205 protein-coding genes, 2 pseudogenes and 1 riboswitch are annotated in these 213,831 nt (G+C 58.0%); of the genes and pseudogenes, 116 read left to right on the top strand and 91 right to left on the bottom strand.

Annotation, left to right across the window (positions count from 1 at the left end):
* Nucleotides 1-253 precede the first annotated feature (253 nt).
* Complete coding sequence (locus GOW16_RS16525; protein ID WP_170416993.1) at nt 254-508, top strand: hypothetical protein; 255 nt, start codon at nt 254-256, stop codon at nt 506-508.
* A gap of 121 nt (nt 509-629) precedes the next feature.
* On the opposite strand, the gene GOW16_RS16520 is transcribed toward GOW16_RS16525, so the two are convergent.
* Nucleotides 630-971 (bottom strand): RidA family protein, encoded by a 342-nt coding sequence (locus tag GOW16_RS16520; RefSeq protein WP_170416991.1) that lies wholly within the window; start codon nt 969-971, stop codon nt 630-632.
* A 481-nt stretch (nt 972-1,452) separates the two neighbouring features.
* Between GOW16_RS16520 and GOW16_RS16515 the strand changes: the two genes are divergently transcribed.
* The gene (locus GOW16_RS16515; RefSeq protein WP_170416989.1) at nt 1,453-2,775 is read left to right on the top strand and encodes a tetratricopeptide repeat protein; all 1,323 of its coding nucleotides are present in this window, start codon (nt 1,453-1,455) and stop codon (nt 2,773-2,775) included.
* 24 nt (nt 2,776-2,799) lie between these two features.
* Here GOW16_RS16515 and rpe read toward each other — a convergent pair whose 3' ends face one another.
* Both rpe and phnF read right to left on the bottom strand, forming a co-directional pair.
* Entirely contained in the window at nt 2,800-3,489 is a 690-nt protein-coding gene (gene rpe, locus GOW16_RS16510) for a ribulose-phosphate 3-epimerase (protein WP_170416987.1), read from the bottom strand.
* A gap of 225 nt (nt 3,490-3,714) precedes the next feature.
* Entirely contained in the window at nt 3,715-4,425 is a 711-nt protein-coding gene (gene phnF, locus GOW16_RS16505) for a phosphonate metabolism transcriptional regulator PhnF (protein ID WP_170416985.1), read from the bottom strand.
* 103 nt (nt 4,426-4,528) lie between these two features.
* Between phnF and phnG the strand changes: the two genes are divergently transcribed.
* The 7 genes from phnG (at nt 4,529) to GOW16_RS16470 (ending at nt 9,808) form a co-directional block, all read left to right on the top strand.
* Nucleotides 4,529-4,990, top strand: a complete 462-nt coding sequence (gene phnG / locus GOW16_RS16500) for a phosphonate C-P lyase system protein PhnG (RefSeq protein WP_170416983.1) — start codon at nt 4,529-4,531, stop codon at nt 4,988-4,990.
* Nucleotides 4,987-5,562, top strand: coding sequence for a phosphonate C-P lyase system protein PhnH (gene phnH / locus GOW16_RS16495; RefSeq protein WP_170416981.1), 576 nt, complete (start codon nt 4,987-4,989; stop codon nt 5,560-5,562). The genes phnG and phnH overlap by 4 nt, the downstream gene beginning before the upstream one ends.
* A 3-nt stretch (nt 5,563-5,565) precedes the next feature.
* On the top strand, nt 5,566-6,675 hold the full coding sequence (locus tag GOW16_RS16490; protein ID WP_170416979.1) for a carbon-phosphorus lyase complex subunit PhnI: 1,110 nt from the start codon (nt 5,566-5,568) through the stop codon (nt 6,673-6,675).
* 265 nt (nt 6,676-6,940) lie between these two features.
* The gene (locus GOW16_RS16485; RefSeq protein WP_170416977.1) at nt 6,941-7,801 is read left to right on the top strand and encodes an alpha-D-ribose 1-methylphosphonate 5-phosphate C-P-lyase PhnJ; all 861 of its coding nucleotides are present in this window, start codon (nt 6,941-6,943) and stop codon (nt 7,799-7,801) included.
* Entirely contained in the window at nt 7,798-8,568 is a 771-nt protein-coding gene (gene phnK / locus GOW16_RS16480) for a phosphonate C-P lyase system protein PhnK (protein WP_170416975.1), read from the top strand. The genes GOW16_RS16485 and phnK overlap by 4 nt, the downstream gene beginning before the upstream one ends.
* Nucleotides 8,569-8,579: 11 nt before the next feature.
* The gene (gene phnL / locus GOW16_RS16475) at nt 8,580-9,263 is read left to right on the top strand and encodes a phosphonate C-P lyase system protein PhnL (RefSeq protein WP_170416973.1); all 684 of its coding nucleotides are present in this window, start codon (nt 8,580-8,582) and stop codon (nt 9,261-9,263) included.
* Nucleotides 9,260-9,808, top strand: a complete 549-nt coding sequence (locus GOW16_RS16470) for a phosphonate metabolism protein/1,5-bisphosphokinase (PRPP-forming) PhnN (RefSeq protein ID WP_170416971.1) — start codon at nt 9,260-9,262, stop codon at nt 9,806-9,808. The genes phnL and GOW16_RS16470 overlap by 4 nt, the downstream gene beginning before the upstream one ends.
* Here GOW16_RS16470 and GOW16_RS16465 read toward each other — a convergent pair.
* Nucleotides 9,790-10,473, bottom strand: coding sequence for a DUF1045 domain-containing protein (locus GOW16_RS16465; protein ID WP_170416969.1), 684 nt, complete (start codon nt 10,471-10,473; stop codon nt 9,790-9,792). The genes GOW16_RS16470 and GOW16_RS16465 overlap by 19 nt on opposite strands.
* Before the next feature lie 52 nt (nt 10,474-10,525).
* Here GOW16_RS16465 and GOW16_RS16460 point away from each other — a divergent pair, with 52 nt between their 5' ends.
* On the top strand, nt 10,526-11,665 hold the full coding sequence (locus GOW16_RS16460; RefSeq protein WP_170416967.1) for an alpha-D-ribose 1-methylphosphonate 5-triphosphate diphosphatase: 1,140 nt from the start codon (nt 10,526-10,528) through the stop codon (nt 11,663-11,665).
* Here the strand turns inward: GOW16_RS16460 and GOW16_RS16455 are convergent, their stop codons facing one another.
* From GOW16_RS16455 to GOW16_RS16425, 7 genes are read right to left on the bottom strand one after another with little or no spacing between them, the layout of a single operon-like run.
* Entirely contained in the window at nt 11,666-12,142 is a 477-nt protein-coding gene (locus GOW16_RS16455; protein ID WP_170416965.1) for a class I SAM-dependent methyltransferase, read from the bottom strand.
* 14 nt (nt 12,143-12,156) lie between these two features.
* Nucleotides 12,157-12,912 carry a polysaccharide deacetylase family protein gene (locus tag GOW16_RS16450; protein WP_170416963.1) on the bottom strand — a complete coding sequence of 252 codons (756 nt, stop codon included), beginning with the start codon at nt 12,910-12,912 and terminating at the stop codon, nt 12,157-12,159.
* Nucleotides 12,909-14,051 (bottom strand): glycosyltransferase family protein, encoded by a 1,143-nt coding sequence (locus tag GOW16_RS16445; protein ID WP_170416961.1) that lies wholly within the window; start codon nt 14,049-14,051, stop codon nt 12,909-12,911. Before GOW16_RS16445 ends, GOW16_RS16450 begins: the two co-directional genes overlap by 4 nt.
* Nucleotides 14,048-14,632, bottom strand: coding sequence for a histidine phosphatase family protein (locus GOW16_RS16440; protein WP_170416959.1), 585 nt, complete (start codon nt 14,630-14,632; stop codon nt 14,048-14,050). The genes GOW16_RS16445 and GOW16_RS16440 overlap by 4 nt, the downstream gene beginning before the upstream one ends.
* Nucleotides 14,629-15,705 (bottom strand): glycosyltransferase family 4 protein, encoded by a 1,077-nt coding sequence (locus GOW16_RS16435; protein WP_170416957.1) that lies wholly within the window; start codon nt 15,703-15,705, stop codon nt 14,629-14,631. The genes GOW16_RS16440 and GOW16_RS16435 overlap by 4 nt, the downstream gene beginning before the upstream one ends.
* Nucleotides 15,705-16,952, bottom strand: a complete 1,248-nt coding sequence (locus GOW16_RS16430) for a glycosyltransferase (RefSeq protein WP_170416955.1) — start codon at nt 16,950-16,952, stop codon at nt 15,705-15,707. The genes GOW16_RS16435 and GOW16_RS16430 overlap by 1 nt, the downstream gene beginning before the upstream one ends.
* Nucleotides 16,949-18,163 (bottom strand): glycosyltransferase family protein, encoded by a 1,215-nt coding sequence (locus GOW16_RS16425; RefSeq protein WP_170416953.1) that lies wholly within the window; start codon nt 18,161-18,163, stop codon nt 16,949-16,951. Before GOW16_RS16425 ends, GOW16_RS16430 begins: the two co-directional genes overlap by 4 nt.
* Nucleotides 18,164-18,519: 356 nt before the next feature.
* Between GOW16_RS16425 and GOW16_RS16420 the strand changes: the two genes are divergently transcribed.
* Nucleotides 18,520-20,895 (top strand): mechanosensitive ion channel domain-containing protein, encoded by a 2,376-nt coding sequence (locus tag GOW16_RS16420; RefSeq protein ID WP_170416951.1) that lies wholly within the window; start codon nt 18,520-18,522, stop codon nt 20,893-20,895.
* 38 nt (nt 20,896-20,933) lie between these two features.
* Here GOW16_RS16420 and GOW16_RS16415 read toward each other — a convergent pair whose 3' ends face one another.
* From GOW16_RS16415 to GOW16_RS16395, 5 genes are read right to left on the bottom strand one after another with little or no spacing between them, the layout of a single operon-like run.
* Nucleotides 20,934-22,289 carry a CoA transferase gene (locus tag GOW16_RS16415; protein WP_170416949.1) on the bottom strand — a complete coding sequence of 452 codons (1,356 nt, stop codon included), beginning with the start codon at nt 22,287-22,289 and terminating at the stop codon, nt 20,934-20,936.
* Complete coding sequence (locus tag GOW16_RS16410; RefSeq protein WP_170416947.1) at nt 22,286-23,440, bottom strand: ABC transporter permease; 1,155 nt, start codon at nt 23,438-23,440, stop codon at nt 22,286-22,288. Before GOW16_RS16410 ends, GOW16_RS16415 begins: the two co-directional genes overlap by 4 nt.
* Nucleotides 23,437-24,465: an ABC transporter permease gene (locus tag GOW16_RS16405; protein ID WP_170416945.1), complete on the bottom strand. Its 1,029-nt coding sequence runs from the start codon at nt 24,463-24,465 to the stop codon at nt 23,437-23,439. Before GOW16_RS16405 ends, GOW16_RS16410 begins: the two co-directional genes overlap by 4 nt.
* 14 nt (nt 24,466-24,479) lie before the next feature.
* Entirely contained in the window at nt 24,480-26,390 is a 1,911-nt protein-coding gene (locus GOW16_RS16400; protein ID WP_170416943.1) for an ABC transporter substrate-binding protein, read from the bottom strand.
* Nucleotides 26,383-28,155 (bottom strand): ABC transporter ATP-binding protein, encoded by a 1,773-nt coding sequence (locus GOW16_RS16395; protein ID WP_170416942.1) that lies wholly within the window; start codon nt 28,153-28,155, stop codon nt 26,383-26,385. The genes GOW16_RS16400 and GOW16_RS16395 overlap by 8 nt, the downstream gene beginning before the upstream one ends.
* 233 nt (nt 28,156-28,388) lie before the next feature.
* Between GOW16_RS16395 and GOW16_RS16390 the strand changes: the two genes are divergently transcribed.
* The 7 genes from GOW16_RS16390 (at nt 28,389) to GOW16_RS16360 (ending at nt 36,364) form a co-directional block, all read left to right on the top strand.
* The gene (locus tag GOW16_RS16390; protein WP_170416940.1) at nt 28,389-28,886 is read left to right on the top strand and encodes a class I SAM-dependent methyltransferase; all 498 of its coding nucleotides are present in this window, start codon (nt 28,389-28,391) and stop codon (nt 28,884-28,886) included.
* A gap of 17 nt (nt 28,887-28,903) precedes the next feature.
* The gene (locus GOW16_RS16385; protein WP_170416938.1) at nt 28,904-29,533 is read left to right on the top strand and encodes a glutathione S-transferase family protein; all 630 of its coding nucleotides are present in this window, start codon (nt 28,904-28,906) and stop codon (nt 29,531-29,533) included.
* A gap of 111 nt (nt 29,534-29,644) precedes the next feature.
* A complete protein-coding gene (locus tag GOW16_RS16380; RefSeq protein WP_170416936.1) occupies nt 29,645-32,047 on the top strand; it encodes a GcvT family protein in 2,403 nt (800 codons plus the stop codon).
* A 2-nt stretch (nt 32,048-32,049) separates the two neighbouring features.
* The gene (locus GOW16_RS16375; RefSeq protein WP_170416934.1) at nt 32,050-33,600 is read left to right on the top strand and encodes a trimethylamine methyltransferase family protein; all 1,551 of its coding nucleotides are present in this window, start codon (nt 32,050-32,052) and stop codon (nt 33,598-33,600) included.
* A complete protein-coding gene (locus GOW16_RS16370; RefSeq protein ID WP_170416931.1) occupies nt 33,601-34,275 on the top strand; it encodes a TetR/AcrR family transcriptional regulator in 675 nt (224 codons plus the stop codon). It begins immediately after the preceding gene.
* On the top strand, nt 34,272-35,576 hold the full coding sequence (locus GOW16_RS16365; RefSeq protein ID WP_170416928.1) for an NAD(P)/FAD-dependent oxidoreductase: 1,305 nt from the start codon (nt 34,272-34,274) through the stop codon (nt 35,574-35,576). The genes GOW16_RS16370 and GOW16_RS16365 overlap by 4 nt, the downstream gene beginning before the upstream one ends.
* A 56-nt stretch (nt 35,577-35,632) precedes the next feature.
* The gene (locus GOW16_RS16360) at nt 35,633-36,364 is read left to right on the top strand and encodes a hypothetical protein (RefSeq protein WP_170416927.1); all 732 of its coding nucleotides are present in this window, start codon (nt 35,633-35,635) and stop codon (nt 36,362-36,364) included.
* A gap of 12 nt (nt 36,365-36,376) precedes the next feature.
* Here GOW16_RS16360 and GOW16_RS16355 read toward each other — a convergent pair whose 3' ends face one another.
* Nucleotides 36,377-36,736, bottom strand: coding sequence for a DUF3307 domain-containing protein (locus GOW16_RS16355; protein WP_438826273.1), 360 nt, complete (start codon nt 36,734-36,736; stop codon nt 36,377-36,379).
* A gap of 244 nt (nt 36,737-36,980) precedes the next feature.
* Here GOW16_RS16355 and GOW16_RS16350 point away from each other — a divergent pair, with 244 nt between their 5' ends.
* Nucleotides 36,981-39,977 (top strand): ABC transporter transmembrane domain-containing protein, encoded by a 2,997-nt coding sequence (locus GOW16_RS16350; protein WP_170417012.1) that lies wholly within the window; start codon nt 36,981-36,983, stop codon nt 39,975-39,977.
* A gap of 3 nt (nt 39,978-39,980) precedes the next feature.
* Here GOW16_RS16350 and GOW16_RS16345 read toward each other — a convergent pair whose 3' ends face one another.
* The 9 genes from GOW16_RS16345 to GOW16_RS16305 form a co-directional block, all read right to left on the bottom strand.
* The gene (locus GOW16_RS16345) at nt 39,981-40,271 is read right to left on the bottom strand and encodes an ArsR/SmtB family transcription factor (protein ID WP_170417010.1); all 291 of its coding nucleotides are present in this window, start codon (nt 40,269-40,271) and stop codon (nt 39,981-39,983) included.
* Between the two features lie 109 nt (nt 40,272-40,380).
* Nucleotides 40,381-41,613 carry a mandelate racemase/muconate lactonizing enzyme family protein gene (locus tag GOW16_RS16340; RefSeq protein ID WP_170416923.1) on the bottom strand — a complete coding sequence of 411 codons (1,233 nt, stop codon included), beginning with the start codon at nt 41,611-41,613 and terminating at the stop codon, nt 40,381-40,383.
* Between the two features lie 24 nt (nt 41,614-41,637).
* On the bottom strand, nt 41,638-42,732 hold the full coding sequence (locus GOW16_RS16335) for a Zn-dependent alcohol dehydrogenase (RefSeq protein ID WP_170416921.1): 1,095 nt from the start codon (nt 42,730-42,732) through the stop codon (nt 41,638-41,640).
* Between the two features lie 81 nt (nt 42,733-42,813).
* Entirely contained in the window at nt 42,814-44,013 is a 1,200-nt protein-coding gene (locus GOW16_RS16330; protein ID WP_170416919.1) for a TCR/Tet family MFS transporter, read from the bottom strand.
* Nucleotides 44,014-44,080: 67 nt separating this feature from the next.
* Complete coding sequence (locus tag GOW16_RS16325; protein ID WP_170416917.1) at nt 44,081-44,809, bottom strand: alpha/beta fold hydrolase; 729 nt, start codon at nt 44,807-44,809, stop codon at nt 44,081-44,083.
* A gap of 12 nt (nt 44,810-44,821) precedes the next feature.
* A complete protein-coding gene (pcaD, locus tag GOW16_RS16320; protein WP_170416915.1) occupies nt 44,822-45,610 on the bottom strand; it encodes a 3-oxoadipate enol-lactonase in 789 nt (262 codons plus the stop codon).
* Nucleotides 45,611-45,669: 59 nt separating this feature from the next.
* A complete protein-coding gene (locus GOW16_RS16315) occupies nt 45,670-46,644 on the bottom strand; it encodes a threonine ammonia-lyase (RefSeq protein ID WP_170416912.1) in 975 nt (324 codons plus the stop codon).
* Complete coding sequence (locus GOW16_RS16310; protein ID WP_170416910.1) at nt 46,641-47,468, bottom strand: alpha/beta fold hydrolase; 828 nt, start codon at nt 47,466-47,468, stop codon at nt 46,641-46,643. The genes GOW16_RS16315 and GOW16_RS16310 overlap by 4 nt, the downstream gene beginning before the upstream one ends.
* On the bottom strand, nt 47,468-48,154 hold the full coding sequence (locus GOW16_RS16305) for a haloacid dehalogenase type II (protein WP_170416908.1): 687 nt from the start codon (nt 48,152-48,154) through the stop codon (nt 47,468-47,470). The genes GOW16_RS16310 and GOW16_RS16305 overlap by 1 nt, the downstream gene beginning before the upstream one ends.
* A gap of 128 nt (nt 48,155-48,282) precedes the next feature.
* Here GOW16_RS16305 and GOW16_RS16300 point away from each other — a divergent pair, with 128 nt between their 5' ends.
* Nucleotides 48,283-48,711 (top strand): FKBP-type peptidyl-prolyl cis-trans isomerase, encoded by a 429-nt coding sequence (locus GOW16_RS16300; protein ID WP_170416906.1) that lies wholly within the window; start codon nt 48,283-48,285, stop codon nt 48,709-48,711.
* A gap of 18 nt (nt 48,712-48,729) precedes the next feature.
* Here the strand turns inward: GOW16_RS16300 and GOW16_RS16295 are convergent, their stop codons facing one another.
* The 4 genes from GOW16_RS16295 to fabA are packed head-to-tail and all read right to left on the bottom strand — an operon-like array spanning nt 48,730 to nt 51,545.
* Nucleotides 48,730-48,918 (bottom strand): hypothetical protein, encoded by a 189-nt coding sequence (locus GOW16_RS16295; protein WP_170416904.1) that lies wholly within the window; start codon nt 48,916-48,918, stop codon nt 48,730-48,732.
* 59 nt (nt 48,919-48,977) lie between these two features.
* Complete coding sequence (locus GOW16_RS16290) at nt 48,978-49,769, bottom strand: enoyl-ACP reductase FabI (RefSeq protein WP_170416902.1); 792 nt, start codon at nt 49,767-49,769, stop codon at nt 48,978-48,980.
* A gap of 5 nt (nt 49,770-49,774) precedes the next feature.
* Nucleotides 49,775-51,004 carry a beta-ketoacyl-ACP synthase I gene (gene fabB / locus GOW16_RS16285; RefSeq protein ID WP_170416900.1) on the bottom strand — a complete coding sequence of 410 codons (1,230 nt, stop codon included), beginning with the start codon at nt 51,002-51,004 and terminating at the stop codon, nt 49,775-49,777.
* Between the two features lie 31 nt (nt 51,005-51,035).
* Complete coding sequence (fabA, locus tag GOW16_RS16280; protein WP_170416898.1) at nt 51,036-51,545, bottom strand: bifunctional 3-hydroxydecanoyl-ACP dehydratase/trans-2-decenoyl-ACP isomerase; 510 nt, start codon at nt 51,543-51,545, stop codon at nt 51,036-51,038.
* Nucleotides 51,546-51,733: 188 nt separating this feature from the next.
* Between fabA and irrA the strand changes: the two genes are divergently transcribed.
* Nucleotides 51,734-52,150 carry an iron response transcriptional regulator IrrA gene (irrA, locus tag GOW16_RS16275; RefSeq protein ID WP_109312620.1) on the top strand — a complete coding sequence of 139 codons (417 nt, stop codon included), beginning with the start codon at nt 51,734-51,736 and terminating at the stop codon, nt 52,148-52,150.
* 1 nt (nt 52,151) lies between these two features.
* Here irrA and GOW16_RS16270 read toward each other — a convergent pair whose 3' ends face one another.
* A complete protein-coding gene (locus GOW16_RS16270) occupies nt 52,152-53,042 on the bottom strand; it encodes a LysR family transcriptional regulator (protein ID WP_170416896.1) in 891 nt (296 codons plus the stop codon).
* Between the two features lie 85 nt (nt 53,043-53,127).
* Between GOW16_RS16270 and GOW16_RS16265 the strand changes: the two genes are divergently transcribed.
* Complete coding sequence (locus tag GOW16_RS16265) at nt 53,128-53,925, top strand: phytanoyl-CoA dioxygenase family protein (RefSeq protein ID WP_170416894.1); 798 nt, start codon at nt 53,128-53,130, stop codon at nt 53,923-53,925.
* 29 nt (nt 53,926-53,954) lie between these two features.
* Here the strand turns inward: GOW16_RS16265 and GOW16_RS16260 are convergent, their stop codons facing one another.
* Nucleotides 53,955-54,818, bottom strand: coding sequence for a hypothetical protein (locus GOW16_RS16260; protein WP_170416892.1), 864 nt, complete (start codon nt 54,816-54,818; stop codon nt 53,955-53,957).
* A gap of 120 nt (nt 54,819-54,938) precedes the next feature.
* Between GOW16_RS16260 and miaB the strand changes: the two genes are divergently transcribed.
* The 10 genes from miaB (at nt 54,939) to cmk (ending at nt 65,474) form a co-directional block, all read left to right on the top strand.
* Entirely contained in the window at nt 54,939-56,258 is a 1,320-nt protein-coding gene (gene miaB / locus GOW16_RS16255) for a tRNA (N6-isopentenyl adenosine(37)-C2)-methylthiotransferase MiaB (protein WP_170416890.1), read from the top strand.
* Between the two features lie 183 nt (nt 56,259-56,441).
* Nucleotides 56,442-57,206, top strand: coding sequence for an outer membrane protein (locus GOW16_RS16250; RefSeq protein WP_368039919.1), 765 nt, complete (start codon nt 56,442-56,444; stop codon nt 57,204-57,206).
* Nucleotides 57,207-57,362: 156 nt separating this feature from the next.
* Nucleotides 57,363-58,385: a PhoH family protein gene (locus tag GOW16_RS16245; protein WP_170416886.1), complete on the top strand. Its 1,023-nt coding sequence runs from the start codon at nt 57,363-57,365 to the stop codon at nt 58,383-58,385.
* Between the two features lie 33 nt (nt 58,386-58,418).
* Nucleotides 58,419-58,913, top strand: a complete 495-nt coding sequence (ybeY, locus tag GOW16_RS16240; RefSeq protein WP_170416884.1) for an rRNA maturation RNase YbeY — start codon at nt 58,419-58,421, stop codon at nt 58,911-58,913.
* A gap of 36 nt (nt 58,914-58,949) precedes the next feature.
* Nucleotides 58,950-59,837: a hemolysin family protein gene (locus GOW16_RS16235; protein WP_170416882.1), complete on the top strand. Its 888-nt coding sequence runs from the start codon at nt 58,950-58,952 to the stop codon at nt 59,835-59,837.
* Nucleotides 59,834-61,330 (top strand): apolipoprotein N-acyltransferase, encoded by a 1,497-nt coding sequence (lnt, locus tag GOW16_RS16230; RefSeq protein WP_170416880.1) that lies wholly within the window; start codon nt 59,834-59,836, stop codon nt 61,328-61,330. Before GOW16_RS16235 ends, lnt begins: the two co-directional genes overlap by 4 nt.
* 42 nt (nt 61,331-61,372) lie before the next feature.
* A riboswitch (SAM-SAH riboswitch) is annotated at nt 61,373-61,421 on the top strand.
* Nucleotides 61,422-61,426: 5 nt separating this feature from the next.
* On the top strand, nt 61,427-62,608 hold the full coding sequence (metK, locus tag GOW16_RS16225) for a methionine adenosyltransferase (RefSeq protein WP_170416876.1): 1,182 nt from the start codon (nt 61,427-61,429) through the stop codon (nt 62,606-62,608).
* Between the two features lie 102 nt (nt 62,609-62,710).
* Entirely contained in the window at nt 62,711-63,421 is a 711-nt protein-coding gene (gene trmB / locus GOW16_RS16220; RefSeq protein ID WP_170416874.1) for a tRNA (guanine(46)-N(7))-methyltransferase TrmB, read from the top strand.
* A 68-nt stretch (nt 63,422-63,489) separates the two neighbouring features.
* The gene (gene aroA, locus GOW16_RS16215) at nt 63,490-64,842 is read left to right on the top strand and encodes a 3-phosphoshikimate 1-carboxyvinyltransferase (RefSeq protein WP_170416872.1); all 1,353 of its coding nucleotides are present in this window, start codon (nt 63,490-63,492) and stop codon (nt 64,840-64,842) included.
* A 5-nt stretch (nt 64,843-64,847) separates the two neighbouring features.
* On the top strand, nt 64,848-65,474 hold the full coding sequence (gene cmk, locus GOW16_RS16210; protein ID WP_170416870.1) for a (d)CMP kinase: 627 nt from the start codon (nt 64,848-64,850) through the stop codon (nt 65,472-65,474).
* Between the two features lie 30 nt (nt 65,475-65,504).
* Here the strand turns inward: cmk and GOW16_RS16205 are convergent, their stop codons facing one another.
* Nucleotides 65,505-65,984, bottom strand: a complete 480-nt coding sequence (locus GOW16_RS16205; protein ID WP_170416868.1) for a YHS domain-containing (seleno)protein — start codon at nt 65,982-65,984, stop codon at nt 65,505-65,507.
* Between the two features lie 218 nt (nt 65,985-66,202).
* Here GOW16_RS16205 and GOW16_RS16200 point away from each other — a divergent pair, with 218 nt between their 5' ends.
* Both GOW16_RS16200 and GOW16_RS16195 read left to right on the top strand, forming a co-directional pair.
* Nucleotides 66,203-66,727 carry a hypothetical protein gene (locus tag GOW16_RS16200; RefSeq protein ID WP_170416866.1) on the top strand — a complete coding sequence of 175 codons (525 nt, stop codon included), beginning with the start codon at nt 66,203-66,205 and terminating at the stop codon, nt 66,725-66,727.
* A 181-nt stretch (nt 66,728-66,908) separates the two neighbouring features.
* A complete protein-coding gene (locus tag GOW16_RS16195) occupies nt 66,909-68,588 on the top strand; it encodes a tryptophan halogenase family protein (RefSeq protein WP_170416864.1) in 1,680 nt (559 codons plus the stop codon).
* Between the two features lie 56 nt (nt 68,589-68,644).
* Here the strand turns inward: GOW16_RS16195 and GOW16_RS16190 are convergent, their stop codons facing one another.
* Complete coding sequence (locus GOW16_RS16190) at nt 68,645-70,120, bottom strand: sulfatase-like hydrolase/transferase (protein ID WP_170416862.1); 1,476 nt, start codon at nt 70,118-70,120, stop codon at nt 68,645-68,647.
* Nucleotides 70,121-70,333: 213 nt separating this feature from the next.
* Here GOW16_RS16190 and GOW16_RS16185 point away from each other — a divergent pair, with 213 nt between their 5' ends.
* The 7 genes from GOW16_RS16185 (at nt 70,334) to GOW16_RS16155 (ending at nt 76,121) form a co-directional block, all read left to right on the top strand.
* Nucleotides 70,334-70,609, top strand: a complete 276-nt coding sequence (locus GOW16_RS16185; protein ID WP_254429813.1) for a DUF6525 family protein — start codon at nt 70,334-70,336, stop codon at nt 70,607-70,609.
* 249 nt (nt 70,610-70,858) lie between these two features.
* Entirely contained in the window at nt 70,859-72,535 is a 1,677-nt protein-coding gene (gene rpsA, locus GOW16_RS16180; RefSeq protein ID WP_170416860.1) for a 30S ribosomal protein S1, read from the top strand.
* A gap of 271 nt (nt 72,536-72,806) precedes the next feature.
* A complete protein-coding gene (ihfB, locus tag GOW16_RS16175; protein ID WP_037310872.1) occupies nt 72,807-73,091 on the top strand; it encodes an integration host factor subunit beta in 285 nt (94 codons plus the stop codon).
* Between the two features lie 7 nt (nt 73,092-73,098).
* Nucleotides 73,099-73,449: a lipopolysaccharide assembly protein LapA domain-containing protein gene (locus tag GOW16_RS16170; protein WP_170416858.1), complete on the top strand. Its 351-nt coding sequence runs from the start codon at nt 73,099-73,101 to the stop codon at nt 73,447-73,449.
* 9 nt (nt 73,450-73,458) lie between these two features.
* Entirely contained in the window at nt 73,459-74,100 is a 642-nt protein-coding gene (locus GOW16_RS16165) for a phosphoribosylanthranilate isomerase (protein ID WP_170416856.1), read from the top strand.
* Nucleotides 74,101-74,199: 99 nt separating this feature from the next.
* Nucleotides 74,200-75,447 carry a tryptophan synthase subunit beta gene (trpB, locus tag GOW16_RS16160; protein ID WP_170416854.1) on the top strand — a complete coding sequence of 416 codons (1,248 nt, stop codon included), beginning with the start codon at nt 74,200-74,202 and terminating at the stop codon, nt 75,445-75,447.
* 122 nt (nt 75,448-75,569) lie between these two features.
* Nucleotides 75,570-76,121: a class I SAM-dependent methyltransferase gene (locus GOW16_RS16155; RefSeq protein ID WP_254429812.1), complete on the top strand. Its 552-nt coding sequence runs from the start codon at nt 75,570-75,572 to the stop codon at nt 76,119-76,121.
* Nucleotides 76,122-76,152: 31 nt separating this feature from the next.
* Here the strand turns inward: GOW16_RS16155 and GOW16_RS16150 are convergent, their stop codons facing one another.
* From GOW16_RS16150 to GOW16_RS16115, 8 genes are all read right to left on the bottom strand, one after another.
* Nucleotides 76,153-76,473 carry an antibiotic biosynthesis monooxygenase family protein gene (locus GOW16_RS16150; RefSeq protein ID WP_170416852.1) on the bottom strand — a complete coding sequence of 107 codons (321 nt, stop codon included), beginning with the start codon at nt 76,471-76,473 and terminating at the stop codon, nt 76,153-76,155.
* A gap of 83 nt (nt 76,474-76,556) precedes the next feature.
* On the bottom strand, nt 76,557-76,934 hold the full coding sequence (locus GOW16_RS16145) for a DUF2237 family protein (RefSeq protein WP_170416850.1): 378 nt from the start codon (nt 76,932-76,934) through the stop codon (nt 76,557-76,559).
* Nucleotides 76,935-76,943: 9 nt separating this feature from the next.
* Nucleotides 76,944-78,107: a serine hydrolase domain-containing protein gene (locus GOW16_RS16140; protein ID WP_170416848.1), complete on the bottom strand. Its 1,164-nt coding sequence runs from the start codon at nt 78,105-78,107 to the stop codon at nt 76,944-76,946.
* A gap of 82 nt (nt 78,108-78,189) precedes the next feature.
* Nucleotides 78,190-78,870, bottom strand: coding sequence for an aminoacyl-tRNA hydrolase (pth, locus tag GOW16_RS16135; protein WP_170416846.1), 681 nt, complete (start codon nt 78,868-78,870; stop codon nt 78,190-78,192).
* Between the two features lie 182 nt (nt 78,871-79,052).
* Nucleotides 79,053-79,709 carry a 50S ribosomal protein L25/general stress protein Ctc gene (locus tag GOW16_RS16130; protein WP_170416844.1) on the bottom strand — a complete coding sequence of 219 codons (657 nt, stop codon included), beginning with the start codon at nt 79,707-79,709 and terminating at the stop codon, nt 79,053-79,055.
* A 121-nt stretch (nt 79,710-79,830) separates the two neighbouring features.
* Nucleotides 79,831-80,997: an alpha-hydroxy acid oxidase gene (locus tag GOW16_RS16125; protein ID WP_170416842.1), complete on the bottom strand. Its 1,167-nt coding sequence runs from the start codon at nt 80,995-80,997 to the stop codon at nt 79,831-79,833.
* Nucleotides 80,998-81,150: 153 nt separating this feature from the next.
* A complete protein-coding gene (gene trpA / locus GOW16_RS16120; protein ID WP_170416840.1) occupies nt 81,151-81,942 on the bottom strand; it encodes a tryptophan synthase subunit alpha in 792 nt (263 codons plus the stop codon).
* 79 nt (nt 81,943-82,021) lie between these two features.
* Nucleotides 82,022-82,516: an acyloxyacyl hydrolase gene (locus tag GOW16_RS16115; RefSeq protein ID WP_368039918.1), complete on the bottom strand. Its 495-nt coding sequence runs from the start codon at nt 82,514-82,516 to the stop codon at nt 82,022-82,024.
* A gap of 190 nt (nt 82,517-82,706) precedes the next feature.
* On the opposite strand from GOW16_RS16115, the gene ychF reads away from it, so the two are divergent.
* On the top strand, nt 82,707-83,804 hold the full coding sequence (ychF, locus tag GOW16_RS16110; RefSeq protein WP_170416838.1) for a redox-regulated ATPase YchF: 1,098 nt from the start codon (nt 82,707-82,709) through the stop codon (nt 83,802-83,804).
* Between the two features lie 54 nt (nt 83,805-83,858).
* Here the strand turns inward: ychF and GOW16_RS16105 are convergent, their stop codons facing one another.
* Nucleotides 83,859-84,275, bottom strand: a complete 417-nt coding sequence (locus GOW16_RS16105) for a VOC family protein (protein ID WP_170416836.1) — start codon at nt 84,273-84,275, stop codon at nt 83,859-83,861.
* 250 nt (nt 84,276-84,525) lie between these two features.
* Between GOW16_RS16105 and GOW16_RS16100 the strand changes: the two genes are divergently transcribed.
* The 5 genes from GOW16_RS16100 to GOW16_RS16080 all read left to right on the top strand — a co-directional run bounded on the left by GOW16_RS16100 (nt 84,526) and on the right by GOW16_RS16080 (nt 91,419).
* Nucleotides 84,526-85,407 (top strand): LysR family transcriptional regulator, encoded by an 882-nt coding sequence (locus tag GOW16_RS16100; protein WP_170416834.1) that lies wholly within the window; start codon nt 84,526-84,528, stop codon nt 85,405-85,407.
* 85 nt (nt 85,408-85,492) lie between these two features.
* Nucleotides 85,493-87,196 carry an NAD(P)H-dependent oxidoreductase subunit E gene (locus GOW16_RS16095; RefSeq protein WP_170416832.1) on the top strand — a complete coding sequence of 568 codons (1,704 nt, stop codon included), beginning with the start codon at nt 85,493-85,495 and terminating at the stop codon, nt 87,194-87,196.
* A gap of 13 nt (nt 87,197-87,209) precedes the next feature.
* Nucleotides 87,210-89,993, top strand: a complete 2,784-nt coding sequence (fdhF, locus tag GOW16_RS16090; RefSeq protein ID WP_170416830.1) for a formate dehydrogenase subunit alpha — start codon at nt 87,210-87,212, stop codon at nt 89,991-89,993.
* Nucleotides 89,994-90,107: 114 nt separating this feature from the next.
* Complete coding sequence (locus GOW16_RS16085) at nt 90,108-90,914, top strand: cyclase family protein (RefSeq protein ID WP_170416828.1); 807 nt, start codon at nt 90,108-90,110, stop codon at nt 90,912-90,914.
* On the top strand, nt 90,898-91,419 hold the full coding sequence (locus GOW16_RS16080) for a thioesterase family protein (RefSeq protein WP_170416826.1): 522 nt from the start codon (nt 90,898-90,900) through the stop codon (nt 91,417-91,419). Before GOW16_RS16085 ends, GOW16_RS16080 begins: the two co-directional genes overlap by 17 nt.
* A 12-nt stretch (nt 91,420-91,431) precedes the next feature.
* On the opposite strand, the gene GOW16_RS16075 is transcribed toward GOW16_RS16080, so the two are convergent.
* The 3 genes from GOW16_RS16075 to GOW16_RS16065 form a co-directional block, all read right to left on the bottom strand.
* Nucleotides 91,432-95,514, bottom strand: a complete 4,083-nt coding sequence (locus tag GOW16_RS16075) for a translocation/assembly module TamB domain-containing protein (protein WP_254429811.1) — start codon at nt 95,512-95,514, stop codon at nt 91,432-91,434.
* Nucleotides 95,511-97,259 carry an autotransporter assembly complex protein TamA gene (locus GOW16_RS16070; protein WP_254429810.1) on the bottom strand — a complete coding sequence of 583 codons (1,749 nt, stop codon included), beginning with the start codon at nt 97,257-97,259 and terminating at the stop codon, nt 95,511-95,513. Before GOW16_RS16070 ends, GOW16_RS16075 begins: the two co-directional genes overlap by 4 nt.
* Before the next feature lie 214 nt (nt 97,260-97,473).
* Entirely contained in the window at nt 97,474-98,697 is a 1,224-nt protein-coding gene (locus tag GOW16_RS16065) for a urate hydroxylase PuuD (protein ID WP_113791601.1), read from the bottom strand.
* 96 nt (nt 98,698-98,793) lie between these two features.
* Here GOW16_RS16065 and GOW16_RS16060 point away from each other — a divergent pair, with 96 nt between their 5' ends.
* On the top strand, nt 98,794-99,717 hold the full coding sequence (locus GOW16_RS16060) for a LysR family transcriptional regulator (RefSeq protein WP_170416822.1): 924 nt from the start codon (nt 98,794-98,796) through the stop codon (nt 99,715-99,717).
* A 33-nt stretch (nt 99,718-99,750) separates the two neighbouring features.
* Here GOW16_RS16060 and uraH read toward each other — a convergent pair whose 3' ends face one another.
* Nucleotides 99,751-100,107, bottom strand: a complete 357-nt coding sequence (gene uraH, locus GOW16_RS16055) for a hydroxyisourate hydrolase (protein WP_170416820.1) — start codon at nt 100,105-100,107, stop codon at nt 99,751-99,753.
* A gap of 161 nt (nt 100,108-100,268) precedes the next feature.
* On the opposite strand from uraH, the gene puuE reads away from it, so the two are divergent.
* Both puuE and GOW16_RS16045 read left to right on the top strand, forming a co-directional pair.
* Nucleotides 100,269-101,687, top strand: a complete 1,419-nt coding sequence (puuE, locus tag GOW16_RS16050; RefSeq protein WP_170416818.1) for an allantoinase PuuE — start codon at nt 100,269-100,271, stop codon at nt 101,685-101,687.
* Nucleotides 101,684-102,172, top strand: a complete 489-nt coding sequence (locus GOW16_RS16045; protein ID WP_170416816.1) for an ureidoglycolate lyase — start codon at nt 101,684-101,686, stop codon at nt 102,170-102,172. The genes puuE and GOW16_RS16045 overlap by 4 nt, the downstream gene beginning before the upstream one ends.
* A gap of 94 nt (nt 102,173-102,266) precedes the next feature.
* Here GOW16_RS16045 and GOW16_RS16040 read toward each other — a convergent pair whose 3' ends face one another.
* The 3 genes from GOW16_RS16040 to GOW16_RS16030 form a co-directional block, all read right to left on the bottom strand.
* Nucleotides 102,267-103,253 carry a type I glyceraldehyde-3-phosphate dehydrogenase gene (locus GOW16_RS16040; protein WP_170416814.1) on the bottom strand — a complete coding sequence of 329 codons (987 nt, stop codon included), beginning with the start codon at nt 103,251-103,253 and terminating at the stop codon, nt 102,267-102,269.
* A 54-nt stretch (nt 103,254-103,307) separates the two neighbouring features.
* Entirely contained in the window at nt 103,308-103,631 is a 324-nt protein-coding gene (locus tag GOW16_RS16035; RefSeq protein ID WP_170416812.1) for a hypothetical protein, read from the bottom strand.
* An 89-nt stretch (nt 103,632-103,720) separates the two neighbouring features.
* Nucleotides 103,721-104,554, bottom strand: a complete 834-nt coding sequence (locus GOW16_RS16030; RefSeq protein ID WP_170416810.1) for a bifunctional allantoicase/(S)-ureidoglycine aminohydrolase — start codon at nt 104,552-104,554, stop codon at nt 103,721-103,723.
* 175 nt (nt 104,555-104,729) lie between these two features.
* Between GOW16_RS16030 and GOW16_RS16025 the strand changes: the two genes are divergently transcribed.
* Nucleotides 104,730-105,086 (top strand): hypothetical protein, encoded by a 357-nt coding sequence (locus GOW16_RS16025; RefSeq protein ID WP_170416808.1) that lies wholly within the window; start codon nt 104,730-104,732, stop codon nt 105,084-105,086.
* Between the two features lie 7 nt (nt 105,087-105,093).
* Here GOW16_RS16025 and GOW16_RS16020 read toward each other — a convergent pair whose 3' ends face one another.
* Nucleotides 105,094-106,029 carry a 2-hydroxyacid dehydrogenase gene (locus GOW16_RS16020; RefSeq protein WP_170416806.1) on the bottom strand — a complete coding sequence of 312 codons (936 nt, stop codon included), beginning with the start codon at nt 106,027-106,029 and terminating at the stop codon, nt 105,094-105,096.
* Between the two features lie 126 nt (nt 106,030-106,155).
* Here GOW16_RS16020 and GOW16_RS16015 point away from each other — a divergent pair, with 126 nt between their 5' ends.
* The 4 genes from GOW16_RS16015 to GOW16_RS16000 all read left to right on the top strand — a co-directional run bounded on the left by GOW16_RS16015 (nt 106,156) and on the right by GOW16_RS16000 (nt 109,851).
* Complete coding sequence (locus GOW16_RS16015; protein ID WP_170416804.1) at nt 106,156-107,391, top strand: acyl-CoA dehydrogenase family protein; 1,236 nt, start codon at nt 106,156-106,158, stop codon at nt 107,389-107,391.
* An 8-nt stretch (nt 107,392-107,399) separates the two neighbouring features.
* A complete protein-coding gene (locus GOW16_RS16010; RefSeq protein WP_170416802.1) occupies nt 107,400-108,206 on the top strand; it encodes a thioesterase family protein in 807 nt (268 codons plus the stop codon).
* Nucleotides 108,207-108,280: 74 nt separating this feature from the next.
* The gene (locus GOW16_RS16005) at nt 108,281-108,928 is read left to right on the top strand and encodes a DUF1007 family protein (RefSeq protein WP_170416800.1); all 648 of its coding nucleotides are present in this window, start codon (nt 108,281-108,283) and stop codon (nt 108,926-108,928) included.
* Entirely contained in the window at nt 108,913-109,851 is a 939-nt protein-coding gene (locus GOW16_RS16000; RefSeq protein ID WP_170416798.1) for a nickel/cobalt transporter, read from the top strand. Before GOW16_RS16005 ends, GOW16_RS16000 begins: the two co-directional genes overlap by 16 nt.
* On the opposite strand, the gene truA is transcribed toward GOW16_RS16000, so the two are convergent.
* On the bottom strand, nt 109,848-110,615 hold the full coding sequence (gene truA / locus GOW16_RS15995; RefSeq protein ID WP_170416796.1) for a tRNA pseudouridine(38-40) synthase TruA: 768 nt from the start codon (nt 110,613-110,615) through the stop codon (nt 109,848-109,850). The genes GOW16_RS16000 and truA overlap by 4 nt on opposite strands.
* A 107-nt stretch (nt 110,616-110,722) precedes the next feature.
* Here truA and GOW16_RS15990 point away from each other — a divergent pair, with 107 nt between their 5' ends.
* The 8 genes from GOW16_RS15990 to GOW16_RS15955 all read left to right on the top strand — a co-directional run bounded on the left by GOW16_RS15990 (nt 110,723) and on the right by GOW16_RS15955 (nt 121,435).
* The gene (locus tag GOW16_RS15990; RefSeq protein WP_170416999.1) at nt 110,723-112,138 is read left to right on the top strand and encodes a YcjX family protein; all 1,416 of its coding nucleotides are present in this window, start codon (nt 110,723-110,725) and stop codon (nt 112,136-112,138) included.
* Nucleotides 112,135-112,590: a GNAT family N-acetyltransferase gene (locus tag GOW16_RS15985; RefSeq protein ID WP_170416794.1), complete on the top strand. Its 456-nt coding sequence runs from the start codon at nt 112,135-112,137 to the stop codon at nt 112,588-112,590. Before GOW16_RS15990 ends, GOW16_RS15985 begins: the two co-directional genes overlap by 4 nt.
* Nucleotides 112,583-113,572 carry a YcjF family protein gene (locus GOW16_RS15980; RefSeq protein ID WP_170416792.1) on the top strand — a complete coding sequence of 330 codons (990 nt, stop codon included), beginning with the start codon at nt 112,583-112,585 and terminating at the stop codon, nt 113,570-113,572. The genes GOW16_RS15985 and GOW16_RS15980 overlap by 8 nt, the downstream gene beginning before the upstream one ends.
* Nucleotides 113,573-113,626: 54 nt before the next feature.
* The gene (locus tag GOW16_RS15975; RefSeq protein WP_170416790.1) at nt 113,627-114,337 is read left to right on the top strand and encodes a VIT1/CCC1 transporter family protein; all 711 of its coding nucleotides are present in this window, start codon (nt 113,627-113,629) and stop codon (nt 114,335-114,337) included.
* A 240-nt stretch (nt 114,338-114,577) separates the two neighbouring features.
* Nucleotides 114,578-117,277 carry a DUF2339 domain-containing protein gene (locus GOW16_RS15970; protein WP_170416788.1) on the top strand — a complete coding sequence of 900 codons (2,700 nt, stop codon included), beginning with the start codon at nt 114,578-114,580 and terminating at the stop codon, nt 117,275-117,277.
* Between the two features lie 163 nt (nt 117,278-117,440).
* A complete protein-coding gene (gene ileS, locus GOW16_RS15965; protein WP_170416786.1) occupies nt 117,441-120,353 on the top strand; it encodes an isoleucine--tRNA ligase in 2,913 nt (970 codons plus the stop codon).
* 82 nt (nt 120,354-120,435) lie between these two features.
* Nucleotides 120,436-120,891 (top strand): methylated-DNA--[protein]-cysteine S-methyltransferase, encoded by a 456-nt coding sequence (locus GOW16_RS15960; protein WP_170416784.1) that lies wholly within the window; start codon nt 120,436-120,438, stop codon nt 120,889-120,891.
* A 76-nt stretch (nt 120,892-120,967) separates the two neighbouring features.
* Nucleotides 120,968-121,435 (top strand): hypothetical protein, encoded by a 468-nt coding sequence (locus GOW16_RS15955; RefSeq protein ID WP_170416782.1) that lies wholly within the window; start codon nt 120,968-120,970, stop codon nt 121,433-121,435.
* A gap of 3 nt (nt 121,436-121,438) precedes the next feature.
* Here GOW16_RS15955 and GOW16_RS15950 read toward each other — a convergent pair whose 3' ends face one another.
* The 4 genes from GOW16_RS15950 to fsa all read right to left on the bottom strand — a co-directional run bounded on the left by GOW16_RS15950 (nt 121,439) and on the right by fsa (nt 124,692).
* A complete protein-coding gene (locus tag GOW16_RS15950; RefSeq protein WP_170416780.1) occupies nt 121,439-122,134 on the bottom strand; it encodes a CDP-alcohol phosphatidyltransferase family protein in 696 nt (231 codons plus the stop codon).
* An 85-nt stretch (nt 122,135-122,219) separates the two neighbouring features.
* Complete coding sequence (locus tag GOW16_RS15945) at nt 122,220-123,140, bottom strand: tyrosine recombinase XerC (protein ID WP_170416778.1); 921 nt, start codon at nt 123,138-123,140, stop codon at nt 122,220-122,222.
* Entirely contained in the window at nt 123,137-123,844 is a 708-nt protein-coding gene (locus tag GOW16_RS15940; RefSeq protein WP_170416776.1) for a DUF484 family protein, read from the bottom strand. The genes GOW16_RS15945 and GOW16_RS15940 overlap by 4 nt, the downstream gene beginning before the upstream one ends.
* 194 nt (nt 123,845-124,038) lie before the next feature.
* Nucleotides 124,039-124,692: a fructose-6-phosphate aldolase gene (gene fsa / locus GOW16_RS15935; protein ID WP_170416774.1), complete on the bottom strand. Its 654-nt coding sequence runs from the start codon at nt 124,690-124,692 to the stop codon at nt 124,039-124,041.
* Nucleotides 124,693-124,780: 88 nt separating this feature from the next.
* Here fsa and GOW16_RS15930 point away from each other — a divergent pair, with 88 nt between their 5' ends.
* The 4 genes from GOW16_RS15930 to GOW16_RS15915 all read left to right on the top strand — a co-directional run bounded on the left by GOW16_RS15930 (nt 124,781) and on the right by GOW16_RS15915 (nt 129,675).
* The gene (locus GOW16_RS15930) at nt 124,781-126,976 is read left to right on the top strand and encodes a primosomal protein N' (protein WP_170416772.1); all 2,196 of its coding nucleotides are present in this window, start codon (nt 124,781-124,783) and stop codon (nt 126,974-126,976) included.
* 79 nt (nt 126,977-127,055) lie between these two features.
* Nucleotides 127,056-128,288, top strand: coding sequence for an MFS transporter (locus GOW16_RS15925; protein WP_170416770.1), 1,233 nt, complete (start codon nt 127,056-127,058; stop codon nt 128,286-128,288).
* A gap of 66 nt (nt 128,289-128,354) precedes the next feature.
* A complete protein-coding gene (locus GOW16_RS15920) occupies nt 128,355-129,227 on the top strand; it encodes a 50S ribosomal protein L11 methyltransferase (RefSeq protein ID WP_170416768.1) in 873 nt (290 codons plus the stop codon).
* A 103-nt stretch (nt 129,228-129,330) separates the two neighbouring features.
* On the top strand, nt 129,331-129,675 hold the full coding sequence (locus GOW16_RS15915; RefSeq protein ID WP_170416766.1) for a hypothetical protein: 345 nt from the start codon (nt 129,331-129,333) through the stop codon (nt 129,673-129,675).
* Nucleotides 129,676-129,779: 104 nt separating this feature from the next.
* On the opposite strand, the gene GOW16_RS15910 is transcribed toward GOW16_RS15915, so the two are convergent.
* A complete protein-coding gene (locus tag GOW16_RS15910; protein ID WP_170416764.1) occupies nt 129,780-129,992 on the bottom strand; it encodes a DUF1127 domain-containing protein in 213 nt (70 codons plus the stop codon).
* Between the two features lie 334 nt (nt 129,993-130,326).
* On the opposite strand from GOW16_RS15910, the gene ruvC reads away from it, so the two are divergent.
* The 4 genes from ruvC (at nt 130,327) to GOW16_RS15890 (ending at nt 133,209) form a co-directional block, all read left to right on the top strand.
* Nucleotides 130,327-130,824: a crossover junction endodeoxyribonuclease RuvC gene (gene ruvC, locus GOW16_RS15905; RefSeq protein ID WP_170326920.1), complete on the top strand. Its 498-nt coding sequence runs from the start codon at nt 130,327-130,329 to the stop codon at nt 130,822-130,824.
* Entirely contained in the window at nt 130,821-131,498 is a 678-nt protein-coding gene (gene ruvA, locus GOW16_RS15900; RefSeq protein ID WP_170416762.1) for a Holliday junction branch migration protein RuvA, read from the top strand. Before ruvC ends, ruvA begins: the two co-directional genes overlap by 4 nt.
* Before the next feature lie 4 nt (nt 131,499-131,502).
* Nucleotides 131,503-132,522: a Holliday junction branch migration DNA helicase RuvB gene (gene ruvB, locus GOW16_RS15895; RefSeq protein WP_170416760.1), complete on the top strand. Its 1,020-nt coding sequence runs from the start codon at nt 131,503-131,505 to the stop codon at nt 132,520-132,522.
* Between the two features lie 63 nt (nt 132,523-132,585).
* Nucleotides 132,586-133,209 carry a hypothetical protein gene (locus GOW16_RS15890; protein ID WP_170416758.1) on the top strand — a complete coding sequence of 208 codons (624 nt, stop codon included), beginning with the start codon at nt 132,586-132,588 and terminating at the stop codon, nt 133,207-133,209.
* A gap of 16 nt (nt 133,210-133,225) precedes the next feature.
* Here the strand turns inward: GOW16_RS15890 and GOW16_RS15885 are convergent, their stop codons facing one another.
* The gene (locus tag GOW16_RS15885; protein ID WP_170416756.1) at nt 133,226-134,932 is read right to left on the bottom strand and encodes a SulP family inorganic anion transporter; all 1,707 of its coding nucleotides are present in this window, start codon (nt 134,930-134,932) and stop codon (nt 133,226-133,228) included.
* Nucleotides 134,933-135,122: 190 nt separating this feature from the next.
* Between GOW16_RS15885 and ybgC the strand changes: the two genes are divergently transcribed.
* The 14 genes and pseudogenes from ybgC to GOW16_RS15815 all read left to right on the top strand — a co-directional run bounded on the left by ybgC (nt 135,123) and on the right by GOW16_RS15815 (nt 148,688).
* Complete coding sequence (ybgC, locus tag GOW16_RS15880) at nt 135,123-135,530, top strand: tol-pal system-associated acyl-CoA thioesterase (RefSeq protein WP_170416753.1); 408 nt, start codon at nt 135,123-135,125, stop codon at nt 135,528-135,530.
* A 110-nt stretch (nt 135,531-135,640) separates the two neighbouring features.
* Nucleotides 135,641-136,336, top strand: a complete 696-nt coding sequence (gene tolQ / locus GOW16_RS15875; RefSeq protein ID WP_170416751.1) for a protein TolQ — start codon at nt 135,641-135,643, stop codon at nt 136,334-136,336.
* A gap of 1 nt (nt 136,337) precedes the next feature.
* On the top strand, nt 136,338-136,814 hold the full coding sequence (gene tolR / locus GOW16_RS15870; RefSeq protein ID WP_170416749.1) for a protein TolR: 477 nt from the start codon (nt 136,338-136,340) through the stop codon (nt 136,812-136,814).
* 9 nt (nt 136,815-136,823) lie between these two features.
* On the top strand, nt 136,824-137,924 hold the full coding sequence (locus tag GOW16_RS15865) for an energy transducer TonB (protein ID WP_170416747.1): 1,101 nt from the start codon (nt 136,824-136,826) through the stop codon (nt 137,922-137,924).
* Entirely contained in the window at nt 137,921-139,240 is a 1,320-nt protein-coding gene (gene tolB, locus GOW16_RS15860) for a Tol-Pal system beta propeller repeat protein TolB (RefSeq protein ID WP_170416745.1), read from the top strand. The genes GOW16_RS15865 and tolB overlap by 4 nt, the downstream gene beginning before the upstream one ends.
* A gap of 89 nt (nt 139,241-139,329) precedes the next feature.
* Nucleotides 139,330-139,833: a peptidoglycan-associated lipoprotein Pal gene (gene pal, locus GOW16_RS15855; RefSeq protein WP_170416743.1), complete on the top strand. Its 504-nt coding sequence runs from the start codon at nt 139,330-139,332 to the stop codon at nt 139,831-139,833.
* Nucleotides 139,834-139,837: 4 nt separating this feature from the next.
* Nucleotides 139,838-140,671, top strand: a complete 834-nt coding sequence (ybgF, locus tag GOW16_RS15850) for a tol-pal system protein YbgF (protein WP_170416740.1) — start codon at nt 139,838-139,840, stop codon at nt 140,669-140,671.
* Nucleotides 140,668-141,921, top strand: coding sequence for a tRNA lysidine(34) synthetase TilS (tilS, locus tag GOW16_RS15845; RefSeq protein WP_170416738.1), 1,254 nt, complete (start codon nt 140,668-140,670; stop codon nt 141,919-141,921). The genes ybgF and tilS overlap by 4 nt, the downstream gene beginning before the upstream one ends.
* A 76-nt stretch (nt 141,922-141,997) precedes the next feature.
* Nucleotides 141,998-143,914: an ATP-dependent zinc metalloprotease FtsH gene (gene ftsH / locus GOW16_RS15840; protein WP_170416736.1), complete on the top strand. Its 1,917-nt coding sequence runs from the start codon at nt 141,998-142,000 to the stop codon at nt 143,912-143,914.
* A 108-nt stretch (nt 143,915-144,022) separates the two neighbouring features.
* Nucleotides 144,023-144,587, top strand: a pseudogene (locus GOW16_RS15835) (MOSC domain-containing protein).
* Nucleotides 144,588-144,752: 165 nt separating this feature from the next.
* A complete protein-coding gene (locus GOW16_RS15830; protein ID WP_170416734.1) occupies nt 144,753-146,429 on the top strand; it encodes a formate--tetrahydrofolate ligase in 1,677 nt (558 codons plus the stop codon).
* 57 nt (nt 146,430-146,486) lie between these two features.
* The gene (locus GOW16_RS15825) at nt 146,487-146,792 is read left to right on the top strand and encodes a chorismate mutase (RefSeq protein WP_170416732.1); all 306 of its coding nucleotides are present in this window, start codon (nt 146,487-146,489) and stop codon (nt 146,790-146,792) included.
* 52 nt (nt 146,793-146,844) lie between these two features.
* Nucleotides 146,845-147,735, top strand: a complete 891-nt coding sequence (gene folD, locus GOW16_RS15820) for a bifunctional methylenetetrahydrofolate dehydrogenase/methenyltetrahydrofolate cyclohydrolase FolD (RefSeq protein ID WP_170416730.1) — start codon at nt 146,845-146,847, stop codon at nt 147,733-147,735.
* Between the two features lie 215 nt (nt 147,736-147,950).
* Nucleotides 147,951-148,688, top strand: coding sequence for a LytTR family DNA-binding domain-containing protein (locus GOW16_RS15815; protein ID WP_170416728.1), 738 nt, complete (start codon nt 147,951-147,953; stop codon nt 148,686-148,688).
* Nucleotides 148,689-148,690: 2 nt separating this feature from the next.
* Here the strand turns inward: GOW16_RS15815 and pdeM are convergent, their stop codons facing one another.
* The 15 genes from pdeM to GOW16_RS15740 form a co-directional block, all read right to left on the bottom strand.
* Entirely contained in the window at nt 148,691-149,353 is a 663-nt protein-coding gene (gene pdeM / locus GOW16_RS15810; RefSeq protein WP_170416726.1) for a ligase-associated DNA damage response endonuclease PdeM, read from the bottom strand.
* A 41-nt stretch (nt 149,354-149,394) separates the two neighbouring features.
* The gene (locus tag GOW16_RS15805; RefSeq protein ID WP_170416724.1) at nt 149,395-151,806 is read right to left on the bottom strand and encodes a ligase-associated DNA damage response DEXH box helicase; all 2,412 of its coding nucleotides are present in this window, start codon (nt 151,804-151,806) and stop codon (nt 149,395-149,397) included.
* A 40-nt stretch (nt 151,807-151,846) separates the two neighbouring features.
* A complete protein-coding gene (locus GOW16_RS15800) occupies nt 151,847-153,154 on the bottom strand; it encodes an ATPase (RefSeq protein ID WP_170416722.1) in 1,308 nt (435 codons plus the stop codon).
* A 116-nt stretch (nt 153,155-153,270) separates the two neighbouring features.
* Complete coding sequence (locus GOW16_RS15795; protein WP_170416720.1) at nt 153,271-153,816, bottom strand: prepilin peptidase; 546 nt, start codon at nt 153,814-153,816, stop codon at nt 153,271-153,273.
* Nucleotides 153,817-153,819: 3 nt separating this feature from the next.
* Complete coding sequence (locus GOW16_RS15790) at nt 153,820-154,671, bottom strand: tetratricopeptide repeat protein (RefSeq protein WP_170416718.1); 852 nt, start codon at nt 154,669-154,671, stop codon at nt 153,820-153,822.
* 31 nt (nt 154,672-154,702) lie between these two features.
* Nucleotides 154,703-155,227, bottom strand: coding sequence for a tetratricopeptide repeat protein (locus GOW16_RS15785; RefSeq protein WP_170416997.1), 525 nt, complete (start codon nt 155,225-155,227; stop codon nt 154,703-154,705).
* Between the two features lie 64 nt (nt 155,228-155,291).
* A complete protein-coding gene (locus tag GOW16_RS15780; RefSeq protein ID WP_170416716.1) occupies nt 155,292-156,278 on the bottom strand; it encodes a type II secretion system F family protein in 987 nt (328 codons plus the stop codon).
* Nucleotides 156,279-156,288: 10 nt separating this feature from the next.
* Entirely contained in the window at nt 156,289-157,257 is a 969-nt protein-coding gene (locus GOW16_RS15775) for a type II secretion system F family protein (RefSeq protein WP_170416714.1), read from the bottom strand.
* A gap of 12 nt (nt 157,258-157,269) precedes the next feature.
* Complete coding sequence (locus GOW16_RS15770; protein ID WP_170416712.1) at nt 157,270-158,715, bottom strand: CpaF family protein; 1,446 nt, start codon at nt 158,713-158,715, stop codon at nt 157,270-157,272.
* Between the two features lie 24 nt (nt 158,716-158,739).
* The gene (locus GOW16_RS15765) at nt 158,740-159,972 is read right to left on the bottom strand and encodes an AAA family ATPase (RefSeq protein ID WP_170416710.1); all 1,233 of its coding nucleotides are present in this window, start codon (nt 159,970-159,972) and stop codon (nt 158,740-158,742) included.
* Between the two features lie 199 nt (nt 159,973-160,171).
* Complete coding sequence (locus tag GOW16_RS15760; RefSeq protein WP_170416707.1) at nt 160,172-160,807, bottom strand: OmpA family protein; 636 nt, start codon at nt 160,805-160,807, stop codon at nt 160,172-160,174.
* Between the two features lie 17 nt (nt 160,808-160,824).
* Complete coding sequence (locus GOW16_RS15755) at nt 160,825-162,231, bottom strand: type II and III secretion system protein family protein (RefSeq protein WP_170416705.1); 1,407 nt, start codon at nt 162,229-162,231, stop codon at nt 160,825-160,827.
* A 191-nt stretch (nt 162,232-162,422) separates the two neighbouring features.
* On the bottom strand, nt 162,423-163,298 hold the full coding sequence (gene cpaB / locus GOW16_RS15750) for a Flp pilus assembly protein CpaB (protein ID WP_170416703.1): 876 nt from the start codon (nt 163,296-163,298) through the stop codon (nt 162,423-162,425).
* A gap of 160 nt (nt 163,299-163,458) precedes the next feature.
* Nucleotides 163,459-163,674, bottom strand: a complete 216-nt coding sequence (locus GOW16_RS22650; RefSeq protein ID WP_174864300.1) for a hypothetical protein — start codon at nt 163,672-163,674, stop codon at nt 163,459-163,461.
* A gap of 91 nt (nt 163,675-163,765) precedes the next feature.
* Nucleotides 163,766-163,975 (bottom strand): Flp family type IVb pilin, encoded by a 210-nt coding sequence (locus tag GOW16_RS15740; protein WP_170416701.1) that lies wholly within the window; start codon nt 163,973-163,975, stop codon nt 163,766-163,768.
* Between the two features lie 353 nt (nt 163,976-164,328).
* Between GOW16_RS15740 and GOW16_RS15735 the strand changes: the two genes are divergently transcribed.
* Entirely contained in the window at nt 164,329-165,189 is an 861-nt protein-coding gene (locus GOW16_RS15735; RefSeq protein ID WP_170416699.1) for a lytic transglycosylase domain-containing protein, read from the top strand.
* 43 nt (nt 165,190-165,232) lie between these two features.
* Here the strand turns inward: GOW16_RS15735 and GOW16_RS15730 are convergent, their stop codons facing one another.
* The 5 genes from GOW16_RS15730 to tldD form a co-directional block, all read right to left on the bottom strand.
* Complete coding sequence (locus GOW16_RS15730; protein WP_170416697.1) at nt 165,233-165,859, bottom strand: CoA transferase subunit B; 627 nt, start codon at nt 165,857-165,859, stop codon at nt 165,233-165,235.
* Nucleotides 165,859-166,563 carry a CoA transferase subunit A gene (locus GOW16_RS15725; RefSeq protein WP_170416695.1) on the bottom strand — a complete coding sequence of 235 codons (705 nt, stop codon included), beginning with the start codon at nt 166,561-166,563 and terminating at the stop codon, nt 165,859-165,861. The genes GOW16_RS15730 and GOW16_RS15725 overlap by 1 nt, the downstream gene beginning before the upstream one ends.
* A 103-nt stretch (nt 166,564-166,666) precedes the next feature.
* A complete protein-coding gene (gene topA, locus GOW16_RS15720; RefSeq protein WP_170416693.1) occupies nt 166,667-169,306 on the bottom strand; it encodes a type I DNA topoisomerase in 2,640 nt (879 codons plus the stop codon).
* Nucleotides 169,307-169,479: 173 nt separating this feature from the next.
* Nucleotides 169,480-170,613 (bottom strand): DNA-processing protein DprA, encoded by a 1,134-nt coding sequence (dprA, locus tag GOW16_RS15715; protein WP_170416691.1) that lies wholly within the window; start codon nt 170,611-170,613, stop codon nt 169,480-169,482.
* Between the two features lie 240 nt (nt 170,614-170,853).
* Nucleotides 170,854-172,275 (bottom strand): metalloprotease TldD, encoded by a 1,422-nt coding sequence (tldD, locus tag GOW16_RS15710; RefSeq protein ID WP_170416689.1) that lies wholly within the window; start codon nt 172,273-172,275, stop codon nt 170,854-170,856.
* Nucleotides 172,276-172,451: 176 nt separating this feature from the next.
* Here tldD and coxB point away from each other — a divergent pair, with 176 nt between their 5' ends.
* The 12 genes from coxB (at nt 172,452) to GOW16_RS15650 (ending at nt 183,041) form a co-directional block, all read left to right on the top strand.
* Complete coding sequence (gene coxB, locus GOW16_RS15705) at nt 172,452-173,363, top strand: cytochrome c oxidase subunit II (protein ID WP_170416687.1); 912 nt, start codon at nt 172,452-172,454, stop codon at nt 173,361-173,363.
* Nucleotides 173,364-173,447: 84 nt separating this feature from the next.
* Nucleotides 173,448-174,404, top strand: a complete 957-nt coding sequence (gene cyoE, locus GOW16_RS15700; protein WP_170416685.1) for a heme o synthase — start codon at nt 173,448-173,450, stop codon at nt 174,402-174,404.
* Nucleotides 174,401-174,562 carry a hypothetical protein gene (locus GOW16_RS15695; RefSeq protein WP_170416683.1) on the top strand — a complete coding sequence of 54 codons (162 nt, stop codon included), beginning with the start codon at nt 174,401-174,403 and terminating at the stop codon, nt 174,560-174,562. Before cyoE ends, GOW16_RS15695 begins: the two co-directional genes overlap by 4 nt.
* Nucleotides 174,562-175,137 (top strand): cytochrome c oxidase assembly protein, encoded by a 576-nt coding sequence (locus GOW16_RS15690; RefSeq protein ID WP_170416681.1) that lies wholly within the window; start codon nt 174,562-174,564, stop codon nt 175,135-175,137. Before GOW16_RS15695 ends, GOW16_RS15690 begins: the two co-directional genes overlap by 1 nt.
* Nucleotides 175,138-175,159: 22 nt before the next feature.
* Nucleotides 175,160-175,975, top strand: coding sequence for a cytochrome c oxidase subunit 3 (locus GOW16_RS15685; RefSeq protein ID WP_170416679.1), 816 nt, complete (start codon nt 175,160-175,162; stop codon nt 175,973-175,975).
* A gap of 171 nt (nt 175,976-176,146) precedes the next feature.
* Nucleotides 176,147-176,824: an SURF1 family protein gene (locus GOW16_RS15680; RefSeq protein ID WP_170416677.1), complete on the top strand. Its 678-nt coding sequence runs from the start codon at nt 176,147-176,149 to the stop codon at nt 176,822-176,824.
* The gene (thrC, locus tag GOW16_RS15675; RefSeq protein WP_170416675.1) at nt 176,821-178,209 is read left to right on the top strand and encodes a threonine synthase; all 1,389 of its coding nucleotides are present in this window, start codon (nt 176,821-176,823) and stop codon (nt 178,207-178,209) included. The genes GOW16_RS15680 and thrC overlap by 4 nt, the downstream gene beginning before the upstream one ends.
* Nucleotides 178,206-179,468, top strand: a complete 1,263-nt coding sequence (locus GOW16_RS15670) for a M16 family metallopeptidase (RefSeq protein ID WP_170416672.1) — start codon at nt 178,206-178,208, stop codon at nt 179,466-179,468. Before thrC ends, GOW16_RS15670 begins: the two co-directional genes overlap by 4 nt.
* Nucleotides 179,468-180,052 carry a GNAT family N-acetyltransferase gene (locus tag GOW16_RS15665; protein WP_170416670.1) on the top strand — a complete coding sequence of 195 codons (585 nt, stop codon included), beginning with the start codon at nt 179,468-179,470 and terminating at the stop codon, nt 180,050-180,052. The genes GOW16_RS15670 and GOW16_RS15665 overlap by 1 nt, the downstream gene beginning before the upstream one ends.
* A 4-nt stretch (nt 180,053-180,056) precedes the next feature.
* Complete coding sequence (locus tag GOW16_RS15660; protein WP_170416668.1) at nt 180,057-180,683, top strand: hypothetical protein; 627 nt, start codon at nt 180,057-180,059, stop codon at nt 180,681-180,683.
* An 85-nt stretch (nt 180,684-180,768) separates the two neighbouring features.
* Entirely contained in the window at nt 180,769-181,587 is an 819-nt protein-coding gene (locus tag GOW16_RS15655; protein ID WP_170416666.1) for an MBL fold metallo-hydrolase, read from the top strand.
* 38 nt (nt 181,588-181,625) lie between these two features.
* Nucleotides 181,626-183,041, top strand: coding sequence for an FAD-binding oxidoreductase (locus GOW16_RS15650; RefSeq protein WP_170416664.1), 1,416 nt, complete (start codon nt 181,626-181,628; stop codon nt 183,039-183,041).
* A 34-nt stretch (nt 183,042-183,075) separates the two neighbouring features.
* Here the strand turns inward: GOW16_RS15650 and GOW16_RS15645 are convergent, their stop codons facing one another.
* Nucleotides 183,076-183,558, bottom strand: coding sequence for a fasciclin domain-containing protein (locus tag GOW16_RS15645; protein ID WP_170416662.1), 483 nt, complete (start codon nt 183,556-183,558; stop codon nt 183,076-183,078).
* Between the two features lie 170 nt (nt 183,559-183,728).
* On the bottom strand, nt 183,729-184,268 hold the full coding sequence (locus tag GOW16_RS15640; RefSeq protein ID WP_170416660.1) for an adenine phosphoribosyltransferase: 540 nt from the start codon (nt 184,266-184,268) through the stop codon (nt 183,729-183,731).
* 321 nt (nt 184,269-184,589) lie between these two features.
* Here GOW16_RS15640 and GOW16_RS15635 point away from each other — a divergent pair, with 321 nt between their 5' ends.
* Nucleotides 184,590-184,763: a hypothetical protein gene (locus GOW16_RS15635; protein WP_254429820.1), complete on the top strand. Its 174-nt coding sequence runs from the start codon at nt 184,590-184,592 to the stop codon at nt 184,761-184,763.
* Between the two features lie 4 nt (nt 184,764-184,767).
* On the opposite strand, the gene GOW16_RS15630 is transcribed toward GOW16_RS15635, so the two are convergent.
* Nucleotides 184,768-185,397, bottom strand: a complete 630-nt coding sequence (locus tag GOW16_RS15630; RefSeq protein ID WP_170416656.1) for a LysE family translocator — start codon at nt 185,395-185,397, stop codon at nt 184,768-184,770.
* 52 nt (nt 185,398-185,449) lie between these two features.
* Entirely contained in the window at nt 185,450-186,466 is a 1,017-nt protein-coding gene (locus GOW16_RS15625) for a DUF418 domain-containing protein (RefSeq protein WP_170416654.1), read from the bottom strand.
* A gap of 212 nt (nt 186,467-186,678) precedes the next feature.
* Between GOW16_RS15625 and GOW16_RS15620 the strand changes: the two genes are divergently transcribed.
* On the top strand, nt 186,679-187,545 hold the full coding sequence (locus GOW16_RS15620) for an alpha/beta hydrolase (RefSeq protein WP_170416652.1): 867 nt from the start codon (nt 186,679-186,681) through the stop codon (nt 187,543-187,545).
* Nucleotides 187,546-187,554: 9 nt separating this feature from the next.
* Here GOW16_RS15620 and GOW16_RS15615 read toward each other — a convergent pair whose 3' ends face one another.
* A complete protein-coding gene (locus GOW16_RS15615) occupies nt 187,555-188,427 on the bottom strand; it encodes an S-methyl-5'-thioadenosine phosphorylase (protein WP_170416650.1) in 873 nt (290 codons plus the stop codon).
* A 200-nt stretch (nt 188,428-188,627) separates the two neighbouring features.
* Here GOW16_RS15615 and GOW16_RS15610 point away from each other — a divergent pair, with 200 nt between their 5' ends.
* Nucleotides 188,628-190,262 carry a SulP family inorganic anion transporter gene (locus GOW16_RS15610; protein ID WP_170416648.1) on the top strand — a complete coding sequence of 545 codons (1,635 nt, stop codon included), beginning with the start codon at nt 188,628-188,630 and terminating at the stop codon, nt 190,260-190,262.
* A 30-nt stretch (nt 190,263-190,292) separates the two neighbouring features.
* On the opposite strand, the gene GOW16_RS15605 is transcribed toward GOW16_RS15610, so the two are convergent.
* Both GOW16_RS15605 and GOW16_RS15600 read right to left on the bottom strand, forming a co-directional pair.
* On the bottom strand, nt 190,293-190,934 hold the full coding sequence (locus GOW16_RS15605; protein ID WP_170416646.1) for a CatB-related O-acetyltransferase: 642 nt from the start codon (nt 190,932-190,934) through the stop codon (nt 190,293-190,295).
* Nucleotides 190,934-191,539 (bottom strand): flavin reductase family protein, encoded by a 606-nt coding sequence (locus tag GOW16_RS15600; RefSeq protein WP_170416644.1) that lies wholly within the window; start codon nt 191,537-191,539, stop codon nt 190,934-190,936. The genes GOW16_RS15605 and GOW16_RS15600 overlap by 1 nt, the downstream gene beginning before the upstream one ends.
* Before the next feature lie 71 nt (nt 191,540-191,610).
* Here GOW16_RS15600 and GOW16_RS15595 point away from each other — a divergent pair, with 71 nt between their 5' ends.
* The 5 genes from GOW16_RS15595 to GOW16_RS15575 all read left to right on the top strand — a co-directional run bounded on the left by GOW16_RS15595 (nt 191,611) and on the right by GOW16_RS15575 (nt 194,646).
* A complete protein-coding gene (locus GOW16_RS15595) occupies nt 191,611-192,105 on the top strand; it encodes a GNAT family N-acetyltransferase (protein WP_170416642.1) in 495 nt (164 codons plus the stop codon).
* Between the two features lie 52 nt (nt 192,106-192,157).
* Nucleotides 192,158-192,901 carry an EcsC family protein gene (locus GOW16_RS15590; protein ID WP_170416640.1) on the top strand — a complete coding sequence of 248 codons (744 nt, stop codon included), beginning with the start codon at nt 192,158-192,160 and terminating at the stop codon, nt 192,899-192,901.
* A 180-nt stretch (nt 192,902-193,081) separates the two neighbouring features.
* Nucleotides 193,082-193,489: an NUDIX hydrolase gene (locus GOW16_RS15585; protein WP_170416995.1), complete on the top strand. Its 408-nt coding sequence runs from the start codon at nt 193,082-193,084 to the stop codon at nt 193,487-193,489.
* Nucleotides 193,490-193,560: 71 nt separating this feature from the next.
* The gene (locus GOW16_RS15580) at nt 193,561-194,004 is read left to right on the top strand and encodes a DUF1178 family protein (RefSeq protein ID WP_170416638.1); all 444 of its coding nucleotides are present in this window, start codon (nt 193,561-193,563) and stop codon (nt 194,002-194,004) included.
* Nucleotides 194,005-194,007: 3 nt separating this feature from the next.
* Nucleotides 194,008-194,646, top strand: a complete 639-nt coding sequence (locus GOW16_RS15575; protein ID WP_170416636.1) for an SDR family NAD(P)-dependent oxidoreductase — start codon at nt 194,008-194,010, stop codon at nt 194,644-194,646.
* Here GOW16_RS15575 and GOW16_RS15570 read toward each other — a convergent pair.
* Entirely contained in the window at nt 194,640-194,993 is a 354-nt protein-coding gene (locus GOW16_RS15570) for a hypothetical protein (protein WP_170416634.1), read from the bottom strand. The genes GOW16_RS15575 and GOW16_RS15570 overlap by 7 nt on opposite strands.
* Nucleotides 194,994-195,157: 164 nt before the next feature.
* Here GOW16_RS15570 and GOW16_RS15565 point away from each other — a divergent pair, with 164 nt between their 5' ends.
* The 6 genes from GOW16_RS15565 (at nt 195,158) to GOW16_RS15540 (ending at nt 203,942) form a co-directional block, all read left to right on the top strand.
* Nucleotides 195,158-196,396 (top strand): aspartate kinase, encoded by a 1,239-nt coding sequence (locus tag GOW16_RS15565; protein WP_170416632.1) that lies wholly within the window; start codon nt 195,158-195,160, stop codon nt 196,394-196,396.
* Between the two features lie 46 nt (nt 196,397-196,442).
* On the top strand, nt 196,443-198,686 hold the full coding sequence (gene ptsP, locus GOW16_RS15560; RefSeq protein WP_170416630.1) for a phosphoenolpyruvate--protein phosphotransferase: 2,244 nt from the start codon (nt 196,443-196,445) through the stop codon (nt 198,684-198,686).
* A 118-nt stretch (nt 198,687-198,804) separates the two neighbouring features.
* Entirely contained in the window at nt 198,805-200,250 is a 1,446-nt protein-coding gene (gene zwf / locus GOW16_RS15555) for a glucose-6-phosphate dehydrogenase (protein ID WP_170416628.1), read from the top strand.
* Nucleotides 200,251-200,252: 2 nt separating this feature from the next.
* Entirely contained in the window at nt 200,253-202,058 is a 1,806-nt protein-coding gene (gene edd / locus GOW16_RS15550) for a phosphogluconate dehydratase (protein ID WP_170416626.1), read from the top strand.
* Nucleotides 202,059-202,061: 3 nt separating this feature from the next.
* Nucleotides 202,062-202,694 carry a bifunctional 4-hydroxy-2-oxoglutarate aldolase/2-dehydro-3-deoxy-phosphogluconate aldolase gene (locus tag GOW16_RS15545; protein WP_170416624.1) on the top strand — a complete coding sequence of 211 codons (633 nt, stop codon included), beginning with the start codon at nt 202,062-202,064 and terminating at the stop codon, nt 202,692-202,694.
* 51 nt (nt 202,695-202,745) lie between these two features.
* A complete protein-coding gene (locus GOW16_RS15540) occupies nt 202,746-203,942 on the top strand; it encodes a pyridoxal-phosphate-dependent aminotransferase family protein (RefSeq protein ID WP_170416622.1) in 1,197 nt (398 codons plus the stop codon).
* Here the strand turns inward: GOW16_RS15540 and GOW16_RS15535 are convergent.
* On the bottom strand, nt 203,939-205,039 hold the full coding sequence (locus tag GOW16_RS15535; protein WP_170416620.1) for a pyridoxal phosphate-dependent aminotransferase: 1,101 nt from the start codon (nt 205,037-205,039) through the stop codon (nt 203,939-203,941). The genes GOW16_RS15540 and GOW16_RS15535 overlap by 4 nt on opposite strands.
* Before the next feature lie 94 nt (nt 205,040-205,133).
* On the opposite strand from GOW16_RS15535, the gene GOW16_RS15530 reads away from it, so the two are divergent.
* The 3 genes from GOW16_RS15530 (at nt 205,134) to GOW16_RS15520 (ending at nt 207,420) form a co-directional block, all read left to right on the top strand.
* A complete protein-coding gene (locus GOW16_RS15530; RefSeq protein ID WP_170416618.1) occupies nt 205,134-206,204 on the top strand; it encodes an SMP-30/gluconolactonase/LRE family protein in 1,071 nt (356 codons plus the stop codon).
* Nucleotides 206,205-206,269: 65 nt separating this feature from the next.
* Nucleotides 206,270-207,052 carry a crotonase/enoyl-CoA hydratase family protein gene (locus GOW16_RS15525; protein ID WP_170416616.1) on the top strand — a complete coding sequence of 261 codons (783 nt, stop codon included), beginning with the start codon at nt 206,270-206,272 and terminating at the stop codon, nt 207,050-207,052.
* The gene (locus GOW16_RS15520) at nt 207,049-207,420 is read left to right on the top strand and encodes a VOC family protein (RefSeq protein ID WP_170416614.1); all 372 of its coding nucleotides are present in this window, start codon (nt 207,049-207,051) and stop codon (nt 207,418-207,420) included. Before GOW16_RS15525 ends, GOW16_RS15520 begins: the two co-directional genes overlap by 4 nt.
* Here GOW16_RS15520 and GOW16_RS15515 read toward each other — a convergent pair.
* From GOW16_RS15515 to GOW16_RS15500, 4 genes are all read right to left on the bottom strand, one after another.
* Nucleotides 207,417-207,749 (bottom strand): DUF1992 domain-containing protein, encoded by a 333-nt coding sequence (locus tag GOW16_RS15515; RefSeq protein WP_170416611.1) that lies wholly within the window; start codon nt 207,747-207,749, stop codon nt 207,417-207,419. The two genes, GOW16_RS15520 and GOW16_RS15515, sit on opposite strands and share 4 nt — an antisense overlap.
* 39 nt (nt 207,750-207,788) lie before the next feature.
* On the bottom strand, nt 207,789-208,988 hold the full coding sequence (locus GOW16_RS15510) for a benzoate/H(+) symporter BenE family transporter (RefSeq protein WP_302478080.1): 1,200 nt from the start codon (nt 208,986-208,988) through the stop codon (nt 207,789-207,791).
* 105 nt (nt 208,989-209,093) lie between these two features.
* Nucleotides 209,094-212,255 (bottom strand): valine--tRNA ligase, encoded by a 3,162-nt coding sequence (locus GOW16_RS15505; protein ID WP_170416607.1) that lies wholly within the window; start codon nt 212,253-212,255, stop codon nt 209,094-209,096.
* 77 nt (nt 212,256-212,332) lie between these two features.
* Nucleotides 212,333-213,064, bottom strand: coding sequence for a dienelactone hydrolase family protein (locus GOW16_RS15500; protein WP_170416605.1), 732 nt, complete (start codon nt 213,062-213,064; stop codon nt 212,333-212,335).
* A 116-nt stretch (nt 213,065-213,180) separates the two neighbouring features.
* On the opposite strand from GOW16_RS15500, the pseudogene GOW16_RS15495 reads away from it, so the two are divergent.
* Nucleotides 213,181-213,831 (top strand): annotated as a pseudogene (locus GOW16_RS15495) (xanthine dehydrogenase family protein molybdopterin-binding subunit); the annotation flags it as partial.

Genomic DNA, 213,831 nt, shown 5'->3' with positions numbered 1-213,831 from the left:
GAAGGCGGCCGCACCGTCGGCGCCGGCGTTGTCTCGAAAATCATCGAGTAAGGCGGCTTTGCCAATACTCAAAGAAAGGGCGTCCCAAGGGGCGCCCTTTTTTGTTCCAACGGAAAAACACTAAATAGGATTGCCGCACGCCAGCAACACTAGGAGGAGTCACTTCTAGTGCTGATTTACCTTAAGTTGTTCCCGCAGCATTTTGTGGTTACAAATATTTTTACATTACTCGCATCAAGCAAAGGATACCGCGATGATACGGTTCGCAATTGCGATTCTATTGATGAGCTCTGCAGCAGCAATGGCAGGTACAAAAGACAACAAATTGACAATCGATCATCGGGCCGATGGATTTAAGGGAAAAGCTGGTGCGGGTTGGACGAATGAGGACTTACAAAAAAATGCCTTTGGTGCCCTTTGTTCTGGCGGATTGAAAGTTGCCGATCTTCAAATCCAGCGAAACAAAAAAGGTGTCGCGAAATTTACCGGGAAGTGTGTTCCACAGTAGTCTGCTACGGGGGCTCAACAATTTTTTCAGAATCGAAGGCCTCTCCTGAATGGAGAGGCTTTTTTTGTGGCGCAACAGCACGCCTGCATATCCATGCGGGATGGAATACTTGAATACGATTTTACTCGTAAGCAGCGTCCACGATAAATTCCACCTTCAGCTCGGGGCGTGCCAGCTTAGCTTCCCCGCAGGCGCGGGCCGGTGCGTGGCCATTGGGAACCCAGGCATTCCAGACCTCGTTCAATCCGGCAAAGTCCTTCATGTCGGCCAGCCAGATCGTTACACGCAGCATATTTTCGCGTGATGACCCGGCTTTTACGAGCAGAGCATCAATTTTCTCCAGGCAAATCCGCACTTGCTCCTGAATTGTCTCACCCTCGGCAACTTGCCCGGTCAGGTAGGCAACGCCATTGTGTTTAACGATTTTAGAGGACCGTTCACCGGTATCGATGCGTTCAATCATAGGGGCTTTCTCGTTTTTGATATTTGATAGGGTCGTTCTTGGCCACAATCTGTTCGTTATGGCAAACGGAAACCGTTTGAATGGGCTTCAGAGAAACTTAACACGACGGATCAATCGAGTTCCCGGAGCGCGCATTTGACGCCGGCATCGTCGATGCCATCTCTAAAGCCATCTGATAGTTAATTCTGCAGGCTTGCAGAGGGCCGATGCTTTGCCGTGAAAGCGAAATTTGCCCAGTTGGCCTGTAATTTGAGGCATGCGGTTCAAAGAGCCTAGATTTAAGATCTACCCGAAGGCTTGACGTTAAGGAACCCGGACATGGGCACTGGAAGACCTGAGTTCGGGACTGGTTCGGCACACAGTTGGTTTATCTGACAGTTTTGACCATGGCGGCCTTTTTCTTTTCACAATTGTCAGTATTCTGACCTCGGACTTTCAAATTTTCGGTAGCATGATCAAATCGTTAACTAAATTGACCGGGATGTCCCTGGCAACAGTGATCGCTATAGCTGGAGTGGGATTCGCTAAGCCTCTGCTGACGAACTCACAAGAAACCTATGTCTCTGCCTGTCTGGGGCAGGATGATACGCCAGAGCGTATCATTGAAATCTGCCAGCGCGGGTTGGGCGAGGTCGGCGCGTCTGATCGTCAGCGCATTGAAATGTTAGATAAGCTGGCATGGGCCTATTATGATCTCGATGATATGGATCAGGCCGATGATGCGTTTGCCGAAATTCTGGCCTTGAACCCCAATGCCGAGCCCGGTCTGCAGGGGCGGGCGTGGGTGCATTACAATCGCGATGAGTATACGGCCGCGGTCGAGTTGTTTCGGCAAGCCGTATCGCGCAAACCCAATGCCCAAAACATAGCCGGTCTGGCCGCCAGTGCGCGTCGGTCCGGTGAGATGGATTTTGCGGAATTCGAAGAAATGATGCAAACTTCGCTAGCCCTGAGCCCGGAATACACGTGGGCGATGCGGGAGCTGGCGTGGGTGCTGTCGGATCACAACGGGCAAGACGAAGCAATGAAGCTGTTCCGATCAGCCCGCGATCTGGATCCATATGACCCTTATGCGGAATACGGTATCGCCTTTCTTTTGTCCGAACAGAACGATTGGGAGGCCTCGTTTGATCACATAAGCCGGGCATTGGAGTTGAAGCCGGATTTTGTGTCTGCAATTTCGCGCAGGTCTCTTATTCTGCTGATGCTGGATCGCCCCAAGCAGGCGTTGAAAGATGCCGAAGCGGTGATCCAGACCAAGCCTGACGATGCGGATGGTTATGTGCGAAAGGCGCGGGCTTTGTCGGAGTTAGGCCAAAGATCGCAGGCGCATGATGTGCTGGAGCAGGCCGAAAAGCTGATAGGTCCGGACAATTACCTGCTTTACTGGCGGGCCAGCCTGTTGGCGGACGACCTTGATTATGAAGCCGCTCTTTTTCACATTCGCCGCAGTGTCGCACTTGAAGGGGCCGACCGATTTGACCATCGCCTGCACGCGGAAATAGCATTGTGGCTGGGTTATACGGATGAAGCGCGTGATGCAATTGATCAAGCGCTCTCGCTCAATCCCGATGGAGAGTTCGAGCAGTATACAAATGCGCTGGTGATGCTGGGTGAAGACAGGTTTGATGCAGCCGAAAACGCATTCGATTCCGCCATTTCAGCCGGCCTGCACGAGGACTACCTTGGCGACTTTCTGACAGAATTGGTGGCCGAAGGGCGGTTCATGCAAGCGATCAAAATGCGCGCTCGATATGGGGGCCGCCAGTCGGCAAATGCAAATGACGCGCAGCGTTCGAACTAGCGCGCCAGTTTGATTGCGGTAAGTCTACGAAATCGCAGAGTCCGCTGCGTTGCGCACAGCTTGGATATTGGCCCCGTAAACATCCGGGTTTTCGACCGAGCCACCCTTGAACACGGCTGACCCTGCGACCAGTACGTCCGCACCCGCTGCCGCCACCAGGGGGGCGGTTTTGGGGTCAACGCCACCGTCGATCTCGATATGGATAGGACGATCTCCGATCATCGATCGCAGCTTGCGAACCTTGCTGGTCATGTCGATAAATTTCTGGCCGCCAAAGCCGGGGTTCACCGTCATGACGCACACCAGATCGGTCAGGTCCAGCAGGTGTTCAACCGCGTCGGCCGGAGTGCCGGGGTTTAGCGCTACGCCCGCCTTCATACCAGCGGCACGGATTGCTTGCAGCGTGCGGTGGGTGTGCGGCCCGGCCTCGATATGTGCGGTCAGGATATCGGCCCCGGCATCCGCGTAGGCCTGAATGTAAGGATCGACCGGTGTGATCATCAGATGCACATCCATGACCGTTTTGACATGTGGACGGAACGCTTTGACTGCAGGCGGGCCAAAAGTCAGGTTTGGCACGAAATGGCCATCCATCACGTCGACATGGACCCAATCAGCCCCCTGGGCTTCGATGGCCTGAATCTCGGCGCCGAAATTGGCGAAATCGGCGGACAGGATCGACGGGGCGATCTTGATGCTGCGGTCAAAGCTCATGCGAGGCCTCATATGAATAGCGTGTTGGCAATGCGTATAGCGGCGATACGCGTCGATGGGTAGGCCCGTCATTCCGCGGGGCGTTTACAGAACTTTCATTCGGTCGGCACACCGCCGTTGAACCCCATCTGTAGCTGGCTGCCAATTCGCCAACTTCGCAAGTTTCACCCGAATCGGGCATGATACTTGGATTGGGAAAGCGGCAGGTATCAAGGCCGAGGTGGCCTAATCGTCGTTGAGGGTCAGAGTGACCCGATCCCCGGCAAACACAGTTCGCCCGAATTCAACGGGCATACCATTCGGATCTGCGTTTACACCAACGGAATAAAGGACCGGTGCTCCCTCGGTCAGATTCAGGTGGAGGGCCTGCGTTGCCGTCGCCGCGCGCGCAGTCAGGCGCGTCGAAATACGGGTGTAATCCTCAATACCGCAGTGCCGCAAAGCCTTCGTGACAGACTCTGTTTCGGACAGCGCCTCAAGAATGCGGGGCAGTCGGTCTGCAGGAAAGACACTTTGGAACAGCGCGATCGGCTGTCCGTCCGCCAAGGACAGCCCGTCATATACGTGCACCTGATCGCCTGCTGCGATCTCCAAGGCTTCAGCTTCGGTTTCATCTGCGGCGCGCGTTGTGAGGGTCAGGATGTTTTTCCCGGGAATCTTACCGCTGGCCGAGATGCTCTTGTGGTATCGGACGCGCCTTCCGATGGCATAATCAGTTGGGCGGGCCGTCACAAAGACACCAGCGCCGCGGCGGGCGTGCACCAGACCTTGTTCCGCCAGATCCGACAGTGCGCGCCGCACCGTGTGGCGGTTAACCCCGTGTTTTGCTGCCAGCTGTGCCTCAGTCGGCAGGCGGTCGCCGGTGTCGTATCGGCCCTCTGAAATGTCTGATGTCAGATTCAGCGCGATGCTTTTCCAGACGGGTGTTTTTCTCATGCAATCTAAACTTCACAGGGTTGCGGATTGTCAGCCACGACGGTGTAATGTATTATTTGTCTAGTTGTATAGTTCATGTGGACAACTTGGCCAAGAGGCTTTGATGACAAATCAAGCAAATCACTCGAATGCGCCGCGGCAGGCCTGGATGGGCCTTTTGGCGCGCGCTCCTGAGGGGGTTTTGATGGCGCTTTGGGGCGGATACGAAGCTCGCCCAGCGTTTGAGTGGCTGCGTCGCCCCGAGGTGGGTGGGGTCATGGTGCGCGGGCGTGCGGGTAGTGTCGGCGCTTCGTTCAACCTTGGCGAAATGACCGTCACGCGGTGTTCCTTGATGTTGGAGGACGGGACAGTCGGGCATGGGTACGTGCAGGGTCGGTCCAAGCCCAAGGCCGAGGTGGCAGCGTTGATTGATGCGATGATGCAGACCTCGGCCGCGGGTGCGGTTCATGAGCAGGTGATCGCACCGCTCAAAGATCACGTGCAGGCCGCCAAAGCAGATCGCGCGGCCAAAGCTGCGGCGACAAAGGTCGAGTTTTTCACATTGGTCCGGGGAGAAAATTCGTGACAGAACAGCCCCAGTATTCCGGCGGATTTCAGAATGCACCTATCCAGGCCGCGCGTGCGTTCCGCGCTGCCATGACCGTAATGGCCCGGCCCGGCGAAATCCGTGAACTGAACGGCAGTCGCCCGCCAGACCCCCTGTCTATTGCAGCTGGAACGCTGTTGCTGACTCTGTGTGATCCCGAGACAAAGGTGCACCTGGCTGGTGCGGTCAACACCGATGCGGCGCGCGAGTGGCTGACCTTTCACACCGGCGCACCCCTTGCGCAGGCGGCTGATGCAGATTTCGCCGTCGGGCGCTGGGCCGAGCTGGGGTCATTGGGCACATACCGTATCGGCACCGCTGAATACCCGGATCGGTCCGCCACATTGATTGTAGAATGTGACGAGTTGCAACAGGCCGGTGCCGAGCTAAGCGGCCCAGGGATCAAAGGCACGGCTCAGCTTTTCTTGCCGGATGTTCCGGCGTTGCAGGCCAATGCGGCCTTGTACCCGCTTGGATGCGACTTCTTTTTCACCAGCGGTGACCGGGTGGCGGCCTTGCCGCGCAGTACCCGGATCAGCATGGAGACCTAAGCCATGTATGTCGCAGTCAAGGGTGGCGAAAAGGCAATCGAAAACGCACATGCCTGGTTGGCGGAAGAAAGGCGCGGTGCAACGGACATAGCCGAGCTGAGTATTGCGCAAATCCGCGAGCAGCTGAGTCTGGCGGTCAATCGGGTGATGGCCGAGGGATCTTTGTACGATCCTGATTTAGCGGCATTGGCTATCAAACAGGCGCGCGGCGATTTGATCGAGGCGGTTTTTCTGATCCGGGCTTATCGGACAACTCTGCCGCGATTTGGTTATTCGAACCCGATTGCGACAGGTGAAATGGCATGTGATCGCCGGATCTCGGCCACGTTCAAGGATGCGCCGGGCGGACAGGTGCTGGGGCCAACCTTTGATTGCACGCACCGTTTGTTGGACTTCAAACTGGCCGCCGAAGGTGAGGTCTTGGCAGCGCCCACGGCGCACCCTCGTACTGGGGCGACACCGCATATCACAGAATTTCTTAAGGGTGAGGATATCATTCAGGATGAACCTGCCAGTGACGCAACTCCGGGTGATCTGACACGCGAACCGATGGAGTTTCCGTCGACCCGCCCCCTGCGTCTGCAATCACTGACCCGAGGGGATGAGGGGTTTGTGCTGGGCATGGCCTATTCCACTCAACGCGGGTATGCCCGCAATCACGCTTTCGTCGGCGAGCTGCGGATTGGCAAGGTCGTGGTCGAAATGGACATTCCGGAACTGGGCTTTGCCATCGACATCGGCGAAATTGAAGTGACCGAATGCGAGACTGTAAACCAGTTCAAGGGCTCCAAGACCGAACCGCCGCAATTCACCCGCGGTTACGGACTGGTCTTTGGTCAGTCCGAGCGGAAATCCATTGCGATGGCTTTGGTGGATCGCGCCCTGCGCTGGGAAGAGTTGGGCGAAGACAATCTGGGCGCCCCCGCGCAGGACGAGGAATTTGTTCTCAGCCATGCGGACAATGTTCAGGCAACCGGGTTCCTGGAACATATCAAGCTGCCGCATTACGTGGACTTCCAGTCCGAATTGGAACTGGTCCGCAAACTGCGTCGGGAAGCGGAAGAGAGAAACGCATCGCAGGAGGCCGAGCCGAGTGAAAGGGGGCCTTTATGAGTTGGATCGCGCCAGCATCTCGGCATCGGCGAACCAGGCAGATGAATTCCCAGTCGCTTCTTACGGGCGTCGCAGATTGCTACCGGACGGCGAGTCCGTACGCGCACCAACCGATTTCCACACGCCCTTTGGATCTCGCTTTTGTGCACGGCGACGTCGCTTTGCATGACGAGAGTGAAAGAAAAGATACAGCAATAGCGCCAATAACAGTGCGCCCAATAAAAGAACGTCCACAAAAACACCAAAAACAAAGTGATACTTCAAAATGAATGAGTATAACTTCGCATATTTGGACGAACAAACCAAGCGAATGATCCGTCGCGCCATTTTAAAGGGGCTGGCTGTGCCCGGGTATCAGGTCCCATTTGCCAGCCGTGAAATGCCGATGCCGTACGGATGGGGCACAGGCGGCGTGCAGGTTTCGGCCGCGACATTGACGCCCAAGGACACGTTAAAAGTGATTGACCAAGGCGCTGATGACACCACCAACGCGGTGTCGATCCGCAAGTTTTTTGAGAATACGGCAGGTGTGGAGACGACCGAGGAAACCGAGAAGGCCACTGTCATCCAAACCCGTCACCGCATCCCCGAGGCGAAGCTGCGCGAGGATCAGATTATTGTTTATCAGGTGCCAATTCCGGAACCGCTGCGCTTTCTGGAACCACGCGAAACCGAGACGCGAAAGATGCACAGCCTTGAGGAATACGGGCTGATGCATGTGAAGTTGTACGAGGACATCAGCCAGCATGGCGCGATCTCGACCGCCTATGCCTATCCGGTGTATGTGTCGGATCGTTATGTGATGGATCCATCCCCGATCCCCAAGTTTGACAACCCAAAACTTGAGATGGACGCGATCCAGCTATTTGGTGCTGGGCGTGAACAGCGGATTTATGCAATTCCGCCGCATACCAAGGTCGTGAGCCTGGATTTCGAGGACTACCCATTCGAGGCCACCAAGGCCGAACACTGCTGTGACCTTTGCGGGGCCGAGGACAGCTATCTGGACGAAGTGATCATGGATGATGCAGGCAACCGAATGTTTGTTTGCTCGGACACGGATTATTGCCGGTCACGCCGCGAGGCGGGCCATATGGGCCGACTGGCCGGGGAGAATGCGGCATGAACCCCTTGTTGCAGGTGAAAGGCATCGAGAAACGATACGGCGCGCGGATTGGTTGTAGGGATGTCAGTTTTGATCTCTACCCCAGCGAGGTGATGGGGATCGTGGGCGAAAGTGGCTCGGGCAAGTCAACCCTCCTGAACTGCATGGCCGGTCACCTGCAGCCAGATGCGGGGCAGGTGATCTTTGACACACGTGCTGATGGTCCGGTGGATACGGTCACCATGTCCGAACCGGAACGTCGAATGCTCAGCCGGACGGACTGGGCCTTTGTGCATCAGCATGCGCGCGATGGCTTGCGGGTGACGATTAGTGCAGGCGGTAATATCGGTGAACGTCTAATGGCGGTGGGGGAGCGTCACTATGGCGCTATCCGGGGCCGTGCGATTGACTGGCTGGGGCGGGTTGAGATTGACGAAACCCGTGTGGATGACCGTCCCTCGGCCTTTTCTGGCGGTATGCAGCAGCGGTTGCAGATCGCTCGTAATCTGGTCACAGGGCCGCGGCTGGTGTTCATGGACGAACCCACGGGTGGGCTGGATGTTTCCGTTCAGGCCCGGCTGTTGGACCTTTTGCGCGGATTGGTGCGTGAAATGGGGCTGAGCGCCGTCATCGTCACTCATGATCTGGCCGTTGTGCGCCTGCTGGCGGATCGGTTGATGGTGATGAAGGACGGTCATGTGGTCGAGGCCGGGCTAACGGATCAAGTTCTGGACGATCCGCAACACGCCTACACGCAGTTGCTGGTCTCAAGTGTTCTACAGGTTTGAAGGTGGAGACGATGATTGAACTCAAAGACGTCAGCAAATGCTTCACACTGCACAATCAGGGCGGCGCCGTTATTCCCGTGTTGCAGGGTGCTTCGCTGAATGTGGCTGCGGGTGAGTGCGTCGCTCTGACCGGTGCCTCGGGCGTTGGAAAATCCACGCTGATGCGCGTGATCTACGGAAATTATCTGACGGCTTCCGGGCAGGTCTTGGTGGGCGGGCTGGATGTTGCCAAGGCCGAACCGAGGGAGATTTTGGCACTGCGTCGTGAAACGATTGGTTATGTCAGTCAATTCTTGCGGGTCGTGCCACGGGTGCCGACCCTTGAAGTGGTGGCCGAACCGTTGTTGGCCGTCGGGTGCGACAGGCAGGCTGCGCTGGATAAGGCGGCAGAAATGCTGGCACGGCTGAACATTCCAGAGAGGTTGTGGAGCCTGAGCCCAACGACGTTTTCGGGTGGTGAACAACAGCGGGTCAATATCGCACGCGGATTTGCGCATCCGTACCCCGCGATGCTGCTGGATGAGCCAACGGCCTCTCTGGATCCGCATAACCGCGAAACCGTGCTGTCCTTGATCGAAAGAGCCAAAGCACACGGCGCGGCGATCGTTGGTATTTTCCACGATATCGAAGCGCGAAACCGGATCTGTGATCGTGAAATCGACGTGTCCGAGTTTACTCCCGGAATGGCCGCATGAACGCTGCACCGATCATCGCGGTTGTGGGCCCGTCAGGTGTGGGCAAGGATAGCGTGATGCGGGCGCTGACCGCTCAGTCGCCTGGTATTCAACAGGTTCGCCGGGTCATTACCCGCCCCGAGGGTGAAGAAGGCGAAGAATTCGACCGGGTGTCGGTTGAAGTCTTCGAGCTGATGGCGCTGGATGGCGCCTTTGCATTGCACTGGGAGGCGCATGGGCTGCAGTATGGCATTCCCGTGGGTATCGAAGGGCAGCGGCAAGCCGTGGATGCGCTTTTGGTCAATCTGTCCCGTTCCGTTCTTTTGCAGGCGCAGGAGGTTTTTGAGGATCTGACCGTGATCTCTCTGACCGCGGATCCCGTAGTGCTGGCACAGCGCCTGTCCGCGCGAGGACGGGAAAGCACGTCTGATCAGGTACGCCGTCTGAAACGGGCTGACGTTCCCTTGCCGGATGGGCTGATCCGTGTGATCGATGTCGATAACTCTGGGTCGTTGGAGGCGACCATCGATACGATCCTTTCGGCGCTTCAGCTGGAAAGGGCGTAGCGATGGATCAGATGAAAGCGACCGTCCTCAGTCTCGCCCACAAGCGCCACGTCCCCGATCTGAAACGGTACGGGCAACAGTGGGACAAGTTGTTCCTGCAACATCGCCTGAACAGTTTTCAGCGTCGGCTTGTCCAGCTTGCCGCTGAGAGTGATGTGAAAGCGGAACGTATCCATCACGTAAGGATAGCCCCAGTTCAGCAGGTTGGCGTCCTGTTCCGGGGTCAACCCCGAGGCGCGCCTGCGTTCCAGTTCAGCCGTGGGCGCGGGGGCGCGGAATTTGTCCAGCTCGCGGACACAGGCTGCAGCCAGCGCGTTCAGCGCGCCGGTGTCACCTACCGGGCGCAGGGCCAGAAATCGACCAAACCGGGCGATTTCGAGCCCGTCCAGAGTGACCGACGGTTGCGTTTCAGCCAATCGTTGGCAAGCCGCTTGCAGATCGGTCAGAGATTGCCCGTCACTCAAACGAAACGGCGGCTTCATCGTCGCGTGAAGGCCGTATTTTCGCGGGACATCAGTCACGGCCGCGACGTCCACGCCGTCTATGACAGGATGTGCGACCTCGGCCCCGGCCTCCATGTCCCAGCCCAACCACCGGGTCGCAAATCTCGTCCAATCGGCCTGTGCCGGCGGCGCAAAATAGATCGCGTATCGCGTGAATGTCACGTTGGCCTCCTGTGTGTGGCCTTCCCAGTCGCTAAAACGTTGTGAAGTTCAGATGACAGAAGAAATGATACTTGCCAATGCCACACTTGTTCTTCCCGATGAGACGGTTACCGGCAGCATTCGGATTGTTGGGGGCACGATTGTGGACGTCGCGACCGGCCCGGCAGTTCCAGTCGGAGCGACGGATTGCAAAGGCGACTATGTAAGTCCGGGTCTGGTTGAGCTTCACACAGATAATCTTGAGCGTCATATTCAACCGCGCCCCAAGGTCGACTGGCCTCATGCTGCGGCGATCCTGGCCCATGACGCCGAACTGGCCAGCACCGGGATCACCACAGTGTTCGACGCTTTGCGCATTGGTTCCATCCCGTCCGGACAACGCTATGTCAGATACGCGCGCGGTTTGTGGCGCGAGCTGTGGCAGTTGCGGGAACAGGATGCGCTGAAGATCAGCCATTTTCTGCATTTGCGTGCCGAGGTCTGCTCGGAAACCCTGGCCGAGGAGCTGGCCGAATTCGGGCCGGAAGACCGCGTAGGCCTGGTCTCACTCATGGATCACACGCCCGGACAACGACAGTTCCGCGATATGTCCAAGCTTGAAACATATCTGAAAGGAAAGCTGGGGCTTGAAGGTGATGGTTTCATGCAACACGTGGCCGATCTGAAGGCGATGCGAGACCGATATGGTGATCGGCATGAGGTTGAGACGGTTCAGGCGGCCAAACGTTTTGGGGCAATGCTGGCCAGTCATGATGACACGACCGAGGAACAGGTGCGCGTATCGGCCGGTCACGGGATTACCCTCGCCGAGTTTCCGACCACGGTTGAGGCAGCCCGGTCCTGTCATGACCACGGTATCAAGGTGATGATGGGTGCACCGAACGTTATCAGGGGTGCGTCACATTCCGGTAATGTGGCTGCCCAGGATCTGGCCGAGCTGGGCCACCTGGACATCCTGTCCTCGGATTATGTGCCGTCCGCCTTGTTGCTGTCCGCCGCGCGGCTGGGTGAGATATGGGGTGATTTCGCCTGTGGTCTGAGAACCGTAACCAAAACACCGGCAGGAGTCGTTGGGCTGGATGATCGTGGTGAGTTACGGGCCGGTGCCCGCGCGGACGTCATCCGGTTCCGGATGCGCGACGGCACTCCTGCGTTGAATGGCGTCTGGTCACGCGGGCGGCGCGTGGCTTGATCAAGCCCGGTAGAACAAATAGCGGTCCGGCGCGATGGTCTCCGGGCCGCTGATTTGTTGAAAGCCAACAAGCGGTTGGCCCGAGATCAGCAGGCCTCCAGGCAGCATCACCTGCGCGACCAAAGGGCTGAGGCGCGCGGCTTCGGCAACGTCTTCTTCCTTGACGCCGCGCCCGAAATCATAGTGTGCCAGCGTAATTTTCGGCCCGCCTTCCGCGAGCTTTTTTAGCATGGGTTCAGCCTCGCCCTGTAGAAAATCCTCGGCCGGAGGTGTGCTGGAAGGATGACATTGCAGCACACGGTCCATGACCCAGATTCTCCGGTCCGGTAGAATTTCCCGCAAGTGGTCATAGGTACGCCCGTTTCCAAGACCCATGTCCAACACGTCGCCCGCCATGTCTGAGATCTGGTCGACCGCCCAATTCAGACCATCGCGTTGTGCGGTCAGGCGGCGCAGCATGGAATCCAGTCGGCTCATTCAGATCTCCGTTTTCAGTCGGCGTGGCGGGCAGACCAGACAAAACCCGGCCCGTCCAGCAGCCGGTTCAGCAGGTCGCTGGTGAATGCCCAGATGTCCTCATCATGAACAAGATGGTGGGTCAAGATGCCAAACGGCTCGGCGTTGTCAGCTTGGGTTTCGCGGCGGTCTTGCAACAGCTGCGCCGTTTTGGCGACCAACATCTCAGGGTCAGCCAGTCCGCGCGATCCGTGCCAGTCGATCGGGTCAAGATGCGTGTTGATCTGGTCCAGTCCCGGTGCTGCCTGTGCGCTGGACCGTGGCGTAGCGGTCGACAGGATGCGAAACCCTGCGGAGTGCAACTCTTGTACGACCTCAGGCGCAATGCGGTTCCATGGCGGCACAAACATCGGGCAAAGCTGATCCCCGAACAACGCGCCCATGCGCGAGATGCCGGAGCGGATATCCTGAGTGATTTCGGCCATGGGCCGATGCAGGCGGAACTCCGATTTCTTTTCGCCTGAAGGGGCGTGATTCTGATGCGCCCAACCATGCACGACCGGGATCAGGTTTGGATGGGCAGCTACATATTCGACCAGCACGTCTTCGGCATCGAGGGGGATGATGGCCAGATGAACGGGCATCCCGAGTTGGTCGGACATCGCGGTCAGCCGGCCGAGTTGCGGCGTCGTGGAAACAGCATCATCGTCACGCCACCAAAGAGGCAAGGTTAGCCCTTGCTGTTGCCAGATATCCAGCTCATCCGTCAAACTGCGCCAGTCAACATTCATCTGCGGCGCTCCAAAAGCTCCTTGGCGATGCGCACGGACTGTGCCGCACCATCGAACCCTTGATCCGAAACCGATCGCGGCCCGGATGAAATCACGCGGCCCACGGCCTCGGCCAGCAGATCACCGTTCATGGTTTTGCTCGGGATTACTTCTATGGCAGGCATTTCCGCAAGTGTGCGTGCGCGCAGGCTCTGTTCGACCTCATTTCCATCATCGAACGGGATGAATACGGCAGGGGTTCCGGTTTGCAGAATATCCAGTGCGGTGTTGTAGCCGCACATACTGACCGAGGCCGCTGCGTGGGGCAGCATCTGCCGAAAATCGGGCCGCACCGGCTCCACCGTGACCGGGGCATCCCCCACGCGCTTTCGCAGCTCTTCAATGCGCGCTTTGGCATCCTGCCCGCCCACCAACAGGCGCCAGTGCCTGTTGGGCATCTTTCGGGCGGCCTCGATGGCCGCGCGAAAGATCGGTTGCCCGACCGGACCGCCACCTGCGCTGACCAGCACTTCTCCCTGGCCGATTGCATCCTTGTGCGGTGCAGGGGGTGGTGGAGCTACGAAACCCGTGTAAAACAGGCGTCCCTCCAGCCGTTCGGATACAGGCCAACTGACGTTCAATGGCACCACGCTCTGGTCCGAATGGACAAGGACGCCGTCGTAATGTTCTGCGATGATCTGTTCTGCCCGCTCCGCCTTTGAGGGTTTCGAGGGCGGCGCCAGAATGTCGCGGACTGACCCAAGAGTAACCGGGCGCGGGCGCATCTCGCGGGCTGCCTCCAGCGCGGCCAAAAATTCGCCTGCCAAGGACCGGCGACCAAACGGATACAGCTCGGTGATCATAACATCGGGTGCAAAGCTGCGAACAGCTTCAACCAGAGCGGCCGAGCGTGCCGCCATGTATCCCTCATCCGCGACAGTGCCATCCTGGGTCAAAAGACGTGTGAAATCAGTGCCGTCTGAGCGCAAGGGTGGCAGGCCCAGGAGTGTCATTCCGGTGGTGTCCAACTGCGGGGCAGGCATCCCTCCAGAGACAACAAAGGTCTCGTGACCATTCGCAACAAAAGCTCGGCCCAGCGTCAAAGCGCGGCTCAGGTGCCCGGTGCCCAACAAGTGGGTGACAACAATCAAGACTTTCATTCACAGGCATCCCGCCGGAGCAGCCGAACCGGCTCGGGTTCCGGCTGAAAACTATCCAGATCAATGACATAAAGTCGGTTGCGCTTGATCTTGAAGGGGGCATCGCCGTCGAAACCCCATCCCCAGGCCGAGGCCAGAATGACCCGCATAATACCGATGTGACACACGGCGACAGTGTCGCCTTGCAACCCGTCCAGCCAGGGCTGTAATCGCGCCCGGACATCCGCCGGGCTTTCGCCGTTTGGCGGGCGATAGTCCCACCCCCAATCCTCGATATGGCGATAGCCGCTGTCGGGGTCCGCAATAAGTTCAACGCCACGCTGGCCTTCCCAATCGCCCCAGTTCATCTCGGTCAGCGCATCGGACACCATAGGCTCTCTCCCCGCGACCAACCTGGCGGTTTCGCTGGCGCGATGCAGCGGGCTGGACCAGAGCGTGGCCCTGGCCCACTGCCCGGGCAGTTCGTATCCGGCCAGCTCGGCGCGTGCGTCATCGTCCAGGGGAATGTCGCTACGGCCCTGGATTCGACCTGCACGGTTCCAATGGGTGTGGCCGTGGCGTAAAAGAGAAAGTCGGCTCATGCAGTGCCTCCGATCAAGGGTCGTGCAGCCTGCCAGAACCGTTCGGTTGCTGCGGGCATCAGGTGGCGCTTGGACGTATATTCCCGGGCTGTCGTACCAAGCGAACGGCGTAGGGCCGGGTCGCCAAGCAGTGTCCGTAATCTGGTGGCAAGGCCTTCGGGTCCTGCATCGACTGCAGGATAATCAGCCGGGGCCAGCACGTCACGAACGCCGGGCCTGTCCTGTGCAACCACCGGCACTCCGCTGGCCTGTGCTTCCAGATAGATCATGCCATAAGCCTCGTTAACGCCGGGCCACGCAACGATCGACGCGCTTGCATACGCCGTTTGAACGGAGTCACGGTCCAGTTGCCCCAGAAACCGAACTTTCGACCCAAATGGCGCCATCAGTGTTTCGACATCACTCCGCGCGGGTCCGTCCCCTGCGACGTCCAATGCCCAATCCCCGGTCAGATGTGACAGAGCCTGCGCCAGCAGTTGGTACGAAGCCAGTTTGTCGCCATGCCGCATCATCCCAACCGCCAGCATAGGCCCATCACAGGTGGACGCAGGTGGCAACTTTGTGATCGGCAAAAATGGTGGCAGCTCGACCAGACGCTGTTTTCCGTATTTTTCACGCTCCAGCGTGATCAGATCGTTGGCCGTGTGGTAGAAAATGACATCCGCCGCGTCGCATGCGTCATGTGCGGCTTGCGCGAAATCAGACCAGGGCCCGTGTAACCGGCTGGTCGCGCGGGTGCTTTCCAGTTGCAGATAGGGGATGCCTCGGGCAGCGCACACTTTGGGTCCCAACAGATCGGGGGCCTTGTAGTAGTTGTGATAGGTCACCCACAAACCCGTGTCCGAGGGCAAGTCAGTGACCAGCCGCCGGGCTTCGGCATCGGCATAAGTGTGCAGACGCTGCTGCATCTCCGCGTTTCCTGTTTTGTCATAAATACGCAGGTCTGAGACGAGAATGACCTCATCTCCTTGCGCCCCGATCGCCTTGATAAGATTGCGGGCCATTTCCCTGTCACCCGAAGGCACCGGGCTGTCCGGTGACTTCATCGGTGAGAAAAAGGCGACGCGAGCCATCAGTCTTTAGTCGCGCCCAGAGCGCTTAGCCGTTTGGACAACAGGGCAATGCCGGGGTCCATGCGGAATTCGGCAATCAGGCGTGAACGAGCAGCAGCTGCCATGGATGCAGTACCCTCAGGAGCGGCTGCCATTTTGGTGATCGCGGCAGCAAGCGCGGCCGGGTGATCGTCCGATAAAATGCCATGAGTCCCGGTTTCGATGAACTCCGGAATGGCAGAGACCGGCGTCGACAGGATCGGCAACAGCTGGGACGCAGCCTCCATCAGGACATTTGGCAACCCGTCGCGATCGCCGTCAGCCGCGATCCGGCTGGGCAGCACAAAAAGATCAGATGTCCGCATGGCCGCGATGACCTCGGGTTGGTCACAGGCCCCCTTCCATGTGATCCGGTCCGAGATCCCTAGGGCCTCAGCCCTTTCGCGCAGGTCATCGCCAAGTGTACCGCCGCCAATATGCGTCCAATGCCAGCCCAGCGAACTCGGCAGCATGGCAAAGGAATCTATCAGACGATCAAAGCCCTTTTTTTCGACCAGACGGCCGACCGAGAGCATGTGAAACGGCCCATCCGGCGTGCGCACCACTCGCGTCGGCGGGTCAGGAAATCGATTCAGATCCAGACCGTGGTAGATCAGATCAACCCGCGCGGGATCGTCCGCCAGACTGCGCAGATGCTCGGCTCCGATGGCTGTACACGTCGCGCCGAAAGCTGCGCCATGCGTGCTTGCCTGCAATTTCTCGGCCTTTTCCCAGTCGGGTGAGGTCCAGATGTCCTTGGCATGCGCCGAAAAGCTCCAGGGTACGTTGCGCATGATGGCAGCGTAGCGTGCGACCGACGAAGGCGTATGCATGAAATGCGCATACATCACCTGCGTTTCCGCGGGCAGTTCGGCAGCCAGAACGCAGGCCTGGCCGAACCGTCGGATACGATTATGTGTCAGGTCGCGACGCAGATCAGAGCGCCAGACCTTGTAAGCTTTGGCATAGCCGGGCAGCGTACCTGCGATGTGGCGGGCGGCCCAGACACGATCCGGTTCTTCATACAGATACTCGGGCAGGTAGTGGACCTGTCCCTTGAACCGGTCGTGCAACGGGTGACGCTTGATGTCGGTCGGGTGGCGCAGGGACCAGATGTCGAACCGGTGGCCAGCATCCTGCAGTGCCACAAGCTCCTGCGCTATAAACGTCTCGGACAGGCGCGGCCATCCTTTGACCAGCACCGCGAGCTTAGGTTTTTCTGAAGTCATCCGGTGGCTCGTTCCCGTTCCCCACCAAGCAGCGCGTCCACACGGCTTGTGACATAGTCCAAACCGTCAAGCAGACCTTCGCGGATTGCCTGGGACGGCAACGGTTGCTGGGGCAAGTTACGGATAGCCTCGATCATTGCGTCCGCCGTCAATCCATCGCGGTTTTCATCCAGCATTCTTACAAGCCCCAGATCTTCGGCCTGTGAGGCGCGGATCCATTGTTCCAAACGCGGTGTCGTACGGGGAACGATGACAGCGCGCTTGTCGAACGAGAGCACCTCGCAGAACGTATTGTACCCGCCCATACAGACCACACCAGCGGCCCCGGCAAACAGCGTCTCGATCTGGGATTCAAAGCCAACGGCAGTAACCCGGCCGTTCAGCGCGGCCACACGGGTTTCAAATTCTTCCCGCAACTCACCCGACAGGAATGGGCCATAGACCAAGACCGCGCGCGGCGACAGGTTGGGGTCTTTTTCATAGGCTGACAAAACCTGGTTCACCATGGCTTTGCCGTCACCGCCGCCGCCTGGGGTAATCAGGATGTAAGGCTGTTCAGGTGGATCGCCGACCGGGCCCAGATCGCGGCGCAGGTAGCCAGTCCAATGGATCCGCGATTGCGCGGCGGGGCTGAGGGGCAGGCCCTTGGTCGGGTCGTAGATCGACCGCAGCCCGTAGACCCAGATTTCATCGTAAAACGTCTCGGTCGCCGCAATGGCGTCTTTACGCTCCCACTCGGCGGCCAGTACTTCGGGTTCGTCCAAAACATCTCGGAGGCCAAGGACCATTTTGGTGCGGCGGGACCGCAGCAGCTTTTCCATGGTGGGCAGCAGCTCACTGCGGAAGCCGGTCGGCTCTTTGTCAACGATCAGCACATCGGGATCGAATTGCTGAACCGCTGTCTGGATCAGACCAGATCGAAGCTCGGTCACTTCCTCAATTCCCATGCCAATCGTTCGGGATGCGTAAGACCCATCGGCGCGTTTGGTTACACCTGGTAAACGCACATGATCGACGCGGCGCGGAAAAGTGAACCGCCCTGCCACGGGTGAACCAGTGAGGATCAAGGCTGATGCCAAAGGGTCGGCCTGCGTAATGGCACTTGCCAATGCACGAGACCTGCGCAAGTGGCCCAACCCGAACGTATCGTGGCTGTAGAACAAGATGCGCGGCGCACGGCCGGTTGTATCGTTTTGTCTTCCTAGGCTCATGCCCTTGCCCAATTCAGTGTTTTGGTGCAACTCCGCGCGCTTGCACCCGTAACGTATATATTTTTTCCAGCCATGTGCAAAATCAACGGTGCCACGGGTCGCTTCCGCCGTTTGCTGATTTTGACCTTGGGTTTCGCATCTGCGCCCTGTTCTACATCAAGTTTTCTGCTCATCGTCGCGATGACTGCGTCTGGTCGGTCATATTCAGTTTTTCCAAGGTTGCAAACACTTCTATTCATACCATGGTGCCGGGAACACGGCTTGACACGATGTTGAGAACGCGGGGGTTGATTATTTGAACCCGTCAGCAGGCTCCGATAACCTGTGTCCCGAAAGAGGAATTGGAAAAACACCCGATGACACGAACATTGCTGACCGGATTAACGCTTTTAATCTGGTCCCTTACTCTGACACTGGTCACCGGAGCTGTCGCACAGACTTCTCTTATACCGGGGTATCCCTCAGCCGGGGGCAGCAGCACGGAAACAACCAGCGACAGCGATTTGGCCGAGGCGATCCGATCCGCGACCGAAGCCGGGGCCAGTGTGATCGTTATCGACAGCGCCGGGCAGATCGTATCCTCGGGCGAGCAAAGCGGTGTCGCGCCTGAGACCGCAGCCGGGGACCATATGGCCGACGGCTCGCAGCTTATGAAGGCGCAAGAGCGGTTTTCCAAGTTCCGCGACTCGATGAATTCGCGGCTCGAAGCGTTGCCCTATTCAATATTCGAGGTGCAATACGTTCTGCGCCAGACCAGCCCTGATGGCCGAATACAGACCTATGTCGAGGTTCTGTTCTGGAACGTTCTGTTCCTCCTGATCGGACGCTGGTTGTCGATTGAGATATACGGCAAGCGCATCGCCAAGGGCTTTGTGGTGGCACGGTCCAAGGAAGATCCGCAAGGCTATCGCGAAAAGATGCCGTTTTTGGTCTTCCGTTTCCTGATGGGAATAGGGGCCACGATATTTGCGATGCTGATGGCGCTGATTGTCGGTTTTGTGTTTTTTGGCGAGGCCGAAGACATCTCGATCCAGTTCACGGTCACGGCCATTTTCACGGCGTTCTTCCTGTCGCGTACGGTGTCAGACCTTTGGCGTATGGTTCTATCACCGTATCTGAGCCAATACCGCCTTCCGCCATTCTCGGACAAAGATGCCAAACGCCTGTACATCTGGGCGTCGGCGCTGGCGACTTACGACATTACCGTTGTGCTTTTTGCGACTTGGGTGGCAGACTTCGGGCTGAACTATAACGTCTATGCCATGGTCTATGGCAGTCTGACCATGTTGGGCGCAGTCGGCAATGTCCTGATGATCCTGTTCAACGCCCGTGCCATTTCGAACGCAATTCGCGGCGGGCGGACACCGGATCAGGTGTCGTGGATTCTGCGCTTGATCTCGTTCGCATGGGCGCCGGTGTTGATCCTGTACATGGTGTTCAGCTGGTTCAAGCTGGCTGTTGACTTAGTGCTTGAAAATCAAAACTCGATCCCGATTGTGGCAAGCAGCTATGCCATTTTCATGTCGGTCGTGATTGCCTATGGGGCGATGAATTATCTGTTGGAGCGGTATTTCAATCGCAACCGTCAGCTTGAAGAGTTGAATGTCGATGCCGACGAGGTGGATGCAGAGGTTGAAGTGATCGAGACGCCGCAGGCCGAGATGCGCAAGCATTCGATCCTGACCTACGAAGATCTGGCGCGACGGGTCGCCGGTATTCTGGCCTTTGTTGTCGGGCTGTATGCCTTGGTTGTTATCTGGAATCCGGACGCCAGCTGGAGCGAGGATCTGCCGATCGAGCGGGCTCTGGATGTGATGGTGATCCTCTTCATGGGCTATGTCCTGTTCCATTTCTTCCGCATCTGGATCGACTCGAAGATCGCGCAGGAGATTGACGACGGCGGCGGTCAGGCAGAATTGGGCGATGAAGGCGGAGAAGGTGGACAAAGTCGCCTTGCGACTCTGTTGCCGCTTTTCCGGGGTGCCATTTTGGCTGTCGTCGTTGTGACGATTGCGCTGATTGCCCTGATGGAGTTGGGCATCAATGTCAGTCCGTTGTTCGCGGGTGCCGGTGTTGTTGGTCTGGCGGTGGGCTTTGGGTCACAGACATTGGTCCGCGATATCTTTTCGGGGGCGTTCTTCCTTATGGATGACGCGTTCCGCAAGGGTGAATATATCGACATCGGTGACGTTAAGGGAACGGTCGAAAAGATCTCGGTCCGGTCATTCCAACTGCGTCACCACTTGGGTGCGCTGAACACCATTCCCTTTGGCGAGATCAAGGTCCTGACTAACTACTCCCGCGATTGGGTCATCATGAAGCTGCCGCTGCGGGTGACCTATGACACAGACGTCGAGAAGGTTCGCAAGCTGATCAAGAAGCTGGGTCAGCAGTTGCTGAGCGATCCGGTGATCGGCGACAACTTTATCCAACCGCTGAAGTCGCAAGGGGTGATCGAAATGCAGGACTCTGCGATGATCATTCGGGTCAAGTTCATGACCAAGCCGGGCGATCAATGGCTGGTGCGCAAGAAAGTCTATCAGGACATCCGCGAATTGTTTGCACGTGAAGGCATCAAGTTCGCGCACCGTGAAGTCACCGTACGGTTGGCCGAAGGCAAGGAGCCGGAAGATCTGACGCCGAAGCAGCGAGAAGCCGTCACTGGTGCGGTGCAGGCTGCGATTGACGAGGACTATCTGGACGATATCGGCCCGGGCGGCGATGATCGCTAAGGGGCGGGCCGGGCCGCGCGTTCCGCGCGGCGGTTGGATCAGGTGATGGCTGAGGGCCAGACCGGTGTCGAAGTTCCCAGTTTCGGTGCAGGCCGGTCCCAGGACATCTTGGCAGTACCGACTGTCAAAGCGGAGTTCAGGCGGTGGCCGGGACCCCAACCGGTTTCCTCCGGCGTTTGGTTGTGATCCGACGGGTTGGCGCCAGAAATCACTTCTTTTGTGTCGGACTTGCCGAGAATGGCCAGCAATTCGGCCGTACGTGCCAACGAGAGCTGGCCCAGCATGATCGAGTTGCCCGAGGCTGCCTCGGCCAGGGCGGACAGTACGGCGGCAGCCATCAGATACCCGGTTGCATGATCCAGTGCCTGGACCGGCAACGGCGTCGGTTTGTCTGTATTCGCCCAGTTACGGCCCGCGTCCGCGATGCCCGCGCTCATCTGAACAAGGCTGTCGAACCCGCGCCGCGCGGCCCACGGGCCTTGCCAGCCGTAAGCGTCCAGAGAGACTTCGACCCGGTTTGGGGCCAATTCGTCGCGCTTGGCTCGGGTCAGACCGAGGGCATCCAACGCGCCGGGGCGATATCCATGGACGAACACATCCGCCTGAGACAGCAGTTCTTGCAGCTTTTCCAAACCGGATGGCGATTTCAGGTCGAGGTAGGTGCAGGACTTGCCCAACGAGATGTCAGGTATGACGCCAGGTTCATCCCAGCCGGGCGGGTCGACGCGCAGAACTTCGGCACCAAAACCCGCGAGAGTGCGCGTTGAGACTGGCCCAGCCAAAACACGTGTCAGGTCGAGAACACGCAGCCCGGCCAACGGGCGGTCAGCCGTGGCCTCGGGTCGGTCACGCAGGGTGATCTGGCGTGGGCTTTGCCAACCGATCAGCGGGTCGCGGGACACTGCGCGACCTTGTGGGTGATCCAACCACTCCGCCCGGCTGCGCATGGCCGCGGAAACGCCACCTTGGGCTACGATTGCCGATTCCAACTCGCTGGCGGACCATGTCCGCACTGCCTGAGAAACAGCATCCCGATCTGCTTTGACTTCAAGCACTACGAGTGCCGCCGCCCGGTGGCGAGGCAGGTTTGTATGCAGCCTGATCCACCCGTCCGCAGTTTGGTAATCGCCGGCGACCGCATCCCAGAGGCTAGGCATTTCCCAACCGCTGGGTTTGAAGGAATACCTATACCAAAGCGAGGCCAGCCGGTGATCAACAGTCACCTCCGGGGCAATTGCAGACAGGTTCAGGGCTGTCGCTAGGCGCGCCAATTCCTGACCCACGGCACCAAAGGTCGCCGTCGCCAACTCTGACACCGCATAAACGCTGGACCAGGCACCGGCGCCCGATGTGCGGTATCCGTCTGTCGCAGGTAGGGCGGAAATCAAGCTCATTGCTGATATGGATCCAGACTGTCACGCAGCCCGTCACCCAGGAAATTGAAGGCTAGCACGACAACGATGATCGGCAGCATCGGGATCGCCGTCCAGGGGTAGATCTCGATCGAAGCCAGGTTCTGCGCGTCGTTCAACATTACCCCCCAACTGACTGCGGGTGCCCGCAGGCCAAGGCCCAGGAAGCTAAGCGCGGTTTCCCCAAGGATCATGGCCGGAATTGACAATGTTGCCGAGGCAATCAGGTGAGACATGAAGTTCGGCAACAGGTGCTTGCGGATCACCCGGCCCGAGCTTGCGCCCATCATCTCGGCGGCGCGGACGTATTCCTCTTCCCTGAGGGACAGGAATTTGGCGCGGACCGAACGCGCCAAGCCGGGCCAGTCGAGAATCCCTAGAATAATCGAGATGATGAAGAACACCGCGACCGGGCTCCAGTTCGAGGGCACAGCAGCCGAAAGGGCAAGCCAGAGCGGCAGTTCAGGCAGCGAACGCAAGACCTCGATCACGCGGTTGATGACCCAATCGATCTTGCCGCCGAAGTATCCAGCCATCGATCCAAAGAGGATCCCAAGGAAGAACGACACCGAAATACCGATCAGGCCGACCGTCAAAGAAAGCTGCGCGCCGTACAGAATGCGGCTGAACACATCGCGGCCCAGACGATCCGAACCCCAAAGGAATAGGGTTGCGCCCTCGGGCGCGCAGAACAGGTGGGTGTCGGACTTGATAAACCCGGCAAGCTTGTACTCGGCCCCCTCGCAGAAAAAGCGGATGGGGCGAGGGTCTTCGGTGTCGGGTACGAATTTCCATTGAAAGGTTTCAAGATCGGCTTCGGCAACGATTGGATAGACGTGCGGGCCGATGAAGCTGCCATCGTGGAACCAGTTGATGCTTTGCGGCGGGGCATAGAGGTGTTCGCCGTTCCGCTCATTCGGACCATAAGGCGCAATGAACCCTGCGAATGGCAGCATCAGGTAACAGAACAACAGGAAGATGCCGGAAATCAGGCCCAGCTTGTGGGTCCTGAATTTGCGCCAGACCAGAACCCAGTTGGGGGCATCCAGATCGGCGCGCTCCAGCTGCTGCAGGGCGGCATCGGGGTCGAAAGGGGCGTCGTCGACAAAGCGACCGTCAGTGTGTTTGGTCACGCGTCACGCCCCTCATATCGAATGCGCGGGTCCAACATGACCAGCAGGATGTCAGAGATCATGGTGCCGATCAGGGTCAGCAGAGCCACGAACATCAGAATGAACGCGGACAGGAACTGATCCTGCGTTTTCAGCGCCGTCAGCAGTGTCGGGCCGATGGTCTGCAAACCAAGCACGACCGACACCAGAACCGAGCCGGAGACCATCGACGGCAGAAGGTTTCCGATATCCGCCACAAAGGGGTTGAAGGCCACCCGCAGCGGGTATTTTGTCAGCATCCGTGACGGGGCCATGCCTTTGGCAATGGCCGTTTCCACATAGGGTTTGCCCAGTTCATCCAGCATATTCGCGCGCAGGCGCTGCATCATGGCTGACGCGCCAGAAGTGCCAATAACAAAGGTCGGCACGATCAGGTGGACAAGAATGGATTTCAACTTTTCCCAGCTCATCGGTTGGCCTTCGAACGACGGGTCCATCAGGCCACCAATGGGCAGATTGAAATAGCGATGACCGTAGTAGAACAGGATCAGCGCCAGCAGAAAGTTGGGCGTTGCCAGACCGAGGTAACCTACGAAGGCCGAAGTATAGTCGATCCAGGTCCTGGACTTTGCCGCGGCAAGGACGCCCAGCGGCAGAGCCACGGCATAGACGAACAGGATAGCGGCCAGGTTGACCACAACCGTTAGCCATAGTGTATCGCCCACAATCTCGGCCACCGGGCGGTCGAATTCAAAGGACCAGCCGTAGTTGCCTTGCAAAAGACCTTCGAACCCGTGCGGACCGGGCCAGAAGCCCATCCATATCAGGTATTGTTCCCAAATTGGCCGATCCAGCGCGTATTCCGCGCGTAAAAACTCTGCCTTGGCAACACCAGCGGATTGACCCGAGGCCTGCAATTCAGCGATCTGATTGCTCAGGTAGTCGCCGGGCGGAAGGTTGATGATCACGAAGATCAGAACCGACACCACCAGCAAAGTCAGCAGCATCGTGAAAAAGCGATACACCGCATAGCGCAGCATGACCATTTAGCTGCTCCTGATCAGTCGGCGAAAAAGAATTCGTCGGGGCGATGAATGCCAAAATGTGCGCCGGGCTCCCATGCCCACATGCCCTGCTCGGGGACATTGCGTAGCCGGTTGGACACGACGATTGGTTGAGGTGCGCCGTTCAGAATTCCGATCGCGTAAAGCTGATCTGCGTGGATGTTCAGCATTTCTGACCAGATGGCCGCGCGTTCTTCGACAGTGGTGGCAACCTCCCAATCATGGGCCAGTTGCATCAGACGCTCAGCCTCTGGCATGTCAGGGGCTTCTCCAACGTCACCGCCGGTCTGGTAAAACTGCCCCCACTTGGGCCAGGCCAGAAACACCTGATCCGTTGGCGCCAGATACGCAGGCGAGGTGTGGGCTTGCGGGATACCGTCATCCCAGCCGAACCATACAGAGGCCATTGTATTGCCTGCAAACACACGGTTGCGCAGAATGTCCCGGTCCAAGGGGCGCATTACAAGATCCACGCCGATCTCGCGCCATGTATCCGTGACGATCTGAAGCGCGTTTTCAACCTCTTGCCGCTCTCCGGCGGTTTCGATGATCAACTCCATCGGGCGGCCATCGGGTAGCAGGCGTATTCCATTTTTGTCGCGTTCGGTCAGGCCTGCTTCGTCCAGAAGGGCGTTGGCCATCTCAACGTCATATTGGGCCCAAGCCTGCGCGTTTTCCTCGTCATAAAATGGCGACGCGGGCAAAACGGACATCGCACCGGGATGGGCCAATTTGAAATAGAGCGCCTGATTGATGGTTTTACGGTCAATGGCCAGCGATAGCGCCCGCCGAACACGAACATCGCGTAGAACCTCGCGCCAGACCTCATCCGAAAAGTTCAGGTTCGGATAGATCGCGATTTGCGATGCGACACCTGTCTTCCACAGCAGCGTTTTGTAATTTCCGCCTGCTTCGCCCTTTTTCAGGATGGATGCATCGCGGAACGCCAGACCGCGCCCCTGCAGGTCAGTTTCGCCAGCATTCGCTTTGGCGGCGACCAGCCCGGGCGCTACGATCTCCATCTCGACGATGTCGATATAGGGCAACTGGACACCATTGGAATCGATGCGGTGATAATACGGGTTACGCACAAAGTTGTGGCGGATCTTCTTGCCCGAACTTGCATTCAACCAAGGCTGCAACGTCGGCAATTCGTGGTTGTCGAACTTGTAAAGGTTATCCAGCTTGTTGTGCAGCGCGGCCCAGCTTTTGACCCGCGCGTCTTCCACCTGAAATGCCAAATCTTCGGCGTCTGCGAATTTCTCGTGATACTGTTTGAGGAATTCGGACGGCCGGTAGATGAACGGCGGGCGTGCTTGCGCAAGCGACTGCAGAAAGTCAGGGTTGGGGTCTTCCCACTCAAAGATAACGGTTGTCTCGTCGGGGAAGGTCACGGTTGGCGTTTTGCCCTCGACAATCAGGAAATCAGGTGGGCCTGACGGGCTGAGCAATTCGTTGTTGGCAACGTCTTCCCACCAATACCGGAAGTCTTCCGAGGTGAACGGCGATCCGTCAGACCACTTGTGCCCATCCCGCAGGTGCAGGGTGAATTTCCGGTTGCCTTCATTTTCATAGGAATCCAGCAGATCGGGTACGATTTCGTAGTTTTCGTTGAACCCAACCAATCGCGCATAGCCGTATACAACCATCTGGCGGATGTCTTTTGACCGGGTCACCATGGTGCGAAGCGTGCCACCGGGGGTTCCGAACTCACGGCCTTTGGCGGTCAGATCAACTACCAGGGGTTCGGCTGGCAGGCGTTCAGCGACCGGCGGTAGGTTCCCGGCGCTGACCTCGTCCTTCCAGAATTCGCTTTCCTGAGGGGTTGGTGTCCCTGCCGTGGCGGGCAGGATCCAGGTGGCGGCCAATGTGGCTGCCAGAATGAGCGGGCGAGTGGTTTTAAACATGGCATCGTACCTTATGGCCGGGCTCCATCTCTACCAACGAAGGTACCACGGAGTCCGTAAATCGGAAGGTGTCATCCCAACTGTCTGGTGAACCTGCGCCCAACGCAACCAGTTTCAGGTCGATGGGCCGGTTGATGTCGGGTTCGGGTTGGGCGGCAATCAGCGCCTTGGTGTAGGGATGTCGGGGGTTGTAAAACAACGTCTCGGGCGGGGCCTGTTCGACGACAAGCCCTCGGCGCATCACAGCGACTTCGTCGGCAATGCGCGCCACGACTGCAAGATCGTGAGAGATAAACAGGTAAGACAGGTTCAATCTGTCCTGCAGGTTTTCCAGCAAGGTCAGGATCTGTTCCTGGACCGATACATCCAGGGCCGAGGTCGGCTCGTCACAGACAATCAATTGCGGATCCAGCATCATTGCGCGTGCAATCGACAGGCGTTGCCGCTGTCCGCCGGAAAAGGCGTGGGGATATCGTTTCAGCATATCCCCGTTCAGTCCCACCCGTTGCAGCATCTCGACCGCTTTGTCCCTCTGTTCCGAGGTCGAACCGATTGAGTGAATTTCCAACGGTTCGGTCAGCGCGTCCTGAATGCGCATCCGAGGACTAAGCGAGCTGTAGGGGTCCTGAAACACCATCTGTGCCTTGCGCTGAAACGCTGTGCGTTGCGCGCGGGTCATATGATGTACGGTGATCGGGTCTTCGTTCGGCGCGGTGCGAAACAGAACCTCGCCACCCGGATCGGGCAGTTCAGCGCCAAGGGCGATCCGCGCAGCCGTCGTTTTGCCCGAGCCACTTTCACCAACGATTGCCAGCGTTTTGCCGCGGGCCAGATTCAGGTCTACGCCACGGCAGGCGTGGATCAGCTTGTCGTCTTTCCAGCCTTTGCTGGACCTCATTGTATAGGTTTTGGAGACCCCTTTCATTTGAAGAATGAGGTCTTCGTCCGGCATCGGCAGGCCCACCGATTCCTCGTCGGGGATCGCAGGTGCGGCGTTGAACAGTTGTTGCGTATAGGGGTGCGCCGGTGCGCTCAGGATCGGAGCGGCCGCCCCGGCCTCCATCACGCGGCCCTTGTGCATAACAACGACCTGTTCCGCCATGTTCGCAACAACCCCAAGGTCGTGCGTCACAAGGATCAGGGCCATGCCCGTCTCGCGTTGCAATTCCTTGATCAGCCCAAGTACCTGAGCTTGTGTCGTCACGTCCAACGCGGTTGTCGGCTCATCTGCGATCAGCAATTCAGGTTTGGACACCATGGCCATCGCAATCATGGCGCGCTGACGCATGCCGCCGGACAATTCGAACGGGTAAGAATCATATGCGCGCTGCGGGTCGGGAAAGCCGACGCGTTCGAATTGAGTCAGGACCTCTTTGCGGGCCTGTGCCTCGGACGCGCCGCGATGCAGCCACAATACCTCGCTGACCTGATTGCCGATCTTGTGCAGCGGGGAAAGTGAACGCATCGGTTCCTGAAAAATCATCGAAACACGATTGCCGCGAATGTCGCGCATCTGGCGTTCGCTGATTTTGGTCAGTTCTTCGAAACCCTTTGAATCATTCAGAGTAATCGTACCGCTTCGGATCTGCGCGGCCCGCGGCAGAATGCGCAATGCCGCCCGGCACGAGATGGTTTTGCCTGACCCGGATTCCCCGACCAGAGCTAGTGTCTGCCCGGCTTCGACATCAAAGTTGACTTCCTTGACAACTGGGTCGCCCGCACCAAAGCCGATGCTGAGGTCTCTGACGGACAACAACGCAGTCATGCGGGTTTTCCACCCGTTCGTCCGTGGTTCGACATCGGTGTTTTCAACTCCCTGTGTTTTTTGACGCAGTCTCGCGCGGTTGGGCCTGTGTAGTCAAACCCGTTCTTGGGCCGAATTGTCGCGAAAATGTGAAACTTAGACCAATTTACCTACACAAATCCTTGAGGATTTGTCATCACATGCGGTGTCGGCCCCAAATCATGTGCTGACTGATATCAAGGAGAGATTTCCCCGTGCCAGACAACCAAAGCCGCCTGGATCTGTTCATCGACCGCATGGTGTCCCAAAGAGCCTGTCTGGATTTTGCCATTGCTCAAACCAAAGGCATGCCTGGGCCGGTGTTCGAACTGGGGTTGGGCAATGGGCGTACCTATCATCACATGGTTCAGTATATCTCTGATCGCCCTGTGTATGTGTTCGAGCGCGCCGTGGCGTCGCATCCAGATTCCACGCCGCCTGACGATCGGGTGATTTTGGGGGACGTCAGGGAAACTTTGCCAGCCTCGCTGGATCGGTTCGGGGCCACGGCCAGCCTGATCCACGCGGATCTGGGCGGGCATAACCGCAAAAAGAACGACGACTTCGCCAGATTTGTCTCACCGTTGATAGAACCTCTGCTGGCCGAGGGCGGTTTGATGGTATCCAGCGACCGGATGTATTTCGATACCCTGACCGAGGTTCCCCTTCCTGACGGGGCCGTCGAGGGGCGCTGTTTCATCTACCGCCGCTGACCTGGAAGGGAACCTCGATGCTTTTCTATGATTGTTCCACGGCCCCCAACCCACGCCGGGCGCGCATGTTCATTGGGGAAAAGGGCTTGGAAATCGAAACCCGAGAAGTTTCGATCGGCAAGGGGGAGCAACTCGGCGACGACTTTCGCGCCGTAAACCCGAATGCGACCATTCCTGTGTTGGTGACCGACGAGGGGATCGCGTTGACCGAGAACCTGGGGATCGCTGCGTATCTTGAGGCGCGGTTTCCCGAACCACCACTGATGGGGCGCACCCCTGATGAAAAGGGGCAGGTTCTGATGTGGAACAGTATTGTTGAACAGCAGGGCGGCATGCCTATTGCCGAGGCATTGCGTAACACGCACCCAGCTTTTGCCGACCGGGCGATTCCGGGTCCGGTGAACTATGCGCAGATCCCCGAATTGGCGCAACGTGGATCAGCGCGGGTTTCCCATTTCTTTTCGTTGCTTGAACAGCGTCTGGTCGAAAGCACATTTGTTGCAGGTTCGGAATTCACCTTGGCTGACATCTCCACCTTTGTGTTTGTAGATTTTGCGCGCGTGATCAAGAAGCAGATTCCGCAAGAGAACACGGCCACCTTGGCATGGTTTGACAAGGTCGCATCACGCCCCAGCGCGCAACTTTAAGAACTGTCGCCCGTAACCGTTTCTTGGTGCGGGTAGAACTGTACAGAAATGTCTAGACAGAAGTGAACAGTGCCTCTAGCGTTCTCCCCGAGTCATGCAGGGGAGCGCAGGATGAAATCTCAGTATCGCGTTGTGGTCATCGGGGGCGGCGTCGTGGGTGCCTCGGTTCTGTATCATCTGGCCAAGTTTGGCTGGTCGGATGTGGTCATGCTGGAACGACGGCGGTTGGCTTCGGGTTCATCCTGGCATGCTGCGGGTGGCATTCACGCGCTGAACGCCGATCCGAACATGGCATCCCTGCAGGCCTATACGATCGATCTGCTCAGCGAGATTGAAAAGGAATCCGGCCAGAACATCGGTCTGCATATGACCGGTGGTCTGACACTGGCGGGCACGCCGGAACGGTGGGAGTGGCTTCAGGCGAACTACCGCATCTTTCAGTCTATCGGCATTGATGACTGCGAATTGTTATCTCCGGAAGAGGCGCAAAGGCGGTGCCCGATCATGTCCACCGACGGCGTGCTGGGTGCCATGTGGGCGGACCGTGAGGGGTATATCGACACCACCGGCACGGTTCAGGCCTATGCGACAGCCGCGAAAAAGCGTGGCGCGGAGTACTACGAAGAAACCAAGGTCGAGGAGCTGATCCAGATCGACGATGGCTGGCAGGTTGTTACCGATAGGGGCACGATCACTTGCGAACACGTGGTTAATGCCGCCGGCCTTTGGGCCAAGCAAGTAGGGCGCATGGCCGGGGTGGAGCTGCCGGTGTCTCCTCTGAAACACCACTACCTGATCACCGATACAGTTCCCGAGGTCGCTGAAGCCGAATTCGAGATGCCTATGACCGTAGACCTCGAAGGGTTCACCTATATGCGGCAGGATCAGAAAGGCGTTCTGGTCGGTATCTATGAGGTCGATCACGAACACTGGGCCATGGACGGCGCACCGTGGAACTACGGTGAGGAACTGTTTCAGGAGCAGCTCGACAGGATCGAGAACGAGCTGACACTGGGCTTTGAACGTTATCCGTCAATCCAGAATGTGGGTATCAAGACATGGGTAAACGGTGCCTTCACCTTTGCGCCCGACGGTAACCCGCTGGTCGGCCCGGTACCGGGCAAGCGCGGCTATTGGTCGGCCTGCGCGGTTATGGCAGGCTTTCTGCAGGGCGGAGGCGTCGGCAAAACGCTGGCTGAATGGATGATCCATGGCGAGCCCGAGGCGGATGCCTGGCCAATGGACGTGGCGCGCTTTGGTGATTTTGCGCAGAACAAACGGTATATCCGTGAAACCACGGGCCAGTTTTATTCCCGCCGCTTTGTAATGACCTACCCGAACGAGCAACTGCCCGCGGGGCGGCCGCTAAAGATGGCCCCAGCGCATGACGCGATGACCGAGGCCGGGTGCAAATGGGGCGTCAGCTGGGATCTGGAGGTGCCGCTCTATTTCGCACCGAAAGGGTTCGAGGAAACGCCGACGCTCAAACGCTCGAACGCGCATGACATCGTGGCTGAGGAATGCAGGGTGATCCGCGAAGGCGTGGGCCTGTTGGATATCTCAGGTTTTTCGCGGTTCGAGGTCAGTGGCTCGAATGCTGAGATTTGGCTGGACAAAGTCATGGCCTCAAAACTGCCCGCGCCCGGTCGGGCGAAGCTGGCGCCGATGCTGGGTGAGAACGGGCGGCTCAAAGGGGACCTCACGGTGCTCAACTGGGGCGATGGCACATGGTGGATCATGGGCAGCTATTACCTGCGGGCATGGCACATGCGCTGGTTCGACGATCACATGATCGACGGTGTCAATGTACGTGATCTGGGTGAGGAATACTGCGGGTTTGCTGTCGTTGGTCCTAAATCTCAGGCCGTGATCGAAAAACTGGCCGAACAGGACATATCGAGCCTGAAATTCATGGGCTGCGGCGATTTTGATATTGGACTTGTCCGCGCGCGCGTCGCTCGGATGTCCGTGACAGGCGAGAAAGGGTACGAGATCAACTGCCGCTACGGAGACCACATCAAACTACGCCGCATTCTGCTTGAGGCAGGAGCGGACGAGGGCATTCGCGAATGCGGCTTCAACGCCATGTTGTCGACGCGGTTGGAAAAGAGTTTTGGCATCTGGTCGGCAGAGTTCACGCAGCTCTACACTCCGGGCATGACCGGCATGGATCGCTGGATCGATTGGGACAAGGACTTTATTGGCAAGGATGCCGCGGTCGCAGAACGCGATGGCAACGGACCCGCTCAAATTCAGGTGACACTGGAGGTGGATGCCGTCGACGCGGATGCCAGCGGATATGAACCTGTTTGGGCAGGAGAAGAACGCGTCGGATTTGTGACATCAGGCGGGTATGGCCACTACACAGGCAAGTCGCTGGCGATGGCGCTGGTCAATCGCGATAAGGCCGAACCTGGAACAGGACTATCTGTGCATGTGGTAGGCGTTGAACGCCCGGCGCGCGTTGTCGCCCCATCGCCATACGACCCGCAAGGCAAGGCGATGCGGGGCTGATCATGATCGGGCAAACATCCGAACGAGGAAGGCGGCGGCGCGGACGAGGTGCCGAAACTGCGCCTGCGCCCAGTCGGGACGTGAACTACCGCCAGCTAAAAAACCCTTTTCCTGTGATGGAGGTTTTTCCGGCGGATCAGATCGCCGAGATGCATGAAACCGCGCTACGTACCCTGCAGGAGCTTGGGATCAAATGCCTGCTGCCCGAAGCGCGGCGCATCTTTGCGAAGGCGGGCGCGCATGTGGATGAAGACACCGAAATGGTTTTCATCGGGCGCGATATTGTCGAGGCAGCAGTTGCCTCTGCTCCCAAAGCGATTTCTTGCCGTGCCGGCGCGCGGCATCGGGATTTCACGCTTGAACTCGGATCATTGGTGTTCCAGCCTGGGGCAGGGGCTCCGAACGCAACGGATCTGGAACGTGGGCGCCGCCCCGCGACTGGTCAAGACTATCTGGAGTTCCTAAAGCTCACGCATCACTTCGATGTGTTCCAGATGATTTCGCCTCAGGTCGAGCCGCAGGATGTGCCAACGAACCTGCGCCATTACTTCACGACGCAGGCGCAAATGGAACTGACCGACAAGTTCCCGTTCTTCTTCTCACGCGGGACGCCGCAGGTGATGGATTGTTTTGAGATGCTGTCGACCGCGCGGGGTCTGTCCGATGAAGAGTTTCAGGCGGGCGCGCATTGCTACACGATCATCAACACGAACAGCCCGCGCACGTTGGATATCCCGATGGCTCAGGGGCTGATTGATTTCGCACGCAATGGTCAGATGGCGATCATCACGCCGTTCACTTTGATGGGCGCGATGGCCCCGATCACCGTGGCCGGAGCGATTACGCTGTCGCATGCCGAGGCCTTGGCGGCGCTGACGCTGACTCAGTTGACCAAGCCGGGCGCGCCGGTTTGCTACGGCACGTTCACCAGCAATGTGGACATGAAATCGGGCGCACCTGCATTTGGTACGCCGTCACACTTCCAGGCCTCGCTGGCCGCAGGCCAGTTGGCACGGCATCTGTGCCTACCTTGGCGGTCCGCCGCAGGGTCGGCGTCGAATACAAACGATGTGCAGGCAGCCAATGAAAACCAGTTCGGGCTTTGGGGTTGTCTGATGGCAGGGGCGACGGTGATTATTCACTCGGCCGGTTGGTTGGAGGGCGGCTTGACCGTTTCTTTCGAGAAGATGATCTGCGACGCCGAGGTTTTGAACATGGTCGCCGAGCTGTGCGCGGGGACGCAGGCAGGCACGGCCGAGATCGGTTTCGACACCGCCCTCAGCGAGGTTGAACCCAGCGGACACTTTTTTGCTTCATCCCAGACTATGGCGCGGTACAACACCGAATTCTACGAACCGCATTTGCACGACTACGCCAATTTCGGAACCTGGACGGAACGCGGATCGGTGGATGCCAATCATCGTGCGACCGCGGTTTGGAAGGGTATTCTGAACGACTTTAAGCCTCCTCCAGGTGACAGCGACCGAATGGGTGCCTTGCACGAGTTTATTGCGCGCCGTACCTCTGAAGGCGGCGCCCCGCCGGAGAGTTAGATGAGTACCAAACCCATCCTGCATCGGGATGACCCCGAAGCCGAACCATTGGTTGGCAACATCAAAGTCACGCGTGACGATTGGCTGAACGTGGCTATGGATGTTTTGATCTCGGACGGTGTGGATCAGATCAAGGTCATGAACCTGGCTGAACGGATGGCCGTGTCGCGGTCGTCCTTCTATTGGTACTTCAAATCCCGGCAGGAGCTTTTGGACGCGTTGATGGCGCGGTGGCAGGCGACAAACACAGCTGCTTTGGTCGCGCAGGCCGAGGCTCCGGCAAATACTATCACCGCGGCGGTCTGCAATGTGCATCGCTGTGTGGTGAACACCGAATTGTTTGATACCGCGCTGGATTTTGCTGTGCGCGACTGGGCTCGTAAGTCAGGAAAAGTGCGCCGTGCGCTGGATCAGTCGGATGCACGCCGGTTGGCGGCCCTACACGACATGTTTGCGCGCTATGGCTATTCCGAGGTCGAGGCCGAAACGCGCGCCCGCGTGCTGTACTACATGCAGATCGGTTATGATCTGGCCCAATTGAACGAGCCAATGCCCACGCGGATCGCAATGGTTCCGCATTACCTTTACGTCTTCACCGGGGTTGAGCCCAAGCCCGAGGAAGTCGAAGAATTCAGCGCCTACTCAATGCGCTATTGGAAGGGAGAAGCCTCATGAGTCAACCTGACGCAATCATCATCGGAACAGGTGTGATCGGCGCGGCCATTGCCTTTGAAATGGCCAAGGCGGGCTGGAAAACCCTGTCGCTGGACCGAAACAGTCAGGTTGGCCACGGATCAACCGCCGGGTCATGTGCCATTATCCGCATGCATTATTCGACCTTCGACGGAACCGCCTTCGCGTGGGAAGGGTACCACTATTGGCGCGATTGGGCCGACTACCTTGGCTTGCCCGAAGGTGCCAATCTGGCGCAATTCCGCGAAACCGGCTGTCTGGTGATGAAGACCGACGCGAACGGTATGCTGGAAAAGCATATGAAGAACAGCACCGATCTGGATTGCCCGTTTGAAGATTGGTCAGCCGATAAAGTCAGTGAGCGCCTGCCAATCTACTCGCAAGACAGTTTTGCGCCAGCGCGCCGTATGGATGACCCGGAGTTCGGACAGCCCAACGGGCGCAAGATGCAGGGCGGTGTCTTCTGGCCGCAGGCCGGATACGTCACTGATCCTGCCTTGTCAGCGCAAAACCTGATGGATGCCGCCAAACAGCACGGTGCCGAGGTTCGCACCGGGGCCGAGGTTGTCGAAATACTGTCTTCCGAAGGGCGTGTTTCGGGAGTGAAACTGGCGTCGGGTGAGGAAATCCACGCGAAGGTTGTTGTAAACGTCGCAGGCCCCGGTTCAGCAATCATCAACAAGATGGCCGATGTTCTGGATGACATGACCATCGAGACCCGCCCCCTGCGGCAGGAAGTGGTGCACGTGCCCGCGCCCGAAGGGTTCGATTTTGAAAATGACGGCACGATTGTCTCGGACAGCGATATCGCCTGCTACTGTCGCCCCGAACATGGCAATCACATTCTGGTCGGCTCGGAAGATCCCGAATGTGATCCGCATCAGTGGTGCGAGGATGATGTGCACTATAACCATGACTTCACTGACCAGTGGACAACGCAGGCCATGCGATATGCGCAGCGTGTGCCCAGCCTTGGCATTCCATCCAAGACACGCGGCGTTGTGGATCTGTACGACGCATCGACCGACTGGATCCCGATCTATGACAAATCCAGCCTGCCGGGGTTCTACATGGCCTGCGGGACCAGCGGGAACCAGTACAAGAATGCTCCGATCGCGGGTAAAATGATGACGGCGTTGATAGAGTATTGCGAGGGCGGCGCGGATCACGATGCGCAACCGCTGCAGTACAAGCTTCCCTACATCGGGCGGAACATTGATGTCGGGTTCTACTCGCGCAAGCGTCCGATAAACGAAGAAAGCAGTTTTTCGGTATTGGGGTAGTTTAAGAAAAAAATCGCTCTATCCTTCCTGAGAACCGAAAAAATGTAGGACCCAGGATGGCCGAGCCGACGCATCGCGTTCTGATACTTGGAAGTGCTCCGGCCGCTCTGACGGCGCGGGATTGGCCGCGTGAGCCTTTTACCCACATCGTTGCCATTAACAACGCCTGGCGCGTCCGTGCCGACTGGGATGTCCTTATCCACCCCGAGGATTTTCCCGTAGGCAACCGCCCGGACAATCTTTCCTGCGGCCAACGCATCGTCGAAGCGGATGAATACGTTCCGCTTCAAAACAAATTTGGTGGCTTTGTTTATGCTGGCGGCACCATGGCGTTTACAGCCGGGTACTGGGCTTTGGCCTCGCTTCAACCGGCCGTACTAGCCTTTTTCGGCTGTGACATGATTTACCCGAATTGCGGCCAGACTCATTTTTATGGCAAGGGCGCCGCCGACCCTTTGCGCGCGGATGTCACGTTGCGGTCGCTTGAGGCGAAATCCGCCCGGTTGGCGCTGTTTGGGGCCACACAAAACTGCCACGTGGTGCGGCTGTCGCGGGGCAAAAGCCGGCTGGTATTTCCCTCAGTGACGTCTGACAATCTCAAATCTGCCAGGCTACCTTCGACAAAGGGTATGCAAGCGGCGCTAAAGGCCGAGGCTAGATTGAACTACATTGTTCCATCGGGTCGTTACTGGAAGGAGGAAGACCGGTTCGACCTCACTAATATCGACCGTCTGGATCGTATGTGGCTGGACGCGTATTGCCCTAAAACCTTGGAAAACGTCGCCTGAGTCAATTGCCGATCAGGTCGCGAACGCAACCCAGGCCCAGACCATGGCAATGTAGGTCAGGTTGTGCAGGCACTGATCCAGACCGGCAGCACGCCAAAACGCGGCTTGCGTCGGCATCAGTTGCTTTTTGTCCGAATAGCTGGCCTTGGCGAAATCAATATTGAAATGAACAATCCATTCCAGCGCAGCAATGATCAAAATGAACGACCACGGCGCGCCAAATAGCAAAAAGACAATCACTGATCCGACGACATGCACACCGGCATGCTGCGCACGGCCCAGGTGAAAATACTCACCTCGCCCTGCCAACATTTTCGGAGTCTGTAGAAAAAAGTCCGCAAACATATGTTTGATCTGCAATAAGCAGAGCATCAATAGCACTGCGCCTAAACTGGCAGTCAAATGACTCCTCCCAATATCGTCCCAAAGCAGACTCTAGGCACTAATTTGTGGTTGCGCAAATGAACTTGTTCACACTCGGCAGTTAACTGATCAAATTGGAAACTATTTGCCTCTTTTTGCTGGACTAAGGTAAATTCAGAGTGTTGGATTTACGGCACTTTGGTCAAGATCGTATCCGTGATCCGTAGTAGGGGCAGGTTCCATAGAACGTTCAATTTTCCAGTTTATTTGGAAGTACTCGAAGCGCGACCAGTTGATTCTGCTGGCCGTGACGTCGACCTTGTTTCCACTGCTCTATCTGACGCTTGAACTGCCCAAACGCATCATCAACGATGCAATCGGTGCCGCCAGTCCAGTTGTGGATGTGTGGGGCTATAGCCTGCCGCAGACAACATTTCTGATCGTTCTGTGTATCGGGTTCCTTGTGGCGGTGCTGGCGCATGGCCTGATGAAAATGCGCATCAACACGATGAAGGGCGTGCTGAGCGAGCGTATGCTGCGCCGGTTCCGGTATGTGCTGATCAGTCGCGCGTTGCGTTTCCCTCAACCCTATTTTGAGCGTGTCAGCCAAGGCGAGCTGGTGTCGATGGTCACCGCCGAAAGCGAACCGATGGGTGGGCTTATGGGGGATGCGATTAGCCAACCGGTTTTGCAGGCGGGTCAGATGATCACCATCCTGTCCTTTCTGTTTTTGCAAAGCTTCTGGTTCGGGTTGGCGGCAATTGCGCTAATCCCATTGCAAGCCTGGCTGATCCCGAAGCTGCAACGCCAGATCAACCTTCTAAACAAAAAACGAATTCAAGAAGTGCGGGTGCTTGCCGCCCAGATCGGCGAGAACGCGGCGGGTGCGTCCACATTGCGTGCCAACGGTGGGTGGCGGTATCGTCGCGCAATGGTTTCCGATCAGCTGGGGCGCTTGTTTGGCATCCGGTTCGAGATCTACCAGAAGAAGTTCTTTATGAAATTCATAAACAACTTCATTTCGCAGCTTACGCCGTTCCTGTTTTATCTGGTTGGCGGTCTTCTGGTTTTGCAGGGGTCGGTGTCTTTGGGGGCTCTGGTTGCGGCCTTGGCCGCGTACAAGGACCTCAGCTCGCCGTGGAAGGAACTGTTGACCTACTACAACCAGACACAGGACATGTCGCTGCGGTGGGACGTGGTGACCGAACGGTTTGCACCAGCTGGAATGCACAACGAAAAACTGTTCGAAGGCGAACCCGACGCCAATCCAAGGCTGAACGGCGACATTGTGCTGGATCATGTCTCGGTCCGCGATATGGACGGCAATCAGATTCTGGATGATCTGGATCTGACATTTTCCAGTGGAAAAATCATTGGAATTGCCGCCCCCAGCGAAGAGGACCGCCGCGCTGTCGCCGAGTTGCTGACGCGGGAAATCTTGCCCAGCTCAGGCCGGGTTCGGATAGGTGACGTCAATCTGTCCGAGCTGCACCAAAGCGTCGTGGCGGCGCGCATTGGGTACGCGTCGTCCCGACCGGTGATGTTCCAGGGCACGCTGGGCGACAACGTCATGATGCCGATGCGGTTCAAGCCACAGACAACGGAAACGAGCGACCCCGGACATGATGAGACCCTGCGGGCCGGAAATAGCGCTGACCCATTCAAGGCAAATTGGCTGGACCCGACCATTGCGGGATTGGAAAATGCTGAAGAGGTGCGCGACTGGTGGCTGAAGCTGATTGATGGGATGGGCTCTGGCGCAGCGTTGTTCTTGCGCGGGGCCGAACAGGTTTTTGATGCCACAGAACACCCCGAATTGGCCGACAAACTGGTCGAATTGCGTCCCTTGGTTCAGGACGCGGTGAAAAACTCGGGGCTGGATCAGCAGGCTTTGATCTTTGATCGCGACAGCTATAATCCGGCATTGCCGGTTGCGGAAAACTTGCTGTTTGCCACGCCCAAAGTGCCGGTCACACAGGAACTTTTGGCGCAACAGACCGTGTTTCTGGGACAGCTACGTGAATTTGGTCTGGACGAAACTCTGGTCAGCCTGACGCGCGATGTGATCGAGATGCTGCGCCAGATTTTCGGCCTGGACGGCACCGATCATCCCCTGTTCCGCAAACTGGGGTTGGAGGCGCAGACCTATGAGTCCGCGGTGGAGCTGGTCGAGAAAACCCGGAACGAAGGCGTTTCGGGGTTGGATGATGAACAGCTTGCGAATTTGTTGGCCGTTCCGTTCGTGATTTCGGCGGAACAGATTGGTCCGGCGTTCACCGATGACCTCAAAGACCGAATACTTGAGCTGCGGCATAGCCACTCGGAAAAGCTGCTGGAACGGTTGCTGGACGTGTTTGTGCCATTGGACAAATCGAAGTTTGCGCCCGGCTTGACGGTTCTGGAAAACGCTTTGTTCGGAAAAGTCAGTCAGATCGGTGGTGCCCGTTCGGATGAGGCGCGCAAACTGATCGTGGATGTCCTGAATGAAAACGGTGCGCGCCCGCTGGTGGTCGAACTGATCTATGACGTCCCGGTGGCGCTCGGTGGGCAAAACCTGCCCGCGGTCTTTGCCGAACCCCTGTCTTTCACACGCGCAACGATCAAGAAACCGGACATTCTGATTCTTGAGGATGCGTTGGCCAGCTATGACATGGCCTCAAAAGTGGCGGTTTACAAAAACCTGCGTGCGCTCTTGCCGGATACCACGGTGATCTATCTGAACGATCAGTTCGACAGCCCTGATGTGTTCGACATGTATGTCGAAATCAGGCAAGGTCGGGTCGTCTCTGACGAAGGACCGGTGGACGTGGAAGAAGACAGTGCCGCCTCGGCTGACCTTGCGCGCAAGCTGCGGGCGCTCGAACAGACGCCGCTGTTTTCCGGGCTGGATCGCCGACAGTTGCGCCTGTTGGCCTTTGGTGCGCGCTGGTTCGATGCCAAAGCAGGAGAGATTGTTTTCCTCAAAGACGATCAGCCAACGGATGGCGCTTATGTGGTGCTGGAAGGAGAAGCCGGGTTGTATCTGCCGCAGCTTGATGGGGCAGATCAGTTGATTGTCAAGGTCGGGCCCGGAGCGTTGGTCGGAGAGTTGGGGCTGATCCGCAAGGAACCTCGGGCTCTTAGCATGATCGCCGAGACAGAGCTGTCTTGCCTGCGGATCGGCGAAGAAGAATTCCTGGCCGTGGTTGAAAACGACGCTGCAACGGCGTTCAAGCTGTTGCAGGTAATCGCGGGCTACGTGTCGAACTAGAGGCTATTCGTTGTCGGGGCTGCAAAACATTTCGTAGAGCACTGCGATCACCTTCGCCGCGCCGTCATCGTACAGCGAGTAATAGATGGATTTGCCATCCCTGCGCGTTGCGACAATGTTTTCAGCGCGCAGGCGCGCCAGCATTTGGCTGACCGCGGCCTGACGAATATCTAGCAACGCCTCCAACTCACCCACGGATTTTTCACCGTCGGCCAGATGGCACAGGATCATCAATCGGCCCTCATGCGCGAGCGTTTTCAGAAACGCAGAGGCCCGGGCCGCGCTTTCCTGCATGTCAGTTAGCGCAGCTTTGGATTTCTGGGACTTGTCGTCTTTAAGTGTCACGCCTGGCCCGTCAAACACCTTGTAGTTGGGTCAATGTGCCTCAATTCCCATTGTTTTGTCACCCCTCGGTTGCAGGGGCACCGCCCTGAAAGGCGTTTCCATTCACGTAATCGCAGGGCTCTTCCTGCATCTGTAGATGCAGGCCGTCGCCCTTGAACGGATGTGCCCGGGCTAGGTCTTCGTTGACCTCAATGCCAAGGCCGGGTGCAGTGGGGGCCAAGACAAATCCCTCCTCGGCCCGCAGTGAGCTGTTGATGAGTTGATCGTGGAACGGAGTTTCAATGGTCTCAAGCAGCAACAGGTTAGGGATGGATGCGGCAAGGTGGATATTGGCGGCCCATTCGACCGGACCGGCATACAAATGTGGGGCCATCTGAGCGCTGAAGACTTCGGCGATGGCGGCCACTTTCTTCATCTCCCAAATGCCGCCGGCACGGCCCAGCGCGGGTTGCAGGATTTCCGCCGCTCCGGCCCGCAAAACGGCGGCGAATTCAGCCTTGGTGGTCATGCGTTCGCCAGTTGCGACCGGGATGCGAACGTTTCGCGCGACGCGGGCCATGTCCTCGATCATGTCGGGGGGTGCCGGCTCTTCGAACCACAGCGGGGAATAGGGTTCGAGCGCTTGACCCAATCGGATTGCACCTGCCGTGTTGAATTGCCCGTGGGTGCCGAACAGAAGGTCGGCTTTGTCGCCTACGGCTTCTCGGATCGCTTTGCAGAATGCCACAGACATCGAGATGTCGGACATTGCAGGCATGTGCCCGCCGCGTATCGTATAAGGCCCGGCCGGGTCGAACTTGACGGCTGTGAAGCCGCGTCGGACCATTTCGGCAGCACATTCGCCAGCTTGCTCCGGCGAGGTCCAGAAATCGGTCAGGTTATGTTGGGGCAGGGGGTACAGATAGGTGTAGGCCCGGATGCGTTCGTTCACCAGCCCGCCAAGCAAGGCATGGACCGGGCGATCGCGATCCTTACCCAAGATGTCCCAGCAAGCGATTTCCAGCCCAGAGAATGCACCCATGACCGTCAGATCAGGGCGCTGCGTGAAACCGCTGGAATAGGCGCGGCGGAACATCAGCTCGATGTTTTCGGGGTTTTCGCCCAGCATGTGACGTTCGAACACGTCCTGTATGACATGGCGCATTGCTTCGGGACCAACTGAGGATGCATAGCATTCGCCCCAGCCAGTGATTCCGGTATCGGTCGTGACTTTGACCAGTATCCAATACCGCCCGCCCCATCCGGGCGCGGGAGGCGCAGTGACGATGATATCGAGATCTTGCAGCTTCATCAGGTGTCCTCCTGCCTTGCCGGGTTAGGTCCTGTCGAAAACGATCACGTTGCGCTTGGCGGACCCGGTTTTGGTGTCCTCAATTGCTTCGTTGATCTGCGACAGGGACCACCGGCCCGAGATCAGTTCGTCCAGCTTCAGACGCCCTTGTTCATAAAGGTCGATCATCCATGGAATATCCCGCTGAATGACGACATCACCCATTTTCGACCCGATCAGGCCCTGACCCAGCGCGGCCAGCACCACCGGCTCATAACTTGCCATATCCCCGGAATGGGGCATCCCGATCATGACTGCCTTGCCACCCGGACCCAAGTAACGAGGGGCCTGATCATAGGCAGGGAGTGCGCCGACGGTGATCAACACGGCGTCCGCGCCGCGCCCCCCAAGCGCTTTGTAAGCGGCCTTCCAGGGGGCTTTCTGATCGGCCAAGACGCCGTGGGTTGCGCCAAATTCCTTGGCGATGGCCAGCTTCTCTTCGGTCATGTCCACGGCCACGATGCGGCGCGCACCTGCTATGCGTGCACCCTGGACCGCGTTCAGTCCGACGCCGCCCGCACCAATCACCACCACATCCTGCCCAGGACGCAGCCCTGCAGCGTTAACAGCGGCACCTACGCCCGTAATCACACCGCAGGACAGCAGACTGGCAACGTCCTTAGGCATCGACTGTGGAATCTTGACGATCTGCCGGTGGCTGACCACAACCTTTTCCGCAAATGCTCCGCAGGCCATTGCTTGTTCCAACGGCCCGCCGTCTGCTGTGCGCAATGGTCCTTTGACCGTGTCATATGGCGTTTCGCAGACAGTTGGTTTCCCCCCAGCGCATGAGGGGCACGAGCCGCATGCCCGGATCAGGGTGACGACAACCGGATCCCCAACCTGAAATCCACCAGCCGAGTCACCGGCCGCCGTGATAACACCTGCCGCCTCATGCCCATAGACGGCCGGAAGGTGCCCACCCCATGCGCCACTGGCATATGAGATGTCCGAATGGCAGATCGCCACCGCATCCAGAGTCACTTCGACCTCGTCCGGTTTGGGCGATGCGATCTGGACGTCTTCGATGACCAGAGGTTCGCCGAACGCCCGACAAACGGCGGCTTTGATTGTTTGCATGCTGTTTCTCGCTCCCTTTGCGCCACGGTGGCGCGCTTGAGCGGACCCTGCAAGGCGGATTCCGTCAAAGAGATGTCGTAGTTATGCCATGACCTTGCGTGAGCGGGAAAACACGACCAAACCGACCACCATCAAAACGAATGCCAGGAGGAATGGTGCACCAGGCAGGTAGATCACCGCGTCGGGTTTGATGAACTGTGCGAAAACGCTGGTTATGAGCACCGGAGCAATGACCATCGACAACGCGTGCAGAGAGGTCAGTACGCCCTGCAGTTCGCCCTGTTGCGAGTCCGGCGTCGCGCGTGACATCAAAGCCTGTAGGGCAGGGGTCACAACTGCTCCGACTGCTGTGACCGGGATCAGCATCAGCGCAATGATTCCGTTGGTCAGAAAGGCCAGAAGCAAAAAGCTAACAAGCTCGAACCCCATGCCACAGATGATAGTGACGCGTTCACCCAAATACTTGGTTGCAGGACGGATCAAGCCGCCCTGAACGGCCGCCATGCCGATCCCGTAGATACCCAGTGACAGGCCGATCATTTGCGGTGACCAGCCGAACCGTTCGGTCGTGAAATACGCCCATATGGCCGGGTAGACATAGATTGAGATGGAGTACAGGAAATAAACCCACAGCATTGGACGGATGCCGGGCAACGCAGCAATTGCGCGTAGAGAATTCACCGGGTTAGCCCGCCGCAGGCTGAAGGCCCGGCGGGTCTTGTCGGTGACCGTTTCAGGCATGACAAACATGCCAATTGCGAACGCTGTGGCAGACAAACCAGCCGCAGCCCAAAACGGCGCGCGCGTGCCATATTCGCTCAGCAGCCCACCCAGGACTGGGCCAAACACAAAGCCCACCCCAAAGGCCGCACCCAACAGGCCGAAATTGGCTGCCTTTTCATGAGGTTTGGATACATCCGCCATGAATGCTGCCGCCGTGGCATGCGTGGCCGCTGTAATGCCTCCGACGATGCGGCCGGCCAGCAATAGCCAGATGCCGCCCGCAAGCGCCATGACAACATAGTCCAGAGACATGACGAACAGCGAAACCAGCAAAACTGTCCGTCGACCGTAAGCATCCGAGAGGTTTCCCAAAACCGGCCCGAACACGAACTGCATGGCAGCAAATGCTGTGCTGAGGATTCCGCCCCAGATCGCAGCCGTCGCCAACGTGCCGCCCTGAACCTCGACGATCAGTTCCGGCATAATGGGCAGGACAAGGCCGATGCCCATGGCGTCGATCATGACCGTGAGAAGAACGAAGAAGAAGGGAAGGCGCATTTGTACCGCGAGGATGATAATTTTGGCGGACCTTAACCGCAGACGATACGGGTTGAAAGGGATGCGCTCAGACTTGTGATCCTGGCAGGTCTTTTGCGATTTTGTCCAACAAATCAGCGAGTTTTTGGGGTTGCGCAAAAAACGGGGAATGCGACGTGGCAATCGTATGCCGCATAGCTTCGGGGGCGTTATGGCTCATTTGTTCCTGGTATTCCGTCGGAATTGTCCGGTCATTGGTCGTCCGAATATAGGCCTTGGGAACCCGGCTGAATTTGTCGCTCAGGGACAGGGGGGTGTCCTGCGGTGCGATGGCTTGAGGGCACAGGCGTGCAAACGCGTATGGCACCGTTTCGGATGGGCAGTCATGATAGAACAGATCGTGCACTTTGTTCGGCTTAAACATGTACGACTGACCGTCGGTTGACTTTTCGATGGCATCAACGATCGTCTGCCGGGGCCAGCGTCTGCGCATTTCTACCATCGAAAGGCCATCCTGCGGGACGTAGGCGGCAAGATAAACAAGCGCGCGCATGGCTTTCGGTGCTGTTTCTGCCGCGGCACTGATCGGGTATCCTCCCCAGGAATGACCTACAATGATCGTATTGGGTGAGCTCGCATGCAAAACCGCGTCGCGGCAGCTGTCCAGCGTTACATTCGCGATCGGTGTCGGGTCCGAGCCGTGACCGGGCAAGTCAATGGCGCGCGCCTCATGTCCCAGCGTTTCCAACGCCGGGATAAGTTCGCGCCAACACCAGGCACCGTGGCAGGATCCATGGACTAACAGAAGATCGGCCAAACCAATTCTCCTTCACACATGTCCAATTTCAGTCAGAAAACTTTTTAGCAATGCTGCATATTCTGCCGGTTGTTCGACACAAGGCAAGTGCCCAACGCGTCGCATCAGTTCGAACCGAGAGCCGGGGATCAGGTCAACGGTTTCCCGCACAAGATCGGGTGGGGTTGATCCGTCCTCGCTGCCGGCGATGCCAAGGGTTGGCAGGCGCAGGCCGCTGGTCGGGGTGTAGAAATCCGTGCCCGAGATGGCGGCGCAGCAACCCAGATAGCCATCGACGGGCTGGCGCACCATCATGTTGCGCCAAAGCAGGTGCTCGGGCGACGCGCGGAATGCCTTCGAAAACCAGCGTTCCATGGTCGCATCGGCCAAGGCCTTGATCCCACCTTTTCGTACGTCGTCCATACGGTCTTGCCAGATCGAAGGCATGCCGATTTTGGCCGCTGTATTGGACAGCACCAGCGCGCGCACCTGATCCAGCCGTTTGACGGCCAGCCCCTGTCCGATCAGCCCGCCGATCGAAAGGCCGACAAACACGCTATCGCGCACCTCGAGAAAATCAAGCAGACCTTCCACATCCCGGACCAGGGCACCCATCGAATAAGGTGCCGGCGGTTGAGACGAAAGACCGTGCCCGCGCATGTCAAATCGGATGATGCGCAGCCCGGTGGGCAGGTGCGGCAGCAAATCGTTCCACAGCCGCAGGTCGGTTCCCAATGAATTGGCAAACACAATCGGCGCGCCGTCTGGATCACCATCGATCCGATAGTGGATTTGCACGTTTCCAATGTCCGCTATTTGCACGACTCAATCCCCTGGCGTCATACGCACAATAGTAAGGTTGCCTCAGCCCAAACAGCTTGTCAGGTCAGGTATTCCAGTGCTTGCCCAAAGACTTCGGGGTCGGCGTTGCCGCCCGATGCCACTACGATCACAGTGTCGCCCTCGATTTCCTCGGCCTGGTAAAGGGCTGAGGCCAGCGATACTGCCCCGCCCGGTTCCAACACGATCTTGAGGCGCAAAAACGCCTGCGCCATGGCGCGCAGCGCGTCGTCTTCGGACACCGAAAAGCCTGGTCCGCACAACCGGTTCAGGATCGGAAAGGTGATCTGGCCCGGCTGCGGTGTCAGAATTGCGTCGCAGATGTTTCCCGCCGCAGCGTTGTTGCTTTGAATATGACCTGTCGCCAGAGACCGTTTGACATCGTCAAACCCTTCGGGCTCGCACGGACGGGCACGCAGCCCCGGTGCGTGACTTTCCAGTGCCAGCGCAATGCCCGAGGTCAAACCGCCACCGCCGCAGCACACCAGAACGTCTGCTTGATCGACGCCCATTTCGGCGGTCTGCCGCGCCAGTTCCAGCCCAATGGTGCCCTGACCTGCGATGACCTGCGGTTCGTCGTAAGGCCGGATCAGCGTCAAGCCGCGTTCGGAAGCCAGCGCCTCGCCAATCTCTTCGCGGCGTTCGTTCGCGCGGTCGTAAAGGACAACCTCCCCGCCCAGCGCGCGCGTGTTGCTGATCTTCAGTTGTGGCGCGTCAGAGGGCATGACGATGACGGACGAAATCCCGTGCTGAGCCGCGGCATAGGCCACGCCTTGCGCGTGATTGCCCGAGGAATAGGCGATGACACCGCGTTGCCGGTCCGTGTCACTGAGGGCTGAAATGGCGGACCAAGCCCCGCGAAACTTGAAGCTGCCGGTGTGCTGCAGGCACTCGGGCTTTACCAGCACGCGGCGGCCTGCGATTTCGTCCAGAAACGGCGATGTCAGAATTGGTGTCTCGCGAACATGTCCTTCCAGCCGTTTGGCGGCGGCCTCGATCATTTCAACTTTGCTCATGCGTTGACCAGTACCTTGCGAATGAGTTCTATCGATTGTGGCTCGTCCAGAAACGGGGGGTGACCACGGTCGGGTATTTCCGCCGACATAAGATCGGGGTGGCGGTTGTGCATTTCAGTCAGCGTGTCTTTGCCCAAAACGTCCGAATTCTTGCCGCGAATGAGGCCTGTCGGAATGTCCCGCAGCGCTTCAAAAAGCGGCCATAGATCCGGAGCTGGCCCTGCAGCAGCCTGTTCCAGAAGCGCCGTGCGTAACGCGGGGTCGTAGCAGAGTGTCAGGCCATCACGCGTTTCGTTGAACTGAACTTCTGCCTGCTGCTGCCAACGAGCGAGCGACACACCGGGGAACTGAGGCTCCATGACATGCTGCAACGCGCGTGCTGCCAAATCGTAGGTTTTGGAAACGGGCTGTTTGCCGACATACCCCATGATCTTGGCAATGCCGGACGGTTCCAGCACCGGTCCAACATCGTTCAAAACGACACTCAACAACCGTTCGGGATGGCTGGCGGCCAGAACCATGGCGATCAGCCCGCCGCGCGATGTGCCGATGACATTCACGCGATCCAGACCAAGATGGTCCAGCAACTCAATCACGTCCTGCGATTCCCGAGGAATGTTGTAGTTCATATAATCTGGGTCATAGTCTGAACGGCCACGACCGCGGTAGTCCATTGCAATCATCCGCATATCGGACAGGTGCGGGGCGAGGAACAAAAAATCCCTGCAGTTTCGGGTTAGCCCGGCAAGGCAAAGTACGGGCGTTCCAGACCCTATGTCCTCAAAGTAAATTCGTCTTTCGTCAGACGTGGTGAAAAAAGCCATTAAAGTCCAGCCAGTTGCGGAATTGTCGTGAGGTCGGACAGTACTTGGGCTGGCTTCCATGGCAAGCGGTCCATTGGTTCCCCAGCGCGATTGACCCATGCGGTGACAAAGCCATATCCGCTGGCCCCGGCCGCGTCCCAGCCATTTGAACTGACGAACAACACTTCGTCGCGGGCACAGCGGAACCGGTCCTGCACAAGGTCATAGACGCGCGAGTCTGGTTTGAACACGCCGACACTTTCCACGGACAGCACATCGTCCAGAACGTCGCCAATACCGGCGGATTGCACCGCGCCATCCAACATCGGTGGCGAACCGTTCGACAGGATCGCCGTTTGCAAGCCGCCAGCCTTCAGCGCGCGCAGCATTTCGGGAACTTCGGGATAGGCCTGCAATTCCCAGTACAGATCCAGCAACCGTTGCCGCAGCGCTGCGTCCCCGTCCAGCCCTGTCGCCTCAAGTGCCCAGTCGAGCCCATCCTGCGTAACGTCCCAGAAATCCGCGTGGGCGTCCGTGACCGCACGAAGCCATGTGTATTGCAGCTGTTTCAGACGCCAGTGATTGGCCAGTTCCGGCCATTTTTGTTGAAGTCTCTCAAAACCCGGCTCACCAGCCGCCTGTCGTGCAGCAGCGGCCACATCGAACAACGTACCGTAGGCATCAAAAACGCAGGTTGTAATTGGCATCCGGTCCCCTCCTGATCGTTCGGGGCACGTTTGCACAACAATTGTAAGCATGAAAGAGGGCGGGGTTTACAATAGCGTGTGACCTCCTAGGTTTGATCGCTTAACCCATTCAGAGGCCGGTGGCCAATATGACCGAAATCAAACAAGGCGACACGGTTCGCATCCACTACACAGGAACGCTGTTGGACGGAAACGTCTTTGACAGTTCCGATGGACGCGACCCGCTGGAATTCGTCGTTGGCTCGGGCCAGATTATTCCCGGTTTGGATTCGGCGATGCCTGGTCTGAACGTAGGAGACAAGAAACGCGTCGAGATCGCCTGTGTTGACGCTTATGGGCCGATCAATCCGGGTGCGCGGCAACAAATCCCTCGCGAAGGGATTCCCGATGATATCCCGCTGGAACCCGGCACGCAGTTGCAAATGCAAACCCCGGATGGGCAGGCGGTGCCGGTGACCGTGGTCGACGCCGACGAGGCAACGGTCACGCTGGATGCCAACCACCCATTGGCCGGGCAGGATCTGATTTTTGATATCGAGGTCGTTTCGGTCAACTGACCCGAAAACTGTGTCGGATCAGCCTGAAATGAGGCTGATCCAAGTTTCAACGGTTTCCCGCATTTGCGGCTGTGTGAAGAACACAAACAACAATAGAGTGATCAGGGCCAAAAGCGCGACAATGCCGCGCGCGCCCAGAAACCCGGATCTGCGGCGCGACCGGATACTGCGAGTGTTGCTGGTAAGGATATGTTCGGCTTTGCTCATGCCGATATCCCTGCCGGTGAAAGATGTTCAAATCTTGGCACCGGCAGGGAAAGATCGGGTCACATGTGATCGGGTTGCGGCATGCCCAGAACGTGGAAGCCACCATCGACGCGGATGATCTCGCCCGACGTGCATGCACCTGCATCCGATGTGAGGTAAACTGCAGTGCCGCCAACGGCCTCGAGCGTCGCATTCGAGCGCATGGGCGCGTTCTGATCACAGAACTTGTAGGTCTTGCGGGCACCGCCGATGGCTGCACCGGCCAGCGTCTTCATCGGGCCGGGAGAGATCGCGTTGACGCGAATACCCTCAGGACCCAGATCGTTGGCCAGATAACGGGTCGCAGATTCCAGCGCAGCCTTGGCCACACCCATCACGTTGTAGTTCGGCACCACCTTGTTCGACCCCTGATAGGTCAGGGTCAGCAGCGTGCCGCCATTCTCTTGCATCAGAGGGTAAGCGCGGCGCGCGACCTCAATGAAGGAATAGGCCGAGACATCCAGCGAGTGCTTGAAGTTGGCTCGTGTAGTGTTCAGGAAACGGCCTGTCAGTTCGGATTTGTCCGAGTAGGCAATGGCGTGGACCACGAAGTCGATAGTGGGCCAGCGCGCTCCAAGCTCTTGAAACGCACGGTCCAGCGAGGCGTCATCCGTGACATCCGCGTCCACCATGAAATCGCTGCCCAGACTTTGGGCCAGCGGTTCAAGGCGTTTGCCGAAAGCTTCGCCCTGATAGGTGAATGCCAGTTCGGCACCGGCCTCATGCATGGCCTTGGCAATGCCCCACGCAATCGAGCGGTCATTGGCCACGCCCATGATCAGGCCGCGTTTACCTTTAAGAAGATCCGACATTACATTCACCCGTTATACTTCGACAGAATCATGGACCCGTTGGTGCCGCCAAAGCCGAAGCTGTTGGTCATAACACTGTCCAATCCTGCGTTTTCAACTACTTGAGTTGCAATTTCACCGGGCAGAATGCCTTCGGCAAGCGTGTCGACATTGATCGACGGCGTAATAAAATCATTGTCCAGCATCAGCAGGCAGAAGATCGCTTCAAGCGCGCCAGCCGCGCCCTGCGCGTGTCCGGTCATCGACTTGGTGGATGAGATCGGGGGCACGTTGCCTTCACCAAAGATGCGGCGGACGGCTTCAACCTCGCCAACGTCTCCGACCGGGGTCGAGGTGCCGTGGGCGTTGATGTAACCGACCTTGCGGCCTTCGGGCAGTGTGGACAGGGCCAGGCGCATCGCACGCTCGCCGCCTTCACCAGAGGGCGCCACCATGTCGTGGCCATCCGATGTGGCTGCGTAACCGGTCACTTCGGCGTAAATCTTTGCGCCGCGGGCCAGTGCGTGTTCCAGATCCTCAAGAACGACGATCCCTCCGCCGCCCGAGATGACGAACCCGTCGCGGTTCTGATCGAATGCACGGGATGCTTTTTCCGGGGTGTCATTGTACTTGGACGACATCGCGCCCATCGCGTCGAACAGGCAGGACAGCGTCCAGTCCAGTTCTTCGCCGCCACCTGCGAACATGACGTCCTGCTTGCCCAGCATAATCTGTTCCGCTGCGTTGCCGATACAATGCAGCGAAGTGGAACAGGCCGAGGTGATCGAATAGTTGATACCTTTGATTTTGTACGCGGTCGCCAGATTGGCCGAGATCGTCGAACACATGCATTTCGGCACTGCGAAGGGGCCGATGCGCTTGGTTGCGCCCGTTTTCAGAACGGTTTGATGCGCGGTCAGCATTGCGCTGGTCGACGGGCCGCCGGAACCGGCTACCAAGCCGGTGCGGGGGTTCACGACCTGATCCTCGGTCAACCCTGCGTCGGCAATCGCCTGGTTCATTGCAATATGAGCATAGGCGGCACCTGGGCCCATAAAGCGCAGAGTCCGCTTGTCTACGTGCTCGGCCGGATCGATCTTGAGCGTTCCGGCGATCCGGCTGCGAAAGCCGTGTTCGACCATCTGCTCGTTGGCTTCGATGCCGGACTTGCCAGCCTTTAGAGAGGCCAATACTTCCTGGGCATTGTTCCCGATGGAGGACACGACCCCCAGACCGGTGACAACTACTCGACGCATGTGCGTGCTCCTTATTTCGGGCCGGTCAGGCTCAGGCTTCGGATAGAACGACTTTCATGTCTTTGACATCGTAAATCATTTCACCGTCCGCTTCGACGATACCATCCGCCACACCCATGGTCAGGCGGCGGGTCTGGATCGCCTTTTTGAAGTCGATCTTGTAGGTCAGCATTTTACGGTCAGGGCGGACCATACCGGTCAGTTTGACCTCGCCGACGCCTACGGCCATGCCACGCCCCTGCCAGCCGCGCCAGCCCAGGTTGAAACCGGTCAGCTGCCATAGGCCATCAAGGCCCAGACAGCCGGGCATGATCGGGTTGCCGGGAAAATGGCAGTCAAAGAACCACAGGTCTGGTGTAATGTCGAACTCGGCGAAAACATGGCCTTTGCCGTGTGCGCCACCGTCGGCCGAGATGTCGGTGATCCGGTCCATCATCAGCATTGGCGGAGCAGGCAATTGCGCATTGCCGGGACCGAATAATTCGCCACGGGCGCATTTCAGCAGATCGTCCTTGTCAAAGCTGCTCGGGTATTGGGCCATTCTGCCGCCTCTCCTGCCAGGGGTCCGTTCGTTATATCTGGCCTCGTCTAGCACCCGTATGCAAGGTCCTGCAAGAGCGCCACGTCACATCCTGTTGTGCAGACGACATTCTTTGCGAATGAATTTCATTTGAAATTACCCGAACACAGCACTTATATATGGGGCAGCAACAATTAGGTTTCGGATTGATGACACCTCAGAGCCAGAACAGAGCCACGGATTGGTTGGTCGACGCCGGGCTGCGCCCAACGCGCCAGCGTGTCGCTTTGGCCGAGCTTCTGGTCGGAGACGGTCGCCACCGGCATGTCACCGCCGAAAGCCTGTTTGAGGCGGCCAAGAAGAACGGGGATGCGGTATCTCTGGCAACCGTCTACAACACGCTGCGTGCTTTTTGTGAGGCCGGAGTACTGCAAGAGATCACGGTTGATGGTTCGAAAAGCTATTTTGACACCAATACGCACGATCACCCACACTTTTTCTGGGAAGACGAAAGCCGCCTGAGCGATGCGCCATCAGACCAGCTGGTGATCCAACGGTTGCCCGAAGCACCAGAGGGCGTTGAAATCGCGTCGGTCGACGTGGTGATCCGCCTGCGGAAAAAGTAATTCAGGCCAATAGTTCCATCAAAATCTGTTCCGCCTGTGCGGTATTCGGGTCTGCGGGACCGGTACCGTGGCGCGCCAGTACCACAGATTCTGCGGCGATATCTTCGAGGACCCTGCGACTGATCAAAGGCATTCCATCATAGCTGAAGTCCGAAGGCGGGTTGGCATAGCTAATTGCGATACCTTCGTGGTTTGCAGCAAGGCTGCGCTGGATTTCCAGCGTTGCCGCCCGGTGGGCCACCAAGGGCCGCAATCCGTTTTGCCGGAATAGCCCCAGAACGTGCTGCGCGGAAAGGCCTTCGTTCGACAGGATCAGCGGATGGCCTGCCAGTTCGCTCAGTGAAACGGACGAAGCACCCGCCAGTGGGTGGTCCGGGGCCATAATGGCACTTGGCCTACTGGGAAACAGAATTTGCTGTTGAAACCCGGCATCCATGCTCAGGCCATATGTCAACGCCAGATCAATGCGACCGTCTATCAGGTCAGATATCAGCCCTTCGAACCCATCCACTTTGTATGAGATGGTCAAATCCGGCAGGGCCGCACGCAAAGGGCGCAGCGCTTTGGCAAGCAAAAACGGGGCCAAATCCACGAAACAACCCAACCGCAGTTGCGCCTTGGTCGGACTGACCTGATCGGCTTTTTCAAGTTGCGCTGCGCTGGCCAGCAGGGCTTCCGCGTCTTCGATAAAGCTGCGCCCTTGCGGGGTCAGCGCCATGGCAGCGCCGCGTCTGCGCGTGAACAGCGGATGACCGAGATGCGATTCGACACGCGTCAGGGCTGTGGACAGCGCCGGTTGTGACACGTTCAGCTGTTGCGCTGCAGCAGACAAGCTTCCGAAACGACCGATCGCACAGATGTATTCGTATTGGCGAAGTGAAATATATAACATGAAATTAAACCTACTTTAGAAAGATATTATTTGAACAGAGGGGTTATCTATGCGCAGATCGATAAACCACGGCACGGAGAAAGACATGACGCACCCTCTGGTTACGCAAGAGATGATCGACACCTATCAGCAGGACGGCGTGGTCCTGATCAAGGGGTTGTTTGCCGATCACGTTGAAACCCTACGCGAAGGGGTAGCTGCGAACATGGCAGAGCCGGGACCTTATGCATCTGAGAACAAGAAAGAAGGCGAGACAGGTCGTTTCTTCGACGATTATTGCAACTGGTCCCGGATCGAGCAATTTCAGTCGGTTGTGCACGGGTCTCCAGCCGCAGAAGTTGCGGCCGATTTGATGCGGTCCAAAACAGTGCAAATGTTCCATGACCATGTTTTGGTCAAAGAACCCGGAACCTCGATGGCCACGCCGTGGCATCAGGACGGTCCGTACTACTTCGTTGAAGGTCAGCAGACGATCAGCTTTTGGTCACCTCTTGATCCGGTCACGCGGGCCACGTTGCGCTGTGTCGCAGGCTCGCATCGGTGGGAGAAAGAGGTTCTGCCGACCCGTTGGGTGTCCGAGGATGGGTTCTTTCCCGACGAAGGCCAGTACATTCCCGTTCCGGACCCGGATGCGGAAGGAATGAAGGTCGTCGAGTTCGAGATGGAGCCGGGCGACGCGGTCGCCTTCAACTATCGAACGCTGCACGGCGCGCGGGGAAATCAATCCAACAGCCGCCGCCGCGCGTTTTCACTGCGTCTGGTCGGTGACGATGCGCGTTATGTTGAACGGCCAGGTCGGACATCCCCGCCGTTTCCGGGGCACGACATGGATCCGGGTCAGCGCTTGCGCGAGGATTGGTTTCCGATCTTGCTGCGTCGGTGATCCGACACCAAACAGGCCAAAGAAACGGGTCAGAACCACTGTCCCGTTTCGATCAGCCCCATCTCAAGTAATTGGTTTGACGACCATTCGAACGGGATCGAATTGCGCCAGTGAAACGTCGCAATGTCGAAGGTCGACCCGGCATTGGATTTCAGGGCTTTTGCGGCCCGGAACGAGCACACTGCAGCGGTCAGGTTGTGGTGCCATGGGCAGGAATAGGTGTTGTATTCTTCGTCGTTGAACGTGTGGTCCGGTCGTAACTCCAATCCTTTCTTGGATTTGAATAGGGCGATCCGGTCAATTCGGCGGCTTTGCGAGGGTACATGTTCCTCGAACCGCCACCGCAGCCCGCCGGACATATCCAACTGGCGTTCCTTCGGGTGCTTTTTCAAATCAAGCCGTGCCTGGGCGAAGTACCCAGTGCGATCCAGCATCGCGTGTTCCGGTGCGACACCATTCGGGAATTCGTTCAGATCTTCGGCATAAAGATCGACGACATGGCTCAGCATCGAATCCCGGCGTTCCTCGTTGTGAAACGCCAGCATTTCGCCGATCGTGCGCGTCTCGCAAAAGGGAAAAAAAAGGTATTCGGCATTGTAGCAGTAATACATCCAAAGACTGGGCGCAGCCTGAATGATTCGGTTGATCGTCTCAAAAACGACGGTGCGCGGGACGCAGCTGAGAGGGACGCGGTGAACACGATCCTCAAGCTTGGGGTCCAGTGCGAATGCCGGCGGCATGAACACAATCAGGGATTTGAAGCCCAGATTCAGATGGTGGCGGATGGTACTGTCAATTTCCACGTCATCTTCGACAAAAACCAACGCGAGTGGACCTTTTGCCAAAGCGGCTTGGCCCGTTTGCAGGAAAGAGTCGAGGGATTTGTATTGCATTGCCTGTCCGCCGCCGCCTTGCTGGAGTTTCGGGCCAAAATCGGGTAATCGCGTCGGCATTGCAAGCGGCGTTCGTTGGGTATAGACGACGCCGGTCCCGCGAATGCAAAGGCCGTTTTCATGTCAGAACCTAAAAAGCTGTACATCAAGACCTATGGTTGTCAGATGAACGTATACGACAGCGAGCGTATGGCGGAAACGTTGGGTGGCCAGGGATACGTGGAAACGAAAACTCCCGATGACGCGGATATGATCCTGTTGAACACCTGCCACATCCGGGAAAAAGCGGCTGAGAAAATCTATTCGGAACTGGGCCGATTCAAGGGGTTGAAGACCGAAAAACCCGATCTGAAGATCGGCGTTGCCGGATGTGTCGCGCAGGCCGAGGGTGAAGAGATCATGCGCCGCCAACCCATGGTGGACTTGGTCGTGGGACCACAAAGCTATCACCGTCTGCCCGAGATGGAGGCCAAGACGCGTGCCGGTGAAAAGGCTCTGGACACCGACTTTCCCGAAGAGGACAAATTCGAGAAACTCAAAGGTCGTCCCAAGGCCAAGCGCGGACCAACCGCATTTTTGACGGTGCAGGAAGGCTGTGACAAATTCTGTGCCTTCTGTGTTGTGCCTTACACCCGTGGTGCAGAGGTCAGCCGCCCGGCGGATCGCATCCTGCGTGAAGCAAACGACCTGGTTGAACGCGGTGTGCGCGAAATCACTCTGCTGGGGCAGAACGTCAACGCTTATCACGGGGCTGGCCCAAACGGTGACATGACATTGGCCGGTTTGATTTGGGAATTGAACAAAGTCGATGGGCTGGAGCGAATCCGGTTCACCACGTCGCATCCTAACGACATGGCTGATGACCTGATCGAAGCGCACGGGACCTGCGAAAAGCTGATGCCTTATCTGCACCTGCCGGTTCAATCGGGGTCAGACCGTATCCTCAAGCGGATGAATCGCAGCCACACCGCCGAGAGCTATCTGCGCCTGATTGAGCGTATCCGCGCCGCACGTCCGGATATCGTGATGTCCGGTGACTTTATCGTCGGGTTCCCGGAAGAGACCGAAGAGGACTTTCAAGCCACTCTGGATCTGGTGGAAGAGGTCAAATACGGCTACGCCTATTCGTTCAAGTATTCGACGCGCCCTGGAACCCCGGCCGCAGAGAGGTCTCAGGTTGATCCGAAGGCGGCAGATGACCGCTTGCAGCGTCTTCAGGCGTTGATCACCCGTCACCAACGCGAAATTCAGGACGCGATGGTTGGGCGAAACGTCAAAGTTTTGTTTGAAAAACCTGGTCGCCTGCAAGGGCAGATGGTCGGAAAATCCGAGTATCTTCATTCGGTTCACGTGTCCGACGCCGATGTCGCCGTGGGCGAATTGCGGGATGTACGGATTACCTCATCGGGCGCAAATTCCTTGGCCGGCGCGTTGCGGTAACGCATCCGTTATTCAGAATTTGGAAACCATACGGTTTTGTTAATTCCAAATTTACCCTTGATTTATTACTCGGAATTATGTTCCGAGAAAATCAGGTTGTTTAGGGGCTTGTTGTTTTGGGCCCTTAGAAAACCTTATCTCTTGCCGATGGGATGAGCAGGTCGGTGAATGGAAAGGGTACGAGTGAAGACTTTGAAACGTTTAACCGGGCGGTTGTTGACATCCGCCCTGACCGCCGCATTCGCTTTTTCGGTGTTTCCCGGCGTGACCACAGCAGGCAATCTGGATCAAGGTGTTTCTGATCCTATTGTCATCAATCCAAAACGGTTCGGCAGTGACGTCAGTGTCTTTTATCTGGGCACAACAGGTGCCTATGCGTTTGGGGGCGACGATCGATTTGGCCTGACCGGACCCAGCGGAACCTCAGAAGTTGGCGACTTGGACCTGAGCGGCACACTGGGCGGCGTGCGCGCAGGGTGGCGCGGCGTTTTGCCAGCGCGCGGCGGTCGCGACTATGTTTATGGGGTCGAGCTTGGATATGAATTCGGCTCGCTCAGTGATGACGCGACTAACCAGATTGGGGGGCAACCGGTCACAGGCGGGTCGGAAATATCAGACGTGTTTTCGATTCGACTCCGCAATGGTTTGACCAACAAAAGCGGTACCGTTTTGTACTTTGTGTCAGCTGGTTATGTGAATGGCGACGTTACCACAACCAGCAGGCAGTCATCCGGAGGGGGCTCTCAGTTTTTTGAAAGTGGCGGCCGACGGAACGGGTTTTCCGCCAGCATCGGGGTCGAGCATAATCTGACAGAAAACTGGTCGATCAGCGGCGAATATGAATATGTCCAGTTCAGCGCGGAAAACGTGGATTTTGGTAACGGAACCTCGACCAGGTCGACGCCGAAATACCGCGGTTTGAAGCTAGGCTTGAACTACCGGTTCTGACAGTTCACTTGAAACAGCTGCGCTTGTTGACACTTCTCGTTATGCGGGGTGCATCGGCGGTTTTGTCATCCGGGCGGGAAAAAATGAAACTGTGGCTTGCGCCCACCAAGTGTTCCTGTCTACGCTTGGGATGAAACGCCAAGACAGGAGAGCGGATTGGCCATCGGTGCCCTTACCCCACCGCAAGATGAAATACCTCAGCGCGAAGCGTTTGTTGAGTTTCCAGATAACCGATTGTTGATAGACCTGTGCGGAGAATATGACCGCAATCTGACTGATATCGAACAAAAGCTGTCCGTCCAGATCGTGCGCCGCGGGAATCAGCTGGCTGTGATGGGGGATGAAGACGCCCAAAAGCAAGCCATCGAAGTTTTGCAGGCTTTGTATACCCGTCTTGAAGGCGGGCGCGATGTTGAAGCCGCCGATGTGGACCGCGAACTGCGGATGGGCGGTTCTGAGACGGGAACCGGTAGCCGCGATGGTGACCAGCTTGAGATGTTCAAGGGCGGCACCGTCGAAATCAAGACACGCAAAAAACTGGTTGAGCCGCGCACGGATGCGCAAAAGGCATACGTTCAGTCTCTTTTTCAGAACGAACTGGCCTTCGGGATTGGTCCCGCTGGTACCGGTAAGACCTACCTTGCTGTCGCCGCCGGTGTATCGATGTTTATCGGCGGCCATGTAGATAGGATCATCCTGAGCCGACCCGCTGTAGAGGCTGGCGAAAAGCTGGGCTATCTGCCCGGCGACATGAAGGACAAAGTCGATCCGTACATGCAGCCTTTGTACGACGCGCTGAACGATTTTCTGCCCGGCAAGCAGCTGGCCAAGCTGATTGAAGAAAAGCGAATCGAAATCGCGCCGCTGGCTTTCATGCGGGGGCGGACGCTGGCGAATGCATTTGTTGTTCTGGATGAGGCGCAAAACGCCACCACGATGCAGATGAAGATGTTCCTGACGCGTTTGGGTGAAGGAAGCCGGATGGTGATCACCGGCGACCGCTCACAGGTCGACCTGCCGCGCGGCGTTCAATCTGGGCTAGCGGATGCCGAACGTTTGCTGAGTACGATCCCGAATATCAGCTTCAACTATTTCACGTCCAAGGATGTTGTGCGCCATCCGCTTGTCGCCGCCATTATCGAAGCGTATGAGGCCGACTCGGGCCGTGAGACGGGATAATCGTCAACGGCCGCAGGCTTTGGGCGTGGTGACATGAACCTTGAACTGACGATTGAGGATGCCCGCTGGCAGGGGCTGGAGCCGTTGGCGACGCGCGCTATTCAGGCAGTGTTGGACTATTGCGATCTGGACGCTGATTTGTGCGAAATAAGCCTGCTGGCCTGTGATGATGCGCGAATTGCAGACCTGAACGCCGAATTTAGGGAAAAGCCCACACCGACCAATGTGCTCAGTTGGCCGGCCGAAGATCTGGCCGCTGACAAAGCGGGGCAGAGACCGACACTTCCTATGCCAGATTTCACAGGCGAAATTGCACTGGGCGACATTGCGATTTCCTTTGATACCTGCGCAAGCGAAGCGGCTGACGCCGACAAGAGCATGGACGATCACGTCACACATTTGATCGTCCATGGAACGTTGCACTTGCTGGGTTATGATCACATCCGTGACCCTGACGCTACTTTGATGGAAGGTCTCGAAGTCGAGATACTTGGCAAAATGGGTATAGATGACCCATATAATATATAGTAAGGGCCGGATTGGCCGATCATTTGGAACAGGATTATGGGCGATACAGACGGCAGTTCTATGGCGGCGCATAGCGCGCAACCGAAGGACAGCGGTGAAAATGGCAGCGAAAAAGCTGGTTTCTTTTCTCGAATAGTGGACGCGTTCTCGCCGCAGAGCGACGATGAGGTCAACGCGGCCAATGGACATGAGGTCGACATGGTTCAGCCCCGCGGCATGATCAACTTGCGGCGCATGCGGGTCGAGGATGTAGCCATTCCCACGGCAGAAATCGTGTCCGTGCCATCAACGATTAGCAAGGATGAGCTGGCGCAGGTCTTCCGCGACAGTGGTCTGTCCCGTATCCCGGTTTACGAGGGAACACTCGATACGCCCTTGGGGTTTGTTCACCTAAAGGATTTTGCGCTTACGCACGGTTTCAACGGCTCGGGGCCAGAGTTCGACCTGGTCTCGATGCTGCGCACGTTGCTGTTTGTTCCGCCATCAATGCCCATTGGCGTTTTGTTGACTAAGATGCAGACCGAACGTCGCCATATGGCGTTGGTGATCGATGAATATGGTGGCGTTGACGGTCTTGTGTCGATTGAGGACTTGATCGAACAGGTGGTTGGCGAAATCGCCGATGAACACGATGCCGACGAGGGCCAGCTTTGGGTTCAGGAAAAGCCCGGTTGCTATGTTGTGCAGGCCCGTGTTCCGTTGGAAGAGTTCGAGGCCGAGATCGGGCGTTCTCTGACCAGTCACGAAGACGTGGACGAGGAAGAAATCGACACGTTGGGCGGGTTGGTCTTTATGCTGTCGGGTCGCGTTCCTGCGCGAGGTGAGGTTGTCTTGCACCCCGAGGGTCCTGAGTTCGAGGTGATGGACGCCGATCCCCGCCGGATCAAGCGCCTGCGTGTCATGTTACCGGATCGCGTTGAATGAACCCTGCGCGGGGTTGGCCGTTTTGGTTGCGATTAGTGCTCGCGGCGCTGCTGGGCGCGATCGCGGCGTTCGGGTTGGCCCCATTTGGTATTTGGCCAGCTACCGTGATTGCATTAGTCCTGCTGTCGCCCTTGTTTTTGACGACCGAGACGCGGGCGAGGGCAGCTTGGGTGGGGTGGGCCTTTGCGACCGGGTATTTCGCGCATGCACTTAGTTGGATTGTCGAGCCGTTCCTTGTTGATGCCCAGCGTCACGCATGGATGGCGCCATTTGCGCTGACGTTCATGGCGGGCGGCCTCGCGCTGTTTTGGGCGCTTGCCTTTTGGCTGGTGCGACGCCATGACGGCCAAGCTGTATCACAGGCTGTGTTTCTGGCGCTTTCGATATCCCTTCTGGAATTAGCCCGAGGGTATGTTCTGACAGGTTTCCCTTGGGCTGGGCTGGCGCAGGTTTGGGTGGACACACCGGTGGCTCAGCTTTTGTCCCTGTTCGGGCCATATGGGCTGGGTGCGGTAACTTTGCTGGCGACTTTGCCACTTGGGGCCGCGCTGTCGCAGCGCGATGACTATGTCGCGCCGTTAAGCCTGACTGTCGGAGCCGCGTGTTTAGCATTGGTTTATTCTACGTCGCGCCCAGTGGTTACAGAAACCGACCATGTCGTGCGCATCATTCAGCCCAACGCGCCGCAACACCAGAAGTGGGATCCGGACTACGCCCCGCTTTTCTTTGCCCGTCAGGTTGAGTTCACGGCCGCAGCACCGCAACCGGATTTGATTATCTGGCCGGAAACCTCGGTTCCTGCGTGGCTGGGCAGCGCGCAACCTTATCTGGCCGCAATCGCCGACGCGGCGGAGGGAACCCCGGTATTTCTGGGTATTCAAAGGGGGGACGGCCCGCGCATCTACAACTCGATGATCTATCTGGATGAGGATGGCCGGCAGCAGGGGCTGTACGACAAGCACCACCTGGCACCCTTCGGGGAATATGTCCCGTTTGGTGAGGTGTTGGCGCGGTTCGGGGTCTACGGCATGGCCGCCACCACCGGCAACGGCTTTAGCGCCGGACCCGGCGCGGCGCTGATGGACGCTGGCAAGCTGGGAAAGGCACTGCCGCTTATTTGCTACGAGGCGGTCTTTACACAGGACGTCTTGTCGGCGCCGGGTCGCGCCGATTTTCTGTTGCAGATCACCAACGACGCATGGTTTGGCACGCGCTCGGGGCCGTATCAGCATCTGGCACAGGCCCAAATGCGCGCGATTGAGCAAGGGCTGCCAATGATGCGGTCGGCCAATACCGGTGTGTCCGCCATGATTGACCCGCTGGGCCGGATCACGCAGGCCCTGCCGCTGGGGCAGGCTGGTTTTGTCGATGCGACATTGCCGAACCCGCTGGCCCCGACGGTGTACGCCCGACTGGGTGATGGCCCGGTCTTCGTCGTGCTGTTGGCGCTCTTTGCGCTGTTTTGGCGCAACGCTAGAGGACATCAGCAGTAATTTCGGATTGACGCTGTGTTTCTTGGTGCGTATCCCGTTGCATGCTCATCGCAACGGCTTCCTGGCGTGATGGGGAAATCTCAATGGAGCACATTCATGTCCCGACAGAACTACACATTTACTTCGGAGTCCGTTTCCGAAGGGCACCCGGATAAGGTCTGTGACCGGATTTCCGATGCCGTACTTGACGCATTTCTTAATGAAGAACCCGAAGCGCGCGTGGCGTGCGAAACCTTTGCTACGACCGACCGGGTTGTCATCGGCGGTGAAGTAGGTCTGTCTGATCAGGAAAAGCTGCACGATTACATGGGCCGCATCGATGAGATCGCCCGCGCCTGTATCAAAGATATCGGCTATGAGCAGGACAAGTTCCACCACGAAACTGTCGAGGTGACAAACCTGCTGCATGAACAGTCTGCGCATATTGCTCAAGGCGTCGATGCAGCCGCAGACAAGGACGAAGGTGCCGGTGACCAGGGCATCATGTTCGGTTATGCGACAACGGAAACGCCGGCTCTGATGCCAGCACCGATCCAGTATTCGCACGCGATCCTGCGTCGCCTTGCCGAAGTACGCAAGAATGGCAGCGAACCCGCGCTTGGCCCAGATGCGAAATCGCAGCTGTCGGTCGTTTATCGCGATGGTAAGCCAGTGGGCGTCAGCTCGATCGTGTTGTCGACCCAGCACCTGGACGAAACGCTGAGCTCGGCCGACATCCGTGCGATTGTCGAACCTTACATTCGTGAAACCCTGCCCGATGGGTGGTTGAGCAACGAAACCGAATGGCACGTCAATCCTACGGGCAAGTTCGTTATCGGCGGTCCCGACGGCGATGCCGGGCTGACCGGTCGTAAGATCATCGTGGACACCTATGGCGGTGCCGCACCCCATGGTGGTGGCGCGTTTTCGGGCAAAGACCCGACCAAAGTAGACCGCTCGGCCGCTTACGCCGCGCGCTATCTGGCCAAGAACGTGGTTGCTGCCGGGATGGCGGAACGCTGCACGATCCAGCTGAGCTATGCGATCGGCGTATCCAAGCCGTTGTCGATCTATGCAGACGCGCACGGAACCGGCGAAATCTCGAACGCTGAAATCGAGAATGCCGTTGGTCAGGTAATGGACCTGACACCGCGCGGCATCCGCCAGCACCTGCAAATGAACAAGCCCATCTACCAGCGTACCGCAGCCTATGGCCACTTCGGGCGTGAGCCCGATGCGGATGGCGGCTTTAGCTGGGAACGCATCGATCTGGTCGATGCGTTGAAAGCTGCCGTCTGACCCAAAACGATAAAGCGCGCCAATAGCGGCGCGCTTTTTTAAGGGTCGGTGATTGCCACGCCCCTCTTGAACCAACCTCGGCGTCGCAGTATGGCCACCGCCATGAGCACCCAGACCCCACAACGCCCGCGCAGAAACTTTTATGGCCGCTTCAAAGGGAAAACCCTGAAGCCCAGCCAAAAGACGTATCTGAACGAAGACCTTGATGCATTGTCACCCGGTGCGGTGGACTGGGAAACCAATCCAGAACGCCATCCGTTGGACTTGCACGCGCTGTTCGGTGGCAAGGACGTCTGGCTTGAGGTCGGCTTCGGCGGGGGTGAGCATCTGGTGCATCAGGCCGCAAGCAACCCGGATATCGGGATCATCGGGGCCGAGCCGTATATCAACGGCGTCGCGATGCTGTTGGGAAAAATTCGTAAAGCGGGCGTCGAAAACCTGGCCGTGCATCCGGGCGATGCGCGCGATTTGTTCGATGTACTGCCCGAGGCCAGCATCTCGCGCGCCTTCCTGCTGTACCCGGACCCCTGGCCCAAGACACGGCACCACCGTCGCCGTTTCGTGACGCAGGAACATCTGGAGCCGTTGGCCCGCGCGCTGAAGCCGGGATCGATTTTCCGAGTTGCCACGGACATTCCTGACTATGTGCGCCAGACTCTGGAAGAGGTGCCTCGCGCCGGGTTCGAATGGCTTGCTGAGCGTCCCCAAGATTGGCGCGAGCCGTGGGAGGATTGGATTTCCACCCGCTATGAACAGAAAGCCCTACGCGAGGGCCGCACGCCGCATTATCTGACCTTCCGCCGCAAAGGCTGATTGCGGCTGGACCAACCGGCCCCAATTCGCTAATTCGCCTTGGACTGATAGCGAAAACAGGAGCCCCCATGTCCGGACACGGCACGCCCATCCCGATGACCTCGCATCCCTGCGGCCCGTTGACCGGCACGGCAGAGGTACCCGGCGACAAGTCGATCTCGCACCGGTCGTTGATCCTGGGGGCGATGGCCGTGGGTGAGACTAAAATCTCGGGCCTATTGGAAGGCGAGGACGTTCTGGACACCGCCAAGGCCATGCGCGCCTTTGGGGCCGAGGTCACCGATCACGGTGGCGGTGAGTGGACCGTGCACGGTGTAGGTGTCGGTGGATTTGCCGAACCCGATCAGGTGATTGATTGCGGCAACTCAGGCACTGGCGTTCGTTTGATCATGGGCGCGATGGCGACCTGTCCGATCACGGCAACCTTTACCGGCGATGCCAGCCTGAACAAACGCCCGATGGCGCGGGTCACAGATCCACTGGCGCTGTTTGGCACGCAATCGGTGGGCCGCTCTGGGGGACGCCTGCCGATGACCATCGTTGGGGCCGCTGACTCGACACCGGTGCGATACGAGGTCCCGGTGCCGTCGGCTCAGGTGAAATCCGCAGTACTGCTTGCCGGGCTTAACGCTCCGGGCAAAACTGTGGTTATCGAGAAAGAAGCCACCCGCGACCATTCCGAACGTATGCTGGCAGGCTTCGGCGCGGAAATCACCGTTGAGGACACTGATGAAGGCCGGGTTATCACTCTGACCGGTCGCCCCGAGTTGAAACCGCAGATCATTGCCGTTCCACGCGATCCGTCCAGCGCGGCGTTTCCGGTCTGTGCCGCGCTGATCACGCCGGGGTCGGACGTTCTGGTGCCGGGTATCGGTCTGAATCCCACCCGCGCTGGTTTGTTCACCACGCTGCGCGAGATGGGTGCAGATCTGACCTATGAGAATGAGCGCGAAGAGGGGGGCGAACCCGTCGCCGATCTGCGGGCTAAGTATTCGCCAAATATGAAGGGGATCAACGTGCCGCCCGAACGCGCGGCCTCGATGATCGATGAATACCCTGTATTGTCCGTGATTGCGGCCAACGCCACGGGCGTCACGATGATGGGCGGCGTAAAAGAGCTGCGCGTGAAAGAAAGTGACCGGATCGACGCAATGGCCCGTGGCCTGCGCGCCAACGGTGTAACTGTCGAAGAAGGTGATGATTGGTGGTCAGTCGAAGGGTTGAGCATCGGTAATGTCCCAGGTGGCGGCACGTGCGAGAGCTTTCTGGACCACCGGATCGCTATGTCGTTCATGATTTTGGGGATGGGCGCCAAAAAGGGTGTCACTGTCGACGATGCGGGTCCGATCGCCACGTCGTTCCCGATTTTCGAGCCTTTGATGGCCACATTGGGTGCGAAACTGCAACGCAATAATCGGTAGGTTCAATGTCGGAATCGCAGTTTACAATCGCCATTGACGGACCTGCGGCGGCGGGGAAGGGCACGATTTCCAAAGCACTCGCGGCCCGGTTTCGGTTCGCACATCTGGACACCGGGCTTTTGTACCGCGCGGTCGGACGCCGGACATTGCAGGGGATGGAACCGATTGCGGCTGCGCAGGCACTAACCGCTGAAGAACTGGAACAAGGCGATTTGCGCACGGCGGAGATTGCGCAGGCGGCCTCAAAAGTAGCCGTGATCCGCGAGGTCCGCGCCGCGTTGGTTGATTTCCAGCGGGCATTTGCGCGCCGCCGCGGCGGCGCTGTTCTGGACGGCCGCGATATCGGTACGGTGATATGTCCTGAGGCCGAGGTGAAACTGTTCGTCACAGCCAGCCCCGAGGTTCGGGCCGAGCGCCGTTACCTTGAACTCAGCGCGAAGGGCAGCGATGTCACGCGTGAACAAGTGTTGTCGGACGTAAAAGAGCGGGACGCACGGGATGCCGAGCGCAGCACCGCGCCCATGAAACCGCCAGAAGACGCCGTCTTGCTGGATACATCAGACCTGAGCATCGAAGCCGCCCTGGCAAAAGCCATCGAGGTCATTGAAACAAAAAGGCCTGCGGGGACGTAACCGCGCAGGCCTTGGTCTAAAACAGGCAGATTACAGCTCGCCGACCGCGATGTTTTTGATCTTTGACCACTGATCGTCAGCGGTTTTGGATGTGGTCGTGACATCTTCCAGGAACGCCGCGCGAGTGTCCGCGTTCAGGAACAGATACAGCTTGCCGTCTGCGACCAGATACTGATCCGGGTCGCCGTCAAACTTTTTGCCCACCGAAACGCCGAAAGAACAGAACCCGCCATGCTGGGGCAGATAGGCGGCAGGGTTGGCCTCGAACGCTTCGCGGTTGGCAGCGCTGGTGAAGTAGTATGATGCGCCGTCATAGGTCGCCGAATGGTTGGCAAAGCCGTCGACTGGGTTGCCGTCGTTGACGAGGGCCACCAGATCGACCCCGTGCGCGGCAAGCGGTGCACCGGCGGCGGAAATGCCGTTTGATACATTGATCTCATCTGCGGCAAAGGCCGGGGCCGCGATCAGGGGCAGGGTGGCGATCAGAGTGGTCAGAACGAGAGACTTCATTTGTGTTTCCTTTCTTTCTCAGGCTTGGGCCGGCGGGTCATCCGGCCGCTGATCCAAAGCTAGGAACAAGTTTCTGAACGAGCTATCGCAGGAAGCCCCAAGTATCTTGCAGATCGTCCAAAGCTGTGGTTGCCCTGAGGGACCACCTCACTAAGCTTTGTTTGGTCAGGTCTGCGGCTGGCCCCTATTGTCGGCCTATAGCCTGCAGGAGCGTTACCATGATCCGACTAGCCGTATTGATGATTTTCCTCGCCGGAAGCGCATTGTCCCAAGAGGCCGCCGAGCCGGAACCTCCGATGACGTATGAGCGGTTGGGAAAGATCATTTTTGCGCTCGACCCCGACGCACAGCCGTTCGGACCGGGGTTTGAACTGAAGGTCTCGGACCTGACGGTACTGGTCGTTACGGATACCAATGCTGACCGGATGCGGGCGATGGTCGCAATTGGAAGTGCCACGGAATTGTCGCCCGCAGATCTTCAACGCATGATGCAGGCAAATTTTGACAGCACTTTGGACGCGCGTTATGCGATCGCGAATGGCACGTTATGGGCGGCATTCATCCATCCGTTATCCCGGCTGGACAAGAACCAATTGATCTCTGGGCTGGCCCAGACCGTGAATATCGCCAAGACCTATGGAACGTTGTACTCCGGTGGCGCGGCGGAATTCGGTGGGGGCGACAGCCATGATCTGCAGCGTGATCTGATCGAAGAGCTTCTGAAAAAGGGCGAAGAAATCTGAGTCTCGCCTGAGGCTCGATCCAGTCCCATTCGAGTACAGATCGTTGCGTCATTGGCCCTAGCTGGATGAAGGAAAGCTGCTATAGTCTCTTTTAAGCTAAAAGGGAATGCTGCCTTACAAGCCCCAAACAAAAAAGGGGCAGCAGCTAAAAATCCCTAAAGCCAACAGGGACAGAAGAAACATGAAAAATCGTTTGAGTAAAATCACCATCGTCGGTGGTGGAACGGCGGGTTGGATGACCGCGCTGATCTTGGATATGGTGTTATCGCGCACCTCAGCGACCAAGGATCGCCCGCGTATCTGCCTGATCGAAAGCCCCAATATTTCGACCGTTGGTGTCGGCGAAGCAACCGTGCCACGCATGCCAGTCACGCTGCGTCAGGCGGGTATATCTGAGCGGGATTTTTTTCGCGAAACCAACGCGTCGTTCAAGCTGGGTGTTAAGTTTTGCAATTGGAACAAGGACGCAAAGGGTGATCGCATAGATTACGTGAACCCCTTTGCCCACGGCCAGATGCTCGAGGGGTTGGAGGCCGCCGAGTACTTCCTGCGCTTTGGCAATGGGGACCGGGACTTTACACAGTCCATCTCACCACATGACGACCTGGCACGCCTGTGCAAAGGCGCACGACAGTTAGGTCAGCCCGAGTTTGAGCAACGGTTTGGCTACGCCTATCATCTGGACGCTGTGAAGTTTGCCGGCATGCTCACCAAAATCTGCACCAAGCGCGGCGTAGAGCATATTCAGGATGAGGTGCAAGCGGTTGAGCTGGACGAACAGGGCAACGTCAGCCACCTGATACTAGAGCACAAAGGCCGCCACGACATAGAGATGGTTGTCGATTGCACCGGGTTCCGCGGGTTGATCATCAACAAAGCTCTGGGTGAGCCGTTTATGGATTACTCGGACTATCTGCCGAACGATCGCGCCATGGCGCTGCAGATCGAACATCCGGATCCGGACAAGATCGAAAGCGTCACTCGGTCCACTGCATTAGGCGCCGGTTGGACATGGCGGGTGCCACTCTACAACCGTGTGGGCACGGGCTATGTTTTCTCATCCGCGCATCGGACGGATGATCAGGCGGCGGATGAATATCTTGAATGGTTGGGGGATAGCGGCAAGGGTTTGACACCGCGCGTGATCCCGATGCGCATCGGGCGCGTGCGCAATGCCTGGGTCAAGAACTGTGTGGCAATCGGTCTGTCCGGCGGGTTTATCGAGCCATTGGAAAGCACCGCAATCCACATGATTGATCACGCAATTCGCTGGTTCGCCGAGCACCTGCCGACGCGGGACATCGAGTCGTCACTGCGGGACAGATATAATCGCCAGATGAACAAGCTCTATGACGAGGTTCTGGATTTTATCTGCCTGCATTACCGGTTGGGCAACCGCACGGACGACCAATACTGGATCGACGCACGCACCGAGATGAAAATCCCGGATCGGTTAGCCGAGAACCTTGAGTTGTGGCAGCACCGCTTGCCCATGGAACATGATATCGAGTTTGCAACGCTGTTTAACTTCCGCGTTTACCAAACGGTTCTGTTGGGCAAACAGGTCTATGACACCGGCTATGGAACCGGCATCCGGGATCGCCTGCGGCCATTGAAAAGACCGATCTGGTTCCAATGGTGTAAGGGCGCAAAAGTGGATCTTTCGCAGATACTCAAAACGATGCCCGATCACAAAACGTTGTTGCGTGACATCCGCGGAGAGTTGGAGAAACCAACTTTTGGCAAGGTAGCGCGACCGACGGTTGCGATGCCGGGCGAACAGCTTGCGCCCGTGGCGGTCCAGAACATGCCCAACCTCGCCGAAATCCAAAGCGGTAGGAAAGATCTGCAACTGTTCTAGACATTCCCAGCGCTCTGCCTTGATCAGGTATCCGCAAAAAGAGCGAAGGCCCTAAACTAAAGTGCAGGTCCTTCGCTCAGCTTTTCCTGTTCGGACGGGGTGGGCGTGTGATTGAACACGTAGGCGGTGCGGCAGGCGTCTTCTCCGCCAAGATCTTCGATCTTCTTGCGCTGGTCGGCAAAGGCGCGGGCGTTGACCTCTTCGGGATCGCATATCTCGCGCAGGCGGCGTTCCCCCTCGATCAATGCCGCCTGCACCATTGGGTCATTCGCCCGGTCGTGCGCGCGATTGATCTTTTCGTGCGGGTCGGTTGACAGGTCGAACAACTGCGGGGGCTGTCCGACGTAGTAGACGTATTTCCAGTTACCCCACCGCACCATGAAACTGCCGGTTTTCGATCCGCCATCATGATATTCGCTGAACCCGGTCCGGTCAGGGTTGTCCGGGGCATTTGCCAGCCCCATCAAAGAGATGCCGGGTTGACGGGCGTTGCCGTCGTCGTCTTCGACCCCGCAAACGTCCCGAGCGGTTGCGGCGATGTCCGTCAGGTTGGTGCACGTCGTGACACGCCGCCCCGCCGGAATGCCCGGGCCCGCTGCGATCATCGGGATGCCTGCGCTTGCCTCGTACATCACCTGTTTGGTCCAGAACCCTTGATCCCCCATCATGTCACCATGGTCCGAGACATAGATCACAACCGTATTCTCTGTCTGGCCGCTGTTAGACAGGGCTTTTAGGATACGGCCCACGCAGTCATCCATAAATGAGGTCAGACCATAATAGGCCGCCTTGGCTTCGCGCATTTTCTGCTCGTCGAAATAGTCGTCGTAGTTGAAGAACGCGGCGATGTTGCGCAGCTCTTCATGATCGGGCAGCCCTTTGCCATATCCGACTGGCAAGTCCATCTGTTCGGGATCGTAAAGGTCGTACCATTCCTTGGGGCAAGTTAAAGGATAGTGTGGGCTGACCAGCGACATGAACGCTGCCCAGGGTTGGTTCTGGCGCTCGGGATCGGTCAACCAGGTCTCAGCCGCCGTGGTAATGTCCAGATCGTAATCGGAATAGGTGCTGGGCCCAATGCCCACATCGTTCGCCAATTCTGATGCCGAATCGTAGGCAGGTGGGTTCTCGCGCAGAAGACCTACGGCCCAGCCAACGCCTCCGACCACATGCATCGGCAGGATTTCCTGCGAGAAACCGTTGTCGTCATCGTTGGATCTGAAATGCAATTTTCCAATGGAAACAACCTCGCGACCTGCATCTCGCAATTGCCGCATCCAACTGCGTGGGTGTCCGTTATAGGGCGTGGCACTATCCCAGTTGCCTGTCGTGTGAACCCAATCACCGGTCGCCAATGCAGCCCGAGTGGGGACGCACATGGGTGACGGCGTGTAGGCGGACAAGAATACTGTACCGCGCGCGGCGAGTGCGTCCAAATTGGGCGTTTTGACAATCGGATGGCCCGCACACCCCATCGCATCCTTGCGGTGTTCATCCGAAATGATGACAAGAAAGTTCAGGTGTTGGCCCATGGAATCCTCCGGCTTTTCCAAGCTTTGCACTTGCCTCAGGCTTTGCTGTTCGAAACGCGACAATCATCGCAGAAATTAGGTGATTCGCTTAAAGGTGATGGTTGCGCTCAAATTATCTTGATGTAATAACATAGCAAAAGGTTGGGCGAGCATGACAATATCTATGAACACAGTACAGATTGGGTTCTTGCGCACCAGTGAATGGAGTGCGCAATGACTGATCGTAGAAAGAACCGAAACCTGCGCAGCCAGATCAAACGCCGTCGCCGTGCGGGCTCACCCATGGAGGCCTATGATGCGTTGCCCGCCGATTTGCGAAAGTGGCTTGCCGCGGCCTGTCTGCCGTGGAGCCCGGCATCGGCTCTGCGAGTTTGGGACATAGTTGGCGGTTCACATGATCCCGAAGAAGCCTATTCGCGTTTGAACGCGATCGAGCAAACGATGCTGCAACGGGATGCACGGGTCTGGGGCACAGCGCAGCGACCCTGATGGACGCCGAGCCCCTGTGTTTCAAGGCTTTCCTCTTGCGCCTGTTGGTGATTCCGCATATACGCGCGCTGTCAACACAAGGGCGGTCAACGTCCGGATGACGTTTCTGAGCAGGGCCGGGTTACCTCGGCCCTTTGTGTTTGTTTGCTCAGGGGCGCACCGGGTCACGTCCGATGGCACCATGAATCAAGACCGGCGGAGACAACCGCTCGGCCAGCAAAAACGTTATGTAGAGGAAAACAACGCCACATGGCTGATACATCTATGGAGGAATTCGAAGCCCTCCTGAACGAAAGCTTCGAAATGGACACGCCCGAAGAGGGTTCTGTTGTCAAAGGCAAGGTTCTGGCGATCGAAGCCGGCCAAGCCATCATCGACGTAGGCTACAAAATGGAAGGCCGCGTTGATCTGAAAGAATTCGCAAATCCCGGCGAAGCCCCTGAAATCGCTGTTGGTGATGAGGTAGAAGTTTACCTTCGCGCCGCTGAAAACGCCCGTGGCGAAGCCGTCATCTCGCGCGAGATGGCCCGCCGTGAAGAGGCATGGGACCGTCTGGAAAAAGCATATGCCGACGACCAGCGTGTCGAAGGTGCAATCTTTGGTCGCGTCAAAGGTGGCTTCACCGTCGATCTGGGTGGCGCAGTTGCGTTCCTTCCCGGCTCGCAGGTTGACGTTCGCCCCGTGCGCGACGCTGGCCCGCTGATGGGTCTGAAGCAGCCGTTCCAGATTCTGAAAATGGACCGCCGCCGTGGCAACATCGTTGTTTCGCGCCGCGCAATCCTGGAAGAATCGCGTGCCGAACAGCGCGCCGAAGTCATCGGCAACCTGTCCGAAGGTCAGACCGTCGAGGGTGTTGTCAAGAACATCACTGAATACGGTGCATTTGTTGACCTGGGCGGCGTTGACGGCCTGCTGCACGTCACCGACATGGCATGGCGCCGTGTGAACCATCCGTCCGAGATCCTGACGATCGGTGAAACCATCAAGGTTCAGGTCATCAAGATCAACAAAGAGACTCACCGCATCAGCCTGGGCATGAAGCAGCTGCAGGAAGATCCGTGGGATCTGGTCGCTGCCAAGTACCCGCTGGGCTCGGTTCATCAGGGTCGCGTCACCAACATCACCGACTACGGCGCGTTCGTCGAGCTGGAAGCCGGTGTCGAAGGTCTGGTCCACGTCTCCGAGATGTCCTGGACCAAGAAAAACGTCCACCCCGGCAAGATCGTTTCGACCAGCCAGGAAGTCGACGTCATGGTTCTGGAAATCGACGGCGCCAAGCGTCGCGTGTCTCTGGGCCTTAAGCAGACCATGCGCAACCCATGGGAAGTGTTTGCAGAAACACACCCCGAGGGCACCGAGGTCGAAGGCGAAGTCAAGAACATCACCGAATTCGGTCTGTTCATTGGCCTCGAAGGCGACATCGACGGCATGGTTCACCTGTCCGATCTGTCCTGGGACGAGCGTGGCGAGGATGCGATCCAGAACTACCGCAAAGGCGACATGGTTTCGGCCGTTGTCTCGGAAGTTGACGTCGAAAAAGAGCGTATCTCGCTGTCGATCAAAGCCCTGGGTGGTGACAAGTTCGCCGAAGCCGTGGGCGGCGTGAAGCGTGGCTCGGTTATCACTGTCGAAGTCACCGCGATCGAAGATGGCGGCATCGAGGTCGAGTACGAAGGCATGAAGTCGTTCATCCGTCGTTCGGACCTGTCACGCGACCGTGCAGAGCAGCGCCCCGAGCGTTTCTCGGTCAGCGACAAGATCGACGTCCGCGTCACCAACGTCGACAGCAAGACCCGCCGTCTGGGCCTGTCGATCAAGGCGCGCGAAATCGCCGAAGAGAAAGAGGCCGTGGAACAGTACGGTTCTTCCGACTCGGGCGCATCGCTGGGCGACATCCTGGGTGCAGCGCTGAAGTCTGGCGACTAAGCTCAGGCTGGAGTTCCGGCCGAATTCGCGGCCCCGTGCAGAAGCGCGGGGCCGTTTTTGTTGCGAATCAATATGTTCCGAATTTTGGGTTTATTACGGCTGTCGTTCAGGCATTAGGCGCAGAATCCACCCGAACAAGCGAAAAATCGCGTAACTTTGCAGCAAAATGAATGCTTTGCACGCAGAGTTTACGTTCCCCCGATCACGGTTTTTTCCTATACTGTCCAAAGTAATAGACATGGTTAACCGGTCGCCTGGGAGGGACACGCACATGATCCGTTCAGAACTGATTCAGAAAATCGCCGACGAAAACCCGCATCTCTATCAGCGTGACGTTGAGCGGATCGTGAATACCGTGTTCGAAGAAGTGACCGATGCCATGGCCCGTGGCGACCGTGTTGAGCTGCGTGGCTTTGGCGCATTCTCGGTAAAACAACGGGATGCGCGTGTCGGCCGCAATCCCCGCACGGGTGAGACCGTACAGGTCGAAGAAAAATGTGTCCCGTTCTTCAAAACTGGCAAGTTGCTAAGGGATCGATTGAACGGTAAAGCCTGACACCATGATGCGTTACCTTCGATATGCTTTTCTGGCGATCCTTGGGATCGTTCTTGTGTCGATCTCGCTGGCCAATCGCCAGATCGTCGAGCTGAAACTGATGCCGGACGCCCTGGCCGAGTTGCTGGGGCTCAATTTCTCGACATCCTTGCCGTTATTTGTCGTTGTGCTAGGCGGCGTTGTGGCCGGGTTGATCATCGGATTCCTCTGGGAATGGCTGCGCGAGCACAAGCATCGCCGCGATGCCTCGACCAAGACTGGTGAAGTGCGCAAGCTTGAGCGTGAGGTCAAGAAGCTCAAGAAAAAGCAGAACGAGGGCAAGGACGACGTTCTGGCACTGCTGGACGAAGCCAGCTAAGGCACTTTTATGACGGACGTAGCTGTTAAAATTTGCGGGCTGACCGCACCTGATCACGTGCGCGCTGCGGCTGATGCAGGCGCTCGGTATCTGGGCTTTAACTTCTTTCCAAAATCGCCCCGCTATGCTTCGCCTGAACAGGCGGCGGCGCTGATGGCGCCTGTCCCGGTGGGGGTGGCAAAAGTTGCGTTGGTCGTGAATGCCTCGGATGACCTGCTGGACAGTATCACCGGCGCTGCGCCTTTCGATATGTTGCAACTGCACGGCGGAGAAAGCATCCAGCGCGTGCGCGAGGTAAAAGCGCGCTATGGGCTGCCGGTGATGAAGGTTATCAGCGTTGCCGAAGCTCAGGATCTGGCCGCGATAGATGTTTTTAGTGAGGTTGCCGACCAGCTTTTGATTGATGCGAAGGCCCCCAAGGGTGCGATACTTCCGGGTGGAAACGGGCTGGCCTTTGATTGGCGGTTGCTGGCGGGGCGAAAGTACTGGCGTAGACCCTGGATGCTTGCAGGTGGATTGAACCCCGGCAATGTGACCGAGGCGATCCGTATGACCGGTGCCCAACAGGTGGATGTGGCGTCCGGTGTGGAAAGTGCTCCGGGTGTGAAAGACGCTGAGTTGATACGGTCCTTTATCGACGCGGCGAAGTAACCCGCGCCGTTGCTTTTAGCCAGGACAAAAGGCGCGTTTTCCGATGGCAAAACCTGCCGCTACCTCCTATGAACGACGGGTACGACGAGGGAGACACCCATGGCCAACGATCTTTTCAATTCCTTCATGTCCGGTCCCGACGAACAGGGCCGCTTTGGCATCTTCGGCGGACGGTTCGTCAGCGAAACACTGATGCCTCTGATCCTGTCGCTGGAAGAGGAATATGAGAAGGCCAAGGATGACCCGACCTTTTGGGCTGAGATGGACGATCTTTGGGCAAACTATGTGGGCCGCCCCTCGCCGCTGTATTACGCGGAGCGTTTGACCGAGCATCTGGGCGGCGCGAAGATCTATCTCAAGCGCGATGAGCTGAACCACACTGGCGCGCACAAGATCAACAATGTGCTGGGCCAAATCATTCTGGCGCGGCGCATGGGCAAGACCCGGATCATCGCCGAAACCGGGGCAGGGCAGCACGGCGTGGCCACTGCCACTGTCTGCGCCAAATTCGGTTTGAAGTGCGTAGTCTACATGGGCGCGCACGATGTGCAGCGTCAGGCACCGAACGTGTTCCGGATGCGCCTGTTGGGCGCCGAAGTTATTCCGGTCACCTCAGGTCGTGGAACTCTTAAAGACGCGATGAACGACGCGCTGCGTGATTGGGTGACCAATGTGCGCGACACGTTCTACTGCATCGGCACCGTGGCAGGCCCGCATCCGTACCCGGCGATGGTGCGCGATTTCCAGTCGATCATTGGCAAGGAAGCCAAAGAGCAAATGCACAAGGCCGAGGGCCGTTTGCCCGATACGATCATCGCAGCCATTGGCGGTGGCTCGAATGCCATGGGCCTGTTCTACCCATTCCTCGACGACAAATCGGTCAACATCATCGGCGTAGAAGCGGGCGGCAAAGGTGTGAACGAAAAGATGGAGCATTGTGCGTCTCTGACCGGTGGCCGTCCGGGTGTTCTTCACGGCAATCGCACTTATCTGCTGCAAGACGATGACGGCCAGATCCTTGAAGGCTATTCGATCTCGGCCGGTCTGGATTACCCCGGCATCGGGCCTGAGCATTCCTGGCTGAATGACATCGGTCGCGCGAACTATGTCTCGATCACCGACAAAGAGGCACTGGAAGCGTTCCAGCTGTGCTGTGCAACCGAAGGCATCATCCCTGCGTTGGAGCCCAGCCACGCCTTGGCACATGTCATGAAAATCGCACCTGAATTACCCAAGGATCACCTGATCTGCATGAACATGTGCGGACGCGGCGATAAGGACGTTCAGACTGTGGCCAAATACCTGAACTTCGACATGTCCGATACCGAAGGTCGTACGGCTAGCTAACGATTATCCGGGGCTTTGCGTCCCGGGTGTTTCATGCCACGCTGGTGGGTATGCAGGACGCGTCCAGTACAGATAGACTCGATCAAAAATACGATGCCGCGGCCCCCGGCTGGGCGGATAAAATGCGCCTGTTGGGCTATTTCGACGCCTATCTGGGATTTCTGTCGACCGGTTTGGCAGGCGCGCTTGGCCGAAATGCCCTGGATGTGGGGTGCGGGACGGGCGCATTTTCTGAGGCACGCGCAGTCATTCAGCCCGAGGGACGGATCACACTGCTGGAGCCGTCCGGGAAGATGCTGCAACAGGCCAGACATGCCTTGGCCAAACGAGGCGTCACGTCACAAACAGTGCAATCCCGGTTGGAAGACTTTCAACCAACCGAGCGGTTTGATTGCATTCTGGCCGCCCATGTTCTTGAGCATTGCAATGACCCCACCGACGCCTTGCGACACATGCGCAAACAGGCCGCGCCAGAGGCAAAAATCTGGCTGGTCGTCAGCAAACCCCATTGGTGTAATGCAATTATCTGGCTTCAATGGCGGCACCGGTCGTACAGACCGCAGCAAGTGGCCAAATTGTTAAAGGATACAGGCTGGCAGTTGGAGGCGGAGCACAGTTTCCCAACTGGCCCGCCTTCGCGCACATCGCACGGCTATTTGGCGCGCGCTGTTTGAGGATCAACCCGGCATTGACGATTTGGCCGGATCAGTTCTGATGCAAGACCGTTTCGAACCCTTCGAATTTGGGCGGCCCCATCAGTGCCGACTGCGTCTTGCCGTTACCCGCATTCTTGTGCGCATCGCGGAATTGTTCGGACTTGGTCCACGCTTCGAAATCGCTGCGATGGTCCCAAATCACGTGGCTGGAATACAGCCGATACCCGTCGCCCTCAGGGCCTTTCAGAAGACGAAACTCCTGAAACCCCTGCAGTTCTTTCAGACGGCTTTCGCGGTCTTTCCAAACGGCTTCAAAATCTGCTTCGCTGCCCAGACGGACTTTGAAGCGGTTCATGGCGATAAAGCTCATAGCCTACCTCGTTTGTTGACGGATGCGCTCGCTAAACAAAGTGTTGGCTGGCGGGTTTCTTTGATGCTTTTTTGCCCCAGCGGTCAATCCGTTTTCACGGCATGTTCACGCAGAATTCCAATGGGGACGATGTCCAGCGCCCGCTGATGGGTGGCTTCAAGATTGATTTTGGGCGCGCATCCTTCGTCATGGGCCTGCAGGAAACGCCCGGCGCATAGACACCACTTGTCGCCGGGCTTAAGGCCGGGAAAGTCGAACTCTGGGCGGGGCGTGCTCAGATCATTGCCGACATACTTGGAATAGGCCAGAAACTCGGCCGTCATGACGGCGCAGACAGTGTGGCTGCCCTGATCCTCGGCGCAGGTATTGCAGGCCCCATCCCGGAAAAACCCGGTCAGAGGATCGCGAGAGCAGGGGACAAGGACGCCCCCCAGAACGTTGATGCTGTCCAGCTTTTGCATAGGCATACCTTACAGGCTTTGGGCGATCCTGCGGAACATTTCTATATTTGCATCGTTGACACCAGCGTCACGGAAATTGCGATCCGCCCCGGTCGAGACTATCAGAACACCGCGTGGCTGGTCGAAATAGATGTACTGTCCGTAAACGCCACGGGCCAGAAATTCGCCTTCATGAGCGCCAACGGGGATCCACCACTGATAGCCGTAACCGATCTCTCCAGCTTCCGTGGGGGCGCTGGGGAAAACCGATTCCGCGATCCACTCGGCAGGTACAATCTGCTGGCCGTTATGTTCACCGTTTTGCAGGATCATCTGTCCGAACCGGGCAAAGTCGCGCGTGGTAAAATTCAGCCCGCCCAGCACGAAGGCCACCCCGGCACCATCGGTGACATAGTAGCCATCGCGTTCAAGGCCCAGCGGTTGAATGATCTTCTCGGTCAACAGTTCGGTTACCGACCGGCCTGTTGCCCCGCGGACCACCATGCCGATGACATGCGTGTCGATCGACACGTACTGCCATGTTTCGCCGGGTGTGGCGAAAGTCTCGCTCAACGAGGCAGCGAAATCGTCAAGCTCTCCGCCCAGTGCAACAACACGGCCCATGCGGTTGATGTCCGAATCGTAGTCCAGATAATCTTCGTCAAACGTCACTCCGCTGGCCATGTTCAGGACATTGCGGATTGTAGCACCGTCATATGCCGTCCCCTGCAGCTTCGGCGCGTATTTGGTCACGGGGTCATCCAGCGAGGCGATGGCCCCTTCGTCCATCAGAATGCCGAACAGAGCGGACAGGTAACTTTTGGCCACCGACCAGGAAATCCGGCGATCTTCAGGCGCTGTCCCCAGATAGTATTCTTCGAACCGGATCTGCCCGTCCTGCATCACCAGCAACGAAGTCACGGCGCGGTCATCAATCCATGCATCCGTGCCTTCTGGCAGATCAAAACCGGGGCCGTAGGGCAGTTCGAACGTTGGGGCATCACCGCGGGCCAGAGCAACGGTCAGGAAGGCTTCGTCCATATGAGAGAAGTTGTGCACGATCTTTTCTTCGGAAAACAAAGAGTTTACGGCCATCAGACGCTGAATCTCTTCACGCTTCCAAAAGCCAACAACCACTGCCGCCAGCACCAACATCAATACGATGCGCAGCACCCATTTGATCAGGGTTCGCATATGTCTCCTCCCTTTTTCGTACCGTATTGGAACGCGGACCGAGGCAGTTCGCAATTGAGACGTAACGGCAACGTCGCTGGCCTTATCTGAACTTGTCCATCAGTTTTTGCATGGCCGATCTGTTGTCCACCTTGGGCTCGGGCGCAGGTTTTGGGACCGGTTTCGAGGCGGTCGCCGGGGTTTTTGACGACCGTGGCGGTGCGGCGCGCAATGCAACTGCGTTCATGAACTTGCCACCGTCGCCATCTGCCAAATGACTGGCGCCGTCCGACACACCCCGCAGCACATCATCCAGCCAATCCGCATCCGCCTTGGCAAAGTCGCTGAGAACATAAGGTGAGACCAGTTCCTTTCGCCCTGGATGGCCAATGCCCAAACGAACCCGATCATACGCCGGGCTGATATGTTCATGGATCGACCTCAACCCATTATGGCCGGCGTGACCTCCGCCGGCTTTGACGCGCACCTTGCCGGGGGCCAGATCGAGCTCATCGTGAAAAACGGTCACATCTGTCGAGTCCAGTTTGTAAAACCGCATGGCTTCGCCCACGGATTGCCCTGAGCGATTCATGAAGGTTTGCGGCTTGACCAGCAGCACCTTTTCCGAGCCCAGTCGCCCCTCTGCGATTTCTGCCTGAAACTTGGATTTCCAAGGTCCGAAACCATGGTCGTCGGCGATCCTGTCCAGTGCCATGAAGCCGATATTGTGCCGGTTCCGGGCATATTTCTGACCCGGATTTCCCAGTCCGACAAATAGTTTCATGGCTCTGCTCCAGGCATCCTTGTTCGAGTTGCCCTCTCATGCCCGGAAATGGATCGGAAATCCAGTCGGGCTTGCCGACAGATCAAACCTCGCGCGGAACGGACCGACGGCACGCGGTCGTAGAAAAGAAAAACGGGGCTCCAATGGAACCCCGTTTCAAATTCAAGGTAGTAAACCTGAACTTATTCTTCAGCTTCCTGGCCGACGACTTCAACTTCGTCTGCGGCCACTTCTGCTTCATCACCTTCTTCGTCGTCGCTGGTCGACAGACCGGTCGGTGCCGAGACGTTCGCGATAACGAAGTCACGGTCGATGGTCGGCTTGGTTCCTGCGGGCAGGTCAACCGACGAGATGGTGACAACGTCGTTGATGTTCATTCCAGTTACGTCAACAACGATCTTCTCAGGAATGTCACCAGCCGTGCACATCAGTTCGACTTCCGGACGAACAACGGTCAGAACGCCGCCCTTCTTGATGCCGGGCGCTTCTTCTTCGTTGATGAACTCAACTGGGATAAACAGCGCGATCTTTGTGGTCCGACGCAGGCGCATCAGGTCAAGGTGGGTCGGCAGGTCTTTGACGACGTCACGCTGAACGTCGCGGCAGATGACGCGGACGTCTTCGTGACCTTCAACTTTCAGGTTCCACAAGGTCGACTTGAACCGGCCTGCTTTCAGGCTCTTGAACAGGACGTTGAACGGGATCTGAATCGGCAGCGGCTCTTTGTCGCCACCAAAAACAATGCCCGGAACCATGCCGTCGCGGCGTGCCTGACGAGCGGCGCCCTTGCCTGTCCCCGTCCGTTCCAGAGCTACGAGATCAGGAATCTCTCCAGCCATGATAATTCTCCAATGTTAGGGCGGGCATCCTCCAAGGCTGTATGCCCGCGTGAAGCCGCGTCCTTAGCTTGATTCATCTGGTTTGGAAAGGGGTTTTTGCCCTTTTAGGCATAGGGTCGGATCAACCCTGCCAACGGCCACCAAAATCCTCGGGGACCAGCAAGTTGTGACGGCCCAGTCCATTCACATCCCGCTCACCGCACAGGGCCATGGTGGTGTCCAGCTCTTTGTGAATGACGTCCAGCGCGGTGGTCACGCCTTTCTGACCCATTGCGCCCAGCCCATAGATGAATGCGCGGCCGATATATGTGCCCTTGGCCCCCAGCGCCAGTGCCTTGAGAACGTCTTGTCCCGAACGGATGCCGCTGTCCAAATGAACTTCGACGTCACCACCTACGGCGTCCATAATTTCAGGCAAAACCCGGATCGAACTGAGCGCCCCATCCAACTGACGCCCGCCGTGGTTCGATACGACAATGGCGTCTGCTCCCAGCTTGGCCGCCATTCTGGCGTCTTCAGCATCCAGAATGCCTTTTAGGATCACCTTCCCGCCCCACTGTTCCATCAGTTTTTCAACTTTGCGCCAATCAAGGCTGGGGTCGAATTGTTCAGCCGTCCATGCACCCAGAGATGAGGCGTCAGAGACACCTTCGGCATGGCCAACAATATTGCCAAACTCGCGCCGATGCGCGCCCAGCATCTCGATTCCCCAAGCCCACTTGGTCATCAGGTTGGCAATTGTCTTGGCCGTGAGTTTCGGCGGTGCAGACAGGCCGTTTTTGAGGTCCTTGTGGCGCTGCCCCAAAATTTGCAAGTCCAGTGTGATGACCAAGGCCGAACATTTGGCATCTTTGGCGCGCTGGATCAGGCGACTGACATAATCCTGATCCTTCATGGTGTAGAGCTGAAACCAAAAAGGTTTGCCTGTATGCCCTGCAACATCCTCAATCGAGTTGATCGACATGGTCGAAAGGGTGAAGGGCACTCCAAATTCTTCGGCGGCTTTGGCGGCTTTCATCTCACCGTCCGCGTGCTGCATGCCCGTCAGGCCAACAGGCGCGAGGGCGACGGGCATTGCCACGTCTTCGCCGATCATTTGTGACGCGGTCGAGCGCCCGTCCATATCGACGGCAACCCGCTGCCGCAGCCTGATATCTTCGAAATCCGAGCTGTTTTCGCGGAAGGTTTGCTCGGTCCAGCTCCCGCTTTCGGTGTAGTCGAAAAACATGCGTGGAACGCGGCGTTCGTAGATGCGTTTCAGGTCGTCGATATTGGTGATAACGGGCATGTGGTTCGGCCTTCGCGGGATTGGTTCTTTTTGTTTACCAACCATTTGAGCCCCTCGCAACGCCGCGACGTTTCGATGCCACGCCACGTAATTCAGGGCACGAAAACCGCGGTCGGAAAAGTCCGACTGCGTTGAATTTTGGTTAGGATTTGATCAGGCCGAATGCGCGCCGTCGGCCAGAGATTTCACAAAATCCAATACTTCACCGGTTGGCTTTCCTGCCGCAATCTGGCTGACGATCGCAGAACCGACCACAGCGCCGTCGGCCACGGTAGCGATAGCGCGGGACTTTTCAGGTGTGTTGATGCCGAAGCCAACGATCACAGGCAGATCGGTTGCGGATTTTATGCGGGCAACCTCGGGGCCGACATTTGTAGCTTGGGCTTCGGCCGCACCGGTAATGCCGGTGATAGACACGTAATACACAAAGCCCGACGTATTCTGCAGAACGCGGGGCAGGCGTTTGTCATCGGTTGTTGGCGTGGCCAAACGAATGAAGTTCAATCCAGCAGCCTGCGCAGGCAAGCACAGCTCTTCATCCTCTTCTGGCGGCAGGTCGACGACGATCAGCCCGTCAATGCCGGCCTCTTTCGCGTCTGCAAGAAACTTATCCACGCCGCGACTGTAGATCGGGTTGTAGTACCCCATCAGCACAATCGGAGTGGTGTCGTCGGTCTCGCGGAAAGCCCGGGCCAGATCCAAGGTCCGCTGCAGGGTCATGCCACCGTCCAACGCGCGCTGGCCGGCGGCCTGGATCGTCGGCCCGTCTGCCATCGGATCAGTGAAGGGCAGGCCCAGCTCGATGACATCAACACCTGCGCCAGGCAGGCCCTTCACGATCTCAAGGGAGGTCTCGAAATCCGGGTCACCGGCCATGATGTAGGCGACGAACGCCTTCTTTCCCTGTTCTTTCAGAGCGGCGAACTTGGCGTCGATACGGGTCATAGGCTGTCCTTGCAATCAGGTTCAGACCTGATGTGCAGAAACTTTGAAAAGAAATCAATCCCGGTTCGGTGCCTCGGCCTCAGAACGCAAGGTGGTATCGCAGCAGCACCGAATTGACGCCTGGGTTTTCCCGTTGCGTGCTTGCGTTGGATTTGTGGGTAAGTGCCATTGAAACTTTGTTGCCGCTATTCAGGGTATAGCCGACGCCTAAGAGGCTGCGAATTTGGAAACTTCCACCCAAGTCGTTCAGCTCTTCTGATTTAGAGAAGTAGCCGGGCATGACGCTTCCCTCGACGAACCATCGGTCAGCAAAGGTGTATAAACCGATCAGACCTGCGCCCACATGGAGGTCCCCCGCTTCGTCCACGGTCAACGCACCGCCCCATGTCGCGGACAGGCGTGTCGCCTCGTAAAACGGACGATGTTGGTACTCGACCGAAAAGACGGCTTGGTCTTTTGAGTTGCTGTCGGAAAAATCCGCATATCCGGCTCCGAATACAACGGATTGTGCGTGTACGCTGGTCGCGGCAAAAAGAGCCCCAAGGGCAAGAACGATAGATCTCATGTCAGCCATTCACTATTCAATTGTTCTAAATCGTTAATTGGTGATTCTAGTGCTCAGGTTTCAATGTGCGCAAGCGCACAAAGCCGTGACAATCAATTGTGTTGTCAAAACGCCTCTGCGCACCTATCGCGCGCGTTGGCTTGCGCATTACTTCGGACCTGCATAGAAGCAGCGCTCGAATGGTATGCAGGAGGCCGTCATGGGCTTTAAAATGGGAATCGTGGGTTTGCCGAACGTGGGCAAGTCGACCCTCTTCAATGCGCTGACCAAAACCGCAGCTGCGCAGGCGGCGAATTTCCCGTTCTGCACGATTGAACCCAATGTGGGCGATGTTGCGGTGCCAGATGACCGTCTGGACAAACTGGCAGCGATTGCCAGCTCGAAACAGATCATTCCAACGCGGATGACCTTTGTGGATATCGCCGGTCTCGTGAAGGGCGCCTCGAAGGGTGAGGGGCTGGGCAATCAGTTTTTGGCCAACATCCGTGAAACCGACGCTATTGCCCATGTACTGCGCTGTTTCGAAGATGGTGATGTAACTCACGTTGATGGCCGCGTCGATCCGGTGGCCGATGCGGACACAATCGAAACCGAGCTGATGCTGGCTGATCTGGAAAGCATCGAAAAGCGCCGCGCCAATTTGGTGCGCAAGCTTAAGGGCAACGACAAAGAGGCGCAGCAGCAGGAACGCTTGCTGGCTGAGGCGCAGGCGATGCTGGAAAACGGCAAACCCGCGCGCCTGGTCGAGGTTTCGGACGAAGACGCCAAGGCGTGGAAGATGTTGCAACTGCTGACCACCAAGCCGGTGCTCTATGTTTGCAACGTGTCCGAGGAAGAAGCGGCTGACGGCAACGAGTACTCTGCCAAGGTGGCTGAAATGGCCGCCGCTCAGGGCAATTCTCACGTCATCATCAGCGCCAAGATCGAAGAAGAGATCAGCCTGTTGGAAGACGATGAAGCCCAGATGTTCCTTGAGGAGATGGGTCTGGAAGAGCCTGGCCTCGACCGTTTGATCCGTGCAGGTTACGACCTGCTGAAGCTGGAAACCTATTTCACCGTTGGCCCAAAAGAGGCCCGCGCCTGGACCATCCGCACCGGCACCGCCGCCCCGCAGGCCGCTGGTGTGATCCACGGTGATTTCGAAAAGGGTTTCATCCGCGCCGAGACCATCGCCTATGACGACTACATCGCCGCGAATGGCGAGCAGGGCGCGAAAGAGGCGGGCAAGATGCGGGCCGAGGGCAAAGGGTACATCGTCAAGGATGGCGATGTGATGCACTTCCTGTTCAATACCTAAGGTCGGACTGCGCCGACTTCGTGAAAGTTTTCTTTTGCCGTCAACGATCCTGGGTTAGTCATCTCGCCCGGGTTCGTCCGGATTGCTGGAAAACAGTGCGATTTTGTTACCTTGAGGATCTCGAAGGTAGCCAACGTAAAACCTGGGTCCATACGAAGCACGAAAACCCGGCTGACCCTCATCAAAACCGCCTGCGGCAAGCGCTGCGGCATGAAGGTCACGAACCTGTTTTTGGCTGCGTGCTTCAAAGGCAACCATTGTGCCGTTCCCGGCTGAAGCCGGGGCTCCGTCATAGGGCGACTTCACGTAAAATTCCGGCTGAACGGGAGATTGGCCAGGTTTGACAGGCAGCGTGTAACTTAAGTCCCCGTGATACTTTTCCAGCTTATAACCAAGGGATGGCAGGAACGCAGAATAAAATCGTTGCGCACGCGCAATATCGTCAACACCCATAGTGACGTAGGCAATCATTCCGTACATTCCTCTCCAAAAAAATTCCCTTGCAAGAGCTTACGCACTTTTTTGGTGCCGGCCTACAAATTGGTTTCCGCTATCACACCCCAAAGCAGTGTTCTCGGCAGATACCTGAGCGCGTTGAGCATTGCAGTGTCCTTTCTGAACTCAGGTGCCACGGGTCTACTGCCCCAGTCAGCCCAGGCTTCCCTCTCCTGTACAATCCCCGCTAGTGTGGCGGGCGACATTCAAATTGAGAAAACATTAAATGATCGAAATCCGCGACCTGCAACTGCTCAGCGCTTTGGCCCGACATCGCCATTTTGCCAAGGCGGCCGAGGAAAGCGGAATATCTCAGCCGGCATTCTCAATGCGCATCCGCAACCTTGAGGACCGGTTGGGTGTGACCATCGTTCGCCGGGCCAACCGATTTCAGGGTCTGACAGAAGAGGGCGAGATGATCGTCCAACGCGCGCGGCGCATTCTGGACGAGACAAAAGCCCTGGAACAGCAGGTTCTGGCGTCAAAAGGCGAGATTACCGGGACGCTCAAGTTGGGTGTGATCCCAACCGCAATTGCCTTTACCGGACGGCTGATCAAGCGACTGCACCAGGCGCATCCGCGCATAGTTACAAGGGTTGAAACCATGTCGGCCTCGGCCATCCAGCACCGACTGGACGAGGGCAGTCTGGATGCCGGCATCACCTATGGCGACAGTATTGGCACGGATCTGCGGCACGTTCAGCCGTTATACGAAGAGACTTATGTGTTGCTGATCCCGTCCCATATGACCACAGAAACCGGGCCGATTCCGTGGGCGCGTGTCGCCGAATTCCCGATCAGTCTGCTGGAACCGCAAATGCAGAACCGACGCAACCTTGATCGCATCTTCGCCGAGCAGGGCCTGCACCCCCATGTGGTTGCGGAAACCAGCGGTTTCACCGCATCAATGGTCATGGCGCGCGAGGGGCTGGCGGCTACCGTTGTTCCTCGTGTTCTGGTTCGCGCGCTGGGTGATTTGAAGGGAACCAAAGTACTGCCTCTGGTCGATCCCATTGTAAGTAAACCGATTTGTCTGGCGACCCTGTCCCGTGACCCCGAATTGCCGACGGTCGGGGCATTGCGCGCAGTGGTGACGTCTTTACGGTGATAAACTGTCGTTATCGTGCGATTTCAATAAGCGATTTGACGATATGCTATTCTGATGAGACACGGAGCCTCAATCGGAGGGCATCATGGCACCATTAGATACCAAGCCATCAGGCGCACCCAAGGGCGTCTGGAAGTCAGGTAAAGGCAAGGGGCGGCACACGCCCAAGGGCCGTCAGTTCACGGATGAGGCACAGGCTGAAATCGCTCGCCTGCTGGGCGATCGCCCGCGCCGTCGCGATCTGTTGATTGAATTCCTGCATTTGATTCAGGACGAACACAGCCATATCAGCGCCGATCACATCGCCGCGCTGGCGGTTGAGATGAGGATTGGCCAGGCTGAAATCTATGAAACAGCCACGTTCTATGCCCATTTCGATGTGGTGAAAGAAGACGAGGTGCCTCCGCCCGCGTTGACGATCCGGGTCTGCGATTCCCTGTCCTGCGAGATGGCCGGTGCCCAGCAGTTGCAAAAGGCGCTGGAAGACGGGCTGGATGCGTCTGAAGTCCGCGTTGTCCGCGCCCCGTGCATGGGTCGCTGTGACACTGCCCCGGTGCTGGAGATTGGTCACAACCATATCGACCATGCGACCCCCGAAAAGGTGCAGGCTGCGATCGCTGCTGGTGACACCCACGCCCATCTGCCCGATTACGAGACCTTCGCCGCATACGAGGCAAATGGCGGCTACGCCAAGCTGAAAGAACTGCGTGACGGCGGTGACTGGGAGAAGGTGCAGGAAGACATCCTGTCCTCGGGTCTGCGTGGTTTGGGTGGCGCTGGCTTCCCGTCCGGCAAGAAATGGGGCTTTGTTCGCATGAACGAAGGCACCCGCTATCTGGCCGTGAACGGCGATGAGGGCGAGCCCGGCACCTTCAAGGACCGGTACTATCTCGAGCGCACGCCGCACGTCTTCCTTGAAGGCATGCTGATCGCCGCCTGGGCGGTCGAGGCCGAGACCTGCTTCATCTATATGCGCGATGAATATCCGGCGGTTCTGGAAATTCTCCGCCGCGAGATCGCTGCGCTGGAACAGGCCGGGATCGTTGAACCCGGCTATATCGACCTGCGCCGGGGTGCCGGTGCCTATATCTGCGGTGAAGAATCCGCGATGATCGAGTCGATCGAAGGCAAAAAAGGCCTGCCGCGCCACCGTCCTCCGTTCGTGGCGCAGGTTGGGGTGTTTAACCGCCCGACCTTGGTGCACAACGTCGAGACGCTCTATTGGGTCACCAAGGTTTGCCGTGAGGGGCCTGAATGCCTCAACAGCACCGAAAAGAATGGTCGTAAAGGACTGCGCAGCTATTCGGTCTCGGGCCGGGTGGCGAAACCGGGTGTCTTCCTGCTGCCCGCGGGTTCGACCATTCTGGACGTGATCGAAGCCGCTGGTGGTATGGCCGAGGGCCAGACCTTCAAGGCCTATCAGCCGGGCGGCCCGTCCTCGGGCCTGCTTCCTGCGTCGATGGACGATATCCCTCTGGATTTCGACACGCTGCAACCGCATGGCACCTTCATTGGCTCTGCCGCCGTTGTGGTTCTGTCCGATCAGGATACCGCTCGCGACGCCGCGCTGAATATGCTGCGCTTTTTCGAGGATGAAAGCTGCGGTCAGTGTACCCCCTGCCGCGCGGGCTGCGAAAAGGCCGTGAAGCTGATGCAAGCCGATAAGTGGGATCAGGACCTGCTGAAGGATTTGTGTCAGGTCATGGGCGATGCTTCGATCTGCGGTCTGGGGCAGGCGGCCCCGAACCCGATCCGCCTTGTCATGAAACACTTCGCTGACGAAATCTGAGGGAGACAGAGCCATGCTTGATGCAAGCCCAAACAAGACCGTCACCTTCAACCTGAACGGCGAAGATGTCACCGTGCCCGAGGGCTGGACCATCTGGGAAGCCGCCAAGGGGCAGGGGTTCACGATCCCCCACCTGTGCCACAAGCCACAGCCGGGCTACAAACCCGACGGCAACTGCCGCGCCTGTATGGTCGAGGTGGAGGGCGAGCGCACTCTGGTCGCCTCGTGCATCCGTCCGGCGGCGGACGGTATGGTCGTCAAGACCGACAGCGACCGTGCCGAGAAGTCGCGCGCGATGGTCATGGAACTGCTTGTGGCCGACCAGCCCGAAGAGGCGCACGACACCTCCAGCCATTTCTGGGATATGGCCAAGCTGAACGATGTCAGCGACAGCCGTTTCCCGGCGAAAGAGGCCGAGAAGATTCCGCTGCTGGATGACAGCCACGTTGCGATGCGCGTCAATCTGGACGCCTGTATCAACTGCAACCTCTGCGTCCGGGCCTGCCGTGACGTGCAGGTCAATGACGTGATCGGCATGGCCGGTCGCGGACATACCGCGCAGGTGGTGTTCGACCAGAACGACCCGATGGGCGCATCAACCTGTGTTGCGTGTGGCGAATGCGTTCAGGCCTGCCCGACCGGTGCGCTGATGCCCGCCACTGTGCTGGATGAGAACCAGCAGGGTGACAGCAAGGACTACGATAGCGAAACCGAAAGCGTCTGCCCGTTCTGCGGCGTTGGCTGCAAGGTCTCGCTGAAGGTCAAGGACGGCAAGGTCAAGTATGTCGAGGGTATCAACGGCCCCGCAAACGAAGGCCGCTTGTGTGTCAAAGGCCGCTTTGGTTTCGACTATATCCACCACCCGCACCGCCTGACCAAGCCGCTGATCCGTCGTGAGGATGCGCCAGCAAAGGGCCTGAACGTCGATCCGGGTAATCTGTCGACCCATTTCCGCGAAGCGACATGGGAAGAGGCGATGGATCTGGCCGCCACTAAACTGAAAGCTCTGCGCGCTGAAGATCCGCGCTCGGTTGCAGGCTTTGGTTCGGCCAAATGCACGAACGAAGAAGCCTATCTGTTCCAGAAGTTCATTCGTCAGGGCTTCAAGCACAACAACGTCGACCACTGCACGCGTCTGTGTCACGCCTCTTCAGTGGCGGCGCTGATCGAAAACGTTGGTTCAGGAGCGGTGACCGCGACCTTCAACGAGGTCGAAAATTCGGACGTGGTTATCATCATCGGGGCTAACCCGATCGAGAACCACCCGGTTGCGGCGACTTACTTCAAGCAATTCACCAAACGCGGTGGCAAGCTGATCGTGATGGACCCGCGCGGCGTTGGTATGCGCAAGTTCGCAGACGAAATGCTGCAGTTCCGCCCCGGTGCCGATGTCTCGATGCTCAATGCGATCATGAACGTGATCGTCGAAGAGGAACTGTACGACAGCCAGTACATCCACCGCTGGACCGAGAACTGGGAAGCCGAGAAAGAGCACCTGCGGCAGTTCACGCCCGAGGCGATGGCGCCGATCTGTGGCATCGAACCGGATCAGTTGCGTCGCGTCGCGCGTACCTTTGCACAGGCCAAAGCCGGTCTGATTTTCTGGGGCATGGGTGTCAGCCAGCACATTCACGGCACCGATAATTCGCGCTGCCTGATCTCGCTGGCTCTGATGACCGGAAACGTTGGTAAACCCGGCGCGGGCCTGCACCCGCTGCGTGGCCAGAACAACGTGCAAGGCGCGTCTGACGCGGGTCTGATCCCGATGTTCCTGCCTGACTATCAGTCGGTCACCGATGACGGTATCCGGGCCAAGTTCAACAATGTTTGGAACTCAGACGACTTCTCGAACGAGAAAGGCCTGACCGTCACCGAGATCATCGATCAGGCGTATGCGGGCAACATCAAGGGCATGTATATTCAGGGTGAAAATCCGGCCATGTCCGACCCGGATGTGGGTCACGCACGCGATGCGCTGGCCAAGCTCGAGCTGATGATCGTGCAGGACATCTTCCTGACCGAGACGGCGAACTATGCCGACATCATACTGCCGGCATCGGCGCTGTATGAAAAGAACGGTACAGTGTCGAACACCAACCGTCAGGTGCAACGGGTGCGGCCCGCCGTGACCCCTCCGGGTGAGGCGCGTGAAGACTGGAAGATCACCGTTGAACTCGCGCAGCGCATCGGTCTGAATTGGGATTACACGGATGTGTCTCAGGTCTTTGCCGAGATGAAGCTGACCATGGCATCTCTGAACAACATCACCTGGGACCGTCTGGAGACCGAGACAATCACCTACCCGTCGCTCAGCGAGACCGATCCGGGTCAGGCGATTGTGTTTGGCGATGGATTCCCGCGTGCGGATGGCCGGGCCAAGTTCACCCCGGCCAGCGTCATCCCGCCGGATGAGGCCCCGGATGACGAATACCCGATGATTGCTACCACAGGGCGTCAGCTGGAACATTGGCACACCGGGTCGATGACTCGCCGCGCCAAGGTTTTGGATGCAGTTGAGCCTGAGGCGAACTGTTCGCTTAATCCCCGTACGTTGAAATTGATGGGGATCGAACCGGGCGAGATGATCCGATTGACCACCCGGCGCGGCTCGATTGAGATCATGGCGCGCGCTGATCGGGCAATTGCCGAGGATATGGTGTTCATCCCGTTTGCCTATGTCGAGGCGGCGGCGAACATCCTGACCAACTCGGCTATCGACCCCTATGGCAAGATCCCCGAATTCAAATTCTCGGCCATTCGCGTCGAAAAGATCGAAGACGCCATAGCAGCAGAGTAACACCACTACCATTCACCAAGCAGGATCAGGCGGCCCCGGGGCCGCCTTTTTCTTTCCTTGACAGCAGCTTACCTGCAGCCAACCCTGTCACCGGTCTTGGTGGAGGAGTTTTACATGGCACGCCGTTTCGTCGATCTGTCCGTTCCATTGGAAACCGGGATCGTCTCGGACCCGCCGATTATGTTGCCCGAAATCGAATATCTGACCCATGACCAGACCGCCAAACAGGTAATGTCCTTCTTTCCGGGTTTGAAAAAAGACGATCTGCCGGGTGGCGAGGGCTGGGCCATCGAACGCCTTCAGATCGCCACGCATAACGGCACCCATCTGGACGCGCCCTATCATCACCATTCGACCATGAATAATGGCGAGCGGGCGATCACCATCGACGAGGTACCACTGGAATGGTGCATGAACCCGGGCGTCAAACTGGATTTCCGCCACTTCGATGACGGCTATGTGGCGACCGCTGCCGATGTCGAAGCTGAATTGAAACGGATAGGCCACGAATTGCAGCCGCTGGATATCGTGGTCGTGAATACCTCGGCCGGTACACGGTACGGTCAACCGGATTACCTGATAAAGGGCTGCGGTATGGGGCGTGAGGCAACCTTATTCCTGACCGAGCGCGGAGTGCGAGTGACCGGAACCGACGCCTGGAGTTGGGACGCACCGTTTCCCTTGACCGCGCAGGAATATGCTGAGACCCAGGATGCGTCGATTATCTGGGAAGGGCACCGGGCCTCGATGGAGGTTGGGTATTGTCACATGGAAAAACTGACGAACCTTGAAACCTTACCACCCACCGGGTTCGAGATTTCCTGTTTCCCGTTCAAGATCAAAGGGGCCTCAGCCGGATTTATCCGCGCTGTTGCGGTCTTTGAAACCCAGGAAGGAGCACCTGATGCAACCGTCGCCTGAAACGCTGGCCGGACATGACGGCCCCTATGACGCTCCGCTTGAATTCCGCGGGTTCAAGGCGCGCCCTGAGTGGATCGATTATAACGGTCACATGAACGTGGGCTACTACGGTGTCGCCTTCGACAATGCGCTAGAATTGTTGATGGTGGACCATCTGGGTCTGGGTGAAGCACAGGTCAATGCGATGGGGCAGGGGCCTTACATTCTGCAATCCCACATGAATTTCCTGCGCGAAATACTGGAGGGCGAGGCCTTCAGTATCCGGTTCCGGCTGTTGGATGCAGATCACAAGCGCGGCCATTTTTTTGCGCAGATGGTGTCAGAAAAAGACGGAGCCGTCTGCGCCACGCAGGAAGCCTTGTTCATGAATGTCAGCCATACGACCGGGCGATCGGTTCCCTATCCGGATTGGGCGGTGGAACGGTTACAGCGTATGGTGAAGGACCATGCCGCGTTGGAACCAGCCGCTGAGGTCGGGCAGCAGATTGGCATCCGAAGAAAGTAACCTGAGGCTTTCTCAGTAGTCGCGCGAAAAGAAGATCCCAACCCCGGTTTCACCCCGGCCGTCAACGGTGCCTTTCACAGTGAAATTGTCCGTCACATCCAGGTTCAGGTTCACCTCAGTGTCGCCTTCGGTATTGACGGTGAAATCGGTGTAGAGGTTATCGCTCAGGTAAGCACCGGCACCCAACCGGCCTGCGCCACCTTCGGATACCCCGATATCCACTGTGTCAACGCCCGTCGAATCGCGCAGACCTTTGGTCGCGTCCCCGCCTGCGCCGCTGAGTTGCGCCAGTGAAGCGGCCATCTGAGCGATTACAAAAGGCGACAGTTCCGAGAAACGGTTGCCGAACAACAGCATTGCCAGTGCTTCCTCAGCCGGACGCTCTGGATCGGAGAAAACGTCGACCTCGGGTGAGTCCAGCGGTCCGGCGATTTCAATCGTTGCGGTGCCGTCCGACGTGCTGGTCGAGGATTCGAATTCGATATAGGGCGTCAGGTCCCCTTGCAGCGTGACAATACCCTTGGTCAGGGCCAGCCTGCGGCCCAGAATGTCAAAGCTACCACGGATCAGCTCAATCTGACCGGATGGTACGACCGAGGACGTGGTGCCGCCGATGTTTATTCTTCCGCCCAGTTCTGCGTTGACGCCCCGCCCGCGGACAAAAACGGCCTTCGGGGCCAAAAGGCTAACGTCCAGCGCGATACGGGAATCGCTTTTTGTACCGTCTTCTTTTTCGACCAGACCCGCGCGTTCACGGGTCACATAGCCCGCCCTGCTTTCATTGACGTGCACGATATCCGGGATTGGCGCCGCGCCCACGGCGCCTGACGCCGCCGCGAGGTTGATATTTGTCTCGTCAAAGGTGATCTGACCCGAGATTGAACTGTTACCAGCCAGCGCCCCCGTCATCGCAATCTGTCCGTTGAGCGTGGTTTCGTACAGCAGCTGATCGGTCAGTACAACGCTGTTTAAAGCTGTCGTGATATTGGCATTGAATGGCGGCGAAAGGTCTACGGGTCCGCTTACTGTGAAATTGCCACCCGCCCGTGGGCCGCCACTCAGGGAAATCGTGGCGCGACTGTTTGCCAATTGGACCGATCCGCTGATGCCTGTGATTGTTTGGCCCGCGCCGGGAACGGCCAGTGACGTGCCGGAGGTCGTGATCGACCCGGACAGGGATTCAAGCGCGGGTTTGCCTGACAGGGTCAGGTCATAACGGGCACTGCCATCGATCTTGTTCGGCGTGATGAAGATGTTGGCGATGCCAAGATTGACGCCGCCAACAGCCTTCATGTTCGCTTGTCCTGAGCTTTCATCGAATGTGCCCGAGACTTTACTGTTAATTTCGGCGGGTCCTTCGGCCTGCGCGTCAATTGTCCAGACGCCCTTGTTGCGCTTGGCATTACCATTGGCGGACACAGTACCAGGAAACTCAGGCGCAAAACGCTCGATCCGGTTGAATTTGGCGTCAAAGTCCAGATCCGCCGAACCGTCGCTGTCCACCGCCCCGGCAAGCTTGGCGTACGAGCTGTCGGGGCCGTTCAAATTGACGGTGCCTTCCACGCCAGAGGATGTTGGGGCGACATTTCCGTCCAGAGTCAGCGGACCGGACATCGTGTTCAACACCCGCGCCAGATCATCCAGCTTGACAGTGAAATCCAACCCGCCGGACTGACGGTCCATCTTGCCCGAGGCCGTCGCGGTTATGGCCGTGCCGTTCAGGCGGAACGTTTGGATATCCAGACCTTCTTCGCCGTTCTGCGCATCGACGGCCAAGGTTGTCTGACCTTGGATCAGTTTGTCCACGATCTCGATGCCGGTCTGAATGTTATTGGCATCCAGGTTGCCTTGAACGTCGAAGGCCCGGGTCGACACTGTGCCGTTGCCCTTTACGTTGGCCCTGACCGACCCGGCCAGATCGCGCCTTGCCAGGCCGGAAAACAAGGACAGGTTCGGCACGGTTAGCCGTGCTTGGCCATTTGCCGACAGATCGCGGGTGGGATCGTCTATCGTTGCCTGAACGTGCGCGGTCACGGCGCGCCCATTCACCGACGCGCTGCGGATCTCGATACTGTCTGCGGTTCTGGCACCGTCCCATTCAATCTCGGTTCTGCCCGTTAGCAGAGGGTCGATATCGGTCATTCCGGTCTTGATATTCTGACCAATTACACTGGCGGTACCGTCAAACTCCAGCGTTTGTAGCGCGCCTTTGCCGTTCACGGTTGCCTGCAGGGACCCACCGAGGTCGCGTTTTGCCAAACCAGAGAAGACAGTCAAATCCGATGCGTTGATCCGGGCTTGCCCATCAATCGTCAGGTTGCCGTCCGGGGTTGTTACCACGCCGCTGGCCACGGCCTTGGCGGCCTCACTGTCCAGATCGAATTCGCGGATCGTAATGCCGTCTGTGCCGCGGCTGGCGTCCAGAGTGATCGTGGTCTCTCCGGCAATTACCGGGTCGATATCGTCACGACCTGTAGACAAGTCGCGGCCTTGAACCACAACTTTGCCGTCAAAACTGCGCTCTAGCGGTGAACCTTTACCGGTCACGCTGGCCGAGACCTGCCCACCAAGATCCAGCTTGGCGAGGTCCGAAAAGCGCGACAGGTCGGTTGCGTCCAGCTTGGCCGTTCCGTCGACCGTCAAGCCGCTGGTCAGACCTGAGATCAGCGCGTCCAGCGCCAGAGTGTAATCAGACCCCACAAGCTCGAACCCCGAAAGGTTCAGGGACTGATCGCTGCTATAGTCGAACTGGCCATCAAGTGTGATCTGCTTACCTAACGCCGTGGTCAGCGCGTCATCGGCCATGTCCAGTCCGTCAACCACGGCTTGAACGTCACCATCGACCGTCAGAACGTCTCCTTGATCCAGGGTGCCCTGAGCGGTAATCCGGGCATCGCTCAACTTTGCCTGCGGAGATGAAAACTCGTTGGCTGTCAGGCTAAGGTCCCAAAGGTTGCCGTTCTGGCGGTCAAACAAGGCCGAAAGCTGCGCCGCCTTAATGGACGTGTCGCCGCCTGCAACCGGCAGAACGACGGCGTCCCCGTCCGGCGGCGTGATGCGCCCCTGCAGCGCAGCCAGTTGCAATGTGCCTCCTTCGCCCAGTTGCAACTCGCCCTTCAGGTCCAGCGCCTGTGTGGTAAGCTCCAGATCCGAGATATCCAGCGCGCCTTCTGGCTTGGTCTGACCATCCACGTAAAGCCGCGATTTTGGACCGAAGAACGGATCGACGTCCTCTCCCAGAAATGGTGTCAGGTCGCCATTCAGATCCGCGGTGAATGCGATGCCGTCCGCCGCTCCACCCTCGGCCGCCTGAAGCTGAACCTGCCCGGTAACGCGCATCTGGTTGTCGCTGCTCAGCCCGATATCTGCGGTAAAGTCAGTCAGGGGACCAGCGCCCTTGGCCGTCAGGCCAATCGGTGGGCTGTCAGGGATTTTCAGCGCGGTGGAAATCAGACCACCGGACGCCTCGTTCACCTGTAAATCCAGATTGATCTCCCTTGTTGAATTCTGGAAGCCAGCCGCCAGCTTGATCTCATCGCCCGCGCGGTCAAGTCGGATCACGTCCAGATTGGAGTCCAGCGCCCCATCCGCCAGCGTCAGGTTTCCCGTCACGCTCAGATCGGCGGCGACGCCAATCAGTGGCTCGCCAAGAGACAGGTCGTCCACGCGGATTTCACCGATTTCGATAGACACCGGCAGCTCGGGCAGTTGAAACGGCTGCGTCTCCGCCGAAGCAGGAGGCTCTTCCTTGGTTGTCGTTCCAGGAGCGCGAGCAATGTCGATCTCTTGCGCGGTCAAAGCGTTGACCGAGAACCGGCCTCTGATCAGCGCGAGGCGGTTCCAGTCAAGCTCGGCGTCCTTGATGGTCAGCCAGACGCCCTCATCGTCGGCAACGGTGATTTCCTCGATCGTCGCGCGGGCGCTCAGCGCGCCTTGCAGGCCCTTGACGGTCACGTTCTGGTCGTCACCCGACAGCGTGTCCTGCAGGAACCGCTCGAGCATGCTGCCGCCTTCTGCCTCCTGCGCGGCAAGTGGCAGAGGGGCAGACAGCATCAGCCCCGAGATCAATAACGGATATGCGCGACGTCCAATCAAAATGCTTGTCCGATCCCGATGTAAAACTGCAATCCGTCGCCGGTGTCACCCTGCACTGGGACGGCCAGATCCAGCCGCAACGGACCAAATCCGCCCAGATCATACCGGACCCCAAGCCCGGCACCCGCGTGATATTCTGCGCCGCTGCCGATGAATGAGGATGTGTCAACGGTACCGTAGTCATAAAATCCAACCAGGGATATGGCTTCGGTGACTTTGCCGCGCACCTCTGCAGAGAGACCTAGGAAAGATTTACCACCTGCAATACCGGTGCCAACAGGAACGCCAAGGCTTTCGTAGGGTTGGCCTCGAACCGTTCCGGCACCGCCTGAGAAAAACAGGAAGTCAGGCGTTACACCGTCCGGTGACGGTCCGAGCACCGATCCAAGTTGCACGCGGCCGGCCAGAACCAACCTGCCGCCCGTGCCCAAGCTGGTGTAGCCACGCCCATCAAAAAACATTCGAATGCCGCTTTCAGTTTCGGACAGACCGGCAAAGGGCGTGATCTGTGCGTCCAGATAAAAGCCGCGCGTTGCGCTGACCTTGCTGTCGCGCTCGTCCCATTCCGACCTTAGTGGAAGGATAAAATATCGAAACCTGCGGTCATCCCCATAAGCGTCGTCCGCACTGGACCATTGGAACCCGGCCGAGGCCTCAGCATATAGCCGGTCTGAGAATGTGCGCCGGGCCCCATAGGCCAGCGACGCAACGGTGACATTGTAGTTTTCGGTGTTTCGCCGTTCCAGCAGAGCGTTCCAGAACGTGTTGTCATCGGGACCAAGCCGGTCGGGCTGATCCAGACGCAGACCTATACGGCCGTCGATATCCTCGGCACCGCCAATATTGCGGACAGCCACTTCGAACCGCAGCCGTTCAGCACGCCGGAACACATTTCGATGCGTCCAGGTCGCGGTCACGTCTATCCCGTCACGCGATGCGATCTCGGCACCAAAGGTCAATTGGCGTTTTGGCAGATCTTCAAACGTGGCGTCGAAATCCAATGTGCCGTCGGGGTTAGGCGTTTCGCGTTCTTCAATCGAAACCACGTTAAAGGTGCCGGTTCGCCGCAGTCGTGTGCCGACCTTCTGGATTTTCTGGGGCGAATAAACCTCGCCTGCCGGAAATCCGGCGATCTTTTCAATCGACCGGTGGCGTACATCGGTGTCGCCCTTGATGAACATCTTGCCAAATCTCAGGCGCGGTCCGGGTTCAAGGTCGATCTCGGCATCCAGCTTGGCCTCAACATGGCGGGCAATGACTTTCTGACCTTCGACTTCGGCCTTGGCATGCCCGGCGTTGCGCCACCCCTGTACACCTGCGGATGCGGCCTGTTGGATGGCGCCGGTGGTCGCGAGCTTGCCGACTGCAAAATCCTCGGGCAGTACCGTTTCGGGCGCTACCGGCCGTACGATGGCTTCGCCGAAGGTGAACTTGGGGCCGGTGTTGACCGTGATAACCGCGCGGTTGATCTGGGCTGGTACGCTGAGAGAGCTGATATCAGCGGCCTCTTGGCCGTCCAGTTTGATGCTGACAACCGGGCTGAAATACCCTTCGTCGTAAAGAATCTGAACGAGTGTGCGATAATCAGAGAGCGCCGCCGACAGGATTTCAAGCGGAGTGTCCAACCCTCTGGATTCGGCTGTTGCAACCGAAGAGGTTTCCTCCATCCGCTCGACAAGCTCTTTTGAAGCACCCGGAGCCGTTAGGGAAGTTTCCAACGCGGCCAAAGCGGTCGGCAGGGTCATCACAATCGCGCCGAGAAGGCATCTCTTCAAAAAGGCGCGCGGCCTGCTCCCCGGCATCTGATAGCTCCAACTGCCCCAACTCGAAATCACATTCGCCGTTTGTGAAAAGCAACGGCTGATTAGTTTCAACTTAGAACATCAGAGGTCTTGCAGGAAAAGAGCAAATCCTGCGTCACGCGAATTTTGCGGAGTGTGTGATTGATCGGTTTCGGGATCAGGAACCAGCATTGCGGAACCAGCGGATGATTGCCTCGCGGTCCTCGGGTTCCATATATGTGACATTCGCTGGGGGCATCGCGTGGCTGACCCCCGCCTGCAGATAGATTTGCTGTGCATTGCGGGCGATGTCGCCTTCGGTTTCCAGCAACACGCCCTTGGGCGCCCACAAAATACCCTCCCAAACCGGCTCGCGTGCGTGGCACATGGAGCAACGTCCCAGAACGACATCATGAGCCTCTTCAAACCCATCTGCGGCGGCGTACTTCTGTTCAAATGGGGTCAGCGGCTGCGCCTCAGCCTCTTCCAGAGGTTTGTACATCGGGGCGGTGGACAGCCACATGATCGCAATGAACAACAGTGCCGTGACCAGCCATGTCCAGGTCGGATCGCCTGCCCGCGCGTGGCGCGTGTTGAAGTAGTGCCGGATGGTCACGCCCATCAGGAAGACCAGAGCCGCGATGATCCAGTTGTATTCGGTCGCAAAGGCCAGCGGGTAGTGGTTCGACAGCATCAGGAACACGACTGGCAACGTCAGGTAGTTGTTATGCGTCGAACGCAGCTTGGCGATCTTACCGTATTTCGGATCGGGTGTGCGCCCGTTCTTCAGATCGTCCACCACGATGCGCTGGTTCGGCATGATGATGAAGAAAACATTGGCTGTCATGATCGTGGCCGTGAAGGCACCTAGGTGCAGCATCATCGCACGACCGGTAAACACCTGATTGTAGCCCCAGCCCATAACAACCAGCAGCACAAACAGCAGCACCATCAGCAGGGTAGGACGTTCACCCAAACCCGACTTGCACAGGAAATCATAGATCAGCCAGCCGACGGTCAACGACGCCGCCGAGATCAGAATACCTTGCCACAGTGCCAAATCGGCTTTCTGCGCGTCGATCAGGTAAAGCTCCCCGCCGACCCAATAGACGATCATCAGCAATCCGGCGCCGCTGAGCCAGGTCGCATAGCTTTCCCATTTGAACCAAACCAAGTGTTCCGGCATCCGTTCGGGCGCAACCAGATATTTCTGGATGTGATAGAAACCGCCGCCATGCACCTGCCATTCCTCGCCATCCGCCGGGCCGGGGATGTCGCGGTTCAGGCCAAGGTCCAGCGCGATGAAATAAAATGAGGATCCGATCCAGGCAATAGCGGTGATGACGTGCAGCCAGCGCACGGCGAATGCCATCCAGTCCCAGAAAACGGCGAAGTCGTACATGAGAAAGCTCTCCGATTGGTTGCCGTCACACTAGGCAAAGGGTACTTTCTTCGGTATTCCCTGATATTGTCAAACTGTATCAAAAAAAACGAAAAGATGTCCTATCTAGACAACATCCGCACCTTTGTCAGGGTTTATGACCTTGGCAGCATGTCTGCCGCCGGGCGAGACCTGCGAATCTCGCCTGCAGTGACGTCGGCACGGATATCTCAGCTAGAAGATCATCTGGGCGTGCGCCTGTTTCAAAGGACGACGCGCAACCTTAGCCCGACGGAACAGGGGCGTGCGTTCTATCCCGGTGCTGTGGCCGTTCTGGATGCGGTGGACGATGCCGAAGCTCAGGTTGTCCATCTGACTGAGGCACCACGGGGATCGTTGTTCGTGGCAGCCCCGCTAGGGGTGGGGCGCAGGGTTTTGGCGCCACATGTACCTGATTTTCTGAAGGAATATCCCGAGATCGATGTGCGTTTGCGGTTGACTGACAGATCTGTTGATCTGACGACCGAGGGTCTGGATCTGGCCTTTTTCATCGGCCAGCCCGAAGACAGCACCCTGCGCATTCGCAAGATTGCCGACTGTCAGCGCGTTCTTTGTGCCGCTCCGGCTTATGTCGAACGCAGAGGCATGCCAGAAACGGGCGCGGACCTGGTATCGCAACGCCATGAATGTCTGAATCTGAGGTTTCCCGGTGCGACCGAATTTCAGTGGCAATTGGAAACGCCCGACGGTCCCAAGCGCTTCGCAGTCTCTGGTCGGTTTGAATGTGACGACGGTGACGTGCTGACAGACTGGGCGTTGTCAGGGCAGGGGATCGCGATGAAGCCGGTTTTTGAGGTGGCAGAACACCTCAGCTCAGGGCGTCTGGTTCGTGTCGCAGTCGAAACGCCACCGGTGTCTGTGCAAATGGCCTGCCTGTACACACATCGCCGCCATCAGGACCCCAAGGCGCGTTTGTTCATGGATTTCATGATTGCACGGATCGGCAAGGTCGTGCGTGGTTCGGAAATTGCTGACACCTAAAGCTGCCGCCTAGCGGCAGCCCTATCCCGAGGTTCAGCTGCCCCGGTAGGTCGAATAGCCGTAAGGGGAAAGCAGCAGAGGCACGTGATAATGTGCCTCGGCATCAGACATGCCAAACCGGATCGGTACCTGATCCAGAAACAGCGGGTCATCGGCAGCTTGACCCGATGCGCGCAGGTAGTCACCGGCGAAGAAAATCAGCTCATAGGTGCCGGTTTTGAACGAGTCCTGTGGCAGGATCGGGCTGTCAGTGCGCCCGTCCGAATTGGTCTCCATCTCGACGATTTTGCGGTGGGAATTCCCCGACACCCTATAGAGTGCGATTTTCAACCCTTCAGCCGGGCAGCCGCGCGCAGTGTCTAGAACATGGGTCGTCAGATAGCCAGCCACGGGTCTCTCCTTAGATATATCTTTTGCTTTGTCACAGTCTGGCGCAAAGTTTGACACAGTGGAAATGCCGAAAGAACCGGAAACAGCGTTCGGATTGATTTGATAATCATTGGCGTGTTTCTGGGGTAAGGCTATTCAAAAGATCAAGAATGGAAGATGCCATGCAGCCCCCTCGCTATCCTCGTGACATGATTGGCTACGGTGCCAACCCGCCAGACGCCAAGTGGCCGGGCGGTGCGAAACTGGCCGTTCAGATCGTGCTGAACTACGAAGAGGGCGGCGAGAATTGCGTGCTGCATGGTGATGCGGCGTCCGAGGCTTTCCTGTCTGAAATCGTGGGGGCCGCCCAATGGCCGGGCCAACGCCATTGGAACATGGAGTCGATCTATGAATACGGCGCGCGCGCCGGATTCTGGAGGTTGCACCGGTTGATGCAGGATCTGCCGATCACGGTCTACGGTGTCGCGACAGCTCTGGCCCGCTCGCCGGATCAGGTGGCTGCGATGAAGGCTGCGGGCTGGGAGATTGCCAGCCATGGCCTGAAATGGGTCGAACACAAAGACATGCCCGAAGATGAAGAGCGCGCACAGATTGCCGAGGCGATCCGCCTACATACCGAAGTCGTCGGGGAACGTCCGCGCGGTTGGTACACGGGGCGTTGTTCGGAAAACACTGCTCGTCTGGTGGCAGAAGAGGGTGGCTTTGCCTATGTGGCCGACACATATGCGGACGACTTGCCGTACTGGATGCAGACCGGTGGGCGGGATCAGTTGATCGTGCCCTATACACTGGATTGCAACGACATGCGCTTTGCCACACCGCAAGGCTTCAACGCGGGTGACCAGTTCTATTCTTACCTCAAGGACAGCTTTGATGCGCTTTACGCCGAGGGCGAGGCCGGAGCGCCCAAGATGCTGTCGATCGGTTTGCACTGCCGCCTGATCGGACGACCGGGCCGGGTGATGGCGTTGAAACGGTTTCTGGAATACGCGCGCGGCTTTTCCGATGTCTGGTTTGCGACACGGTTGCAGATCGCCGAGCACTGGGCAGAACATCATCCGGCGGTATCGCATCCGAAACCTACTCGGATGGATCGCGACGCGTTCGTAGCTGCGTATGGTGGCATCTTCGAGCATTCCGCCTGGATTGCCGAACGGGCGTATGAGTTGGAATTGGGACCCGCCCATGATACGGCAGGTGGGATGCACAACGCCCTGACCCGCATGTTCCGCTCCGCTTCTGCGGAAGAACGGATGGGCGTCCTAACCGCGCACCCGGATCTGGCCGGAAAGCTGGCGCAGGCCAAGCGATTGACGCAGGAAAGCACGTCCGAGCAAGCCTCAGCAGGGCTGGATGCTCTGACAGATGATGAGCGTGCGATGTTCACGAACTTGAATCAGAAATACACCGAGAAGTTCGGCTTTCCGTTCATCATTGCCGTGCGTGATCATGACAAGGCGTCGATCCTGCAGGCGTTTCAACGGAGGATCGAACAGGACTGGGACACCGAATTCGCTGAAGCGTGCCGTCAGGTCGAGCGGATCGCCGAATTCCGGTTGCGGGACGTTTTGCCCTCATGACAGTGCGCGTTACGACCGCGCCGCTGACGGCCACGGCATTTGCCCCGTTTGGGGATGTGATCGAAGTGACCGGGGATCCGGACAAGATCATCAATCAGGGGCAATGTGGCCGATATCACGACCTGGCGCGGCTGGATTTCACAGACGGGCGCGCAGGGATCAGCCTGTTCAATACTAACCCACGAGCATTTCCATACCAGCTGGACATGGTTGAGCGTCACCCTGACGGCAGTCAGGCATTCATCCCAATGACACAACGGCCGTTTTTGGTTGTCGTGGCCCCGGATGAGGGCGGGAAGCCGGGTCTTCCACAGGCGTTTGTGACCAGGCCCGGGCAGGGTGTGAACTATTTTCGCGGCACCTGGCATGGGGTGCTGACCCCTTTGCACGGGCCGGGACTGTTCGCCGTGATCGATCGGATTGGTGAGGGCTCAAATCTGGAAGAGTTCTGGTTCGATACTCCGTTTGAGATCATCGGGGGGTAGGGTGCTCCCGCCCGGACCCAGCGCATCAAAGATGCTTGAGACCTGTTGGGCCAGGCAGCGCGCGGGCAAGCCCGCTCGCTGCGTCCGCGCAAAGTCAGCTATCTGTCATTAGCCGGGCAACGTCCAGCATACGCGCTGAAAATCCCCATTCATTGTCATACCAGCCGAACACGCGGACCTGATGCTCTCCGACCATTCGCGTCTCGGGGCCCGCAACAACCAGTGACTCTGGACGCGTTCGCAGGTCTGACGAGACCAGAGGGGATTCCGTCCACCCCAGCACGGGCGATGCCTGAACAGCCGTGCGCAGCTCGGTGTTGAACAACTCAGGCGACATGCCACGTTCCAGCGTTACCACCAGATCAATGGCGGATACGCTGGCCGTTGGGACTCGTACTGCAGCACCCGAGATCCGACCAGCGAGATGTGGCATGACGTCGTCGATCAGGTGGGTCGCGCTGGATGTGGTTGGCACCATCGACAGTGCGCCTGCACGCGAACGGGCCAGATCACCGCGTGGCGCGTCGATCATGGGTTGGCTGTTCGTGTAGCAGTGGATTGTAGTCATGTGGGCAGACGCGATCCCGCCGATTTGATCCAGCACTTTCACCAGCGGAGCAAGCCCGTTGGTCGTACAGGATGCATTGGACACGATACGCGCGTTGCCCAACTGGTCTTCGTTGGCGCCCAGAACAATAGTGATTTCGGTTGCGGGTGAAGGGCCCGAGATCAGCACCTTTCTAGCCCCGGCAGTCAGGCCCTGGCTTGCTACGTCCGAGGTTCGGGCAACACCGGTGCAATCCATCAGAACGTCGACACCGGACAGATCGACATGCGCCAGATTGGGACTGTGCGTCATTGGGATAGTGCGCCCATCGACTAGGATTGCAGCGTCGCCCTGTTCTACCGCTCCGGCGTAGGGGCCGAACGTGCTGTCATATTTGAACAGGTAGGCGCAGGTTTCAAGCGGGGCGATGTCGTTGATCAGAACCAGTTCGACATCCGTGACCTGCGGCAAAGCCAGCAGCTGCCGCAGGATCGTGCGGCCAATACGGCCGAATCCGTTGATTGCAAGTTTCATGCGCTAGCTATGGCAGCGTGATGCCGATAGCTCAATGCCCGTTCTGACCCGTGGTCAGTTGCAGCTGACTTGAGAAAAGAACTGGCCCGAAATGTTCTGGTACATGCTGGCGACAATCGGCTTGCATCCGGTTGCTTGCTGAATGGCCGCGATGGCCTGAAGGGTGCGCAGGCGGGGCGGAGGGCCAAAGGGATTCAGGTTATTGTTGTCACGGGTCGCGCGGTACATGACCGGAGCGTCCGAGACCTGTGTTACAGCCCAAGTACGGCTCAGGACAGTCACCTGCTTGGTTTCTTCCTTTGCCGCTACAGGCGTTGCATCAAATGCCGTCAAACCAATTGCAGCTGCCAGTGCCAGCATCGTTACACGCAGTACCATTGAACAATCTCCAGTGCTAAAAACCGCTGTCATTTCACCAGATTCACGGGGTTCTGTGAACCCCTGGCCGAAAAAAAGCGTTTAAAAGCCTAGCGTTTGGACAACGTCAGCGGCATGTGCCGGTTCACATCCTTGTAAAGCAGATAGCGAAAACGCCCCGGCCCACCCGCATAGCATGCCTGCGGGCAAAAGGCGCGCAACCACATGTAGTCGCCGGCTTCGACCTCGACCCAATCCTGATTCAACCGATAGACGGCCTTGCCTTCAAGCACATAGAGCCCGTGCTCCATGACATGAGTTTCCGCGAAGGGAATCACGCCGCCAGGTTCGAAATTGACGATATTGACGTGCATGTCATGGCGCAAATCTTGCGGGTCAGCGAAACGGGTTGTGGACCAGCGCCCTTCGGTGCCGGGCATCTGGACGGGTGATACATCCCGCTCATTGGTGATGATCGGGTCGGGCGCGGGTAGGCCGGGAACGGCCTCGTAAGCTTTGCGAATCCAATGGAATCGCGCGGTTTTTTCGGCACGGTTGTGCAGGGTCCAATCCGATCCCGACGGGATATAGGCGTATCCGCCGGTATCAAGGAGGTGTACAGCGCCATCTAATGTCAGGGTAACTTCGCCTTCGACAATAAAGAGAACGCCTTGCGCCTGAGGATCGGTTTCAGGGTGATCGCTGCCGCCGCCGGGTTGAACTTCCATGATGTATTGCGAAAACGTTTCGGCAAATCCGCTGAGGGGCCGGGACAGGACCCAAAGGCGCGTGCCTTCCCAGAACGGCAAGTTGCTGGTGACGATGTCACGCATGGTGCCTTTTGGGATCACCGCATAGGCGTCGGTAAACATGGCGCGGTCGGTCAACAACTGGTCTTGTCCGGGGTGTCCGCCTGTGGGCGCGTAGTAGGAGGGCTGTGCCATTTTATGCCTCTGGTTCGTGTTTGAGGCACTATGAGGGGATTGGCGCGACGGGCCTAGCGCCCGAGTCGCGATAGGTTTGTTCGGTATTATTTGAAGGTCGGCCAGCGGGGCTTGGCCCCCGTCCCCCGGCGGTATAGTCTTGAGGTCAAACTTATTTCAGCAAGGCGAGAAGATCATGAAAGCCTGGATTTCCCCCCTGATTGCAGCGGCCCTTTTGATTGGCGCAAGTTCATTGGCTCAGGCCAAGTCACTTTCGAGAATCATCGCGGAAATGGGGCTGAGCCCCGAGGACTATAGCGTCGTTAACGACACGACCAATGCGATGCTGGCAGATGGAACACCGCAGGTCGGAACTGAGCGCACTTGGTCTAATAGTGACACGGGGTCAAAGGGCACTGTCCGGGTGCGCGAGGTCCGGGACAATTGCGTGCATCTTCAACATTTCATAGTTCCCGCAGGTGCTGATCAATCGCGTGAAGTCAGAACCCGCAACTGCCGGGATGCCAACGGGAACTGGGTTCTGACGCCTTGAATTTGACTCAGTAACCGCGCGCGCGATCTACCTCGTGCAGCAAGGGCGTTCCTGCGGACAGGCGCTGGAAATTATCGGCCACGTCGGCCAGTGCTTCCCCCAGATGCCAGCCCGACACATGCGGGGTGATCGTGACACAGGGATGTGTCCAAAGCGGGCTGTCTGTGGGCAAAGGTTCCTTGCTGGTTACGTCTAAAACAGCGTGGCCGGGCGTTCCTTGATCCAGCGCCTTGATCAGCGCGTCTTCATCAATCAGATCACCGCGCCCGGCGTTCAGTAACTGACTGCCGGGTTTCATTACCGCCAACATTTGTGCGTCGAACAACCCGATGGTTTGCGGTGTGGATGGCAGAATGGCGCAGACATGGTCACATTGGCCCAGCAGCACTGGCAGCGCATCCTCGCCGTGCAGGCAGGTCACGCCTTCGATCTCTTTCGGGGACCGGCTCCACCCCATGACCTGAAATCCAATGGCGCGCAACATCTTGGCGCTGCGGGCGCCGATATGACCCAGTCCCAACACGCCAACAACTGTGTCTGGAGTGAAAACCGGCGCTTTGGGCAACCATTCTGAATTGCGCTGCGCGGCCTCGTGAAACGCCATGTTTCGTTGACGGTGAAGGATATAGGCGACGAACCACTCGGCGATTCCCTGCGCCGGCGCATCGGGCTTGAGTCGCGCGATCCGGACGTGTTCCGGCAGATGCGGATTGCTGACAATCGTTTCAACACCCGCGCCCAGCTTCTGCACCAGTTGCAGGTTTGGCAGTCGTTTTGGGTGGTCGTTGCTCAGGCCGACAACAGCGACCATGGATATTTCGCTAGTATCTCCAATCGTATCCGGCGTGCGCACATCCGCGCCAGGGAGCATTTTCCGGATCGTATCGGCAATTTCCGCATCGCTTATCCAGTCAGACAGCCCGGTTTCGATCAGCAGCGCCATGAATCACCCCCGCAGTTTCAATTGATTGAATTGACGTCCCGTCACATAGCTAGACATCGTGTCGGCAGCTAAGTCATTCTCTGGTCAAAGGTAAAGCCCGCTCTTTGAGCCCGAGGAGGAAAGCTCATGAACATGTCATTCGGCCTGCGCGAAGAAAACCGCGCGCTGCTGCAACGCGTGGCAGATATGATCCGGGATGAGATCATGCCGCTTGAAGAAGAATATCAGGCCGAAATCGACAAGGGTGATCGCTGGGCATACACCGAGCGACAGGCGGAAATCCTCGAAGGGTTGAAAGCAAAAGCCAGGGCAGCAGGTTTGTGGAACTTCTGGCTGACCGACAGCGACAAAGGTTTTGGTCTGAGCACCGTGGAGTATGCCTATTTCGCGGAAGAGATGGGCAAGACGCCCCTCGGGGCCGAGGTATTCAACTGCTCCGCCCCCGATACTGGCAACATGGAAGTGTTCGAGCGCTATGGAACGGACAAGATGAAAGAGCAGTGGCTGAAACCGTTGCTGAATGGCGACATTCGGTCGGCATATCTGATGACCGAACCCGATGTGGCGTCATCGGATGCCACAAACGTGTCGATGTCCTGTGTGCGGGACGGGGACGACTATGTTCTGAACGGTGAAAAATGGTGGTCGTCGGGGGCGGGTGACCCGCGCTGCAAGGTCTATATCGTCATGGTCAAAACGGCGGGCGACGAGCAACCCAAGCACAAGCGGCAATCGATGATCGTTGTGCCTGCCGATGCGGCGGGAATTGAGGTTCTGCGACCGATGCAGGTGTATGGCCACGATGATGCTCCGCACGGACACATGCATATTCGTTTTACCAACGTTCGGGTGCCCGCAGAGAATATCCTGTTGGGCGAAGGGCGCGGATTCGAGATTGCTCAGGGGCGGCTTGGCCCGGGTCGCATTCACCACTGCATGCGTGCAATCGGACAGGCTGAATCGGCGCTGAAGCAGATGTGCAAACGTTCGATGCAGCGCGAGGCATTCGGCAAGAAGTTGGCGCAGCTGGGGGCCAATTACGATATCATCGCCGAGTGCCGGATGGAGATCGAGATGGCGCGCCTGCTGTGCCTGAAGGCCGCTTGGTACATGGATCAGGGCGACGCCCGTGCCGCAGCCCCATGGATCAGCCAGATCAAGGTCGTTGCCCCGCGGGTGGCGCTGAAGGTCATTGATGAAGCTGTTCAGATGTTCGGTGGACAGGGGGTCAGCCAAGACACTCCGTTGGCTACGGCATGGACGCATGTGCGTACTTTGCGTTTGGCGGATGGGCCGGATGCGGTGCACCGTCGTCAGGTGGCGCGGGCTGAACTGAAGAAGCATACTCAGGAAAATGTCTGAGGTCTGAAATGGTGCTGAAACCGGATCTGAATGAGCACGCCTATTTCCATGTTCGGGCGGACGGAGCTTTTGTAGGCAACGACCCCGCACGCGGACCCTGGTCTGCGGAACATTGCCATGCCGGTCCGGTGGCCGGGCTGATCGTGCGTGCGGCTGAGACCGAGGTTGGGTCGGAAAAGATGCTGACACGGCTGACGGTGGACCTGTTGCGCCCCCTACCGTTGGCGGGTCTGCGTGTGGCAGCGGAAACCACGCGCCATACCAAGACGTTGGCTACAACGCGTGTTACGGTGCACGATCTGGACGATACACTGTGCGCCACGGCAACCACAATGCACATGGTGCGGCGTGATTTGGGGCCGGTTCCCAACGTCACGCTGTCGACGCCCGAGCTTGAGAACGCTGTGACAGGCCCGTTCCCAATTGGCGAAACACGCCACGACCTGCCGGGGTTCGCAAACCACTCGGATATTCTCTACCCCAAGGGCGGTAACCAGAAAGCGGGCCCAAAGACGATCTGGATGCGCACACCGACATTGTTGGAAGGCGAGGTGCAATCACCAATTCAGGCGCTTTGCCCACTGGCGGATTGCGGGAACGGGATTTCGTGGAATGCCCCGACGTCCGAGATGGGGTTCATGAACACGGACCTGACGGTGCAGATCCACCGCGAACCCACATCAGAGTGGCTCGCCTCTCAATCGGTATCCCATTGGCAACCGTCGGGAATAGGAATGTCGCAATCAGTTCTGTTTGATACGGAAGGCCCGATCGGAACAGCGTTGCAGACTCTGGTTCTGTTTCCGCCCAGGTGACCGGTTTGGCCGGTTCTTGCAATTGAACGATAAACAAAGTTGCCGTGCACGGGCCAAGCCCCTATCTTCCGCCTATGCGATGGCTCATACCCCTTCTTTCGTGTTGCCTGCCGGTTCCGGCACTGGCTCATCCGCACGTCTTTATCGACACGGGGCTGGAATTCATTGTGGACGAAAGCGGTAAGCTGACCCACGTCAGGGTGACGTGGGCATATGACGAGCTTTTTTCGTTGTTTCAATTGGAAGACATGAAGCTGGACCAGGATTCTGATGGCATCCTGACCGAGAGCGAAGAACAGTTTCTCTCCGGTTTTGATGCCCAATGGGTCGAAGGATATAACGGCGATCTCGTGGTGTTCGCTGATGGCGCGCCGGTCGTATTGTCGAGACCGATGGAAGCCAAAGCCACCACCGAGGATGGACGCATCGTGACTACCCATCTGCGTGCTGTGGAAGGGGACGGGGTGCCCGCAACCGCCGTTCTCGCAAAAGCCTATGATGAATCCTACTACACAGCTTATGAAGTGACTCGCCCGGTTACAGTGTCCGGGCCAGCCGCTTGTCAGATCAGCCGGATTGATGCGGATATTGATGGGCAACTGGCGCAAATGCAGGCATTTCTGCTGACCCTTGATGCCGATTATGACCTTGAGGAAAACGATATCCCGCTGGTCGGGGAAAACTTTGCGTCCGAGATCCGCCTTTCATGTCCAAGTACCTGATTGTTCCTGTCGCCATCGCCGTTGGTCTGTTGCTGTGGTTTTGGGGCAGCGGTGGCTTTGACCATTTGGCTGCTTGGGCTGCTGGTGAGCAGCGAGAATTCCAGAACCAGATCGCCCGTGCTTTGCGTGCCGCACGTGCGGAACAGCCCGAGGCCGTGGCAACGCTGCTGACAGTCTGTTTTGCTTATGGCTTTTTTCATGCCATCGGTCCTGGCCACGGCAAAGTACTGATCGGCGGTTACGGGCTGGGTCGCAACGTTGCCTTTCTGCGCCTGTCCGCGATCAGCTTGTTGTCCAGCCTGGGGCAGGCGGTGACGGCAGTGGTTCTGGTCTATGCCGGGGTACTGGTGTTCCAAATGTCGCGGGAAAGCCTTATCGGTGCCACCGAACAGGTTATGGCCCCGATCAGCTATGGCGCCATCGCGGCGATTGGGTTGTGGTTGATCTTTCGGTCCATTCGCAGCTTTGCGAAACGTCAGCGCAGCGAAAAACTTCGCCATCATAACCATGACCACTATCACGACCATAGCCACGACCACGACCATGATCACGAAGTCTGCGCCGATTGTGGGCACCGCCACGGCCCCACAGCCGAAGAGGTGGCTCAAGTCGGCAGCCTGCGCGAGGCCGCGGTGCTGATCGCAGGAATTGCCGCACGCCCTTGTACCGGTGCTTTGTTCGTGCTGATCCTGACCTGGCAAATGGGCATCGCAATGGTTGGCATTGCCGGGGCTTTCGCGATGGCGCTGGGCACAGCAACCGTCACGACTTTGGTAGGGTGGACGTCGTTCGGACTACGTGGGGGGCTTCTGGCCTCGGCTTCGGCGACGCGATTTGCTTCGATCCTGGCTCCGACGATTGAGCTGGTTGCGGGACTGCTGATCGCCGTGATCGCAAGCGGTTTGCTGCTGCGTGCGATTTAGTCGAAGACCGGCTCCGGATACCCAACCCGTGCCAGATACAGACCTTGTGGCGGGCATACCGGCCCGCAGGCGGCGCGATCAACAGCCTCAAGTGCGTCCCGCACATCTTCGGGCGACCATGCGCCTGCGCCGACACGTTCCAGTGTTCCGACAAAGCTGCGCACTTGGTTGTGCAGGAATGACCGGGCGCGGACGTGGAAGTGGATCTCTGGCCCGGAAAAGCCCTCGACTTCCTCGATCCGCAACTCATCCAGCGTTTTGAGCGGGCTTGCGGCCTGACAAATCGAGGATCTGAACGTGGTAAAATCATGCCGCCCGATCAGCATATCCGCGCCCGCCTGCATCGCGCTGGCGTCCAACTGATGATTAATCTGCCAGACCTGCCCGGCTTCGTGGGTCGCCGGGGCGCGGCGCATCAGGATGCGAAACAGGTACTGCCGTTCCAACGCAGAAAATCGTGCGTGCCAGTCATGATCCACCAGTGCGGCCTTAACGATGGCCACGGGTTGCGGCTTAAGGTGATAGTTCAGCGCCTCGGACAAACGGAAAGGGTCCCAATCCTTGATCAGATCACAATGCGCGACCTGTCCCAAGGCGTGCACACCAGCATCCGTGCGCCCGGCCGCTGCGATGGTGTGATCGCCGGGTTGAATGCGTGAAAGAGCTTGCTCGATTGCGCCCTGAACGGAAGGCAAATCCTTTTGCCGCTGCCATCCGGCAAACGGTTCTCCCTGGTATTCGACTTTTAGCGCGTATCTAGGCATGCGCTGCTGGTAGCGTGCCGCGTCGCAACGGGCAAGAGCGGGAAAGCGCTGGTATGTCCGACAGCCGCTACCTATCTTGGGGGAAACGAAAAAAGCGGGGCGACGGTTTGGTCATCTCAACTCTGGCAGACAGTCTGGCGCGTGGCGTCGAATCCGTGGGCGACCGCGTGTCTGAGGCACTGTTTGAGCCGGTGATCCGACTGGGCGTCACCGGGTTGGCGCGATCGGGCAAGACGGTGTTTATCACGTCTTTGGTCGCGAACCTGCTGGATCGCGGGCGGATGCCCGGCCTCGTGGCGCAGCAGGAAGGGCGGATCAACGCGGCCTACCTGCAGCCGCAACCGGATGATACCGTTCCCCGGTTTGACTACGAAAATCACCTGGCGGCGCTGACCGGGCCTCAACCGCATTGGCCGGACAGTACGCGTGCCGTGTCAGAGCTGCGCCTGTCGTTCAAAGCCCGCCCCGCCGGGCTTTTGTCGGGGCTGCAGGGACCGCGCACTGTGCATCTGGATATCGTGGACTATCCGGGCGAATGGCTGCTGGATCTGGCACTGCTGGACAAAACCTATGAGGACTGGTCGCAGGAAACGCTTGAGCGCATCTCCAAACGCAATGAGGCTACGACCTTTCTGTCGCTGGCAAAGGCCATTGATCCATCCGAAGGCCATGATGAACCCAAAGCACAATCACTGGCCCAAGAATTCGCTTCATATCTGAACGCTGCGCGCGACGCCGGGTTTTATGACTGCACGCCCGGGCGGTTCCTGCTGCCGGGCGATTTGGCCGGATCCCCGGTGCTGACATTCGCGCCCTTGCCGGTTGATGGCCATGGTCCCCGTCGCAGCCTGCATCGCGAGATGGCCCGCCGGTACGAAGCCTATAAATCTAAGGTCGTGAAACCGTTCTTTCGCGATCATTTCGCCCGGATCGACCGTCAGGTGGTTCTGGTGGATGCGCTGGGCGCGATCCATAACGGGCCACAGGCGGTCGAGGATATGCGCCGCGCGATGGCCGATATCCTGTCGGCGTTCCGGCCCGGACGAAATGCATGGCTTAGCCAGTTGCTGCTGGGCAAACGGGTCGAGCGCATCCTGTTTGCCGCCACCAAGGCTGATCATCTGCACCACCTGCAACATCACCGCCTGACCAATATCATGGAGGCCCTGACCCGCGAGGCGCGCGACCGCGCCAGCTTTGCAGGGGCTGAGACGGCGGCGCTATCGTTGGCCTCACTAAGGGCCACGACCGAGGAAATTCGCACCCACAATGGGGCCGAGTTGCCCTGCGTCCGGGGTACGCTGCTGGATAGTGGCAAACAGGCGGCTTTCTATCCCGGAGATCTGCCCGAAGACCCGTCGCATCTGCTCGGTCCGGCGCGTAACGGGTCCGACGGCTGGCTGGGTGAGGATTACGAATTCATGGCCTTCGCGCCTGCACACCTTACCCTGCGCCCCGGCGACGGCCCGCCGCATATCCGGCTGGACCGTGCGGCTCAGTTCCTGATCGGAGACCGGCTGTGACTGTCATCCTTCGCCCTGCCCGCAGCACGGATGCCGGTGCCACCGGAGAGATTTTGCATGGCTTCGCCCGGGAAAACGAATGGATGCCGTTACTGCATTCGCGTGCGGAAACCATTTCGTTTTGTGGCCGTATGATTGAAATGGAATGGATGACCGTTGCCGAAACGGATCAAGGGGTGGTTGGGTTCCTGGCACTCAACGGAAACGATATCCATTCACTGTACCTGGCCCCTGACGCGCGCGGGAAGGGCGTCGGTCGGCAATTGCTTGAACATGCCAAATCCCGCCAGTCCGAATTATCTCTGTTCGCGTTTCAGGCAAACCATTCCGCCTGTCGGTTTTACGAACGCAACGGTTTTGTCGAGGTCGCACGCAGTGATGGCGCCGACAACGACGAGAACCTCCCGGACATCAAGTATGTCTGGAACAGTGAAGGAGCAGCCAATGGCTAAGGGACCAGTTCTGATTGATCTTGACGCCGATGAACCCGCGGCTGACGTGTCGCAAGCGCCCCCGGTACCAGATATCGCGCAGCCTCAGGGTCAGGCGATGCAGGGAGCGGCGCGCTTGGCGGCGCGCAAACCTTCGGCTCTGTCGCGTTGGTTCTGGGGTTTGGCACTTGCCGCGCTTGGGGCCGTGGTGTCCGTGGCAGCGTGGGACTTTGTGAACTCATTAATTCTGCGCGCGCCCATTCTGGGCTGGGTGATAACGGGTTTGTTTGCAGCCCTGGTGCTGGTGGCCTTGATCATCGCTGTGCGCGAGTTGGCCGCAATCGGGCGATTGTCCCGCGTGGACGGGATGCGTCACGCGGCGGATACTGCGTTGGCTGAGGATGATCTGGCACAGGCACGCGCGGTCACCAACCGATTGATCTCGTTCTACAAAGGGCGCGAGGAAACCCGTTGGGGTCGCGACAGGCTGTCCGAACGGATCGACGAGCAATTCGACGCATCTGGGCTGCTGACTCTGGCCGAGGATGAGTTGCTGGCCCCACTGGATGCCGCTGCCAGCCGGGAGGTTGAGGCCGCCGCGCGGCAGGTTGCTACTGTGACAGCATTGGTGCCCTTGGCGCTTGCGGATGTGGCAACTGCGCTGGCCGCTTCGCTGCGTATGATCCGGCGAATTGCTGAAATCTATGGCGGGCGCGCAGGATTTCTGGGCAGTTGGCGTCTGACACGGGCTGTTTTCGTACACCTTGTGGCCACCGGCGCTGTGGCCGTTGGCGACGATCTGCTGGAGCCGGTTCTGGGCGGATCTGTTCTCAGCAAGCTGTCGCGCCGGTTTGGCGAGGGGCTGGTCAACGGCGCGCTCAGCGCAGGGGTCGGAGTCGCCGCGATGGAGGTCTGCCGTCCGCTGCCGTTCTCGGATCGGCACAAGCCGTCTACCCGCGGCATCATCAAACGCGCTTTGGCAGGCCTGTTTTCCAAAACTTGACCTGACGCAAGGTTCTGCGGCTGGCGGACGTGCAAATTTGTGTCGGAGCCCGCCATGACCGACCACGGACACAGCCAGCAAGAGATTGCCGAACGCATAAACGCCCCACCGGGGCGCGGTGTTTTGCGGGATGTGGTCTATGGTGGGATCGATGGGTCCGTAACTACGTTTGCAATTGTGGCGGGTGTCGCCGGGGCGGGCCTGTCGCCATTTATCGTCGTTGCGCTGGGGTTAGCTAATGTTCTGGCGGATGGGTTTTCCATGGCGGCCGGTAACTACTCGGGCACCAAGGCCGAACTGGACAATATCCGCCGCATCCGGTCCATCGAAGAGCGCCACATCAGGCTGTACCCCAAGGGTGAGCGGGATGAAGTGCGTGCGATTTTGACGCAAAAGGGCCTGTCGGGAAGCGTGCTGGATGAGGCGACAGACGCCATCACTGCCAACCGCGACAACTGGATCAATCTAATGATCGAAGGGGAATACGGGTTGGGCAGCGTTGACCCAAACCCGTTCAAGGCCGCGATCGCGACGTTTTTAGCCTTTCTTGTGGCTGGCATGGTCCCGTTGCTGCCTTTTCTGCTGTCGGTGGACCGGGCATTTCAGGTGTCTGCTGTTATGACCATGGGGGTGTTTTTCATCATCGGTGCCTCAAAAAGCCGTTGGTCGCTGGCACAGTGGTGGCGATCAGGTCTTGAGACTTTTGTGATTGGTGGTGCAGCGGCGCTGATGGCATATTTTGTTGGGTCTCTGTTCCATCCTTAGGGGCCAAAGTCCCGCAGGGCGCGTAGCGTCGCAGGTAGGTATTGAAAAACCGAATTTGGATCCAGCGTCGACTTTTATTCGTTTTGGGCTGTGCTGGTCATGACCCGGTGATGAAATTCGGAACGGAATTAAGGCCCGAGCGGTTCTGAACTGTGCCACTGGCAAAAAACTTTATTTTTCGGACTGTTGCGCAGATCGACACCCGGCTAGGTTGTCAGCACACTCGCCCGGAGGCTTCAATTGGAATCCCTGCTCGTACTCGTAGGATTGATTGTCCTGGCCATCCCTGTGGCCATTCTTGTTCTGTTGGCTTCGCAGGTTCGCCTGCGCCGTCGGGTAGAACAGCTTGAACTGCAGATCCGCGCACAAGGGGGCGATTTGCCAGCGCAAGAGGCGGCACCTGAACCGCCGTTGGAGAATGACAAAAAGAGCTCTCCATGGCCGGCAGCCAAAGCAAACACACCCGAAGTTGTGGCAGATGAGGAGACTTCTGCACCAGAGCCTTCAAAGGCGCCTGCACCCGAGACGGCAAGGGACGACCGTATTGCCGCATTAGGTGCGTGGCTGCGCGAGAACTGGTTCTACGCGGTTTCTGCCCTGTCTTTGGCGCTGGCGGGCATATTCCTGGTTCAATACGGGGTCGAAAGCGGGCTGTTGTCACCAACAATGCGCGTCACCGCGGCCTTGATCTTCGGTGCTGCACTGATCGGTGCGGGTGAAGTGATCCGCAGGAAATTTGGCGATGACGAATCTGCGGCCACGGCTTACCTGCCATCGGTCTTTTCCGGGGCCGGGCTGGTGACGCTGTTCGGTGGCTTGCTGGCAGCAAGGCAGCTATACGACTTGATTGGCCCCGAAGCGGCGCTGATTGCTATGATCGCCGTTGCGCTTGTCGGGCTTGTTTTGGGTTGGTTCCACGGTCCTCTGCTGGCCGCGGTCGGCTTGATTGGTGCGTTTGCGTCACCCTTCGTGGTGGGCGGGACCTCGACGAACCCCGGCTGGTTGTACGGGTACTTCTTTGTGATTGCTGTCCTTGGCTTGGGCATCGACACTGTGCGACGCTGGGCGTGGATATCCGTTCTGACGCTGGCGGGAGCTTATTCCTCTAGCCTTTTGTTGGTACTCACTGCGCCGATGACCGAACCAGAGTATCTTGTTGGCGTGACTGCATTGGCGGTTGTCGCGATCGCGATCCCCGTTCGGCGGATCTGGCCAGATCATGAGGGGCGCATGATTAGCGAGATCATCGCGACCTCAAAAGGCCTACAGTGGCCAGAGTTTCCGACCCGGCTTGCATTTGGTGCGGTAACCGTCAGCACAGTCATCCTGTCAATACACTGGGCGGATTCGGAGGGCGAATTCTGGCTGGGTGTTATGCTCTTGGTAGGGCTGACACTTGCATTGCTGACGTGGGCCGGCAACGCGCGGGCCTTGCAGGATCTGACTGTGCTGCCTGCCGCCGGGCTGACTTGGTATGTACTGGTCCATGGGTGGGACAACGGCGCTGTCGCGCGCAGGTTCGCCAAAACCTATGCCGAAACCGCGGAGGCGGATTTCCCCTGGACGGTAACATTGCTGGTGGCCTTAGGTGCTCTGATCTCGGGGCTTGCGGCCAGGCGATCCTTCCGCGCAACCGAATATGCAGCGGTTTGGGCGGGCGGGGCCGCTATGTTTGCGCCTGTGCTGGCAATTGCGCTTGAACTTGGGTGGCATCCTGCTGAGGTAATCGGGGCCTATCCCTGGGCGCTGCATGCGGTCGCATTGGCGGTGATGATGGTTGTGTTGGCCGAGCGCTTCGCACGGGCGGACGGCGAAAACCGGTTGCGGGCGGCCTTGGCAACCTTGTCGGCGTTGTCCTGCCTGACATTTGCCTGCGTGATTGTCCTCAGCTCAACTGCCCTGACCATTGCATTCGTCGCTCTGGTCGTGGCCGCGGCTGTGCTGGACCGACGCTTCGGCCTTCCGCCAATGGGGTGTTTCATCTGGGCTGGCGTGTTGACTGTAACGCTCCGGCTTGTCCTGAATCCCGGTTTGGACTGGGCAATTTCGGCACCGGTCGCAGAAATGGCTATGGTCTATGTCATCGCTGCTGCTGGTTTTCTGGCAGCTTGGGTCATCCTGCGTCCGTTAGACCGCCCGGTCGTCGTGTTGCTATTGGAAAGCGCGGCCTGGGCAACGGCTGGTATCTTGCTGTCCTTGCTATTGTTGCGCTGGCTCGAAGAATTTGGCGACGGTGGAGCCCATGACAGCCATTGGGGGCTGGGGCTTATGTCCCTGATCTGGCTGCTGCTGGCCTGTGCGCAGGTGCGGCGGTTCGAGCTGGGTGGTAAACTGAATTATGTGCGCTACGCTCTGGCACTGTTCTTTGCGGCACATGGTGTAATTCGCTTGGTGCAAGCACTGACTGAGGCGAACCCATTGCTGAATGCGCAAGCTGATCCGGTGCTTGGGTTGCCCGTTTTGAATACCCTCGCCATAGCTTATCTATTGCCTGCAATTGTATTGGCCCTGTCAGCCGCTTGGCTGCCGGCACTGCATCCTCGCTGGAAACAGGTTTGCCTCGGTCTGGCGACTGCCTTGGGTGCCGTCTGGCTGGGACTGACCATTCGCCATGTCTGGCAGGGGGCCAGCGGTATGTACGAAGGCAACGGCGTATCGCAGCCCGAGCTTTATACCTATACGATGGCCTTGTTGGTCATCGGTGCCGCGCTGTTCTACCAGTCTCTCGCCCGCCGGTCGGACATGATGCGCAAGGCGGGACTGGCCGTCATCGGGCTTGCGGTGGCTAAAGTGTTCCTTGTCGATATCGCGGGTTTGGGCGGCCTTATTCGGGTGTTCTCGCTGCTGGCATTAGGCCTCGCGTTGGCCGGTCTGGCGTGGCTGAATCGATGGGCCAAGCTGCGCCATTCGCCGCAGGACCCGGAACCACTGGACCATTAGGCGTTGGCGCCTTATAAGCCCGGCATGCATGACCGTTGGGCCATCATTATTCGAATTATATCCCCGGCGCTCTGATATCGCGAGACGCCGGGCAAAGGTGCTTGAGACTTCGCACTGACCGCTTCGATCCATACACGACAAGATCATCCTGAGGACGCCCCCAATGTGCGCCGACACGACCCAAACACCTGACTACAAAGACACGCTGAACCTGCCCAAAACCGACTTCCCCATGCGCGCTGGCCTGCCCAAACGCGAGCCTGCTTGGCTGGAACGCTGGGAGAAGATCGGCGTCTACGACCGCCTGCGTGAAAAAGAGAACCGCACGCCCTTCACGTTGCACGATGGCCCCCCTTACGCCAACGGTCACTTGCACATCGGGCACGCGTTGAACAAGACGATTAAGGACATGATCGTGCGATCCCATCAGATGATGGGCCATGATGCGCGCTATGTGCCCGGCTGGGACTGCCACGGCCTGCCAATCGAATGGAAGATCGAGGAACAGTACCGCAAGAAGGGCAAGAACAAGGACGAGGTGAACATCGTCGATTTCCGTCAGGAATGCCGCAAGTTCGCCGAAGGCTGGATCGACATCCAGCGCGACGAGTTCAAGCGTCTGGGCATCACCGGAAACTGGCCTGATCCCTACATCACGATGGACTATCACGCCGAGGCCGTGATCGCGGATGAGTTCATGAAGTTCCTGATGAACGGCACGCTCTATCAGGGTTCAAAACCTGTGATGTGGTCGCCCATCGAGAAAACTGCGCTGGCCGAGGCCGAGGTCGAGTATCACGACAAGGAAAGCTTCACCATCTGGGTGAAATTCAGGGTCGTGAATGCCGGTGATCTGGATGATGCTTTTGTCGTGATCTGGACGACGACTCCATGGACTATGCCGTCGAACAAGGCAGTTGTGTATGGCAAGGACATCTCCTACGGCCTATACGAGGTCACCGGCGCGCCGGAAGAATGCTGGGCCAATGTAGGCGACAAGTTCCTGCTTGCCGACAATCTGGCTGCCGATGTGCTTGGCCGCGCCCGTCTGAATGACGACCAGTGGACCCGCGTCCGTGACGTGACCGCTGGTGAACTGGAAGGTGTCCAACTGACCCACCCGCTGGCCGGGGCCGAAGGTGGTAATGGCGAATGGGACGACATCCGCGACTTCCGTGCGGCTGAGTTTGTGACCGATACCGAAGGCACCGGGTTCGTCCATTGTGCGCCGTCGCACGGTATGGAGGAATTCGAGCTCTATCGCGATCTGGGCATGCTGGAGCAGGTCATCACCTATAATGTGATGGACGATGGCTCGTTTCGCGCTGATCTGCCGTTCTTTGGTGGCAAATACATCCTGTCCCGCAAGGGTGGTGAGGGTGATGCAAACAAAGCCGTCATCGACAAACTGGCCGAGGTCGGTGGGCTGCTGGCGCGCGGCAAGATCAAGCACAGCTATCCGCATTCGTGGCGCTCGAAAGCACCGATCATCTATCGCAACACACCGCAGTGGTTTGCATCCGTTGATCGCAAGCTGGAGGATGGCATGGGCGAGATGGGCGACACCATCCGCGAACGGGCTTTGCGGTCCATCGACGAGCTGGTAAAATGGACCCCGCAGACCGGCCGTAACCGTCTGTATTCGATGATCGAAGCGCGCCCGGACTGGGTTCTGTCGCGCCAGCGCGCATGGGGTGTGCCGCTGACCTGCTTCACCAAAAAGGGCGCGTTGCCCACCGACGCAGACTACCTGCTTCGCAACGAAGGCCTCAACGCCCGCATCAAGGCGGCTTTCGAGAAAGACGGCGCGGATATCTGGTACACTGACGGGTTCAAAGAAAAGATCCTAGACGGCATCGCCAACCCTGACGACTACGATCAAGTGTTCGACGTGCTGGACGTGTGGTTCGACTCGGGATCGACTCACGCCTTCGTTCTGCGAGACCGTGAGGACGGAACCAAGGACGGTATCGCGGACGTCTACATGGAGGGCACTGACCAGCACCGCGGGTGGTTCCATTCCTCGATGCTGCAGGCTTGCGGTACCAAGGGTCGTGCGCCGTATCGCAATGTGGTGACCCACGGCTTCACACTGGATGCCAAGGGCAACAAAATGTCCAAGTCGCTGGGCAACACCATCGTGCCGGAAGAGGTCGTCAAGCAGTACGGTGCCGACATCCTGCGCCTTTGGGTGGCCCAGACCGATTACACTGCTGACCAGCGGATCGGGCCGGAGATTCTGAAAGGTACCGCCGACAGCTATCGTCGCCTGCGTAATACCATGCGGTTCATGCTGGGTTCGCTGGCGGACTTCGCCGAAGCTGACCGGGTGGACCCTGCGGATATGCCGCGTCTGGAACGCTGGGTTCTCAGCCGTCTGGCCGATTTGGATGAGCAGGTGCGTAATGGTTACGCCGCATTCGATTTCCAGGGCGTGTTCAGTGCCGTGTTCACCTTTGCCACGGTCGATCTGTCCTCGTTCTACTTCGACGTCCGCAAGGATGCGCTGTATTGCGATGGCGACAACCTGCGCCGCCGGTCTGCGCGTACGGTGCTGGATATCCTGTTCCATCGCCTGACCACCTGGCTGGCCCCTGTTCTGGTCTTCACCATGGAAGAGGTCTGGCTGGAGCGTTTCCCTGGCGATGACAGCTCGGTTCATTTGATGGACTTCCCCGAAACCCCTGCCGACTGGCGCAATCAGGACCTGGAATCTAGCATGGCCAAGGTGCGCCGCGTGCGCCGTGCGGTAACTGCCGCACTGGAGGTTCAGCGTCAGGACAAGGTCATCGGCTCCAGCCTCGAAGCCGCGCCAATCGTGCATGTCGAAGATGCCGAGACGCGCGACCTGTTGGCTACCTTCGACGTGGACGACATGTGCATCACGTCCGGCCTGACTGTTTCGGGCGACCCAGCCCCAGCCGAGGCGTTCCGTGTACCGGAAATCGAGGGCGTTGGCGTCGTGTTCGAAAAAGCAGACGGAGAGAAATGCCAGCGCTGCTGGAAGATCCTTCCGGATGTCGGTCGGCATTCCCACGCGGGCGTCTGCGGGCGCTGCGACGAAGCGCTGGGCTAAATCACCAAACCCCCGGTCGAACGGCCGGGGGTTTTTCTTTCACGGCTTGCACTGGTCCCGGCGATCTGAAACGCTGTGTCCCATGCCGATGATTTCCGTTGATACGCAGTTTGGCTGCCTTGGTATCGAAGAGACCGATGGTGCCATAACCCGACTTGTTTGGAATGGCCGCAACGAAGGTTCGCGAACACCGTTGTTGCAAGAAGCTGCGGCTCAGCTGGCCGCCTATGACGAGGGGCGTCTGGACCGGTTTGACTTACCATACAATGTTGCCGGTTCCGAGTTTCAGAAGCAGGTCTGCGATCTGATGTACGCCATTCCGCTGGGTGAAACCCGAACCTATGGCGATATAGCCAAAGAGCTTGGGCAACCTGCGCAACCGGTGGGGCAGGCGTGTGGCGCGAACCCGATTCCGGTGATCATACCTTGCCATCGTGTGTTGTCCGCCAACGGTCTGGGCGGGTTCTCAGGCGATGGTGGCGTTGAGACCAAAGTGGCCCTGCTGCGCCATGAACGCGCGGCTGGCCTGCTGATCTGAGTCGCGAAAACCAGTTGCAATCCCAGTGTTCGCGGCCCAACCTATATCAGTTGCTGAATTTGAAGGACCGTATTGCATGACTGCCCATACAGACCCGGCCGCTCGCAAAAAGGCTATCATAGATCGCCTGATGTCGCTGGAAGAACAGGAACTGGCAACCGCGCAAGCGCATTACGACGCATTCTTGAAGGACTCGCAGTTGGACGACCGAGAGGGTCACGACAAGGACGATATCGCCGCCTCGCGTGAGAATGCAGATCTGGCGGCAGCGTTCGATGCGCCCGTCCATGCGCATCACGCCAAGATCGACGTGATCGAGAACACGGATTTCGGCCTGACTGACCGGGTGCAGCCGGGCGCGGTGGTCAAGTTCAACAATCGCCGTTTTGTGGTCTGTGTTTCGACAACGCGGTTCGAAGTGGACGGCAAGACTTATATGGGTATTTCAACCCAAAGCCCTATTTTTCTAGCCATGACCGGTCTGCAGGAAGGGGATGTATTCACCCATAACGGCACCGAATTCGAGGTTCAGGAAGTCCTGTAACTCCTAGGTATTGCGCTGCGGGATCAACTGCTGCGCAATGCCTGCAGAAACCAGATAGAGGCTTGTAATCACCAGGCCCCAATGCGCCCAGCTTTCGGGGTGGAAATCAACCCATGCGGCCCAACCGGCAAAGAATGTCCAGGCGAGCGCGATAGGCAGTGACACGTTACGCCAGCGTTCCGTGCGGACCGGGTGAATGAACTTCAAAGGCAGGAACATCGCCAGCGACAGCAGCGATACCAGCAGCAGGATCACCCAGAAATTGGGCTCCAGCGCGAAGATCACGATGACAAACATGTTCCAGCAACCCGGAAACCCGGAGAATGAGTTGTCCTTGGTCTTCATCCGTGTGTCCGCGAAGTACATAGCGCTTGCAAAGGTGATCACGATGATTGCAAACCAGCCGGTCCAACCATCCATCAGCCCCGATTTGAACAATGCAAAGGCCGGGATGAAAACATATGTCAGATAGTCGATGATCAGGTCTAGAAGAACACCATCGAATTCCGGCGCGTTCTTTTTTACGTGGTAGTGGCGCGCCAGCGGCCCGTCGATTCCGTCCACAATGAACGAGATCACCAGCCACAGATACATCAGGCTCCACTTCTCCTCGACGGCGGCGAGCATGGCCAGCATGGCGAAGACGGCTCCGGTCGCGGTGAACAGGTGTACGAAAAGGGCTTTGAGTTTTATTGTCATTCGTGTGTCTTGGACGATGCGCGCTGCAGATGCAAACTAAAAGCCCGCTTAGTTTAAATGGATGACGTCGAGATGCGTCCGGGTCTCAGGCTTTGGGATGAGCGCGATTGTAGACTTCCATCAGTCGGGCCGTATCCACGGCTGTATAGGCTTGGGTGGTGGACAGCGACGTATGGCCCAGCAATTCCTGAATGGCGCGCAGATCACCCCCGGCCGACAGGAGGTGAGTGGCAAAACTGTGCCTCATGGCGTGTGGCGTGGCGGTTGCCGGCAGGCCAAGCTGCATGCGTGCTTTGGCCATAACCCCCTGGATTGCACGCGGATTGAGCGCCCCGCCACGTACTCCGCGGAAAAGTGCCTTGTCTTGAGCTTGGGGATGCGGGCAAAGCTGCAGATAGCGCTCAACGGCGTTGCGGGCCGCCGGTATGACCGGAACGATACGTTCCTTTCCTCCCTTTCCCACAATCCGCAAACTCTCTGGCAGGGGCGCGTCGCGGCCCGTCAGGGACAGCGCCTCGGAGATACGTAACCCGCACCCGTAGAGGAGCGTGACAACGGCGACATCGCGTGCTGATATCCAATCGTTGGTGGATTGCAGCTCGACCGTGTCGATCATCGCGCGGGCTGCGTCTTCGGCCAGAGGACGGGGGAGTTTCTTGGTGAATTTCGGGGCACGCGTCGACAGAACAGCGGTGGGTTCAAAGCCTTCACGTTCGGCCAGCCAGCGGTAGAAGCTTTTGACCGCTGACAGCTTTCGCGCCAGCGACCGCGCCCCGACCCCCGCGCCACGCTGATCGGCCATCCAGGCGCGCATATCAGACACATTGATCCGGGCCAGCGCAGACAACCCCTGCCGTTCGCTGTGGTGCAGGGTCATGAAAGACAGAAATTCGGTGACATCACCGCGATAGGCGCTCTGAGTGTTTTCTGATCGTCCCGCCAGCGCGCTTAAGCCGTTCAGCCAATGCTGCAATGCATCGCGGCACGCGGGTGAGATCAGGCTCACGACAACCAGTGGCGCATCGAGCGTTCGAAGACGCCGGCAAAGAATGACAGAAGGTCAGTGCCCAGTTGCGGCGAGAAATGATTGCGATCCCTCGCGCTCATTACGATCATGCCTGGCAGGCGGCCATCACCCAGATCCAGCCTCAGGCAGGCCTCGGACCGCAGGTGATCGGCGTTGGCTCCGAAAATCCGGTGCGTCGGGTGTAGGATCTCGCGCAGAACCACGTCACGCGCCGGGCCGTTGCGGTCGAAGGTTAGGTAGTTGTCAACGAAACCGGGTTCGACGACGGAGAGAACACCGCCTAGCGTGTCGATGGCAGGATCTTCCTGTGTGGCTGTGGATTCCAGAATAAGCTTGACCCGATCTACGCGCAGAATCTCGGCAATATCCGTGCCGAGCGTGCGTAGAAAGTCTTCGAACCCGGCCGGTTCCAGCAAGCGGATGATAGCGCGGTGGATTTGATTGGTGCCCGCGAGGTTTTCATAGGCGGCGGCTATGACAGACCGGTGCGTGTCTTCCAGCCGATCCAGCCGTTCCTCGAGCCGTTGCATGGCGATGCCGCGCAAGTCGATGACATTGTCACCGCGCGCCTGCTCGTTGGCCATTACAAGCGCCTGCATCAGGTCCTTGTCGTCCAGCACAGCGTCTGGCTTGGCCAGAATCGCGGCGCGCAAATTGTCCTGGAGTTTGGTGTTGCTGCTCATGTCCCGCTCGGTCTTTTTTTGTTGAGGGGCTTATAACACGAGTTACAGGGTTTTCCTTGGAAAAAATACAAAATCAGTGGATTTCGTATGGGGTGTGGCCGGACGCTCCCGCCCGCAAAACCCTGATCGAAGATCAGGGCTTGGCAGTTGGGCCGGGCGCGGCGCCTGACGGCGCCGCGCGGGCGTGCAAAGGATCAGAGGATTTTCTGACCAGTCTTGGCCCAGTCTGCCAGGAAGGTTTCAAGGCCTTTGTCGGTCAGCGGGTGATCGGCCAGTTTCTTGATCACGGCTGGCGGTGCGGTGATCACATCAGCACCGATGCGCGCGCTATCGGTGACGTGGTTCACGGTGCGGATCGATGCCGCTAGGATCTCGGTCTCAAAGCCGTAGTTGTCATAAACCTGACGAATATCGGCGATCAGGTCCATGCCGTCGAGGTTGATATCATCCAGACGACCGATGAAGGGCGAAATGAAGGACGCGCCCGCCTTGGCAGCCAAAATTGCCTGATTGGTCGAGAAGCAGAGCGTCACGTTAACCATCTGGCCTTCGTCCGTCAGCGTCTTGCAGGTTTTCAGGCCAGCCCAGGTCAGCGGCACTTTCACGGCGATGTTGGGCGCGATCTTGGCCAGCTTGCGGCCTTCGGCGATCATGTCGTCGGCCTCGGTGGCGACAACCTCGGCTGAAACCGGTCCGTCGACCAGATCACAGATTTCCTTGGTCACTTCCAGAATGTCGCGGCCCGATTTCAGGATCAGCGAGGGGTTGGTGGTCACGCCGTCCACCATGCCCAGATCGTTCAGTTCGGCGATGGCGTCGATCTCGGCTGTGTCTACGAAGAATTTCATGAGGGCAGTCCTTTGATGGGTTGGCCTTGGTCGCGGATGGCTTTACCTCAAAGAGACCCATGCTGGAACCCCCCGCGAAGGATATACCGTGAGCGCTAACGGATTTTTCGACCAAGGAGAGCTGGTTGCGGTGCTGACAACACAGCCACTGGACCGAACGCTGGATTACAAAGCGCCCGAGGGCGGGTGCTTTCTGGGTGCGTTTGTTGAGGTTCCATTGGGGCCGCGCAAAGTTCTGGGCGTGGTTTGGGGGCCGGGGAAGGGTGGTTTTGATCTGAACAAGGCCCGGTCGATTATCCGGGTGCTTGAGGTCGCGCCGATGCGCGAAGAAATGCGGCTGTTTCTGGGTAAGGTCGCCGACTACACGCTGACGCCGATGCCCGCGATGTTGCGGCTGGCGACGCGTGCCCCTGGGCTGAGCGATCCACCATCGATGCGCAAAATCTATAGGCTGGGCACTTGCGAACCTGATCGGATGACCGACGCCCGGACGCGGGTGCTGGAGGTTCTGCGCGATTATGGTGGGCTGGCGTTTACACTGAAAGAGCTTGCAGAACAGGCAGGTGTCACGTCCTCAGTCATCAAGGGGCTGGTCAAGCACGGTGCAGTCCGGGAGGAAGACAGCCCGCGCGATCTGCCATATCCACATCTGAACCCGGACTTACCGGGAAAGACGTTGACTGACGATCAGTCCGCAGCGGTTGCCAGGCTTCAAGTTGGCCAGCGGTCCGAGGAATATGGCACGACACTGCTTAAGGGCGTCACAGGCTCGGGCAAGACAGAAGTGTATCTGGAGGCGGTGGCCGAGGCCCTGCGCATGGGCCGACAGGCGCTGGTTCTGCTGCCTGAGATTGCGTTGACCGCAGAATTCCTGACGCGGGTTGAGGCGCGGTTTGGTGCCCGCCCGGCCGAATGGCATTCCGGCGCGACCATGACAGAACGCCGCCGTGTCTGGCGGATGGTCGGGCAGGGGGATGCCCAGATGGTGATTGGTGCCCGGTCGGCGCTTTTTCTGCCGTTCCGAAATCTGGGGCTGGTGGTTGTCGATGAGGAACATGATACCTCGTACAAACAAGAGGACGGTGTGCACTACAGTGCGCGGGATATGGCCGTGTTACGCTCGGCCATATGCGGCGCGCGCGTGATTCTGGCCAGCGCGACGCCTTCGCTGGAGAGTTGGGCCAATGCCGAGGCCGGGAAATACGAACGGGTTGATCTGACCTCGCGCTTTGGTGCCGCCGTGTTGCCCGAAATGAAGCCCATCGACATGCGGGCCGAGCAGATGCAGCCGGGGACGTGGATTTCTCCGTCCTTGCGGCAGGCGGTTCGGCAGCGGATCGAGAAAGGAGAGCAATCGCTCCTGTTCATCAACCGCAGGGGCTATGCGCCCGTGACCCTGTGCCGGGCTTGCGGAGAACAGATTGCCTGTGATCATTGCGATGCGCGGATGGTCGAACACCGATTTCTGAAACGCCTGATGTGTCACCAATGCGGTGAAACCAAGCCGATGCCAGAGGAATGTCCATCCTGCGGTGTCGAGGGCAAGCTGGCACCGGTCGGGCCGGGGATCGAGCGCTTGGCCGAAGAGGCCGAGGCGACGTTTCCCGAAGCCAAGATCGCGATGCTGAGTTCTGATTTGTTTGGCTCGGCCCGCGCACTGAAAGCCAAGATCGAAGAGATTGCCGAGGGTGATGCCGATATCGTCATCGGTACACAGCTGGTCGCCAAGGGGCACAACTTTCCCAAGCTAACTTTGGTCGGGGTGATTGATGCCGACCTCAGCTTGCATGGGGCAGACCTGCGCGCGGCTGAACGAACATTCCAACTGATGCGTCAGGTTGCTGGCCGTGCAGGAAGGGCGGACAAGCCGGGGCAGGCGCTGTTGCAGACATTCCAGCCTGAACACCCGGTTATCCGTGCTATTCTGTCAGGTGACGAGGAAGGGTTCTGGAAGGCCGAGGCCGCGGGGCGGCAGGCTGCGGGCGTTCCGCCCTATGGGCGTATGGCCGGGATCGTCTTGTCCGGGCCGGAGGTCGGGCCAGTCTTTGATATCGGAAACGCAATGGCCAGAAACGATGCGCCGCTGCGCGATATTGGGGCGCAGGTCTTTGGCCCTGCGCCGGCCCCCATAGCCCGCATTCGTGGCAGACACCGTGTGAGGTTGCTGGTCAAAGCCCCAAAAGGCGCGCCTATTCAGGATGCAATCGCCCGCTGGATCGCGCCATTGCACCTGAAAGGAGACCTGCGTTTGACCGTGGATATCGACCCCCAGAGTTTCTATTGACCTCTGCATCAGCGCAGACTGGCTGTGCGCGCGCTGCTTCACCCTCGCCAAACTCAGGAAATGGGCGTAGAGGAGTCCCATGTTGAAACCAATGCCCCTGTCCGAGGCGCAGAGCCTTCCGTTCTGGCGCCGTCCTGTGACGCTCTTGTTCGTAATGGCGCTGACGATGCCGATTGCCTTCAACGCGTGGAGTGCGTTGTTGAACAATTTCGTCATCGAGGTGGCCAATTTTGACGGTGCCGACATCGGGTTGCTGCACACGGTGCGTGAAATCCCCGGTTTCCTGGCCGTCGGCGTGATCGCGGTTATCATTTTCGTGCGCGAGCAGGTTCTGGCGATGATTTCGCTCATGATGTTGGGTGTGGCCACTGCGGTGACGGCGTGGTTCCCCAGCCTTGGCGGGTTGCTGTTTGTCACCCTGTTCAGTTCGATCGGATTTCACTACTACGAAACGGTGAACCAGTCGCTGCAGCTGCAATGGCTGCCCAAGGACCGCGCGCCGCAGGTGCTGGGTTGGCTGGTGGCCATGGGGTCTGCCGCGACGGCCGTGGTCTATGGTCTGATCGTCCTGACCTGGGATCGGTTTGATCTGTCTTACAACATAGTGTTCATGGCTGCTGGTGGCGTGACCGCCTTGCTGGCTCTGTTTTGTCTTTTTGTTTTCCCGCAGTTTGACGCGCCAACTCCACAGACCAAAAAACTGGTCCTGCGCCGTCGCTACTGGTTGTATTACTTGCTGCAATTCATGGCCGGTGCGCGGCGGCAGATATTTGTCGTCTTCGCGGGCTTCATGATGGTCGAGAAGTTCGGCTTCGAAGTGCATGAGCTGACCAGCCTCTATCTGATCAACCTTGTGATCAACATGGCGGCAGCTCCGATGTTGGGTAAAGCAGTGTCAGTGTTTGGCGAGCGCCGCACGCTGATCTTCGAATATGCAGGCTTGGCAATTGTCTTTGCAGCCTATGGCGGCATCTACTGGTTCGGCTGGGGAGTGGTTTTGGCTGCGATCCTTTATGTGATTGACCACGTGCTGTTCGCGTTGGCGCTTGCGTTGAAGACTTACTTTCAAAAGATCGCCGACCCTGCGGATATCGCGCCGACGGCGGCTGTGGCCTTTACCATCAACCATATTGCCGCAGTGTTCCTGCCTGCGCTTTTGGGCCTGCTGTGGGTTGTCTCGCCCGGTGCTGTCTTTGCACTGGCCGCAGCGATGGCGATGATTTCGTTGGGTCTGTCACTGCTGATCCCGCGGCACCCGGAACCGGGCAACGAAACGATCCTGTCGAAATACGCAGCAGCGCCAGCAGAATAGACGCCAAAGCTTGACCTTGGTGGGCCATCGCCATAGGCGCTGTGTCAATTGATACAGGAGGCCCCTATGCCCACATTCACAGCGCTGACAACTCTGACCGGTAAAAAAGCCGCCGAAGGGCTGGGTGAAGCGATGGAGCGACTGGATCCGGAACCCACCGGCGTCGGTGTGTTCGAGGTTGAGGACGGTTCTGGCCGGTGGGAAGTCGGCGGGTACTTTACTGAAACCCCGGACGAAACCGCTCTGGCGGTTCTCGCGGCCGCGTTTGAGGCCAAGCCTTTTGTGGTATCGGAATTGCCCGAAACGGATTGGGTGGCCCATGTTCGCCGGGAATTGGCCCCCGTGGAGGCCGGGCGGTTCTTTGTCTATGGCAGCCATGATGCCGACAAGCTACCCGAGGGGCGTATCCCTTTATTGATTGAGGCTGCGATGGCCTTTGGGACCGGTCACCACGGTACGACGTTGGGATGCCTGAAGGCGCTGGACCATCTTCTGCACCAAGGGTTCACGGCCACCAAAGTGGCCGATATCGGTTGCGGCACGGCCGTGCTGGCCATGGCGGCGGCGCGAGTCTGGGAGGGTGAGATCATTGCCAGCGACATCGACGAGGTCGCCGTCGATGTCGCCGAGGCCAACCTGAAGGCCAACGGAATGGCCGGTCAGGTTCGTTGCGTGGAAGCGGCGGGTTTTGATCACCCCGAGTTGGGTGCGCTGGCGCCTTATGACTTGATCTTCGCCAATATCCTGAAAGGGCCTTTGGTCGCTCTGGCCCCCGAGATCGCGGCAAATCTGCGCGTTGGTGGGCAAGCGATTCTGTCCGGAATCCTTAACGAACAAGCTGATGACGTGGTCTCTGTTTATCTACAAAATGGGTTCAATTTGGAAGAAAATGACCAAATTGGTGAGTGGACGACGCTAATATTAAGCAAACAGGGCTAAATTCAGGCCATTTGCCGGAGCTTTCTGGAGTTTTGCCTCTATTTTGTCGCATTCTGTTTTTACCGTCTTAACGTGGAATCGGGGGGCGGTTTTGGAGGCTGCCATGACGGGAAAACAACTGGAATTTGATCAGCGCGTGAATCGCCTGAGCAAAAAACACGCTAAACTAAGCCGTGGTTATCGCGCGACCATGCGCAAGGACGGGCTTGTCGTGATGAAACCGCAGAGGGTGAAGTCCGCTTTGCCCCTGAAGGTTCTTCTGATGTGCCTGCTTGGGTTGTTCGCATTCAAGACGTTCTTACTGACCAGCCTTGGACCATCGGGCTATCAGTACAGGGTTGACGCTTTGAACGAGGGCACCACGGTTGAAAAAGCGGGCGCCTGGGTGATGCAAATAGACCCGGTATCGCTGGCGATTTCAGAACAACTGGCGCGAATTCTTCCCTGAGATCAGGCCAGATGAACCAGAAACGCCGCGCATTCAGCATGCGCGGCGTTCTGTTTTGCCCCTGAGGGAGGGAAGGGGCATTAGAGTGGGTGGCGTGTTAAAACTTAACGACGACCGTCAGCCACGACGTCAATATCGCCACGGCACAGTCCGATATCTTCCAGCTCGCGATCTGTCAGACCGCTCAGCGTGTTACGAGTCACGCGGGCGTCATTCCATTCGACAACGGCATTCACGACCGATGTGAAATGTGCGCCGATACGGCCAACGAGGCCGAACGAGCCAGTGGTGGTGCGGGTTGTGTCCAGTGCAGCCATATCCTGTTTCCTTCTAATTCAAGTTTACGTTTTGATCGTTCGATCTGAGCGGCATCTAGTGTCGTCAAATCGGCTGCGCAAGTGCGGAAATTGCAAATGTCCTATGCAAATTTTGCAGAGCTAAAGATTCATTAGAACCCCTTAATTTATTGGCAATTTTTGCTTCATGAAACGTGTCGATTTCAGACTTTTGGCTGTCGCAAACCGGCCGTTTTGTCGCGCGCGAAACAGGTCTGTCGTTTTTGGACATTCCGTCAATTCGCTTGGAAAATGTTCACGCTTCGTGCTAATCCGTAAGAAAGATCACAAAAACCCGAGCAGGCCGAGGCAAAACATGCGGATTTTGGGCATTGATCCGGGGCTTAGGACCCTGGGATGGGGCGTCATCGAATCGCATGGTAGCCGCCTGAGCCACGTAGCGAACGGGTTGTGCAAGTCTGACGGCGATGATTTGGGCGAACGCTTGCTGTCGCTGCACAATCAGATCGTCGAAGTCATTGCAGAACATCAGCCCGATCAGGCAGCCATCGAACAGACCTTCGTCAACAAAGATGGGGCCGGCACGCTGAAGCTGGGCCAGGCGCGTGGCGTGGCCTTGCTGACGCTGGCGCAAGCAGGGTTGCCTGTCGGAGAATACGCGCCCAACCGCGTCAAGAAAACGGTTGTGGGCGTCGGCCATGCTGAAAAAGAGCAGGTCCTTCACATGGTCAAATTGCAATTGCCGGGCTGTCAGCCCAAAGGGGCGGATGCGGCAGATGCGCTGGCGATTGCAATTTGTCATTCTTACTACGGCGCAGCGCCGCAGGCGCGCATGAAAGAGGTGCGGGCATGATCGGAAAACTGACCGGACGATTGGATTATCGCGCTGCGGATCACGTGTTGATCGACGTGCGTGGGGTCGGATACCTCGTCTATTGCTCGGACCGGACGATGGCGGCGTTGCCGGGTGTCGGCGAGGCGGTCTCGATCTATACCGACATGGTGGTGCGCGAGGATCTGATGCAGCTATACGGCTTCCTTTCGCTGGTCGAAAAGGAATGGCACCGGCTGTTGTGTTCGGTTCAGGGGGTCGGGGCCAAGGTCTCGCTCGCCATATTGTCCGCGCTGGGCCCGGATGGGGTCAGCAGGGCCATTGCGCTTGGGGATTGGGGCGCCGTAAAGGCGGCCAAGGGCGTGGGTCCGAAGACCGCGCAGCGGATTGTGCTGGACCTCAAAGACAAGGCGCCGGGTGTAATGGCGATGGGCGGGACTGTGGCCGAAGCGATGGATGGACCCGACCTGGATGTCGTCGAACTGTCAGAACCGGCACCTGCGCCCAAGCGGGCGGTCAAACCTGCATCGGGATCGGCTGCGGCTTCGGCGGGGGCGCTGTCAGCTTTGGGTAACCTGGGATACGGACCGTCCGAGGCAGCCTCGGCTGTGGCCGAAGCGGCCGCCAGCCTGCCGGATGCAGGCGAGGCGGAATTAATCCGGGCGGCGCTCAAGTTGCTGGCTCCGAAAGGGTGATTGAATGGTAGACGCCGATCCCACATTGCGCCCCGAGCCGATGCCCGAGGATAACGATCGTGCCCTGCGCCCGCAGGGGCTGGACGAGTTCATCGGTCAGGCCGAGGCGCGGGCCAATCTGCGCATTTTTATCCAATCCGCCCGCCAGCGGGGAGAGGCGATGGATCACACGCTGTTTCATGGCCCTCCGGGTTTGGGCAAGACAACGCTGGCGCAGATCATGGCGCGTGAACTGGGGGTGAATTTCCGCATGACGTCGGGGCCGGTTCTGGCCAAGGCGGGTGATCTCGCGGCGATCCTGACCAATCTGGAATCCCGCGATGTGTTGTTCATCGACGAAATCCACCGCCTGAACCCGGCTGTCGAAGAGGTTCTGTATCCGGCGATGGAAGATTTCGAGCTGGATCTTGTGATTGGTGAAGGCCCGGCGGCGCGGACTGTGCGGATTGAGTTGCAGCCGTTTACTTTGGTTGGGGCCACGACCCGGATGGGCTTGCTGACCACCCCGTTGCGCGACCGCTTTGGCATTCCGACCCGGTTGCAGTTCTATACGGTTGACGAGCTGCACGAAATAGTCACCCGCAACGCGCGCAAGCTGGGCGCGCCCGCAGATGACGCAGGAGCCCGCGAAATCGCGCGCCGATCGCGCGGAACCCCGCGGATCGCGGGGCGGTTGCTGCGACGGGTGGTGGACTTTGCCATTGTCGAAGGCGACGGAACAATTACGCGTGATCTGGCGGATGGCGCGCTGACGCGGCTGGGTGTTGACAACCTGGGCCTGGACGGCGCGGACCGGCGGTATCTCAAGCTGATCGCTGAGAACTATGCGGGTGGCCCGGTGGGAATTGAGACCCTGTCCGCCGCGTTGTCGGAAAGCCGCGACTCGCTGGAAGAAGTGATCGAGCCCTACTTGTTGCAGCAGGGCTTGATTCAAAGGACGCCGCGCGGACGAATGCTGGCACAAAAGGCGTGGACGCATTTGGGTATGGCGGCTCCGAAGGGCCAAAGCGATCTGTTCGGTTGAAGCGGCGGCCTATAAATTTTATGCCTTCGGCCAAAGTACTCTCGAAAAGATGAAGGATTGGGCGTGACCCCCGAAGACATTCAGTCGTTGTTCACCCGTGAAAGCGGAGAATTCCTGTTCGCGCGTTGGGGTCGGCCTATCGTGCCCATCGTCTTTGGGGTCGAGGATGAAACCCTGACTACCGTCAAGGGCGCTTTTGAGGCCGTCGTAAGCTTGGCCGATCATAAAATGGCCGAGACGGATCCGGAACTTGGCGCAAACTGCATGGTGTTTTTCTTCCGTGATTGGAAAGAGCTTCTGGAAGTCCCCGATTTGGATCGGCTGGTTCCCGATCTTGTGCCGCTGGTGGCTCGGCTGATTGCGGCGGATGCCAATCAGTATCGCGTGTTCCGGTTCGAAGAGGATGGTGCGATCCGGGCCGCGTTTGTTTTCCTGCGCATGGATAAGGAGCTGTCGAAAATTCCGGCAGAAACATTGGCGCTCAGCCAAGTAGTGCAGACCATTTTGCTGTGGTCGGACACCGCGTTTAAAACGCAGTCGCCGCTCGCGATTGTGGATGGGGCGACAATCCTGCGCCCCGACATCGCCGGTTTGATCCGGGCCGCTTATGATCCCGTTTTGCCGGGGGCGGCACAGGACGCGGCGCACGCCCTGCGACTGTTCGCGCGAATTCAGCAGTCGCAGTAAGTTAGGCTGAGATCATCTACGAATCGGATGTGTTACGGTAACGGAACGCGGTCACTAGATCGCTTCCCGTCGCGAAGAATGCGTCGTCGCCCACCAAATCGGTCACCCCGTGCCTGTCCAGCTCTGATCGGACATGCGATTCGACGAATAGGAAAACCAGCTTGATGTTCCTCGCCTGCAGGAGTTCGAGAACATTGCGCAGCGTGTACCCCGCGGTGAAGTCCACGTCATCGATCGCCGATGCCTCGATGCAGAACCACTCTATGACGCTGTCCTCGTCTTGCGTAATCGTAGCAACCTCGTCCGAAAGCCGTTGTGCATTCGCGTAGTACAGGCTGTGAGAGAAGCGATAGATTACGAGCCCAGGCTCGAATTGGTTTGGCACGGAAATAGGTTTCGAATGCCAGCCACCATCATTGGTTTTAATGATCACCGAGTTTTTGGGGCGATACCCACGGCGGGTATGGTCGATCAAGGACAGGACCATCGCAAAGATGATGCCCTGTTCGACACCGATAATGACGACGACCGCAGCCGTGGCGACAGCGATCCAGAATTCTGATCGGGCTTGCCGGTAGATCGCAATCAGGCCCTTTAGATCGATCAATTTCAGACCGATCAGAAACACGACAGCCGACAGCGCCGCATTCGGCAAATAGGCCAGTGGGCCGGTCAGGAAGAGAATGACCACCAAGACAATCATGACGGTCGTTAGCTGAGCTACCTGACTGCGGCCACCGGCGCTGGCTACCATCTCGGTTTTTGTGGGGCTGCCATTTACCACAAATGTTCCCGTGAAAGCCGCGCCAAGATTGGCAAGCCCCAGCCCGACAAGGTCTGTATTTTCGCTGAACCTCTCTTCGTAGCGCGCCGCATAGGCCCGCGATGTTGCGGCGCTCTGGGCCAAGATTACAACGAAGATGGACAGCGCGGTTGGCAGCAATTGTTTGAACAGGGGCCAGTTCCAGTCGACTTCTGGGATCGAAAGCGCGGGCAGGCCGCCGGGAACTGGACCCAGTACCGCAATGCCGGTTTCCGAGAGTTGAAAGACCCAGCTGCACAGGATCACCCCGAGTATGGCAAACAGCGGGCCGGGCAGTTTTCGGGATAGACGACGGCATCCGATGACGACCAGCAGAACTGTTGCTGAAATCGCTAGGGTAGGCCAGCTTGTCTGGTCGAAATTCTGAAATACTGCCTGCAGCTTGGCGATGGTTCCGTGACCGTCATTCTTGATCCCCAAAAGGCCCGGGATTTCGCCGGTCGCGACCTGAATTCCCACACCAGTCAGGAAACCGACAAGGACGGTTCGGGACAGGAAGTCAGCCAGAAACCCCAACCCTATGAGCCGCGCTGCAATCAACAGGATGGCTGCCATGAACGCCAGCAGGGACGCCAAGGCCAGATATTCGGACGAGCCCGACAACGCCATGCCGGCAAGGGCCGAGGCCGTGATTGCCGCCGTAGCAGAATCCGCGCCCACCACAAGATGGCGGGATGAGCCGCATAGCGCGAACAGCGCCATTGGGAAAAGGATCGTGTACAAGCCCGTCACGACAGGCGTGCCAGCAATCTTGGTGTAGCCCATGACCTCGGGGATCGCGAGGCAGGCAAAGGTCAGGCCGGCCAAGATTTCTGCCGGCAAGGTCGCGCGGTTTAAGGGCAAGACGCCCTGAAGAACTGGAATATTGAACGCTCTCTTCTCCTTTTGCCCCTTAGCCATTGAAACTCCTGTCGGATTCACATGGGTTTCTGAAAGCCTAGGGGGCAAATCGTCGAATTTCGATAGCGGAGTTAGGAAGGTGAGTGATTTGCCCCCACAAGGGGATTGCAGGAGCCGTGGCAACCATGCATCTGTTTCAATGCAGGAATTGCTCCGCGCTAAACATGTTTAAGAGACCGGACCTGATATTATGGCCAATGAAGCTGATGAGCCTAACAAGCATATCTTTCCGATCCGGGTCTATTATGAAGACACCGATATGGGCGGGGTGGTCTATCACGCGAATTATCTCAAATTCATCGAGCGTGCGCGATCAGATTATGTGCGCCGTCTGGGCAATGATCAGAACGCGATGCGCGATGGCGGGATCGTCTGGGTTGTGCGCCGGATCGAAGCTGACTACCTCGCGCCCGCGAAATTCGATGATGAGCTTATCGTCGAAACCTGGCTCTCTTCAATTTCCGGAGTTCGGCTGACTATGGAGCAGCTTGTCAAACGGGGCGAGACCGAGATTTTCCGAGCCTCGGTGACAGCTGTTTGCATGAATGCGCAAGGCAAGCCGGTCCGCCTTCCGGCAGAGATTCGCGCATTGATGTAACAATTTGTCAGTCAGGGGTGGTTATGTTGGCTTTTCGTAACCAACTGCGATAGCGTTTGGCAAAACAAGGCCAAATAAACGGCCGTCAGGCAAAAACAAAGAGCAGGTTCATGGAAGCTGAAACGCTGGCGCTGGCGCAGGAGATCGATTTCTCCATGTGGGGGCTGTATGCCCGCGCGACCTTTATCGTCAAACTGGTGATGCTGATGCTAATCGGTGCATCCATCTGGTCATGGGCGATTATTATCCAGAAATTGATAAACTATCGCGCCGCTCGCCGCGAGGCGCAGGTATTTGATGAATCCTTCTGGTCCGGCAACCCGCTGGATGAGTTGTTCGAACATATCGGACCACAGCCCGACGGCAGTTCCGAAAAGATTTTCGCCGCTGGAATGATCGAATGGCGCAGGTCGCACCGAACGGATGGTGGGCTGATCGCCGGGGCCACTGCGCGGATTGACCGTTCGATGGATGTGGCGATCGCCAAAGAGTCCGAAACGCTGCAAAAAGGCTTGCCCATTCTGGCGACTGTCGGCTCGACTGCACCATTCATTGGCCTGTTCGGCACCGTCTGGGGCATCATGAATGCTTTTATCGAGATTGCCGAGCAGCAAAACACCAACCTGGCTGTTGTGGCACCAGGCATTGCCGAGGCGTTGCTGGCCACCGGCCTGGGCTTGCTTGCTGCGATCCCGGCGGTGATTTTCTACAACAAGCTCAGCGCGGACAGCGACCGGATCGTGGGTGGTTACGAGGCTTTTGCCGACGAATTCGCTACCATTCTGTCGCGTCAGTTGGACAGTTAAAATGGGTGCGGCGGTTCAGCAGGGCGGAGGCGGAAACGGGCGCAGACGAGGCCGACGTCGCGGGCGCGCACAGCCGATGGCTGAGATCAACGTGACTCCATTTGTAGATGTCATGCTGGTGTTGCTGATTATCTTTATGGTGGCGGCACCGCTGTTGACTGTTGGCGTGCCGGTGGACCTGCCCAAAACGGCGGCAAGCGCCTTGCCGGGCGACAACGAAGAGCCGCTGACTGTTACGATGACTGCAGAAGGGCGCGTTCAAATTCAAACCACCGATGTTGCGCGCGAAGAATTGATTGGCAAGCTTCGCGCCATTGCGGCAGAGCGTAGCAGCGACCGGGTGTTTCTGCGGGCGGATGGTGCAATACCCTATGCACAGGTGATGCAGGTCATGGGTGCGCTGAATGCAGGTGGGTTTTCCAATGTGGGGCTGGTGACCGATACCGGCGGCCCCGCGCTGGACGAAGGTGGAGAGTGAGGCCGCGCGGTGGATACCGGCACCAAGATCTCGGCAATTGCCCATGTCAGTTTGATTTCATGGGCTCTGTTTGGCGGCACCTTTAGGTCCGAACCCTTGCCTATGCCTGTGCAAGATATCTCAGTGATTTCTGCCGAACAATTCGTAGCTATGACGGCCCAGAGCGAAGCGCCCGAGGTGCCGACGCCAACAGCCCTGCAACAGCCCGATGCGCCCGAGGAAGAGATTCCCACCCCTGAGCCGGTGGAAGAGGAACCTCCAACGCCCGAAGTGTCTGAACCAAACGAACCAGAGCCGGAGTTGGAACCAGAGCCGCTGGCACCCCCGCCTGAGCCGGTCGAGATTGAACAGCCTCCTGCGCTAGAGGCCCCGGAGCCTGAAGCCGTCGTCTTGCCCACCCCGCCCGGTCCCGAGGCGCAGCCGCGGCCTGCGGACAAGGTCGCACCGGAACCTGTTGCGCCGCCGCCGCCAGAGGCAACGCCGGACGATATTGAATCCCCGGCCGTGTCATTGGACGAAGGGGCCGAGAATCAGCAAGAACAGCAGGATCAAACCGCTCCCGAAGAGGCCACGGATGAAATTGTGACCGAGGCGGAAGAAGCCAAGGAATATGCGCCGCGCAGCTCTCCGCGCCCGCCGGTACGACCGAACCGACCGACGCCCCCGGCAGAGCCCGAAGTGGCCGAGGTCGAGGAGCCGACCGAACCGGAACCCGCCCCAAGTGACGAGGCCGCTATCAATGATGCACTGGCCGAGGCGTTGGGGCAGAGCGGGGAGCCGTCCGGACCGCCTTTGACTGCGGGTGAGAAGGATGCAATGCGCCTCGCCGTGTCGAAGTGCTGGAACGTTGGCTCTTTGTCCACGGACGCGTTGCAAACGGTCGTGGTGGTCGGGTTCTCGCTGACACAAGATGGCAAGGTGCTGGGCGGTACAATGCAAATGCTTGACAGTTCCGGTGGCACTGCGGCGTCAGCAAAACAGGCCTACGAGGCCGCCCGGCGAGCGATTTTGCGCTGCGGGGCCAAAGGATACGTTCTGCCTACTGACAAATACGATCAATGGCGGGATATTGAGATTACATTCAATCCCGAGAGGATGCGGATCAAATGATGAGATTTCTGACCAGCCTGTTGCTTGGCCTGACAATTCTGGCAGCGCCGGTATATGCGCAAAGCGGACCCCTGCGTCTTGAGCTGGATCAGGGGATTATCGAACCCTTGCCTTTTGCAGTACCAAACTTCGTTCCCGACGGGCCAGCGGCCACACAATACGCCAACGATATCTCGCGCGTCGTCGCAGCGGATTTGACCGGAACCGGCTTGTTCCGAGAGATTTCCTCGGACGCATTTATCAGCCGGGTCAGCAGTTTTGACGCTCCGGTGCAGTTTGCCGATTGGAAGGCGATCAATGCCGAGGCACTGGTGACAGGTGCGGTAAATGTCTCGGGCAAGCGCCTGACTGTGCGATTCCGCGTTTGGGACGTATTCTCGGGTCAGGAATTGGGCAATGGTCTGCAGTTTGCAGGTACAACCGACGGCTGGCGGCGGATGGCGCACAAAGTGGCCGATCAGGTATACAGCCGGGTGACTGGCGAGAGCGGTTACTTTGACAGCCGCGTCGCGTTTGTGTCTGAAAGCGGCCCCAAGGATCAGCGTCTGAAACGGCTGGCCATCATGGATTACGACGGCGCGAATGTTCAGTATCTGACGGATAGTGCCGCGATCGTTCTGGCACCGCGCTTTTCGCCCTCGGGTGATCGGTTGCTGTATACCAGTTATGAAACCGGCCAGCCGCGCATCTATGTTTTGGACGTCGACCGTGTCAAACGAACCGAACTCAAGACACAGGACGGCACGATGAGCTTTTCGCCACGCTTCTCGCCGGACGGCCGCTCGATCGTTTATTCGTTGATCCAGGGCGGGAACACGGATCTTTGGAAAATGGATCTGGCTTCGGGGCAAAGCGTGCGCCTGACGAACACGCCCGCGATTGAAACCGCGCCCAGCTATTCGCCTGACGGCTCGCAGATTGTGTTTGAAAGCGACCGGTCCGGCACTCCGCAGCTTTACATCATGCCCGCAAACGGTGGCGAAGCCACGCGCATCAGCTTTGGGGCGGGCCGTTATGGCACACCCGTGTGGTCGCCGCGCGGGGATTTGATCGCCTTTACCAAGCAGAACAAGGGCCGGTTCCATATTGGCGTCATGCGCACGGATGGCAGCGAAGAACGCCTCCTGACCTCATCTTTCCTGGATGAAGGGCCGACATGGTCGCCAAACGGTCGGGTCATCATGTTCACCCGAGAATCGCAGGGTGCAAGCGGCCGGGCGACGCTTTATTCGGTGGATATCTCGGGTCGGAACCTGCGCCCGGTGCGTACACCTGACGGTGGCAGCGACCCATCCTGGGGGCCGCTGCAGAAGTGATCGTGGCAGGGGGTTGGAAAAGTTCACAAATTTCCTGCACTGTGATAACAGAAACGGCAATAAAGCAATAAAACGACGAGGCACCTGAAATGAATGTATTGGGCAAAGTCATAGCATTGGGCGTGCTGGGCGTAATGGCCGCCTGCACCAACAATGATCCTTCGGCATTGGGCGGCGCAGCGGGCGGCAATGGCTCGATCCTGCCGGGTTCACCCAGCGATCCACGGTCCCCGGCCTATTTCCAGCAAACCGTAGGCGACCGCGTGTTGTTTGAGGTCGATCAGTCGACCCTGACCGCGCAGGCGCAGACGATCTTGCAGGGCCAGGCAGACTGGTTGTTGGCCAACACGGACTTTGTGGCCACGATTGAGGGGCACGCAGACGAGCAGGGGACACGCGAGTATAACCTGGCTCTGGGTGCGCGTCGTGCGAACGCCGCGCGCGAGTTCCTGATTTCACGCGGGGTTGCGGGCAACCGTTTGACCACCGTCAGCTACGGCAAGGAACGCCCGATCGAGATTTGCAGCACCGAGGAATGCTATTCCAAAAACCGCCGTGCGGTGACGGTTCTGACCGGTTCAACTTTGGGGTAAGATGATGCGAATTGCAGGATGGGTTTTGGCTGCGGTCATGGCGACAGCAGGCGTGGCAAGTGCACAGGATCAGCAAACCCTTGCGGATATCCGGCAGGAGCTGACAGTGCTGCACGTCGAAATTCAGCGCCTCAAACGCGAGTTTTCGACCACCGGCTCGCCGGCACCTAATCTGGCTGGCAGTTCAGTTCTGGAGCGTGTTGACGCCATTGAGGCCGAGCTGCAGCGTCTGACGCGTCAGACCGAGCAGTTGAACCAGCGCGTGCAAAACATCGTCACTGATGGGACCAACCGGATCGGAGACCTGGAGTTCCGTTTGGTGGAATTGGAAGGCGGCGATCTCAGCACGCTGGGAGAGACTTCGACCCTGGGTGGCGAAACCGAAATCACCGCTGCGGCACCCTCAACGCCTGCGACCCCGACGGCACCGACGTCGGTCGATCAAGGTGAACTTGCAGTAGGTGAGCGCGCTGATTTTGATGCGGCAGCGCAGGCCCTTGCGGATGGCAATTTTCAGGCCGCGGCAGAACAGTTCGCCACGTTTGAAACCTCTTACCCCGGAAGCCCGCTGGCGCCCGAGGCCAACCTGAAACGCGGGCAGGCGCTTGTTGGTATCGGTGACACGCGCGAGGCTGCACGAGCCTTCCTGGCCAGCTTCACCGGCGATTCCGAAGGTGCATTTGCGCCTGAGGCGCTGTTCGAGTTGGGCTCGGCGCTGGGACGCCTGGGTCAGACCGATCAAGCTTGCATCACCCTGGGCGAGGTCGGTGTGCGATTCCCCTCTTCGGCCTCGGCCACCAATGCCACGCAGGAAATGGCAAGCCTGGGCTGTTCTTGACCGAACACGCCGGACGCCTGCGCGCCGAGATCCGGGCGCGTTTACCTAAATCTCTTCCGCGGCGGTTGGGCGTCGCTGTTTCTGGCGGTGGTGACTCGGTTGCCTTGCTGTTGTTGCTGAACGAGATTGCGCAATCCGAAGGCACAAAGCTGTTTGTGGCCACGGTTGATCACGGATTACGCCCCGAATCCGCGACCGAAGCGCAAATGGTCGTCCAACTTGCTGCGGGTCTGAGTGTTCCGCATCAAACACTGAATTGGACGGGGTGGACCGGTGAGGGGAACCTTCAGGATCAGGCCCGGCAGGCGCGGTTTCGGCTGCTGACCGAATGGGCGCGCAGCAATGACATCCACGCGATTGCACTTGGCCACACAGCGGATGATCAGGCGGAAACGTTCCTGATGCGACTGGGGCGCGCTGCTGGTGTTACCGGCTTGTCGGGCATGCCGATTGCGCGAAGCTTGGATGGCGTGACCATGTTGCGGCCAATGCTGGGGGTCACCCGCCAAGCCCTGCGCGAGTATCTGACAAGTGAGGGGGCGGAGTGGATTGAAGATCCCTCGAATCAGGACCTTCGGTTTGATCGGATCAAGGCACGAAAAGCCTTGTCTGATCTGCAGGAATTGGGGATTTCGGCCAATTCGTTGACCAGAGTCGCCGAAAACCTTGCACAAGCGCGTGAGGCATTGGAGCGCTATACGCAGGAATCCGCCCGGAATGTTACCACCGTGGAAACCGGTGACGTGTGTTTGGATCGTGCGGCTTTTCAGGCTCTGCCGCAGGAAGTCCAACGCCGGATTCTAGTCGGTTGTGTCGCGTGGATTGCCGGAGCGGGCTATCCGCCACGCCAAAATTCCGTGGATCAGGCTGTAAAAGCCGTTGAAGAGGGCATCGGCACGTCGATCGGTGGTTGTTTGCTGGTCCCGCAGGCCAATAAGATGTGGATTTGCAGAGAACTAAACGCAGTTCAACGCGAAACGGCGCATCCGGGTGAGTCGTGGGACACGCGCTGGATTGTGTCAGGACCTCCGGTTGCCGGAGCGCGAATCCGCCCACTGGGTGAGGAAGGGTTGCCAAGGATTCTAGACTGGCGGGAGTTGGGTAAACCACGTCAGGTTTTGTTGGCCTCACCCGCCGTTTGGCGAGCGGATGAACTGATTTCAGCACCAAATGCCGGGTTCGAGAACGGTTGGTCCGCTGAATTGGCCGTTGGAACGCCCGAGTTTCACTCTTCTTTTTTATCGCATTGAACCTGCTTGAATCATCTCTATTTTATAGAGCAACCCGGCAGACCCCCATCTGCCGAAATCTTTTGGGAGATTTTCCTTGGGCAACGCTCGCAATATCGCCTTCTGGGTCGTTCTGTTTCTGCTGATCCTTGCACTGTTCAATTTGTTCAGCGGACCAGGCGGAACGCTTCAGAGCAATGAAAGAACTTATTCTGATTTCGTGACGGCTGTCGAAGCCGGTGAAGTCAAGAATGTGACCCTGGATGGCGAACAGATTCGCTACACCACGCAAAGTGGTGCCAGCTATGTCACCATCAAACCCGGCGATGCCGAGGTAACAAAACTGCTGATTGACGAGAACATCCCCGTTCGCGCCGAGAAACAGCAGCAATCCGGCTTCCAGTCGTTCCTGATCACGCTGCTGCCCTTCCTGCTGCTGATCGGTGTCTGGGTTTACTTCATGAATCGGATGCAGGGTGGCGGCAAAGGTGGCGCGATGGGCTTTGGAAAGTCCAAGGCAAAGATGCTGACCGAAAAGCATGGCCGTGTGACCTTTGACGATGTTGCTGGCATTGATGAGGCCAAGGAAGAGCTGGAAGAGATCGTGGAATTTCTGCGCAACCCGCAGAAGTTCAGCCGCCTTGGCGGCAAGATCCCGAAAGGCGCATTGCTGGTTGGCCCTCCGGGGACCGGTAAGACGCTGCTGGCCCGTGCGATTGCGGGTGAGGCGGGTGTACCGTTCTTCACCATTTCCGGTTCTGACTTCGTCGAAATGTTCGTGGGTGTCGGTGCAAGCCGTGTCCGGGACATGTTCGAACAGGCCAAGAAAAATGCGCCTTGCATCGTTTTCATTGACGAGATCGACGCCGTGGGTCGCCATCGTGGTGCCGGGTACGGCGGCGGTAACGATGAACGTGAACAGACCCTCAACCAATTGCTGGTCGAGATGGACGGATTCGAAGCCAATGAAGGTGTGATCATTCTAGCGGCTACCAACCGTAAGGATGTTCTGGACCCAGCGCTGCTGCGCCCGGGCCGGTTTGACCGCAACGTGACCGTTGGCAACCCCGACATCAAAGGCCGCGAGAAAATTCTGGGCGTGCATGCCCGTAAGACACCTCTGGGCCCGGATGTCGATCTGCGCATTATCGCGCGCGGGACGCCGGGCTTCTCGGGTGCAGATCTGGCGAATCTCGTGAACGAGGCCGCGCTGATGGCTGCCCGTGTGGGCCGTCGCTTTGTCACCATGGAAGATTTCGAGAACGCCAAGGACAAAGTGATGATGGGGGCCGAGCGACGCTCGATGGTGCTGACCCAGGATCAGAAGGAAAAAACCGCTTATCACGAATCGGGGCACGCCGTTGTTGGTATGACCCTGCCGCTGTGCGATCCGGTCTACAAAGCAACGATCATTCCGCGCGGCGGCGCGCTGGGTATGGTTGTCAGCTTGCCCGAGATGGACCAGTTGAACTACCACCGCGATGAGTGTGAGCAAAAGCTGGCGATGACCATGGCTGGCAAGGCTGCCGAGGTTATCAAGTACGGCGAAGATCATGTCTCAAACGGTCCTGCGGGCGACATCATGCAGGCCAGCCAGTTGGCGCGCGCCATGGTGATGCGCTGGGGTATGTCGGACAAGGTCGGCAATATCGATTACGCCGAAGCCCATGAGGGCTATTCCGGAAATACCGCCGGATTCTCGGTTTCGGCTCATACTAAAGAGCTGATCGAGGAAGAGGTAAAGCGCCTGATCCAGCAGGGTTATGAGCGGGCGCACAAAATCCTGACCGACAAGAACGAGGAGTGGGAACGCCTGGCGCAAGGCTTGCTGGAGTATGAGACCCTGACGGGCGATGAGATCAAGCGCGTCATGAATGGTGAATCGCCCAGCGATGGCGACGACGAAGGCGACAAGCCAGATGAGGGCAGCGCGCCCAGCGTGACGGCCATTCCGAAGACCAAGGTCAAAAAGACCCCGCCCGATGGCGGGATGGAGCCGGAACCTTCGACATAAAGTAATCAGACCCGGGCCAATCCCCGGGTCTTTTCTTTTATACTTTTCATTTCATCCGGTCTGGCATTTAGTGCCGTTTTGACGAGCTGTTGTCGAAGAGGATTTCAGATGCCAGTTTTGCGAGAGACGGAGTTCGCGGGCGAAGTAGTTTGGCTGGGTCACGTTCCTGCAGGCGGGTCTATCCGGGCCCTAGCGGTCGATGTTTTGGATCTGAATTTCTCGGGGGAAAAAGGCGCGCGTCACGAAGGCGTAAACCGGGCGTCTTGCGTCAGGGTCAGAAACCTGTATCCGCAAGGCACTGAAATCCGAAATGTTCGCCAATTGTCGGTTCTGTCTGCCGAAGAGATGGACGCCGCAGCCAAAGATATGGGGCTGGATCGCCTGGACCCGTCGTATCTGGGCGTCAGCATCCTGTTACGCGGCATCCCGGATTTTACCGTCCTCGCGCCTGCAGTCGCGCGACGGCGTCACGATCACCGTGGACATGGAAAACCGCCCTTGCGTCATTCCCGGACGTGAGATTGAAGCGGATCAGCCCGGGTACGGGGCGTCATTCAAACCAGCGGCGCAGGGTCGAAGAGGCGTGACCGCGTGGGTGGAACGGCCCGGGCAGTTGCGGCTGGGGGATCGGATGACCCTGTTCGTGCCGGATCAGCGCGCCTGGGCGCCATAAAAGTCAAGCTTTTTTGATTTGAAACCGTTGAAGTGACGCAACGCCGTTTCACGGCACGAATATGTCGGAATTTCTATCCATTGGGATTGTACACAACGGTATGGATTGGTCAGCACCGACCCAACGGCGTCGGTTTGCAGGGAATTCAACCAGGGGTCTTGCCCAATGAGCTATAAATCCGACATCGAAATCGCGCGTGAAGCGAACAAAAAGCCGATTCAGGAAATCGGCGCAAAGATCGGCATCGAATCCGCTGATCTGCTGCCCTATGGGCACGATAAGGCGAAGGTCAGCCAGGACTTCATCAACTCGGTTCAGGGTCGTGAGGACGGCAAGCTGGTGCTGGTCACGGCGATCAACCCGACGCCTGCGGGTGAGGGTAAGACAACCACAACCGTGGGTCTGGGTGACGGTCTGAACCGCATCGGCAAGAACGCGATGATCTGTATCCGCGAAGCCTCGCTTGGCCCGAACTTCGGCATGAAGGGCGGCGCTGCGGGTGGCGGCTATGCGCAGGTTGTTCCGATGGAAGAGATGAACCTGCACTTCACCGGCGACTTCCACGCGATCACTTCGGCGCACTCGCTGCTGTCGGCAATGATCGACAACCACATCTACTGGGGCAATGAGTGTGAGATCGACACCCGCCGCGTTGCATGGCGCCGTGTGGTCGACATGAACGACCGTGCGCTGCGCCAGATCACGGCCTCGCTGGGTGGCGTGTCGAACGGTTTCCCGCGCGAAGCGGGCTTTGACATCACCGTAGCGTCCGAGGTCATGGCGATCCTATGCCTGGCCAACGACCTGAAGGACCTGGAAAAGCGTCTGGGTGACATCATCGTTGCTTACCGTCGTGACAAGACCCCGGTCTACTGCCGCGACATCAAGGCCGAAGGCGCGATGACCGTTCTGCTGAAAGACGCGATGCAGCCGAACCTGGTGCAGACGCTGGAAAACAACCCGGCCTTTGTCCACGGTGGCCCGTTCGCGAACATCGCACATGGCTGTAACTCGGTCATCGCCACCAAAACCGCGCTGAAAGTCGCTGACTATGTTGTCACCGAAGCGGGCTTTGGTGCCGATTTGGGTGCTGAGAAGTTCATGAACATCAAGTGCCGCAAAGCGGGTATCGCACCCTCGGCGGTCGTTCTGGTTGCCACCGTGCGCGCGATGAAGATGAATGGCGGCGTGGCCAAAGCTGATCTGGGTGCGGAAAACGTTGACGCGGTCAAGTCGGGCTGTGCCAACCTGGGTCGTCACATCGAGAACGTGAAATCCTTCGGCGTGCCGGTTGTTGTCGCCATCAACCACTTTGTCACCGACACCGATGCCGAAGTGCAGGCGGTCAGCGACTATTGCGGCAAGCACGGGGTTGAGGCGGTTCTGTCGCGTCACTGGGAACTGGGCTCGGAAGGGTCTGCCCCGCTGGCCGAGAAAGTCGTGGAAATCGTTGAAGGCGGAAGCGCCAACTTCTCGCCGATCTACCCCGACGACATGCCGCTGTTCGAGAAGATCGAAACCATCGCCAAGCGCATCTACCGCGCGGACGAGGTTCTGGCCGACAACAAGATCCGCAACCAGTTGCGCGAATGGGAAGAGGCGGGATACGGCAACCTGCCGGTCTGCATGGCGAAGACGCAGTATTCGTTCTCGACCGACCCCTCCTTGCGCGGCGCACCCACCGGCCACTCGGTTCCCGTGCGCGAGGTGCGCCTGTCCGCGGGTGCGGGCTTCATCGTGGTTGTCTGCGGTGAGATCATGACCATGCCGGGCCTGCCACGTAAACCGGCCGCCGAAACCATCTGCCTTAACGACGCAGGTGAGATCGAGGGCTTGTTCTAAGCCGCCGAATAGGACATCTCGTGGTCCGGGGAATCCCCGGGCCATGAGGAGATCGCGATGCCCACTCTGACACCGCCGCAAGACTGCGCAACGATGCAGGACCTGCGGGCTCAGATCGACAAGCTGGACTGCCAACTGATCCAAATGTTGGTGACGCGTGCAAGTTACATTGACCGCGCATCCGAGCTGAAACCAGGCGAGGGCCTGCCCGCCCGTATCCCGGATCGTGTCGAAGAAGTGGTGCAGCGCGTGCGCACAAGCTCTGCCGAATTGGGAATGGATCCGGATTTGGCCGAGAGAATGTGGCGTATACTGATCGATTGGTCGATTGCACGTGAGGAACGTGTGATTGGCCCAGACTGAATGACCGGGCGCCCCATGCGCCCGATCCGTTTTTGAAAGAAGGGATCAAAGGATGGTAGCCCAGGTTATCGACGGCAAGGCCTTTGCGGCCAAAGTGCGCGCGCAAGTGGCCGATCAGGTCGCGAAGCTGAAAGAAGAAAACGGCATCACACCCGGCCTGGCCGTGGTTTTGGTGGGTGAAGACCCGGCCAGCCAAGTCTATGTGCGTTCCAAAGGCAAGATGACCGTCGAAGTCGGCATGAATTCGTATGAGCACAAGCTGGATGTAGACACCTCGGAAAAAGACCTGCTGGCGCTGATTGACAAGCTGAACAACGATCCGGCTGTGCACGGTATTCTGGTTCAATTGCCGCTGCCCAAGCATTTGAACGAGGATCTGGTGATCAACTCGATCGACCCGGCCAAGGACGTTGATGGATTCCACATATCGAACGTGGGTCTGCTGGGCACTGGTCAGAAATCGATGGTGCCCTGTACCCCGCTGGGCTGTCTGATGATGCTGCGCGATCATCACGGGTCCTTGTCGGGTATGGATGCGGTTGTGGTCGGCCGCTCGAACATCGTAGGCAAGCCGATGGCGCAGCTGCTGCTGGGCGACAGCTGCACCGTGACCATCGCGCACAGCCGCACCAAGGATCTGCCTGATGTGGTTCGCCGTGCAGATATCGTGGTTGCCGCCGTTGGCCGTCCCGAGATGGTGCCGGGCGACTGGATTAAGGAAGGGGCTACGGTCATCGACGTCGGCATCAACCGCATTGAACGCGACGGCAAGAACAAGCTGGTCGGCGACGTGGACTACGCCAGCGCCGCAGAACGTGCTGGAGCAATTACACCAGTACCGGGCGGTGTTGGTCCCATGACCATTGCCTGCCTGCTGGCCAACACGCTGACCGCCTGCTGCCGCGCAAACAAACTGCCGGAACCAGAAGGCCTGACAGCCTGACTCATACCATTGGGGCGCAGATAAGCGCCCCAATCCACCGGTTCTATTCCGGTGTCAAAAAAAGGCTGTGATGACAGCGTGCTAAAATTCCCCCCTTTAAAGTTTGAATGTCTGAATGGAGCGTGGTAGCTGGGATTTCCCAGCCGTTTACAGTGTGTAAATGTTCGCTTTCCGGGGCTTAGGGCTGGATCCCGGAAAGTGGTTTCTTATTTGGCATGACTTCAAAGCTAAGATCCATCTTCAGCCTGTGCAGCCCGCAACGTGTGGTGGCCGGGGCGTTCTTCCTCCCTATGCTGGCTTACGCTTTTCCGCCGTTTCTGGTTTCGGATTTGCCATTTTTTTTAAGCTTCTTGTTTTGGTTCGGGGTGATGGGCATCGCTGTGACGTCCACCTGGATGGCCAGAAAACTGATCCGTGACACCGGGACTGTACTGAACCTGCCGGTGCGTGACCTGGCAATTGCCCTGTTCGTTTTGCTATTGTTCATACCGTCGCTTTGGGTGCTGGCCGTGACTCTGTTTTCAATTGGGGGCCACACCGCACCCGGGTTCCCGCGTGTTATCGGGTATAGTACCCTGTTCACCGCTGGCCTGATTTTGACCAGTCGGGCAGAACACAAAAGTGAACCGCCGCCGTCCCCGGCACCGCGGCTTGCACGGCGGCTCCCTGCGTCATTTAAAGGGCAGATTTACCGCCTGACTTCGCGCAATCACTATGTCGATGTGGTTACGTCCGAGGGCACCTTTACTATCCGATTGCGGCTGTCCGACGCGATCACGGAAATGGAACCAATGATCGGGCATTGCGCGCATCGCTCTCATTGGGTCACGGATGACGCGGTTATCGGGACCGAGAAAGTGGCCGACAGAATCTATCTGAAGCTGGTGAATGGAGATCTGATTCCTGTTAGCCGGAAGTACAAGCCGATGCTTGAGGACGACGGGCTGATTTAATCTCAGCGCGGCATCGGGATGATTTGCGGATAAGAGCCGGTCAGGATGGCCATTGCCTGGTCGCTCATCAGATCGATTAGAACATTCTCTGAACTCAGCAGCCCGCCAGTATATGTACCGTAAGCAGGTAGGATAAGCCGGTCGTGATCCAACAAAAACGCCGGGCGGGTGATTGTCCGCCCGCGTGCCTTAAGGCGGGTTTTTGGATGGTAGTGGCCTGAAACTTCGCTTTGTCCACCGGGCTGAGCGATATGTCGGAAAACCAGCGGGGCTGCTGTGTATTCGGCCAGATGGCTGCCACCCAGACCAATTGGACCCGGGTCGTGGTTTCCTTCGATCCAAATCCATTGTCGGCCTGCTTGAAGGGTCGTCAACGAAAGCTTTTCGGCGGTACCCAGTGCGGCCAGCGCGTCCAGATCGTCAAAGCTGTCGCCCAGACAGATGACAGTTTGCGCGCCGGTTCTGTCGATGTCGGCCGCCAACCGGGTCAGGGTGTCCTGACTGTCGTAAGGCGGCAGAGAGGGACCACCGCGTCGTGCCATGCGCTCGGATTTGCCAAGATGCAGATCGCTGACGCATAGCAGGTTCCGGTTGGGCCACCACAACGCGCCTGTGCCCAAGGCGCGCAGGTCTTGACCAGAAAAAGAAAACGGCAAATCGTTCATGATACGTTCTTTGCCTGTTTCGATCTTTGGTGCAAGTTGATTTACTTCGCGCCCAGTCCCGCCGCCTGCAGCAGCCGCTCGCTTTCTTCAGCCAACAGGCGTTCTTCGGCGGCACCTTTGACTGGTACCTTGCCAACCTCCAGAAACAACGGAGCTGCAAGCGGAGAAACCCGATCAAGTCGAACCACGTCGATCCGGTCTCCAATGCGTTCGATCATCGCCTCAATACGCCCAAAATCCACCAGACCGCGCATCGCCTCCTCGCGGGTGATCTGCATCAGCAGGTGGTCAGGATCGTATTTCAGCAATGTGTCATAAAGGATGTCCGAGGAAAATGTAGCCTGACGTCCGCTTTTGCGTTGCCCACCCGTATTGCGCTCGATCAGGCCCGCTATGGTGGCAGAGGCGCGAAAAGTGCGTTTCATGACCGCGTTTCCTGCCAGCCAGGTGTCGAGCCCTTCCCGCAGCGCATCCAACTGGAACAAAGGGCGCGGGTCGGTCACTGCGTCCAAGCCCCAAATCAAAGTTGCATAGTCGGTGGCAACGAAACCAAGCGGGGCCAGCCCGGATTCCTCCATCCGTTTGGTCAACAAAAGGCCAAGGGTCTGTTGTGCATTGCGCCCGGCGAAACCGTAAACACACAGGTTTTCCCGGCCGTCATTGGGAAAGCTTTCGATCAGCAGTCGGTCGCGTTGCGGCAGGCGGGACATATCCCGCTGCAGCGCCAGCCATTCGGCGGTGTGGGCAGGCAGTTGCGGCCAATCGGGTTGTATGAACATGCGCAGAATACGGTCGCTGAGTTGCGTCGAGGTCGCGAATTTGGTGCCCGAGAACGTAGCGATCTTGGGCTTCTTGTCCGCCCGGCGGCTGACTTCGACCACCATTTCGCGTAGCCCTTCATAGCGCACGATCTGCCCACCGATCAGGAAGGTATCTCCGGGCGTCAGAGAGGCAGCGAATGCCTCTTCGACCTCACCCAGCGGTTTGCCTCCGCGATTGCGTTTTAGGCGGACCTTCAGTGTGTCTGTGTCCTGTATCGTGCCCAGGTTCATGCGAATGCGTTGCGCTGCCCTCGGGTCCCTTAACTGCCACTGGCCGTCCTGGCGTTGTAGTAGCCTCTGCCAGCGGTCATAGGCGCGCAGGGAGTAGCCACCTGTTGCACAGAAGTCCAGACAGGCGTCGAACTCAGCGCGGCTGAGATCAGCGAATGGGCCTGCGGTTGTCATCTCGGCAAACAACGCATTTGCATCGAACGGCCCCGCGGCTGCCGCAACTAAAATGTGCTGGCACAAAACGTCTTTTGGACCGGACCCGCGCGGTTCGCCATCCAGTTCATGGGCCTTTGCCGCCTCAAGCGCGGCGACGCACTCGACCACTTCGAACCGGTTCGCTGGCACCAAAAGGGCTTTGGACGGCGCGTTGTAGCGGTGGTTGGCACGACCAATCCGCTGCACCAGGCGCTTGACGTTCTTAGGGGCGCCAATCTGGATCACCAGATCCACATCCCCCCAGTCGATGCCCAGATCCAGACTGCCGGTACAGACGATTGCGCGCAAGTCGCCGCGCACCATCGCGGCTTCGACCCGTTCGCGCTGTTGTCGATCAAGGCTGCCGTGGTGGATGCCAATTGGTAGCCCGTCGTCATTCGCAAGCCAAATATTGTGAAAGAAAATCTCGGCTTGGGCGCGGGTGTTGTGAAAGATGAGCGTGGTTTTGTGCTGTTTGATCTGCTCAAGGACAGCGGGGATCGAATAGGCCGCGCCACCGCCGGACCAGGGCGGCATTTCCTGCGTCTTAAGCATTCGGATATCGGGGTCGGGGCCGGGATCGGCCTGAACGATCTGACAAGGATCGGGGTGGCGGGCCAGAAACCGTGCGATGGCGTTCGGATCTTCAACTGTGGCCGACAGGCCGACGCGGCGCAGGTCAGGACACAAGCTTTGCAGACGGGCCAGCGCCAGCATCAATTGATCGCCACGCTTGCTTTCTGCCAGTGCATGTATCTCGTCCACGATCACGCGTTGAACGCCCGAAAACATCCGTGGCGCATCTTCGTACGAGGTCAGCAAGGCCAGGCTTTCGGGTGTGGTCAGCAGGATGTGCGGCGGGTCTACGCGTTGCCGCTTTTTCTGCGTGGCCGATGTATCGCCTGTGCGGTCTTCAATGCGGATGGGCAGGCCGATTTCATCCGCCGGCCCGCGCAGGTTACGGCGGATATCGGCGGCCAAAGCCTTGAGCGGAGAAACATAAAGGGTATGCAGGCCTGAGTGATCATTTTCCGCCAGCTCGGCCAGAGTTGGCAGAAAACCGGCCATCGTCTTCCCGCCGCCGGTTGGCGCAATCAGCAATGTGGCCGGGTCCGTAGCCCGGTCAAACATCTCTTGCTGATGTGGATGGATGGACCAGCCTTTGGCGTCAAACCAATCCATGATCCTGGCGGGAATCTGCGTCATGAACGCAGATTACCCGGCCTGTCCCGGAAATGGCACGGCGTTATTTTACGATTGTCTCGTCTTTGACGAACATGTTTGCCCAGGCCCTGTCGATCAGGTCGGGGCTCATCTGATAGGGGATGCCTTCGAATTCGCAGATCGAAATCATCTGGTCGATCAGGAAGATCGGCTGATAGTTGGCATAGACGTTGTTAATGGTCGGGTATTTGACCTTCAACAAATGCACCAGAGCGGCCTCGTCCAGTGGCATGCCGCGCTTGCGGGCGACCATCGCAAAGATTTTCAGGAAGTCTTCCTGAACGGGGCCACCGATCTTGATCTTGAAGAAGATCCGGCGCAGGGCCGCTTGGTCAAAGATCTCGTTCGGGTGGAAGTTGGTCGAGAAGATGACAAGCGTGTCAAAAGGCACTTCGAACTTTTCGCCCGATTGCAGACCAAGAATGTCTTTGTTCTCTTCCAGTGGAACAATCCAACGGTTGATTAGGGCCTGCGGCGGTTCCTGCTGACGACCAAGGTCGTCCACGATGAAGATGCCACCGGTCGATTTCAACTGCAGCGGCGCCTGATAGGTCCGTGCGGTCGGGTTATAGACCAGATCCAGCATGGACAGCGAAAGTTCACCACCCGTCACAACGGTCGGACGTTCGCACTGTACATAGCGTGTGTCAAAACGCTTGCGGCGGCGCAGGCTGTTGGGGTCGTCGGCCTCCTGCTCGATCGCGGTGTGCACGATGGGGTCATAGACCGTGATGACCTGACCGGCATATTCGATGGCACGGGGCACATAGACGTTGTCCCCCAGTGCATCGCGAATACCGTTCGAGATCGAGGATTTACCGTTACCCGGAGGGCCATACATCAGAATGGATCGGCCAGCACTGACCGCAGGACCAAGATGATCCAGCAGGCTGTCGGGCAGAACCAGATGGCCCATTGCACCGGTTAACTGGTCACGGGTCACTTGAATATTACGGATCGACTGACGCTTGACCTGTTCACGGTAGACGTCCAGCGGCACCGGCATGGCGCCAAAATACTCAGATTGGCTCAGCGCGTCCAATGCACGGGCTTTGCCGGCATCGGTCAGCTGATAGCCCATCTCGTTGCCGCTGTTGGCGTTCAGGGTGCCGGTCGCTTCGATCAGTTTCTGTTCACGGGCGATGTCGACAAGTTCCTGCGTTACCGAACCCGGCAGACAGACCGCATCAGCGATTTCTGAGACCGTATCCACGTTCTTTCGGAAAATCGTTTTCAGCAGAATGTCCCGCATCATCACGATGGGCAGTTTCATTTCACCCATACCCTTCGGGGCAGGGGGGGCCATAACCGAGGTCGTCTGCATATTCATGAGCGTTGCCCGTCTATCCAGTAATCACGCAAATAGCCCCACAAGGGCCGCTTGCAGAAAATCTGGCTCGGCTTTGTGGCAGTACCAAGGCAGGGAAAAGGCGGGTTAATGATAGTTCACGAACCGTAAACAGTTCCGAAAGTCAGATAGATCGCCAAGCTGGCCCCCAATGGAAACCCCATAGGAAAATGTTTGCCTCGATCCCAGCTTTCCCAGTCCGGGGCAATTGCCCTAAGGCGCGTGTGCTTGGCTAGTCGGTGGGTCACATAAGCTCCAAGCATGGCGCACGTGGCGATCAGCACCATAAGCAGATAGTCACCGGCCCAGACAAAAGCCGAGGCAGCGGCCAGAAACTTAGCATCACCAGCCCCCATAACACCGGCGGCGTTGAAGAGAATGCCAAAAAACAGAACCACAACGATGTGCAGCAACTGCCATATATAAGGTGGCAGCGTTAGGGAGACTGGACCAATGCCGCCGGTCGTCCACTCGGTGGCCCAGGGCGGCAATACAAAAAAGCCCACGACGGCAAAGACCGCAGCCAGAGCGATCACCGCGTGATTTTTGATCAACATGCTACGCAGATCGGTGAACGCAACATAAAAGCAGATCGGCAGCACAAACGGCAAAAACCAAGTGGCCGCCGTCGCAGGGATGTTCATAGATCAGGCTCCTTCGAGCGCGCGAAGCGAACGAACGGCTTCCTCGTAGTGCTGGGGGTGGGTCGCGATGGCTTCGCGGAACAGGTTTTTTGCGGTCGTAACGTCGCCCTGTTTGATCGCAGAAATCCCCATCGTATTCAGCAACATAGCCCGTTCAACCTGTGTCAGAGGAACAACCGGCAAACTATAGTTTCCTTGTGCGGCCCTGGCCAGAACGAGGTTGTTCTTGGCAGTAAACAGAGATTTGTCCTGACGGATGGCCTCGGAAAACAGCCTTTCGGCATCGGCGTAGTCGCCGCGCGACAGCTTGGAATAGCCCCAGTTGTTCATAACGCTGCCAGGGCGTGTGGTCAGACCAACGGCGGTTTCATAGAAATGATCCGCACGTTTCCAGTCTTTTCTGGAGTCCGCGACGACGGCCTCCAGGCGATAACGTTGAAACGTCTCATAGGTTGGCGGAACAGAATCCAGTGTCGACTTGGCGGTGGCCCAGTCCCCGGCGCGTACCGAAGCGGCGGCATACTCGACCCTGTCGACGTTTCTGGCGCCCTTCATCGTTGTCACTTTTTTCCAAGCCGAAGCGGCCTCGGTCGTGCGTTTGGCGCGCGTCAGAGAAATCGCGAGCCCCCGCTGCAGATCAATCCGGCCGGGGTTTTTTGCGGCCGCACCTTTGAAATAGGTCACTGCTTCATTCGGATCAGAAGCGGTCAGAAGAACCTCGTTCAGGTTGGTTTCGTCAATGACGTTCACCTCCTGATACGTTCGTTCGACCTTTTCTTCTTCGGTTTCTTTTTCGCAGGCGGACAGGGCCATCCCGCAGATTACCATCGTCGGAATCAAGAATTGTTGGCGCATTTTTTTGCGTCCCTTACTGCTCTTGCCAATGTTACGGGAGCTTGCGCAGCTTGAATTGCCCGTTGCCTTGCTGCTCCAGTGTATATTCTTGTTTTTCGACGTCAGTATTAACAGGATTTTCCATTTTTGCGAGTGCTAAGCGCAGATTGTCCAAGATTGCGTCACTTTCGCCATTGTCCAATGCAAAGGCGCGCCTGAACATCTGCGCCGCCTCGGGGTATTCGGCCCTTTCCATTAGCACAACGCCCAGGTTATTCCATGCGACAGGCCAGTCGGGTTCATCTGCTACCGCGCGACGCAGCAGTTCTTCGGCCTGGCCCAGTCTCCTGAGACCCAGATTAGCTGTTCCCATTGATGTAAGGATTTCCGTTGTCATCCCCTGATCCAACGCGGCGCGTGAAAAAGACGTCAGCGCCAGTTCATATTCGCCTGACACCAAAAGCCGGTTCCCGACCGTAATCGGATCAACTGCTTCGCCCTTTGGGTCGACGCCAGGGGCATCCAGGCCGGTCGAGAGGCCCGTTTCTGTACAAGAGGCCACCATGGCAAGAACCATGGTGGCCTGAAACATACGGCGTAACCTTAACCGGTTACACCTGAATTTTGTTTCCATTGGGCTGTTATCCACCGGATCCGCTTGCAAAGTCAGAGATGCCTTTTGCCGAGGGGCCGACCAGAATGACCAGCAACGGCGGCACCGTCAGGAGCATTGTGGCAAGTGTCATTTTGGTTGGCAACTTATTCGCGGCTTCTTCGGCGCGCATCACGCGTTTGTCGCGCATTTCACTGGCATAAACCCGCAAGGCTTCGGCGATTGACGTACCAAATGTTGCCGACTGGATCATGACCGTCACGAACGAGCTGACGTCCTGAACGCCGCAACGGGTACCAAAGTCGCGAAGTACGGTGTCTCGGTCCTTACCCGCCTTAAGCTCGTGTGCGACAACTTCGAACTCCAGAGCGATGTCCGGGTAAGAGACTTTCATCTCGGCGGCAACCCGAACGATCGCCTGGTCAAGCGACTGACCCGCTTCGACGCAGACCAGCATGAGATCCAGGGTATCGGGGAACCCTGCAACGATGGCTTCCTGTCGTTCGGCAACGCGCCGGGTGATCCAATAGCGTGGGAGGAAATAAAACGCACAAGCCGGGATCAAGACGCGCATGGCCATCTGGGCCGGGGTGAATTCCTGATCACCGGCAAATACCGTGACCAATAGAACACCGATCATCACGCCGATCAGACCAAGAGCAAACTGTGCGAAGTGGAAAAAGCGGACTGCGTCCTTGGACTGATACCCCGCCTGGCGCAGCTTAAGTTCCATCGCGGACAATTCGTCCTGGTTTTGTGGCTCCAGGAAGTTCGCGAATTTCTGAAGCTGCTCGTTTCGGCTGGATTGCCGCAGTTTGTCCTGTTTACCCTTCTTGCTTTCCTTTGGGGTGGCAGTTGATCGCTGCAGTTTCTTAAGAGGGTCTTCCGGTTGGTTCAACATCAGTGGCAAAGCCACCAGAATCATGAACAATCCCAATACCCCGACCACGATGAGAGGCCCGAACGGACCAAGATGCTCGGTCAGGAGTTCGTTGATTTGGGTCAGAAATTCCATACTCAAGCCCTCAGACTTTGATATTCGTAAGAACGCGCATCACGATCAGGTTCAGTGTCAGCATGATGCCAACAAAGAAACACAGCGGAATGAACAGCGGGTGGTCAAGAACTTCGTCGTAGTAGTTCGGAGACTTCACCAAAATGAACAACAGGCAAAATACGGGAAAGCCAGACAGGAACTTGCCGGACCATTTGGCCTCGGCCGTGATCGCATTGACACGGCGGAACAGACGGAACCGAGCACGAATAACTTTGGCCAAACCCGCCAAAATCTCGGCCAGGTTACCGCCAGCCTGTTGCTGAATGCCAACGGCAACAGACAGAAAGCGCAGATCCTGCATGCCCAGGCGTTCGGCCATGTCCTTCAGGGCTTCACCGACGTCGCGACCGTAGGCGCATTCGTCTGCGATGACGCCAAATTCCGTCCCAAGCGGATCCTGAACTTCGTTGGCAACAATCTGAATTGTCGAAACAAACGGGTTGCCGACTCGAAGCGAGCGTACCATCAGCTCAACGGCGTCGGGCAATTGCTCTTCCATCAGACCCATGCGTTTCTTGGCCTTGCTGGCCACCCACGCATACACGCCACCTACACCTATCGCGATTGAAAGTGCGATCCGCAATACGAGCTCTGTTCCCGTGCCGATGCTCAACCCTACATAAGCAAAGCCAGAAACCAGTACCATGATCATGATCAATTGGCGCGGCGAAAAGGCGATGGCCGCTTTTTGTGCCTTGTCGGCCAACAGCGAATAGAGCGGGACGCTCTGGGATTTCATATGCTGCTGCATTTCCTTGCGCAGCTGTTCCAAAACCTGTTCGCGCCCAACGCCTTTCTCAAGCATATCCAGGCGACGGTTTACCCGGCTGTTTAGGCTGATGGATTTGCCGAACGCCACAAGATAGATGCCTTCGACAAGGAGAAGTACTCCGACGAAGATCACAACATAGATAAGAGCCTCTACAGGCAGTTGCATATCCGGATCTCCTTAGATGGCCGTTGGTTCGTAGATGGACGGAGGTAGATCAAAGCCCCACAGACGGAAGCGTTCCGAATAGTGGCTGCGGACACCGGTTGCAGTGAAATGGCCGATAATCTTGTTATCCGGTGTCAGACCGACGCGTTGGAATTTGAAAATCTCCTGCATCGAAATGACGTCACCTTCCATCCCCGTGATCTCGGTTATCGAGGTCATACGGCGCGAACCGTCCTGCAAGCGGCTGGCCTGCACGATCAGGTTCACAGCCGAAGAGATCTGGCTGCGGACCGCTTTGATTGGCATCTCGATACCGGCCATCGCGATCATGTTTTCAAGACGCGAAATCCCGTCACGGGCCGAGTTGGCGTGGATCGTGGTCATCGAACCGTCGTGGCCGGTATTCATAGCCTGCAACATGTCGATCACCTCGGCGCCACGCGTCTCACCCACGATGATGCGGTCAGGACGCATACGCAGGGCGTTTTTCAGACAGTCGCGTGGGCTTACTTCGCCTTTGCCTTCGACGTTAGGAGGGCGGCTTTCCATTCGGCCCACGTGGGTCTGCTGCAGCTGAAGTTCCGCCGTATCCTCGATGGTCAGGATCCGCTCGGCGTCATCAATAAAGCTGGACAAAGCATTCAGCGTCGTCGTCTTACCTGAACCTGTACCGCCCGAAACGATGATGTTCAGACGAGTCGAAACGGCAGCCTGCAGATATGCGGCCATTTCTTCCGTGAAGGCGCCGAAGTTAACCAGATCGTCGATGGCCAGTTTATCTTTTTTGAACTTACGGATGGAGACCAGCGAACCGTCGACCGCGATAGGTGGCACCATTGCGTTGAAACGCGACCCGTCGGCCAAGCGGGCGTCAACATAAGGGTTGGATTCATCGACGCGACGACCCACGGCGGAGACGATCTTGTCGATAATCCGCATCAGGTGTTTTTCGTCCTTGAACGTAACTTCGCTGAGTTCCAGTTTACCGTCGCGCTCGATAAAAATCTGCTGCGGGCCATTTACCAAAATATCGTTGACGCTATCGTCCTGAAGCAGCGTTTCAAGCGGACCCAACCCCGTGACTTCGTCATACAGTTCCTTGTTAAGCTGTGATCGGTCTTCGCGATTCAGAACGATGTCACGGGATTCAAGGATCTCGCTCGAGATTGCGCTGATCTCCGCCCGAAGTTCGGCTTCACCGGCCTTTTCAAGCGCCCCAAGATTCAGGTTTTCCAACAGTTCCTTGTGCAGCTCAATCTTGATTTCACCCAGACGCTCTTTCCGCTTTCGATCACGGTCTGAAGCAACCGGCTCAGCGGCTTTCTTCTGAATTGGGCGGCGGGCGACAGCAGTGGCCGTAGGCGCTTTTTCAGGGGCAGGCGTTTGTACAGTGGCCTGCGGCGTTGGAGCAGACTCGACCGGCTGCGCTCCAGCCTGCTTCTTGTATCTTGAAAACACGGCGACTACCCCTCTGAAATACGGTTACGCGGCCTCGGCGCTGCTGCTGCCCAAGCTGTGAAGCGATTTTGCAAGTTTTGCGATTTCCCGACGCAGCGGGTTCTTGGCGGCAGATTTGGCCAGCGGTAATCCGTGATCGCCGCTTTGCATGACGGGTTTGCCACCATCCGGCAATTGCAGATCGATTGAAATGCCCAGGCTTTCACCCATCCGCTTGACCCGGCCTTTGCCATTCAGGTCGGTGAATTTCGGAGCCCGGTTCAGAGCGAACCGGAGTTTGTTGAACGGCAGCTCCTCGGCTTGCAGGGCGCGTTTCAGCCGCAGCGCGTTCTGAGCGGATCGCATATCCAGCTCGATCATCGCAAAGTATACGTGCGCGGCCTGAAGAACCGTTTCCGACCAATGAACCAGGGTCGTCGGCATGTCGACAACCACGTAGTCGAATCTCCTGCGTGCTATGTCGATGACGCGTTCGATGTCTTCCGGTGTGATCAGATCCAACGGAACCATATCGGACGGCGCGGTCAGGACCTCAAGTTTTTCCTCATAGGTCTGCAGTGCCTGCGAGAACACATCGTCATCCATCAAAGAGGTATCCGAGAGCATCTCAAAAACAGTTTCACGGCGGGGAAGGTCAAGATAAGTCGACACGCTGCCATACTGCAGATCCAGGTCGATGACGCAGACGGAAGGTGCTTCTTTGTCTGACGCGGTTGCAAGCTCCCAGGCGAGGTTGACCGCCATGGTTGTTGAACCCACTCCGCCCGCCAACCCGTGGACCACAAAAAGTGCGCCTTCTTTCGAATCACCCTGAGCAGCCGGAGCGGCTGCAACAGCAGTTGCCACCGGATCGGGCTTATTCATGCGTTCTATGGCTTCCTGCAGCTCGCCTTCGGGAAGGGGGTAGGGGACGAACTCGTCCGCGCCCTTGCGCAGCAACTGGTGCAGAGACGCTGGCGTGACGTCCTCAGCGATCAGAACGATTTTGATCTTCTTTTCTTTGGCCTGCGAGATGATCTCGCCCATCAAGGAAAGGTTGTCTTCATCTTCGCCATCAATGGCAAGCGCAACAAATTCAAGGCTTTCCGCCTCAGGTTGGCTGAAAAAAGCCAGGGCCTCGGCAAAGCCAAGATCACCCCAACGCTCGCCCAAAAGGGTCTCCATATCTTCGATCAGCAGATCGAAGTTCTGGACATCTCGGCTGATCGTGCAGGCCAGAATAGCAGTTCCGTCATCATGCGTTGTGGCACTTGTCATTCACACAATCCTCGTCGTGAGGGCCTGTTCGCCGTCCGAACACGTTGGGTTCGGCACAGTTCGCTGTTGCCCGGTCGCGACCAATTCGGGCCGCACTTCACCTAATTGTTGAAAAGGTGGCTTGGAACTTAGGCAAGATTTTGACGCAAAAGAACCAATTGTAGGGAAATGGGCGACGATGCCGCCCATTTCCTAAAGATTATTCATCATCACTGCTGCCGGCGCCGCCAGCATCTTCACGCTGGATGTAGCTTTCTCTCGTGGCGCTAGCGACATATTCGCGGTAAATAATCTCCGCGTATTTGCCGTCCAATACCAACGGATTGCGATCCATAAAGCCGGAAACTTCGGTCACTGTACGCCGGTTGCGGCGATCCCGGTTCGGAGTATCAATCAGTGGCCGCGATTTTCCAAAGGAAACAACGGCTTCCAACCGAGAACGCGAAATCCCCTGTTGTGTCAGGAACGCAACGGCGGCGTTTGCCCGGCGTTGTCCAAGCGACTGGTTGTACGCTGTAGAGCCGACGGCATCGGTATGGCCGTAAACGCGGAACCGCGCTTCTGGGAACTGCTTGATCCATGCTGCCTGCCGCAACAAGATTCGCTGCGCCGACGCGTCCAACTGAGAACTGTTAAACGCGAAATTGATCTGCGTCGGCACTTCTGCAGCAAACCTCTGACCCAGGATTTGGGCGTATGTCAGCTCGCCGTTCATAACCTGAACGTTGTTTAGGGTTGCGTTGCCAAAGGCGCCTTGGTCAATTTCATACCCGGCCTCGCGTGTACACGCGGCAACGGCGACCGAGAGACCCAGTGTTATGATCCACTTCTGCATTGGTCCTATCCTCTCAATCATTCCAGGATGTAGCCGTAGGAGCTGCCAAAGTCTTGTTTGGCCACTTCAGACGCGCCACCCGAACCAACGCGTGTGGTCCGCGCAGTTTTGCCATTCAAGAACAAATCAAACTCGCTGGGCGGTTTGACGCGGTCGGTTGGCAGGGCCAGCGCTTCACCACGTGTTGGCGACACCAGATGTGCGGTGATAATAACGACCAGTTCAGATTGCTGACGTTGGTATTCCGCACTACGGAACAGTGCACCCAACACAGGGATGTCGCCGATCCATGGTAGCTGGCTGTTCTGATCCGTAAAATCGTCCCGAATCAGGCCTGCAATGGCAAAGCTTTCACCATCCCGGAGCTCAATCGTCGTCTTTGTCTGACGGGTGATGAACGTCGGCACGTTGTTACCGGCAATTGTAAAGTCGGAGTTCGGGTCAATGCTTGAAACTGATGTTCCCAGCTCAAGGTTGATCAGGTCACCATCAACCACGCGTGGCGTAAACAGGACCTGCACACCAAAATTCCGGTACTCAATTGCAATTTGACCGTCATCGCCTGGAACCGGAATCGGAACCTGGCCACCCGCGAGGAACTCAGCTTCCTGACCCGACAGAGCTGACAGGTTTGGTTCCGCGAGGGTGCGGGAAAGACCTTTAGTTTCAAGAGCTTCCAGCAACAACCGTACCTGAGTCGAACCGGCGCCAAAACCAAAAAGGATAGCGCCTGTATTTGTCTGTTGGATGGGAATGTTGTTGTTGAGCGCATTCGCCAAAGCACCTGCGTTGTTCAACGTGTTGATACCACCCGTGACGTCGCTGCCACCAAAGCCCAGCGATGCGGTCAGGCTTTTGGCAACGGATCGGTTCATCTCGGCAAAGCGAACTTTCAGCATGACCTGCTGAACGCCACCAACCGACATCAGGTTCGAAACACGCTCGGGCGCATAACGCTCTGCCAGTTCCAGGGCACGGGCTAGCTTAGCCGAGCTGGAGATAGTTCCGGAAAGAACGATGCCGTCATTGGCCGTGCGCACTTCAATTGGCTCGCTCGGCAGAATCTGCCGCAGCCGCTCTTTGAACTCAGACACATCCGGTGAAACACGAACCCGAACGTTGGCCAACAGATTGCCTGCCCCGTCGAACAAAGTCAGTGTGGTCAGGCCAGGTGCCTTACCCAAAACATAGATGGTGCGATCAGAAAGCGACGAAATGTCAGCAATGCCTGCGTTGGCGATGCTGAGTTCCGCAAACGGTGTTTCGCTTTCAACGACAATTGCGCGGTTCATCGGAACGTCCAGCGTTTCCGCCGTACCGTTCTTAACCACGCGAAGGGTTTCAGCTTGGACAGCCGTGCTGGCCGAACTGATAACTAACGCCAACCCCAGAAGGGTTGCGCTGATCCAAGATTTTATTTTCATGTGACCTGCCTCTCCGATCACGCCTCGTTTTAGGTCTAATGCCTTATGTGCGATAACACTGCGCGAATTACGATTTTATTGCAATAATCAATGGTTTCCGGAATTTTCCTTATGTGGGTAATGCGCAACATCCAATACGAAACAAGCCGCGCTGATGGCGCGGCTTGTGGCATTAACGTTTTGATTTTACGTTAGTTTGTGCAGGGAGTGATAATTCCCGTATCGACGATCTCTCCGCCGCGGCGCGCCTTTACTGTGCAGATCTCTTGCTCGACTTTGGCTGGCGCGGGTGCAGCTTCTTCGATTCCCAGCAGTTTTCTTTGGTCCACTTCAATAGCTGTCGCAATGGTCTCATCTTGCGCACCTACTAGTGCCAGTGACAACCGCCCTGTGTTTTGGGCTTGGGCAAGAGCGGCAACCTGCTCTGGGGTAACTGCTACAGTGACCGTCCTGGCGATTGTTGTGCCAGTTACATCTGATCCAGCGATTTGGTCGATTGCGATCAGTTCGATGTTGGTTTGGATTAGGCGTGTGATTTCACCTTCCCCGCCCGCACCTCTTAGGGATCCAGTCCAGTATACGTCGACATTGTCGCCCGGGCGCAAAAAGCCAGACACGCCCGATGCCACATCCACACTGATTGCAAAGGCACGCATGCCTTTCTTCAGGCGCGAGGTAAGGCCAGCTGATTCGCCGGGCTGGGTAACTTTGATTGCCAGAAGGGCCTCGTCTTTTTCCATTGCACGAAGGATAAAGCGATCGCCATTACCATCCTGTGGGAACAATACGGCCATATCCGTGAATGATCCTTCGGGAATCGCATCCTCAGGCCACTGCACTTCGCGAACATCTTCTTGCGCAAGACGTTCTCCGTACTTCATGGCTCGGTTGGCGACCATGACTCCCACGGTCGGAATTGTTTTCATATTTGCAAGAGCGTCCTGAGTTGCCAGTCTTTCTCGCTCCAGCTCCGCCTGTGTTTGACTGATGTAGTCCCTTGCCAGATACACAGCCCCACCGGCCAGTGCGACCCCAATAATCAGGACAAGTCCAAATACCGCACGCATCCACGTCCCCTCACGTTACTTTTATCTGGTTCTGCGTCGTACAGAATACGACAACATTTGACCCCGGTGTAAGTGTAAATTGTGTCGAAAAGGGGGACAATGTTGGATTTTATTCGCGCCCGTTGCCGGGGACTGAATGGGTATCCAACTCGTACAGTTCTTAATCGCTGAAACTCACCGTGATTTCCATTTTCTCAACCTGATCGCCAACCGTTTTAACTGCGGCCGCGTTTTTGGCATCCATAGCAATAACAGGGCCTGCTATGTAGAGAGCGACAACACCGCCCATAAAGGCAACGAAGGCAGTCAACACCACCCAGTCAACTGTCACGGCCCCGTGTTCACATTTGCAGAATTCGATGATCGATCTAAGCATGGGAGCAGCACCACGAGTCACGTTGGAAAAAAAATACGGGGCCGAGTCTGACAACCCAGCCCCGTTAAATCAAATCGGAACGATCTGATTCTTACTTCGGCGTGATCTGTACTTCGGCAGCAACTGCGCCAGAAGTCTTGGTCAGTGCTGCACCGACTTTGTCCGACACGTCTTTGGTGCCGTCACCGATTGCGCTGTATGCAACTGCGGCCAGGCCAACAACGGCTGCGGTCAGAACGACCCAGTCAACTGTTACGGCGCCGTCTTCGTCTTTGCGGAAGTTCTTGATGAACTTGATCATGTTACGTCCCTCCTAAAGGATCTAAAAAGTCAATTAAACCTCGGCGTCTATCAGAGCTTTCTCTCTCAGTCGGCTCCCGATCGTCTCGGTATGGCACTATGATTGACTGCTGTGCGTGGCAGGAATTGGGCCAAACCCCATTTTTTTTTGATGAAGTTTAACTTTTTGGCAGTTTTTCAGTTAAGCTACTGAATAGTAATGAAAAAAAATATAACCTTGGATAAGTCCCTGGGTTGCCCCGATGTAAATTTGCGGCAAATGAGGCGAAATTGCCCCAATTCATATTGTTTTTCTGGCCTTGCGGGCAGATTCGAGGTTCAAATCAACCAAAAGAATAAACATGAGGCAGGCAAATGAATCTCCGGAACGCAATGACTTGCGCCGGTTTGGCGGTGTTGATGCTGTCTGGCCCGGTGCCAGCCATGGCAAACGAGATCGAGCCACGAGGTGTTTATAAGCGCGTAAAGGCTCCTAAGCCAGGTACGCGACCGCGTGTTACGGTCCAGATCACGCCCGATGAGCATGCCAAGGCTCCGTCTGCTCCAAGTACGGGTGTCGAAATCGTTGAACCTGAAATCATCGCACGAACGCGTGTCGTTCCGCCATCTCTTCCCGGGGTAGGTAAGAAGCCGGTCGGATCGTACAAAGCTTTCTGGGAGAGGATCTCACCCGCTTTGGCCGAAGCCGGGTCTGGGCGACTCAACGATGCCATGAATGCGCTGGCCGCAATCAACGTTGCATCACCTCGGTTGCAGACCCTTCAAAACATCGCAGAACAGCGCGGTGTGGATATTCTGCGTTCGACCGTCGGGACAAATGTCTCACCCGCTTTGGTTCTGGCAGTTATTTCCGTGGAATCCGCGGGGCGCACCGATGCAATAAGTTCGGCCGGCGCGCAGGGGTTGATGCAACTGATGCCTGCAACCGCGAAACGGTTTGGGGTCCAGGACAGTATGAAGCCGTCGCAAAACATTGCAGGTGGCGTGAAATACCTGAACTGGCTGATGGAAGAATTCGGCAATGACCCGATTCTCGTACTAGCCGGGTACAACGCTGGGGAAGGGGCTGTGCGCAAGCACGAGGGCGTCCCGCCATACGCAGAAACCCGTGACTATGTTCCCAAGGTTCTTGCGGCGTTTCAGGTGGCGCGGGCGTTGTGTTCGACACCGCCTCAGTTGATCTCTGACGGGTGTGTGTTCCAGGCGCATAACTGAAAAAAGCCCACCTGGATCAGGTGGGCCTTTTCTTTGAGTGTATTCAGTTAACGATATTGGCCTCGGTCGCGGTGCGGATTTCGTCTTCGGTTACACCCTCGGCGATCTCGATGATCTTCAGGCCGCCGTCGACCACATCCAGAACGCCCAGATTGGTTATAATGCGATTCACCACCTTTTTGCCGGTCAGGGGCAGGGTGCACTTCTTCAGCAGTTTGGACTTGCCGTGCTTGTTGGTGTGGTCCATCACGACGATCACGCGGCGAACACCTGCAACCAGGTCCATCGCGCCCCCCATGCCTTTGACCAGAACGCCGGGAATCATCCAGTTGGCCAGGTCGCCTTCTTCATCGACTTCCATCGCGCCCAGAACAGCGGCAGCGATCTTACCGCCCCGGATCATCGCAAATGAGGTCGCACTGTCGAAGTAGGACGTACGGGACAGTTCGGTGATCGTCTGCTTGCCTGCATTGATCAGGTCTGCATCCTCTTCACCCTCGAAAGGGAAGGGCCCCATACCCAGCATACCGTTTTCGGACTGCAGGGTGATATCCTTGTCGCCCACATAATTCGCCACCAGCGTCGGAATGCCGATGCCGAGATTCACATACATGCCGTCTTCCAGTTCTTGCGCCGCACGTGCGGCCATCTGATTGCGGTCCCAGGGCATTATGCTTCCTCCTTCTTACGGGTGGTGCGCTGTTCGATGCGCTTTTCGTGCGTCCCCTGAATGATGCGATGCACATAGATGCCGGGCAGATGGATTGCATCGGGGTCCAGCGAGCCGCGCGGTACGATCTCTTCAACTTCGGCGATGCAGATCTTGCCGCATGTCGCTGCCGGAACGTTGAAGTTGCGTGCGGTCTTGCGGAAGATCAGGTTGCCGGTGTCGTCGGCCTTCCAGGCTTTGACGATTGCCAGATCGGCAAAGATGCCTTCTTCCAGAATGTAAGTCTCGCCGTTGAAGTCTTTGTGCTCTTTGCCCTCGGCGATCACGGTGCCTACGCCGGTCTTGGTGTAGAAACCGGGGATGCCCGCACCACCGGCGCGCATACGCTCGGCCAGTGTGCCTTGCGGGTTGAATTCCAGCTCCAGCTCACCGCTCAGGTACTGACGCATGAACTCGGCGTTTTCGCCGACGTAAGAGCTGATCATCTTTTTGACCTGCTTGGTCTGTAGCAGGATGCCGATGCCGAAATCGTCGACACCGGCGTTATTCGAGGCAAAGGTCAGGTTCTGAGCGCCCGAGTCCTTGATCGCCTCAAGCAGCAGCTCGGGAATACCGCACAGGCCAAAACCGCCCGCCGCGATCATCATGCCGTCCGAGATCACTCCATCGAGCGCCTCAGAGGCATTGGCATAGACTTTCTTCATGGAAAACTCCCCCAATGACATGGTGATGGCGCAGGTTGTGCCGCCGCGTCACGGGGAAGTCAATGAAACCAAGGGGTAGGTGGTATTTCTACCTAGCCGACCGTCAGGTGGCCGCCTTTTTGGCCGTTTTCTTGGCGGCAGCTTTCTTCTTGGGGGCCGCTTTTCTCTTGGTACCCTTTTTGGCCGCGCGCTCGTTGACCAGTTCGATGGCCATTTCCTTCGTCACGTCCTCGGGCTTGATGTCCTTGGGAATGGTCGCGTTGACCTTTTCCCATTTCACATATGGCCCATAGCGCCCATCCAGAACCTGCATCGCACCGCCATCGGGATGCTCGCCCAATTCCTTCAACGGTTTGGCCGCAGCGCGACGGCCTCGCCCAGGGTTGGCGCGCTTTTCGGCCAGCAGCTCGACCGCGCGGTTCATGCCAATCTCGAACACGTCGTTGGGATCTTTGAGGTTGGCGTAAACCGGTTTGGCCTCATCTGCCAACTGATGCATGAGATAAGGACCAAACCGCCCGAAATTCGAACTGATCATACCGCCGTCCGGATGTTCACCAATCTGCCGCGGCAGGCTGAGCAATGTCAGCGCCTTGTCCAGATCCATGTCATCTTTGCTCCACCCGCGTGGCAGCGAAGCGCGCGGGGGCTTCTTGTTTTCTGGTGTCGGTTCACCGCGCTGAACATAAGGGCCAAAGCGACCGGATTTCAGCCAGATCTCATCGCCTGCATCCTCGCCCAGCAGACGTTCATCGCCCTCCGCCCCCTCGCCGGCAATGGGACGCGTGTATGTACACTCTGGATAGTTGCCACACCCAACGAAACCGCCGGTGCGCGAGGTTTTCAGGTGCAACTGGCCCACACCACATTTTGGACAGACACGCGGATCGGACCCATCCTCGCGCGGAGGATAGAGCTGCGGCGCCAGCGCCTCATCCAGCTTGTCCAGCACTTCGGAAATGCGCAGTTCTGAGGTTTCGCCAATCGCGGCCGAGAACTCGCGCCAGAACTTGCCCAGCAGGTCCTTGTAGTCCCGATCACCGGCACTCACGTCATCCAGCTGTTCTTCCAGATTGGCGGTGAACTCATAGCCGACATACTGTCGGAAGAAATTCAGCAAAAAGATCGTGACGATCCGGCCCTTTTCCTCGGGGATCAGCCGGTTCTTGTCTTTGCGCACATATTCCCGGTCCTGAATCGTGGTTACAATCGAGGCATAGGTCGAAGGGCGCCCGATCCCCAACTCTTCCATCCGCTTGACCAACGTGGCCTCGGTATAGCGCGGCGGCGGCTGAGTGTGGTGCTGCAGGGCAAGCACAGATTCGTTTTCGGAAAGGATGGCCTGTTTCGCAGCCTTGTCGGAGCTTTCGCTCGTTGCCTTCGCAAATTGATCTCGCAGCGAGGTCTTGGCGAAACGTGCCGGATCACCCTGCATGATTTGGGGCAGGCGCTTTTCGTCGTCATCGGCGACGTCGTCGCGGCCTTCTTCATAAACGCGCATGAACCCGTCGAACAGCACCACCTGACCGGTGGCGCGCAGGCCGACCTGACCATCATCGCTGCCGACCTCGACTGTGGTACGTTCCAGCCTAGCCGCAGCCATCTGGCAGGCGATTGTACGCTTCCAGATCAGGTCATACAGTTTGCGCTGATCCTCGTCTGTGACCTTTAGGGCCTTGGCATCGCGCGACATGTCCGTCGGGCGGATGCACTCGTGCGCTTCTTGTGCGTTCTTGGCCTTGTTCTTATAGATACGCGGGCTGTCCGGCACGTATTCCGAACCATAGCGGTCTGTGATTGCGTCGCGTGTGGCTGCTACGGCTTCTGGCGCCATATCAATGCCGTCGGTCCGCATATAAGTGATGTAGCCTGCCTCATAGAGGCGTTGTGCAACCTGCATCGCGTGACGCGCACCCATACCGAACTTACGGCTGGCCTCCTGCTGCAGGGTCGAGGTCATAAACGGCGCGCTGGGATTTCGCGCAGCTGGCTTCGCCTCGACCGATGTGACGCTCAGCGCGCGGCTGGTGATGGCCTGTACCGCCAGTTCAGCCTGCGTGGCGTTGGCCAGATCATGTTTGTCCAGTTTCTTGCCAGCCAGGGTAACCAGCCGCGCCTCATAAGTCTGTCCGCGCGGCGTTTCGAACACGGCCTTGACCGACCAGTATTCGACCGGTTTGAACGCCTCGATTTCCATTTCGCGTTCGACAATCAGGCGCAGGCAGACCGATTGCACCCGGCCCGCAGATTTCGCCCCGGGCAACTTACGCCAAAGCACCGGCGACAGGTTAAAGCCCACCAGATAGTCCAGCGCGCGACGGGCCAGATAAGCTTCGACCAGAGGCATGTCGACCTGGCGTGGATTTTGCATCGCTTCGGTCACGGCATCTTTGGTGATTGCGTTGAACGTGACGCGGCTGACAGGTGTGTCTTTCTTAATTGACCGACGCTTGGTCAGCGCTTCCTGCAGGTGCCAGCTGATGGCTTCACCCTCGCGATCAGGGTCGGTTGCAAGAATCAGAGCGTTGTCTTCCTTCAGGGCGTCGGCGATCGCCTTGACGTGTTTCCGACTGTCATTCCCGACTTCCCATTTCATCTCAAATTCATGCTCGGGATCGACGGATCCGTCCTTTGGAGGCAGGTCCCGAACATGACCATAAGAGGCCAGAACCGTGTAGTCGGGGCCAAGATATTTGTTGATTGTTTTGGCCTTGGCAGGGGATTCTACAACAACTACAGGCATTTAACGGAAAACCTCGCTCGACGGAATTGGCGCCTTCTATGATCGTGCAAAATGTGGAGGGCAAGGGCAAATTGTCAATGCGTTCCTTTGAATGCAGAAGTTATGCTGTTATTTCAATCACGTAGCCTGTGCACAAAAGGGGCTGGGCAGGAACCGCTCGTCAGGTTCGAGATTTATGCAGACAACGACAGAAGTCCGCCAGGCTGCCGCTGGATCTGTCCTTCGAGTTCCAGATCAATCAGGGCCGGTCCTATTTCTCCGGCCGTTGCAGCAATGTCGCGGATCAGTTGATCTTCCGCAATCGGAGACGGTCCCAGCCGCGACAGAATTTCCCTGTGCAGTGTCGCATCAGTGACGGCAGGTACTTCAGGAATTTTCGGCAGTGCGGGAGCATGAGCCTCATGAACTTCTACTCGTTGCGGAAGCGCCTCGATAACGTCTTCGGCTGATCGCACCAATATCGCGCCGTCCCGGATCAACATGTTGCACCCCGCGGCCCGCGCATCGAAGGGATGTCCGGGTACGGCCAGAACTTCGCGCCCCTGATCCAGGGCGTCCCGCGCCGTAATCAGACTACCGGACTTTGCTGCGGCTTCAACGACGACAACAGCTTGCGCCAGCCCTGAGATAATCCTGTTTCGGCGCGGGAAGTGGCGCGCCTGCGGTGTGACGCCCATAGGCTGTTCGGATACGCGCAACCCGGTTTCAGTTATCTTTTCTGCCAGTGCCGTGTTTTCGGCGGGATAGACGACATCTACGCCGCCTGCCATCACCGCGACAGTGCCCGATTCAAGCGCTGCCATGTGGGTCGCGGTATCTATCCCGCGTGCTAAGCCGGACACAACGACATATCCCTGCTGTCCCAGATCCGTGGCAAGCCCCCTTGCCATCCGGGCACCCAGCGATGAGCAATTCCGCGCGCCGACCATCGCAATCGACTGGCGCTGCAGCAGGGAAGCATCTCCAATCGCCCAAAGCATAGGCGGCGCGTCGGACAGATCGTTCATAGCGTCTGGAAAGTCGGCGGACCCAAGGCACAAAAGGTGTGCGTTCGCGACCTTTGCGGCCCTGAGCTCCGCCTCAATCACACCGGGCGGGCAGGTTTCATACCCTTCAATTCCGGCAGCGCGCGCCATTTCGGGCAGCGCGGCCAGCGCATTCTGCGCCGAGCCATGTTCCCGCAGCAGCCGACGAAACGTCGCCGGACCAACCTTGCGGGAACGCAACAGACGAAGCCAGGAAAACCGATCCTCTTCCGTGGTGGGTGGGAGTGTGGGGTGATAGGAAGATAGCTGCTCTTCGGTCATCCGATGCTCCGCCTGATTGCAGAACTGGTTTACGATTGCCGGGGTTAACAGCTTGTGAATCTCTTCAAATTATTCGGATAATTTTCAGTGTTTGCCGCCTAACGCGCTCTAGGTGTTTGAAATAAAACAAATAAATAATCTTGTCCTTGGCAGGGCGGCTCGCCGCGAAGTGTGTGTGTCGGTCGAAAGAAAGCACAGCGTTAACCCTGCGCTTTCAATCCTCGGTCAAGTGATTCCCCGCTAAGCGGCCGATCCGCCGACTGTCAGGCCATCCATCAGAACCGTTGGCTGGCCGACGCCAACGGGCACCCACTGACCATCTTTGCCGCAAGTACCCATGCCGGGATCCAGCGCCATATCATTGCCCAGCCCACGGATACGCTTGAGGGCTGACGGGCCATCTCCAATCAAGGTCGCGCCTTTTACCGGTGCCCCGACCTTACCATTTTCGACGCGGTAGGCCTCGGTGCAGGAGAAGACGAACTTGCCATTGGTGATATCCACTTGTCCTCCTCCGAAACCGACTGCCCAGATGCCATCTTTGATATCCGCGACCAACGAGGCCGGATCGGCGTCGCCGCCCAGCATCACCGTATTCGTCATCCGCGGCATGGGTTTGTGTGCATAGCTTTGTCGCCGCCCGTTTCCGGTGGGCGCTACGCCCATAAGGCGCGCGTTCTGGCGGTCCTGCATATAACCGGTGAGGATGCCGTCCTCGATCAAAACAGTCCGAGAACTAGGCGTACCTTCGTCATCCAACGAGATCGAGCCGCGACGATCCGGTATCGTACCGTCATCTACGACGGTCACGCCTTTGGATGCGATCTGCTGCCCCATCAGACCGGAAAATGCGGAGCTTCCCTTGCGGTTGAAGTCGCCTTCCAACCCATGCCCAATTGCCTCGTGCAACAGGATACCTGGCCAACCGGGGCCCAGCGCGACTTCCATCACGCCAGCTGGGGCGGGGATCGCGTCAAGATTGACCAGAGCGATCCGCAGTGCCTCGCGCGCTTTGTCCTGCCAATCCGCCGGATCGATTAGCCCATCCAGCCCGACACGCCCACCGCCGCCTGCCGAACCGCTTTCACGGCGACCGCTTTGTTCAACGATGACCGAGATATTGAGGCGGGTCATTGGGCGCACATCCCGCACCAGAACGCCGTCCGGGCGCAATATCTCGACCTCTTGCACTGCTGCAGCGATTGTTGCGCTGACCTGGACGACGCGGGGGTCCATGTCGCGGGCAAAGGTGTCGATCTCGCGCAGCGTTTCGATCTTGACCGGGAAGTCGGCGGACTCAATCGGGTCCTCGTCTGTGTAGAGACGTGTATTTGTTGCGCGGGGACCACCAGCCAGAGTACCGCCGCCGTCGCCGACAGCGAGGCGTGCGGTTTCCGCAGCCCGTTTCAAAGCCGGAATTGAAACATCGGTGGAATGCGCGTACCCGGCAACCTCGCCCTGCACGGCCCGCAGGCCAAACCCTTCGGATGCGTCGTATGACGCTGTCCGCAAACGTCCGTCATCAAAGACCAGAGACTCGGATTTTCGCCGCTCGACAAACAGCTCTCCGTCCTCGGCTCCGGCGGTGGCAGACTGCAAAACGGCAAGCGCTTCGTCCTGCGGAATAGCGCGTTCAAATGGGCGAAACGGGTCGTTGGGCATCTGTTGGGACCTTTCGAGTTTGATCCAGATCAAAAATAGCGTCTGTTTGACGCAAGCATTTTGCTTTATCTACCCGCCGGAATATGGTTTTTAACGCGGCCAAAGACAACGGGAGAGGTGCGACTGATTCACACCTTTTCGCCAGAGAAGCAAAGATCAGACGATCAGGACAGAAAATGAAGAATGCTTTGATGCTTTCGGGGTTGATGACAGCCCTCTCCAGCCTTCCCGCAATGGCTCAGGAGCTTGAGATTATTGGTAAGCCGGTCGATGGCGGCCTTGGGTTCCAGCCCGCAGCCACCAGTCTGGCGGAAGGAATTCACCGGCTGGATGCCATGATTCTGGTGATCATCACCGTGATCTGCCTGTTCGTTGCCGGTCTGCTGATCTACTGCATCGTGCGCTACAATTCGCGCAACAACCCCGAACCGGCGCGGTTCTCGCACTATACCCCGGTCGAGATCGCGTGGACCTTGGGTCCGATCCTGATACTGGTCTTTATCGGTGCCTTCTCGCTGCCGGTTCTGTTCAATCAGCAGGAAATCCCCGAAGGTGACATCACTATCAAGGTCGTCGGGAACCAGTGGTACTGGACCTACGAATACGTTGATCACGATTTCGCATTCGACAGCTATCTGCTGGGCCATCCGGCCACGTTGGACGAAGGTGCGCGCCCTGCAGATGCGGACGTAACCCCGTTCGTTCTGGATGACGCGATGCGCGCCAAACTGGCCGATGCGGGCTATGGCGAAGACGAATGGCTGCTGGCCACCGACACCGCCGTTGTGGTTCCGGTTGGCAAGGTCATCGTCATGCAGGTTACCGCGTCTGACGTGATCCATTCGTGGACCATCCCGTCCTTCGGGGTAAAGCAGGACGGCGTTCCGGGACGTCTGGCCGAGCTGTGGTTCGAAGCCGAGAAAGAAGGCGTCTATTTCGGCCAGTGTTCCGAATTGTGCGGCAAGGATCACGCTTATATGCCGATCACCGTCAAAGTGGTCAGCGAAGAGGCGTATGAGCAGTGGCTGCAAGGCGCACTGGAAGAATACGCAGGTCAGCCCGCAACCTTCCAGGTTGCGTCCAAGTGATGACCCGCGCGGGCTGACGGCTCGCGCCAAAAACAATGCAGGCTGCGCGGGTTTTGCGCAGCCTTCGCCCCAGAAGGACCGGACATGAGCGACGCAAGCATCAATGCCAGCACAGTAAGCGCCCAATCCCACGCGGATGAGGCCAGCTTTGGCGATTTCTTTGCCTTGCTGAAGCCGCGCGTGATGTCGCTGGTCGTGTTCACCGCTTTGGTCGGACTTCTGGCGGCACCGGTACCTGTTCACCCATTTGTCGGCTTCTGCGCCATCCTGTTCATCGCCATCGGTGGCGGCGCATCCGGCGCTTTGAACATGTGGTGGGACGCCGACATCGACCGCGTGATGAAGCGCACCAAGGGCCGTCCAATCCCCTCTGGCAAGGTTCAGGAAGGTGAGGCGCTGGCAATCGGACTGGCCCTGTCGGGGCTGTCCGTCATCATGCTGGGGCTTGCGACCAACTGGTTTGCGGGTGCATTCCTGGCCTTCACGATCTTTTTCTACGTTGTCGTCTATACGATGTGGCTGAAGCGCTCGACGCCGCAGAACATCGTCATCGGTGGCGCAGCAGGGGCCTTCCCGCCGGTTATCGGCTGGGTTGCTGCAACGGGGTCGATGTCTATCGAGCCGTGGCTGATGTTTGCTCTGACCTTCATGTGGACCCCGCCGCATTTCTGGGCGCTGGCGCTGTTCATGCGCTCGGACTATGACGATGCGGGCGTGCCCATGCTGACCGTTACACATGGTCGCCGTGCGACGCGCTGGCATATCCTTGTCTATACGGCACTTCTGGCCATGCTGGCCGTTGGTACCGCATTCTCAGGTATCGGAGGCCCGATCTATCTGACCGTTGCCGTAGTGTTGAATGCTTTGTTCCTGCGGGGCGCGTGGCAGATCTCGCGCCGCAACGAGGACGACTCTGAAGCCGATAACTTCAAGGTCGAACGCTCGTTCTTCAAGCTGTCGCTGCTGTACCTGTTCCTGCATTTCGGTGCTATTCTGGCCGAAGCGCTGCTGAAACCCTATGGGCTGGGAGGTTGGTCATGAGCCTGCGTAAAAGCCACGAACTGCATCAACGCCGGTTCAGTCGCAACGTTGGCGTCGGCTTGACGTTGGCGGCCTTTATCGTGATCATCTTCGGTCTGACAATCGTCAAGGTTTCGGGCACGGATTTCAACCTGGCCACGCAAGAGGTTCGGAACTGATGGCGTTGACAGGTCCTCGGAAAACGGTTGTGCAGACCGTTGGTGTGGTTGTCCTGATGGGCAGCTTGGCCTGGGCGGCCGTGCCGTTTTACGACTGGTTCTGCCGTGTCACCGGTTTTGGCGGAACCACCGGTGTAGCTGCGACCGCGCCCGAAGACATTCTGGATCGTAAGGTTACCATCCGCTTCGACGCCTCGAAGGCGAAAGGCATGGCATGGGAGTTCAAACCGGTCGAGCGTGAGATGGAAGTGCGCATCGGCGAAACCGGACTGGCCTTTTATGAGGCCTACAACCCGACCGATCGCCCCATCGCAGGACAGGCGTCGTATAACGTGACGCCTTATTCGGCTGGCGGGTATTTCCAGAAAATCGCCTGTTTCTGCTTTGAAGAGCAGGTGCTGCAACCCGGTGAACGTGTTGAGATGCCGGTCACTTTTTTCGTCGACCCGGAAATGGTCGAGGATCTGGAAGCGAAATATGTTCATACGATAACTCTGTCGTATACATTCTACGAAATTGACCTGCCCGAGGGCTACGCTGCCCTTGACGTGCAGGCAGTCACAAACAAGAACTAACGCCTGTAGGTGAGGGACGCTGATGGCACACGCAAAAAACCATGATTATCACATTCTGGCCCCATCGATCTGGCCTCTGATCGGTGCGGTCGGTGGCTTTGTGATGCTGTTCGGAGCCGTCCTGTGGATGCACGGGGTCACCCCGTGGATGTTCTGGGCCGGTCTTATCGCAGTGCTTTACACCATGTTCGCGTGGTGGTCCGAGGTTGTGGTTGAAAGCCGTCAGGGCGATCACACACCGGTTGTGCGCATCGGTCTGCGCTACGGCTTCATCCTGTTCGTGATGTCTGAGGTGATGTTCTTCTTTGCCTGGTTCTGGTCGTTCTTCAAACATCGCATGTATCCGATGTATGACTATGCCGGCACCGAATACATCCAGCCGGATATTCATGCGGTTGACCCGTTCCACCTGCCGCTGATCAACACTCTGGTCCTGCTGCTGTCGGGCTGTGCGATTACCTGGGCGCACCACGCGCTGGTACATGGCAATGACCGCAAGGCGCTGGTGCAGGGGCTGGCCATCGGTATCGCTCTGGGTGTCGCATTCACGGGTCTGCAGGCATTTGAATACTACGAATTGCTGGCGCATGAGGGCTGGAAATTCGGCGGAGATCAGTTCTATTCGAACTTCTTCATGGCGACTGGTTTCCACGGTTTCCACGTGCTCATCGGTACCGTCTTCCTGTCGGTGTGCTTAATCCGGGCGCTCAAGGGTGACTTTACGCCTGAGAAACACGTCGGGTTTGAGGCAGCGGCCTGGTACTGGCACTTCGTGGACGTTGTCTGGTTGTTCCTGTTCTTTGCCGTGTACATCTGGGGTCAAGCGCCGTTGATGTAACGCCGGACGGGCGATCAAAATGCAAAAGCCGCCCAATTGGGGCGGCTTTTTCTCTATCCGGGGCGCATTATTGCGCCCCATACAATTGTGAGGTTGCCTTTCTGCAGGTGCACCCCTTAACAAGACGCCGGCTCTTATAGAGCCATTCGAACAACTCAACCTGGTCCTGATATGCGCCGCATTCTCTTCCTGCTGATCTTTGGCGTTGCCGGCCTGGCGATCCTTGTATCGCTGGGGGTTTGGCAAGTTCAGCGTTTGGCGTGGAAGCAGGGCGTGCTGACCGAGATCGAAAACCGGATTTCTGCCGATCCGGTTGGGTTGCCCGACAGCGTGTCGCCGGACGCTGACAAGTATCTGCCGGTCACGATCACAGGCGAGATGGAGCCGGGTGAGATCCACGTCCTTGTCTCAGTCAAGCAGGTCGGGGCAGGGTACCGGATCATCCAGTCTTTCGGCACGGAAGATCGGACTATTCTGGTGGACCGGGGCTTTGTTCCCGTGACGGCGAAGCAGGATCAAAGGCTGAATGGCCCGATGGAAATCACCGGCAATCTGCACTGGCCGGATGAGATCGACGGGTACACGCCCGCGCCGGATATTGACGAAAATATCTGGTTTGCTCGTGATGTTCCGAACTTGGCCGCAGCGTTGGGGGCTGAGCCGATCTTACTGATCGCCCGGTCGCAAACTGACCCCGGCGTCACACCCTTGCCCGTCTCGGCAACGGGAATTCCGAATGATCACCTGCAATATGCAATCACATGGTTTGGCCTGGCTCTGGTCTGGGCCGTGATGACCGGATATTTTTTGTGGCGCAGCCGCGCCCCTTCTGAGAGTGACGCGACATGAAATACATCTCGACCCGCGGGCAGGCGCCCGAACTGACGTTTGAAGAGGCGATGCTGACCGGATTGGCCCGGGATGGCGGCCTGTATCTGCCTGCTGAAATTCCGGTTATGACACAGGATGAGATCGCAGCGCTGGCGGGTTTGCCCTATGAGGAAATCGCGTTCCGCGTGATGTGGCCCTATGTCAGCGGGTCCTTCGGTGAGGATGAATTCAAAGAGATCATCGCTCGGGCTTATGAAGGCTTCGGCCACGACGCCCGCGCGCCACTGAAGCAGCTGAACGAGAACCACTTCCTGCTGGAGCTGTTCCACGGCCCCACGCTGGCCTTCAAGGATTTTGCCATGCAGTTGATCGGTCAGCTGTTTCAGGTGGCTCTGAACCGGCGCGGAGATCGGGTGACCATTGTGGGCGCGACTAGCGGCGATACCGGCTCGGCTGCCATTGAGGCGTTCCGGGGATTGGATGCGGTGGACGTGTTCATTCTTTTCCCGCATGGCCGCGTGTCCGAAGTGCAGCGTCGTCAGATGACAACACCCGCCGACAGCAACGTGCACGCGCTGGCCGTGGACGGTGACTTCGACGATTGTCAGGCAGCGCTGAAGGACATGTTCAACGATTTCGAGTTCCGCGACGGAGTGAAATTGGCAGGAGTGAACTCGATCAACTTTGCCCGTGTCTTGGCGCAGATCGTTTACTACTTCTCGGCTGCTGTCAGCCTCGGCGCACCGCATCGCAAGGTCAGCTTCACCGTGCCGACCGGCAATTTTGGTGACATCTTTGCGGGCTACCTCGCCAAACGCATGGGCCTGCCGATCGACCGTCTGGTGGTGGCGACCAACCAGAACGACATTCTGCATCGTTGTCTGTCGGGCGAAGGGTATTTCAAGGGTGACACTATCCCCTCGATCAGCCCGTCGATGGATATACAGGTTAGTTCGAACTTTGAACGCGCGCTGTACTATGCCTATGGCGAGGATGGCAGAGCTGTCGCTCAGTTGATGGATGAGCTTAAGAATGGCGGTTTCAATGTAAGCCAGGGCGCGATGGAAGCTCTGCGCGAGAGCTTTGACTCAGGGAGAGCGTCCGAAGACGAAACGCTGGAAACGATAAAATCAACGCTGGATCATAGCGCTGAACTGGTCTGCCCACACACCGCAGTCGGTATCAAGGTCGCCGAAGAATATCGCGCAGCCGATGTCCCTATGATCACCTTGGCCACCGCGCATCCCGCGAAATTTCCGGCCGCGGTGGAGAAGGCGAGCGACATGCATCCGCCTCTTCCCTCTCGCATGTCTGATCTGTATGAACGTCCGGAACGGGTGACCCGCATTGCAAACGATCTGGGTGCCCTTGAGGATCATATCAAAAGGCATATCGCTGAGTGACTGTCAGACAAGACCAACTGAAGAACGGCTTTCGTATCGTCAGTGAACATATGCCGGGGCTGCAATCGGCGGCCATCGGTATCTGGGTAACCGCCGGTGGGCGGCATGAACGGATAGAGCAGAACGGCATCGCGCATTTCCTTGAGCATATGGCGTTCAAGGGAACCGAGCGTCGTTCGGCGCTGCAAATTGCCGAAGCGATTGAGGATGTGGGCGGTTACATCAACGCCTATACCTCGCGCGAGGTGACGGCTTATTATGCGCGCGTTCTGAAAGATGACGTGGCGTTGGCGATGGATGTCATCGGCGATATCGTTCTGAACCCCATCTTCGATCCTCGCGAGATCGAAGTCGAACGGGGTGTGATCCTGCAGGAAATCGGTCAGGCTTATGACACGCCCGACGACGTGATCTTTGACTGGCTGCAAGAGCAGAGCTATCACGATCAACCTTTGGGCCGGACCATTCTGGGACCGACCGAACGGGTCAGCGCGTTCTCGCGCGAGGATCTGTCGGGGTTTGTCGCCGAACATTATGGGCCCGAGCAGATGATTCTGTCCGCCGCTGGTGCTGTGGATCATGATGCGCTGATGAAAACGGCTGAGGCGCTGTTTGGGCATCTGCAACCGCGCAAGGGGCTGATCCCTGAAACTGCCCGTTTTACCGGCGGCGAAGCGCGGCAGGAGAAAGAACTGGAACAAGCGCATTTCGCGTTGGCATTGGAAAGCCCAGGCTATCGCGACGATGCGATTTACACGGCGCAGATTTATTCGACGGCGCTTGGCGGGGGCATGTCCTCGCGGCTGTTTCAGGAGGTGCGCGAAACGCGTGGGCTTTGCTATACGATTTTTGCGCAGACCGGAGCGTATGCCGATACCGGTACGACGACGATTTACGCGGGAACCTCGGCGGATCAGGTCGCGGAACTCGCCACCATTACGATTGATGAGATGAAGCGCGCCGCCGAAGACATGAGCGCCGAGGAGGTTGCGCGCGCTCGGGCGCAGATGAAAGCCGGTATGCTGATGGGGCTGGAAAGCCCTTCGAACCGGGCTGAACGTCTGGCGCGTCTGGTGCAAATTTGGGGCAATGTACCCTCGCTTGAAGATACAGTAGCCAAGATCGACGCCGTCAGCACCGAGGATGTGCGTGTATTCGCCGAGCAAATGGCCGTGCAGGCTCCGGCAGCGCTGGCGCTATATGGCCCGGTCTCGGGTGCGCCAACCCTGTCAGAATTGCAGGAGAGGCGTGCGGCGTGATGCTGTTGGGCAGACGCAAGCTGAAACTCGAAACCGAGCGCCTGAGCCTGCGCCCGCCTGTGCATTCCGATTTCAACGATTGGGCGGCGCTGCGGCGCGCGTCCCGGGACTATCTGACCCCGTGGGAGCCGGTCTGGGCCAAGGATCACCTGAGCAGAAAGTCGTTTACGAACCGCGTCTACTGGGCGCAGCGTTCGGTTTCGGGGGGGACCGCAATCCCCCTGTTTTTGTTCCGGCGCACGGACGATGTACTTCTGGGTGCCATCACGCTGGACAATGTCCGCCGCGGCCCTGCGCAGGCGGGGACTCTGGGGTATTGGACGGGGCTGTCTTTTGCACGTCAGGGCTATATGCGCGAGGCTATAGGCGCCGTCGTTCATCACGCCTTTACCCGGTTGGACCTGAGCCGGATTGAGGCGGCGTGCCTGCCGGAAAACAAGCCCTCGCGCGGGTTGCTGGAAAGCTCGGGCTTCAAATACGAGGGCGTCGCGCAATCGTACCTGCAGATCAACGGGCGGTGGCGGACGCATGTGCTGTATGCCAGCTTGCGCTCAGACCGGCGCGGAAAGACCGACGCGGGGTAGGTCGATGGCGCGGGCAAAACAGCCAATGATCTGGGTCAGTGATGCGATGGTGAGCGTTTCAAGCATCAAAGGGTTTGAGGCAGACATTGTCCTGAGGGATATGGAACGCGCTGTTGAAGCTATGAAGCGAAACAGACTTGGAGAACCGCAGTCAGAAGACTGTTTCCCGAAAGAAATGTACGCGAAGTACAACGACAAAAAGGAAAAGAAGCAGCCTGATTTCTTTATGGCTGGAGGTCTGTGGACGGTGTCTTCCGCGTGTGCAGCGGTTCTGCACCAGTTTGATCTCGGTGAAGGCAATCTCTACCCTGTCAAACTTTTTCAGCATGATCGTACCACGCCGGTTGAAGGCGAGTATTTCTGTTTGAACTTCGGTGCGCAAAAAACGGCCGTTCTGACAGATCAATCTCCGCGCATAACAAAGCCATACCCAAACTATGCTATCTGGCAGCCGCCTGGGGCAATGCAAGACAAGGATATTGCGGTCAGCGCTTCGGCCTTGGTTGGTCCTGACATCTGGATAGACACACAAATGCGCCACGCGTTTTTTGTGAGTGATCCGTTGGCACAAGCGTTGCGTGCGGCGAAAATCTCACGCTCGTTCAAGCTGCGGAAGTGCATCGTTCTCTGATCTGCTTCGTGAAGACCAAACCGTGATCTCACTAACGCGATATCTGCGGACGTGACTTACCTGTGTTCTGCGCTACACTTCCCCCATGCGCTGGGTTGGTGTGGCATTGATGGTGATCTCGGGCGGGGCTGCGGCGCAGGAACGGCGGCCAAGTCATTGCATCGCAATTGCGGATGCTGCGCCGGGGATCGAGTATCTTCACAAAGCCGCCTGGCAGGACCCGGTGCCTGAGTTTTCGGTCAGGATCAGCTATATTGCCCATGCGTCTTTCCTGATCCAGACCCAAGGCGGGTTGAATGCGGTGACGGATTTCACTGGATTTATCGGCAGTGCGGATCTGATCCCGGACGTGGTGACGATGAACCACGCTCACAGCACCCATTGGACGGCCCATCCGGACCCTGCGATCCCGAATGTGTTGCCGGGGTGGGGGGAGTTCGGGCTAGGGATCGAACACTATCTTGATCTGGGCGAGATGCTGGTGCGGAATGTCTCGACCGATATCCGATCCTCGTATGGCGGTTATGAAGAGCGCGGCAATTCGATCTTTGTGTTCGAGGTTGAGGGTTTGTGCATCGGTCATCTGGGGCACTTGCATCACGTGCCATCGGATGAACAATTTGCGGCTTTGGGGCGTTTGGACGTTGTGATGGCCGCTGTAGATGGCGGAACGACGATGCCCTTGCCGGAAATGATCACGGTACTGAAGCGGCTGAAAAGCTCGGTCATCATTCCGATGCACTGGTTCTCCAGCTTTTCACTGGACCGGTTTCTGGTCGATATCCGCAATGATTTTCCCGTCGAACGAAAAGGCGTGTCGGAAATTATCGTGTCCTTGCGTACGCTACCTGATCGTCCGACTGTCGTGGTGCTGGAACCGCAATACCTCATCGAATTGGAATAAGGCTTGTCGGGACCTCGCGACTTGGGCAAGGAATGGGTATGAAACTGAACCCGGCCGATGACACATTTGCCCAGTCTATTCGCGCTGCGATGGGCGATGATGTTCTGCACCCCGTCGAGGAACGATATCTGGAAGAGCCGCGCCGCAGGTTTGCAGGTCATGTGGGCGTTCTGGCGCGACCGAGGTCGGTAGAACAGGTTTCGACGCTTGTTCGGCTTGCATCGGATGCGTTGGTTCCTGTCGTACCTTATGGTGGTGGTACCGGGCTGGTCGGCGGGCAAGTGATGGTCGAAGGTCCGGCCCCTTTACTGATTTCGCTGGAACGTATGTCAGCCATCCGGACGGTTTATCCGACCGAGAACGTTCTGATCGCCGAGGCCGGTGCCATTTTAGCCGATGTTCAGGCTGCTGCAGAAGGGGCGGATCGGTTGTTCCCCCTTGCGCTGGCCGCGCAGGGATCGTGTCGGATCGGTGGCAATCTTGCGACGAACGCAGGTGGGGTCAATGTCCTGCGCTACGGCAATGCGCGCGATTTGTGTTTGGGGCTTGAGGCGGTTTTGCCGAATGGCGAGATCTGGCACGGCCTCAGCCGGTTGCGCAAGGACAATACCGGGTACGATCTGCGAAATCTGCTGATCGGGTCCGAAGGTACGCTGGGTATCATAACCGCGGCGTCTTTGAAACTGTCCCCGCGCCCGGGAGAAACCGGCACAGCGATGTTTCAGGTGGCCTCGCCCGAAGCTGCCATTGATCTGCTGGCGATGGTGCGCGATCAGGTGGGCGAGGGGGTCAGCACCTTTGAGCTGATCCACAAGCAAGGTCTGCAGTTCCTGGCAGAGGTTTTGCCCGATATCCGTCAGCCGTTTGACGTCCAGCCTGAATGGATGGTCCTTATTGAGTTGGGCCTTTCCGGCGGTGCGTCACCGTCAGATGCGCTGATGGCGCTGTTCGAAACAGCGGACGCGCGTGGACTTGTCGGTGATGCGGTTATTGCCCAAAGCGAAGCACAACGAATGGAACTTTGGGCCGTGCGTGAACAGATCCCCGAGGCAAACCGGTTGATTGGATCTGTCTCGAGTCACGATATCTCCGTCCCGATCTCGGAGATCCCCGAGTTTATTCGGCGTGGGTTAGAAATGGTGAATGCGTTGGGGACATTTCGCATCAACTGCTTTGGACATTTAGGAGACGGTAACCTGCACTACAATGTGTTCCCGCCACAGGGGCATAACCGTGCGGAGTATGATGCACAGCGGGCAAAGATCAAAGGCGCGGTGCATGATCTGGTGCATGAATTCGGCGGCTCGATCAGCGCTGAACATGGTATAGGTCGTTTAAAAACGGATGATCTTGAGCACTATGGCGACCCTGTGAAGCTGTCTGCGATGCGTGCGATAAAAGCCGCTCTTGATCCCAAGGGGATCATGAACCCCGGGGCCGTGCTGAAGGTGTAGGCGCGGCCAATTTCGGATCGGCCGCGCGCTGAACTTACGATTCCGGTAGAATAACCTTGTCAATCACATGGATGACGCCGTTCGACGTTTCGATATCTGCCTGCACAACGTTGGCGTCGTTGACCATCACGCCGTTGTCCAGGTCGATCTTGATGTCTCCGCCTTGAACGGTTGCGGCTATCATGTCATCGGACAGATCGCCTGACATCACTTTGCCGGGTACTACATGATAGGTCAGGATGGCGACCAGCTGATCCTTGTTCTCGGGCTTTAGCAGGGTCTCGACTGTGCCTTCGGGCAAGGCCGCGAACGCCTCATCCGTGGGGGCGAAGACGGTGAATGGGCCTTCACCTTTCAGCGTATCGACCAGTTCTGCTGCCTGGACGGCTGCGACAAGGGTTTCAAAGCTGCCTGCACCGACAGCGGTGTCGACGATATCTTTGGAGTGGCCATCAGCATAAGCCGTCGCTGACACGAGAATGCTTGCGACACCGGCAATTGCAAATTTGCGAAACATGATATGAATTCCCTTGTTGGAATGCCCTTGGTGGCATCAACAGGGGTACGCGGCATCATCGAGCAGAGATCACTGAATGTGTCGATAAGTTCAGGTTGATCGCGAAGAAAACCGCGCTAAGCCAGCGCGGTTTCGAATTTCCACTCACGTTTTTGTGATCGCGAGGATTGTTAAAGGCCTTCAAATTCGCACAGGACGTGGACATCCATGCCCATATCCTCCAAAGCTTTGCGGCCTCCCAGTTCGGGCAGGTCGATAATGAATGAGCACGAGACGATTTCGCCACCCAAACGCTCGATCAGTTTGATGCCTGCGGCGGCGGTGCCACCGGTCGCCAGCAGATCGTCAACGACGAGGATTTTTTCACCCGGCTGGATGGCGTCATCGTGAATTTCGACAATCGCCTCACCGTATTCAAGTTTGTAGTCTTGGCTGATCGTGGTTCCCGGTAACTTGCCCTTTTTCCGGATTGGCACAAAACCGACGCTTAACTGATGTGCAATAGCCCCGCCAAGGATGAACCCGCGCGCCTCAAGGCCAACGACCTTGTCAATTTGTTCGCCGGCATAGGGGTGCAACATCTGGTCAATCGCTATGCGAAACCCGCGCGGGTCGGCGAACAGGGTTGTTACATCCCGGAACATGATCCCTTCATGCGGGAAATCCACGATGGTCCGAATGTAATCCTTGACCGACTTGTTCCTGGACATGGCCACCCCTCTGACGTCAAAACACGCTGGGTTGTTTGGCCCATCGGTGACAGTCATGCAAGGAAAGATTGCTGTCACCGTGCCTGCGACGTTTTCGGGTTGATTTCGGTGGTCCGTGATTGCGGTACGGTGCGGAAGGCAAAAACGGCTGCTGCGGATTGCGCCACTTTCGGGGATCTTTCAAGAGAAACGCCAGAGCGGAAGTGAAGGTTCATTGCCATTGACCTCAATTGTTGTTAGGTGCTCGCGAATTACAAATTCTATGCAGTGTATATACAAATAATAGCCTGTAGGGCGGGAATTTTGATGGGAACAGGGCGCGTGACAACAAAAGACGGCAAGGTCTCAACCAAGAAAAACAGTCAGTTGGTCCTGCGTCTGGATAAGGACGAACGGGACGCCTTTGTTGAGTTGTGCAGAGAGCTGGACACATCAGCCGCAAGGGAAATCCGGCGTTTCATACGCGGGTTCATGAAGGAACACGCAGAGGATTAGGCCCTCAGGCCGGTCGGCGCAAAACAGCCGTGGCCACGCCCATCCCGATCAAAGTCACCCCTCCGAACCGGGTCATTGCAGTGATGACGCCTGAACGGCCGATCATTTGGCGTAAGCGGTCTGCCAGCAGGGTGTAGGCCAGTGAATTCAGCCAAGCCAGCCCGACGAAGGTTGCGATCAGGATGGCGAATTGCGGCCCAAGCGGATCAGCCGGACGCAGAAACTGTGGAACGAAGGCGATAAAGAACGCGATGGATTTCGGGTTTAACGCGGTGACAGCGGCGGCATGTCCAAAGACGCTGCGGGCGGTGACATCGCGCCCGGTGTCCACAGTCTCAAGTCCACCTGATGGCGCGCTGCGCAACAGCTTAACACCCAACCAGACCAAATAGGCGGCGCCGACCCATTTGAGGATCATAAACAAGGTGGCAGACGCCAGAACCAGCGCGCCCAGTCCCAACAATGAGGCCGTCATAGCCACCAGATCTCCAACAGCTACACCCGTCGCTGATGCCACAGCCACACTGCGCCCTTTGGACAGGGCATAGCTAAGCACCAGCAAAACCGTGGGGCCTGGGATTAGCAGAAGGGCAGTGGATGCAGCGACAAAGGTGAGCCATAGATCAAGAGACATCAGAAATCCTGTGAATGCGTTCCCCGCAGCAAGCCCGGACCGGCGTGCAAGGTCAAGCCCCGCGTGGCTGTGTTGTCAGACGCATCACGGCTTCCAGTGGGCCGCGTTTGAACTTGCGAAACCACAGAAGGGCGAAAGCTGAGGACGCCGCGCAGAATACAATAGCGTAGCCCACGATCTGTGGGGCGTTCAGTGACCCGTTCAGCAACCCGGCTTCTTCCAGCATGCCCATGCCGATCAGGATGTGCGCCATATAGAGCGTCAGGCTCTGACGGCCGGGTGCGATCAGGACAGGGCCGAGGCGCAGCTTTTCGACCTTCGGCCACAGCTTCAGTAGCAATCCGATCACTACGCACGCCGACCCTGTCCCGGCAATGATGTAGAACGGCCCCGGAGGAATGGACTCTGTCCCCAAATAGGCCGCCAAATCTGGATCCGACGCCAGCATCTGTGGGAACAGGGCAAATACGGCGCCTCCGAACCCCCACATGATCAGCCGGTGTTGAATACAGATCGTGTGCAGCTCTGCCCGTCCAACGGCCATTCCGATCAACAGGAACGCGGCCCAGGGAAGAACCGGGTGCCAGCCGTTGAAGAAGAGATTGCGCAAGAAGCCGGGTAGGGTCCAAAGGTCGGTGTATGTCAGCGTGTTCCAGTCCCAGCCAAGGTCGTAGTTGAAGATCGAGATGGCAAGGACGGCCAGCGCCACCACTCCGATGGACCCCAGCCACAACGCACCTGCCGGGGCCGCCAGGAAAGCCGCACCAACAACGAAGTACACGGCGTAGAAATGCAGTATATCCGCGTCAAATACAGTCATGTTGATCAGACCGAGGACGAACAGAAACACTGCTCGCCGCAGCAATACCGAGGCTGACACAGAAGACAATCCAATTCCAATACCGGCCAGGATGACAAACAATGCAGCCGCGCGGCCTTCGAGCATGTCGATCAGGATCGAGGCCCAGTCATTGCCAGGGGCAACCTGGGCGGCAATGCGGAAATTCACCAGAACCATTCCGCAAAATGCCAGAAACCGGGCCGCGTCCAATGCCTCAAGTCGCTTCATGCTTTCCCTCTGTCTTGTCAGTGTTTTGACACCGCCATGTGGCCCACACATCGGAGCGATACGGACGTTTTTTCAAGATGTTGAGCAAAAAAGAACTGGGGCCGTGCAACACGGCAACAAGTTTAAAGATTGGATTAAGTGTGCCCCGGGCGGCTTGAATTGGTTCCCTGTGTCACCGACCTTGGACAGGACACAACGCTTCGGAGAGGCCGATGGTTCAAACTGATCACACATCCACAGGCGCGATACCTGAGCGCAACCACTCGCGGCTTGCCCGCGTAAAGGGCGCGCTGATCCTTTTGGTTCCGGTCCTCGCAGTGATCTACGCCGGAATTGTGGGGTATATGTATGTGAACCAGCAATCGCTGTTGTTCAAACCGGACGGAGAATTGCCAGCGCCCAACTCGGTAGGGTTGGCTGATGTGGATTCGGTATCTCTCACGATGTCCGATGGCGTCACGCTGACCGCGTGGTCTGCCCCGCCTGCAATAGAGGGCGCGCCGACAGTTTTGTTCTTTCATGGTCAAACCGGCAATCTGGGCGATCGGGCCGACCGGATGAGGGAAATCCTCAACAGCGGTCTCGGACTTCTGGCCCCCAGCTATCGCGGCTATCCGGGCAGCGATGGCGAACCGTCCGAAGTGGCGCTGATATCCGACGGCATCCAGATTTATGACCAGTTGGATCGCCAAGGCGCGGAAATTGTGCTGCACGGTCAGAGCCTTGGAACTGCTGTGGCTGCAGCAGTGGCCGAACAGCGCCCGAATGCGCAGCTATTGGTGCTGGAGGCACCCTTTACGGCGACCGTGGACGTTGCTGCGGAAAGATACCCCTGGCTACCTGTTCATGCCCTGATGCGCGATCAGTTCGCGACCCGCGATCTGATCGCGAATGTAACGGTTCCAACGCTGATCTTCCACGGGACCGAAGACGAAACGGTCCCGTTGCATCATGGTGAGGCATTGGCGGCGATGGCAGGGGATACTGCGCAACTGCACGTCATATCAGACGGCACCCACAACGACCTCTGGTCGCATGGGCTATGGGATCAGGTTCAGCAGTCGCTGCCATCAAACTGAGTTTGCTGGTCAGAGAATCCGACCAGCAACAGCGTCCAGTTTTTCCAGCAAGGCGGGGTCGCGCTTTTCCGGTGCGGTCAGTATGGCAAATTCCAGTGCTCGGTCGCAGCCGTGTGGGCAGGGCGCGCGTTCCGCCCCCAGCAGGCCCGGCAGGCCCTTGACCAAGGCACGTCCTTTCTCGGCGTTGCCTGTCAGCGTGGCGATGATGGCGTTAACGTCCACCTCGCCGTGATCCGGGTGCCAACTGTCGTAATCGGTGACCATGGCGATCGAGGCGTAGCAAAGCTCGGCCTCGCGGGCGAGTTTGGCTTCGGGCATGTTCGTCATCCCGATCACGTCACAGCCCCACTGTTCGCGGTACATCTTGGATTCCGCTAGCGTCGAGAATTGTGGCCCCTCCATCGCCAGATAGGTTCCGCCACGATGGATGGTGATCCCGGCTGCCTTGCCTGCGGTCTCACAGGCATCGGACAGGCGCGGGCAGGTTGGATGAGCTACGCTGACATGGGCCACGCAGCCGGTCCCGAAAAAGCTTTTTTCGCGCGCAAAGGTCCGGTCGATGAATTGATCGACGATCACGAAATCACCCGGTGCCATGTGTTCGCGGAACGAACCGCAGGCCGAGACTGAGATTACGTCGGTCACACCAAGCCGTTTCAATGCGTCGATATTGGCGCGATAAGGCACGTCGGTCGGGGAATGCACGTGACCGCGCCCGTGGCGGGGCAAAAAGGCCATGTCCACGCCATTCAGCGATCCGGTCAGAATTTGGTCCGAGGGGTCGCCCCATGGTGTCTCAACGGTGACCCATTCCGCATTTTCCAAACCGTCGATATCGTAAATGCCTGATCCACCGATGATTGCGATTTTGGTCTGGGTCATGGCTGCTCTCCGTGAAAAACTGTTGAAAGAGTTCTGCTTGGCGACCGCTGGTTTGGCAAGTGGCTTCAAGGGTTTGTGTATGCCGCCTGCAAGCTATGCGCTTTACGCATATCAGGGTCCCGCTGGGTGCAGTATCTAATGTCAGGCATGACAGGTAAAAGGCCCCTTTCGCGCGAACAAACAAACCCACAGGACGTCTCATGCCCCGAGCCATGCTGGCAAGCTTTGCCAATCGTATAGCTAAACCCGATCTCCGCTGGATGCCGGATGAGGGGCTGACCGTCTCGCGCCTGCGGATCGAGCTTTTGTCCGGTCTGACTGTGGCGCTTGCGCTGGTGCCCGAAGCTGTGGCGTTTGCCTTTGTTGCGGGTGTGCATCCCTTGGTTGGGCTGTATGCCGCATTCATGGTTGGCCTGATTACCGCGTTGATCGGCGGACGTCCGGGCATGATATCAGGCGCAACCGGCGCTCTGGCTGTTGTCATGGTGGCGTTGGTGGCCGAACACGGAGTGGAATACCTGTTCGCCACGGTGGTTCTGATGGGTATTTTGCAGGTCATTGCAGGCGCGATGCACTGGGGCCGGTTCATCCGACTGGTGCCGCATCCGGTGATGCTGGGGTTTGTGAATGGTCTGGCCATCGTGATTTTCTTGGCGCAGATGGGTCAATTCAAGGTGCCCGGCACCATGGAAAACACCGGCCACGGTGTGGGTGGCGGCGAATGGCTTTCTGGTCTGCAGCTTTATACCATGCTGGGCTTGGTTGCCCTGACCATGGCAGTCATCTGGATCATGCCGCGGATCACACGCATCGTCCCCGCGCCGCTGGCCGGGATCGTTGTAGTTGCCGCGTTGGTGATCGGTTTTGGGCTAGATGTGCCGCGCGTTGGCGATCTGGCCTCGATCGAGGGTGGTCTGCCTCAATTCCACATCCCGATGGTGCCGCTGAACTGGCAAACCTTTGAGATCATTCTGCCTTACGCCGTCATTCTGGCCGCCATTGGTTTAATCGAATCCCTTTTGACCCTGAACCTTGTTGGTGAGATCACCGGCAAACGCGGAGGTGCCTCGCAGGAGTGTATCGCGCAGGGTGTTTCCAACGTGGCCACTGGTTTCTTTGGGGGCATGGGCGGCTGCGCCATGATCGGTCAGTCGATGATCAACGTGAAGTCCGGCGGTCGTACCCGTATCGCCGGCATTGCTGCGGCCCTGTTCCTGCTGATCTTTATCCTGTTTGCCTCACCTTTGATCGAGCAGATCCCACTGGCCGCGCTGGTTGGTGTAATGTTTATGGTGGTGATTGGCACCTTCGCTTGGAACTCGTTCAAGATCATGCGCAAAGTTCCTCTGATGGATGCGTTTGTCATCGTTCTGGTGACGGTCGTGACCGTAATGGAAGACCTTGCGGTTGCCGTCGTTGTTGGCGTGATCGTCTCTGCACTGGCCTATGCTTGGAACAACGCCAAGCGCATCCACGCTGTCACGCGAGATTCGGCCACAGAGCAGGGCGCAAAAGTCTATGAGATCCAAGGGCCGCTGTTCTTTGGCTCATCCGATGGTTTTATCGAACTCTTCGACGTGCCGAATGACCCCGACACCGTGATCGTAGACTTTGCAGAAAGCCGCGTCGTGGACCAATCCGCGCTGCAGGCCATAGAAAACATCGCCGCCAAGTACGAGGCCGCGGGCAAGCGCGTCATGCTGCGCCACCTCAGCCGTGATTGCCACAAGCTGCTGAACAAGGCAGGTCACCTGATGGTCGACAGCGACGATGACCCGGATTACGAACTGGCGGTGGATTACTCGGTTCGTACCGGAATTCTGGGCGGTCACTAATTGAAAAAGGCGGTCGAGATGGCCGCCTTTTTACTTTGCGGCAATCCGTTCCAGTTCTTCAACGTTGTCAGACACGAGCGCGTCTTCCGCTTCCGCGATCATCTCGGCAGGCCAGTCCCACCAGTTCAAAGCCTGTAACCTTTCAATCACTTCGGGGGCGAACCTAAAACGCCGAACTTCTGCTGGATTGCCGGTGGCAACGGCATAAGGCGGAATATCTCCGCGCACGACCGAACCTGCGCCGATGATGGCTCCGTTCCCGATCCGGGCACCCGGCAGGATCATCGCGCCATATCCGATCCAGACATCATGACCGATGACTGTATCGCGCGTATCCGGCTGAAACCCCGTCATCTGTTCTGTGTCAAAAATCGGAAATGGAAAACAAGTCAGCCCATCCATCGCGTGATTGGCCGAGGACGTAATGAAGCGAACCCCATGGGCGATCTGACAGAACTTTCCTAGCACCAGTCTTTCTTGTGAGAATGGAAAAAGATAGGGGGCCAACCGTGAAGCCCAGTCCTCTGGCGCATCGAAATCCGAAGCATAGCTGAAAGCTCCGGCCTGGAACCGGGGGTGGTCGACGGCTTGGGCCAGAAAGACTGTTCCCTTGTGGTCGGATCCATCAGGGAGGGTGATCGGGTATCTACGCGACGGGTCAGGCAGTGGCATCAGTCATCCGGTCGTGAAAGGCTGAATAGCTCGGTGACCACCGAATAGTCCCGGTACCCAAGCCGTGCCAGCGGTTGGAATGTTGTGACGTCGAACATACCGTCCTTCAGGCAATCGTCACGCAGATGCACACCTGTAACCTCTCCGAACACCACCCGATTGGCCTCGCCCGGCAGGGATACGATCTGGGTTAGCTTGCACTCCAGCGCTGCCGGAGCCCCATTGATCCGGGCACATGGGATGGTTTCGCATTCCACCGGTGTCAGCCCGGCATGTTCGAACTCATCGATACCCCTTGGCAGTCCGGCAGAACTGGCGTTCATAGCATCCCGATGTGCATGGGCCACGACGTTTACGCAGAACACTCCGGTTGCTTCGATATTAGCGAGGCTGTCTTTTGTGCCGTCCTGATCGTGTTTGATGCCGGTTGAGGCAAACATGACCTGCGGCGGGGTATAGGCCACGCCGTTGAAAAACGAGTATGGCGCCAGATTGTTGATCTCATCAGTATCACGTGTGGAAATCCAGCCGATCGGCCGAGGCGTGATAATGGCGTTGAACGGATTGTGCGGCAGGCCGTGGCCGTCTTCGGGGCGATAGAACATATGGTCTCCAAGCGTTTGCCCAAGGCGTACCGAAGTGCTAGGGCGAATGCCAGCTAGGAAAAGAGGGCAGGGTGCAGCAGTTCGTGATCAGGCCGGAAGAGCCGGATGATTGGTGGGAGGTCGAGGCACTTTACGACCTGTGCTTTGCGCCAGGGCGCGAGGCGCTGTCCTCGTATCGTTTGCGCGATGATATTCCGCCGGTTTCGGGCCTGTCACTTGTTGCGCGCGACGGGCAAGGTATTCTGGCCGGGGCAATCCGGTTCTGGCCCGTGCATGTGGGCGATCATGACGCCTTGTTGCTGGGTCCTGTGGCAGTGCACCCGACCCACCAGGGCGAAGGCCTGGGCGGGTTCCTGATCCACCGGGGGCTTGAGGCCGGTCGCGAAAAAGGGTGGCAAAGGGCTATGTTGGTGGGCGATGCGCCCTATTATGCACGTTTCGGCTTCGCCCGTCTTTCCGGCGTGGAAATGCCCCCGCCAACAAATCCGGACCGAGTTTTAGGCGTGGAATTGAGCCCGGGTGAATGGTCGAATGTGCGCGGCGCGGTCACACGCTGGATGCGCTGAGCTATTGAAACCATGCCATACAGCCCCGATGTTTACTGGCAGGAGGGTTCACATGCAGGACGTGCTTCTAGTCGAAAAGCTGGATACCGAAGCCGAACTGGATCGGTTGGCCAAGTTTTACAGAACAGCCGGAGGTCCGGGCGTTAAACTGTTGAACAGTTTAGGGGGTTCGGCAGAATCCTTACTGGAACAACTCCCTGTATCTGTACGAGAGGGGCTGACCGGGGCAACCGAGCAGGCGTTATGGCTTGCAATGCATGCGGCAGAAGAGTCGCGCCGGGCTGTTCCGGATCAAAAGCCATGGGTCAACACAGCTGTGGCAACGGCGATGGGGGCCGCTGGTGGCATGGGAGGCGTGTCGACCGCCCTGATGGAATTGCCCGCTACGACGGCCATGTTATTGCGTGCCATTCAGGGTGCGGCGTCCCGCGAAGGGTTCGATCCGTCCGAAGAAGGCGTAAAATTTGATTGCGTTCGGGTTCTGTCAGCGGCTGGTCCGCTGTCTTTTGACGATGGTGCTGATCTGGGGTTCTTTTCCGTCCGCCTGACGTTGACTGGCACTGCAATGCAAAAGCTGATCGCGGCGGTTGCACCGCGGCTATCCATCGTGCTGGGCCAGAAACTTGCGGCACAATCAATTCCGGTCCTGGGTGCGATCGCGGGGGGCGGTACGAATTACGTCTACACCCGTTACTATCAGCAAGTGGCACGCGTTCACTTCGGGTTGCGGCGACTGGCAATCGATGCCGACATACCGCACGAAGATCTGGTTCGGAAGCTGGCGGCACGCGTTTGATTTTTGTCTAACTGCTTGGAAGAAAATACTTCATATGGTATTCTAGTGCCATCTGACCGCTAAATGTATGAAAACGCAAAGGTCGGCGATTGAGGATGAAAGCAGTTGGAAAGGCGGCGCGGCGTGATCGATGCAAGGCGATCAGCGTGTCTGCAGGGAAACGAGCAGCACCTGCAGCTAATGCATCAATCGGCGGCCCTGTGCTATCGCATCAAAAATGGTCGGCTCAGGGTTTTGCTGATCACATCGCGCAAATCCAAACGTTGGATCATACCGAAGGGTTGGCTGATCGAGGATATGACACCGTCGCAAACCGCCGGGCGAGAAGCTTGGGAAGAGGCTGGGGTAAAAGGCAAATGCGCAAACAAGCCCTTGGGCCATTTCTCATATGTCAAACCTCGCAGCGGAAAGAGTTCAGTGTTTTGTCTGGTGGATGTCTTTCCCCTCTGTGTTAGGTCGATTTCTTCGGAATTCCCTGAACGGACCCAACGAAAGCGAAAGTGGGTTTCGCCCAAAAAAGCGGCCTCTTGGGTCAAATCGCCGGAACTGTCCCAATTGTTCCACAGACTCGGCCCAATTCTACACTGACTCGCCATTTGAAGGGCTTGATATTGCCATGGCTGTCAGTATCTATTTGCCTACCGGAAAATGGACGGACCATGATACAATATTCGCTGAAATGCAGCCGCGACCATACATTTGACAGTTGGTTCCAATCGGCCGCCGCTTACGACAAGCTCGCATCCACAGGTATGGTAACCTGCGTGGTATGCGGGGATGCGAATGTCGAAAAGGCCATTATGACACCCCGTGTTCGTCCGGCCCGCAATGCCAAGACCTCGGAACAGCAGGAAAAACCGATCGACGTCGCGACCCCGTCACCGGATATCGAGAAGGTGTTGGCCGACCTGCGCCGCAAGGTCGAGGAGAACTCGGACTATGTCGGGAAAGATTTTGCCAAAGAAGCGCGCAAGATCCATCTGGGTGATGCGCCCGAGCGCGCAATCTATGGCGAAGCCAAACCTGATGAGGCAAAAGCGCTGATCGAAGATGGCGTACCGGTTTCACCGCTCCCGTTTCTTCCCACCCGCAAAACGAACTGACGTATGCACATCGTCATCACTGGTGCCAATCGCGGAATTGGACAGGCCCTGGCGGATCGTTATCGCGCGAAAGGGCATGACGTGACCGGGACGGCACGGGACACCAGCGCTCAGGTTGTTCTGGATGTAACAGACCCGAAACAGCAGGCTGCCATGGCAGAAGGGCTTGCGGGTCGCCCCGTTGATCTGTTGATTTGCAACGCTGGGGTTTGTCTGGACAAGGGCCAAGGCATTGACGAGTACCCGGCCGACATGTGGGCGCAGAGCTTTGCGACCAATGTGACCGGCGTGTTTCTGACCGTGCAGGCGCTTTTGCCCAATCTACAAGCAGCGAAAGGCAAGATCGCCATCCTATCGTCTCAGATGGCGTCGCATACGCACGCGCCGGGCGGAAGCTATATCTATCGCGCATCCAAGGCGGCGGCGCTGAATCTGGGGCGTAATCTTGCGACAGACCTGCGCGCGGATGGCATCGCTGTTGGCATCTACCATCCGGGATGGGTGCAAACGGATATGGGCGGAGTCCAGGCTGATATCACCGGTGATAAGGCCGCCGCCGGGCTTCTTGACCGTTTTGGCGCGCTGTCGCTAGCCACAACCGGGTGTTTTGAAACCTGGGAAGGTCAGCCGCACGCTTACTGACGTTTCAAAGCCGCCGTGGGGATTTCGTAGACTTCATCGGGGTCGATGAAGACTACCGTGATGCCGCCGCGAGTTTCATAGCTGATCCGGGCGGGCGAGCTGCTGGAGCTTGGTACGCCGTCCGTGAAGTAGATACTGCGCACTTCGCCGCCACCCAGGCCCACAGCCAGTGTCGTAGTGCCGTCGTCATGATGACGCAGCTCGGCATTGCAGCTACTCAACGCCGCACCGCCTGTGGCGCAGGGCACCGTGCCCAAAGCATTCTTGCCGTCGGTTGCAGCCAGAGTAGAGACCTGTGCAACGGCGGGTGAGGACAATAGGACGAGGGCTGCGGCAACGCGGATCATGGAAAACCTCTGGGAATAAGTGTGGGTGCAGGCTGACAGCCTCTGTTTCGGTTGTAAAGCAGTCTGGTGCGGCCATCCAACCGGTTTTGAACTCTTGCCCTCAAGCCCCCCCTCGCATAAGACGCACGGGATCAGAAATCCAAGGCGCGGAGACACTTGCCCCCATGCCCTTACTCGTGATGAAATTTGGCGGCACTTCGGTTGCCAACCTTGACCGTATCCGCCGCGCAGCTAAGCGCATCGGCGTTGAGGTGGCAAAGGGCTATGACGTGATCGTCATCGTCTCGGCTATGTCCGGCAAGACAAATGAGCTTGTGGGCTGGGTCGATGAGACGTCACCGCTATACGATGCGCGCGAATATGATGCCGTCGTGTCCTCGGGTGAAAACATCACCGCTGGTCTGATGGCGCTGACTCTGCAGGAAATGGATATCCCAGCCCGCAGCTGGCAGGGTTGGCAGGTTCCGCTGATGACCACGAGTGCCCACAGCCAGGCCCGGATCGAGGAAATTCCGACCGACAACCTGAACCAGAAATTTGGCGAAGGCATGAAGGTTGCCGTTGTCGCCGGGTTCCAAGGCATCAGCCCCGAAGGCCGTATCACGACCCTGGGCCGCGGTGGGTCGGACACAACTGCCGTGGCATTTGCCGCCGCCTTCGGTGCCGAGCGGTGCGACATCTACACGGACGTTGACGGTGTCTATACCACCGACCCGCGCATCTGCGAGAAGGCCCGCAAGCTGGACCGCATTTCGTTCGAGGAAATGCTGGAACTGGCCTCGCTGGGGGCAAAGGTGCTGCAGACCCGTTCGGTCGAACTGGCGATGCGCTACAAGGTGAAACTGCGCGTTCTTTCAAGCTTTGAAGAACAATCCGATGAGGCCGGTACGCTGGTCTGCGATGAGGAGGATATCATGGAATCCAATGTTGTGGCCGGTGTGGCCTATTCCCGTGACGAAGCCAAGATGACTGTTGTCTCGGTGGCTGACCGCCCGGGCATCGCGTCGATCATCTTTACCGCGCTCAGCGACGCGGGCGTGAATGTCGATATGATCGTGCAGAACATCTCGGACGAAGGGCGCACGGACATGACCTTCTCCTGCCCCACCGATCAGGTGGCCCGCGCCGAACAGGCATTGCTGGCGATCAAGGACGCGGGTGAACTGAACTATGCCGAACTGGTTGCGGATCAGGATGTCTGCAAGGTTTCGGTCGTGGGAATCGGCATGCGTTCGCAATCGGGCGTGGCGGCAAAGATGTTTAAGGTACTCTCGGATGAGGGGATCAACATCAAGGTCATTACAACCTCTGAGATAAAAATTTCCGTCCTTGTAGATAGGAAATACATGGAACTTGCTGTTCAGGCACTGCATGATGCCTTTGAACTGGATAAGGCGGCCTGAGCATTTCAGCCAAAGGTCTCGCCTGACTGTGTAAATTGGGTGGGCTATGGCGGAAGGCACCGAAACAGAATCCCGTAAGCTGCTGGGCCGGCTGCGCGAAGAGATGGCGAGCGAAGCCGCCGGTCAGGAACGTCTTGACCGGATCACGCATCTGATTGCTGACAGCATTCGGGCCGAAGTGTGCTCGATCTACTTGTTCCGGGATGCAGACACCCTTGAGCTTTGTGCGACCGAGGGATTGTCGCCAGAGGCAGTTCACAAAACACGTATGCGGTTGGGTGAGGGCCTTGTGGGTCGCGTTGCGCAATCCGGTAAGGTCGTGAACACTGCTGACGCGCCGTCGACCAAAGGGTTCCGGTATATGCCGGAAACCGGGGAGGAGCGGTTTTCATCCTTCATCGGGGTGCCGATCCAGCGGTTGGGCGAAAAGCTGGGCGTATTGGTTGTGCAATCCCGTGATGCGCGTGAGTATTCCGCCGATGAGGTCTATGCGCTGGAAGTGGTCGCCATGGTTTTGGCCGAAATGACCGAACTCGGCGCCTTTGTGGGAGAAGGCGCAGCGCTTTCGCCCCGCCACCAGCAATCCGTGCAGTTCAGTGGTGGCCCCGCGCAGGAAGGATCGGCCGAGGGGCACGTATGGTTGCACGAACCACGTGTCGTCGTCACAAACCCGATTGCCGATGATCCCCACCGCGAACGCGAAAGACTAAGCGAGGCTGTCGATGAGCTGCGCGTGGGTGTCGACAAGATGCTGGAAATCTCGCAGGGCGGCGACAAGGAACAACTCCAGGTTCTGGAAGCCTACCGTATGTTTGCCAATTCCAAAGGCTGGATGCGCCGGATGGAAGAGGACATTGCCCTGGGCCTTAGCGCCGAGGCAGCGGTTGAGAAAGAACAGTCGCAAGCTCGCGCTCGCATGGGACAGGTCACCGACCCCTACCTGCGGGAACGGCTTGCCGATCTGGATGACCTTAGCAACCGGCTTTTGAGAATCCTTACGGGGCAGGGCGCCACCAACGGGGCCGACCTGCCGCCCGATCCGATCCTGATTGCGCGCAATATCGGGCCCGGAGACCTTTTGGAATATGGCAGGTCCCTAAAGGGGATTGTTCTTGAAGAGGGCTCGGTCGGCAGTCACGCAACCATTGTGGCCCGGGCTTTGGCGATTCCGCTTGTGGTTCACGTTGGCCACATCACGACAGAGGCGCTGAACGGCGACCAAATTCTGGTGGATGGGGATCAGGGCATCGTACACCTGCGCCCTGAAGAGACAGTTGTAAGTGCGTTCCGCGACAAAATCGCAATGCAAGCCAAGGCGCAGGAACGCTATGCTTCGATCCGCGATACTCCAACGGTCACGCGCGATGGCGAGCGGATAAACCTTGTCATGAACGCGGGCCTGATGGCCGACCTGCCGTCGCTGGGCAATTCCGGGGCCGAAGGTGTCGGCCTGTTCCGCACCGAGCTTCAGTTTCTGATCCGTAATCAAATGCCAAAGCGGTCCGAGCTTGTGACGCAATATCAGCGTGTTATGGACGCTGCAGGCGACAAGCGCGTGGTGTTCCGCACGCTGGATATTGGCTCGGACAAAGTTCTGCCCTACATGAAACATGTGGAAGAGCCGAACCCCGCCCTGGGGTGGCGCGCCATCCGTGTCGGCCTAGACAAGCGCGGCGTGATGCGGATGCAGTTGCAGGCCCTGATGCGCGCTGCGAACGGTCGCCCGTTGACGTTGATGTTCCCATTCGTCGCGCAGGCTGACGAGTTCCGCGAGGCCAAGTGGGAGGTCAACAAAACCATCGAGCGCGAAAAGCGTTTGGGTCATGAACTGCCACAGTCGATCGAAGTTGGCGCAATGCTGGAGACACCGTCGCTCGCATTCGCACCGCAGAAGTTTTTTGACGAAGTCGATTTCGTCTCGATCGGGGGCAACGACCTGAAACAGTTCTTTTTTGCTGCCGACCGCGAAAACGAGCTGGTGCGCCGTCGCTATGACACACTGAATGTCAGCTTCCTCAGCTTTATCGAGCGGATTGTCGAGCGCTGCAATATCTCGAATACGCCGTTGTCCTTCTGCGGCGAGGATGCCGGGCGACCGGTGGAGGCACTTTGTCTTGCAGCCATGGGTATTCGGACCCTGTCGATGCGCCCGGCGTCAATTGGTCCGGTCAAAAGTGTGCTTTTGCGCGCCGATCTGCAATCGCTGCGCAAGATCATCGCTGACGCCCGCCATCGTGGAGAGCAATCGGTTCGGTCCTCGGTTATGGAGTGGTTGCGGAATCAGGGTTGATTTTCCAGCTGCGCTTCCCTATTCAGTGCCTGAATGTTAGCGGTAACAATGCCCGCATCGCAAGGACCCATGATAGTTTCGCCTTGAACGATGCCAGCAGATTTAAAGGAGCCCATAGATGGTTTCACGCGTAATTCCGGTACACCCGTTCGATCTGGTGTTATTCGGTGCGACCGGTGATCTGGCGCAGCGCAAGATTTTACCTGGGCTCTATCATCGGTTCGAAGTTGGCCAGATGCCCGAAGACGCCCGGATCATCGGCACGGCCCGGTCTGACATGGACAACGATGGGTTCCGCAAGCAAATACGCGACTCGATGAAAGAGTTCGCGCCAGCGTTCAAAAAAGACGTTTTGGATCAGTTCCTTAGTCGCGTTGAATATGTTCCCGTCGATGCAATGGGTGACTCCGGCTGGAAAGATCTTGCCAAAGCTCTGCGTCCTGATGTCGTGCGCGCGTTCTATCTGTCTGTTGGTCCCAGCCTTTTCTCTGGTATAGCAGAACGGCTTAGCGATCATGGCATGGCGACGCCCGACAGTCGCATCGTGGTCGAGAAACCCTTTGGCCACGACCTCGCCTCGGCCAAGGCCTTGAACGCCGGGCTGCGGGCCTGCTTTGAAGAGCATCAGATTTACCGGATCGACCATTACTTGGGGAAGGAAACGGTACAGAACCTGATGGCGTTGCGCTTTGCCAACTCTTTGTTCGAACCTCTCTGGAATGCGACCCATGTCGATCATGTCCAGATTACGGTAGCCGAGACCGTTGGTGTCGAAGGGCGCGGTGCCTATTACGATCAGTCCGGTGCGATGCGGGACATGGTGCAGAACCACCTTGTTCAGCTCTTGTGCCTGACCGCGATGGAGCCTCCGTCCAAGTTTTCACCCAACGCGGTGCGTGACGAAAAGGTCAAGGTGATCGAGGCACTGGAGCCGGTCGCTTCGTCTGACATCGCGCGCGGCCAGTATCGTTCGAGCAAGGGCGGTGATGGTTACTTGGATCATGTTGGCAACGCGGCGAGCCGCACCGAGAGTTATATTGCGCTCAAGGTTCATCTGGGAAATTGGCGGTGGGCGGGCGTGCCGTTCTATCTGCGAACCGGCAAACGCCTGCGGGCGCGGGAATCGGAAATCGCGGTGTTTTTTCGTGACCCACCGCATACGATCTTTCCCAATGTCGGCCCTCTGCACGGCAACGTGCTGGTGATCCGTCTGCAACCGGACGAGGGGATCACCCTGCGCACAACGATCAAGGAACCGGGGCAGGGTGGGTTCCGCCTGTCAGATGTCGCGCTGGACATGAGCTTTGCCGAGGCACTTGGGGATGGGGCACAATCGCCGGATGCATATGAGCGCCTGGTGATGGATGTTATTCGGGGCGACCAGACCCTGTTTATGCGCGGGGACGAGGCTGAAGCGGCCTGGGCCTGGGTTGATCCCATTATCCAGAGCTGGGAAGATCGTGGCGACCGTCCGGCAAAATATGATCAGGGCAGTTCCGGCCCCGAAGAAGCACTGATGCTGATGCATCGCGATGGACGCCGCTGGCGTCAGATCGGAGGGTAGTCATGGTTCATTCCGTCATCACCGACGTCACTCAACGCATCATCGAGCGCAGCGCCGACCTGCGCGGCCCACATCTTGAGCGTATGGAACATGCCCGTTCCAAGGGTCCGGCCCGCGCGCATTTGTCATGCAGCGGTCAAGCCCACGCCTATGCTGGCGCGGGTGAGGATCAGCAATCCATGGCCACTGGCACGGCCGGGAACCTGGGCATTGTGACCGCCTATAATGACATGCTTTCCGCCCACCAACCCTTTGAGCGTTATCCCGGATTGATCCGCGACGCGATCCGCGCCGCGGGTGGCACCGCACAGGTCGCTGGCGGTGTGCCAGCCATGTGTGACGGCGTCACACAGGGCGAAGCGGGAATGGAGTTGTCTCTGTTTTCGCGCGACGTGATTGCCCTGGCCACCGGAGTGGCGCTAAGCCATAACACGTACGATGCTGCCGTTTTTCTGGGCGTCTGTGACAAGATCGTGCCCGGTCTGGTCATTGGGGCGCAGGCGTTTGGCCATCTGCCCGCTGTCTTCCTGCCAGCCGGCCCGATGACCAGCGGTCTGCCCAACGATGAAAAAGCCAAGATTCGTCAAAAATTTGCCGCCGGTGAAGTGGGGCGCGACGAGTTGATGAAGGCAGAAATGGCCGCCTATCATGGCCCTGGCACCTGCACCTTCTATGGCACTGCAAACACCAATCAGATGCTGATGGAGTTTATGGGGCTGCACCTGCCAGGCTCTAGCTTTGTCAATCCCAACACGCCGCTGCGGGATGCGCTTACTGAGGAAGGCGCGCGCCGTGCCCTTTCTCTGAGCGCGCTGGGCAACCACTATACGCCGGTCTATCAGGTTCTGGATGAGCAGGCGTTTGTGAACGGAATCGTGGGCCTGATGGCCACGGGGGGGTCTACGAACCTGCTGATCCATCTGATCGCAATGGCGCGAGCTGGTGGTATCGTGCTGGATTGGCAAGACTTTTCCGATATTTCCGCTGTCGTTCCCTTGGTTGCCCGGGTTTATCCGAACGGTCTGGCCGATGTGAACCACTTCCACGCGGCGGGTGGTCTTGGGTATTGCATTGGCACGCTTCTGGAAGACGGGCTGCTGCACCCCGACACGCTAACCGTCGCCGGACAGGGCCTGCATAATTACACCAAGGAACCCAAACTGAAGGATGGCGAACTGGTCTGGGAGGACGGTGCGGGCCACAGTCTGAACGAAAAGATCGTCCGTTCAGCCAAGGACCCATTCCAGCCCACTGGCGGATTGTCGCGCCTGACCGGCAATCTGGGCACCGGCGTGATGAAGGTTTCGGCCGTCGCGCCTGAACATCAGGTGGTCGAAGCACCTGTGCGCGTGTTCCACGATCAGGGTGAGGTCAAAGCCGCCTTTAAGGCCGGGGAGTTCACGGATGACGTTATCGTGGTCGTTCGGTTTCAGGGACCCAAGGCCAATGGCATGCCCGAGCTGCACTCGCTGACGCCGATCCTGTCGATCTTGCAGGGCCGTGGGCAAAAAGTGGCGCTTGTGACAGATGGTCGTATGTCTGGTGCGTCCGGCAAAGTTCCTGCGGCGATCCATGTTTGCCCCGAGGCGCTGGACGGCGGACCGATCGCTTATCTACAAGATGGCGACATCCTGCGCGTCGATGCGGTGAAGGGTGAGTTGGAGATTCTGACTTCAGGTGTTCTGGACCGTACGCCCGCCACCGCTGATCTGTCAGCCAACCAACACGGCGTGGGGCGCGACCTGTTCGGCACATTCCGCCATAACGTCGGTTCGGCCGATACCGGCGCCAGCATTTTCGGAGCTTGATCCATGTCCAAAACCCAACGCACGCGTGAAATCTGCGCTTTGGCGCCAATCGTTCCCGTCCTTGTCGTTGATGACGCGGTTCAGGCACGTCCCCTGGCCGAGGCTTTGGTCGCGGGTGGCTTGCCCGCTCTCGAGGTTACGCTGCGCACCCCCGCTGCGCTCGACGCGATCCGCGCGATGGCGGATGTGCCGGGCGGCGTCGTCGGTGCCGGTACTTTGGTCACGCCCGAAGATGTACGCGCCGCGAAAAAAGCAGGGGCGCAATTCGGAGTTTCTCCTGGTGCCACCGACGCTCTGATCGCGGCTTGCGAGGCCGAACGCCTGCCCTTGTTGCCAGGTGCCGCCACGGCCAGCGAAGCGATGCGCCTTCTGGAAAAGGGCTACGACATGCTCAAGTTCTTTCCAGCCGAGGCATCGGGTGGTGCACCCGCGCTGAAAGCAATCGGTGCGCCGTTGCCGCAAATCAAGTTCTGTCCAACCGGCGGCGTTTCGCCCGAAAATGCAAGAGATTACCTGTCGTTGTCCAATGTGGTGTGCGCGGGCGGCAGCTGGGTTGCGCCGAAACAGATGGTCACCAGCGGGGATTGGGCCGGTATTGAAAACCTTGCGCGCGCGGCCTCCAAGCTGATGGATTGACGCCGTCTAAAGCTGCGCTAGGGTGGGCGTCAATTCATACAGGTTGATCCCATGACAGACCCCATTTCCTTGGCGCACGGGCGCGAGTATCTGGCGATTCCAGGACCTTCGGTTATCCCGGATGCGGTTTTGCAGGCCATGCACCGCCCGTCGCCAAATATCTACGAGGGCGAGCTGATCGAGATGATGCCCGCGCTGACACGCGATCTGTGCCGCGTGGCCCGGACCGCGCATAGCGTCGCCATCTATATCTCCAACGGTCACGGAACGTGGGAGGCCGCGCTGTCCAACGTCATCGCACCCGGCGAAACCGTTTTGGCACCGGCCTCGGGTCGGTTCACCCAGGGCTGGGCCGAGATGGCCGAGGGGATTGGAGCAAAGGTTGAATTGATCGACTTTGGCTCGTCCTCAGCGTGGGACTTCGACCGTATTGCCGAGGCGTTGCGTGACGACAAGGCCCACAAGATCAAGGCAGTTCTGGCGGTTCACGTGGACACTTCAAGCTCGATCCGGAATGACATTCCAACGCTACGCGCCTTGTTGGACGATCTGGGGCACCCGGCGCTATTAATGGCTGATTGCATTGCCTCGCTGGGGTGTGACCGGTTCGAAATGGATGCCTGGGGCGTCGATGTCATGGTCACAGCCTGTCAGAAGGGTCTGATGACACCCGCAGGCACTGGCTTTGTTTTTTTCAACGACAAAGCGCAGGCCAAGCGCGCTTCAATGCCGCGCGTCTCGCAATACTGGGACTGGCAGCCACGCGCCAACCCTGAATTGTTCTATCAGTACTTCAACGGCACCGCGCCAACCCATCACCTCTATGGCCTGCGTGCGGCATTGGATATGATCCATGCCGAGGGAATGGAACAGGTGTGGGCGCGTCACGAGCGCCTTGCCACGGCAATCTGGGAAGCGTGTGAGATATGGGCGCAAGGTGGTGCGCTGCATCTGAATGTCGCTGATCGTCGACATCGCAGCCGCGCTGTCACCGCCTTGCGGCTGACCGAGGGGCGCGGGACACCGTTGCGCAAGTTCTCCGAAAACCAATTTGGGTTGACCCTTGGTATTGGCCTAGGGATGGAGGATTGGGACGGGTGCTTCCGCCTCGGTCACATGGGCCACATCAACGGCCAGATGGTCATGGCCATGTTAGGCGGCGTGGAAACGGCTATGGCCGCGCTGGACATTCCGCGCGGCAAAGGCGCACTAGAGGCTGCGGCCGCGGTGCTGGCGTCGACAGGTTAGCGCCGCGCATCGGCAAGCGCTTTTGGCAAGGCTGCGGCAAAGGCATCCAGATCAGTTGTGTCACCGCAGCTGACGCGGATACAGCGATTTTGGGGAGCGGCAAAGGGCATACGGACGAAAATGCCCTGCGCGACCAGCGAGTCCAGAACAGCCTTGGCAAAGGCACCATCCTGCCCACAGTCAATGGCGACGAAGTTGGTTGCCGAGGGCAGGGGTGCCAATCCGTTTTCTTGGGCAATCAGGCTGATCCGCTCACGCGCTTCGGCAATTCTGGTCTGCACATGATCCAGCCACGCCGCATCTTTCAGCGCGGCCAGAGCACCGGCTTGTGCCGCTCGGTTCATGCCGAAATGGTTACGCACTTTGTTAAAGGCTGAAATCAAACCTGGCGCGCCGATGGCGTAGCCAACTCGCGCGCCGGCCATGCCGTAGACCTTGGAAAAAGTCCGCATCCGGATCACCCGAGGATCGTCTGCTGCTACCGGGGCAGCGGTACCCTCGGGCGCGCATTCCACATAGGCTTCGTCCAGCACAAGCAGGCAGCCACCGGGTAAGATGTCCAGCGCTGCCACGATATCCGCTCCGGAATGCCAGCTACCCATCGGGTTGTCAGGATTGGCCAGATAAACCAGCTTGGCGTCCACCTCACCCGCCTTGGCGAACAGAGCTTCCGGGTCTTCGTGATCGTCGCGATAGGGCACCTTGTGGAGCGTTCCTCCGAACCCTGCGACGTGGTAGTTGAAAGTCGGGTATGCCCCATCTGACGTGACAACCGCGTCTCCGGGTCCGACCAGTAACCGCACCAGATACCCCAACAGCCCATCAATCCCCTCGCCAACCACGATGTTTTCCGGCTTCACTCCATGGTGTTTCGCCAATGCAATACGCAGATCGTGGTTTTCCGGGTCGCCATACATCCATATTCCCGTATCCGCCATTGCCGCAATGGCCTGCGGAGAGGGTCCAAACACGCTTTCATTTGCGCCCAGCCGCGCCACAAAAGGCGAGCCGCGCTGACGCTCCTGCGTTTCGGGGCCAACAAATGGCACGGTTGCTGGTAGGGATCGGGCAAGCGAGGTAAAGCGAGGCTCAGTCATGGGGGCAGATAAACGTAAGGTCACGCTACAGGCAAGCTTGCGCTGCAGGGTGCCGCTCCGCATTGTTCGCGTAACGATAAAGGGAGGAGCGCACATGCGCATCGTTTTGGGCCTGTTGATTGCCGGTCTCGCATATCTTGTGTTCTGGCCGATCCCTGTTCAGCCTGTGGCATGGACCCCACCCGAAGCACCAGGTTTTGCTGGTGATTTTGCGGAAAACAATGCGTTGGATCTGCTAAAGCTGGTGTCGTTGCCTGACGGTGAGATAGGCCCCGAGGACATTGCGATTCTGCCCGACGGGTCTGCGTACACGACTAGCTTGTCCGGGGCGCTGTACCGGATAGACGGCGAGGCCCCGGTGAAAGTTGACGACTTCGGCGGTCGGCCATTGGGCCTGACAGCCGCTCCGGATGGTGCGCTTTACATCGCCGACAGTTTCCAAGGCATCATGCGATGGACCGGTCCCGGAACGCTGGAGCCTGTTGTGTCCGAGATAAACGGCGCGCCGGTGATCTATGCCAATCAACTGGATGTGGCGCAGGACGGGACTATCTATTTCTCAAACTCGTCTGATCGGTTCGACCCCGAAACGATGGGCGGGACCAAGCCGACCTCGGTCCTGACCATCTGGGAGCAATCGGACACCGGTTACGTGGCCCGCCATGCGCCCGATGGCACGACCGAGAAACTGGCCGAAGGATTTGTCTATACAAACGGCGTCGCGTTGTCGCCGGATGAGGACTTTCTTCTTATCGCAGAAACCGGGCGCGCACGGGTACATAAGCTTTGGCTGACAGGCCCGAAGGCGGGACAGCAAGAGGTGTTGATGGAAAACTTGCCCGGCTATCCCGACAATATCGAGGCGCAGGGCGATGGCACGTATTGGATGGCCTTTGCCAGTCCGCGCGTGCCAAGCGAGGCGCTGATGCCATACCCTTTCCTGCGAAAGGTGATCTGGCGGCTAGGACCGATGGTGCGACCGGCGCCGATCCATCGCGGGATGATGGTGAAATTTGATGGCGAGGGGAACATCCTGCAAACCTTGCAGGATCCCGACGGCCGGCTGGGCATCACCACGGGTGGCAAGGTTGTGGGCGATCAGTTCTATGTTATGACACTGGATTCACCCTGGTTCGGGCGCATGCCTGCGGTAAATTTGCCCTAACGTTGAGGTGGAACTGTCCGGGCCTTCCGGGCATGGTACTTCAAACCGGAACTGGGAGGCCTGACATGTCACGCGTATCCGTCGAATACAAAAACCACATCGCCCATGTCACGCTGACTCGCGGCGAAAAGATGAATGCGCTGGATGATGCGATGATAAAGGCCATCATCTCTGCAGGGCAGGAGGTCGCCGCATCGGACGCCCGCGCTGTTGTGCTGTCGGGTGAAGGCAAAAGCTTTTGCGCGGGTCTGGACATGGCAAGCTTTGCAAGCATGGCGCAAACCGACCCGACCGAATGGTTGATGACCCGCAGCCACAGTGACGCCAATGAGGTGCAAGAGGTTGCTTTGGTTTGGCAGCGGGTGCCTGTTCCTGTCATTTGCGCCATTCAGGGTGTCGCTTATGGCGGCGGTCTGCAACTTGCGTTGGGTGCCGACATCCGGATAGCACATAGCGAGGCCAAACTCGCCGTGATGGAGATGAAGTGGGGTCTGATCCCCGACATGGGCGGCATGGTTTTGCTGCCAAAGCTTGTGCGGTCGGACGTATTGCGCCTGTTGACCTATACGGCTCGTCCCATTGGTGCCGTGCAGGCGGCAGAATGGGGGCTGGTCACCAAGCTGTCGGATGATCCGCTGACCGAGGCACTGGCATTGGCTGAAAATATCGCGGGCCAAAGCCCGTCGGCCATTCTTGCGGCCAAACGCCTGATCGAAGTCTCCGAAGCCAAACCTCGCGCCGAGGTGCTGTTGGAGGAGTCGGCAGAGCAAGCTGAGCTGATCGGCAAGCCGGATCAGATGGAGGTCATTGCGGCAAATCTGCAAGGTCGCAAACCAGAATTCAAATGACCTCGCCCCCCGTCACCCGTTTGATCCTTTACGTCAAGGACATCGACAAGATGGTGCGTTTTTATGAGACGCATTTCGGCTTTTCGGCGCGCCAACTCGAAGGGGACCGGATAGTCGAGCTTGTGCCCGCCGAAGATGGGTTGCGTCTGCTGCTGCACCCTGCCAGCAAGGCTGCCCGCCAAGGGCAAGCGGCGGTCAAAATCGTATTTGATGTTGCGGATGTTGCTGAATTCTGCAGGAAAGCCGGGAGACGGGGGTTGAAATTCGGTGCGATCCACCAAGCGGATGGTTACAGTTTCGCGAATGCCAAGGACCCGTCTGGAAACTCGATTTCCGTTTCCAGTCGAGCATTTGCCGCCGGAAGTTAACGCATAAATGCCCGCCGTGCGTCACGTGCCATGTTGTAACGCATTTCAAGCTCGGCAATTTTTGCCATGGTAGCCTTACGCTCGTCAGGGTCGGTCTGCGACGCATAAGCTTTTCGGGCGGCATCCAGCTCTTTTTTGATGCTGAACTCTTCGGGAAGAACGCCCGCCTGCGCCATGATCCGATGACCGGCGGCCAAGGCCGGATCCGCCTGAGCCTCGGATGAACGATCAGGTAGGGGACGGCCTTCGCCCTCCAGTCCATCAAACTGGCCTTCGGCCTGCGCCTTTTTGATCTGTCGTTCGATCAGTTTTCCGAGCGATCCAAGCATAGCTGCATAATACTCCGCCAGAACAACGGGGAACAGACGTCATTTGGAGCGGTTGGTAACTAGATAAACGATGCCGCCCGCCGCCAAACCCCAGACAGCAGCGCCCAGGCCGAAGACAGTGATGCCCGACGCGGTGATGGCGAATGTCAGGACCGCTGCTTCGCGCTCAGCGGGTACCTCCAGCGCAGCGAAAGTCGCGTTTGCCATCACACCGATCAGGGCAATTCCGGTCAGCGTACCCATTAGTAGCGGGTCGGCGTGGGCGGCAAAACCCGTGATAGCAACGGCAAACACACCGAAGATGCAGTAGAATACGCCCGCCATAACCGCTGACCAATAGCGCTGGTGCGGATCCGGGTGGCTGTCCTCATTCGAACACATCGCTGCGGTGATTGCGGCAAGACACGTTGCGGGAGCGCCAAAAGGCGCGGACAAGATACTGGCACCTCCGACGGCAGAAAACAACTTGCCTGCGAGAGGCGTGTAACCAAAGCTGCGCATCACTGCGATGCCGGGGATGTTTTGCGTGGCCATTGTCACGATGAACAGCGGGATACCAATCCCCACGATCGAAGCGACCGATAAAGTTGGCATGGTCCAGACCGGGGCGGCGACCAGATGCTCGGGCCGGACCGAACCGTCACTTGCGTTCAGAACAACGACGATTGCCGAGGCAACCACTGCGGCCGGAACAGCAATCAACCGGTTAAACCGTCCTGCGATAAACCATGTCAGGATGACGGGCAGCGCCTGCCATGGTACCTCAACCGCCGCCTTGAACGGAATGATACACAATGGCAGCAAAACCCCGCCCAGCATAGCCTGCGCCAGTGTGGTCGGAATAGCCGCCGCCAACCGCCCAAGTGGACGCCACATTCCTGCAAGAACGGTCAATGCTCCGGCACAGAGAAACGCGCCAACCGCCCCCGAGAAGCCTAGGGCGGGGGTTGCCGAAACCGCGAGCAACGCGGCACCCGGCGTGGACCAGGCTACGCTAATCGGCTGCTTGTACCAAAGGCTGAGAAAGATCGCTGCAAGCCCCATCGCAACAGCGGCCATCATCAAGCCGGATGCGGCCTCAGCCTCCGACGCATCCATTGCAACAAGGCCCTGCAGCACTATCGGGAAAGAGCTGAAAAAACCCACGACCGCAACCACAAGGCCAGTCGAAATTGTCCGCACAGGGGGAAAGGGATGCGCCATCACTGCCTCAAAATCATCTGTAGAACTTGCTAACAATCGCAAGCTGCTGGGAACAAGGGGAAAAGCCTTCAGACAAATGAAAACCCCGCCAGCAGAAGCGAGGCGGGGTTCGGGTTTTTGAGTATTTTAAAAAGGTGAAGGTCAGGTGATTTCCGCCAAACGGGCGAGGGCTTCGTTCAGTTTCGCCTCTTCTTCTTCGCGGGTGGCAAGGTTGGCTTTGGCTTCCGCGACGACCTCTTCCGGGGCTGAGGCCACGAACTTCGGGTTGTTCAGGCGTCCGCGCAGACCGCCCAGTTCCTTGGCCAGCTTGCCCTTGGCTTTCTCCAACCGTTCCTTTTCCGCGCCGATGTCGATGATGTCCGCCAGCGGAAGGCCGAAGGACGCGCCCGGAGCGGCGATCGAGATGGTGCCTTTGGGCAGTTCATCAGCCTTGGTCAGGCTGTCGATCCGCGCAAGGCGTTTGATCAGCGCCTCGTTGCGGTCCCATGCGGCTTGCCCATTCGCGTCGATCTCGGTCACCAGCATCGGCACGTAAAGACCGGCCGGAACCCGCATCTGTGCACGGGCCGAGCGGGTGTTTTCGACCACCGAAATCACCCAGTTCATCTCACGATCCGCATCCGCGTCGATCAGGTCGGCGGCGGCATAGGTCGGCCAGTCGGCGTGGACGACCATCTTCGCGCGGCTGCCGGTCAGGCCCCACAGCTCTTCAGTGATGAAAGGCATGATCGGGTGCAGCAGGACCATGCACTGATCCAGAACCCAGCGCATGGTGGCGCGGGTTTCGGTCTGTGCCTCGGCGTCGTCGCCCTGCAGCAGGGGCTTGGACAGTTCCACATACCAGTCGCAGACCTTACCCCAGACAAAGGCGTAGAGCCCGTTGGCGGCATCGTTAAAGCGATAGCTTTCCAGTGCCGCATCGACTTCTTCGCGCACACGGGCGGTCTCGCCGATGATCCAGCGGTTCACGGCGGCTTTGGGCTTCAGGTCGGCCACGTCCAGTTGCGGGACAGAGTCGGTGAAGACCTCATTCATCTCGGCAAAGCGGACCGCGTTCCACAGCTTGGTGCCAAAGTTTCGATAACCGGTGATGCGCTCGCGGGACAGTTTTAGCACGCCGCCAATGGCTGCCATCGAGGCGTTGGTAAAGCGCAGCGCGTCGGCACCGAATTCGTCCACGATCTCCAGCGGGTCGATGACATTGCCGGTGGTCTTGGACATCTTCTTGCCCTTCTCGTCGCGAACGAGCTGGTGCAGGTAGACGGTGTGGAACGGGATCTCGTTCACCACAGCCAGTTGCATCATCATCATCCGGGCGACCCAGAAGAACAGGATATCCGCGCCGGTGATCAGGACATCGGTCGGGAAGTAGCGCTTAAGCTCTTCGGTCTCTTCGGGCCAGCCTAGCGTGCCGATGGGCCAGAGGCCGGAGGAGAACCAGGTGTCAAGGACGTCTGGGTCACGCCAGACCGGGTAAATCAGTTTGGTCGGGTCCTGTTCGACGGCATACTGCGCAAGGCTCTCAGCGAACCGATGCATTGCATCGTGTTTGTTCTCAACTTCAACAACAGTTGCGTGGCTCAGCGGGCTGGGAATGTCGGCATTGTCATTAAGGAATTTTTCGGTGACCGCCTCAAAAGTAGGTGCACATTCCATGACGCTGCCACGTTGCAACATGCCGCCTTCATTGAGCAACCGGCCCAGTTCTACCAGATCAAGATCGCCGTCATTCTCATCATCGATGAAGTTCTCTGCGGATAAATCAAGGCCGTACCAAACCGGAATTTGATGCCCCCACCACAGCTGGCGCGAGATACACCAGGGCTCGATGTTTTCCAGCCAGTGGTAATAGGTCTTCTCACCCGATTCAGGAATGATCTTGACCGTGCCATCCTTGACCGCGTCCAGCGCGGGGCCGACGATCTTTTCGGCATCCACGAACCACTGGTCGGTGAACATCGGCTCGATGACCACTTTTGAGCGGTCACCGAAAGGCTGCATGATCGGTTTGCTCTCGACCAGCGGGACCAGCTCATCTGCACCCTCAGCTTCGGGTTTCAGGGCAGCCGAGCCAAGACGCGGGTCATCCGCGCGGGTCATGACAGCCAGACCGTCAGCGTTGATCTCTTCCACGACCTTCGCACGCGCTTCGAACCGGTCGAGCCCGCGCAGGTGATCTGGGACCAGGTTGATCGCGTCGATCTCGTTCTCGGTGAACTCACGTCCACGCGCATATTCCTGCGCCTTATCGGCCTCTTCGGCGTAGGGTGCACCATCTGACCGCATTGCGCCTTTGGTGTCCATCAGGCGGTACATCGGAATGCCACCGCGCTTGGCCACCTGATTGTCGTTGAAGTCATGTGCACCGGTGATCTTCACCGCGCCCGAGCCGAAATCGGGGTCCGGGTAGTCATCGGTGATGATCGGGATCTGACGGCGGTGTTCCTTCGGACCAACCGGGATTTCGCAGAGTTTGTCGACGATTGGCGCGTACCGCTCATCCGAGGGGTGAACCGCAACCGCGCCGTCGCCCAGCATGGTTTCTGGGCGGGTCGTGGCAATCGAGATGTAATCGCGTTCTTCTTCGAACACGACGTTCCCGTCTTCATCCTTCTCGATATAGGTGTAGGTTTCACCACCAGCCAGCGGGTACTTGAAGTTCCACATATGGCCCGCGACTTCGATATTCTCGACCTCAAGGTCCGAAATCGCGGTTTCGAAATGCGGGTCCCAGTTGACCAGCCGTTTGCCGCGGTAGATCAGGCCCTTTTCGTACATGTCGACGAAGACCTTAATGACGGCATCGTGGAAGTTCGCAGAATTCTCATGCCCTGTGCGTGGATCACGCGGAGCACCGGCCATGGTGAAGGCATTGCGTGACCAGTCACAGCTCGAACCCAGACGCTTGAGCTGTTCTATTATCGTGCCGCCATATTCGCCCTTCCATTCCCAGACCTTGTCCAGAAACGCCTCGCGGCCCAGCTCGTTCCGGCTGGGCTGTTGAGTGGCGGCCAGCATTTTTTCCACCTGCATCTGGGTGGCGATGCCCGCGTGGTCCTGACCGGGCTGCCACAGCGTGTCGAACCCGCGCATCCTGTGCCAGCGGGTCAGGATGTCCTGCAGGGTGTTGTTGAAGGCGTGGCCCACGTGCAAAGCGCCCGTCACGTTGGGGGGCGGGATCATGATGGTGAAACTTTCGTCGCGCGATTTGTTCGCGCCCGCCGTGAAGGCTCCGGCCTGTTCCCAGGCCTTGTAGATGCGGGCCTCGGCCTCGGCCGCGTTGAATGTCTTTTCCATCGCCATGGGGTGCGTCCTGCGTCATCAATCTCGGGTCAGCGCCTGCAATAGCGAATGCGCAAGGGAAGGGGAAGGGTCGTGTGCTATTCGGCTTGGGCAAAACGTGCGTGAAAGTAGTCCTGCACCAACTGATAAGCTGGTCCGTGGAAATCCAACGTTAGCAGAGAGTGACCTTTGCCGTCGAACTCGACGGTGTCCAGGTGTTCGCCAAACGCCGCTTTCAATGCGCGCATCAATCGCCGAGGGGCGAGCTTGTCATCGGTGTAACGCATAGCCAAACCCGGCCCTTTCTGCGCCATGCCCGCTCGGGCATTGCCTACATCCAGGGGGTTCATGTGCAGGTTGTCACCACCGAAAACCGGCAGGGCGGGTTGGCTGGCCACTCCGCCCAAAACAGCGTCTTCAGCCATCAGTGTCAGGGCAAAGCTTCCCGTCAGGCACATCCCGATTACACCGACGCCAACGGCTTCGTCTCGTGATTTGATGTCTGCCACTAATGCGCGCATCCAACCGGCTATCGGGCTTTGGCGACCTTTCAAGAACATGTTGAACTCGCGCCGGACACAGAATAACCGCGCGGCGTTTCTGGCCATCGTGACCTGGCCAAACTTTCCGAACATATGAGGCAGGTAGACGCGGAAACCGGTATCATTCAGCCGCTGCGCCAGATCCAGCGTTTCTGGTCCGATCCCCGGTAGTTCCTGCAGGATCAGGATTGGGGGGCCTTCTCCGCCCACGTAAACATCATGTGTTACTTCGCTGCCATCGGTCAGCGGGGCCGTGAACGGAAATGCGGTATCATGTTCCCATGTCATGAAGGGCAGGCTAACGGAAGCAACGCTCTCGATACACTGAAAAACCAACTGTTTGTCTGGACATCGTGTGCGGGCGGGCTACGGTCGCCTTTGGGATCGCGCACGAGGGTAATTTCATGGAAAAGTTCGGCAAAAGCCAATCCGTCAAACGGACCGAAGACCAGCGCTTTCTGACTGGGCAGGGGCGGTACATGGATGATGACGTACCTGCCGGCGCTCTGTTTGCTGCATTCTTCCGCAGCCCGATTGCGCATGGTCATATCACGGCGCTTGATCTTGAGGCTGCGCGAGAGGCTGATGGCGTACGCCTTGTCATGGCGTTGGATGATCTGGCGTCCGCGGGGATCGACACGGTTATGAACGCCGCGACTGTTCCGAACCGGGATGGCTCTCAGACAGCGGCACCCGACCGGCATATGCTGGCCAAGGACCGCGTGCGCTTTGTGGGTGAACCCGTTGCTGTCGTAATTGCCGACACGTTGACCCAGGCCCGTGATGCTGCTGAGATGATCTGGATGGAAACGGATGGCCTGCCTGCGAAGCTGGACGTGGACGTCGGTGGTGAGATGTTGCACCCGCAAGCTCCTGACAACCGGGCTTTTGACTGGGGATTGGGCGATGAAGCCGCAACCGAAGCCGCCTTTCAGGCGGCTGCGCATACCGTTTCGTTGGATGTTGCTGACAACCGGGTGATCATCACCTCAATCGAACCAAGATACGGTAATGGGGCTTTACGCTACTCATTACCGTTGGTGATTGCTCTGATT

Origin of the sequence: Ruegeria atlantica, assembly GCF_013033965.1 — a bacterium.
In the GTDB taxonomy this organism is placed as follows: domain Bacteria; phylum Pseudomonadota; class Alphaproteobacteria; order Rhodobacterales; family Rhodobacteraceae; genus Ruegeria; species Ruegeria atlantica_D.
This window is presented reverse-complemented; position numbering and strand designations above follow the sequence as displayed.

Excerpts from the sequence above, each read along its gene's own strand:
- GOW16_RS16525 (WP_170416993.1), top strand. The coding sequence starts at position 254 with ATGATACGGTTCGCAATTGCGATTCTATTGATGAGCTCTGCAGCAGCA.
- GOW16_RS16520 (WP_170416991.1), bottom strand. The coding sequence starts at position 971 with ATGATTGAACGCATCGATACCGGTGAACGGTCCTCTAAAATCGTTAAA.
- GOW16_RS16515 (WP_170416989.1), top strand. The coding sequence starts at position 1,453 with ATGTCCCTGGCAACAGTGATCGCTATAGCTGGAGTGGGATTCGCTAAG.
- rpe (WP_170416987.1), bottom strand. The coding sequence starts at position 3,489 with ATGAGCTTTGACCGCAGCATCAAGATCGCCCCGTCGATCCTGTCCGCC.
- phnF (WP_170416985.1), bottom strand. The coding sequence starts at position 4,425 with ATGAGAAAAACACCCGTCTGGAAAAGCATCGCGCTGAATCTGACATCA.
- phnG (WP_170416983.1), top strand. The coding sequence starts at position 4,529 with ATGACAAATCAAGCAAATCACTCGAATGCGCCGCGGCAGGCCTGGATG.
- GOW16_RS16490 (WP_170416979.1), top strand. The coding sequence starts at position 5,566 with ATGTATGTCGCAGTCAAGGGTGGCGAAAAGGCAATCGAAAACGCACAT.
- GOW16_RS16485 (WP_170416977.1), top strand. The coding sequence starts at position 6,941 with ATGAATGAGTATAACTTCGCATATTTGGACGAACAAACCAAGCGAATG.
- phnK (WP_170416975.1), top strand. The coding sequence starts at position 7,798 with ATGAACCCCTTGTTGCAGGTGAAAGGCATCGAGAAACGATACGGCGCG.
- phnL (WP_170416973.1), top strand. The coding sequence starts at position 8,580 with ATGATTGAACTCAAAGACGTCAGCAAATGCTTCACACTGCACAATCAG.
- GOW16_RS16470 (WP_170416971.1), top strand. The coding sequence starts at position 9,260 with ATGAACGCTGCACCGATCATCGCGGTTGTGGGCCCGTCAGGTGTGGGC.
- GOW16_RS16460 (WP_170416967.1), top strand. The coding sequence starts at position 10,526 with ATGACAGAAGAAATGATACTTGCCAATGCCACACTTGTTCTTCCCGAT.
- GOW16_RS16455 (WP_170416965.1), bottom strand. The coding sequence starts at position 12,142 with ATGAGCCGACTGGATTCCATGCTGCGCCGCCTGACCGCACAACGCGAT.
- GOW16_RS16450 (WP_170416963.1), bottom strand. The coding sequence starts at position 12,912 with ATGAATGTTGACTGGCGCAGTTTGACGGATGAGCTGGATATCTGGCAA.
- GOW16_RS16445 (WP_170416961.1), bottom strand. The coding sequence starts at position 14,051 with ATGAAAGTCTTGATTGTTGTCACCCACTTGTTGGGCACCGGGCACCTG.
- GOW16_RS16440 (WP_170416959.1), bottom strand. The coding sequence starts at position 14,632 with ATGAGCCGACTTTCTCTTTTACGCCACGGCCACACCCATTGGAACCGT.
- GOW16_RS16435 (WP_170416957.1), bottom strand. The coding sequence starts at position 15,705 with ATGGCTCGCGTCGCCTTTTTCTCACCGATGAAGTCACCGGACAGCCCG.
- GOW16_RS16430 (WP_170416955.1), bottom strand. The coding sequence starts at position 16,952 with ATGACTTCAGAAAAACCTAAGCTCGCGGTGCTGGTCAAAGGATGGCCG.
- GOW16_RS16425 (WP_170416953.1), bottom strand. The coding sequence starts at position 18,163 with ATGAGCCTAGGAAGACAAAACGATACAACCGGCCGTGCGCCGCGCATC.
- GOW16_RS16420 (WP_170416951.1), top strand. The coding sequence starts at position 18,520 with ATGACACGAACATTGCTGACCGGATTAACGCTTTTAATCTGGTCCCTT.
- GOW16_RS16415 (WP_170416949.1), bottom strand. The coding sequence starts at position 22,289 with ATGAGCTTGATTTCCGCCCTACCTGCGACAGACGGATACCGCACATCG.
- GOW16_RS16405 (WP_170416945.1), bottom strand. The coding sequence starts at position 24,465 with ATGGTCATGCTGCGCTATGCGGTGTATCGCTTTTTCACGATGCTGCTG.
- GOW16_RS16400 (WP_170416943.1), bottom strand. The coding sequence starts at position 26,390 with ATGTTTAAAACCACTCGCCCGCTCATTCTGGCAGCCACATTGGCCGCC.
- GOW16_RS16395 (WP_170416942.1), bottom strand. The coding sequence starts at position 28,155 with ATGACTGCGTTGTTGTCCGTCAGAGACCTCAGCATCGGCTTTGGTGCG.
- GOW16_RS16385 (WP_170416938.1), top strand. The coding sequence starts at position 28,904 with ATGCTTTTCTATGATTGTTCCACGGCCCCCAACCCACGCCGGGCGCGC.
- GOW16_RS16380 (WP_170416936.1), top strand. The coding sequence starts at position 29,645 with ATGAAATCTCAGTATCGCGTTGTGGTCATCGGGGGCGGCGTCGTGGGT.
- GOW16_RS16375 (WP_170416934.1), top strand. The coding sequence starts at position 32,050 with ATGATCGGGCAAACATCCGAACGAGGAAGGCGGCGGCGCGGACGAGGT.
- GOW16_RS16370 (WP_170416931.1), top strand. The coding sequence starts at position 33,601 with ATGAGTACCAAACCCATCCTGCATCGGGATGACCCCGAAGCCGAACCA.
- GOW16_RS16365 (WP_170416928.1), top strand. The coding sequence starts at position 34,272 with ATGAGTCAACCTGACGCAATCATCATCGGAACAGGTGTGATCGGCGCG.
- GOW16_RS16360 (WP_170416927.1), top strand. The coding sequence starts at position 35,633 with ATGGCCGAGCCGACGCATCGCGTTCTGATACTTGGAAGTGCTCCGGCC.
- GOW16_RS16355 (WP_438826273.1), bottom strand. The coding sequence starts at position 36,736 with ATGCTCTGCTTATTGCAGATCAAACATATGTTTGCGGACTTTTTTCTA.
- GOW16_RS16345 (WP_170417010.1), bottom strand. The coding sequence starts at position 40,271 with ATGCAGGAAAGCGCGGCCCGGGCCTCTGCGTTTCTGAAAACGCTCGCG.
- GOW16_RS16340 (WP_170416923.1), bottom strand. The coding sequence starts at position 41,613 with ATGAAGCTGCAAGATCTCGATATCATCGTCACTGCGCCTCCCGCGCCC.
- GOW16_RS16335 (WP_170416921.1), bottom strand. The coding sequence starts at position 42,732 with ATGCAAACAATCAAAGCCGCCGTTTGTCGGGCGTTCGGCGAACCTCTG.
- GOW16_RS16330 (WP_170416919.1), bottom strand. The coding sequence starts at position 44,013 with ATGCGCCTTCCCTTCTTCTTCGTTCTTCTCACGGTCATGATCGACGCC.
- GOW16_RS16315 (WP_170416912.1), bottom strand. The coding sequence starts at position 46,644 with ATGAGCAAAGTTGAAATGATCGAGGCCGCCGCCAAACGGCTGGAAGGA.
- GOW16_RS16310 (WP_170416910.1), bottom strand. The coding sequence starts at position 47,468 with ATGGCTTTTTTCACCACGTCTGACGAAAGACGAATTTACTTTGAGGAC.
- GOW16_RS16305 (WP_170416908.1), bottom strand. The coding sequence starts at position 48,154 with ATGCCAATTACAACCTGCGTTTTTGATGCCTACGGTACGTTGTTCGAT.
- GOW16_RS16300 (WP_170416906.1), top strand. The coding sequence starts at position 48,283 with ATGACCGAAATCAAACAAGGCGACACGGTTCGCATCCACTACACAGGA.
- GOW16_RS16295 (WP_170416904.1), bottom strand. The coding sequence starts at position 48,918 with ATGAGCAAAGCCGAACATATCCTTACCAGCAACACTCGCAGTATCCGG.
- GOW16_RS16290 (WP_170416902.1), bottom strand. The coding sequence starts at position 49,769 with ATGTCGGATCTTCTTAAAGGTAAACGCGGCCTGATCATGGGCGTGGCC.
- fabB (WP_170416900.1), bottom strand. The coding sequence starts at position 51,004 with ATGCGTCGAGTAGTTGTCACCGGTCTGGGGGTCGTGTCCTCCATCGGG.
- fabA (WP_170416898.1), bottom strand. The coding sequence starts at position 51,545 with ATGGCCCAATACCCGAGCAGCTTTGACAAGGACGATCTGCTGAAATGC.
- irrA (WP_109312620.1), top strand. The coding sequence starts at position 51,734 with ATGACACCTCAGAGCCAGAACAGAGCCACGGATTGGTTGGTCGACGCC.
- GOW16_RS16270 (WP_170416896.1), bottom strand. The coding sequence starts at position 53,042 with ATGTTATATATTTCACTTCGCCAATACGAATACATCTGTGCGATCGGT.
- GOW16_RS16265 (WP_170416894.1), top strand. The coding sequence starts at position 53,128 with ATGACGCACCCTCTGGTTACGCAAGAGATGATCGACACCTATCAGCAG.
- GOW16_RS16260 (WP_170416892.1), bottom strand. The coding sequence starts at position 54,818 with ATGCAATACAAATCCCTCGACTCTTTCCTGCAAACGGGCCAAGCCGCT.
- miaB (WP_170416890.1), top strand. The coding sequence starts at position 54,939 with ATGTCAGAACCTAAAAAGCTGTACATCAAGACCTATGGTTGTCAGATG.
- ybeY (WP_170416884.1), top strand. The coding sequence starts at position 58,419 with ATGAACCTTGAACTGACGATTGAGGATGCCCGCTGGCAGGGGCTGGAG.
- GOW16_RS16235 (WP_170416882.1), top strand. The coding sequence starts at position 58,950 with ATGGGCGATACAGACGGCAGTTCTATGGCGGCGCATAGCGCGCAACCG.
- lnt (WP_170416880.1), top strand. The coding sequence starts at position 59,834 with ATGAACCCTGCGCGGGGTTGGCCGTTTTGGTTGCGATTAGTGCTCGCG.
- metK (WP_170416876.1), top strand. The coding sequence starts at position 61,427 with ATGTCCCGACAGAACTACACATTTACTTCGGAGTCCGTTTCCGAAGGG.
- trmB (WP_170416874.1), top strand. The coding sequence starts at position 62,711 with ATGAGCACCCAGACCCCACAACGCCCGCGCAGAAACTTTTATGGCCGC.
- aroA (WP_170416872.1), top strand. The coding sequence starts at position 63,490 with ATGTCCGGACACGGCACGCCCATCCCGATGACCTCGCATCCCTGCGGC.
- cmk (WP_170416870.1), top strand. The coding sequence starts at position 64,848 with ATGTCGGAATCGCAGTTTACAATCGCCATTGACGGACCTGCGGCGGCG.
- GOW16_RS16205 (WP_170416868.1), bottom strand. The coding sequence starts at position 65,984 with ATGAAGTCTCTCGTTCTGACCACTCTGATCGCCACCCTGCCCCTGATC.
- GOW16_RS16200 (WP_170416866.1), top strand. The coding sequence starts at position 66,203 with ATGATCCGACTAGCCGTATTGATGATTTTCCTCGCCGGAAGCGCATTG.
- GOW16_RS16195 (WP_170416864.1), top strand. The coding sequence starts at position 66,909 with ATGAAAAATCGTTTGAGTAAAATCACCATCGTCGGTGGTGGAACGGCG.
- GOW16_RS16190 (WP_170416862.1), bottom strand. The coding sequence starts at position 70,120 with ATGGGCCAACACCTGAACTTTCTTGTCATCATTTCGGATGAACACCGC.
- GOW16_RS16185 (WP_254429813.1), top strand. The coding sequence starts at position 70,334 with ATGACTGATCGTAGAAAGAACCGAAACCTGCGCAGCCAGATCAAACGC.
- rpsA (WP_170416860.1), top strand. The coding sequence starts at position 70,859 with ATGGCTGATACATCTATGGAGGAATTCGAAGCCCTCCTGAACGAAAGC.
- ihfB (WP_037310872.1), top strand. The coding sequence starts at position 72,807 with ATGATCCGTTCAGAACTGATTCAGAAAATCGCCGACGAAAACCCGCAT.
- GOW16_RS16170 (WP_170416858.1), top strand. The coding sequence starts at position 73,099 with ATGCGTTACCTTCGATATGCTTTTCTGGCGATCCTTGGGATCGTTCTT.
- GOW16_RS16165 (WP_170416856.1), top strand. The coding sequence starts at position 73,459 with ATGACGGACGTAGCTGTTAAAATTTGCGGGCTGACCGCACCTGATCAC.
- trpB (WP_170416854.1), top strand. The coding sequence starts at position 74,200 with ATGGCCAACGATCTTTTCAATTCCTTCATGTCCGGTCCCGACGAACAG.
- GOW16_RS16155 (WP_254429812.1), top strand. The coding sequence starts at position 75,570 with ATGCGCCTGTTGGGCTATTTCGACGCCTATCTGGGATTTCTGTCGACC.
- GOW16_RS16150 (WP_170416852.1), bottom strand. The coding sequence starts at position 76,473 with ATGAGCTTTATCGCCATGAACCGCTTCAAAGTCCGTCTGGGCAGCGAA.
- GOW16_RS16145 (WP_170416850.1), bottom strand. The coding sequence starts at position 76,934 with ATGCAAAAGCTGGACAGCATCAACGTTCTGGGGGGCGTCCTTGTCCCC.
- GOW16_RS16140 (WP_170416848.1), bottom strand. The coding sequence starts at position 78,107 with ATGCGAACCCTGATCAAATGGGTGCTGCGCATCGTATTGATGTTGGTG.
- pth (WP_170416846.1), bottom strand. The coding sequence starts at position 78,870 with ATGAAACTATTTGTCGGACTGGGAAATCCGGGTCAGAAATATGCCCGG.
- GOW16_RS16130 (WP_170416844.1), bottom strand. The coding sequence starts at position 79,709 with ATGGCTGGAGAGATTCCTGATCTCGTAGCTCTGGAACGGACGGGGACA.
- GOW16_RS16125 (WP_170416842.1), bottom strand. The coding sequence starts at position 80,997 with ATGCCCGTTATCACCAATATCGACGACCTGAAACGCATCTACGAACGC.
- trpA (WP_170416840.1), bottom strand. The coding sequence starts at position 81,942 with ATGACCCGTATCGACGCCAAGTTCGCCGCTCTGAAAGAACAGGGAAAG.
- GOW16_RS16115 (WP_368039918.1), bottom strand. The coding sequence starts at position 82,516 with ATGGCTGACATGAGATCTATCGTTCTTGCCCTTGGGGCTCTTTTTGCC.
- ychF (WP_170416838.1), top strand. The coding sequence starts at position 82,707 with ATGGGCTTTAAAATGGGAATCGTGGGTTTGCCGAACGTGGGCAAGTCG.
- GOW16_RS16105 (WP_170416836.1), bottom strand. The coding sequence starts at position 84,275 with ATGATTGCCTACGTCACTATGGGTGTTGACGATATTGCGCGTGCGCAA.
- GOW16_RS16100 (WP_170416834.1), top strand. The coding sequence starts at position 84,526 with ATGATCGAAATCCGCGACCTGCAACTGCTCAGCGCTTTGGCCCGACAT.
- GOW16_RS16095 (WP_170416832.1), top strand. The coding sequence starts at position 85,493 with ATGGCACCATTAGATACCAAGCCATCAGGCGCACCCAAGGGCGTCTGG.
- fdhF (WP_170416830.1), top strand. The coding sequence starts at position 87,210 with ATGCTTGATGCAAGCCCAAACAAGACCGTCACCTTCAACCTGAACGGC.
- GOW16_RS16085 (WP_170416828.1), top strand. The coding sequence starts at position 90,108 with ATGGCACGCCGTTTCGTCGATCTGTCCGTTCCATTGGAAACCGGGATC.
- GOW16_RS16080 (WP_170416826.1), top strand. The coding sequence starts at position 90,898 with ATGCAACCGTCGCCTGAAACGCTGGCCGGACATGACGGCCCCTATGAC.
- GOW16_RS16070 (WP_254429810.1), bottom strand. The coding sequence starts at position 97,259 with ATGACCCTGCCGACCGCTTTGGCCGCGTTGGAAACTTCCCTAACGGCT.
- GOW16_RS16065 (WP_113791601.1), bottom strand. The coding sequence starts at position 98,697 with ATGTACGACTTCGCCGTTTTCTGGGACTGGATGGCATTCGCCGTGCGC.
- GOW16_RS16060 (WP_170416822.1), top strand. The coding sequence starts at position 98,794 with ATGTCCTATCTAGACAACATCCGCACCTTTGTCAGGGTTTATGACCTT.
- puuE (WP_170416818.1), top strand. The coding sequence starts at position 100,269 with ATGCAGCCCCCTCGCTATCCTCGTGACATGATTGGCTACGGTGCCAAC.
- GOW16_RS16045 (WP_170416816.1), top strand. The coding sequence starts at position 101,684 with ATGACAGTGCGCGTTACGACCGCGCCGCTGACGGCCACGGCATTTGCC.
- GOW16_RS16040 (WP_170416814.1), bottom strand. The coding sequence starts at position 103,253 with ATGAAACTTGCAATCAACGGATTCGGCCGTATTGGCCGCACGATCCTG.
- GOW16_RS16035 (WP_170416812.1), bottom strand. The coding sequence starts at position 103,631 with ATGGTACTGCGTGTAACGATGCTGGCACTGGCAGCTGCAATTGGTTTG.
- GOW16_RS16030 (WP_170416810.1), bottom strand. The coding sequence starts at position 104,554 with ATGGCACAGCCCTCCTACTACGCGCCCACAGGCGGACACCCCGGACAA.
- GOW16_RS16025 (WP_170416808.1), top strand. The coding sequence starts at position 104,730 with ATGAAAGCCTGGATTTCCCCCCTGATTGCAGCGGCCCTTTTGATTGGC.
- GOW16_RS16020 (WP_170416806.1), bottom strand. The coding sequence starts at position 106,029 with ATGGCGCTGCTGATCGAAACCGGGCTGTCTGACTGGATAAGCGATGCG.
- GOW16_RS16015 (WP_170416804.1), top strand. The coding sequence starts at position 106,156 with ATGAACATGTCATTCGGCCTGCGCGAAGAAAACCGCGCGCTGCTGCAA.
- GOW16_RS16010 (WP_170416802.1), top strand. The coding sequence starts at position 107,400 with ATGGTGCTGAAACCGGATCTGAATGAGCACGCCTATTTCCATGTTCGG.
- GOW16_RS16005 (WP_170416800.1), top strand. The coding sequence starts at position 108,281 with ATGCGATGGCTCATACCCCTTCTTTCGTGTTGCCTGCCGGTTCCGGCA.
- GOW16_RS16000 (WP_170416798.1), top strand. The coding sequence starts at position 108,913 with ATGTCCAAGTACCTGATTGTTCCTGTCGCCATCGCCGTTGGTCTGTTG.
- truA (WP_170416796.1), bottom strand. The coding sequence starts at position 110,615 with ATGCCTAGATACGCGCTAAAAGTCGAATACCAGGGAGAACCGTTTGCC.
- GOW16_RS15980 (WP_170416792.1), top strand. The coding sequence starts at position 112,583 with ATGGCTAAGGGACCAGTTCTGATTGATCTTGACGCCGATGAACCCGCG.
- GOW16_RS15975 (WP_170416790.1), top strand. The coding sequence starts at position 113,627 with ATGACCGACCACGGACACAGCCAGCAAGAGATTGCCGAACGCATAAAC.
- ileS (WP_170416786.1), top strand. The coding sequence starts at position 117,441 with ATGTGCGCCGACACGACCCAAACACCTGACTACAAAGACACGCTGAAC.
- GOW16_RS15960 (WP_170416784.1), top strand. The coding sequence starts at position 120,436 with ATGCCGATGATTTCCGTTGATACGCAGTTTGGCTGCCTTGGTATCGAA.
- GOW16_RS15955 (WP_170416782.1), top strand. The coding sequence starts at position 120,968 with ATGACTGCCCATACAGACCCGGCCGCTCGCAAAAAGGCTATCATAGAT.
- GOW16_RS15950 (WP_170416780.1), bottom strand. The coding sequence starts at position 122,134 with ATGACAATAAAACTCAAAGCCCTTTTCGTACACCTGTTCACCGCGACC.
- GOW16_RS15940 (WP_170416776.1), bottom strand. The coding sequence starts at position 123,844 with ATGAGCAGCAACACCAAACTCCAGGACAATTTGCGCGCCGCGATTCTG.
- fsa (WP_170416774.1), bottom strand. The coding sequence starts at position 124,692 with ATGAAATTCTTCGTAGACACAGCCGAGATCGACGCCATCGCCGAACTG.
- GOW16_RS15925 (WP_170416770.1), top strand. The coding sequence starts at position 127,056 with ATGTTGAAACCAATGCCCCTGTCCGAGGCGCAGAGCCTTCCGTTCTGG.
- GOW16_RS15920 (WP_170416768.1), top strand. The coding sequence starts at position 128,355 with ATGCCCACATTCACAGCGCTGACAACTCTGACCGGTAAAAAAGCCGCC.
- GOW16_RS15915 (WP_170416766.1), top strand. The coding sequence starts at position 129,331 with ATGACGGGAAAACAACTGGAATTTGATCAGCGCGTGAATCGCCTGAGC.
- GOW16_RS15910 (WP_170416764.1), bottom strand. The coding sequence starts at position 129,992 with ATGGCTGCACTGGACACAACCCGCACCACCACTGGCTCGTTCGGCCTC.
- ruvC (WP_170326920.1), top strand. The coding sequence starts at position 130,327 with ATGCGGATTTTGGGCATTGATCCGGGGCTTAGGACCCTGGGATGGGGC.
- ruvA (WP_170416762.1), top strand. The coding sequence starts at position 130,821 with ATGATCGGAAAACTGACCGGACGATTGGATTATCGCGCTGCGGATCAC.
- ruvB (WP_170416760.1), top strand. The coding sequence starts at position 131,503 with ATGGTAGACGCCGATCCCACATTGCGCCCCGAGCCGATGCCCGAGGAT.
- GOW16_RS15885 (WP_170416756.1), bottom strand. The coding sequence starts at position 134,932 with ATGGCTAAGGGGCAAAAGGAGAAGAGAGCGTTCAATATTCCAGTTCTT.
- ybgC (WP_170416753.1), top strand. The coding sequence starts at position 135,123 with ATGGCCAATGAAGCTGATGAGCCTAACAAGCATATCTTTCCGATCCGG.
- tolQ (WP_170416751.1), top strand. The coding sequence starts at position 135,641 with ATGGAAGCTGAAACGCTGGCGCTGGCGCAGGAGATCGATTTCTCCATG.
- tolR (WP_170416749.1), top strand. The coding sequence starts at position 136,338 with ATGGGTGCGGCGGTTCAGCAGGGCGGAGGCGGAAACGGGCGCAGACGA.
- tolB (WP_170416745.1), top strand. The coding sequence starts at position 137,921 with ATGATGAGATTTCTGACCAGCCTGTTGCTTGGCCTGACAATTCTGGCA.
- pal (WP_170416743.1), top strand. The coding sequence starts at position 139,330 with ATGAATGTATTGGGCAAAGTCATAGCATTGGGCGTGCTGGGCGTAATG.
- ybgF (WP_170416740.1), top strand. The coding sequence starts at position 139,838 with ATGCGAATTGCAGGATGGGTTTTGGCTGCGGTCATGGCGACAGCAGGC.
- GOW16_RS15830 (WP_170416734.1), top strand. The coding sequence starts at position 144,753 with ATGAGCTATAAATCCGACATCGAAATCGCGCGTGAAGCGAACAAAAAG.
- GOW16_RS15825 (WP_170416732.1), top strand. The coding sequence starts at position 146,487 with ATGCCCACTCTGACACCGCCGCAAGACTGCGCAACGATGCAGGACCTG.
- folD (WP_170416730.1), top strand. The coding sequence starts at position 146,845 with ATGGTAGCCCAGGTTATCGACGGCAAGGCCTTTGCGGCCAAAGTGCGC.
- GOW16_RS15815 (WP_170416728.1), top strand. The coding sequence starts at position 147,951 with ATGACTTCAAAGCTAAGATCCATCTTCAGCCTGTGCAGCCCGCAACGT.
- pdeM (WP_170416726.1), bottom strand. The coding sequence starts at position 149,353 with ATGAACGATTTGCCGTTTTCTTTTTCTGGTCAAGACCTGCGCGCCTTG.
- GOW16_RS15805 (WP_170416724.1), bottom strand. The coding sequence starts at position 151,806 with ATGACGCAGATTCCCGCCAGGATCATGGATTGGTTTGACGCCAAAGGC.
- GOW16_RS15800 (WP_170416722.1), bottom strand. The coding sequence starts at position 153,154 with ATGAATATGCAGACGACCTCGGTTATGGCCCCCCCTGCCCCGAAGGGT.
- GOW16_RS15795 (WP_170416720.1), bottom strand. The coding sequence starts at position 153,816 with ATGAACATCCCTGCGACGGCGGCCACTTGGTTTTTGCCGTTTGTGCTG.
- GOW16_RS15790 (WP_170416718.1), bottom strand. The coding sequence starts at position 154,671 with ATGCGCCAACAATTCTTGATTCCGACGATGGTAATCTGCGGGATGGCC.
- GOW16_RS15785 (WP_170416997.1), bottom strand. The coding sequence starts at position 155,227 with ATGGTTCTTGCCATGGTGGCCTCTTGTACAGAAACGGGCCTCTCGACC.
- GOW16_RS15780 (WP_170416716.1), bottom strand. The coding sequence starts at position 156,278 with ATGGAATTTCTGACCCAAATCAACGAACTCCTGACCGAGCATCTTGGT.
- GOW16_RS15775 (WP_170416714.1), bottom strand. The coding sequence starts at position 157,257 with ATGCAACTGCCTGTAGAGGCTCTTATCTATGTTGTGATCTTCGTCGGA.
- GOW16_RS15765 (WP_170416710.1), bottom strand. The coding sequence starts at position 159,972 with ATGACAAGTGCCACAACGCATGATGACGGAACTGCTATTCTGGCCTGC.
- GOW16_RS15760 (WP_170416707.1), bottom strand. The coding sequence starts at position 160,807 with ATGCAGAAGTGGATCATAACACTGGGTCTCTCGGTCGCCGTTGCCGCG.
- GOW16_RS15755 (WP_170416705.1), bottom strand. The coding sequence starts at position 162,231 with ATGAAAATAAAATCTTGGATCAGCGCAACCCTTCTGGGGTTGGCGTTA.
- cpaB (WP_170416703.1), bottom strand. The coding sequence starts at position 163,298 with ATGCGTGCGGTATTTGGACTTGTCCTGATTATTGGGGTCGCACTGGCC.
- GOW16_RS22650 (WP_174864300.1), bottom strand. The coding sequence starts at position 163,674 with ATGCTTAGATCGATCATCGAATTCTGCAAATGTGAACACGGGGCCGTG.
- GOW16_RS15740 (WP_170416701.1), bottom strand. The coding sequence starts at position 163,975 with ATGATCAAGTTCATCAAGAACTTCCGCAAAGACGAAGACGGCGCCGTA.
- GOW16_RS15735 (WP_170416699.1), top strand. The coding sequence starts at position 164,329 with ATGAATCTCCGGAACGCAATGACTTGCGCCGGTTTGGCGGTGTTGATG.
- GOW16_RS15730 (WP_170416697.1), bottom strand. The coding sequence starts at position 165,859 with ATGCCCTGGGACCGCAATCAGATGGCCGCACGTGCGGCGCAAGAACTG.
- GOW16_RS15725 (WP_170416695.1), bottom strand. The coding sequence starts at position 166,563 with ATGAAGAAAGTCTATGCCAATGCCTCTGAGGCGCTCGATGGAGTGATC.
- topA (WP_170416693.1), bottom strand. The coding sequence starts at position 169,306 with ATGCCTGTAGTTGTTGTAGAATCCCCTGCCAAGGCCAAAACAATCAAC.
- dprA (WP_170416691.1), bottom strand. The coding sequence starts at position 170,613 with ATGACCGAAGAGCAGCTATCTTCCTATCACCCCACACTCCCACCCACC.
- tldD (WP_170416689.1), bottom strand. The coding sequence starts at position 172,275 with ATGCCCAACGACCCGTTTCGCCCATTTGAACGCGCTATTCCGCAGGAC.
- coxB (WP_170416687.1), top strand. The coding sequence starts at position 172,452 with ATGAAGAATGCTTTGATGCTTTCGGGGTTGATGACAGCCCTCTCCAGC.
- cyoE (WP_170416685.1), top strand. The coding sequence starts at position 173,448 with ATGAGCGACGCAAGCATCAATGCCAGCACAGTAAGCGCCCAATCCCAC.
- GOW16_RS15695 (WP_170416683.1), top strand. The coding sequence starts at position 174,401 with ATGAGCCTGCGTAAAAGCCACGAACTGCATCAACGCCGGTTCAGTCGC.
- GOW16_RS15690 (WP_170416681.1), top strand. The coding sequence starts at position 174,562 with ATGGCGTTGACAGGTCCTCGGAAAACGGTTGTGCAGACCGTTGGTGTG.
- GOW16_RS15685 (WP_170416679.1), top strand. The coding sequence starts at position 175,160 with ATGGCACACGCAAAAAACCATGATTATCACATTCTGGCCCCATCGATC.
- GOW16_RS15680 (WP_170416677.1), top strand. The coding sequence starts at position 176,147 with ATGCGCCGCATTCTCTTCCTGCTGATCTTTGGCGTTGCCGGCCTGGCG.
- thrC (WP_170416675.1), top strand. The coding sequence starts at position 176,821 with ATGAAATACATCTCGACCCGCGGGCAGGCGCCCGAACTGACGTTTGAA.
- GOW16_RS15665 (WP_170416670.1), top strand. The coding sequence starts at position 179,468 with ATGCTGTTGGGCAGACGCAAGCTGAAACTCGAAACCGAGCGCCTGAGC.
- GOW16_RS15660 (WP_170416668.1), top strand. The coding sequence starts at position 180,057 with ATGGCGCGGGCAAAACAGCCAATGATCTGGGTCAGTGATGCGATGGTG.
- GOW16_RS15655 (WP_170416666.1), top strand. The coding sequence starts at position 180,769 with ATGCGCTGGGTTGGTGTGGCATTGATGGTGATCTCGGGCGGGGCTGCG.
- GOW16_RS15650 (WP_170416664.1), top strand. The coding sequence starts at position 181,626 with ATGAAACTGAACCCGGCCGATGACACATTTGCCCAGTCTATTCGCGCT.
- GOW16_RS15645 (WP_170416662.1), bottom strand. The coding sequence starts at position 183,558 with ATGTTTCGCAAATTTGCAATTGCCGGTGTCGCAAGCATTCTCGTGTCA.
- GOW16_RS15640 (WP_170416660.1), bottom strand. The coding sequence starts at position 184,268 with ATGTCCAGGAACAAGTCGGTCAAGGATTACATTCGGACCATCGTGGAT.
- GOW16_RS15630 (WP_170416656.1), bottom strand. The coding sequence starts at position 185,397 with ATGTCTCTTGATCTATGGCTCACCTTTGTCGCTGCATCCACTGCCCTT.
- GOW16_RS15625 (WP_170416654.1), bottom strand. The coding sequence starts at position 186,466 with ATGAAGCGACTTGAGGCATTGGACGCGGCCCGGTTTCTGGCATTTTGC.
- GOW16_RS15620 (WP_170416652.1), top strand. The coding sequence starts at position 186,679 with ATGGTTCAAACTGATCACACATCCACAGGCGCGATACCTGAGCGCAAC.
- GOW16_RS15615 (WP_170416650.1), bottom strand. The coding sequence starts at position 188,427 with ATGACCCAGACCAAAATCGCAATCATCGGTGGATCAGGCATTTACGAT.
- GOW16_RS15610 (WP_170416648.1), top strand. The coding sequence starts at position 188,628 with ATGCCCCGAGCCATGCTGGCAAGCTTTGCCAATCGTATAGCTAAACCC.
- GOW16_RS15605 (WP_170416646.1), bottom strand. The coding sequence starts at position 190,934 with ATGCCACTGCCTGACCCGTCGCGTAGATACCCGATCACCCTCCCTGAT.
- GOW16_RS15600 (WP_170416644.1), bottom strand. The coding sequence starts at position 191,539 with ATGTTCTATCGCCCCGAAGACGGCCACGGCCTGCCGCACAATCCGTTC.
- GOW16_RS15590 (WP_170416640.1), top strand. The coding sequence starts at position 192,158 with ATGCAGGACGTGCTTCTAGTCGAAAAGCTGGATACCGAAGCCGAACTG.
- GOW16_RS15585 (WP_170416995.1), top strand. The coding sequence starts at position 193,082 with ATGCATCAATCGGCGGCCCTGTGCTATCGCATCAAAAATGGTCGGCTC.
- GOW16_RS15580 (WP_170416638.1), top strand. The coding sequence starts at position 193,561 with ATGATACAATATTCGCTGAAATGCAGCCGCGACCATACATTTGACAGT.
- GOW16_RS15575 (WP_170416636.1), top strand. The coding sequence starts at position 194,008 with ATGCACATCGTCATCACTGGTGCCAATCGCGGAATTGGACAGGCCCTG.
- GOW16_RS15570 (WP_170416634.1), bottom strand. The coding sequence starts at position 194,993 with ATGATCCGCGTTGCCGCAGCCCTCGTCCTATTGTCCTCACCCGCCGTT.
- GOW16_RS15565 (WP_170416632.1), top strand. The coding sequence starts at position 195,158 with ATGCCCTTACTCGTGATGAAATTTGGCGGCACTTCGGTTGCCAACCTT.
- ptsP (WP_170416630.1), top strand. The coding sequence starts at position 196,443 with ATGGCGGAAGGCACCGAAACAGAATCCCGTAAGCTGCTGGGCCGGCTG.
- zwf (WP_170416628.1), top strand. The coding sequence starts at position 198,805 with ATGGTTTCACGCGTAATTCCGGTACACCCGTTCGATCTGGTGTTATTC.
- edd (WP_170416626.1), top strand. The coding sequence starts at position 200,253 with ATGGTTCATTCCGTCATCACCGACGTCACTCAACGCATCATCGAGCGC.
- GOW16_RS15545 (WP_170416624.1), top strand. The coding sequence starts at position 202,062 with ATGTCCAAAACCCAACGCACGCGTGAAATCTGCGCTTTGGCGCCAATC.
- GOW16_RS15540 (WP_170416622.1), top strand. The coding sequence starts at position 202,746 with ATGACAGACCCCATTTCCTTGGCGCACGGGCGCGAGTATCTGGCGATT.
- GOW16_RS15535 (WP_170416620.1), bottom strand. The coding sequence starts at position 205,039 with ATGACTGAGCCTCGCTTTACCTCGCTTGCCCGATCCCTACCAGCAACC.
- GOW16_RS15530 (WP_170416618.1), top strand. The coding sequence starts at position 205,134 with ATGCGCATCGTTTTGGGCCTGTTGATTGCCGGTCTCGCATATCTTGTG.
- GOW16_RS15525 (WP_170416616.1), top strand. The coding sequence starts at position 206,270 with ATGTCACGCGTATCCGTCGAATACAAAAACCACATCGCCCATGTCACG.
- GOW16_RS15520 (WP_170416614.1), top strand. The coding sequence starts at position 207,049 with ATGACCTCGCCCCCCGTCACCCGTTTGATCCTTTACGTCAAGGACATC.
- GOW16_RS15515 (WP_170416611.1), bottom strand. The coding sequence starts at position 207,749 with ATGCTTGGATCGCTCGGAAAACTGATCGAACGACAGATCAAAAAGGCG.
- GOW16_RS15505 (WP_170416607.1), bottom strand. The coding sequence starts at position 212,255 with ATGGCGATGGAAAAGACATTCAACGCGGCCGAGGCCGAGGCCCGCATC.
- GOW16_RS15500 (WP_170416605.1), bottom strand. The coding sequence starts at position 213,064 with ATGACATGGGAACATGATACCGCATTTCCGTTCACGGCCCCGCTGACC.